This is a genomic window from Aromatoleum sp., from assembly GCF_032027225.1.
Taxonomy (GTDB): Bacteria; Pseudomonadota; Gammaproteobacteria; order Burkholderiales; family Rhodocyclaceae; genus Aromatoleum.
The window spans coordinates 393196-623881 of record NZ_JAVSMM010000001.1; the positions used below are offsets into that span (position 1 = coordinate 393196).

At 65.0% G+C, this 230686-nt stretch carries 214 protein-coding genes and 1 riboswitch (2 of these 215 running past the window's edge); of the genes, 61 read left to right on the forward strand and 153 right to left on the reverse strand.

The genetic code is table 11. The features are described from left to right. Window positions 1-771, reverse strand: the 5' portion of a protein-coding gene (mltG, locus tag ROZ37_RS01920; RefSeq protein ID WP_312657046.1) for an endolytic transglycosylase MltG. Its footprint begins 231 nt before the window's first position; only the first 771 of its 1002 coding nucleotides appear in the window; the start codon lies at window positions 769-771; its stop codon lies beyond the left edge, outside the window. Window positions 772-884: 113 nt separating this feature from the next. On the opposite strand from mltG, the gene ROZ37_RS01925 reads away from it, so the two are divergent. Genes ROZ37_RS01925 through ROZ37_RS01935 form a run of 3 tightly spaced genes read left to right on the forward strand, consistent with a single transcriptional unit; the run spans window position 885 to window position 2980 of the window. Beyond that, window positions 885-1913 carry a folate-binding protein gene (locus ROZ37_RS01925; protein WP_312657047.1) on the forward strand — a complete coding sequence of 343 codons (1029 nt, stop codon included), beginning with the start codon at window positions 885-887 and terminating at the stop codon, window positions 1911-1913. A 3-nt stretch (window positions 1914-1916) separates the two neighbouring features. After that, window positions 1917-2219 carry a DUF4936 family protein gene (locus ROZ37_RS01930; protein ID WP_312657048.1) on the forward strand — a complete coding sequence of 101 codons (303 nt, stop codon included), beginning with the start codon at window positions 1917-1919 and terminating at the stop codon, window positions 2217-2219. Beyond that, window positions 2210-2980 (forward strand): NRDE family protein, encoded by a 771-nt coding sequence (locus tag ROZ37_RS01935; RefSeq protein ID WP_312657049.1) that lies wholly within the window; start codon window positions 2210-2212, stop codon window positions 2978-2980. The genes ROZ37_RS01930 and ROZ37_RS01935 overlap by 10 nt, the downstream gene beginning before the upstream one ends. A gap of 181 nt (window positions 2981-3161) precedes the next feature. On the opposite strand, the gene ROZ37_RS01940 is transcribed toward ROZ37_RS01935, so the two are convergent. The 15 genes from ROZ37_RS01940 to fdhD form a co-directional block, all read right to left on the reverse strand. Next, entirely contained in the window at window positions 3162-3641 is a 480-nt protein-coding gene (locus ROZ37_RS01940; protein ID WP_312657050.1) for a L,D-transpeptidase, read from the reverse strand. A gap of 4 nt (window positions 3642-3645) precedes the next feature. After that, window positions 3646-4110, reverse strand: coding sequence for a tRNA adenosine(34) deaminase TadA (gene tadA / locus ROZ37_RS01945; RefSeq protein WP_312657052.1), 465 nt, complete (start codon window positions 4108-4110; stop codon window positions 3646-3648). Between the two features lie 84 nt (window positions 4111-4194). Further along, window positions 4195-4632, reverse strand: coding sequence for an OsmC family protein (locus tag ROZ37_RS01950; RefSeq protein ID WP_312657054.1), 438 nt, complete (start codon window positions 4630-4632; stop codon window positions 4195-4197). A 386-nt stretch (window positions 4633-5018) separates the two neighbouring features. After that, complete coding sequence (locus ROZ37_RS01955) at window positions 5019-5429, reverse strand: thioesterase, FlK family (RefSeq protein ID WP_312657056.1); 411 nt, start codon at window positions 5427-5429, stop codon at window positions 5019-5021. Window positions 5430-5490: 61 nt separating this feature from the next. After that, on the reverse strand, window positions 5491-7575 hold the full coding sequence (locus tag ROZ37_RS01960; RefSeq protein WP_312657058.1) for a CoA-binding protein: 2085 nt from the start codon (window positions 7573-7575) through the stop codon (window positions 5491-5493). Window positions 7576-7629: 54 nt separating this feature from the next. Next, window positions 7630-8967, reverse strand: coding sequence for a phenylacetate--CoA ligase PaaK (paaK, locus tag ROZ37_RS01965; RefSeq protein WP_312657060.1), 1338 nt, complete (start codon window positions 8965-8967; stop codon window positions 7630-7632). Then, window positions 8957-10303: an NADH-dependent phenylglyoxylate dehydrogenase subunit beta gene (gene padI, locus ROZ37_RS01970; RefSeq protein ID WP_312657487.1), complete on the reverse strand. Its 1347-nt coding sequence runs from the start codon at window positions 10301-10303 to the stop codon at window positions 8957-8959. The genes paaK and padI overlap by 11 nt, the downstream gene beginning before the upstream one ends. A 79-nt stretch (window positions 10304-10382) precedes the next feature. Beyond that, window positions 10383-11648: an NADH-dependent phenylglyoxylate dehydrogenase subunit epsilon gene (gene padH / locus ROZ37_RS01975; protein WP_312657062.1), complete on the reverse strand. Its 1266-nt coding sequence runs from the start codon at window positions 11646-11648 to the stop codon at window positions 10383-10385. Window positions 11649-11661: 13 nt separating this feature from the next. Beyond that, window positions 11662-12912, reverse strand: a complete 1251-nt coding sequence (gene padG / locus ROZ37_RS01980) for an NADH-dependent phenylglyoxylate dehydrogenase subunit alpha (protein WP_312657064.1) — start codon at window positions 12910-12912, stop codon at window positions 11662-11664. Next, window positions 12909-13208: an NADH-dependent phenylglyoxylate dehydrogenase subunit delta gene (gene padF, locus ROZ37_RS01985; protein WP_312657066.1), complete on the reverse strand. Its 300-nt coding sequence runs from the start codon at window positions 13206-13208 to the stop codon at window positions 12909-12911. Before padF ends, padG begins: the two co-directional genes overlap by 4 nt. Beyond that, on the reverse strand, window positions 13205-13777 hold the full coding sequence (gene padE / locus ROZ37_RS01990; protein ID WP_312657068.1) for an NADH-dependent phenylglyoxylate dehydrogenase subunit gamma: 573 nt from the start codon (window positions 13775-13777) through the stop codon (window positions 13205-13207). The genes padF and padE overlap by 4 nt, the downstream gene beginning before the upstream one ends. A 219-nt stretch (window positions 13778-13996) precedes the next feature. Then, window positions 13997-14908, reverse strand: a complete 912-nt coding sequence (locus tag ROZ37_RS01995) for a DmsC/YnfH family molybdoenzyme membrane anchor subunit (RefSeq protein WP_312657070.1) — start codon at window positions 14906-14908, stop codon at window positions 13997-13999. A gap of 10 nt (window positions 14909-14918) precedes the next feature. Continuing rightward, window positions 14919-15566, reverse strand: coding sequence for a 4Fe-4S dicluster domain-containing protein (locus ROZ37_RS02000; protein ID WP_312657072.1), 648 nt, complete (start codon window positions 15564-15566; stop codon window positions 14919-14921). A gap of 157 nt (window positions 15567-15723) precedes the next feature. Continuing rightward, window positions 15724-18471, reverse strand: coding sequence for a molybdopterin-dependent oxidoreductase (locus ROZ37_RS02005; RefSeq protein WP_312657074.1), 2748 nt, complete (start codon window positions 18469-18471; stop codon window positions 15724-15726). A gap of 17 nt (window positions 18472-18488) precedes the next feature. Further along, window positions 18489-19304, reverse strand: coding sequence for a formate dehydrogenase accessory sulfurtransferase FdhD (fdhD, locus tag ROZ37_RS02010; protein ID WP_312657077.1), 816 nt, complete (start codon window positions 19302-19304; stop codon window positions 18489-18491). Between the two features lie 298 nt (window positions 19305-19602). On the opposite strand from fdhD, the gene paaX reads away from it, so the two are divergent. Next, window positions 19603-20562 (forward strand): phenylacetic acid degradation operon negative regulatory protein PaaX, encoded by a 960-nt coding sequence (gene paaX / locus ROZ37_RS02015; RefSeq protein ID WP_312657079.1) that lies wholly within the window; start codon window positions 19603-19605, stop codon window positions 20560-20562. A gap of 275 nt (window positions 20563-20837) precedes the next feature. On the opposite strand, the gene ROZ37_RS02020 is transcribed toward paaX, so the two are convergent. Beyond that, window positions 20838-21032, reverse strand: coding sequence for a YfhL family 4Fe-4S dicluster ferredoxin (locus tag ROZ37_RS02020; RefSeq protein WP_312657081.1), 195 nt, complete (start codon window positions 21030-21032; stop codon window positions 20838-20840). Window positions 21033-21268: 236 nt separating this feature from the next. Between ROZ37_RS02020 and ROZ37_RS02025 the strand changes: the two genes are divergently transcribed. Next, complete coding sequence (locus ROZ37_RS02025) at window positions 21269-21748, forward strand: MarR family transcriptional regulator (RefSeq protein ID WP_312657082.1); 480 nt, start codon at window positions 21269-21271, stop codon at window positions 21746-21748. A gap of 252 nt (window positions 21749-22000) precedes the next feature. On the opposite strand, the gene ROZ37_RS02030 is transcribed toward ROZ37_RS02025, so the two are convergent. The 4 genes from ROZ37_RS02030 to ROZ37_RS02045 form a co-directional block, all read right to left on the reverse strand. Continuing rightward, window positions 22001-24076: an MtrB/PioB family decaheme-associated outer membrane protein gene (locus tag ROZ37_RS02030; protein ID WP_312657083.1), complete on the reverse strand. Its 2076-nt coding sequence runs from the start codon at window positions 24074-24076 to the stop codon at window positions 22001-22003. Window positions 24077-24089: 13 nt separating this feature from the next. Beyond that, complete coding sequence (locus ROZ37_RS02035; protein ID WP_312657084.1) at window positions 24090-25058, reverse strand: DmsE family decaheme c-type cytochrome; 969 nt, start codon at window positions 25056-25058, stop codon at window positions 24090-24092. A gap of 105 nt (window positions 25059-25163) precedes the next feature. Next, on the reverse strand, window positions 25164-25742 hold the full coding sequence (locus ROZ37_RS02040; RefSeq protein WP_312657085.1) for a NapC/NirT family cytochrome c: 579 nt from the start codon (window positions 25740-25742) through the stop codon (window positions 25164-25166). 26 nt (window positions 25743-25768) lie between these two features. Then, on the reverse strand, window positions 25769-26101 hold the full coding sequence (locus tag ROZ37_RS02045; protein ID WP_312657086.1) for a c-type cytochrome: 333 nt from the start codon (window positions 26099-26101) through the stop codon (window positions 25769-25771). A 387-nt stretch (window positions 26102-26488) separates the two neighbouring features. Between ROZ37_RS02045 and ROZ37_RS02050 the strand changes: the two genes are divergently transcribed. After that, window positions 26489-27397, forward strand: coding sequence for a LysR family transcriptional regulator (locus tag ROZ37_RS02050; RefSeq protein WP_312657087.1), 909 nt, complete (start codon window positions 26489-26491; stop codon window positions 27395-27397). Between the two features lie 48 nt (window positions 27398-27445). Here the strand turns inward: ROZ37_RS02050 and ROZ37_RS02055 are convergent, their stop codons facing one another. From ROZ37_RS02055 to ROZ37_RS02085, 7 genes are all read right to left on the reverse strand, one after another. Next, window positions 27446-28375, reverse strand: a complete 930-nt coding sequence (locus ROZ37_RS02055; RefSeq protein ID WP_312657088.1) for a transporter — start codon at window positions 28373-28375, stop codon at window positions 27446-27448. A gap of 189 nt (window positions 28376-28564) precedes the next feature. Beyond that, entirely contained in the window at window positions 28565-30007 is a 1443-nt protein-coding gene (locus tag ROZ37_RS02060; RefSeq protein WP_312657089.1) for an aldehyde dehydrogenase family protein, read from the reverse strand. Between the two features lie 9 nt (window positions 30008-30016). Further along, complete coding sequence (locus tag ROZ37_RS02065; RefSeq protein WP_312657091.1) at window positions 30017-31564, reverse strand: FAD-binding oxidoreductase; 1548 nt, start codon at window positions 31562-31564, stop codon at window positions 30017-30019. 40 nt (window positions 31565-31604) lie between these two features. Beyond that, window positions 31605-32006, reverse strand: coding sequence for a twin-arginine translocation signal domain-containing protein (locus ROZ37_RS02070; protein ID WP_312657093.1), 402 nt, complete (start codon window positions 32004-32006; stop codon window positions 31605-31607). A gap of 6 nt (window positions 32007-32012) precedes the next feature. Continuing rightward, complete coding sequence (locus ROZ37_RS02075) at window positions 32013-32312, reverse strand: cytochrome c (RefSeq protein ID WP_312657095.1); 300 nt, start codon at window positions 32310-32312, stop codon at window positions 32013-32015. Window positions 32313-32598: 286 nt separating this feature from the next. Further along, window positions 32599-33588: an integron integrase gene (locus ROZ37_RS02080; RefSeq protein WP_409449922.1), complete on the reverse strand. Its 990-nt coding sequence runs from the start codon at window positions 33586-33588 to the stop codon at window positions 32599-32601. Between the two features lie 16 nt (window positions 33589-33604). Then, window positions 33605-33961 carry a hypothetical protein gene (locus ROZ37_RS02085; protein WP_312657097.1) on the reverse strand — a complete coding sequence of 119 codons (357 nt, stop codon included), beginning with the start codon at window positions 33959-33961 and terminating at the stop codon, window positions 33605-33607. Window positions 33962-34159: 198 nt separating this feature from the next. On the opposite strand from ROZ37_RS02085, the gene ROZ37_RS02090 reads away from it, so the two are divergent. The 16 genes from ROZ37_RS02090 (at window position 34160) to ROZ37_RS02165 (ending at window position 47364) form a co-directional block, all read left to right on the forward strand. Further along, entirely contained in the window at window positions 34160-34708 is a 549-nt protein-coding gene (locus tag ROZ37_RS02090) for a hypothetical protein (RefSeq protein ID WP_312657098.1), read from the forward strand. A 55-nt stretch (window positions 34709-34763) separates the two neighbouring features. Beyond that, window positions 34764-35261, forward strand: coding sequence for a hypothetical protein (locus ROZ37_RS02095; RefSeq protein WP_312657099.1), 498 nt, complete (start codon window positions 34764-34766; stop codon window positions 35259-35261). Window positions 35262-35354: 93 nt separating this feature from the next. Next, on the forward strand, window positions 35355-35747 hold the full coding sequence (locus ROZ37_RS02100) for a hypothetical protein (RefSeq protein ID WP_312657100.1): 393 nt from the start codon (window positions 35355-35357) through the stop codon (window positions 35745-35747). A 94-nt stretch (window positions 35748-35841) separates the two neighbouring features. Beyond that, on the forward strand, window positions 35842-36597 hold the full coding sequence (locus tag ROZ37_RS02105) for a hypothetical protein (RefSeq protein WP_312657101.1): 756 nt from the start codon (window positions 35842-35844) through the stop codon (window positions 36595-36597). A 70-nt stretch (window positions 36598-36667) separates the two neighbouring features. After that, window positions 36668-37060, forward strand: coding sequence for a hypothetical protein (locus ROZ37_RS02110; RefSeq protein ID WP_312657102.1), 393 nt, complete (start codon window positions 36668-36670; stop codon window positions 37058-37060). Between the two features lie 176 nt (window positions 37061-37236). After that, complete coding sequence (locus tag ROZ37_RS02115) at window positions 37237-37641, forward strand: DUF3010 family protein (RefSeq protein WP_312657103.1); 405 nt, start codon at window positions 37237-37239, stop codon at window positions 37639-37641. Beyond that, on the forward strand, window positions 37638-38717 hold the full coding sequence (locus tag ROZ37_RS02120; RefSeq protein WP_312657105.1) for a protein kinase domain-containing protein: 1080 nt from the start codon (window positions 37638-37640) through the stop codon (window positions 38715-38717). Before ROZ37_RS02115 ends, ROZ37_RS02120 begins: the two co-directional genes overlap by 4 nt. A 118-nt stretch (window positions 38718-38835) precedes the next feature. Further along, window positions 38836-39216, forward strand: coding sequence for a hypothetical protein (locus ROZ37_RS02125; protein WP_312657107.1), 381 nt, complete (start codon window positions 38836-38838; stop codon window positions 39214-39216). Window positions 39217-39390: 174 nt separating this feature from the next. Then, a complete protein-coding gene (locus ROZ37_RS02130) occupies window positions 39391-39888 on the forward strand; it encodes an SHOCT domain-containing protein (RefSeq protein ID WP_312657108.1) in 498 nt (165 codons plus the stop codon). Between the two features lie 108 nt (window positions 39889-39996). Next, window positions 39997-40371: a hypothetical protein gene (locus ROZ37_RS02135; protein ID WP_312657110.1), complete on the forward strand. Its 375-nt coding sequence runs from the start codon at window positions 39997-39999 to the stop codon at window positions 40369-40371. Window positions 40372-40524: 153 nt separating this feature from the next. Continuing rightward, the gene (locus tag ROZ37_RS02140) at window positions 40525-41157 is read left to right on the forward strand and encodes a hypothetical protein (protein WP_312657112.1); all 633 of its coding nucleotides are present in this window, start codon (window positions 40525-40527) and stop codon (window positions 41155-41157) included. 22 nt (window positions 41158-41179) lie between these two features. Beyond that, window positions 41180-41995, forward strand: coding sequence for a restriction endonuclease (locus ROZ37_RS02145; protein ID WP_312657114.1), 816 nt, complete (start codon window positions 41180-41182; stop codon window positions 41993-41995). Window positions 41996-42281: 286 nt separating this feature from the next. Continuing rightward, window positions 42282-43352, forward strand: a complete 1071-nt coding sequence (locus ROZ37_RS02150) for an HlyD family efflux transporter periplasmic adaptor subunit (protein WP_312657116.1) — start codon at window positions 42282-42284, stop codon at window positions 43350-43352. Then, a complete protein-coding gene (gene rbbA, locus ROZ37_RS02155; protein WP_312657118.1) occupies window positions 43352-46093 on the forward strand; it encodes a ribosome-associated ATPase/putative transporter RbbA in 2742 nt (913 codons plus the stop codon). The genes ROZ37_RS02150 and rbbA overlap by 1 nt, the downstream gene beginning before the upstream one ends. A gap of 6 nt (window positions 46094-46099) precedes the next feature. Beyond that, window positions 46100-46243: a hypothetical protein gene (locus tag ROZ37_RS02160; protein WP_312657120.1), complete on the forward strand. Its 144-nt coding sequence runs from the start codon at window positions 46100-46102 to the stop codon at window positions 46241-46243. Then, window positions 46240-47364 (forward strand): ABC transporter permease, encoded by a 1125-nt coding sequence (locus ROZ37_RS02165; protein ID WP_312657121.1) that lies wholly within the window; start codon window positions 46240-46242, stop codon window positions 47362-47364. Before ROZ37_RS02160 ends, ROZ37_RS02165 begins: the two co-directional genes overlap by 4 nt. Before the next feature lie 159 nt (window positions 47365-47523). Here ROZ37_RS02165 and nosZ read toward each other — a convergent pair whose 3' ends face one another. The 8 genes from nosZ to ROZ37_RS02205 form a co-directional block, all read right to left on the reverse strand. Next, on the reverse strand, window positions 47524-49449 hold the full coding sequence (nosZ, locus tag ROZ37_RS02170; protein WP_312657122.1) for a TAT-dependent nitrous-oxide reductase: 1926 nt from the start codon (window positions 49447-49449) through the stop codon (window positions 47524-47526). 311 nt (window positions 49450-49760) lie between these two features. Further along, a complete protein-coding gene (locus tag ROZ37_RS02175; protein WP_312657124.1) occupies window positions 49761-51137 on the reverse strand; it encodes a sigma-54 dependent transcriptional regulator in 1377 nt (458 codons plus the stop codon). Further along, the gene (locus ROZ37_RS02180) at window positions 51113-53266 is read right to left on the reverse strand and encodes a PAS domain S-box protein (protein WP_312657126.1); all 2154 of its coding nucleotides are present in this window, start codon (window positions 53264-53266) and stop codon (window positions 51113-51115) included. The genes ROZ37_RS02175 and ROZ37_RS02180 overlap by 25 nt, the downstream gene beginning before the upstream one ends. A 153-nt stretch (window positions 53267-53419) precedes the next feature. Next, on the reverse strand, window positions 53420-54814 hold the full coding sequence (locus ROZ37_RS02185; RefSeq protein WP_312657128.1) for an MFS transporter: 1395 nt from the start codon (window positions 54812-54814) through the stop codon (window positions 53420-53422). A gap of 83 nt (window positions 54815-54897) precedes the next feature. Then, entirely contained in the window at window positions 54898-56382 is a 1485-nt protein-coding gene (locus ROZ37_RS02190) for an AMP-binding protein (protein ID WP_312657130.1), read from the reverse strand. Window positions 56383-56415: 33 nt separating this feature from the next. Beyond that, window positions 56416-57735, reverse strand: coding sequence for a TRAP transporter large permease (locus ROZ37_RS02195; protein WP_409449920.1), 1320 nt, complete (start codon window positions 57733-57735; stop codon window positions 56416-56418). Then, window positions 57732-58208 carry a TRAP transporter small permease gene (locus tag ROZ37_RS02200; RefSeq protein ID WP_312657132.1) on the reverse strand — a complete coding sequence of 159 codons (477 nt, stop codon included), beginning with the start codon at window positions 58206-58208 and terminating at the stop codon, window positions 57732-57734. The genes ROZ37_RS02195 and ROZ37_RS02200 overlap by 4 nt, the downstream gene beginning before the upstream one ends. 153 nt (window positions 58209-58361) lie before the next feature. Beyond that, window positions 58362-59408 carry a TRAP transporter substrate-binding protein gene (locus ROZ37_RS02205; RefSeq protein ID WP_312657133.1) on the reverse strand — a complete coding sequence of 349 codons (1047 nt, stop codon included), beginning with the start codon at window positions 59406-59408 and terminating at the stop codon, window positions 58362-58364. 323 nt (window positions 59409-59731) lie between these two features. Here ROZ37_RS02205 and ROZ37_RS02210 point away from each other — a divergent pair, with 323 nt between their 5' ends. Together ROZ37_RS02210 and ROZ37_RS02215 are read left to right on the forward strand one after the other, a co-directional pair. Next, window positions 59732-62056 (forward strand): aldehyde ferredoxin oxidoreductase C-terminal domain-containing protein, encoded by a 2325-nt coding sequence (locus ROZ37_RS02210; protein WP_312657135.1) that lies wholly within the window; start codon window positions 59732-59734, stop codon window positions 62054-62056. Window positions 62057-62241: 185 nt separating this feature from the next. Continuing rightward, window positions 62242-62787: a DUF2242 domain-containing protein gene (locus ROZ37_RS02215; RefSeq protein ID WP_312657137.1), complete on the forward strand. Its 546-nt coding sequence runs from the start codon at window positions 62242-62244 to the stop codon at window positions 62785-62787. On the opposite strand, the gene ROZ37_RS02220 is transcribed toward ROZ37_RS02215, so the two are convergent. The 3 genes from ROZ37_RS02220 to def form a co-directional block, all read right to left on the reverse strand. Further along, complete coding sequence (locus ROZ37_RS02220) at window positions 62784-63545, reverse strand: ABC transporter permease (protein WP_312657138.1); 762 nt, start codon at window positions 63543-63545, stop codon at window positions 62784-62786. The genes ROZ37_RS02215 and ROZ37_RS02220 overlap by 4 nt on opposite strands. Beyond that, window positions 63545-64516, reverse strand: a complete 972-nt coding sequence (locus ROZ37_RS02225) for an ABC transporter ATP-binding protein (protein ID WP_312657139.1) — start codon at window positions 64514-64516, stop codon at window positions 63545-63547. The genes ROZ37_RS02220 and ROZ37_RS02225 overlap by 1 nt, the downstream gene beginning before the upstream one ends. A 157-nt stretch (window positions 64517-64673) precedes the next feature. After that, entirely contained in the window at window positions 64674-65237 is a 564-nt protein-coding gene (def, locus tag ROZ37_RS02230; RefSeq protein ID WP_312657141.1) for a peptide deformylase, read from the reverse strand. Between the two features lie 287 nt (window positions 65238-65524). Here def and ROZ37_RS02235 point away from each other — a divergent pair, with 287 nt between their 5' ends. Together ROZ37_RS02235 and ROZ37_RS02240 are read left to right on the forward strand one after the other, a co-directional pair. Beyond that, a complete protein-coding gene (locus ROZ37_RS02235) occupies window positions 65525-67018 on the forward strand; it encodes an NAD-dependent succinate-semialdehyde dehydrogenase (RefSeq protein WP_312657143.1) in 1494 nt (497 codons plus the stop codon). A 333-nt stretch (window positions 67019-67351) separates the two neighbouring features. Further along, complete coding sequence (locus tag ROZ37_RS02240; protein WP_312657145.1) at window positions 67352-68011, forward strand: hypothetical protein; 660 nt, start codon at window positions 67352-67354, stop codon at window positions 68009-68011. A gap of 10 nt (window positions 68012-68021) precedes the next feature. On the opposite strand, the gene ROZ37_RS02245 is transcribed toward ROZ37_RS02240, so the two are convergent. Then, window positions 68022-69032 carry a type I asparaginase gene (locus tag ROZ37_RS02245; protein ID WP_312657146.1) on the reverse strand — a complete coding sequence of 337 codons (1011 nt, stop codon included), beginning with the start codon at window positions 69030-69032 and terminating at the stop codon, window positions 68022-68024. Window positions 69033-69126: 94 nt separating this feature from the next. Here ROZ37_RS02245 and ROZ37_RS02250 point away from each other — a divergent pair, with 94 nt between their 5' ends. Then, window positions 69127-69405 carry a PepSY domain-containing protein gene (locus tag ROZ37_RS02250; protein ID WP_312657147.1) on the forward strand — a complete coding sequence of 93 codons (279 nt, stop codon included), beginning with the start codon at window positions 69127-69129 and terminating at the stop codon, window positions 69403-69405. 330 nt (window positions 69406-69735) lie between these two features. Here the strand turns inward: ROZ37_RS02250 and ROZ37_RS02255 are convergent, their stop codons facing one another. The 22 genes from ROZ37_RS02255 to ROZ37_RS02360 form a co-directional block, all read right to left on the reverse strand. Beyond that, window positions 69736-71094, reverse strand: coding sequence for an aromatic acid/H+ symport family MFS transporter (locus tag ROZ37_RS02255; RefSeq protein WP_312657148.1), 1359 nt, complete (start codon window positions 71092-71094; stop codon window positions 69736-69738). A gap of 154 nt (window positions 71095-71248) precedes the next feature. Next, window positions 71249-71965: an ABC transporter ATP-binding protein gene (locus tag ROZ37_RS02260; protein WP_312657149.1), complete on the reverse strand. Its 717-nt coding sequence runs from the start codon at window positions 71963-71965 to the stop codon at window positions 71249-71251. Next, window positions 71958-72704 carry an ABC transporter ATP-binding protein gene (locus ROZ37_RS02265; RefSeq protein WP_312657492.1) on the reverse strand — a complete coding sequence of 249 codons (747 nt, stop codon included), beginning with the start codon at window positions 72702-72704 and terminating at the stop codon, window positions 71958-71960. The genes ROZ37_RS02260 and ROZ37_RS02265 overlap by 8 nt, the downstream gene beginning before the upstream one ends. A 133-nt stretch (window positions 72705-72837) precedes the next feature. Further along, a complete protein-coding gene (locus ROZ37_RS02270; protein WP_312657150.1) occupies window positions 72838-73815 on the reverse strand; it encodes a branched-chain amino acid ABC transporter permease in 978 nt (325 codons plus the stop codon). Window position 73816: 1 nt separating this feature from the next. Next, entirely contained in the window at window positions 73817-74683 is an 867-nt protein-coding gene (locus ROZ37_RS02275; RefSeq protein WP_312657151.1) for a branched-chain amino acid ABC transporter permease, read from the reverse strand. Between the two features lie 84 nt (window positions 74684-74767). After that, window positions 74768-75955 carry an ABC transporter substrate-binding protein gene (locus ROZ37_RS02280; RefSeq protein ID WP_312657153.1) on the reverse strand — a complete coding sequence of 396 codons (1188 nt, stop codon included), beginning with the start codon at window positions 75953-75955 and terminating at the stop codon, window positions 74768-74770. A 457-nt stretch (window positions 75956-76412) separates the two neighbouring features. Continuing rightward, window positions 76413-78014, reverse strand: coding sequence for a benzoate-CoA ligase family protein (locus tag ROZ37_RS02285; RefSeq protein WP_312657155.1), 1602 nt, complete (start codon window positions 78012-78014; stop codon window positions 76413-76415). Between the two features lie 178 nt (window positions 78015-78192). Further along, entirely contained in the window at window positions 78193-78939 is a 747-nt protein-coding gene (gene fabG / locus ROZ37_RS02290) for a 3-oxoacyl-ACP reductase FabG (RefSeq protein WP_312657157.1), read from the reverse strand. Window positions 78940-79080: 141 nt separating this feature from the next. Then, window positions 79081-80214 (reverse strand): 6-oxocyclohex-1-ene-1-carbonyl-CoA hydratase, encoded by a 1134-nt coding sequence (oah, locus tag ROZ37_RS02295; RefSeq protein WP_312657159.1) that lies wholly within the window; start codon window positions 80212-80214, stop codon window positions 79081-79083. A gap of 90 nt (window positions 80215-80304) precedes the next feature. Further along, window positions 80305-81372: a 6-hydroxycyclohex-1-ene-1-carbonyl-CoA dehydrogenase gene (had, locus tag ROZ37_RS02300; RefSeq protein ID WP_312657160.1), complete on the reverse strand. Its 1068-nt coding sequence runs from the start codon at window positions 81370-81372 to the stop codon at window positions 80305-80307. Between the two features lie 40 nt (window positions 81373-81412). Further along, window positions 81413-82192 carry an enoyl-CoA hydratase-related protein gene (locus tag ROZ37_RS02305; protein ID WP_312657162.1) on the reverse strand — a complete coding sequence of 260 codons (780 nt, stop codon included), beginning with the start codon at window positions 82190-82192 and terminating at the stop codon, window positions 81413-81415. A gap of 187 nt (window positions 82193-82379) precedes the next feature. Next, complete coding sequence (locus tag ROZ37_RS02310; protein WP_312657164.1) at window positions 82380-82562, reverse strand: hypothetical protein; 183 nt, start codon at window positions 82560-82562, stop codon at window positions 82380-82382. 12 nt (window positions 82563-82574) lie between these two features. Further along, complete coding sequence (locus ROZ37_RS02315) at window positions 82575-85124, reverse strand: FAD-dependent oxidoreductase (protein ID WP_312657166.1); 2550 nt, start codon at window positions 85122-85124, stop codon at window positions 82575-82577. Between the two features lie 177 nt (window positions 85125-85301). After that, entirely contained in the window at window positions 85302-85943 is a 642-nt protein-coding gene (locus tag ROZ37_RS02320; RefSeq protein ID WP_312657168.1) for a PHP domain-containing protein, read from the reverse strand. 27 nt (window positions 85944-85970) lie between these two features. Further along, a complete protein-coding gene (locus tag ROZ37_RS02325) occupies window positions 85971-86423 on the reverse strand; it encodes a GNAT family N-acetyltransferase (RefSeq protein ID WP_312657171.1) in 453 nt (150 codons plus the stop codon). A 53-nt stretch (window positions 86424-86476) separates the two neighbouring features. Next, window positions 86477-86776 carry a hypothetical protein gene (locus ROZ37_RS02330; protein ID WP_312657173.1) on the reverse strand — a complete coding sequence of 100 codons (300 nt, stop codon included), beginning with the start codon at window positions 86774-86776 and terminating at the stop codon, window positions 86477-86479. A gap of 37 nt (window positions 86777-86813) precedes the next feature. Beyond that, window positions 86814-87095, reverse strand: coding sequence for a ferredoxin (locus tag ROZ37_RS02335; RefSeq protein WP_312657174.1), 282 nt, complete (start codon window positions 87093-87095; stop codon window positions 86814-86816). 103 nt (window positions 87096-87198) lie between these two features. Then, entirely contained in the window at window positions 87199-88104 is a 906-nt protein-coding gene (gene bzdQ / locus ROZ37_RS02340) for a benzoyl-CoA reductase, bzd-type, subunit Q (RefSeq protein WP_312657175.1), read from the reverse strand. Between the two features lie 35 nt (window positions 88105-88139). Beyond that, window positions 88140-88943 carry an acyl-CoA dehydratase activase gene (locus tag ROZ37_RS02345; protein WP_312657176.1) on the reverse strand — a complete coding sequence of 268 codons (804 nt, stop codon included), beginning with the start codon at window positions 88941-88943 and terminating at the stop codon, window positions 88140-88142. 31 nt (window positions 88944-88974) lie between these two features. Further along, window positions 88975-90288: a benzoyl-CoA reductase, bzd-type, subunit O gene (bzdO, locus tag ROZ37_RS02350; RefSeq protein ID WP_312657177.1), complete on the reverse strand. Its 1314-nt coding sequence runs from the start codon at window positions 90286-90288 to the stop codon at window positions 88975-88977. Window positions 90289-90309: 21 nt separating this feature from the next. Further along, window positions 90310-91449, reverse strand: a complete 1140-nt coding sequence (bzdN, locus tag ROZ37_RS02355; protein ID WP_312657178.1) for a benzoyl-CoA reductase, bzd-type, subunit N — start codon at window positions 91447-91449, stop codon at window positions 90310-90312. Between the two features lie 499 nt (window positions 91450-91948). Next, the gene (locus ROZ37_RS02360) at window positions 91949-92845 is read right to left on the reverse strand and encodes a helix-turn-helix transcriptional regulator (RefSeq protein ID WP_312657180.1); all 897 of its coding nucleotides are present in this window, start codon (window positions 92843-92845) and stop codon (window positions 91949-91951) included. Window positions 92846-93077: 232 nt separating this feature from the next. On the opposite strand from ROZ37_RS02360, the gene ROZ37_RS02365 reads away from it, so the two are divergent. After that, window positions 93078-93347, forward strand: a complete 270-nt coding sequence (locus ROZ37_RS02365; RefSeq protein ID WP_312657182.1) for a hypothetical protein — start codon at window positions 93078-93080, stop codon at window positions 93345-93347. Window positions 93348-93415: 68 nt separating this feature from the next. Next, the gene (locus tag ROZ37_RS02370; protein WP_312657184.1) at window positions 93416-94069 is read left to right on the forward strand and encodes an alpha/beta fold hydrolase; all 654 of its coding nucleotides are present in this window, start codon (window positions 93416-93418) and stop codon (window positions 94067-94069) included. A gap of 89 nt (window positions 94070-94158) precedes the next feature. Here the strand turns inward: ROZ37_RS02370 and ROZ37_RS02375 are convergent, their stop codons facing one another. The 15 genes from ROZ37_RS02375 to guaB form a co-directional block, all read right to left on the reverse strand. Continuing rightward, on the reverse strand, window positions 94159-94587 hold the full coding sequence (locus ROZ37_RS02375) for a cytochrome C oxidase subunit IV family protein (RefSeq protein WP_312657186.1): 429 nt from the start codon (window positions 94585-94587) through the stop codon (window positions 94159-94161). Next, window positions 94584-95210 (reverse strand): cytochrome c oxidase subunit 3, encoded by a 627-nt coding sequence (locus ROZ37_RS02380; protein ID WP_312657188.1) that lies wholly within the window; start codon window positions 95208-95210, stop codon window positions 94584-94586. The genes ROZ37_RS02375 and ROZ37_RS02380 overlap by 4 nt, the downstream gene beginning before the upstream one ends. Further along, on the reverse strand, window positions 95207-96805 hold the full coding sequence (ctaD, locus tag ROZ37_RS02385) for a cytochrome c oxidase subunit I (protein WP_312657189.1): 1599 nt from the start codon (window positions 96803-96805) through the stop codon (window positions 95207-95209). Before ctaD ends, ROZ37_RS02380 begins: the two co-directional genes overlap by 4 nt. 10 nt (window positions 96806-96815) lie before the next feature. Next, entirely contained in the window at window positions 96816-97694 is an 879-nt protein-coding gene (coxB, locus tag ROZ37_RS02390; protein ID WP_312657190.1) for a cytochrome c oxidase subunit II, read from the reverse strand. A 228-nt stretch (window positions 97695-97922) separates the two neighbouring features. Beyond that, window positions 97923-98312 (reverse strand): hypothetical protein, encoded by a 390-nt coding sequence (locus ROZ37_RS02395; RefSeq protein WP_312657191.1) that lies wholly within the window; start codon window positions 98310-98312, stop codon window positions 97923-97925. A gap of 138 nt (window positions 98313-98450) precedes the next feature. Next, window positions 98451-99392 (reverse strand): hypothetical protein, encoded by a 942-nt coding sequence (locus tag ROZ37_RS02400; protein ID WP_312657192.1) that lies wholly within the window; start codon window positions 99390-99392, stop codon window positions 98451-98453. Then, window positions 99389-99739 (reverse strand): cytochrome c, encoded by a 351-nt coding sequence (locus ROZ37_RS02405; protein WP_312657193.1) that lies wholly within the window; start codon window positions 99737-99739, stop codon window positions 99389-99391. The genes ROZ37_RS02400 and ROZ37_RS02405 overlap by 4 nt, the downstream gene beginning before the upstream one ends. 63 nt (window positions 99740-99802) lie before the next feature. Beyond that, the gene (locus ROZ37_RS02410) at window positions 99803-100006 is read right to left on the reverse strand and encodes a hypothetical protein (RefSeq protein ID WP_312657194.1); all 204 of its coding nucleotides are present in this window, start codon (window positions 100004-100006) and stop codon (window positions 99803-99805) included. Further along, window positions 100003-100533 (reverse strand): DUF3341 domain-containing protein, encoded by a 531-nt coding sequence (locus ROZ37_RS02415; RefSeq protein ID WP_312657195.1) that lies wholly within the window; start codon window positions 100531-100533, stop codon window positions 100003-100005. The genes ROZ37_RS02410 and ROZ37_RS02415 overlap by 4 nt, the downstream gene beginning before the upstream one ends. Then, the gene (nrfD, locus tag ROZ37_RS02420; RefSeq protein WP_312657196.1) at window positions 100530-101906 is read right to left on the reverse strand and encodes an NrfD/PsrC family molybdoenzyme membrane anchor subunit; all 1377 of its coding nucleotides are present in this window, start codon (window positions 101904-101906) and stop codon (window positions 100530-100532) included. The genes ROZ37_RS02415 and nrfD overlap by 4 nt, the downstream gene beginning before the upstream one ends. A gap of 1 nt (window position 101907) precedes the next feature. Next, window positions 101908-102735 carry a 4Fe-4S dicluster domain-containing protein gene (locus ROZ37_RS02425; RefSeq protein WP_312657493.1) on the reverse strand — a complete coding sequence of 276 codons (828 nt, stop codon included), beginning with the start codon at window positions 102733-102735 and terminating at the stop codon, window positions 101908-101910. Between the two features lie 409 nt (window positions 102736-103144). Then, entirely contained in the window at window positions 103145-104785 is a 1641-nt protein-coding gene (locus tag ROZ37_RS02430; protein ID WP_312657198.1) for a hypothetical protein, read from the reverse strand. Beyond that, window positions 104782-105432: a cytochrome c3 family protein gene (locus tag ROZ37_RS02435; RefSeq protein WP_312657200.1), complete on the reverse strand. Its 651-nt coding sequence runs from the start codon at window positions 105430-105432 to the stop codon at window positions 104782-104784. The genes ROZ37_RS02430 and ROZ37_RS02435 overlap by 4 nt, the downstream gene beginning before the upstream one ends. Before the next feature lie 396 nt (window positions 105433-105828). Continuing rightward, the gene (guaA, locus tag ROZ37_RS02440; protein ID WP_312657201.1) at window positions 105829-107394 is read right to left on the reverse strand and encodes a glutamine-hydrolyzing GMP synthase; all 1566 of its coding nucleotides are present in this window, start codon (window positions 107392-107394) and stop codon (window positions 105829-105831) included. Between the two features lie 57 nt (window positions 107395-107451). Further along, window positions 107452-108912 (reverse strand): IMP dehydrogenase, encoded by a 1461-nt coding sequence (gene guaB, locus ROZ37_RS02445; RefSeq protein ID WP_312657202.1) that lies wholly within the window; start codon window positions 108910-108912, stop codon window positions 107452-107454. A gap of 80 nt (window positions 108913-108992) precedes the next feature. Here guaB and ROZ37_RS02450 point away from each other — a divergent pair, with 80 nt between their 5' ends. After that, window positions 108993-109547, forward strand: coding sequence for a DUF4124 domain-containing protein (locus tag ROZ37_RS02450; RefSeq protein ID WP_312657204.1), 555 nt, complete (start codon window positions 108993-108995; stop codon window positions 109545-109547). Window positions 109548-109675: 128 nt separating this feature from the next. Here ROZ37_RS02450 and ROZ37_RS02455 read toward each other — a convergent pair whose 3' ends face one another. Next, window positions 109676-109999, reverse strand: coding sequence for an RnfH family protein (locus ROZ37_RS02455; protein ID WP_312657206.1), 324 nt, complete (start codon window positions 109997-109999; stop codon window positions 109676-109678). 2 nt (window positions 110000-110001) lie between these two features. Further along, a complete protein-coding gene (locus ROZ37_RS02460) occupies window positions 110002-110439 on the reverse strand; it encodes a type II toxin-antitoxin system RatA family toxin (protein ID WP_312657208.1) in 438 nt (145 codons plus the stop codon). Window positions 110440-110483: 44 nt separating this feature from the next. Between ROZ37_RS02460 and smpB the strand changes: the two genes are divergently transcribed. Continuing rightward, a complete protein-coding gene (gene smpB, locus ROZ37_RS02465; RefSeq protein WP_312657495.1) occupies window positions 110484-110993 on the forward strand; it encodes an SsrA-binding protein SmpB in 510 nt (169 codons plus the stop codon). 34 nt (window positions 110994-111027) lie between these two features. Here the strand turns inward: smpB and ROZ37_RS02470 are convergent, their stop codons facing one another. The 7 genes from ROZ37_RS02470 to ROZ37_RS02500 all read right to left on the reverse strand — a co-directional run bounded on the left by ROZ37_RS02470 (window position 111028) and on the right by ROZ37_RS02500 (window position 121621). Next, the gene (locus ROZ37_RS02470) at window positions 111028-112587 is read right to left on the reverse strand and encodes a protein adenylyltransferase SelO family protein (RefSeq protein ID WP_312657210.1); all 1560 of its coding nucleotides are present in this window, start codon (window positions 112585-112587) and stop codon (window positions 111028-111030) included. A 105-nt stretch (window positions 112588-112692) separates the two neighbouring features. Next, complete coding sequence (gene ligD, locus ROZ37_RS02475; RefSeq protein ID WP_312657213.1) at window positions 112693-115698, reverse strand: DNA ligase D; 3006 nt, start codon at window positions 115696-115698, stop codon at window positions 112693-112695. Beyond that, window positions 115695-116729 carry a Ku protein gene (locus tag ROZ37_RS02480; RefSeq protein ID WP_312657214.1) on the reverse strand — a complete coding sequence of 345 codons (1035 nt, stop codon included), beginning with the start codon at window positions 116727-116729 and terminating at the stop codon, window positions 115695-115697. Before ROZ37_RS02480 ends, ligD begins: the two co-directional genes overlap by 4 nt. A gap of 110 nt (window positions 116730-116839) precedes the next feature. Continuing rightward, window positions 116840-118282, reverse strand: coding sequence for an ABC transporter permease (locus tag ROZ37_RS02485; protein ID WP_312657216.1), 1443 nt, complete (start codon window positions 118280-118282; stop codon window positions 116840-116842). A gap of 3 nt (window positions 118283-118285) precedes the next feature. Continuing rightward, a complete protein-coding gene (locus ROZ37_RS02490) occupies window positions 118286-119263 on the reverse strand; it encodes an ABC transporter permease (protein WP_312657218.1) in 978 nt (325 codons plus the stop codon). Next, window positions 119263-121437, reverse strand: a complete 2175-nt coding sequence (locus tag ROZ37_RS02495; protein ID WP_312657220.1) for an ABC transporter substrate-binding protein — start codon at window positions 121435-121437, stop codon at window positions 119263-119265. Before ROZ37_RS02495 ends, ROZ37_RS02490 begins: the two co-directional genes overlap by 1 nt. A gap of 49 nt (window positions 121438-121486) precedes the next feature. Continuing rightward, window positions 121487-121621 carry a hypothetical protein gene (locus ROZ37_RS02500; protein WP_312657222.1) on the reverse strand — a complete coding sequence of 45 codons (135 nt, stop codon included), beginning with the start codon at window positions 121619-121621 and terminating at the stop codon, window positions 121487-121489. Between the two features lie 354 nt (window positions 121622-121975). Between ROZ37_RS02500 and ROZ37_RS02505 the strand changes: the two genes are divergently transcribed. After that, a complete protein-coding gene (locus ROZ37_RS02505) occupies window positions 121976-122656 on the forward strand; it encodes a hypothetical protein (protein WP_312657223.1) in 681 nt (226 codons plus the stop codon). 87 nt (window positions 122657-122743) lie between these two features. Beyond that, on the forward strand, window positions 122744-123535 hold the full coding sequence (locus ROZ37_RS02510) for an SDR family oxidoreductase (protein WP_312657225.1): 792 nt from the start codon (window positions 122744-122746) through the stop codon (window positions 123533-123535). Between the two features lie 127 nt (window positions 123536-123662). Here ROZ37_RS02510 and ROZ37_RS02515 read toward each other — a convergent pair whose 3' ends face one another. Together ROZ37_RS02515 and clpB are read right to left on the reverse strand one after the other, a co-directional pair. Next, window positions 123663-125567: a SurA N-terminal domain-containing protein gene (locus ROZ37_RS02515; protein WP_312657226.1), complete on the reverse strand. Its 1905-nt coding sequence runs from the start codon at window positions 125565-125567 to the stop codon at window positions 123663-123665. A gap of 115 nt (window positions 125568-125682) precedes the next feature. After that, the gene (gene clpB, locus ROZ37_RS02520) at window positions 125683-128265 is read right to left on the reverse strand and encodes an ATP-dependent chaperone ClpB (RefSeq protein WP_312657227.1); all 2583 of its coding nucleotides are present in this window, start codon (window positions 128263-128265) and stop codon (window positions 125683-125685) included. A gap of 289 nt (window positions 128266-128554) precedes the next feature. On the opposite strand from clpB, the gene ROZ37_RS02525 reads away from it, so the two are divergent. Further along, window positions 128555-129064 carry a phasin family protein gene (locus ROZ37_RS02525; RefSeq protein WP_312657229.1) on the forward strand — a complete coding sequence of 170 codons (510 nt, stop codon included), beginning with the start codon at window positions 128555-128557 and terminating at the stop codon, window positions 129062-129064. A 114-nt stretch (window positions 129065-129178) separates the two neighbouring features. Here the strand turns inward: ROZ37_RS02525 and moaE are convergent, their stop codons facing one another. The 18 genes from moaE to ROZ37_RS02615 form a co-directional block, all read right to left on the reverse strand. Beyond that, complete coding sequence (moaE, locus tag ROZ37_RS02530; RefSeq protein ID WP_312657231.1) at window positions 129179-129652, reverse strand: molybdopterin synthase catalytic subunit MoaE; 474 nt, start codon at window positions 129650-129652, stop codon at window positions 129179-129181. A gap of 1 nt (window position 129653) precedes the next feature. After that, complete coding sequence (gene moaD / locus ROZ37_RS02535) at window positions 129654-129908, reverse strand: molybdopterin converting factor subunit 1 (protein ID WP_312657234.1); 255 nt, start codon at window positions 129906-129908, stop codon at window positions 129654-129656. A gap of 3 nt (window positions 129909-129911) precedes the next feature. Next, window positions 129912-131117: a gephyrin-like molybdotransferase Glp gene (gene glp, locus ROZ37_RS02540; RefSeq protein ID WP_312657235.1), complete on the reverse strand. Its 1206-nt coding sequence runs from the start codon at window positions 131115-131117 to the stop codon at window positions 129912-129914. After that, on the reverse strand, window positions 131114-131608 hold the full coding sequence (gene mobB, locus ROZ37_RS02545; RefSeq protein WP_312657236.1) for a molybdopterin-guanine dinucleotide biosynthesis protein B: 495 nt from the start codon (window positions 131606-131608) through the stop codon (window positions 131114-131116). The genes glp and mobB overlap by 4 nt, the downstream gene beginning before the upstream one ends. Before the next feature lie 113 nt (window positions 131609-131721). Next, entirely contained in the window at window positions 131722-133047 is a 1326-nt protein-coding gene (locus ROZ37_RS02550; protein ID WP_312657237.1) for a hypothetical protein, read from the reverse strand. Window positions 133048-133083: 36 nt separating this feature from the next. After that, entirely contained in the window at window positions 133084-135039 is a 1956-nt protein-coding gene (locus tag ROZ37_RS02555) for an ATP-dependent DNA helicase (protein ID WP_312657238.1), read from the reverse strand. 153 nt (window positions 135040-135192) lie between these two features. Continuing rightward, complete coding sequence (locus ROZ37_RS02560) at window positions 135193-135810, reverse strand: methyltransferase domain-containing protein (protein ID WP_312657239.1); 618 nt, start codon at window positions 135808-135810, stop codon at window positions 135193-135195. A 93-nt stretch (window positions 135811-135903) separates the two neighbouring features. Next, window positions 135904-137016, reverse strand: coding sequence for a cell division protein ZapE (zapE, locus tag ROZ37_RS02565; RefSeq protein WP_312657240.1), 1113 nt, complete (start codon window positions 137014-137016; stop codon window positions 135904-135906). An 82-nt stretch (window positions 137017-137098) separates the two neighbouring features. After that, window positions 137099-138529 (reverse strand): dihydrolipoyl dehydrogenase, encoded by a 1431-nt coding sequence (gene lpdA, locus ROZ37_RS02570; protein WP_312657242.1) that lies wholly within the window; start codon window positions 138527-138529, stop codon window positions 137099-137101. A 78-nt stretch (window positions 138530-138607) separates the two neighbouring features. Then, window positions 138608-139810, reverse strand: coding sequence for a 2-oxoglutarate dehydrogenase complex dihydrolipoyllysine-residue succinyltransferase (gene odhB / locus ROZ37_RS02575; protein ID WP_312657244.1), 1203 nt, complete (start codon window positions 139808-139810; stop codon window positions 138608-138610). A 39-nt stretch (window positions 139811-139849) separates the two neighbouring features. After that, window positions 139850-142678 (reverse strand): 2-oxoglutarate dehydrogenase E1 component, encoded by a 2829-nt coding sequence (locus ROZ37_RS02580; protein WP_312657246.1) that lies wholly within the window; start codon window positions 142676-142678, stop codon window positions 139850-139852. 138 nt (window positions 142679-142816) lie between these two features. Continuing rightward, complete coding sequence (gene gltA / locus ROZ37_RS02585) at window positions 142817-144112, reverse strand: citrate synthase (RefSeq protein WP_312657248.1); 1296 nt, start codon at window positions 144110-144112, stop codon at window positions 142817-142819. 62 nt (window positions 144113-144174) lie between these two features. After that, window positions 144175-144411, reverse strand: a complete 237-nt coding sequence (locus ROZ37_RS02590) for a succinate dehydrogenase assembly factor 2 (RefSeq protein ID WP_312657250.1) — start codon at window positions 144409-144411, stop codon at window positions 144175-144177. Further along, on the reverse strand, window positions 144408-145118 hold the full coding sequence (locus ROZ37_RS02595) for a succinate dehydrogenase iron-sulfur subunit (RefSeq protein WP_312657252.1): 711 nt from the start codon (window positions 145116-145118) through the stop codon (window positions 144408-144410). The genes ROZ37_RS02590 and ROZ37_RS02595 overlap by 4 nt, the downstream gene beginning before the upstream one ends. 19 nt (window positions 145119-145137) lie before the next feature. Beyond that, window positions 145138-146931 (reverse strand): succinate dehydrogenase flavoprotein subunit, encoded by a 1794-nt coding sequence (sdhA, locus tag ROZ37_RS02600; protein WP_312657254.1) that lies wholly within the window; start codon window positions 146929-146931, stop codon window positions 145138-145140. 2 nt (window positions 146932-146933) lie between these two features. Continuing rightward, window positions 146934-147281 (reverse strand): succinate dehydrogenase, hydrophobic membrane anchor protein, encoded by a 348-nt coding sequence (gene sdhD, locus ROZ37_RS02605; RefSeq protein ID WP_312657256.1) that lies wholly within the window; start codon window positions 147279-147281, stop codon window positions 146934-146936. After that, window positions 147275-147664, reverse strand: coding sequence for a succinate dehydrogenase, cytochrome b556 subunit (sdhC, locus tag ROZ37_RS02610; protein WP_312657258.1), 390 nt, complete (start codon window positions 147662-147664; stop codon window positions 147275-147277). Before sdhC ends, sdhD begins: the two co-directional genes overlap by 7 nt. A gap of 105 nt (window positions 147665-147769) precedes the next feature. Further along, on the reverse strand, window positions 147770-148498 hold the full coding sequence (locus tag ROZ37_RS02615; protein ID WP_312657259.1) for a GntR family transcriptional regulator: 729 nt from the start codon (window positions 148496-148498) through the stop codon (window positions 147770-147772). A 217-nt stretch (window positions 148499-148715) separates the two neighbouring features. Between ROZ37_RS02615 and ROZ37_RS02620 the strand changes: the two genes are divergently transcribed. Then, window positions 148716-149705: a malate dehydrogenase gene (locus tag ROZ37_RS02620; RefSeq protein WP_312657262.1), complete on the forward strand. Its 990-nt coding sequence runs from the start codon at window positions 148716-148718 to the stop codon at window positions 149703-149705. Window positions 149706-149801: 96 nt separating this feature from the next. Beyond that, window positions 149802-150785, forward strand: coding sequence for an aldolase/citrate lyase family protein (locus ROZ37_RS02625; protein WP_312657263.1), 984 nt, complete (start codon window positions 149802-149804; stop codon window positions 150783-150785). 85 nt (window positions 150786-150870) lie between these two features. Here the strand turns inward: ROZ37_RS02625 and ROZ37_RS02630 are convergent, their stop codons facing one another. Beyond that, the gene (locus ROZ37_RS02630) at window positions 150871-151401 is read right to left on the reverse strand and encodes a hypothetical protein (protein WP_312657264.1); all 531 of its coding nucleotides are present in this window, start codon (window positions 151399-151401) and stop codon (window positions 150871-150873) included. A 147-nt stretch (window positions 151402-151548) separates the two neighbouring features. Next, a complete protein-coding gene (infA, locus tag ROZ37_RS02635) occupies window positions 151549-151821 on the reverse strand; it encodes a translation initiation factor IF-1 (RefSeq protein ID WP_312657265.1) in 273 nt (90 codons plus the stop codon). A gap of 380 nt (window positions 151822-152201) precedes the next feature. On the opposite strand from infA, the gene ROZ37_RS02640 reads away from it, so the two are divergent. Continuing rightward, entirely contained in the window at window positions 152202-153092 is an 891-nt protein-coding gene (locus ROZ37_RS02640) for an adenylate/guanylate cyclase domain-containing protein (RefSeq protein ID WP_312657266.1), read from the forward strand. Window positions 153093-153165: 73 nt separating this feature from the next. On the opposite strand, the gene ROZ37_RS02645 is transcribed toward ROZ37_RS02640, so the two are convergent. Together ROZ37_RS02645 and ROZ37_RS02650 are read right to left on the reverse strand one after the other, a co-directional pair. Continuing rightward, window positions 153166-153627, reverse strand: coding sequence for a hypothetical protein (locus ROZ37_RS02645; RefSeq protein WP_312657268.1), 462 nt, complete (start codon window positions 153625-153627; stop codon window positions 153166-153168). A 245-nt stretch (window positions 153628-153872) separates the two neighbouring features. Continuing rightward, the gene (locus tag ROZ37_RS02650; RefSeq protein ID WP_312657269.1) at window positions 153873-156470 is read right to left on the reverse strand and encodes a bifunctional aconitate hydratase 2/2-methylisocitrate dehydratase; all 2598 of its coding nucleotides are present in this window, start codon (window positions 156468-156470) and stop codon (window positions 153873-153875) included. A gap of 315 nt (window positions 156471-156785) precedes the next feature. On the opposite strand from ROZ37_RS02650, the gene acnA reads away from it, so the two are divergent. The 4 genes from acnA (at window position 156786) to ROZ37_RS02670 (ending at window position 162117) form a co-directional block, all read left to right on the forward strand. Continuing rightward, window positions 156786-159503, forward strand: coding sequence for an aconitate hydratase AcnA (gene acnA / locus ROZ37_RS02655; protein WP_312657270.1), 2718 nt, complete (start codon window positions 156786-156788; stop codon window positions 159501-159503). 3 nt (window positions 159504-159506) lie between these two features. Next, complete coding sequence (locus tag ROZ37_RS02660) at window positions 159507-159905, forward strand: YchJ family metal-binding protein (protein WP_312657271.1); 399 nt, start codon at window positions 159507-159509, stop codon at window positions 159903-159905. A gap of 80 nt (window positions 159906-159985) precedes the next feature. Continuing rightward, entirely contained in the window at window positions 159986-160369 is a 384-nt protein-coding gene (locus ROZ37_RS02665) for a DUF6394 family protein (protein ID WP_312657272.1), read from the forward strand. A 62-nt stretch (window positions 160370-160431) separates the two neighbouring features. Further along, on the forward strand, window positions 160432-162117 hold the full coding sequence (locus ROZ37_RS02670; protein ID WP_312657496.1) for an NAD-binding protein: 1686 nt from the start codon (window positions 160432-160434) through the stop codon (window positions 162115-162117). An 83-nt stretch (window positions 162118-162200) separates the two neighbouring features. On the opposite strand, the gene ROZ37_RS02675 is transcribed toward ROZ37_RS02670, so the two are convergent. Further along, window positions 162201-162419, reverse strand: a complete 219-nt coding sequence (locus ROZ37_RS02675) for an RNA-binding S4 domain-containing protein (RefSeq protein WP_312657273.1) — start codon at window positions 162417-162419, stop codon at window positions 162201-162203. Between the two features lie 99 nt (window positions 162420-162518). Between ROZ37_RS02675 and ROZ37_RS02680 the strand changes: the two genes are divergently transcribed. Next, window positions 162519-163388 carry a DUF4922 domain-containing protein gene (locus tag ROZ37_RS02680; protein WP_312657275.1) on the forward strand — a complete coding sequence of 290 codons (870 nt, stop codon included), beginning with the start codon at window positions 162519-162521 and terminating at the stop codon, window positions 163386-163388. A 237-nt stretch (window positions 163389-163625) separates the two neighbouring features. Here the strand turns inward: ROZ37_RS02680 and ROZ37_RS02685 are convergent, their stop codons facing one another. The 4 genes from ROZ37_RS02685 to ROZ37_RS02700 form a co-directional block, all read right to left on the reverse strand. Continuing rightward, on the reverse strand, window positions 163626-163955 hold the full coding sequence (locus ROZ37_RS02685; protein ID WP_312657277.1) for a YkgJ family cysteine cluster protein: 330 nt from the start codon (window positions 163953-163955) through the stop codon (window positions 163626-163628). A gap of 105 nt (window positions 163956-164060) precedes the next feature. Further along, a complete protein-coding gene (locus tag ROZ37_RS02690; protein WP_312657278.1) occupies window positions 164061-164786 on the reverse strand; it encodes a UPF0149 family protein in 726 nt (241 codons plus the stop codon). 13 nt (window positions 164787-164799) lie between these two features. Then, window positions 164800-165513, reverse strand: coding sequence for a methyltransferase domain-containing protein (locus ROZ37_RS02695; RefSeq protein ID WP_312657279.1), 714 nt, complete (start codon window positions 165511-165513; stop codon window positions 164800-164802). Window positions 165514-165517: 4 nt separating this feature from the next. Next, entirely contained in the window at window positions 165518-166516 is a 999-nt protein-coding gene (locus ROZ37_RS02700; protein ID WP_312657280.1) for a tRNA-dihydrouridine synthase, read from the reverse strand. A 151-nt stretch (window positions 166517-166667) separates the two neighbouring features. Here ROZ37_RS02700 and rpmE point away from each other — a divergent pair, with 151 nt between their 5' ends. The 3 genes from rpmE (at window position 166668) to pgi (ending at window position 170354) form a co-directional block, all read left to right on the forward strand. After that, window positions 166668-166883 (forward strand): 50S ribosomal protein L31, encoded by a 216-nt coding sequence (gene rpmE / locus ROZ37_RS02705; RefSeq protein ID WP_312657281.1) that lies wholly within the window; start codon window positions 166668-166670, stop codon window positions 166881-166883. Window positions 166884-167089: 206 nt separating this feature from the next. Beyond that, window positions 167090-168730, forward strand: coding sequence for a glycosyltransferase family 39 protein (locus ROZ37_RS02710; protein ID WP_312657284.1), 1641 nt, complete (start codon window positions 167090-167092; stop codon window positions 168728-168730). Continuing rightward, the gene (gene pgi / locus ROZ37_RS02715) at window positions 168723-170354 is read left to right on the forward strand and encodes a glucose-6-phosphate isomerase (RefSeq protein ID WP_312657286.1); all 1632 of its coding nucleotides are present in this window, start codon (window positions 168723-168725) and stop codon (window positions 170352-170354) included. The genes ROZ37_RS02710 and pgi overlap by 8 nt, the downstream gene beginning before the upstream one ends. A 93-nt stretch (window positions 170355-170447) precedes the next feature. Here pgi and orn read toward each other — a convergent pair whose 3' ends face one another. After that, a complete protein-coding gene (gene orn / locus ROZ37_RS02720) occupies window positions 170448-170999 on the reverse strand; it encodes an oligoribonuclease (protein WP_312657288.1) in 552 nt (183 codons plus the stop codon). A 74-nt stretch (window positions 171000-171073) separates the two neighbouring features. Here orn and ROZ37_RS02725 point away from each other — a divergent pair, with 74 nt between their 5' ends. Both ROZ37_RS02725 and rsgA read left to right on the forward strand, forming a co-directional pair. Then, window positions 171074-172351 (forward strand): M48 family metallopeptidase, encoded by a 1278-nt coding sequence (locus ROZ37_RS02725; RefSeq protein WP_312657291.1) that lies wholly within the window; start codon window positions 171074-171076, stop codon window positions 172349-172351. Beyond that, a complete protein-coding gene (gene rsgA, locus ROZ37_RS02730; RefSeq protein WP_312657292.1) occupies window positions 172348-173292 on the forward strand; it encodes a ribosome small subunit-dependent GTPase A in 945 nt (314 codons plus the stop codon). The genes ROZ37_RS02725 and rsgA overlap by 4 nt, the downstream gene beginning before the upstream one ends. A 178-nt stretch (window positions 173293-173470) precedes the next feature. Here the strand turns inward: rsgA and ROZ37_RS02735 are convergent, their stop codons facing one another. Together ROZ37_RS02735 and ROZ37_RS02740 are read right to left on the reverse strand one after the other, a co-directional pair. Then, window positions 173471-174652 carry an acetyl-CoA C-acyltransferase family protein gene (locus ROZ37_RS02735; protein ID WP_312657295.1) on the reverse strand — a complete coding sequence of 394 codons (1182 nt, stop codon included), beginning with the start codon at window positions 174650-174652 and terminating at the stop codon, window positions 173471-173473. 24 nt (window positions 174653-174676) lie between these two features. Continuing rightward, window positions 174677-175603: a CobD/CbiB family protein gene (locus ROZ37_RS02740; RefSeq protein ID WP_312657497.1), complete on the reverse strand. Its 927-nt coding sequence runs from the start codon at window positions 175601-175603 to the stop codon at window positions 174677-174679. 409 nt (window positions 175604-176012) lie between these two features. Here ROZ37_RS02740 and ROZ37_RS02745 point away from each other — a divergent pair, with 409 nt between their 5' ends. Together ROZ37_RS02745 and ROZ37_RS02750 are read left to right on the forward strand one after the other, a co-directional pair. Continuing rightward, entirely contained in the window at window positions 176013-176795 is a 783-nt protein-coding gene (locus ROZ37_RS02745) for a class III extradiol ring-cleavage dioxygenase (protein ID WP_312657296.1), read from the forward strand. A gap of 89 nt (window positions 176796-176884) precedes the next feature. Next, window positions 176885-177454: a DUF3365 domain-containing protein gene (locus tag ROZ37_RS02750; protein WP_312657297.1), complete on the forward strand. Its 570-nt coding sequence runs from the start codon at window positions 176885-176887 to the stop codon at window positions 177452-177454. 239 nt (window positions 177455-177693) lie between these two features. Here the strand turns inward: ROZ37_RS02750 and ROZ37_RS02755 are convergent, their stop codons facing one another. The 14 genes from ROZ37_RS02755 to ROZ37_RS02820 form a co-directional block, all read right to left on the reverse strand. Continuing rightward, window positions 177694-179625: an AAA family ATPase gene (locus tag ROZ37_RS02755; RefSeq protein WP_312657300.1), complete on the reverse strand. Its 1932-nt coding sequence runs from the start codon at window positions 179623-179625 to the stop codon at window positions 177694-177696. A gap of 394 nt (window positions 179626-180019) precedes the next feature. Beyond that, window positions 180020-180928 (reverse strand): NAD(P)/FAD-dependent oxidoreductase, encoded by a 909-nt coding sequence (locus ROZ37_RS02760; protein ID WP_312657301.1) that lies wholly within the window; start codon window positions 180926-180928, stop codon window positions 180020-180022. Window positions 180929-181457: 529 nt separating this feature from the next. Then, entirely contained in the window at window positions 181458-182534 is a 1077-nt protein-coding gene (locus ROZ37_RS02765; RefSeq protein ID WP_312657303.1) for a U32 family peptidase, read from the reverse strand. Between the two features lie 114 nt (window positions 182535-182648). Further along, window positions 182649-183653 carry a hypothetical protein gene (locus tag ROZ37_RS02770; RefSeq protein WP_312657305.1) on the reverse strand — a complete coding sequence of 335 codons (1005 nt, stop codon included), beginning with the start codon at window positions 183651-183653 and terminating at the stop codon, window positions 182649-182651. Between the two features lie 245 nt (window positions 183654-183898). Next, window positions 183899-184996 carry a quinohemoprotein amine dehydrogenase subunit beta gene (gene peaD / locus ROZ37_RS02775; RefSeq protein WP_312657307.1) on the reverse strand — a complete coding sequence of 366 codons (1098 nt, stop codon included), beginning with the start codon at window positions 184994-184996 and terminating at the stop codon, window positions 183899-183901. A gap of 3 nt (window positions 184997-184999) precedes the next feature. Further along, the gene (qhpC, locus tag ROZ37_RS02780) at window positions 185000-185320 is read right to left on the reverse strand and encodes a quinohemoprotein amine dehydrogenase subunit gamma (protein ID WP_312657309.1); all 321 of its coding nucleotides are present in this window, start codon (window positions 185318-185320) and stop codon (window positions 185000-185002) included. After that, window positions 185317-186744 (reverse strand): quinohemoprotein amine dehydrogenase maturation protein, encoded by a 1428-nt coding sequence (gene peaB, locus ROZ37_RS02785; RefSeq protein ID WP_312657311.1) that lies wholly within the window; start codon window positions 186742-186744, stop codon window positions 185317-185319. Before peaB ends, qhpC begins: the two co-directional genes overlap by 4 nt. A gap of 13 nt (window positions 186745-186757) precedes the next feature. Next, window positions 186758-188377 carry a quinohemoprotein amine dehydrogenase subunit alpha gene (peaA, locus tag ROZ37_RS02790; protein WP_312657313.1) on the reverse strand — a complete coding sequence of 540 codons (1620 nt, stop codon included), beginning with the start codon at window positions 188375-188377 and terminating at the stop codon, window positions 186758-186760. 50 nt (window positions 188378-188427) lie between these two features. After that, on the reverse strand, window positions 188428-188571 hold the full coding sequence (locus tag ROZ37_RS02795) for a hypothetical protein (RefSeq protein WP_312657315.1): 144 nt from the start codon (window positions 188569-188571) through the stop codon (window positions 188428-188430). Window positions 188572-188650: 79 nt separating this feature from the next. After that, window positions 188651-189160: a TerB family tellurite resistance protein gene (locus ROZ37_RS02800; RefSeq protein ID WP_312657317.1), complete on the reverse strand. Its 510-nt coding sequence runs from the start codon at window positions 189158-189160 to the stop codon at window positions 188651-188653. After that, complete coding sequence (locus ROZ37_RS02805; protein ID WP_312657318.1) at window positions 189157-190131, reverse strand: YCF48-related protein; 975 nt, start codon at window positions 190129-190131, stop codon at window positions 189157-189159. The genes ROZ37_RS02800 and ROZ37_RS02805 overlap by 4 nt, the downstream gene beginning before the upstream one ends. Window positions 190132-190144: 13 nt before the next feature. After that, window positions 190145-192508, reverse strand: a complete 2364-nt coding sequence (locus tag ROZ37_RS02810; protein ID WP_312657319.1) for an efflux RND transporter permease subunit — start codon at window positions 192506-192508, stop codon at window positions 190145-190147. A gap of 60 nt (window positions 192509-192568) precedes the next feature. Then, the gene (locus ROZ37_RS02815) at window positions 192569-194347 is read right to left on the reverse strand and encodes a DUF1302 domain-containing protein (protein WP_312657320.1); all 1779 of its coding nucleotides are present in this window, start codon (window positions 194345-194347) and stop codon (window positions 192569-192571) included. A gap of 25 nt (window positions 194348-194372) precedes the next feature. Beyond that, the gene (locus ROZ37_RS02820) at window positions 194373-195752 is read right to left on the reverse strand and encodes a DUF1329 domain-containing protein (RefSeq protein ID WP_312657321.1); all 1380 of its coding nucleotides are present in this window, start codon (window positions 195750-195752) and stop codon (window positions 194373-194375) included. Between the two features lie 716 nt (window positions 195753-196468). Between ROZ37_RS02820 and ROZ37_RS02825 the strand changes: the two genes are divergently transcribed. Further along, window positions 196469-197512 (forward strand): helix-turn-helix domain-containing protein, encoded by a 1044-nt coding sequence (locus tag ROZ37_RS02825; protein ID WP_312657322.1) that lies wholly within the window; start codon window positions 196469-196471, stop codon window positions 197510-197512. Window positions 197513-197660: 148 nt separating this feature from the next. Here ROZ37_RS02825 and ROZ37_RS02830 read toward each other — a convergent pair whose 3' ends face one another. Then, the gene (locus tag ROZ37_RS02830; RefSeq protein ID WP_312657323.1) at window positions 197661-199679 is read right to left on the reverse strand and encodes a methyl-accepting chemotaxis protein; all 2019 of its coding nucleotides are present in this window, start codon (window positions 199677-199679) and stop codon (window positions 197661-197663) included. Window positions 199680-199933: 254 nt separating this feature from the next. Then, window positions 199934-200071, forward strand: a riboswitch (cobalamin riboswitch). An 81-nt stretch (window positions 200072-200152) separates the two neighbouring features. Between ROZ37_RS02830 and ROZ37_RS02835 the strand changes: the two genes are divergently transcribed. Further along, window positions 200153-201061: an energy transducer TonB gene (locus ROZ37_RS02835; protein WP_312657324.1), complete on the forward strand. Its 909-nt coding sequence runs from the start codon at window positions 200153-200155 to the stop codon at window positions 201059-201061. Window positions 201062-201076: 15 nt separating this feature from the next. Here the strand turns inward: ROZ37_RS02835 and ROZ37_RS02840 are convergent, their stop codons facing one another. Further along, window positions 201077-201286, reverse strand: coding sequence for a cation transporter (locus ROZ37_RS02840; protein WP_312657325.1), 210 nt, complete (start codon window positions 201284-201286; stop codon window positions 201077-201079). A 27-nt stretch (window positions 201287-201313) separates the two neighbouring features. Further along, complete coding sequence (locus ROZ37_RS02845) at window positions 201314-203725, reverse strand: heavy metal translocating P-type ATPase (RefSeq protein WP_312657327.1); 2412 nt, start codon at window positions 203723-203725, stop codon at window positions 201314-201316. A gap of 122 nt (window positions 203726-203847) precedes the next feature. Here ROZ37_RS02845 and ROZ37_RS02850 point away from each other — a divergent pair, with 122 nt between their 5' ends. Continuing rightward, entirely contained in the window at window positions 203848-204327 is a 480-nt protein-coding gene (locus tag ROZ37_RS02850) for a MerR family DNA-binding protein (RefSeq protein ID WP_312657329.1), read from the forward strand. Window positions 204328-204476: 149 nt separating this feature from the next. Here ROZ37_RS02850 and ROZ37_RS02855 read toward each other — a convergent pair whose 3' ends face one another. Continuing rightward, complete coding sequence (locus tag ROZ37_RS02855) at window positions 204477-205190, reverse strand: sulfite exporter TauE/SafE family protein (RefSeq protein ID WP_312657332.1); 714 nt, start codon at window positions 205188-205190, stop codon at window positions 204477-204479. Between the two features lie 125 nt (window positions 205191-205315). Beyond that, window positions 205316-206707, reverse strand: a complete 1392-nt coding sequence (hemN, locus tag ROZ37_RS02860; RefSeq protein ID WP_312657334.1) for an oxygen-independent coproporphyrinogen III oxidase — start codon at window positions 206705-206707, stop codon at window positions 205316-205318. 124 nt (window positions 206708-206831) lie between these two features. On the opposite strand from hemN, the gene fnr reads away from it, so the two are divergent. Further along, window positions 206832-207572: a fumarate/nitrate reduction transcriptional regulator Fnr gene (gene fnr / locus ROZ37_RS02865; protein ID WP_312657498.1), complete on the forward strand. Its 741-nt coding sequence runs from the start codon at window positions 206832-206834 to the stop codon at window positions 207570-207572. A gap of 124 nt (window positions 207573-207696) precedes the next feature. On the opposite strand, the gene ROZ37_RS02870 is transcribed toward fnr, so the two are convergent. The 3 genes from ROZ37_RS02870 to ROZ37_RS02880 are packed head-to-tail and all read right to left on the reverse strand — an operon-like array spanning window position 207697 to window position 209887. Further along, entirely contained in the window at window positions 207697-208248 is a 552-nt protein-coding gene (locus ROZ37_RS02870) for a hemerythrin domain-containing protein (protein WP_312657335.1), read from the reverse strand. After that, window positions 208248-208643 (reverse strand): SirB2 family protein, encoded by a 396-nt coding sequence (locus ROZ37_RS02875; RefSeq protein WP_312657337.1) that lies wholly within the window; start codon window positions 208641-208643, stop codon window positions 208248-208250. Before ROZ37_RS02875 ends, ROZ37_RS02870 begins: the two co-directional genes overlap by 1 nt. Window positions 208644-208648: 5 nt before the next feature. Further along, window positions 208649-209887, reverse strand: coding sequence for an NnrS family protein (locus ROZ37_RS02880; protein WP_312657339.1), 1239 nt, complete (start codon window positions 209885-209887; stop codon window positions 208649-208651). A gap of 84 nt (window positions 209888-209971) precedes the next feature. Here ROZ37_RS02880 and ROZ37_RS02885 point away from each other — a divergent pair, with 84 nt between their 5' ends. Then, window positions 209972-210661: a Crp/Fnr family transcriptional regulator gene (locus tag ROZ37_RS02885; RefSeq protein WP_312657340.1), complete on the forward strand. Its 690-nt coding sequence runs from the start codon at window positions 209972-209974 to the stop codon at window positions 210659-210661. Between the two features lie 182 nt (window positions 210662-210843). Here ROZ37_RS02885 and ROZ37_RS02890 read toward each other — a convergent pair whose 3' ends face one another. Further along, window positions 210844-212481 (reverse strand): alpha/beta fold hydrolase, encoded by a 1638-nt coding sequence (locus ROZ37_RS02890; RefSeq protein ID WP_312657499.1) that lies wholly within the window; start codon window positions 212479-212481, stop codon window positions 210844-210846. 460 nt (window positions 212482-212941) lie between these two features. Between ROZ37_RS02890 and ROZ37_RS02895 the strand changes: the two genes are divergently transcribed. Further along, a complete protein-coding gene (locus ROZ37_RS02895) occupies window positions 212942-213385 on the forward strand; it encodes a universal stress protein (protein WP_312657341.1) in 444 nt (147 codons plus the stop codon). Window positions 213386-213451: 66 nt separating this feature from the next. Here the strand turns inward: ROZ37_RS02895 and ROZ37_RS02900 are convergent, their stop codons facing one another. From ROZ37_RS02900 to ROZ37_RS02955, 12 genes are all read right to left on the reverse strand, one after another. Beyond that, on the reverse strand, window positions 213452-213688 hold the full coding sequence (locus ROZ37_RS02900) for a hypothetical protein (protein WP_312657343.1): 237 nt from the start codon (window positions 213686-213688) through the stop codon (window positions 213452-213454). 183 nt (window positions 213689-213871) lie between these two features. Then, window positions 213872-214381, reverse strand: coding sequence for a FixH family protein (locus ROZ37_RS02905; RefSeq protein WP_312657344.1), 510 nt, complete (start codon window positions 214379-214381; stop codon window positions 213872-213874). A gap of 14 nt (window positions 214382-214395) precedes the next feature. Then, the gene (gene ccoG, locus ROZ37_RS02910; protein ID WP_312657345.1) at window positions 214396-215826 is read right to left on the reverse strand and encodes a cytochrome c oxidase accessory protein CcoG; all 1431 of its coding nucleotides are present in this window, start codon (window positions 215824-215826) and stop codon (window positions 214396-214398) included. Between the two features lie 81 nt (window positions 215827-215907). Continuing rightward, entirely contained in the window at window positions 215908-216810 is a 903-nt protein-coding gene (ccoP, locus tag ROZ37_RS02915) for a cytochrome-c oxidase, cbb3-type subunit III (protein WP_312657346.1), read from the reverse strand. Between the two features lie 3 nt (window positions 216811-216813). Next, window positions 216814-216993 (reverse strand): CcoQ/FixQ family Cbb3-type cytochrome c oxidase assembly chaperone, encoded by a 180-nt coding sequence (locus tag ROZ37_RS02920; RefSeq protein ID WP_312657348.1) that lies wholly within the window; start codon window positions 216991-216993, stop codon window positions 216814-216816. Between the two features lie 18 nt (window positions 216994-217011). Next, on the reverse strand, window positions 217012-217644 hold the full coding sequence (gene ccoO / locus ROZ37_RS02925; RefSeq protein WP_312657350.1) for a cytochrome-c oxidase, cbb3-type subunit II: 633 nt from the start codon (window positions 217642-217644) through the stop codon (window positions 217012-217014). A gap of 15 nt (window positions 217645-217659) precedes the next feature. Continuing rightward, a complete protein-coding gene (gene ccoN / locus ROZ37_RS02930; protein WP_312657351.1) occupies window positions 217660-219084 on the reverse strand; it encodes a cytochrome-c oxidase, cbb3-type subunit I in 1425 nt (474 codons plus the stop codon). Between the two features lie 392 nt (window positions 219085-219476). Then, a complete protein-coding gene (ccoS, locus tag ROZ37_RS02935; RefSeq protein WP_312657352.1) occupies window positions 219477-219671 on the reverse strand; it encodes a cbb3-type cytochrome oxidase assembly protein CcoS in 195 nt (64 codons plus the stop codon). A gap of 8 nt (window positions 219672-219679) precedes the next feature. Further along, window positions 219680-222160, reverse strand: coding sequence for a heavy metal translocating P-type ATPase (locus ROZ37_RS02940; RefSeq protein ID WP_312657501.1), 2481 nt, complete (start codon window positions 222158-222160; stop codon window positions 219680-219682). A 184-nt stretch (window positions 222161-222344) separates the two neighbouring features. Next, window positions 222345-223112 carry a 3-hydroxyacyl-CoA dehydrogenase gene (locus tag ROZ37_RS02945; protein WP_312657354.1) on the reverse strand — a complete coding sequence of 256 codons (768 nt, stop codon included), beginning with the start codon at window positions 223110-223112 and terminating at the stop codon, window positions 222345-222347. Window positions 223113-223180: 68 nt separating this feature from the next. Further along, window positions 223181-223786 carry a CoA pyrophosphatase gene (locus tag ROZ37_RS02950; RefSeq protein WP_409449923.1) on the reverse strand — a complete coding sequence of 202 codons (606 nt, stop codon included), beginning with the start codon at window positions 223784-223786 and terminating at the stop codon, window positions 223181-223183. Between the two features lie 35 nt (window positions 223787-223821). Next, window positions 223822-224481 carry a TIGR02281 family clan AA aspartic protease gene (locus ROZ37_RS02955; protein ID WP_312657358.1) on the reverse strand — a complete coding sequence of 220 codons (660 nt, stop codon included), beginning with the start codon at window positions 224479-224481 and terminating at the stop codon, window positions 223822-223824. A 243-nt stretch (window positions 224482-224724) separates the two neighbouring features. Here ROZ37_RS02955 and ROZ37_RS02960 point away from each other — a divergent pair, with 243 nt between their 5' ends. From ROZ37_RS02960 to ROZ37_RS02985, 6 genes are all read left to right on the forward strand, one after another. Beyond that, on the forward strand, window positions 224725-225117 hold the full coding sequence (locus ROZ37_RS02960) for a type IV pilin protein (RefSeq protein ID WP_312657359.1): 393 nt from the start codon (window positions 224725-224727) through the stop codon (window positions 225115-225117). Beyond that, window positions 225108-225680, forward strand: a complete 573-nt coding sequence (gene pilV / locus ROZ37_RS02965; protein WP_312657361.1) for a type IV pilus modification protein PilV — start codon at window positions 225108-225110, stop codon at window positions 225678-225680. The genes ROZ37_RS02960 and pilV overlap by 10 nt, the downstream gene beginning before the upstream one ends. A gap of 2 nt (window positions 225681-225682) precedes the next feature. Continuing rightward, entirely contained in the window at window positions 225683-226852 is a 1170-nt protein-coding gene (locus ROZ37_RS02970) for a PilW family protein (protein WP_312657362.1), read from the forward strand. Further along, entirely contained in the window at window positions 226849-227337 is a 489-nt protein-coding gene (locus tag ROZ37_RS02975) for a PilX N-terminal domain-containing pilus assembly protein (RefSeq protein WP_312657364.1), read from the forward strand. Before ROZ37_RS02970 ends, ROZ37_RS02975 begins: the two co-directional genes overlap by 4 nt. A 73-nt stretch (window positions 227338-227410) precedes the next feature. Then, a complete protein-coding gene (locus ROZ37_RS02980) occupies window positions 227411-230476 on the forward strand; it encodes a PilC/PilY family type IV pilus protein (RefSeq protein ID WP_312657365.1) in 3066 nt (1021 codons plus the stop codon). Continuing rightward, window positions 230473-230686: the beginning of a GspH/FimT family pseudopilin gene (locus ROZ37_RS02985; RefSeq protein WP_312657367.1), read on the forward strand. It continues 323 nt past the right edge of the window; only the first 214 of its 537 coding nucleotides appear in the window; it begins with the start codon at window positions 230473-230475; the stop codon falls past the right edge of the window. Before ROZ37_RS02980 ends, ROZ37_RS02985 begins: the two co-directional genes overlap by 4 nt.

A 230686-nucleotide genomic window follows, 5' to 3' on the forward strand; every position in this document is an offset into this window, starting at 1 on the left:
CAAGTTGCCGTCGAACGCTTCGCCGTGCCCGTAGATCACCGCCGGGTCGGTCTGCAGCCGCATGCCGATGCGCAGGCGATTGACGAACACGGACGCGACCAGCTCGCGATCCTCGGGGCGGCCGGTCTCCTTCTCGACGATGGACGCGAGGATCAGCGCTTCGTACGGCGACGCGAGCGGCAAGTCGGGATTGCGCGCTTCCCAGATCTGCGCGAGCCGCTCGTGCATCGCACGGTACGCACGCGCAAGGACCGCGAGCGAGCTCGACTGCTTGTCGAAGAGGTAGGTGTCCGGAAAGAAGAGCCCCTCCGGATGGGATTCGGTCGCACCGATCCGCTGCAGGATCTCGGCGTCCGAAAGGCCGACCGTGTCCTGCGCGAGATCCGGGCTCGCCTCGAGCGCCGCCCGCACCTGCCGGAAGTTCCACCCCTCGACAAAGCGCAGTTCGCCCTGCGACACGTCGCCGCTCGACAGCTTGAGGATCAGCTGCCACGGCGTCACGCCCGCGTGCACTTCGTAGCTCCCCGCGAGGATGCGATCGCCCTTGCCGCTGAGCCGTGCGATCCAGTAGAGCACTCGCGGGTCCACCTCGACGCCGGCGCGGGCGATCGCGGTCGCTGCCTGGCGCATCGTGTAACCCCGCTGGACCGTGAAATCGACGGCCGGCTCCGCGAGCGGCAGCGGCCGGTTCGCGTACCAGAAGACGGCCGCGGTCACGCCGGCGATCACGAGCGCAAGAACGAAAAACAACTTCAGGAACAGGGATTTCATTCGAGACAGAACAATTCGGGCCGAATCGGTTTGCCGGGGCGGTTTCGGCCCCGGCGGCCAGGAAAGGGGCCCTATAATACTTCATCGCTTTCCCCGACTCAGGCCAAACCGACATGAACCCGACCTGGACCGAATACCTGACCGAACAAGGCGCTTCGCTCGACGGCGCCGACATCCGTTTCGCCGCTCCCGACACCGAAGCCCGCTCGCTCGCGTCGGGCACGGTCGTCGTGCCGCTAGTGCATCTGGGCCTGATCCGCAGCCGCGGCGACGACTCGGCGAGCTTCCTCCACAACCTGCTGTCGAACGAAGTCAAGAACCTCGCGCCGGACCTCGCGCAGTGGACGAGCTTCAATTCCCCGAAGGGCAGGATGCTCGCGAGCATCCTGCTGTGGCGCGAGTCCGACGCCCACGTGCTCGCGGTCTCCGCCGACATCCAGCCCGCGCTGCTGAAGAAGCTTTCGATGTACGTGCTGCGCAGCAAGGTCAAGCTCACCGATGCGGACGCCGATACGGTGCTGATCGGTGTGAGCGGCGCCGGCGCCGATCGGGTTCTCACCGCGGCCGGGCTCGCGCTGCCGGCGGCCCGCATGGCGCAGACCGTCGCCGGTGAAGCGCGCTGCATTCGCGTGGACGACAACAACGCGATCGTCGCGCTTCCGGGCGCCGAAGCGCCGCGGGTGTTCGACGCGCTTGTCGCGGCCGGCGCCGTGAAGGCCGGAACCGCGACCTGGGAGCTCGCGATGATCCGGGCCGGCGTGCCGCTGATCACCACCGCGACGCAGGAGGAATTCGTCGCACAGATGATCAATTACGAAGTCATCGGCGGCGTGAATTTCCAGAAAGGCTGCTATCCGGGCCAGGAGATCGTCGCGCGCACGCAGTACCTCGGCAAGCTGAAGAAGCGCATGTACCGCGTCCACTTCACCGGCGACGCGCTTCCCGCGGCCGGTGCGGATCTCTACACCGCCGAGTTCGGCGAGCAATCGGCCGGGAAGCTCGTGAACGTCGTGCCGGCCCCGGACGGCGGCTTCGAGGCGCTCGCGGTGATGCAGATGAGTTCGGCCGACGGCGACGTGCGTGTCGGCAGCCCCGCGGGACCGCGGCTGTCCTTTCTCGATCTCCCGTACGCGCTGCCCTGAGCCATGACCGAGAGTGGAGCGGGCCCTACCCATTACTTCATCTATTACCGCGTGCGCGCCGACGCGGCGCTTGCCCGGGCGACGGTGCGCGCGATGCAAGCGAGTCTCGCGACGCGGACCGGCGTCGCGGGTCGCCTGCTGGAACGTTGCGGCGACGACGCGACATGGATGGAAATCTACGAATCCGTCACGGATCCGGCGGTCTTCGAAGCCGCGCTGGACAGCAAGATCGAGGCCCACAAGCTCGCCGCGCTGATCGAACCGGGCTCGACTCGCCATCTCGAACGTTTCGTCGAATGTGCCTGATCGTCGTCGGCTGGCACGCCCACCCCGACTACCCGCTGGTCGTCGCCGCGAACCGCGATGAATATCTCGCGCGCCCCGCGGTGCCCGCGCATTGGTGGACCGATTTCCCGGATCTGCTCGCCGGCCGCGATCTCGAAGCCGGCGGCACCTGGATGGGCCTCGCCCGCAACGGGCGCTTCGCCGCACTGACGAACTACCGCGACCCGACGTTTCACCGTGCCGGCGTTCCGTCGCGCGGCGCGCTCGTGCGGGATTGCCTCGTCGCCACGGGTGACGCCGAGTCGACCTTGCGCGGAATCGCCGCGGTCAGCGCGACCTACGCGCCGTTCAATCTGCTCGTCGGCGACGGCACGTCGCTGGGGATCCACGAGAGCACGACCGGCGCCGTCCGTCTGCTCGAACCCGGCGTGTACGGCTTGTCGAACCACCTGCTCGACACGCCCTGGCTGAAAGTCCGGCTCGCCCGGGCGCGCTTCGCCGCCGCCCTCGCCGAGTTGCCCGACAATGCGGCATTTCTCGCGCTGCTGCGAGACGACGTCGTGGCCGAGGATCTGCACTTGCCGGAAACCGGTGTGAGCCGGGAATGGGAGCGCTGGCTGTCGCCCGCCTACATCCGCGCGCCGGGCTACGGCACGCGTTGCTCGACGGTGATCGCCGTGCATCGCGACGGGAGCGCGCGGTTCCGCGAATGGACCTGGAACGAGCGCGGCGAACTCTCGGGCGAAGTGGTGCACACGTTCGGGATGCTCCGGGACGGGTGATCGCGCGGCTCGGCCGCAGCTCGCATTTACTGCCGCATCGAGCTCTTTTCGTTGCATCGCGACGGATTCTTCGCGGTTCGATTCGCGGCGGGTGACTACTCGCGACTGATTCTTCGCGCTTCGTCCTTCGTGCCTCCCTCTCCCGGCTCGTTCCTCGCTCCCGCTCCTCGCCCGCGGGCGCTCATTCCTCGATATCGACGACGGTCCCGGCCGGCACGAGGTCGAACAGCTCGATGACGTCGCTGTTGCGCATCCGGATGCAGCCGTGCGAGCGCGCGACGCCCATCGGCTGGTCGTCGCCGGTACCGTGGATGTAGATGTAGCGGCGCATCGAGTCGACGTTGCCGAGCCTGTTGCGCCCGGGCTCGCAACCACACAGCCACAGGATGCGCGACAGGATCCAGTCGCGATCGGGATGCGCCGCGGCGAACTCCGGCGTCCACACTTCGCCGGTCGGCCGCCGCCCGCGAAAGGCCGCTCCCGGCGTCGCGCCGGCGCCGATCCGTGCGCGAATGCGGTGGCGACCGCGCGGCGTGCGGTGGCTGCCCTGCTCTTCGCCGGGCCCGTTCGCAGCGGTCGAGATCCGATAGCGACGGATGCAGGCGCCGTCGGGCGCGTACAAGTCCAGCGTCTGCCGCGCGATGCTGACGTGAATCCGCATCGGCTTACGCGAGCAGCGTGCGACGCCGCCGCGCGGCGAAGAAACCGGAGAGCAGGCTGCCGCATTCGTCGGCGAGCACGCCGCCGGAAATCTGTGCGTGGTGGTTCAGGCGCAGCTCGGCGAAAAGGTCGATGACGCTGCCGGCGACGCCGGTCTTCGGGTCGCGCGCGCCATAGACGACGCGAGCGATGCGCGAATGCATGATCGCGCCGCTGCACATCGCACACGGCTCGAGCGTCACGTAGAGCTCGCAGCCCGGCAAGCGGTAATTACTTAGCCGCGTCCCGGCGTCGCGCAGCGCCATGACTTCCGCGTGCGCGGTCGGATCGTTGCGGCCGATCGGCTGATTGAAGCCGCGGCCGACGATCTCGCCATCGAGCACGACGACCGCGCCGACCGGCACCTCGTCGCAGCTCCCCGCGATCCGCGCCTGCTCCAGCGCCGCGCGCATGAAATCTTCGTCTTTCATCGAATCCGCCTCCAGGCCGCGCAGTTTACTTGAGCGGCCGGAGTCATTGTGAAGCGCGGGCGTTGCGAGCGCAGCCAGTCCGCGTCAACGTCTCAGCGTCGCGTTCAACGTGATTTCAGGAACGCTCGCGAGCGCCTTCGACAACGGACAGTCGCGTTTGGCCCCCTCGGCGATCTCGCGGAACTTCGCCTCGTCGATTCCGGGGACGGTCGCTTCCAGCGTCAGCGCGATGCGGTCGATCGCGAAGCCTTCCCCCTGCTTGACGAGTCTCACGCTTGCCGAGGTGTCCACCGCGGTGGTCGCGAAGCCGGCCTTGTCGCAGGCGAACGAGAACGCCATCGTGAAGCAGGCCGCGTGCGCCGCGCCGACGAGTTCTTCCGGGTTCGTGCCGCGGCGGTCGTCTTCGAAGCGGCTGCCGAAGCCATACGGGTAGTCCTTCAGCGCGTCGGTCTCGGTGCTGATGCGTCCTTGGCCCTGCTTGCCCTGGCCTTCCCAGTGGACGGTGGCTTTCTTTTCGATCATCTCGTGCTCCTTATCGGTGCGAATTCGATTCCCCGGCTCCCGAGCCTGTTTGCACCGGGCGTCGCAAGATCGGACGCGTGTCGGAAACCGTTTGCTGACGAGCCGGACCCTGTCGCGACCGGCCGCGCGATTCGAAGCAAGGACGACTCCCGGAGGAAACCTCGCCGGGACAAGAGATCGAGAAGTGATACGTGCGGAGCGCCGCGAGGCCAAAGCCGCCCCGGGGGGCGCGGTGCGGTTTCATGTCGGCCCGCTCTGCGGAGAAGAACGTGCACTCCGCATCTGACGCGCGCCTGCCTTTACCCGCCAGCACGCGCAAACGCAAAAATCCGGCGTCCCGGCAGAGCCGGACGCCGGATTCGATGCGGAAAAGCGTCAGTGGCGAATCAGGCCGCCGCAAGCGCCTTGTCGCGCTTCGCCTTCAGGCGCTGCGCGGTCTTCTCGGCGCCGACGATGAAGCGGTTGTGCTTGCCGCGGGCGACTTCCTCGAGCGCGTCGCGCGCGGTGAATTCGAGGGTCACGGCCGGCCCATTGACTTCGGTCACCGTCACGGTGATCTCGATCCACATGCCGAGCAGCGTCGCGCCGACGTGGTCGAGTTCGACGCGCGTGCCGACCGAATCCTTGCCCGCGTCGATGTTTTCCAGCAGCAGGTCGCGGCACACGACTTCGATGTCGTACAGCAGCGCCGGCGTCGAATAGACGCGGCAGTCGTCGCCGATGAAGCCGATCGTGCGCGCCTGGTCGATGTCGTAACGCCGCGTCGAGGTCAGTCCTGCCTTCAGTGTTTCGCTCATTTCAAGTCCTCCTTGGATGTCGTTTGGCGACCGGCCGAGCGCGGACGGTCGCCGGTGGGTATCACGAATTGCGTTTGCGGATCGCGTCGCCATCGAGGCGAGCTTCGACGTAACGGGCCAGCGCGCGCGTGCCGCGACCGCAGTTGCGGAACACACAGACGCCCTGGTCCATCAGCCGCGCGGCCATCGCGTCGTAGAGCACGCCGCCGTCGACGATGCCGATGACCGGCTTGTCGTTGTCGGCGACGAGCGGCGGGTAGATATGCACCGTGCCTTTCGGATCGGACAGGTCGTGCCCGGGGCGCAGCTTGCTCGATTCGAGGCCCCGGATCGCCGGTGCGGTCGGGTCGAGTCCGACGACGACCGCGTCGATGTTCGGATCGTCGAGGAAGGCCTGCGTGACCTGCAGGTGCGCGTCGTCGTCCGCGCCCGGGTTGATGTCGATCGGGTTGCGCACTTCGACGAGCGCATCGAGGCGTTTCGCCGCAAGAATCTCGCCGACGCGTCGGACGGTTTCCTGTTCCAGCGCGCCCATCTCGAGCGAGAAGTTGTCCGACTCGATCGAATCGGCGATGCCGACCGCCTCGAAACCCGCGCCGCTGATGCCGCCGACGCGCGGACCGACCTTCTTGTGGTGCAGCGCGCCGGCGATGTAGAAGAGATCGTCGAAGGCTTCGAAATCCTCGGCGACGATCGCGCCGGCCTGGCGCAGCACCGAGTCGGCGAGTTGCCAGTCGCCTGCAATCGACGCGGTATGGCCCATCACGCCGCCCGCTCCGGCGGCGGTGCGGGCCGACTTGTAGACGACGACCTGCTTGCCATTGCGCACCGCGCGCCGCACCGCCTTCGCGAAGTCGAGGCCGTCACCGTCGCGGAAGCCCTCGATGTAGAGGCCGATCGTCTCGATCTCGGCGCGTTCGGCGAAGTATGCGAGCAGGTCGCCATGCGTGAGGTCGGTCTGGTTGCCGAGCGCGAGCATGTAGCGCGGGTCGAGCCACGGGTTGCGCGACAGCCGCGTGATCATGAACGCGCCGCTCTGGCTCAGCATTACGGAGTTGCGCACCGGCTTCTTCTGCGGCTTCGGCAGGCGCTCGAGCGGGATGAACCACGAGTCGTAGCCGCCCGCGTGCGAGACGACGCCGAGGCAGTTCGCACCGAGGAACACCGGTCCGCCACCCGGCCGACCGTGCGCGGCATTGATCCGTTCGGCGAGCTTCGCGGCCGGCTCGCGGCTCTTCGCCGTTTCGCCGAGGCCGCCGGGGATCAGCATCACCGACTCGACGGCGTCGCTTTCGATGATCTCGTCGACGAGGTCGTACACCGCGTCCGCGGCGACCGCGACGATCAGCAGATCGAGCTTGCCGTCGAGCGCGCGCAGCCCTTCGACGCAGCGCACGCCGTCGATCTCGGCTTCACCGGGCTTGAGGATCGTCAGCTGCTCCTTCGGATAGCCGCTGCCGACCAGATTATTCAGGATGATGCGGCCGAAGTTCATGCTCGTCGCCGACACGCCGATGACGCCGATCGACTTCGGATGGATCAGCTTGTCGATCTTGTGGATCGGGCGCGGCAGCCGTCCCGCAGCCCGGGCGCCGAATTCGCAGCCCCCGGAAGCGACTGTCGGCCGCTTGTTGAACTGCACCCCGTCGAGCTGTAGCGAGCGAAGCACGAACGGCGCGTCGGGGTTCGCGGCGGAGAATTCGCATCCGAGGCCGATCATCAGCCCGAAGCAGAACTCCAGCACATGGTCCGGCGGGCGGCGCTCATCGCGCTGCGCGATCGCCGCCATCTTGCGGTAGGCGACCGTGCGGCGGAAGAGGCGCAGAAAGTCCGCCGCATCGGTCAATTCGACCGACGCCGAGACCTTCGCCCGGTCCTTGCGGAAGTTCGATGCATCGAGCTCGGCGTCGAGTCCGCCGCTGCCCACGGACAGCACGACGCCGAATTCGCGGGTGTTGGTCAGCTCGATGCGCAGGTCCACGCCACCGGGCGCGCCTTCGGCGAGCGCGGCGCCGAAGCTCTCGACGAAGCGTGCGATTTCCGCCGGGTTCAGCGTGTCCCGCCCTTCCGCGGCGGCGCTGCGCAACAGCTCTCCCAGTACAACGTTGACCGTGGCGCCCGGGCTGACTCTCGACCGATCGTTCATGCAATTGTCTCCGTTATCGTTTTTGTCCGGCTCGGGGCCGGCGGTTGCAGTCGCTCAAGCCGTCGCTTTCGGCCGCTTGTCGATGACGCGCTTCGCCTTGCCGACCTGGGTGCGCTCGATGCGCTCCGTTTCGAGCACATGGACGTCGGCGCTGACGCCGATGCTGCTCTTGATCTGGTGGCGGACCTCGGTCGCAATCGCCGCGCGCTGGCGCTCGTTCAGCACCTCGGACAGGTCGTGCCGCACTTCGGCGAGCACCGTCAGCTCGTCCATGTGGTGCTCGCGCGTGATCTGCAGCTGGTAGTGCCCGCACAGCGCTTCGTGCTTCAGCAAGATCTCCTCGATCTGCGTCGGGAACACGTTCACGCCACGGATGATCAGCATGTCGTCGCTGCGGCCGGTGATCTTGCCCATCCGCCGCATCGTCCGCGCGGTGCCGGGCAGCAGCATCGTCAGGTCGCGCGTGCGGTAGCGGATGATCGGCAGCGCCTCCTTCGTCAGCGACGTGAACACGAGCTCGCCCGGCTCGCCGTCGGGCAGGACCTCGCCAGTCTGCGGATCGACGATCTCGGGGTAGAAGAAATCTTCCCAGATGTGCGGGCCGTCCTTCGTCTCGATGCACTCGCACGCGACGCCGGGACCGGCAACTTCCGACAGGCCGTAGATATCGATCGCGTCGATCCCGAGCCGGGTCTCGATCTCGCGGCGCATCTCGTTCGTCCACGGCTCGGCGCCGAACACGCCGACCCGCAGCGAGCAACTCGCCGGGTCGACGCCGACGCGCTGCAGCTCGTCGGCGACGATCAGCATGTACGAGGGCGTGGCCATCATGATCGTCGGGCGGAACTCGCGGATCAGCTGCACCTGCTTCTCGGTGTTGCCACCGCTCATCGGGATCACGGTAGCGCCGAGATATTCGCCGCCGTAGTGCGCGCCGAGGCCGCCGGTGAAGAGGCCGTAGCCGTACGAGTTCAGGATGATGTCGTCGCGCGTGCCGCCGGCCGCTCTCAACGAGCGCGCCATCGCCGAGGCCCACATCGTGATGTCGTTCTTCGTGTAGCCGACGACGGTCGGCAGGCCGGTCGTGCCCGAGGACGCGTGCACCCGCACGACGTCGCGCATCGGCACCGCGAACATCCCGTATGGGTAGTTGTCGCGCAGGTCCTTCTTCGTCGTGAAGGGGAAGCGCGCGAGGTCGGACAGTTGCTTCAGGTCCGACGGATGCACGCCGGCGGCGTCGAACGACGCGCGATAGTGCGGCACGTTGTCGTACGCATGCTGCAGCGACCACTTCATACGTTCGAGTTGCAGCGCGGCGATCTCGTCGCGGCTCGCGGTTTCGATCGCGTCCAGCCCGTCGCGCCCGGACTCCCAGTTTTGTCTAGCAACCATGTGCCTGCTCCGAAAAGCGTTGAATGAACTGCATGTTCTCGACGACCTTGCCCTGGATGTGCTCGATCTGCTCTGGTGAGAGGTGGCGGAAACGTCCCATCACTTTCAGGTATTCGGTGACCGGCAACGGATCGTCGACCGGTTTGGTGAAGTGCAGCCCGTCCTGCGGGGTGAATTCCCACAGCATCACGAAATTGGTCTCGACGGCCTTGCGCGCGACTTCCATGTTCTGGTCCGACGGGAAGCGCCAGCCCGTCGTGCAGGGCGAATACACATGCACGTACGCGAAGCCGCGCTTCGACGCTTCGAGCGCCTTGTCGATCTTTTCGTAGAGATCCTCCATGTACGCGGTCGATGCGGTCGCGACGTACGCGCAGCGGTGGTTCACCATGATCAGCGGCAGGTTCTTCGCGTCCTGCGTCTTGCCCTGCGACGGCAGCCCCGCGGAGCACCCGACGCCGACGGGCGTCGTCGACGTCCAGGCGCCGTACGGCGTGCAGCTCGAACGCTGCATCCCGGTGTTCATGTAGCCCTCGTTGTCGACGACCATGAACAGCATCTGCTCGCCGCGCTCGGCCGCACCCGACAGCGACTGGAAGCCGACGTCGGATGCGCCGCCGTCACCCGCGATCGCGAGCGCCGTGACGTCGCGTCCCATTCGCTTGAACTGACGCTTGACACCGGCGAGCATCGACGCAGTGTTCGTCAGCAGCGGATGGAACACCGGGACCTTCGTGCCGGTCGTGCCGTTGAAGCCGACCGAACCCATGCCGGGGACGCAGCCCGGCGGCGTCGCGAGGACGGTGTCGGGGCCGACGCGGCGCAGCGTGTGGCGCATCAGGAGCTCGGTGTTGCAGCCCTGGCAGCCGGCGAGGCCCGGCGCGAAGAGGTCTTCCCAGTCGCCGACTTCGTTGTAGATGTTCGCCGTCGTCACGTATTTCAGCGCGCCCTTGCTGCACACCGGCACGCAGGCCGGCTTGCCGTCGCAGGTGTCGCACTTCGACACGTGGCCGCTCACTTCATCGAGCGCGATGCCGCCGTACGCACAGCCGACGGTGCACAACAGGCAGTCGACGCATTTCGACGCGTCCCAGCCGATGACGCCGGTGTCGCCGTCCTTGTTCAGCGCGCCGGCGGGGCAGACGCTGACACATTTCGGATCGCCGCACTGGCGGCACATCGCCAGTTCGAACGCCTTCTCGCGACCGACGATCTGGATGCGCGAACGCGCGACGTCGTCGGTGCCGGTCTTGGCCTGCGCACAGGCCCTCATGCAGTCGCCGCAACCGTCGCACTTGGCGGGGTCGAAGGCGATCGTGCTGAATGCTCTTCCCATCATTTGCTCCTTGCCGGCGCGCCGGCATCACGTCGGCCTTCGCTGCGCTCACGCCGACCTACGATTCGTCCGCTTGCGCTCATCGCCACGTCCTCGACATGATTTCGCGGCCGACCTCGAGCGGGTTTTCGATGAAGCGGTCGCGGATTTCGGTGAGGTCGATGCGGCGCACGATCAGCTGCCACATGATTCCGCCGTCGAAGTACTCGTTGATGCCGAAGATGCCGGTCAGCCGCCCGCCGTCGAAGATGATCTTCAGGTAGCGGCCGTTCGCCTCGTCGAAGCGCGTCACGACGTCGCCGCCTTCGGGGACTTCGCTGCTGCCGACCGAGATCGCGTGGCGGCCGAAGAAGTGGTAGGTGTTCAGCGGCACGCCGCCGGCGTAGGCCTTGATGCCGGGGTCCTCGGCCATCGCCATGCCGGCGATGCGGCCCTGCTCGGTCGCCGACGGCAGGATCGCGTTGACCTGCTTGCGGGGCGCGAAGAAGTGCTTCGCCTGCGCGCAGTCGCCGGCTGCCCAGACGTTGTCGATGCTGGTCCGCATCTGGTCGTCGACGACGATGCCCTGCTCGAACGCGATGCCCGATCCGTTCAGGTAGCCGACGTCCGGCTTCACGCCGGTCGCGACGAGCAGCAGGTCGGCGGCGAGCGTGTCGCCGTTCGCGAGCGTCACCGTCGCGCCGGTTGCCGACTTCGCCAGGCCGACGACGCGGCTGCCGGTCAGCACCGTCGCGCCCGCTTCGCGGAACGCCGCTTCGATCAGGCCCGACGCAGCGGCGTCGAAATAGCCGCCGAGCACCGTCGGGCCCATCTCGACGATCGTGACTTTCGCGCCGGCCTTCACGAGGTTCTCCGCCGCGTGCATCCCGACGAGCCCGCCGCCGAGCACGACTGCGTTGTTCGCGCCGGCGATCGCCGCGTTGAGCCCGGTCGCGTCGTCGAGCGTGCGCAGCACGTGGTAGTCGACGCTGTCGATGCCGGGGATCGGCGGAATCACCGGCGACGCGCCGGTTGCGAGCAGCAGTTTTTCGTAGCCGAGCGTGGAACCGTCGGCGAGCTGGGCGGTGTTCGCGTCGGCGTGCAGCACGGCGAGGCCGGCGCTGCGGCGGAAGCTGACGTTGTTGCGCTCGAAGAAGTCCTCGTCGCGCAGGAACACGCGCTCGGGCGCCGATTTGCCCGACACGACGTAGGGCAGCACCGTCGGCGAGTACGGCAGGTGGGCGTCGCGCGTGACGACCGTCAGGCTGCCTTCGGCGTCGTGCATGCGGATCGCGTTGATCGCTTCGAGCGCCGCGTGGCTGCTGCCGACGATCAGGTATTTCGTTTGTTCGATCACTCTGTCCATGATTCCGCCGTCCTCAGTCGTTCTCGTTCAGCCAGACGGGTTCCGACGGCATCGGGCCGGTCAGCAGCGCTTCGGTCTCGTCGATGACGCGGTGGAAATGTCCGGTCGTGATGTCCGCGCCGGCAAGGCCGCCGATGAAGCTCATTGACGGCAGGTGCCGGCCGAGCCGGTACAGCACGCCGAGCGTCTCCTGGTACATCGGGCCGCAATTCCAGCGGAAGCCGACCGAGCGGTCGACCACGCCGAGCGCGCGTACGCGGCCGAGCGCGTTCTGCAGCGCTTCGATCGGGAACGGGCTGAAGGTCTTGATCTTGATGAGGCCGACTCGCTTGCCGGCGTCGCGGGCCTCGTCGACCGCGTCCTTCGCGGCGCCCGTCATGCTGCCGAGCGTCATGATCGCGAAGTCCGCATCGTCCATCCGGTACTCCTCGACGAGCGGCGCGAAGCGGCGACCGAAGCGCTGCTCCCATTCGTCGTGGATTTCCTCGACCACCCGCAGCGCGTTCTGCATGCCGCGGCACTGGCTCTTGCGATAGCGCACGAAGGTCGAGGGCCCCTTGCCGCCGGCGCCGCCGGTCAGCGGGTCGACCGCCATCGGGCGCAGCGGATCGAGGGCGACGTGCCAGTTGACGTCCTTCGGTCCCATGAACGCGTCGACATCGGCCTGATCGGGCAGCTCGACGCGGGACGCGCCGTACGACAGGTAGTTGCCGTCGAGGCAGATGTTCACCGGCAGCATCACGTCGTGGTGCTCGGCGATCTTGAACGCCATGATCGTCGTGTCGAGCACTTCCTGGACGGTCTCGCAGTAGATCTGCACCCAGCCGACCTCGCGCACCGTCATCGCGTCCTGGTGTCCGCCCCACACGCACTGCGGCGTGATGCCGTCGCGAGTGACGATCGACATCACGATCGGCAGACGCATGCCCGACGTGCGGAAATAGGGCTCGAACATGAACGCGAGGCCGGGACCGCAGGTCGCGGTATAAGTCCGCGCGCCCGCGAGCGCGCCGCCTTGCAGCACCGACAGCACCGAATGCTCGCCTTCGGCATCGACGATGTCGGCGTCCATCTTGCCGTCGGCGATCAGCTTCGCGACGTGCTCGACCAGCGATGACTGCGGCGTGATCGGGTACACCGCGACCATGTCGGGCCGCGCCAGCGCGACCGCGAGCGCCGCGGCCTCGTTGCCTTCGCAGAGAATGGCTTTGGGCTTGCGCCGGGCTTCCGCGCCGGCCGGCTTTTCGAGCGTATCGATGCTCACTGTGCCTCCCCGATCATCGTGATCGCCCCGTGCGGGCACTCGGTGGCGCAGATGCCACAGCCCTTGCAGGTCTTGAGATTGAAGTCGAACCACGCGGCGTGCTCTTCGACGCACTGCACCGGGCAGTACAGCCAGCACACCGCGCACTTCACGCATTTGTCGCGATCGACGACCGGCCGCACGCTGCGCCAGTCGCCCGGCAGCATCGGACTGACCTCGGTCGCGACCGGACAGAGGTCGTCCGGAACCTTCGCCTTCTCGAGGTTGAACAGCGGGTAGCTGTGACGCCGGGTCATGCGGCGGCCCTCCTTTCGACCTGGTGGACGACCGTCTCGGCGTAGCCGCGCTCCAGCGCGGTCATGTTCTGCGCGAGGCCGGCGTCGCGGAAGTCGGAGTCCTCGAGCGCGCGCTTCAACGCGTCGAGCGACACGACGCCGGTGGTGCGCGCGAACGCGCCGAGCATCAGCGTGTTGGTGATCGGGCGCCTGAAGATCTCCAGCGCGATGCGCACCGCGTCGCACAGACCGACGGTGCCGACGGTATCGGGAAGCACCAACTCCGCGAGCGGCTTGTGCGTCGTCTGCACCAGCGTCCCGCCCGGCTTCAAGCCGGCAAAAATATCGACCGACTTCGTCAGCGTCGGGTCGACGCAGATGATGCAATCGGGATGGTAAATATTGGTCAGCTGGCGGATTTCGCGATCGCTCGCGCGGAGATAGGACACCACCGGAGCGCCGCGCCGTTCGAAACCGAACGACGGGATCGACACCGCGTACTTGCCCTCCTCGACCAGCGCCGCGGCCAGAATGCCCGACGCCAGCACCGACCCCTGGCCGCCGCGGCCATGGAACCGAACTTCGTACATCTCGTCTCCTCCTGCTTGGCAGGCACGCACCTGCCTGGGCGCGTGTTGTCGTTTGTTGCAGTACTTCCGTTTGTCCCGTCCGGCCGACCGGCCGCGGGAGGTCCTTCCACTTCCGGCCGCTCGTCGTCGGCCTTCATTTCACCCGTGCCGACCGGCCAGCCGGCACAGGCGTCTCTCGTCTAGGGGTTGGGTGGGAGATCTATCTGCCTTGGTCGCGCGTCAGCCCGCGCCGCCCCAGCCGGGCCGCGCAGCCGGACCCGAAACGCCGCGCCCACGCACCGGTTGATGTTTCAGCTCGAGCCCCTGCGTGAAGGCGGCGCGGCGGATCAGCGTGTATTTCAGGAGCCAGCCGGCAGCGACGGCGAGCACGCCCGCGGCGGCAATCGCGACCACCGAACCGGGGAAGCCGAGGATGCCGACTCCGAGCAGCAGCGCCGGAGCGAGCGCGCCGCCGACGACGACGCGCTGGTCGATCGCGGCCAGCGCACGCAGGCTGCCGGTCGGCGCGCCGGAAGACCGCAGCGCCCGGACATAAGCGCGCCAAGCGAGTACGCGAACCAGCAGCAGCAAGAGCACGCCGGCGACGAGGCCCGTACGGGACGCAACGCCGAGGCCGATCCACGGCGCCGCGACCGCGAGGAGTCCCGCCCCTTCGGCGAGTCCGGTCGCGAACACCAGAGGGCGGCAGGCCGGATGCCGCCACGCCGGAATTCCCTTGTCTGCGTTCAGGATGCGCGCCTGGCTATAGACGAAAGCCGCGCCCGCAAGTCCGGCGAGCACAGTTGCGATGACGCTGTTCGTCAGGAACGCGAGTGCGCCGAGCCCGAAAACGACCGGTGCGACGAGCGCTTCGCGCGTCATCCACGACGTCTTGATGTGCCGATAGACGTTCATCGCGCGCAGCGGCCGCCCGATCTCTAACCAGACGCAGGTCAGGCCGATGCCGATCAGCGCCATGCCCGCGACGAGCAACGCGCGCACGTTGGTGCCAGCGAGGCTCAGCAGCGCCGCGGCGAACAGCAGCCCGCCGCCCGCGCCGCCGCAGATGAAGTTGGAGGCCGCGCGCCAGTCCCAGTTCTGCTGCAGCCGCGGGCTCGCGCCGCCGCCGGCCTTGAATGTCTTCGCTTTCATGCGCGGCGCCTCACTTCTTGTCCCAGATGTAATACACGCCCGGCCCGGTGCCGAGATCCTCGTGCATGCGGAAATGCTCGGTCTCGGCGAGCAGCTTGCTCACCTTGCTTTCCGGGTCGTCGATGTCGCCGAAGCTCATCGCGCCCGAGATGCAGGAATTGACGCAGGCGGGCGTGACCTCGGGGTCGCGGCCGGGCACCTGCCCGGTCTTCGCCGCCAGATCGATGCGGTCGATGCAGAAGGTGCACTTCGTCGCGACCGAGACACGGGCCGGGTCGAAGCGGACCTCCTCCGACTTGATCGGCTTGTCGCCGTACGCGAATCGCACCTCGTCCACGATCGAGCGCGCCTCATACGGACAGGCCATCACGCAGTTCGCGCAGCCGATGCAGACGTCGTAGTCGATCGCGACCAGGCCGTCGGGCCGCTTCGTCGTCGCCGAGGTCGGGCAGACCTCCTCGCACGGCGGCTCGTCGCAGTGCATGCACGCGACCGGCATGAAACTGCGGCGCACGTCGGGGAATTCGCCCGTTTCGAGGTCGAGCACGCGCCGCCACTGCACGCCCGGCGGGGTCGCGTTCGCGTTCTTGCACGCGGCGGTACAGGTCTGACAGCCGACGCAGCGGCGCAAATCGATCGCCATCACATAACGGGTCATACGACCTCCTGCCGAGCCGTCTCAAGGGATGTCGCCGCTCCCTTGGGGGGGTGAAGCCGGGATTTCGGGGAGCGCCGCTCCCCGCCGGCGAAACGGGCCGGCTGTGCAAAGCCGGCACTGCCGAGTGCAGCGCTGGAAGCGCAAGCGTGGGGGCTCATCAGTTGCTCCTTTCGACGCGGCGCAGGGCGACGCGGACGATGTCGGCCCCGGAACCAGTCGCGTCGGTCAGCTCCATCGACATCGGCGCGATCGTGTTCAGGCTCGGCATGCCGAAGTCCTTCGCGAACGGCGTCGCCCAGTGGTCGAACTGACCGACGATCACCAGCGTGTCGGGACGCACGCCCTGCACCAGCACCGCGTCCCCGTAGGTCGCGCCGATGTGCGAGCGGATCTCGACGCGGTCGCCCTCGGCGATGCCGAGGCCCTTCGCGGTCTTCGCGTTCATGATCACCCCGGTGTGGCCGCGGACGTTCTGCGAGACCTCGCGCATCAGCGCGATCGAGGTGTTGCCGCCGGCGTGGTACTGCATGCTCTTCGTCGCGAGCAGCCACAGCGGGAAGTCTTCCGGCTTCGCTCCGGCATTGACGAGCTGCTGCACCCAGCGCCCCGGCACGTCGTGCCATTCGGGCAGCGCCATGTATTCGGAGAGCTGCTCGTCCCACCAGTGGGCGTTGCTCTCGTGCAGGCGGTTGCGCAGCTCGCGCCCCACGCGCAACAGGCGCTCCTGGTACGGCATCTCGTAGCGCAGCCCATTCTTTTCGAGCGTCGGCGTCAGGTACCAGTCGAGCTTCGACATCGGCACGGTGTAGAAGCCGTGCTCCTTGAACCATTCGAGATCGTGCGTCTCGGCGCCGTTCGACAGGCTCGCAGACGATGCCTTGCAGACCGCGTCCCAGATTTCCTCGACGCCGTGCTCGACCTCTTTGTCGAGGCTGAAGTCGTAGTGCTCCCCCTTCAGCGGCGCGCCGCCGCCCGCGCCCCGATTCAGCGCGTTGTTGTAGCCTTCGAGCAGCCCGGTCCGCTTCGCGAGTTCGGTCGTGATCCACGTGAAGTCGCGCGTGTCGCCCTGCGGTTCAACCGCCGGCTGGCGCAGCACGACGCCCCGGTGCTCCCAGAACTGCTCGATGAACTTCGTGCCGCCGACCTTGATCATCTGCAGCGACTCGAGGTCGGTTGCCTCGGGCAGCAGCAGGTCCGCGGTCCAGTTCGTTTCGTCCAGCGTGTAGGCGAAGCACACCGTGAAAGGAAACTTCGCGATCGTGTCGACCAGCGTCGGCGTGTCCCAGAACGAGATCGCCGGGTTCGAGCGGTAGACGATCCACACGTCGGGCGTCGTCGGCGGGGCCATGTTCCAGTCTTCCGGCACCTCGCGCTGGAACATCCACGCGAGTTGCGTCGGTCCGAGCGCCTGACTCCAGGCGGTATTGCCGACGATGGGCACAAGGGTGCGGTGCAGGTTGCGGCCCGTCGGCTGCGCGACCCAGTGCGCCTTGTCGGTCGGGTTGAACTTCTGCGCCATGAAGCCGTCTTCGCCGGCGATGACGCTCTGGTGGCGGTCGTCCTGCGGGCGGTTCAGGCGCACGGTCGTGCCGAGCGTGCCGCCGGGATTTTCGAGCGCGCCGACGAGGGTCGCGAGCAAGGTGCGCGCCCAGCAGCATTCGAACGCGCCCCAGCCGTTATTGACCGACTTGCCGAGCGAGACGGCGACCGGGCGCAGCGGCAGCGTCTTGCCATCGATCTCGATCGTCTCGCCGATGCACGCGTTCTCGAGGTATTCGTTGGCGATGCGGCGAATCGTCTCGGCCGGCACGTCGCAGATCTCCGCCGCCCATTCCGGCGTGTACTTGCGCATGTGCTCGACGAGCATCGTGTAGGCCGTCGTCCCTTCGACGTCGCCGAGTTCGCGGCGCTCGTCATCGGCGTCGATACTGATCGCTCCGCTGACGCGGAAACGCCCGACGAGCGCCGGCACGGTGCGCGGCGTGTCGAACGGCACCGCTTCGCCGGTGACGATGTCGCGGATCAGCGGCTTCGACGTCGCGGCGTCGCGCAGATACAGCCCGTCGGGGCCAACGAGGTAGGGCGACGAGGTGCGGTCACGCAGGAACGGGATGTCGAGCGATTCGACGCCGCGCTCGCAGACGAGCACGTGGATCAGCGCGAACATGAACGCCGGGTCGGTTTTCGGCCGGATCGGCACCCATTCCGCGGAGCACGCGCCGGTGATCGACAGGTGCGGCTCGACCTGCACGCGCTTGTAGCCGCGCACACGAGCATCGGCGTGCCGCGTCACCGCACAGGGACCGCCGGTGACTTCGACGTTCGCGCCGATCGAGATCACGTAGCGCGCGAGCGGCGTGTCGGCCGCGACCGTGAAGGCGCGATGCCAGAACTCGCCGTACAGGTGCTCGGAATGCACGCACTTGACGCCCTGGCCCGAGCCGAAGCTGTAGTCGATCGGTCCCCACGCTGCGAGGAACGCCGGCAGCGTCCCCATGTACATGCCCGGCGTGCCGCCGTGGCCGAAGCTCGCGGCGAGCCGCGGCAAGCCGGACTCGTCGACCACGCCTTTCTCCCGCGTCGCGCGCAGCTTCGCAGCGACCATGTCGAGCGCCTCGTCCCACGAGATCGGCACGAAACCCGGGTCCTCGTTGCGGCCCTTCTTCGGGTTCGTCCGCTTCATCGGCTGCAGCACGCGATGCGGGTTGTACGTCTTCTGCACGAGACCGTAGGCCTTCACGCAGACGCGTCCGCGCGCCGGATGCACGTTCTCGGCGGCGAAGTTCGGCTCGATCTCGGTTGCGACGCCGTCCTCGACCTTCACATTCATGAAGTCGGGCCCGGAGACGCAGTTGTAACAGTAGGTCGGGACTCTCTTTACCGACCGAGGACTTGCATTCGACATGCTTCCCCCGTTGCCTCTTAGTGAACCCGTTGCGGATGTGAATAGACGCTGTGGCGCTCGCCGCGGGCGAAGCCGATCAGCGTGACGCCGGCCTGCTGCGCGACGCGAACCGCCATGCCAGTCGGCGCGGACACTGCCGCGACGACACCGATGCCGACCGACGCGGCCTTCTGCACGATCTCGTAGCTCGCACGGCTCGTCATCAGCAGGAAGCCTTCGGCAAACGAGCGGTGTTGCGCGGCCGCGGCGCCGATGAGCTTGTCGAGCGCGTTGTGGCGGCCGACGTCCTCGCGCACCAGCTCGACGCTTCCGTCTGCGCGGCACCACGCGGCGCCGTGGACCGCGCCAGTCAATTCGAAAAGATGCTGCAGCGAACGCAGCTCACGCTGCGCGCGGTTCAGTGCGCCCGCCTCGATCATGCCGGCCGGCGCGACACGCCCAACCGGACGGGCGGCGAGCTGGTCGAGACTTTCGATGCCGCACAGCCCGCAACCGGTGCGCCCCGCAAGCGCCCGACGGCGCCGGCGCAGCTCGGCGAAGCGCTCGCCGGCGAGGTGCATTCGCACCTCGGTCCCGGCCGCGTGCTCGACGACCTCCAGGTCGTAGATCTCGGCCGCCTCGCGCACGATGCCTTCGGTCAGGCTGAAGCCGAGCGCGAAGTCCTCGAGGTCCTGCGGCGTCGCCATCATCACTGCGTGCGAGAAACCGTTGTAGACGAGCGCGACCGGAACCTCTTCGGCGACCGTGTCTTCGCTTGCCGTCGCGCCGTCGCCGACCCAACGCTCGACGTCGTATCTGCCATGCGCTTCCGCCATCGACTCGAAACCTTGCATTTGCACACCTCGCGACTGCTTCGACACGTCCGGGATTCGCCGGGGGCCACCCGCGACCTCTGGAATTAACGATACAAATGCATCGATAAGTGGTCAAGGTTTTTGTATCACATTCGACAGAATTCTTCGCAGAGGTTGACCTGGATCAAAAGACGCCAAAAACAAACGGCGCGGACCCCGCTCAGACCATCACGGAACAGGGTCGCAACGGTTTCTGGAATCACGTTCTGGACGCTAGAATCGCCGGGCATCGAAGACCTCGGCGCCCCTACCCCATCGACTCTGACGGTGACAAACAATGAAAAGCCGATTTCTCGAGCAATGGATCGACGACTACCTGGCGGAGCGCCGCGTACGCGCGAATTCGCTGATCATCACGATCTACGGCGACTTCATCGCGCCGCACGGCGGCACCGTCTGGCTGGGGAGTTTCATCCGCCTCGTCGAGCCGCTCGGCCTCAACGAGCGGATGGTGCGCACCAGCGTCTATCGACTGTCACAGGACAAATGGCTGGTGTCGGAGCAGATCGGGCGCAAGAGCTATTACAGCCTCACCGCGTCGGGCCGTCGCCGTTTCGAACAGGCGTACCGGCGCATCTACGACGACCGCCAGGAAGTCTGGAACGGCGAATGGCAGTTGGTGATCATGCCCGCGAGTTTCGGCGGCGCGCAGCGCGATACCTTGCGCAAGGAGCTGTCGTGGGCGGGTTTCGGCGCGGTCGCGCCGACGGTGCTTGCGCACCCTTCGGCCAGCAGCGACACGCTACTCGAGATCCTTCAGGACACCGGGGCGCACGACAAGGTCGTCGCGATGACCTCGACGACGATCGGCGCGCTGTCTGGCCGGCCGCTGCAGGATCTCGCGCTCGAGTGCTGGAACCTCGAAGAGATCGGTGGGAAGTACCGAGAATTCATCGACCGTCTGCGCCCGGTGCTGCGCACGCTGCGCAGCACCCGCAATCTCGATCCGGAACAATGCTTTCTCGTGCAGGCACTGACGATGCACGAATTCCGCCGCACGCTGCTGCACGACCCGCTGCTGCCCGACCAGCTGATGCCCAACGACTGGAGCGGCGCGGTCGCGCGCGAACTCTGCCGTGACGTCTATCGCCTGACCTTCAGCCTCGCACAGCAACACCTGATGGCGGTGTGCGAGACGCCGAACGGCCCGCTGCCTCCCGCCGCACCCTACTTCTACGAGCGTTTCGGCGGCCTGGAAAAGGCGACGGCCGACCTGACGGTCGACCAGACTTACTGATCCGGAGAGGGATCGAGACCTCGAGGCCGGAGCGGATCGAGGAGTTGCCGCAGAGCGTGGTCCGCCACACCCGAACGAACTCTAAGAAGCGGGTCCCGACGGCGCTCGATGGCCGCCTCAACAGCCGCAGACCGTCCGAAACTGCGGCGCGTTCAGCCGAAACCCGCAGTCGAAACGATTAATCGATACACAGGAACGAATATTATCCGTTCTCCGTGTATCTTTTACGAAGAAGTCCGGAGCGGCTGCGCGGAGAGCCGCTCGCGCTGCCGCGGCTAAGCGGCGAGAGGCAGGATCGCATCGACCGGACAGACGTCCTTGCACTGCGGTTCGTCGAAATGTCCGACACACTCGGTGCATTTCGTGGCGTCGATGACAAACGTGTCCGGACCCGACGCGATCGCCTCGTTCGGGCACTCCGGCACGCACACGTCGCAATTGATGCAGTCTTCGTTGATCTTCAACGCCATCGCCGTCTTCTCCTGTTCTCGTATGTAGGTGCGGGACCGCAGTGCAGTCGAACCCGACCGCCGCCCGTCCACGGGGAGGATGCGAAGCTGCATCCACGCCCCGAACGATAGCGATTGCGTCGCTCCCTGTCAAACTGTTTGATGTCAAACAATCACGAGGTAGTTTGGATCGAGACCGAGATACGGTAGCATTCGCATTGTTGCCGCACCATCGATCGCAGTCCCCCGGAAGTGACATGACCAGAAAGAAGACCCTCGACGACAAAGGCCTCGATTTCGGCATTCTGCCGAGCCTCGCGGGCTATCAGCTACGGCTCGCCCAGATCGCGATTTTCCGGGATTTCGCGCAGTCCCTCGGCGAGTTCGACGTCACTCCGGGCCTCTTCGGCGTGCTCGTGATCATCGACTCGAATTCGGGTCTGAAGCAGAGCGAGCTCGCGCGCGCCGCGCACCTCGACCGCTCGACCGTCGTCTCGGTGATCGACAACCTCGAACGCCGCGGCCTCGTCGAACGGCGGGCCGCCGACAACGATCGCCGATCGAACGCGCTCGTGCTGACCCCCGACGGCACCGCGTTGCTGAAGAAGTTGAAGCGCCGCGTCAACGAACACGAAAAACGCCTCGTCCAGCACCTGAGCGAAGACGAGCGCCAGACCCTCGTCACGCTGCTGCAAAGGATCTTCCCGGAGCACCGGGCAACGCGGCCGAACGCCTGAGCGGGCGAATGCCCGAGCGGCAACACGCCTGAAGGGTCAACGCTCGAATCTGTGGAATGGCCGGAGGGCGAGTGCTCGAACGCCTGAACGCTCGTGCCCGAAGGGGAGCGCGACGGAAGCGAAGCGTGGTTTCCCGCCTCGCCTCGTCGTGAAGGAAGCAGCCGGCTTACGCCGACCGATGGACGTCGAGCCAGTTCGAAGAACCTGGCCGCAGGTCCGCCGGGCCGACGACGGCCCGGCGGTGGATGGTACTCAGAACCACTTGTAGTACGCGGACACTCCGATGAAGTTGGTGTGCTGGTTGGGGTCGGCGTCGAGGAACGTCCCGTCGCCGTAGATGCTCTCCGACCACGTCCAATCGTTCGTCTTCCACTTGTCGAAGACGTACTGCAGCTTCACGCCCGCGTCCCGACGCACCGCATAGTCGGCGGTCAGGCTGAATGCGACGTGCCGGTAGGTGATGTCGGGCAGCGAGGTGACGCCCGGCCCCGTCATGTCGTACTCGCTGCGGTCATACGACCACTGCAGCTGCGCATCGAGCCGCAGCTTTTCGGTCGCCCGGTACTGCGCACCGATGCCCGCCGCCGTGCCGATCGTGCGCAAATCGGCTGACCACGGCACCTCGGGGCCGGTGAAGGTGTAGCCCATGATCGTCCGCTGGCGCATGCGCGTGTCGTCCCGCGACGCCCACGCGTTGATTTGGGCGTCTTCCGACAGGCGATAGGTCGCATCGACCGAATATTTCGCCCCCCTGCCCTTGTCGTTGCCGAACGACGACCCGCCGATCGAATCGTAGGTATCGTGCGAATACTGCGCGACGAACTGCATCGACAGCGCTTCGACGACCGCCCAGTCCAGATTCGCCTTGATCTTGTCACGCGTCCGGTCCGCCCAATGGATCGGGTTGATGAACCTCGGCGTCTGCCCGAGGAAATCGCCGAACGAATAGAAGTCGCCGAGCTTGTGGAGGCTGGTTTCCTTGAACGAACTCCCGGTCCGCTCGCTATGGACGTAGCTCACGCTCCCCTTCAGGTTCTCCGCGAGCGAGCGGCGCAAGCCCAGACGGGCGCTCGTTTCCTCGGTCCTGCTACGCCAGTTGAGCGAGCGGCTCTCGGGTACCGCGCGGGTCCGCTCATCCCATTCGAGCCCGCCGATCAGGCTCAGCGACATCGGCAAGCGGTAGGTCGCGTCCAGCTTTCCCGAAACGTTGGTCCGCGACGTGTCGTTGTTGAAGCCGCTTCCCGTATAAGCGGGCGAGACGTTGAAATAGCGACGCCGCGGCGTCTTGTCGTCGCGGTCCTCGTAACGCAGCGTGCCGTTCAGCGACAGTTTCGAACTCACCCGGCTTGAGAGCCCGAAGGTCACGAGCGAGGTGTCCACCTTTCCGTCGAGCGAAGTCTGGCCGGTAATGCCCGGTCTGTAGAAGCGGTCGTCCTGCAGGCCGCGCGTATAGGCGACCTTGAACGTTCCGCGCGTCGATGGCGTGAAGTTGTAGCCGCCCGACAGGTGCAGGCCGTGCTCCTGGTTGTCGGGCGCCAGCGCGATGTTGGGATCGGCCCAGTAACCGGTCAGCACCCCGGGGTTCGCGTTCAGATGGATCGCGTTGTTGCCGTTGTGGAAGAACGAGCCGAGATAGCCCCCGGAAAGCTGGAGCTTCTTGCCCGCGTAGCCAACCGTGGCTTCGAATTCCTGCGTTCGCTGGTCGATCGGCTCGGAGATGAACATCGGACTCGCGCCGGCGTTGTAGAAGCCGAAGTTGCGGGTGCCGTCCTTTTCCTCGTTGCGGAAGCGCAGTTGAACGGTGAGTCCATCGCCGAGGGTCTTGTCCAGGCCGAGCCGCACCGACTCCCGCTTCGTGCTCGGTTCGAACTCCGATGCGGGACTGCCCGATTTCAGCAGATTGATCGACTGGTTGGTCGAATCGCGCCCGCCGAGGGGCGTGATGAACTTCAGCGGATCCTGGCGCTTCAACTCGCCATACTCGATGAAATAGCCCCAGTTTCCCTGCCGCTCGTGTTCGACGCGCAGATCGCGGTTATCGAGGCCGAGGTTGCGCCCCTTGACGCGCAGCCAAGTGCCGGTCGCATCGTCGCGGCGGTTGACGTCGACGTCGGCGTTCAGATCGGTATCGCCGTCCTTCTGTCCGGTGTACTGACCGAAGAAGCCGGTGTCGCCGTTCACATGACCGACCCCCGCGCTCACGGAGCTGTCCGGGTGGATCAGGCGCGCGACGTCTTCGGATTCCTGGGCATGAGCGGGGCCGAACGCGAGGAGCAGGCCCGCGGCCACCGCAGTCAGCGGGAAATTGAACTCTTGTCTGATTTTCATGACGTCCTTCTCCCTATTTCACCAACGAACGGGCGCCGCTGCTGTTCACCGGGCTGCTGCCGCCATGGATGTTCGTGTGGCAGTTCATGCAACCCCGCGCGACGACGACATCCGGCTGCGGCATACCGTTGTTCTTCGGATAGGGAGTCAGTGACGGCGCGAAGCCCTGATGAGACCCGGGTTCGTGGCATTCCTGGCACAGGAACGGCACGCGCTCCTTGAGCATCTTCGGCGTCGTCGTGCCGTGCGGGTTGTGGCAGATCGCGCAGTCTTCGGTGACCGGCTGGTGGCTCCACAGGAAGGGGCCGCGCTTGTCGGCGTGGCAGCTGTAGCAGGTTGCGACGACGCTGTCGCGCGCCATCAGCTTCGGTCCCGCCGAGCCATGCGGGTTATGACAATCCGAGCACGCGACCTTGCCTTCCTTGATCGGATGGCGCGACGGGCGCTCGATTTCGGCGCGCTTGTCCTTGTGGCAGTTGAAGCAGGTTTCGGGTTGCGTCGTCTTGTCCCGCACCTTGTCGTGCTGCGTGTGGACCTGGTGGCAGCTGGTACAGGCGACGTCTTCCTGCGCGTGCGTGCTGTTGGACCAGAACATGCGCTTCGAGCCACTGTGGCAGTTCAGGCAGGTCTCGTTTCGCTTTTCGATCGGCGTCTTCGAATCCTTGACGTAGTTGACGTCCGGTGAGGGCCGCTCGGAAACACCTTCCGGCTTGTTGATGTGCGTCGGGCTCTCGCCGTGGCAGCTCGTACAGGTCGGCGTCCGCGAGTCGGCGACGGTGCCATGCTTCGTCTTGCCGATCGACAGCACCGGCTTCTCCTCGCCCTCGTCGTGACAGCGCGTGCACACCGCGTCGCCTTTCAGGACGAGGTCCTTTTTCTCGCCGCCCCCCTCGGCGGCCCAGGCGCTGGCACCACAGAGCATCGCGATGCTCAGCAGTGCAGCCGGCATCCACCGCCGGATGCTTCTCGAATCGACTCTCATCTAGTTTCCCCTTCTGCTTAATGAAACCTTGGCCTGCTGCCGGCGGTGCGGCCGCCGGTCTTCGCGCGGCACCGAACTCCCTGTGTCTTTCCCGACGCTTGTTTCTTACAGCGCGCTGAAATCGATCTCTTGCGGGCCGGGGCCTTCCGGTTCCTGGTGCGCGATGCCGAAGTGGCAGTCGATGCAGGTCATGCCTTCACGCTTGGCCTTTTCGTGGCGGGTCTGGGCACGTTCGGATTGAAGGTCCGCAACCATCGCGTCCTGCGTGTGGCAGTGGCGGCATTCGCGCGAATCGGTGCTCTTCATGCGCTTCCACACGTTCACCGCCAACTGGTAGCGGCGCGCCTCGAATTCCTCGCGCGTGTCGACCTTCCCGGTGATCTTTGCCCAGAGCTCCCCGGACGCCTGCACCTTGCGGATCAGCAGGTCACCCGTCTCGCGCGGGATATGACAATCCGGGCATTTCGCACGTACCCCCGACGCATTGCGGTCGTGCGGCGAGTCCTTGAACTCGGCATACACGTTGTCGCGCATTTCGTGGCATCCCGTGCAGAACGCCTCGGTATTCGTCATTGCCATTCCGGCGGTCGCGCCGCCGCCGATGACGAGCGCACCGACGACGCCGACGGCCAGCAGCACCCACGGCGACTGCCGGCCGAGCCACGCGGTTATTTTTTTGAACATGGTCAGCTCCCTGATTGGTCAGCGGTTCAGAGCGAGAGAATCCACTGGACGACGTTCTTCACCGCGACCGGATCGTCCGTCTTCAGGGTTTCGTGGTCCTCTTCCTTGCCATCGACCTTGACCTTGCTCGGCACCGTGACGTGCTTGATTAGCTTTTCTTCCGCGTCAGCCTTGCCCTTGTGTTTCGCGGCGACTTCCTTGTACGCGGGGCCGTCCTTCTTCTTGTCGATCGCGTGACAAGTCAGGCACTTGCTCTTGCGGACCAGCGCGTTGGCAGCCGCGGCATCGACTTCGGCAGCAACGGGAAGACTCGTGACGCCGACGGCAAGCACGGCGGCAATCAGACAAAGGCGCTTCATTTACTTCTCCTCAGATCAACGACGGGGCGCCGGATCGCGACGCCCACTCCGGGAGTAGGGATATTTAGATGCCCTTCCTCCCGTATAACCCGGTCGCGACGGCGTTCTGCGCGCGACCGGAGCAATGTCCGCACGTCCTCACGAACGAGCGGACAAAAACTTCTCCGAGGGTTGGGGGCTGCCGACGGCCGTCAGGCGGCGCGGGGGCTGCGTGTGCGACCGTCGAATTGCGGTCGTCTCGATTTCCTGGACCCCGGGGATATGGGATCCGGACTTAATGGATTGCGCGTATTCTAAAGTTGCATTAATCGACGTAACAGCATGTAAAACGGGACAGACCGTTTCCACCGAGAAACAATCAAGCAAAATTGACAGAGCTTCAGCCAGATGCACGACTTGAACGAGCTGTATTTCTTCCACGCGGTAGTCGAGTGCAAGGGTTTTTCGGCGGCTGCCCGGCACACCGGCGTACCAAAATCGACGTTGAGCAAACGCATCGCGCGGCTCGAGGACCGGCTGCAAGTGCGCTTACTCGAACGTTCGACACGCCGGGTGCGCACGACCGATGTCGGTCGCGCGTTCTTCGAGCACTGCGAGGCGATGCTCGCGGGCGCCGAGGCTGCGGAAGCGGTGGCCGCGCAGGCGCACGCGGAGCCGCAAGGCCTCGTGCGCGTAAGTTGTCCTCAGGGTCTGATCCAGAACCTGATGGCAGATCTCCTGCCTCGCTTCCTGAAGCGCTATCCGCGGGTCCGCGTGCAATGGAAAGTCATCAACCGTCGCGCCGACTTCATCGAGGATCGCGTCGACATTGCACTGCGCGCGCGAATCAGGCTCGACGCCGACAACTCGCTGATCGTCCGCCCGTTGGGACGCAGCCGGCTCGTGCTGACGGCAAGCCCCGAACTGCTGTCGCGCAGCGCCGGCCCCTTGACGGTGGAACGCCTCGCCGAACTTCCGACGCTGTCCATGGCAGAAGACTCGGATGACGATACATGGGAGCTGATCGGCCCGGACGAGACCGTCTTCGCATTCACGCATCGCCCGCGGGTGTTCTGCAGCAACTTCGACCTACTGCGCGAGGCCGCGATCGAAGGGCTCGGCGTCGCACTGCTCCCGGAGCACATCTGCCGCCCGTGCATCAAATCCGGCAAACTCGCGCACGTTCTGCCGGACTGGTACACGCAGAACGCAGTCATCCACGCGGTGTTCACGAACCGCAAAGGGCTGTTGCCCGCGGTGCGCGCGCTCATCGACTACCTGGCCGTCGAGGTGCCGCGCATCAGCGCGCCGGGGTGAGTTCCGGGGGTGGCCGCGACGGCTGCGCGGCGCCCCCGCGGCCCGCGTTCAGAACGGCAGCACGAGCTTGAACCAGGCCTTGTCGCCGCGGAAGCGGTTTTCGGCCGACGTCTCACGCTGCCACTGCGCGATGAACATCGTGCCGCTCTTGGCCGTATAGCTCACGCTCGGGCCGATCGCGAAGACCTCGCCCTTGCGCCCGCGCGACCACAGGCCCGGCACCGCTGCCAACGTCTCGCCTTCGAGCTCGTCGTTCGTCGTCTGCTTCAGGTAGTAACCCGACAAGCCCACCGCCCACGGGCCGAAGTGCTTGCCGGCGACATAGTCCATGTGGAAGTCGTCGCCGGAGTCGTAATCCATCTTCGGCGCACCGGGCGCGAGGCGGAAATCCTCGTTCTTGCGCTTGATGTTGTACATGAACTTGCCCGACAGCTCCCAGCCCGAGTCCGACAGCCAGGTCACCGCGAAGATCGGCTCGATGCTCCAGTAGTTCGTGCCGATGCTCTTCCTCGGATCGCCCGACTCGTACTTGCCGGTCGGCAGGTTGAAGTCGAGCGCGACCGTCCAGTGCAGGTTCGGCGTGTGCCAAGCGATGATGATCGGATTGATCGTTATGTCGCCGATGCCGCTCGCCGATGCGCCCGGCCCGCCGAGTTTCACGTCCTGGCTGACGAGCGGCACGATCAGGTGCATCCCCCAATCGCCACCGAGGATCTTCGTGTTCGTCATCTTGATGAAGCGCAGCGCGTCGAACCACGCGCGCGCCGACGTCCCCGGCACCTTGTCGCCGTCGCCGTCGCGCAACTTCGCGTCGTAGTAGCCGAAGTAGTTCAGAAAGTAGTTGCCCGGCGGCGGTACGGCGCCGGCGAGCCAGTTTTCGGCGCCGTTCGGATACTGGTCGCCGCCCTCTTTTGCCGTGGCGTTGCCGACGAACGCGGCGGCGAGCGCGACCGCGATGCTCAGTTGCCTGATCTTCATGTCTCCTCCCTGATTGTTTTTGCAAAGCCCGCCCTGCGGGGCGGAAAACGCAGCTTCGGCGCCATACCCGTAGGGCGGAAAACGCCGCTTCGGCGAAGCCAAAAGCCGAAGGCGCCTTCCGCCGCATGTCATGCCGGCACCGTCGCGTGGCGGAAAGGCGCTGCGCTTTTCGGCCCTACGGCGCCTCCGCTAGAACGGGAACTGCCGCTGGCCGAGCTGCACCGTGATCCACTTGAGTTCGGTCATCTCGTCCATCGAGTGATGCCCGCCCTCGCGCCCGACGCCGCTGTCCTTCACACCCCCGAACGGCACGTGCGGCTCGTCCATGATCGACGCGTCGTTGATATGCACCATCCCCGCCTCCAGCCGCAGCGACAGGTCGAAAGCCTTCTGCAGGTCGTTCGTGATGAGGCCCGACGACAGCCCGTAGCACGAATCGTTGGCGAGCCGCAGCGCGTCCTCGCTGTCGGTCGCACGGATCACCGACACCGCCGGTCCGAAGCTCTCCTCGCGGAACACGATCATTTCGGGCGTCACGCCAGCGAGGATCGTCGGCTGGTAGAACGCGCCGTCGCTCTTGCCGCCGTGCAGCAGCTTCGCGCCCTTCGCGACCGCGTCGGCGACGTGGCGATCGAGCACCGCGCACTGCTTGCGGTCGATCAACGGGCCGATCACGGTCTGCGGATCGCGCGGATCGCCGACCTTGAAGCCGGCGATCTTCGTCGCGAGCTTGTCGCAGAACGCGTCGAAGATCGGCGCCTCGACGATCAGCCGGGAGTTCGCCATGCACACCTGTCCCTGGTGCAGGAAGATCCCGAACGCCGCGGCATTCACCGCGTAGTCGAGGTCTGCGTCCTTCAGCACGATCATCGGGCTCTTGCCGCCGAGCTCCAGCGTGATGCGCTTGAATTGCCGCCCCGCCGCCGCCGACAGCTCCCGGCCGACCTCGGTCGAGCCGGTGAAGGTGATCATGCGGATGCGCGGATCCTCGACGAAGGTATTCCCGAGCACCGAGCCCTGCACCGGCACGACGTTCAGCACGCCCTTCGGCAGGCCCGCAGCCTCGAAGATCTCGGCGATCTTGAGTCCTGTCACCGGCGTGTAGGTGGCGGGCTTGAGGATGAAGGTGTTGCCGGCGGCGAGCGCGAGCGCGACCTTCTTCATCGCGAGCAGGAACGGGAAGTTGAACGGCGCGATGCCGGCGATCACGCCCAGCGGACGGCGCACGCTCATCGAGAACACGCCGGGGCTGTCGGACGGCATCGTCTCGCCGGTGATGCGGCGACACTCACCTGCGGCGCTGCGCAGCAGGTTCACGACGAAGGACGCCTCGAACATCGCCTTGCCGTAAGTCGAACCGGCCTCGTCGATCAGCACGTCCGCGACGTCCGGGATGCGCTTCTGCAGCTCGTCCGCCGCCCGCAGCAGGACCGCCTCGCGCTCGTTCGCGAGCGTGTTGCCCCAGCTCTCGCGCGCACGGTAGGCCGCGGCGATCGCGCGTTCCAGGTCCGCAGCGGAGGCCTGATGCAAGCGCCCCCACACTTCGCCCGTCGCCGGGTTGATGTCGTCGAGGATCGTCCCGGTTGACGACGGCACCCATTCGCCGTCGATGAACAGCTTGTATTCCTTCATGTTTCCCCCTTACAGGCTGATGCCGCAGCGGCCCGGCGCAATGATGTTGTTCGGGTCCAGCGCCTTCTTCAGGCGCTTTTCGACGTCGCGCTTGACCGGCCCGTAGGTCGCCGCGACCTTCTCGGCGAACGCGGTGTTCGCGCGGTACATGCCGTAGCCTTCCTTCGCGAAGGTATGAAGCAGCTCGTCGTAGCACGCGTACGCGTTCTTCATCTGCGTCTCGTCGGAGCGGTCGTACAGCAGGTCGATCACGTGGTGCATGTCGCGCCAGCCGACGATGAATTCGCCGACGTAGTCGAAGCCGTACTTGCCGAGGATCGTCTTCGCCATCTGCATCTGCTTGAGCGTCTCGGCGCCCTTCGCCTGCGAAACCGGCGCGAACCAGATCGAGCCGCCGCCTCCGCGCCAGTTGTACAAGCCGAACTCGCCGAGGTTCGGCTTGCCCTTCATCAAGTCGAAGCGGTATTCCAGCGCCTGGCTTCCCTTCGACTGCTCCTGCGTGACGATCTTGCCGCCGGTCGCCGCGGCGACCGCCTCGATGATCTTCCAGTTGGCGTCGTTGGTTTCCTTCGTGCCATACAGGCCCGCATACACATTCCACGCGCCGATGTCGTGGTCGGCCTGGATTTTCTTCACGGCCTCGTCCGGGATCGCGCCCGGCCCGGTGAAGTAATCCGCGCGCTTCACCGGCGTGCAGGGCGCCTCCCACAGCGTGTGCGCGATGACAACCGCGTTGGGAATCACCATCGCGATGCGCAGCGGACGCAGCGCCTCGACGATCTTCGTGATGTCGGCTTCGTCGGGGTACTGGATGCAGAACGGGCGGAAGTCCGGCGGCGCGGGCATCAGCCACATCCCCATCTTCGTCACGACGCCGTAGTTCGACTGCGTGAACATGCCGTCGAGCGTCGGCCCGTAGCCCCACTTGAACACCTGCCAGGTGTTCGAGTTCTCCATCGCGCCCATGCCGGTGCGCAACACGTCGCCGTTCGCGAGCACAACCTCCATCCCGCACGAGAACATGAAGTGCTCGCCGTACGGCGTATAGCCGACGCCGCGGTCGACCATGTTGCCGACCGGGCCTGCAATCGCCGACGGCGCCGGGCACGAGAACCACAGCGGCAGCTTGTGCTCCTGCAGGTAGTCGTAGAGCTGCTGGTACGTCACGCCCGGTTCGACGAGCGCGGTGCACAGCTCGGGATCGACCTCGATGATGCGGTTCATGCGCCGCAGGTCCAGCACGATCTGCCCGCGCTGGACCGGCGCCGCGGAGCCGTAGCCGATGTTCTTGCCGGTCGAGATCGGGTACAGCGGCACGCGATACTTGTTCGCCACCTTCATGACCCGCTGGATCTGCTCGACGCCGTCCGGCGTCACCGACGCCGACAGCTCGTGCTGGGCGTCGGGCACCGGCATCATGATCTTGCGGTACGCGGAAAGCTTCTCCTCATCGACCAGCACGTGCTCGTCGCCGACGATCGCGCGCAGCTCGCGCACCACCTTGTCGAACTCCGCAGCGCTGATTCCCTTCGGCAGCGCCTTGCTCTTCGAACTCATTCGCTTGTCTCCGTTGTATTTGTGACGTCTGCGCGATACGTCAGGTGTTGATCGCGAACGCGACGAGGCTCGTCGCCTCGACCCGACGGTAGGTATCCATGACCAGGCCCGCACCGCGCGCCGCGGCGATCTGCTGGAAGATCAGCGCCGAAGCGTCATCCATCACCCCGACGACGCGCCCCCGCCCCGCCCGCTCGAGCAACGCGGTCACGCCCGCGAAGCTGCCAAGCTCGCGCACCCCCGCCGCCACCGGTCGTACACCCAACTCCGTCGAGAGCCCGCTCGCGATCGCCAGCGCCTGCGGCAACTCCGCCTGCGCCACCAGCATCACCGCGCGCACGCCGCCGCCGCCGGCCTCGTCCAATTGCGCCAGCGCCGCAAGCGGCATCGCCCCGAGGGCCCCGCCGCCCGCCACCCCTTTCAGGAAACCGCGTCTGTCCATGTCGGCTCACTCCCGCGCCAGCGCTGCGCCGGTGCTCACGAGCCGCGCCACCTCCGCCAGCGCCGCATCGTCGATCTCGCTCTGCCGAAACGCCGGCATCGCCCGGTTGCCCAGCCGCACCACGCGCCGTACGTACTCCTCCGGCAATGCCCGCCCCTTCAGCACCGGACCGACGTTCGCCTCGTGGCAATGGCCGCAGACCTTTTCGTAAACCTCGCCGCCATCCCGCCACGCCGCCTGCGCCCCGCCCGCGGCTACGACCGCCGCGACGGCCCCCAGGCAAACGGCCAATCTTCTTGCATGCATTTGCGCCTCCTCCTGATTGTTGGCCTTCCAACTTCTCAGGACGAAGCAACGCAAGGGCAATGCCCGCTTTGCGCGGGCGCTGATAAATCGTCTAACTACATGGACTTGGTGTTCTCACGTGGGAAAGTGCCAGGCGCAGGCGATAAGGAGGCGCTGTCCAGAATGCAGACACATCGCCATCGCAACATGCCCCCCAAGCCACTGCAGCGCCGGGCGCGACCGTTCAAGCACCGGAAATCGCAAATTCAGACACTGTGCAGATTTGCGACATCGCCAACGACCCGGATCAGCCCACCCGGTCCAGTGGGCTCACAACACCCCGACCGCCGCGATTGAGCACGTGCGTATAGATCATCGTCGTCGACACGTCCGAGTGCCCGAGCAGTTCCTGCACTGTGCGGATGTCGTAGCCGGATTCGAGCACGTGCGTCGCAAAACTGTGCCTCAGCGCGTGGCAACTTACCGGTTTGCTTAGGCCCGACTCGCGCGCCGCGCGGTGCACCGCCTTCTGCAGACTGCTCTCATGCAAATGATGCCGACGCACCGCACCCCCGCGCGGGTCGGCCGACAAGCGGCTCGCCGGAAACACATACTGCCAGCCCCACTCCCGCGGCGGCGCCGGATACTTGCGCTCCAGCGCATCGGGCAGAAACACCGCGCCCGCGCCCTGCGCCAGATCCGCCTGATGAAGCGCCCTCACCTTCGCCAGATGCGCCTGCAGCCCATCCAAAAGACGCTCGGGCATCGGCACCACCTTGTCCTTCTGCCCCTTCCCGTCGCACACCACGATCTGCCGATACTCGAAGTCGAGATCCTTCACCCGCAGCCGCACACACTCCATCAGTCGCATCCCCGTGCCATACAGCAGCGCCGCCATCATCCCGTGCACGCCATCCATCCGCCCGAGCAGACGCGTCACCTCGTACCGCGATAACACCACCGGGAGACGCTGTGGACGCTTCGCCCGCGCGAAGCTCCCCAACTCCCCTAGCGGTCGCTCCAGAACCTTGTCGTAGAACAACACCAGCGCATTGAGCGCCTGGTTCTGCGTGCTCGCAGCCACCCGCCCCTGCACGGCCAACTGCTGGAGGAAGGCCTTCGCCTCAACAGCTCCCACCGTGCACGGCTCCGCCCCCTTCAGAAAGCGAGCAAACCGGTCCAGCCACCCGCAATACGCCTCCTCGGTGCGGATCGAATAGTTGCGCTGCCGGATCACCGCGACCAACTGAGCGCGTAGCGCACCCGTGCCCTCGCCGCCCTCGACCGCGTCAAGAATGGGCGTCGATGAAACGCTACGCGCAAGTGTGGGATGCGTCGCCGGCAACTCGCGCCCGGCCTCGCCAGTAAGCCCAGTCAACCGCCGCGGAAGCTGGCGCCTGCGCGAGCTGCAACAGCAGCCGCACCGCCTCAACCACCTGGTCGAACTGCCACGGCTGCAGGCGGCCTATCCTGCCGCGATCCGCCAGCCAACCCTCCACCTCACCGCCGGTGTGCGTTGCCAGCCGCCGCCCCTCGAACACCTTCAGATAGGCCTCCGCGTGCCACACGTACCAGCCCTCCGCACTCGCCTTCACACCCGATTTCGTGAGCAGATTCCGATAGTTGCGCCAGAAGCGATCAACCGCGGCGGGAGCATTTGACAGAGTCATATGCGTCGGCTATGTTGCGTTGTAAGGAATCGTTACAGATAACGCCATCAATGCTATCGTCATTCGTGATAGCCAACAATAGGCCGAATCGGCCTATCCCCATACTGGCCGATTCCGTCTACTACAACTGTTATACATCTCAGACGCAGATGCGCACAGCCTGCACCAATCGAGAAGATTCAAAAAACTAGAGATCGAGTGAGATTGCAAATGACTTCATTACGAGCTCGGCCTCTAACGCCCGGGGAAGAGAGGTATATCCGTAAGAGCGAGCGTGATGCGATAAATTTCTCTGGGCCGTTGTCGATAATCGGCGCATCTGATCATTTATACGTACAGAGTACAATTCATAGCGATTTAACAAAGCTGGAAAGAATCCATTTGGGGGAAGGGCAATATATCGAAGAGACCACGGGATATGGGCCAGCCGAGGGTGGAGTAACTATTTCTATTGAATGGGATGCAGAATACGCCCTTCGGTATTTGCTATTTGTGGCAAAAGAGCTAGGCATTCCCTATCTAGAAAGGCCTGGGCAGACAGGGCTGGTGTATTTCCAAAGCAAACGTGAAACAGCGTTTGCTGAATCTGTTCTTTATGTAGATCGCACTTTGGCTAGCTATGAGAAAAGGCGTTCTTTTTTGGATCGCTGGTTTGGCCCCATTTGCATGACCGAGTGGAGTAGCGGTGAGGCAAAAGCTATTCGAGAGGAAGTGCGTCAGATTTTGATTAGGTCAATAAACCGGTGAATGACATAAACGGTACTTAGTCTAAAACAATTCTACGACATCTTTGTTATTTGCAATGCACCCTATCGATTGGTTGTGCGCCAAGGCGCCAGAATTCAAGGAACTTCCTGAAGAGGATCGCCTGGCGATAATGCACTTCTCGTTACTCTGCAGCTTTTTTGAATCAGAGGTACTCAACACCAATGCCTCTGCAGCAGCCATTCTCGGGATTGTTCACGAGTGGGCCGCTCAAGGTCGGCTGGGCGTCGCTGCATTTCAGGAAAGCTTGAGCTACTTCAAAGGCCGTTACTTTACTGACGGGGCAGAAACGCCGCATTTAAAGGGATTGAAGCTTCGCAAGAACGATAGCCCATCCTTAGTGGAAGGAATTCTCCGTGGAGAGAATACCAATTCTGCGGATAGCGTTTCTGCTTTGCTCATCATCGTGTATCGCCTGCGCAATAACCTCTTTCACGGAGCAAAGTGGGCATACGGCATTCGGGGGCAACTCGGGAATTTCACTCATGCAAACAATGCACTCATGAGCGCCTTAGAAATTCATAGTCAACTATAAACTGCGTATAACAAGTGCTTGCAGCGGATCGTCAACGGCTACGCCGTTGCCGCCCGCTGAAGGCCGTCGTTAGCCATTCACTAATTCACGTCCATGCCTATCTCGTTCGCCAAGATCAATAAAGGGGCAACCTACTCGCGCCAAACGTTGGCCGAGTTGTGGGGGTATGCGAGCTTTCACGCTATTGCTCGGGGAGTGGTCACTCCGCGTGACGACAACAAGATCGTCCTGTTCGTCACCGAGGAAAAGCAATCCTCAGTCGAGCAATACGCTGACCGGCTATCAGGAAATACGCTTGAATGGGAAGGCCCAACTGACCATTTCGCAGAAAAGCGTATGCTCAACGCAGAGGCGAACGGCGAGGAAATTCACCTGTTTCACCGTGAGCGGCACCACTCCGATTTTACGTATTGCGGCAAGCTGAAGGTCTCCGGTCATGTTCTTCGCACTGATCGGCCAAGTCATTTCGAGTTTATGGTTGTATGAAAACAATGGCTAACACTGCGCTGCAGCCGACCGGTCAAAAGCTGCGCTTTTGCCCGTCGGCTGATCTTCGACGTTAGAGCTAAAAGGAGTATCAATGAAGGCCATCGTCAACAAGTGCACCAGAGAAGATTTCAACTACCTATCGGAGGTTCTCGATAGCTATCTTTCCTTCACGGATGACAAGAGAAGGAAGGAGTTGCTTGCTGCAAGCGACAATCATGTCCAGTCGCGAGAGCAACTGATTGAGTTAATGGATAAACAAATTAAATACTATGGGTCATCCGATATCGCTTATCTAAAAAGAGCAATCTTCGGCGATGATGGCGGCGTAGAAGCAAAAGAGATTGTGGAGGATGTTTGCGCAAAACTTAAAGTAAACATCAAGCTCGGAGGTTCAACTGAATCTAGGCTAGAACGCTTAGTGAATGCCGTTGTTGAGAAAGAGCTTCTTAGCAAAACCCCAGAAGATCTGTCCTCTGCCTTCAAAAATATGGGGGTTGGTGACGTTGATAGAGACCTCATTCTTGAACATCTCAAGAACAATGGCAAAGTGGCAGTACTCCCGATTCTTGTGCAAGTTCTCGGCCAAAAGATCACCTTGGGAATCATCGAGACAATCATTGTTAGCTTAATCGCTCAGATCATCGGGCGTGAAGCAGCCAAACAACTTGTCAAAGAGCTGATGAAAAGAAATCCTTGGATTAATGCACTTGGCCCCGTTCTTTGGGTTCTATCTGGAGCATGGCTTGCGTTTGATTTGCAAGGGCCTGCATACAGAAAAACGGTTCCAATCTGTTTGTATCTCGGCATCGTCGCTTTGCGTGATGGAAAAGAGGACTCAAAGGGGTAACTCTAACAATTAATTCAATCCGACGCCGCTTCGCGGCGCGGCTTAATTCAAGCGTTAGTCTCAACAATCTATGCACGATTACGTCGTTTATCACAAAGCCGAAAAGATGGGTTATCCGGCCCTTGATATTGAGAATTTGGCTATTTACACGAAGAAACCAACCGACGGCACAAAAGGAAATCGAGTTTGGCTTATCGCCGGTGAAGGTAGCCCACGGAAGTACTGCCTGAGAGCTACTTTTCTAATTGGAGCCGTTGAACCCTCGGACAAATCGGAATTCACAAGCCGAGTAACCGGCACTGACGGACAACTCCTCGACCCCATGCCCTCGCTCAATAGCGAACCGTGGTTTCCAGGCTTTGTTGAAGAACAGGGGCGTTTTGCCTTTGGCTTTAACCGCATCAAGAACACTACCGCGGTTGAAGCTTTGCGGAGAATTCTTCTTGCCAACACGCTCCGCTAAGCCTAACGCTGCGGTCAAGCCGACCGTCAAAAGCTGCACTGTTGCCGTCGGCTTACTTACACGTTAGCCCGCAGAGCCACCGCTTGCTGCTTGCTCAGTCTTCTCATACGTAAGCAGTCGGTCGGCGACCAAACGAAGCAGAGCCACAGTGCGATCAACTGTATTGGGAGAAATCTATGCAAGTCATGGGAGTAGAGTTTTCTGCGAGCACCATGCATTACGTGGTTATTGAACTCGCGGACGCCAATGAAATTTGCGTTGTTCAGGCGAACAAACTAGTGCTGGGTGATTCGAGATCCCGAGATGCCCTTGTAGCATTTCAAAGTGCGGTCTCTGCCCTTCTGAATCTTGCCTCCCCAAAATTGATTGGGATTAAGGCTAAGCCGGAGTCAGGGCAGATGCGAGCAGGCGCCGCGTCGCTCAAGATGGAGGGAATATTGCTCGCCAACTCGCCTTGTGAAGTCGACTTCGTTTCTGGTGCCCGAATCAATGCATGCACTACCAGCGACGACACGCTGCGCGCCTACCTGCAGCCCGCTCTCAAGGCGGCGCACGCGGCTCTAGCAAAGAAGCTCAAGTGAGTGATCAAGACCCACCGGCCGAAGTTCAAGCCACGCTTGAACAACTTTCCGATCACTACGGTGACTTCGAGCCAAACTTTCGAGGTGCGAACGGATACCTGTACTTCGCACGCAATCGAATAACCGGAGCGGCCATTGCGATCAAGTTCTACGCGGGTGCGCCAGGCGATGCTCGGCACGACGAGCCCCGGCAGCTGAGCGCAATCCGCTCTGCGAACGTGCTGTCCATTCTTGATGCGAAAGATGTGTCCGCAGAGTGGGCGTACTTCATAACCCCGCGTTGCTTCGAGGGCGACTTGGATGACCTGATCGCCACGGCACCATCTGCCCACATCGCGATTGACACCGCGCTGGGAATCTGCAACGGCGTGAGCGCCATCCACTCCCTTCGAATGCTGCATCGTGACCTGAAGCCTGGGAACATCGTGATGCAAGCTGGATCGCCCCAAATCGCCGACTTCGGCAGCGTCCGAGCCTTGTCAAATGGGGCGAGCGAGGTGAGCGCCTCTCAGCACAGCATTCTGTTCAGACCTCCGGAGTCCTTCGCAACAGGCCAGTACGGGTTCGCGGGCGACATCTATCAGATCGGACTTGTCACCTATCAGTTGCTGGGTGGCGCACTTCCCTACGACGGAGAGAACTACCTCAGCAGCAAGGAGCGCCGGCACTACGACGGACTAGGTGGCTGGGCCGACAAGTGCATCTTCGTCAACGATGTGATTCGCAGTCGAGCGGAAACGGGCAAGCTACTCGATTACAACAGCCTCCCGCCATGGGTCAATGGAGCCGCTAAGCGAGTTCTGAGGACTCTCACCAACATCGACCCAATGCAGCGTCCCGGCACCGTCGCAGAGGTGGCAGCACTGTTGACGCAGATGCGTGCGGCGGTTTCCAACTGGCAGTGGGAGGGTGAGATTGCCGTCTATCGCGCGCCCGGCCGAGTAGTCGAGGTTCGCCCGCTGGATGAGGAGGGCGGGCTCTACCAAGCGTACCTCTCAAAGGACGGCGGAGCATTTCGCAGACAGCCCGGTTTGGCATCCGCGCCACTAAAGCAGTTGGTTGCGAACATCACATAGCGATTTGCGAAGCCGGGCCACACACTGCGGGCTAACCCTTCCATCGAGCGGATGCCCAACCGGCTGCGCCGGTCGGTCACCGCTCATGTCAAACGTTAGAACTCTCAGAGCCCCCCGCATGGATCTATCACTCATTCAAGGCACCATCTCGGGCCTGCAGGTCGCTTCGGACATGGCGAAGGGCTTCCTTGAGGTCAAGTCCATGGCAGAAGTGCAAGGCAAAGTCATCGAGCTCCAAAGCGCGATCCTTTCGGCCCAAAGTAGTGCTCTCGCGGCAAACTCAGATCAAGCCGCAATGGCGGAAGAAATTCGCAGGCTGCGCGAGCAACTTGCTCGGGCCGAGGCCTGGAATCAAGAGAAGCAACGGTATCAACTCACTGCGCTCGAGCCAGGGGTGTTCGTTTTCGCGCTCAAGAAGGAAGCGGCGCGAATTGAGCCGGCGCATTGGCTTTGCGCTCGTTGCTTCAATGAGGGTACAAAGCGCATCCTTCAGCATTAAGGGGAGTTCTATGGCTCCAGTGAGCACCTGTGCAATGGCTGCAACTCCAAGATCAAGGCTTCGTCGCGCTTGGTGCCAGAGTTCTAACCATTCGGTCAAGCGGACGTGCCTACGGCACGCCGCTCGCCTCAAACGTTGGGGCTCACGAAAAAGCCACAAGCACAACACATATTCATGACTCCCATCCGCGTCGTATCACTCCTGGCTGCCTCTGTTCTTTTGGGTTGCGCAAGCAATCCACCTGTGCAGCCCGGCGCAAGCAGCACATCCCAGTTCGACGGCGCGGTCTATGGAGGAGAAACGACCGAACTGGAAAAGCCTACTCCAGGCGCCGAGGTCTACCGTGCTTTCTATCAAGGAGGGTCCGGCTTTGTCTCGGTGAGCAGTGTCCGCGAGACAGTTGAAGAAATGGCCACAAAGCACTGCGATCGTAAGGGAAAGAGAGCTCGACCGCTACAGGAAACAACGTCCAAAGGACCCCATGTCCTGGGCAACTTTCCACGCGTTGAATGGCTTTTTGAGTGCACGGACCCGATCTCCTCCAATTCTTCGGATTCGCCAGCTATCGACAAGCTGGGGCAAATCGAACGTTTGAAAAGGCTGCTGGACAATGGCGCACTCACGCAGCAAGAGTACGAGCGCGAGAAAGCCAAAATACTTGCGGCACCATAATGCCCAACAAGCGCTTGCAGCCGACCGTCAAGAAGCTGCGCATTTTGCCGTCGCCTGAAGCTTTACGTTGGGCAATAAATAGCCGCTTCAACGAGAAGGAAGACCGTAATGAGCGAAGTCACAGTTAGCGAGCCGGCTCTTCTAATCCGAATTCCAAAGCTCTGGACGGCTACGATGTCGCGCCAAGCACTTTACGAAGCCACCAGAGGCGTGTGGAAAATTGGCGAGCGAAGAGAGCAAGCGCGACTTGCCCTCTCGGTTGCCGACGGCATTGTACGAGAGGTCTTTGCAATTGCTCAGTGGCACCCTGCCGGGACGACGGAGTATCAGACGCGGCCGCGTAAAGACATTGAGGTTGAGGGCCGCTGGGAGTTTACGGGTGCTGTGGCGCCCGAAGCGGTACGGTCAAAGTACATTGATAATTCCGTTGCCCATTATTTCCAGCGCGGAAACTCCAATCCGATTCTCTACGTAAATGTTTGAATTGTCCAACAACTGCTTGCAGCGGACCGTCAAAAGCTGCGCGTTTGCCGTTCGCTGAAGGCGCACGTTAGATTGCTCATGCCAGACGATCCTAATACCGAGTCACTCCGAGAGTGGAACCGCCTCGCGCGCCAAAACGCAGAGAATGCAATCGTGTCATCGATGTTCGACGCAAGCTTCAATGCAAGCGAACCAGTCGAGACATTCTCAACGTGGCTCTTGGTTGGCACCGCTGCGGTAGCGTCATTCTTCATTACTAACGCAGACAAGCTTGTTCCGTTCATCAAGCACTCAGGATTTCTCACTTGTGGCGCCTTTTTGTGCCTCTCCTGTCTGTTCGGCCTGGTTTCGAGAATGTTCGCATTACGTTGCAAGATTCAAATCGCAACAGGGGCTGCGGTACGTAAAACGTTTGCTGAGCATCTTGCGAAACATCAAGAAGAAGAGAAGAGAATCAAAGAAGGTGCTGCCGCGTGGGGCATCACGCTGGAAACAGGCATACGCATTGAGCGAGTGCTCCGTGAGTTTTTTGCCCCGTTACCACGCTGGGTAGCATGGTTTGTTAATCGGCAGCTCAAGAAATACGAAAACAATCCACAAATCGGCTACCTCCCAGTGATCAAAGGGATGCAATGGCAAGGGTTGTCTGCCGCCATGCAAGCCTTATTCTTCTTGGGGGTTCCTCGTCACCGGGTTCATCTATGCCGCCGCAATCTAACCCGGCGCTTAACCTCGCTCCCTTTGGTCGCTGGACGCTGCGCCAAAGAGCGGCGCAGCGCCGGTTAGCTTTACGTTAGGTCTCAGGACAATGAAGAAATTATTTTCCTACGAAGAATACGTTAGGGCTGACGCCTTTGCAGATCCCAGTCCTGACTCATTATCTAAGCCAGAAATATACAAACTTTTTGATGAGGCCAATACATCGACTTGTCCATTCTGTAAGTCTTCCACGAATAGATCACATGAAAATAGCTTGAATGAAAACCCCAGCTGGCTAGGTGGTGGGTGCCATTATGTAAACGAATATGTGTCATGTTGTAGTGAATGCGGATGGTGGCGTATACATACCTACAAGGAGACTGATGGTGACATAAAAGGAATCTCTACTATTGTCAAGAATGCCGTTTTGAAGAAATATGATTTGCACAGCAAGGATGTTCCAATTAGAACACTGCAAAAATATTTGAGACAGAACTTTGATGACGTTATTCACATTCATGACTCTCAAATGGAAAAACTCGTTCAGTCAGTATTTTCAGAGCATTTTTCATGCGAAGTAGAGCACGTTGGCAAATCACATGATGGCGGCATTGATCTTATTTTGGTTCAATCAGATAGCCCAACAGTCGTTCAAGTGAAACGACGTCGGTCACTTTCCCATGTTGAGGGTGTAAGTGGGATTAGAGAGCTAATTGGAGCAACTTTATTAAAAGGAAGTAGAAACTGCATATATGTTTCAACTTGTAGCAAGTTTTCCGACCCTTGTAATGAAGCTGCGGCGCAGGCGGTAGATCTTGGAATCCTTGAGAGTTACACGCTATATGATTTTTCCAGATTTTCTGACGTCCTCAAACTAACAAAATCCTCAAACCCAGAGCCATGGCGAAAATTTCTCGAAATTTAGACCTAGCAACAGAAACAGGGGACAGACCACGTTTAATTATTCCGATACGCGAGCGATCCAAACAAACCTAGGAACAAAGCACTTTTTTCGTCCAGCGGAGCGTATTGCTGAATGAAACTCCTAGAAAATCCGTACGAGGAAGATGGCTTGTTTTTTGTTTCGCCCTGGCCGCCGGGCTCGTCCACCCTCCGCGGGGTACAATCCAACCTATGTTGGATAACTTCAGCGAGAAGTGAAAGGCGCTTCTCCCATCCCCAATAGGGATCACGACGGGGCTCACGGACGAATGAAACCGGCAATCAAGAACAAATTCGTATTCGCCACGGTCGCTGTCGCGCTCGTTGCGGCCGGCCTGGTCGCGTGGCAGTCAATGAAACCGTCCGGCCCGGGCGACGCGTTCATCAGCGGCAACGGCCGGATCGAGGCGACCGAGATCGACGTCGCGACGAAGCTCGCGGGCCGCGTGCAGGACATCTTCGCGAATGAAGGGGACTTCATCCGCGCCGGCGAGCCGCTCGCGCAGATGCAGATCGACGTGCTCGAGGCGCAGCGCGCGGAGGCGGCGGCGCGCCAACAGCAGGCGATCAACGCGGTGGCGAGCGCCGAGGCCGCGGTCGCGGCGCGCGAGAGCGACGTTGCCACGGCCAAGGCCGTCGTCGCGCAGCGCGAAAGCGAGCTCGACGCCGCGGGTCGGCGGCTCGCCCGCTCGCAGGCGCTGTCCGCGGACGGCGCCGTGTCGATCCAGGTGCACGACGACGACCGCGCCAATGCGCGCGGCGCGCAGGCCACGCTCGCTGCGGCGAAGGCGCAGGTGGCCGCCGCGCGCGCCGCGGTCGCGGCGGCGAAGGCCGAGCTCGTGGGAGCGCGCTCCGCGGTGACTGCGGCCGAGGCGACGGTGGCGCGCATCGACGCCGACATCGCCGACAGCCGGCTCAAGTCGCCGCGCGACGGACGGGTACAGTTCCGCATCGCACAGCCCGGCGAGGTGCTCGGCGCCGGCGGCAAGGTGCTCAATCTCGTCGATCTTGCGGACGTCTACATGACGTTCTTCCTTCCGGAGAGAGCGGCCGGAAAGGTCGCGCTCGGAAGCGACGTGCGGATCATCCTCGACGCGGCGCCCGCCTACGTGATTCCGGCGAAGGTGTCGTTTGTCGCATCGACCGCGCAGTTCACGCCGAAAACGATCGAGACCGCGAGCGAGCGGCAGAAGCTGATGTTCCGCGTGAAGGCGCAGATCGCGCCCGAGCTGCTGCGCCAGCACCTGCAACAGGTGAAGACCGGCCTGCCCGGCGTGGCGTGGCTGAAGCTCGACCCGCAGGCCGAATGGCCCGAGTCGCTCGCGGTCAAAGTTCCGTAATGAACACGAACCGCGGCGACGGCCCCGCTGCCCGCCTCGTCGACGTCACGCTTCGTTACGGGACGACGCTCGCGCTCGACGCGGTCGATCTCGATATTCCGGCCGGCCGCATGGTGGGGCTGATCGGCCCGGACGGGGTCGGCAAATCGAGTCTGCTGGCGCTCGTCGCCGGGGCGCGGGCGGTGCAGGAAGGCCGCGTCGAAGCGCTCGGCGGCGACATGTCGAGCCGCGCACACCGCAATGCCGTGTGCCCTCGCATCGCCTACATGCCGCAGGGGCTCGGCAAGAACCTGTACCCGACGCTGTCGATCGAGGAGAACCTGCAGTTCTTCGGCCGGCTCTTCGGCCACGACGCGGTCGAACGGCGGCGGCGCATCGACACCCTCACCGGGGCGACCGGCCTGCGCCCATTCCTCGACCGTCCGGCCGGCAAGCTCTCCGGCGGAATGAAGCAGAAGCTCGGGCTGTGCTGCGCGCTGATCCACGATCCGGACCTGCTGATCCTCGACGAACCGACGACCGGCGTCGATCCGCTCGCCCGCAACCAGTTCTGGGACCTGATCGGCCACATTCGAGACGGCCGGCCGGGCATGAGCGTGCTCGTCGCGACCGCGTACATGGACGAAGCCGAGCGCTTCGACTGGCTCGTCGCGATGGATGCGGGCGAAATCCTCGCGACCGGCACGCCGCGCGAGCTCCACGCGCGCACCGGCACGGACTCGCTCGAGGCGGCGTTCATCGCGCTGCTGCCCGAGGAGAAAACCCGCGGCCACGAGCGTGTCGTCGTGCCGCCGCTCGGCACGGGCGACGAGGCGATCGCGATCGAGGCGCGCGACCTGACGATGCGCTTCGGTGATTTCACCGCGGTCGATCACGTGAATTTCCGCATCCGCCGCGGCGAGATTTTCGGCTTTCTCGGTTCGAACGGCTGCGGCAAGTCGACGACGATGAAGATGCTGACCGGCCTGCTGCCGCCGACCGAGGGCAAGGCCTGGCTGTTCGGCACCGAGGTCGACCCGCACGATCTCGCGACGCGGGCGCGGGTCGGCTACATGTCGCAGGCGTTCTCGCTCTATTCCGAGCTCACCGTGCGGCAGAACCTCGTGCTGCACGCGCGACTGTTTCACGTCCCCGAGCCGGAGATTCCGGCGCGCGTGGCCGAGATGGTGTCGCGCTTCGGTCTCGACCACGTCGTGGACGCGCTGCCCGACAGCCTGCCGCTCGGCATCCGCCAGCGGCTGTCGCTCGCGGTCGCGATGGTGCACAAGCCCGAATTGCTGATCCTCGACGAGCCGACTTCGGGCGTCGATCCGATCGCGCGCGACAACTTCTGGCGGCTGATGATCGGCCTCGCGCGCAACGATCGCGTGACGATCTTCATCTCGACCCATTTCATGAACGAAGCCGAGCGTTGCGACCGGATCTCGCTGATGCACGCAGGCCGCGTGCTCGACAGCGACACGCCGGCTGAACTCGTGCGCAAGCGCGGCGCGGCGACGCTCGAAGCCGCCTTCATCGCCTACCTGGAGGAGGCCGGGGCGCAGGGGGAAGCGGCCGCCGAGAAGACCGAGACGTCCGAGTCGCCGCCGCCTGCCCCCTCAGCGCCGCGCCGACGCTTCAGCCTCGCCCGCGCTTTGAGCTACAGCGGGCGCGAAGCGCTCGAACTGCGGCGCGATCCCGTTCGCGGCACGCTCGCCTTGGTCGGCAGCCTGCTGCTGATGCTGATCATGGGCTACGGCATCTCGATGGACGTCGAGGATCTCAGCTTCGCCGTTCTCGACCGCGACCAGACGACGCTGAGCCAGAACTACGTGCTGAACCTCTCGGGCTCGCGCTACTTCGTCGAACGCCCGCCGGTTACCGATTACGCCGACCTCGACCGGCGGATGCGCAGCGGTGAGATTTCGCTCGCGATCGAGATCCCGGCCGGCTTCGCGCGCGACGTGAAGCGCGGAACGCCTGTGCAGATCGGTGCGTGGATCGACGGCGCGATGCCGTCGCGGGCCGAAACGGTGCGGGGCTACGTGCAGGGGATGCACCGGGCGTGGCTCGTCGAGCTCGCGAGGACACGCCTCGGCCAGAGCGTGGATGCCGGCGCGGCGACGATCGAAACCCGCTTCCGCTACAACCCCGACGTGAAGAGCCTGCCGGCGATGGTCCCCGCCGTCATACCGATCCTGCTGCTGATGATCCCGTCGATGCTGACGGCCCTGTCCGTGGTGCGCGAGAAGGAGCTCGGCTCGATCATCAACCTCTATGTCACGCCGGTGACGCGGACCGAGTTCCTGCTCGGCAAGCAACTGCCCTACCTTGTGCTCGGGATGGTGAACTTCCTGCTGATGACGCTGCTGGCCGTCACGCTGTTCGGTGTGCCGCTCACCGGCAGCTTCATGACGCTGGCGCTCGGGGCGCTGATCTTCATCGGCTTCTCGACCGGCTTCGGGCTGTTCGCGTCGACCTTCACGCGCAGCCAGATCGCCGCGATGTTCGTCGCGATGATCGGCACGCTGCTGCCCGCCACCCAGTTGTCGGGGCTGCTGAACCCGGTGTCTTCGCTCGAAGGGCCCGGACGGCTGATCGGCGAGATCTATCCGGCAACGCATTTCTTCATCATCAGCCGCGGAGTGTTCGGCAAGGGCCTGGACCTGTCGGACCTGCAGGGCGCATTCGTGCCGATGCTGCTGTCGGTACCGGTCATCATCGGCCTGGCGATCGCGTTGCTGCGGAAGCAGGAACGCTGAGAACCCATGAAGGAATCGACAATGGCGAGTCGGGTGCAAGGCGCGATCGAGCGGGCGACGGGACATGTGGAGCAGACGATCCAGGAGCGGGCGCATGAGCAAGGCACCGATCGGCACACGCAACAGATTGATCCACAAATTCCGAGATGAGCCGCGCATCGAACATTTACCGCCTCGGCATCAAGGAGTGGTGGAGCCTGCTGCGCGATCCGACGATGCTGGTGCTGATCGTGTGGACCTTCTCGGTGTCGATCTACGTCGCCGCGACCGCGATGCCCGATTCGCTCAGCCGCGCCGCGATCGCGATCGTCGACGAGGACGCCTCGCCCCTTTCGGCCCGCATCGTGTCGGCGTTCTACCCGCCGCACTTCCAGCACCCCGTCATCGTGTCGCTGCCCGAGGTCGACCCCGCGATGGACGCCGGCCGCTACACCTTCGTGCTCGACATTCCGCCCGACTTCCAGCGCGACGTGCTGGCGGGCCGCTCGCCCGCCGTCCAGCTCAACGTCGATGCGACGCGGATGAGCCAGGCCTTCACAGGCAGCGGCTACATCCAGCAGATCGTCCTCGATGAAGTCCAGGAATTCGTCCAGCGCTATCGCGGCAGCGCCGCGCCGCCGGTCGAGCTCGCGCTGCGCGCGCGCTTCAACCCGTCGCTGACCGCCGCGTGGTTCGGCTCGGTGATGGAGGTCATCAACGCGGTGACGATGCTGTCGATCATCCTGACCGGCGCGGCGCTGATCCGCGAGCGCGAGCACGGCACCGTCGAGCACCTGCTCGTGATGCCGGTGACGCCCACCGAGATCATGCTCGCGAAGGTGTGGTCGATGGGGGTCGTCGTGCTCGTCGCGACGGCGTTCTCGATCGCCGTCGTCGTCCGCGGCGCCCTTGGCGTGCCGATCGAGGGCTCAGTCGCGCTCTTTCTCGCGTGCGCAGCGCTGCACCTGTTTGCGACGACGTCGATGGGCATCTTCATGGCGACCGTCGCCCGCTCGATGCCGCAGTTCGGCCTGCTGATGATGCTGACCTTGCTGCCGATGCAAATGCTCTCGGGCGGCACGACCCCCCGCGAGAGCATGCCCGAGTTCGCGCAGAGCGTGATGCTCGCCGCGCCGACGACGCATTTCGTCTCCGCCGCGCAGGCGATCCTTTATCGCGGCGCGGGCTTCGACATCGTGTGGCCGCAGTTCCTCGCGATCGCGACGATCGGGCTGGTGTTCTTCCTGATCGCACTGTCGCGGTTTCGCAAGACAATCTCATTGATGGCGTGAAAGGCGAGCGGCGCGGCGCGTTCCGCTCATCCCTACCCATGTCGTGACCGGACTTCGCCATCCCCCACGGTACCGCTCGGAGTGGGAGACGGAGACAAAACGCCCGGAATACCGACCGCATCCGCCTGACCGGATGCCGATCGGCGGAACGAGGGACGGTCAGGCTTCGACGACCATCCTCGACCGCATTTCCATATGCATCGCATGGCAGAAATGCGTGCAGTAGCACCAGAACACGCCCGCCTTGTTCGCCTTGAACGTCACCGACTTGGTTTCCTGCGGGTTGACGATGAAGTTGATGTTGTGGCGCTGGATGGCGAAACCGTGCGTCAGGTCTTCGATCTTGTCGAGGTTGGTGAGGATGATGGTGACTTCGTCGCCTTTCTTCACCCGGAATTCGGGCAGGCTGAATGCGGGCGCCTGGCTGACGAGTTTCACTGTGACCTTGTTGCCGTCCCGGAATACGCCTGATTCCTTCGCGTCGCGCACCGCGTTCGGAAAGTCGTCGAGCTTGTACATCTGCTTCGGCGTGATGATCTCGCGGCGGATGATGATCGAGTCGTGTGGTTCGGACGACACGGGGTTGTCGTGCACGATCACCATCTTGTCGCCGCTGATGTCGATCAGCTGCGAGGTTTCGGGATGCAGCGGGCCGACCGGGAGGAAGCGGTCCTTCGAGAACTTGTTGTCGGACACGAGGAACTTGCCGTCGCATTCGCGCGTTTCGCCCATCGACGTGAAGCCGTGGCCCGGCTGGTAATGCACGTCGAGGCGTTCGACGACGACGGTCGCGTCCTTGTCGCCCTGGTAGGACTTGATCGCGCCTTCGATGCTCCATTTCACGATCTGACTGTCGAGGAACATCGTCGTGTACGCGTAGCCGCGGCCGTCGAACGCGGTATGCAGCGGCCCGAGGCCGAGTTCCGGTTCGGCGACGACGGCCTTGCGCGGTTCGCCAAGCTCGCCGTCGAACCATTTCAGCACGAGCTCGTGCGCGATCAGGCTGCCCGACGGCGAGAGCTTGCCGGCGCACGCGTAATACTTGCCATCGGGGCTGATATTGACGCCGTGCGGGTTCTTCGGGATCGGAACGTAGCAGGTGAGCGCGGTTTTCGGATCGGCGTTCGCCGCTTTCGAGCCGTCGACGACCGGCACTTTCGAGTCACCGTAGGTCTTGAATTTGCCGTCCTTGACGGCCTGCTCGATGCGCGCGACGTTGAAGAACAGGCACGAATCCCATTCGGCCGACATCATGTCGGGGTACGTCGTGCCCATCTCGCTGTTGTACTGCGTGGTCGCCGCGAGCTTGCCGTCGTACGCGGTGGCGACCAGTTCGCAGTTGCCGTCGATCAGCACCTGCCAGCGGACCTCCATCGACTCCGAGTCGACGCACGTGAAGAGCGACCTGTAGCCCGCCGTGTCGTCGATGCCCTTGCCGAAGTTCGGCAGCGGAACCGAAAACTCGGCACCGCAGAAAACCCGCGTCGTGTGATTGATCGCAGCGTCCACCGGGTCGCACTTGTCGGGGAAGGTGCCGTGGAAACCCTGGATATTGGGAATCTCGGTGATCTTGTCGCATTCCATCGTGTCGAGACGGACGCGCGCGAGGCGGCAATTGATCTTGTCGTTGACGAACAGGTATTTGCCGTCGTACGTGCCGTCCGTATAGGACGGGTGGAGGTGGTGCGTATCGCCGGTATTGAATTTCACGGAGCCGTCCGGATTCGTTCCGATGATCGCCTTCGATTCGTTCGTGATGCCCCAGCCGACCATGCAGTCGGTATTGAAGACCGGAATGCGCTTGAACTCCCGACCCGACGGCAGGCCGAAGACGCGAACGTCGCCCGCGTGGCCGGCGCTCGAAAACATGTAATAGGTATCGAGCTGGCCCGGCGGGACGGAGTACGAATCCGAATGCGACGCGGGGGCGGCCGCGCCGGGTTGGGCGGTAGCTGCGCCCGTATCCTGCTTGCATGCGGCGAGGCCGACGCTCAATCCCGCGCCGGCAAGGCCAGCGAAGGCGGTCGTGTTCAGGAATCGACGACGGCTCAGATCCGCCGGCTGTCTGGATGAAGTCTCGTTCATGTGATCTTGGTTCCGTGATCAGAAGGAAATATCGCCGGCCGATCCGGAGCGCGGACGGGGGCGCACGAACGGCGCCGTCGCGCGGGTGCGCGCAGGCCGCAAGCATCCGGATGGGAGCGATCGGCGGCAGCCGCAGCGGCGGATGCCTGAACCCGATGTTGCCCTGCAGTGCGGCACCGCAACAGTTACAGAGTGCGCCAAATCCGAGCGGTACAGAGAGTCGGGCGGCTCCCGGGACGGAGCCGGCCAGCGACGCAGGCGGGGTCGAACTGCTCGGGACGGCCGCCCCGCGCGCAGCCGCCGGCCGCGTGCTAGGCAGCGGGCTGTTGAGCGTCGCGCAGAAAGCGATAAATCGTCGAGCGCGATACGCGAAGCGCCGCGGCGGCGGCGCTGACGTTGCCGTCGAGCTTGTCGAGCACCCAGACGATGTACTCGCGCTCGAACTCATCGAGCGGCGTGATGCCGGAAAACGCCCGTCGCTCGGCCGGAGCGGAAGGCTTGTCGGGCGGGATCGACAGGATCGAGCAGACGGTCGCTTCGTCGATCGTGTCGCCGTCGTTGAATACGAGGAGGCGCTCGATGACGTTGCGCAGCTCGCGCACGTTGCCCGGCCAGCGGTAATCGACGAGCCGCGCAAGCGCTTCCGGCGTCGGGCGTGGGGGACGGGCCACGCCCGACGCGCCGTGGCGCAGCAGGTGGTCGACGAGCAGCGGGATGTCCTCGCGCCGCTCGCGCAACGGCGGAACCTGGATATGCACGACGTTGAGCCGATACAGCAGGTCGTGGCGGAACTTGCCTTCGGCGACGAGCGCTTCGAGGTCGCGGTGCGTCGCGGCGATGACGCGCGCGTGCGTGCGACGCAGCGCGGTCGCGCCGAGCTGGCGGAATTCGCCGCTGTCGAGCACGCGCAGGAGCTTCGTCTGACAGGCCGCGGGAAGCTCGCCGATCTCGTCGAGGAAGAGCGTGCCGCTGCTCGCGACCTGGAACAGGCCCTCCTTGTCGGCGCTTGCACCGGAGAACGCGCCGCGCTTGTGACCGAAGAGCTCGCTCTCGACGAGGTCGTCGTCGAGCAGGCCGCAGTTGAGCGGCACGTAGGACTCGGCGGCGCGGGCGCTCCAGCGATGCAGCGCGCTCGCGACGACTTCCTTGCCGGCGCCGCTCTCGCCGGTGATCAGCACCGGCACGTCGAGCGGCGCGGCCTTGCGCACGAGCGCGAGCGTGCGCTGCCATGCGGGGCTCTGCCCGATCACGCCGCGCTCGTCGCCGCCGCGCAGATGCGCGACTTCGGCGCTCAGCCCCGCGCAGCGCGCCGTCATCGCGCGCCGCTCCAGCGCGCGCTCGACGATGATGTCGAGCTCGGTGAGCTTGTACGGCTTCGACAGGTAATCGAACGCGCCGAGCTTCATCGCCGAAATCGCGGTGTCGACGTGGCCGTGGCCGGTCAGGATCACGACTTCGATCAGCGGGTCGAGCGCCTTCAGGCGCTGTAGCAGTTCGATGCCGTCCATGCCCGGCATCCTGATGTCGACGAGCGCGAGGTCGACCGGGCCGCGCGCCGCGCATTCGAGCGCCGCCTCGCCGTTCTCCGCTTCGCTGAGGCGATAACCTGCGCGGCCGAGGCGGCTCGTCAGCAGCTGGCGGTACAGCGCCTCGTCGTCGACGATCAGGATGTGGGCGTTCGCGGGCATGGTCCCTCCGTTGCGGCGTCCTCGGGCGGCAGCGTGATGCGGAACCACGCACCGCCCTCGGCCCGGTTGCCGCAGGTGATCCGGCCGCCGAGCTCGGACATGATGCCGTAGCAGATCGACAGGCCGAGGCCGGTGCCGCGGCCGGGTGGCTTGGTCGTGAAGAACGGGTCGAACACGTGATCGATGACGCCCGCGGGCAGGCCCGGCCCGTCGTCGAGAACGTCGAGTTCGGCGCCGGCCGGCGTCCCGCGCAGTTCGAGGCGGATGCGGCCCGCGCCCCCCATCGCGTCGCGCGCATTCTTCAGCAGGTTCTGGATCACCTGGTCGAGCAGGATGGGATTGCCGCGGACCAGCGGCGGCGCGTTCGTGGCGCGGACCTCGATGTCGAGGCCGCGGGCGAAGCCGGTGTCCTGGTAGGAATCGAGCCGCTCGCGCACATACAGCGTCAGGTCCAGCGGCTCGACCGGTGCGATCTGTTGGCGCGAGAACAGCAGCAGGTTGTCGGTGATCGCCTTGCAGCGCAGCGCCTGCTGCTGGATCGTCGCGAGGCCGCGGCGGATGACGTCGAGGCCCGGCCCGCCCTCACCCGCCGGCACCGCATCCATCAGCGATTGCAGCTCCTCGGCGAAACCCGACACGAGCCCGAGCGGATTGTTGATCTCGTGCGCGATGCCGGACGCGAATTCGCCGAGCGAGCTGAGCCGGTTCGCCTGCGCCAGCTGGCGCTCCATCTCGCGCCGCGCGGTGATGTCGCGGGCGACGCCGATCACGCCCTCGCGTTTGCCGTTCGTCCACAGCACGGCAGTGGCGACTTCGAGCAGGCAGTTCGGACCGTTCTTCGGTTCGAGCATGATCTCGAACGGCTTTCCGTCCGCGCCGCCGATGCGCCGCTCGAAGTCCTTTTCGACGCGCATCGCCGACGCGCGCGGCATGAACTCCGCACACCGTCGGCCGACCGCCTCGTCGGCGTGCACGCCGAGCAGCTCGGCCATGCGGTTGTTCACGAAGCTCAGCCGCGCGTCGAGATCGAGGATGTACACCGCATCATTGATGACGTCCTGGATCTGCTGCTCGCGGTTTTCGAGCCGCGCCGCGTATTCGGTCAGCTTGCGCTCGCGCTCCTGCTGCGCGGTGATGTCGATCGCGAGCCCGCTGTAGCCGACGATCTTGTCGTCCTTGAGCACGGGCTCGACCCGCAGCTGCACCGGAAAATGCCGCCCCGCGGTATCGCTCATGACGACGTCGGTCTTTGTCACCGCGCGCTGCCGGGCGGCGTTCTTCAGAAAGCTGCCGGCCCGCGCGCGGTACGCGGGCAGCACGAGGTCGTTCAGCCGCAAGGTCGACAACCGGTCCTCGGCGATGCCGAGCCGCGTACGCCCGGCCTTGTTCAGCTGCACGAGGCGTCCGGACGCGTTCAGCGCGAACACCATTTCCGGCAGGTCCTCGATGAGGTTGCGGTAGCGCTGCTCGGACGCCTCGAGTTCGCGCGTGCGCTCGAAGACCTTGCCTTCGAGCACGTCGATGCGATCCTTGATGTTCAGTGGTTTGAAATGCTCGCGCAGTTCCGCCACATCGGGGCAATCGTCGGCGTTCATCAACGTCCAGGCGCAGTGGTCGTCGCCCCGCCCTTCGCACGCGTGCTCGACGCAGATCATGTCGGTCTGGAACACGTACGACGCGAAGCCCGACGCGTAGCCCGCGAGCGTCCAGCACACCGCGTCCTCGGAGCGGCCGAACAGCCGCAGGTGCTGTTCGGCCTCGTACGAGCGCCGCCAGCGACCGCCCATGCGGTAGCGCCCGCGCTCCCGGGCGATTTCGACGTATTCCGTCTCGACGCACGCGATGCCTGCGAACATGTGCGTGCACGGGCCGCCGCGTACGAACTCCTCGATCGTGTCCGGTCGCATGTAGTCGGCCAGCAGCCCGGCGTCCTCGTGGCCGCAACTGAAGCCATAGCGCGTGAAGATCACCTTCGCGGTCGCGACGCCGAGCGTCTCCACCAGCTCCTTGCGCAGCGCCCCCATCGCATCGGTGTGCAACAGGATCGCGCGCCGGCCACTGAACTGGATGACGCCCCGCTCGGGCGCGAATTCCACGAGACTGGCGAGTTCGAGTTGATCCGCACGCATTTCGCCGCCCCTCCCCCTCAGGAACGCGTCATCTGCCCGTCACCGCCGCAATGACGCCCGCTCCCCGAGACGGGCGGCGACCCGACGAGCCGCCCGCTTCACGGATACGGCCGATGCGGATGCGATTGGCGCATCTACGGTCGGCCGCCCCTTTCAATGAGCGCCCTGCGTCGCCTCCCGCAGGCTCGCGCGCGCCTCCGCCTCGGTGCCCGTCCGACGCTCGCGCTCGACCCCGGGCTCGGCGAACTGCTTGACGATCAACGCAGCCGTCGCGATCAGACCGGGAATCGCAACGACCATGAAGACCTCGCTGAAGCCGAGCTTCTGGCGCGCGAGCTCGGCGACGAGGAAGGACCCGGCGATGCCGCCGAAGCGGCCGATCCCGAGCATCCACGCGACGCCGGTGGCGCGACCCTGGGTCGGATAGAACGCCGCGGCCAGCGCGGGCATCGACACCTGCGCGGTGTTCATGATCGTCCCCGCGAGGAACACGACGAGCACGAGCGCACCGACCTCGCCGGCGACCTGCCCGATCGCGTAGATCGCCGCGGCCGTCAACGCATAGCCGATCGCGATGATCCGGTTCGCGTTGAAGCGATCCATCAGCCAGCCGAAGAAGATCGCGCCGCATCCGCCCAGCGGAAACAGCGCCGCGGTGAGCGTCGCGGTCTTCGGGTCCAGCCCCGCGTCCTTGAACAGGATCGGCATCCAGTTGATCAGCGCGTAGAAGATCACGAGCCCCATGAAGTACGCGAGCCACAGCATCAGCGTGCCGACGGCGTAGGACCGCGACAACACCACGGCCAGGCCGCGCTTGCCTTCCGCGGCCGAGCTGACCTCGGTGAGGTGGAAGGACCGCGCACCGGCTGCCGCGGCCGAGATGCGGCTGAGCACCGCGCGCACGCGCTCGGTCGGCATCCCCTTCGCGACCATGTAGCGCACCGACTCGGGCATCCACAGCAGCATCAGCACGATGAGCACCACCGGCGCGACACCGCCGAGCACCAGCACGCTGCGCCAGCCGAACTGAGGGATCATCCACGCGGCGAGGAAACCGCCCAGCGCGGCTCCGAGGGGAAAGCCGGAGAACATCGCATTGGTGAGCAAGGCGCGACGCTTCGCCGGACAGTATTCGCTGATCAGCGTGACCGCGTTCGGCATCGCGGCGCCGAGTCCGAGGCCGGTGATGAAGCGCCATACCGTCAGGCTGTGCAGATCATGGGCGAAGGCCGAGGCCAGACAGGCGACTGCAAACACCAGCACCGACACGTTCAGGACGAGCCGGCGGCCGAGACGGTCGGACAAAGGTCCGGACCCGAGCGCGCCGGCGGCGAGCCCGAAGAGCGCCGCGCTCAGCACCGGCGCAAGGTCCGGTTTCGTGACGCCCCATTCCTGGATCAGCGAGGGTGCGATGTAGCCGATCGCGGCGGTATCGAATCCGTCGAGCAACACGATCAGGAAGCACAACGCGAAGATGAGCCACTGAAAACGCGAGAACGGCTGCTCGTTGATGAACGTCTGTACGTCTACGTCCGCTTTGTTGGACATGGATGTCTCCTGTGCCGGTGCGGGAAGGGGAATCTCGAGCGGCGCCGGGGCAGGGTTTCCGGGCCGCTCGGATGTACGTCGTTTCAGGCGGCGACCGCCGTCAGCTGCTCGTGCAGTGCACGCAGTCGTCCGCGTTGCAGCTTGCCGGTCGGCGTCAGGGGGAGTTCCTCGAGCCAGTGGATCCAGCGCGGGCGGCGATGGCCGGGGAGCTGGCCGATGCCGGCTTCCATGTGACGCCGCGCTTCCTTCTCGCGGCCGGGAGCGGCGACGGCGAGGACCGCGAGCGCGGTGAGACCGTCCGCCGACGACACACCGACCGACGCGATCTGGTGCAGCGTGTCGCCACAAGCCGCGGTGAGCGCCTGTTCGACCCACAGCGTGCTGACCCACTGGCCGGCGATCTTCAGCATGTCGTCGTTGCGGCCGGTGTATTCGAGACGGCCGTCGTCGTGGCGCAGGAACATGTCGCCCGGCGAAAACCAGCCGTCACGAAAACCGTCCGCATCCGCCTCGGGCCGCTTCCAGTAGCCGCGCGCGACGACCGTATGCGACACCCAGATGCGTTGCGGGGCGATCGGGTCGGCGTCGTCCGCGTAGCGGACCTGCGTCAGCGGAGTCGGTCGCATCAGGCCCGAATCATCGTCGCTGTAGAGCATCAGGCACAACGTCTCGGACGTGCCGTAGCCGCTGATCAGTGTTTTTCCGGTCGCTTCGCGCCACGCCGAGCGGATCGTCGGCGGCAACGCCTCGCCCGCGGAGACGAAATGACAGATGCCGGCGCGCCCGATCCGTTCTCCCGCGCCCGACTGCAGCATCTTGTGATAGAGCGTCGGCACACAGAAGAACAGCGTCGGCGCGTAGCGCTCGACGATGTACTCGGCGCGCTCCGGCGTCGGCCACTGCCGGTCGAGGATCACCGTCGCCCCCGCGCGCAGGCCTGCAAACAGGCTGTTGCCGAGCGCATACGCAAAGAAGAGCTTCGACGTCGCATACAGCCGGTCCCCGGCGGTCAGCCCGAGGATTCCGCACGCGAACGAGTGCGCGTTGAGCACCGTGCGCTGCGCGTGGATGACCCCCTTCGGCACTCCGGTCGTTCCCGACGTGCCGATCCATAGCGCAGGGTCCTCGTCGTCGCGTGCGACGGCGTCGATCGGCGCGGCCGCGGCGAGGTATTGCGCCCAGTTCGACGTTCCCGGCCCGCTCGACACGATCTCGACCGAGATCTGCGCATCGCCGACGAGCAGCGCGGCCTCGTCGCGTTCGCACCAGACGAAGCGCGGCTCGCCTTCTGAAAGGATCGGCGCAAGCTCGCGCGCAGACAATCGCGGATTGACGCCGATCGCGACGCCGCCCGCCCAGATCACGCCGAGGTAGGCGACGACCCAGTCGATGCTGTCCGGCGCGAACACGACGACCCGATCCTCGGTCTTCAGACCGAGCGCCCGCCACGCGCCCGCCGCCACGCGAATCCTTTCGCGCAACTCGCCGTACGTCACTTGCCCGTCGTCGCTCTCGATCGCGATCGCCGTATCGGCGCCGGACGCGAGCAGGTATTCAGCTGCATTCATTCGCATGTCTCCCGTTAGAGGAAAGGACTTCGGTCATTCGATGAGCCGGACCATGAACAGCGTGAGGACCGGGAAGAACACCAGCAGGATGACGCGCAGCGCGTCCGACATCAGGAAGGGCACGATGCCGCGGAAAGTCGCCGACATCGGCACGTTCTTCGCGAGGCTGTTGATGATGTAGACGTTCATGCCGACCGGCGGCGTGATCAGTCCGACCTCGACGACCATCAGCGCGAGGACGCCGAACCAGATCGCCTTCTCGGTCTGATCGAGCCCCCAGAAGTCGAGCCCCATGACGATCGGCAGGAAGATCGGGATCGTCAGCAGGATCATCGACAGGCTGTCCATCACGCAGCCGAGGAACACGTAGATCAGGATGATCGCGAACAGCACCATCAGCGGCGGCAGCCCGGAGCCGGTCACCCAGCTCGCGAGCTCGGCGGGCATCTGCGTCAGCGCGAGGAAGACGTTCAGCACGTCGGCGCCGAGCAGGATCAGGAAGATCATCGCGGTCGCCTCGGCAGTCGCGTAGAGGCTGTCCATCAGACCCTTGAAGCGCATGCCCTTGATGACCGCGAGCGCTCCCGCTCCGAGCGCGCCGATCGACGCCGCTTCGGTCGGCGTGAAGATGCCGCCGTAGATGCCGCCGATGACGACGACGAAGATCGTCAGCACCGGCCACACGCCGATCAGCGCGGCGACGCGGTCGGCCCACTTCGTGCGCTCCGCGGCCGGGCCTGCCGTCGGATCGAGCCGGCACACCAGCACGATGACGAGCATGTAGCCGAGCGCCGCGATGATGCCCGGGACGAGTGCAGCAGCGAACAGCTTCGCGATGTTCTGCTCGGCGAGGATCGCGTAGATCACGAGCACGACCGACGGCGGAATCAGGATGCCGAGCGTGCCACCGGCAGCGAGCGTCGCGGTCGCGAGGGCCGGCGAGTAGTTCAGCCGCCGCAGCTCCGGCAGCGCGACCTGCCCCATTGTCGCCGCCGTCGCCAGCGACGAGCCGCAGATCGCGCCGAAGCCCGCACAGGCGCCGACGGCCGCGATCGCGACGCCGCCACGGCGGTGCCCGATCAACGAAGCGGCGGCGCCGAACAGCGCCTTCGACAATCCGCCCTGCGACGCGAAGCTGCCCATCAGCAGGAAAAGCGGCACGACGGACAGGTCGTAGATCGAATAGCGTCCGTACGCAGCGGTTTTCAGGTAGCCGAGCAGTGGCTCCCAGCCGGCCATCGTCACGTAGCCCGCCGCGCCGGTGACGAGCATCGAAATGCCGATCGGCACCCTCAGCGCGAGCAGCGTCAGCATGAACGCGAAAAACAGCCCACCGATCATCGTCCCGCTCACGGGCGATCTCCCTTGCACTTGACCCACGACGTATAGAAGGCGGTGGCGGAAAGCAGCACGAACGACGGCGACATCGCGACGTAGGCATACCAGGTCGGCACGCCGAGCAGCATCGAGGTCTCACCGCTCGCACGCAGGTCGACCGTGCCGGCGATCATCCGCCAGGCGACCAGCGCGGCGCAGACTCCGAACAGCAGCGCCCCGACACAGTCGAGCAACTCCCGCCCGCGCGGGCGCAGCCGGGTCGTGAAGAAATCGACGAACACATGCGTGCCGCGCATCTGTCCCCACGGCAGAAACGCCGCGACCGCGACCGCGGAACCGAGCTGCACGAGCTCGAAGTCGCCGAGCAGCGCGCTTCCGGTCAGCGTGCGCGACACGATGCTCGCGACGGACATCGTCGTGACCGCGACCAGGATGAGGCCGCCGGCTGCGGCGAGAATACGCGAGAGAAAGTAGAGCGAGCGGCCCACCGGACACTCGAGTGGACAGGACTGGGTAGCGACGGCTTCTGACACTTTTGCGGCTCCGGAAGAATCGCGATTCGTCCCGAAGCGGGCTCCGGGACGATCTGCAGGCATCGGTGAGCGCTTGCGCAGTCGGCGGGCCGCGCAGGCGCGACGGACTCAGTGCGGCTCGTACTTCTGCACGAGCGCCTGCGCGCTCTTCAGCAGCGCCTTGCCGTCGTAACCCTTGTCGCCGACTTCCGTGATCCACGAGTCGTAGACCCGCTGCCCGGCCTTCTCCCATTTCTGGAGTTCGGCGGCCGGCACGACGTTGAACTTGTTGCCGCGGTCGCTTGCGAGCTTGCGCGCGCTCGATGCCGAGTCGTCCCAGACCTTGCCGACCCACGCCGACGTCTCCGCGCCGCTGTTCGCATCGATCACCGCCTTGAGATCGGCGGGCAGACTGTCGTACTTGGCCTTGTTCATCGCGAAGATGAACGCCGTCGTGTACAGCGCGCGCGCCTTCGGATCGCCCTCGGTGTGGAACTTCACGAGTTCGTGCGCCTTGACGGCCGGGACGACCTCCCACGGCAGCATCGCGCCGTCGATGACGCCCTTCGACAGCGCCTCGGACACCTGCGGCGCTGGCATGCCGACCGGCGTCGCACCGAGAGCCGCGAGGAACTTGTTCGTCTGCCGGGTCGGTGCGCGCAGCTTCAGGCCGCGAAAATTCGACAGCTCGCCGATCGGCTTCTTGACGAGATGCAGCTGGCCGGCGTCGTGGACATGGAAGACCAGCGGCTTAACGTCCTTGTATTCGGTCTGGTCGAGCTTGTTGACGTGGATGTATTCCCACAGCGCGCGGCTCGACGACTCGGCCGTGTTGATCATGAACGGCAGTTCGAACACTTCGATTGCCGGGAAGCGGCCCGCGCTGTAGCCCGGCAGCGTCCATACGATGTCGGCGACGCCGTCGCGGACCTGGTCGATCAGCTGCGGCGGCGTCCCGCCGAGCTGCATCGCAGGATAGATCTCGCACTTGAGCCGGCCCGCCGACTCCTTGTTCACCTTGTCGCACCACGGCGTGATGAACTTCGCATGGGCGGTCGAGCCCGGCGGCAGGAAATGATGCACCTTCAGCTTCACTTCTTGTGCCGCGGCCATGCCGAGCGAAAGCGCCAACGCGGCTCCGACGACTGCCTTGATCGCGAACGTCTGCTTCTCCATCGTCTCCTCCTGTGAATCTTCCGTGCGCTGCTTTTGTTTTTTGCGAACGATAGGCTCGACGCTCCTCCCCCACAACCGGCTTTCGCGATTATTTGTCACGCAATTGATGCACATCAAACGTTATTGCGGCGCGTCACGCAAATCGCGCTCGTAGCCGGCCACGAAAAGGCGTCGCGATCACATTCTTTTTTCTTTACCGTCAATGGCTTGCGTTACGCCTCGGCAGCTCGTGCGGTGCCGCCGCCACGCCCTCCATTTTTTGTTTGACTTCCAACTGTTTGTTAATCACACTTCCGAACAAGCAGATCAAAGGAGACCAACAAATGGGCATCAGGGACAAAGTGGAAGCACTGTGCGAGCGCCTGCACGACGAGCCGCAATACGCGACCCAGGGGGCAGTGCTGTTCGTCGACCTGGAACGGCGCGAAACGCGCAGGAAGTACCTGCCGGTCGACGTCCTGCGCACCTTCCTCGGCGGGCGCGGCGCGAACATGTACCTCCTCTACAACCTGCTGCAGGAAGAACGCGACGCGCTCGATCCGGAAGTCCCGCTGATCTTCGGCGCCGGCACGCTGACCGGCGACATGCCCGCGGCGACGCGCGGCAACTTCACGAGCCGCTCGCCCGACAGCCACGCGATCCTCGACACCAACGGCGGCGACTACTTCCCGTCCTTCGTGAAGCGCCACGGCTACGACCACATCGTGCTGTACGGCCTCGCGCCACAGTGGACGCTGCTGCGCATCGCGTTCGATGAAGTCCAGTTCTTCGACGCGACGCCTTACGTCGGCCTCGACAACCTCGACCTGCCCGGCGCCATCGAACGCGACTTCGACTGCACCGAGCGCAAGGACATGGCGCTCGCCCGCATCACCACCGCCGGCGAGAACCTCGCGCTGTGCAGCGGCATCATGGGCGGCATCAAGGCGATCTGGGCGCGCGGCGGCGGCGGCGCGAAGATGGGTTCGCTGCGGCTCAAAGCCATCATGGTGCACGGCAAACCCGGCGAGGCGCCGAAAGTCGCCGAGCTCAAGGCGCACAACAAGGTGATCGGCAAGAAGATCACCTCGACGTCGGTGATCAAGAACGCGCTGAAGCAGGTCGGCACGCCCTTCCTGTACAAGCCGTCGCGGGTGCTCGGCGCGCTCGGCACGATGAACAACCAGAAGACCGCGTGGCACGAGACGCTCGATGCCGACAACTTCGACCCCTACCGCCCCGGCATGGACGGCTGCTTCAAGTGCCCGGTGCATTGCCGCAACCAGAACGACATGACGCCCGAGGGCAAGGGCGGCTGGGGCTCGGCGGCGCTGAAGGGCCTCAAGGGCAACGCGAGCTACGACAAGGCGCAGGCCGACATCGAGCACGGCAAGGAGCGCACCTACAACGGCATCCACAACGACGGCAAGTTCGACCAGTACGACAAGGGCGACGGGCCGGAGTACGTCACCGTCGGCAAGTTCGGTCCGATGATCGGCCTGAAGGAACCCGAGCAGATCCTGCGCCTGAACAACATCCTCAACGACCTCGGCCTCGATTCCGCCTCGACCGGCAGCGCGATCTCGTGGGCGATGGAGCTGTGGCAGCGCGGCATCATCGACGCGAGCCACACCGGCGGCCTCGACCTGTCCTGGGGCAACTACGAGACGGTCGAGAAGCTGCTCTTCATGACCGCGAAGCGCGAAGGCTTCGGCGACACCATCGCCGACTCGGCGCGCGCGGTGGAACGCGGCAAGTATCCGGCCGAAGCGCTCGACTACCGGATGGCGGTCAAGGGTCTGTTCCAGTCCGACCCGCACGACGCGCGCATCCTGAAAGCATTCGCGCTCGGCCTGTCGGTCGCGACGCGCGGCATGGACCACCTGCGCAACCGCGTCACGCTCGAAATCAACGCGCGCATCAACGACGACGCGCCGTTCAAGACCGAGCTCTATGGCGGCACGGTCGCGCCCGAACCGAACCGCTACGAAGGCAAGGAGATCGCGGTGCGCCGCTGCGAGAACACGTTCGCGGTCGGCGACTCGGTCGGCATGTGCCGCTTCAACACCAAGCTCTTCAATTCGCCGACGACGCCCGACCCGAGCGATTTCGCGGCGCAAGTGTCGGCCGCGACCGAGCTCGACTTCACCGGCGAGCAGCTCAACGAGATCGGCCGCAACATCACCGGCCTAGAGCGCCTGCTGAACTTCCGCTTCGGCCTGCGCGCGAAGGACGACACGCTGCCGCGGCGCTGGTTCGAGGAGGAAATCCAGGTCGGACCGTTCAAGGGCGAAAAGGTCGACCCGAAGGAGTTCAATGCGATGAAGGCGCGCTTCTACGACGTCACCGGCCTCAACGCCGAAGGCGTGCCGCGGGCCGACTGGCATCAGCAGCTCGCACGGACGACAACCGGCTTCGCGGTGTGCGTCGAGCTCCCGCAGCCGCTGCCGGGCGCGCCCGAGAAGACGGTAGTCATCGACGAGCGCGTCGGCAACGTGATCGAACTGCGCGACGCGCTGCGGCGCCGCTTTCCGGAAGCCCAGGACGCGCTCTCCGACCACTCGTGGAACGTCGCCGTCAATGGGCGGATGGTGCTCGCCGGCGAGCGCGAGACGGCGCTGAACGACGGCGACCGCGTCGCGCTGGTGCCGATCATCGCGGGGGGCTGACCCGCCTCTAGACGGCGGCCGGTGGAAGCGCGCAGCGGCGGCGGTGAGCCGCCGCTGCCGCGTTGTCGGGAGGGAGCTGCGAGGGCATCCTCACGGATAATTCAGTCCGTGAAGGGGTCGCTGCGGCCTGGATGTTCTAACATTCAGCCTACCGAACGGCTCACGCTCCACCGGAAATTCCGCTCATGTTTCTTCCCGCCCGCCATCTCGTCCGGCTCGGCGCCCTTGCGCTCCTCGTCAGTGCGTGCTCGACGCCTCCGGCACCCTACCTCACCGAAACCTTCGACTCCGAATCCCCGTTCATGGACTGGAGCGACCGGCAGCCCTCCGCGGCCTGCGAGCTCGGCAGGCGCGCGCTGCTCAGCCAGGGTTACCGCGTCGACAGCAGCAATCCGCAGAGCATCCGCGGCGAAAAGTTCTTCCAGCCGAAAGGCGACGTCGGCATGACGCTGCACATCACCCTCGTCTGTCTCCCGAGCAATCTCGGCGCCGTCATGTACGCGAACGCGCTGCAGACCCGCTACGAGCTGAAATCGGCGGCGAGCAACACCGGCGTCAGCGTCGCCGGCGTCGGCTCGATCTCGCTGCCGTGGTCGTCGGACAAGGAGGCGATGGTCAAGGTGGCCGAGGAAACCGTCACCGACCCGGGGTTCTACCGGCGGTTCTTCGGTCTGATCGACATGCTGCACGGCGACGAAGCGAAGATCTCGACCGCGATGTCGCCGAACTAGGTCTTGAGCCGGTACCCCGTCCGGAACATCCACGTCACGATCGCGAGGAACAGCGCGAGGAAGCCGAGCGTCATCACGAGGCTCACGCCTACGCCGACGTCGGCGCTGCCGTAGAAGCTCCAGCGGAAGCCGCTGACGAGATAGACGACCGGATTCAGCAGCGTGACGTTCTTCCAGAACGGCGGCAGCATGTCGATCGAATAGAAGCTGCCGCCGAGGAAAGTCAGCGGCGTGATGATCAGGAGCGGCACGAGCTGCAGCTTTTCGAAGTTGTCCGCCCAGATGCCGATGATGAAGCCGAACAGGCTGAACGTCACCGCGGTCAGCAGCAGGAAGGACACCATCCAGATCGGATGATCGATGCGCAGCGGCACGAACGCGCTCGCGGTGGCGAGGATGATCAGGCTCAGCAGCGTCGATTTCGTCGCGGCGGCGCCGACGTAGGCGAGCACGATCTCGAAATGCGACACCGGCGCCGACAGCAGCTCGTAGATCGTCCGCGAGAACTTCGGAAAGAAGATCGCGAACGACGCGTTCGACACGCTCTGCGTCAGCAGCGACAGCATGATCAGCCCCGGGACGATGAACGCGCCGTAACTGACGCCGTCGATCTGCGGGATGCGCGAGCCGATCGCCGAGCCGAAAACGACGAAATACAGCGACGTCGAGATCACCGGCGCAACGATGCTCTGCAGCAGGGTGCGGCGGGTGCGGGCCATCTCGAAGAGGTAGATCGCGCTGACTGCGGGAATGTTCATCACTGCTTCCTCACCCCGCCGCTGTCGTGCACGAGGCTGACGAAGATGTCTTCGAGCGAACTTTGCGTCGTGTGCAGGTCCTTGAAGCGGACTCCGGCGTCGCCGAGTTCCTGCAGCAGCTCCACGATCGCGCTGCGCTCGCCGCCGCTGTCGTAGGTGTAGATCAGCTCGTCGCCGCCGGCGGACAATTCGAGCCGGTGGCGCGCGAGCGACGGCGGGACCGCGGCGAGCCGCTCCTGCAGCTGCAAGGTCAGCTGCTTGCGGCCGAGCTTGCGCATCAGCTCGACCTTGTCCTCGACGAGGATGATTTCGCCCTTGTCGATCACGCCGATGCGGTCGGCCATCTCCTCGGCCTCCTCGATGTAATGCGTCGTCAGGATCACGGTGACGCCGGTGTCGCGCAGCCGCCGGACCAGCTGCCACATGTCCCGCCGCAGCTCGACGTCGACGCCCGCGGTCGGCTCGTCGAGAAACAGGATCTTCGGCTCGTGCGACAGCGCCTTCGCGATCAGCACGCGCCGCTTCATGCCGCCCGACAGCGCGAGGAGCCGGCTGTCCTTCTTGCCCCACAACGACAGGTCCTTCAGCAGCCGCTCGATGTAGGCCGGGTTCGCCGGCTTGCCGAACAGGCCGCGCGTGAAGTTGACCGTGGCCCAGACCGTCTCGAACGCGTCGGTCGTCAGCTCCTGCGGCACGAGCCCGATCATCGCGCGCGCCGCGCGGTAGTCGCTGACGATGTCGTGCCCGTCGACGAGGACCTTGCCGTCGCCCGGATTGACGATGCCGCAGATGATGCTGATCAGCGTCGTCTTGCCGGCGCCGTTCGGACCGAGCAGCGCGAAGATTTCACCGCGCCGGATTTCGAGGTCGATGTTCTTCAGCGCCCGAAATCCGGAAGCGTAGGTCTTCGACAGCCCTGCGACGGAAATGACCGGTGTGGCAAGCGGTTGAAGGGAAGGGTTCGGATGCATGCCCGAGACGATAGCAGATGCCTGCCGCATTGCCCCGCAGCGATCGTAAGCGCGTTCGATTGCCCCCCGCCAACGGCGGCTCTCCGACGACATGCGCACGCTTACACGAACACCTCATGCCGCCGATCAGCGTCCGCCGCGCCCGGCCCGCCGATCTTCACCGTCGATCGTCCGCCGGTACGCTGTTCGGGTCGGGAAAAAGCACGTCGGTGTACCCGAAGCGGCTGAAGTCGCGGACCCGCATCGGATAGAGGAGGCCGTCGAGGTGATCGCATTCGTGCTGCACGACGCGCGCGTGGAAGCCCTCGACGCTGCGGTCGATCGGATTCCCGTCCGGGTCGAAGCCTTCGTAACGGATGCGGCGGTAGCGCGGCACGACGCCGCGCAGCCCCGGCACCGACAGGCAGCCTTCCCAGTCCTCCTCGACGTCCTCAACGTCCTCGGCATCCTCGGCGAGCGGCGTGAGCCGCGGGTTGAGCAGGATCGTGCGCGGCACCGCCGGCGCGTCCGGGTAACGGTCGCTGCGCTCGAAGCCGAAAATCACGAGCCGGAGCCCGACGCCGATCTGCGGCGCCGCGAGCCCGACGCCCCCGGCCGCGGCCATCGTGTCGAACATGTCCGCAATCAGCGCCGACAATTCGGGCGTGCAGAACGCCGTCACCGGCCGCGCACGCTCGAGCAGGCGCGGGTCGCCCATCCTGAGAATCGTCCTGGCTGCCATCGATGCCGGATCTCCGCAAAAAAGCGTCATTGTGCTTCGCCGGCCGCCGATCGCAAGAGCGGTCCGTCTCATACGAAAACGCCGGGTTCTCGCCGCATCTCGTTCGCCGATGCTGCGCGGCACCGATAACCCGGCCGAAACCCGAAAATCGATGTATCGAAACACTTGTCCGGGCCCCTTCACGCGGTACAGTAAACGCCTTTCGCGATCGCGCCCGTTTACCCGAACTCGTCGGCGGCGTCCCGCGAAACCTTTGCAGCGCGCACCGTCGAGGATCCAATCACGCCATGGACATGAGGCTACCCTTCTCCACCCTTCCCCATCGCCCGAGCGGGCAGGAATTGGTGCGAACGGCAGGCTTCATCGACGGCGAATGGGTCGGAGCCGATCGCGGCGCCCGATTCGAGGTGCGCAACCCGGCCGACCGCACGCTGGTCGCAGAAGTGCCGAACATGGGTGCGAGCGAGACGCGGCGGGCGATTCAGGCTGCGGTCGCGGCCTTCCCCCGCTGGCGCGCCGTGCCGCCGGCGCAGCGCAGCGCCGTGCTGCGCCGCTGGCACGAGCTGATCGTCGAGCGCGCCGACGACCTCGCTCTGCTGCTGACCACCGAACAGGGAAAGCCGCTCCCCGACGCCCGCGCCGAGATCCTGCAGACCGCGACCTTCGTCGAGTGGTACGCGGAAGAAGGCAAGCGGCTGGGCAGCAGCACGCTGCCGGTCGCCGATCCGACGCGGCGCGGGTGGGTCGTGCGCGAGCCGGTGGGCGTGTGCGCGGCGATCACGCCGTGGAACTACCCCGCGTCGTCGGTCGCGAAGAAGCTCGCACCCGCGCTCGCCGCGGGCTGCACCGTCGTGCTCAAGCCCGCCGAACAGACGCCGCTGACCGCACTCGCGCTCGCGGCGCTCGCCGAACTCGCGGGGCTTCCGAGCGGCGTCATCAACGTCGTGACCGGGGACGGCAGCGCCGCCACGGAGATCGGTCGCGCGCTGACCGACGATCCGGCGGTGCGCATGATGAGCTTCACCGGTTCCGGCGAAGTCGGGCGCGAGCTGATGCGGCAGTGCGCCGCAACGGTGAAAAACCTGTCCCTCGAACTCGGCGGGCACGCACCGTTCATCGTCTTCGACGACGCCGACCTCGACCTCGCGGTCGAATGCGCGGTGAAGGCCAAGTTCCGCAATTCGGGGCAGATGTGTGTCGCGGCGAACCGCTTTCTGATCCACGCTGACATCTACGACGGGTTCGCAGCGCGCCTGGTCGAGCGTGTCGGCCAGCTCGAAGTCGGCCCCGGCGTCGTGCCCGGCGTGCAGCTCGGTCCGCTGATCGACGAGCTCGCGGTAGCCAAGGTCGCGCGGCATATCGACGACGCGGTCGCGCTCGGCGCCCGGCTGCTCGCGGGCGGCAAGGTCCATGCGCGCGGCGGCACGTTCTTCGAGCCGACGATCCTTGGCGACGTCACCGACGCGATGGCGATCGCGCACGAGGAAACCTTCGGCCCGGTCGCGCCGCTGATGCGCTTTCGCACCGAGCAGGAAGCCATCGCGATCGCGAACGCGAGCGAGTACGGCCTCGCGAGCTACCTGTTCTCACGCGACATTTCACGGATCCTGCGCGTCACCGAAGCGCTCGAAACCGGCGCCGTCGCGGTGAACACCGGGTCCTTCACGACGGAGGCCGCGCCGTTCGGCGGCGTGAAACAGTCCGGACTGGGCCGCGAAGGCGGCACCTGGGGACTCGACAGCTTCCTCTCCGTCAAGCACGTCACGCTCGGCATCGGCTGATAGCGCTGGACTTGCGGCGCCACGCCTGGCGCGCGCTCGCGGCCTCGTTTTCCGTTGGCGCCCTGCCAAGGCTGGAGCCCCGTCGCAGCTGAGATGCCTCGCAGTCACAGCGGCCACCGATCTCGCGCGGACAAGCTCATCCGGGTCTCCCGTTTGCTCGCACGCGCGGGTTCGCGCCGCGACGTCGGGCGGCGGCGCGGAACGACGGGGCCGGACAGAATATCCGGAACGGTTCTTCGCCTTCGTCGGCGCCGTCGACAAGCCGCTCGATTCTCCGAAACGTCGGGTCCGCGGCGCGGACCGGGGCGCGAGGAGTTGCATGAGGAGGTCCGCATGAGCGAGTTGTTCTTCTCGTCGCCGGTGAAGCGTTGCGCAGTTCTTGCGGCGTCCACCGCCTGCACCGCGCTGCCGCTGTCGTCGCAGGCGACGCTGATCACCTTCGACGACCTGCGATCCGAAACCGCCGTGACAACGCAGTACGAAGATCAGGGCCTGATCGTCCGGAACGGCGTCATCCGCCGTGCCGAGTTCGGCGACAAGGCGGTCGTGTCACCGCCGAACGTGCTTTACGATCTGTTCGGCCCGGGGCTGACGCTGCAATTCGTCGGCACGCTTCCAACGACGGTCAGCATGTTCGTGACGGCTTTGCTCGAAGACCGGATCTTCCTCACCGCGTGGAGCGAAACCGAAGTGCTCGACCGCTTCGAGACCGAAGGCTGGCGCGGTCTCGAGGAACTCAGCACGGCAGCGATCCCGCGCCAACCGGTCACGCTGATCGGCACCGGCATTTCGCGCATCGAGCTCGAAAGCTTCTATTTCCGCCGCGGCGACATCAACATCGACGACCTGAGCTTTTCGACGACGGCGATCGACGAACCGTCGACAATCCTTCTCGCCGCGCTCGGCCTCGTTGCCGTCCTACCCCTCGGGCGGTTACGGCGCAGCGCCGCCCGGGAGCGGAGCACTCCGCATTCCGCTGCTGCCGCGGCATGAACTCAGGCTTTCACGACATTTCGCCGCACAGCGATTCCCCGAGTGCGCGCCTCACCACGTCGGCATCGGCGGTCGAAGCGAGCACGAAGTGCAGCTTCGCGAACGCCGCTTCGAGCGTCATGTCTCCCCCGGGCAGGACGCCGATGCGGTCGAGCGCCGCGCCGGTCGCGTAAGTGCCCGGGATCACGCGGCCACGCACGCATTGCGTCGTATTGAGCACGACGATGCCGCGCTCGATGGTGCGAGCGAGCGAGTCGATGAACGTGATGTGCGCGTCCGGCACATTGCCGACGCCGTAAGTGCGCAGCACGAGGCCGCGCACGCGCGGGCTGACGGCGATCGCATCGACGATGCGCGCCGAAATGCCGGGATACACCGACAGCACGGCGACCGCTTCGGCGTCGAACTGCGGCACGACGAAGGTTCTTGGCGGCGGCGTCAGCAGTGCGTCGGCGTGCAGGGCGACGTCCTCGCCGACGTCGGCGAGCTGCGGGTAATTCGGTGAATCGAACGCGTCGAACGCCTCGCTCGCGAGCTTCGTGCTGCGGTTGCCGCGCAGCAGCCGTCCGCCGAAATACAGACAGACTTCCTGAATCCGCTGCCGGCCGGCGAGCATCAGCGCGCCGAGCAGGTTGGCGAGTGCGTCGCTGTCCGGTTCGCCGAGCGGAATCTGCGCGCCGGTGAAAATCACCGGCTTGTCGGCGCCGCGCAGCATGAACGACAGCGCCGACGCGCTGTACGCCATCGTGTCGGTACCGTGCAGCACCACGAACCCGTCGTAAGCCTGCCAGCGCGTGACGAGTTCGCGGGCGAGCGCGCTCCAGTGCGACGGCTGCAGGTTCGCGCTGTCGATCGGTTCGGCGAGCGCGACGACGTCGAAATCGGGCAAAACTGCGGCGACCTGCTCGCGCAGCAGACGGCGCAGCACGTCTTCGAACCCGGTCATCGGCCGAAAACCGTCCTCGGCGCGCGCCATGCCGATCGTGCCACCGGCATAGAGGACCAGTACGCGGGATGCCATCGCTTCGTTCTCCATATTGTTCAGCTCCCATTCACCCCGGCAGTCCGAGAATGAGCTCCATGCCACCCCCGGCATGACCCGAAAGGAGAGAGACATGAACACCCGACACATCATCCTCGCCGCCGCCGCGCTGCTGACCGGAACCGCCGCGATCGCCGGACCGACGTGCACCAAGGCCCCGCAGGAACAGTGGATGCCGCAGGAGACGATGCTGCGCAAGCTGGTCGATCAGGGCTACACCCTTGAGAAATTCAAGATCACGAACGGCAACTGCTATGAACTGTACGGCATCGACAAGGACGGCCGGAAGGTCGAGATCTACCACAACCCGGTCGACGGGACCGTGGTCCAGGCGAAGTCCAAGAAGGCTTGATGCGGAGCGCGTGGGAGGCCGCGGCGGGGCGCTCCGGCGCTGCCGCGGTCGGCGCGGCCACCTTTGCGGACGCGAGCGGGAGTCCCGGCCGCAGGACGCCGATTCCGCTCATAGGCCGACGAAGCCGCGCCGAGTGCGGTGACAGGCCGGTCAGCGGTGATGAACGGACCGCTTCACCACCGATGCGGCAGTTCGCCACGGGGCTCGGCGCCGACCAATACCAGCCCGAAGCTGCGAGCTCGCGCCCCGTTTCGGCCGGATTCGAGCCCGCGGTGTGGGGCGCGCGCCGGTGTCCCCACGAACGCCGCGAAGGCCGCGAAGGGATCGGCGTCAGTCCGTCACGGCCGCAATCTCGGCCGCATAGGCGAGCGGAGCCTCCTCGCTCGGCGCATGCGCCGCGCTGCGGGCGACGAGCGCGATCGCGATCGCAGCGATCGCCCCCGGAATCGCGAACACCATGAAGTTGTATTGCAACGGCATCGCCATCGCCATCAGCGTGCCGCCGAGGATCGGCCCGACGATCGCGCCGGTGCGCCCCACGCCCGACGCCCAGCCGATGCCGGTCGAGCGGATCGCCATCGGATAGAACTGGGCGACGAACGCATACAGCAGGATCTGCGAACCGATCGTCGTGGCGCCGGCGGCGGCGACGAGCAGATACAGCACCGGCGTCGGGCTCTTGTAGCCCAGCAGGCTGATCGAGAACGCGGCGATCACGAAGAACACGACGAGCACCGTCTTTAGATGCAGCCGGTCGGCGATGTAGCCGCCGCCGATGGCGCCGAAGATCGCGCCGAAGTTCAGCACCAGCAGGAAGGACAGGCTCGAGCCGAGCCCGTAGCCGGCCTGAGTCATCAGCTTCGGCAGCCACGACGCGAGCGCATAGACCATCAGCAGGCACATGAAGAACGCGACCCAGAACATCAGCGTGCTGAGCGCGCGCCGCTCCTTGAACAGCGCGACGAGCGACACGTGCGCGGTCTTGCCGGTCGGCATCGAGTAGCGGTCGGACGGCGACGTGCGGAACGACGGCTCGAGCCGGCTGAGCATGATTCCGGCTTCGGCGTCGCGCTTCGCGTGCAGCAGGTAGCCGATCGACTCCGGCAGCGAACGCAGCACGAGCGGCAGCAGCAGCAGCGGGATGACGGCGACGAAGAACACCGACGACCAGCCGAACTGCGGGATCAGGTAGATGCCGAGACCGGCCGACAGCATGCCGCCGACCGAGTAGCCGCTGAACATGATCGCGACCAGCGTCGTGCGCACCTTCTTCGGCGAATACTCGGTCATCAGCGCGACGACGTTCGGCATCACGCCGCCGATGCCGAGGCCGGCGATGAATCGACAGAGGCCGAATTCGGTCGCATTGCGCGCGAAGCCGTTGAGGACCGTGAAGAAGCTGAACAGCACGACGCAGATCGCGATGACGCGCTTCCTGCCGTAGCGATCGGACATCGGTCCGAAGATCAGCGCGCCGAACATCATGCCGAACAACGCGTAGCTGCCGAGCGTGCCCGCCTGCATCGGCGTCAGGCCCCACTCCTGCATCAGCACCGGCAGCACGACGCCGTAGATGACGAGGTCGTAGCCGTCGAAGATGATGATCAGCGAACACCAGAACAGGACGGTCCAGTGGAAGCGGTTGAACTTCGCGTTGTCGATAATCGGGTGCACATCGATATTTCGCATGTTGCCTTTCCTCGATACGTGACTTGAATCTGTTGCGCGCGCGGGAGGCCCGCGGGTCGGGGTTTCGAAATGCCAGAAGGTTCGCAGTGCTGGTCAGGGCTCCCGCTCGCGCGGCTCGATGCGGCCGCGCGGGCGTCGGCGGGGGAACAACGCATCAGCCCGCGCCCAGGTATTTCTTCAGCAGCTCGGGCTGCTCGCGCAGCTCGTGGCTCGAGCCCTCGAACGCGACCCGGCCTTTCACGAGGATCACGTTGCGATCCGAGATCGAGCTCACGGCGGCATGGTTCTTGTCGACGACGATGGTCGCGATGCCGGTCGCGCGGATCTGCCGGATGATGTGCCAGATCTCCTTCGCGATCAGCGGCGCGAGTCCCTCGGTCGCCTCGTCGAGGATCAGCAGATCCGGGTTCGTCATCAGCGCGCGGCCGATCGTCAGCATCTGCTGCTCGCCGCCCGACAACTGCCCGCCGCCATTCGTAAGCCGCTCCCCGAGCCGCGGAAAGGTGTCGAGGATGCGCTCGAAGGTCCAGTCCCGGCGCCCGTCGACGCCGGCCTTCGCCGCCATCAGCAGGTTCTCGCGCACCGACAGATTCGGGAAGATGCCGCGGCCTTCCGGGACGTAGGCGATGCCCTTGCGCGCGACGAGATGCGGCGCCGCGCCGGTCATCGTCTTGCCGCGCACCAACACGCGGCCGTGGCGCGGGCGCACGTGGCCGAGCAGGCTGCGGATGAGCGTCGTCTTGCCCATGCCGTTGCGCCCCATCAGGCCCAGCGTCTCGCCACGGCGCACCATGAAATCGACGCCATGTAGCACATGGCTGCCACCGTAGAACGAATGCAGGCCTTCGGCCTCGATCAGCATGTCACTCATCGTCGTCCCCCGCGCCGAGATAGGCTTCCTGCACCGCGAGGCTCGCCCGGATCTGCTCCGGCGGTCCGCTCTCGAGCACCTGCCCGGTGACCATCACCGTGATGACGTCGGCGACCGCAAACACCGCGTCCATGTCGTGCTCGACGAGCAGGATCGCGTGGTCGGCAGACAGCTTCTGCAAGAGCTCGACCATGCGTTGCGACTCGTCCGACCCCATCCCCGCGAGCGGCTCGTCGAGCAGCAGCACCGACGGAGCGGTCGCGAGCACCATTGCGATCTCGAGCTGCCGCTGCTCGCCGTGGCTCAAGGTCGACGCGACGACGTCGCGGCGCGCGGCGAGCCCCGCCTCTTCGAGCGCGCGTTCGGCGGCGTCAGTCAGGTCCGCGAAGCCCTGGGCCCGCGAGAAGATCCGCAGCGCGCGCGGCACGCGCGATTGCGCCGCGAGCCGGCAGTTCTCGAACACGGTGAACGCCGGAAAGATGTTCGTCCGCTGGTAGCTGCGCCCGATGCCGGCGCGCGAACGCCGGTCCGGCCGCCATCCCGAGATGTCCGTGCCGCGATAGAGGATCTGCCCCGACGACGGCGGCAGGTCGCCCGACAGCAGGTTGATCAGCGTCGACTTCCCGGCGCCGTTCGGCCCGAGCACCGCGTGCAGCACGCCGCGATGCAGGTCGATCGAGACGTCCTTGTTCGCCGCGAGACCGCCGAACTGCCGCGACAGCCCGCGTGCGGCGAGCACCGGCTCGGCGGCGAGGAGTTCGGCACGGGCGCCGCGTCCTCCGTTCGCCGTCGTGTCAGTCGCTGCCGACGCTCCACGCCCCGGGACGGCCGACGCGGGCGAGGCGGAGTCGGCGCCCGTCGTCCATGTGAGTTCAACGCCCATTCGAACCTCCCCCGACGAGCAGGCGACGCAGCCGCCCCGGAACGCTCGACAGGCCGCCCGGCAACAGCATGACGACGAGCACGATCACCGCGCCCATCAGGAACTGCCAGTGCTTCGTGACCGCCGAGAACACCTCCTGCAGCACGACGAACGCGACCGCGCCGATCGCCGCGCCGTTGAGGCTGCCGATGCCGCCGAGGATCACCATCAGCAGCACGTTGCCCGACTGGTGCCACGACAGCAGCTCCGGCGTCACGAAGCCGAACTGGCACGCCGACAGGAAGCCCGCGAGCCCGGCGAGACCGCCGGCGATGACGAAGCCGGCGAGCTTGTACAGGAACACCGGGAAGCCGAGCGACACCATGCGGTGCTCGTTGCTCTTGATGCCGGCGAGCGCGTGGCCCAGCGGCGAGCGCAGCAGCACGCGCAGGAACACGTACGCGACGACGAGGAACAGCAGGACGAAGTAGTAGAAGAGACGCGGCTCGCCGAGGTCGAGCAGCAGCGTGTCGCCGATCCTGAGCTCCGGCTTGAAGTTCAGGAACACGCCGTCCGAGCCGCCGCCGAGTGGCGAGTCGTGGAAGATGAAGTAGATCATCTGCGCGAACGCGAGCGTCACCATGATGAAGTAGATGCCCTTCGTCCTCAGCACGAACAGCCCGACGACGAACGCGACCGCGGCGGCGACCGCCACCGCGCCGGGCAGCACGAGCCACAGGCTCGCCGCCTCGTACTGCGGCGACAGCAGCACGACCGCGTAGGCCGCGACGCCGAAGAACGCCGCATGGCCGAAGCTGACGAGCCCGGTGAAGCCGACGAGCAGATCGAGGCTCATCGCGAAGATCGTCATAATCATGATCTTCGTCACCAGCTCGTTGTAATAGTCCGAGCCGAACAGCGGGAACACCGACAGCACCAGCAGCGTCGCGATGAGTGCGTTGCGTGGATTCTTGAGCGCGGGGGTCATGTCAGATCCTCCGGAAAATGCCTTCCGGCCGCCACAGCAGGACCGCGGCCATCAGCAGATAGACGATGAGCCCGGCGTACTCCGGGAAGATCACCTTGCCGAAGGTGTCCGCAAGTCCGATCAGCAGCGCCGCGACGAGCGCGCCCCAGATCGAGCCGACACCGCCGATGACGACGACGACGAAGCAGATGATCAGCACCTGGTTGCCCATGCCCGGATACACCGACGACACCGGCGCGGCGAGCATGCCGGCGAAGGCTGCGAGCGTGACGCCCAGCGCGAACACCAGCCGGTAGACCAGGTCGATGTCGATGCCGAGCGACTGCACCATCTCGCGGTTGCTGCTGCCGGCGCGGATCATCATGCCGAGCCGCGTGTGGCGGATCAGCCAGTACATCGCGACCGCGAGCGCGATGCACACCGCGGAGATGAAGAGCCGGTACACCGGGTAGCTCAAGGTCTCGGAGAGCTGCACCGATGCCGACAGCAGCTGGGGGATCGCGACGCCGTGCACGTCGTCGCCGACGATCACGCTGCGCACCTCCTCGAACATCAGGATCAGGCCGTAGGTCAGCAGCACCTGGTCGAGGTGGTCGCGCTTGTAGAGCTTCGAGAAAAGCGCCCACTCGAGCAGAAAGCCGATCGCGGCAGCGAGCGCGATCCCGAGCACGACGGCGGTCAGCAGGTTGCCGGTCAGCGACGTCAGCGAGAACGCGATGTACGCGCCCATCATGTAGAAGCTGCCGTGCGCGAGGTTGATGATGCCCATGATGCCGAAGATCAGCGTCAGGCCGCTGGCAACGAGAAATAGCAGCAACCCGTACTGCAGCGCATTCAGCAGCTGGATCAGGAAGGTCGTGAAATCCATGCGGACTCCCCTCCGGACGCGCTTGTCGGCGTCCGGATAATGTCGGTCAGGCAAAATCCGGGACGCGAGTCCCGGACCGGAGCGTTACATGCGGCAGCCGCGCGCGGGATCCGCGAGCGCCTTGGCCGCAACGGAAACGACCTTGTTCTCCTTGCCTTCGACCTTCCTCAGGTAGATGTCCTGCACCGGGTTGTGCGCCTTCGACAGCGTGAACTTGCCGCGCGGGCTGTCGATCGTCGCCGCTTCCATCGCCTTGATGAGCTCGGCGCGCTTCGACACGTCGCCGCCGACCGCGGCAACGCCCGCGGCGAGCAACTGCGCCGAGTCGTAGCCCTGCACCGCATACACGTCCGGCTGCATCTTGAACGCCGATGCGTACGCCGCGCGGAACTCCTTGTCCTTCGGAATATCCAGCCCGTCCGCGTAATGCAGCGTCGTCAGCAGGCCTTCGGCGGACGCCCCCTGCGCTTCGAGCGTGCCGTCGGTGAGGAAGCCCGAGCCGTACAGCGGGATCGTCTTCTTCAGGCCCGCCGCGTCGTAGTCCTTGACGAATTTCACCGCGCCGCCGCCGGCAAAGAACACGAACACCGCGTCGGGCTTCAGCGCGGCGATCTCGGTGAGATAGGGCTGGAACTCGACGTTCGGAAACGGCAAGTACATTTCCTTGACGATCTTGCCGCCGGCCTTCTCGAACGCTTCCTTGAAGCCCGCGACCGACTGCTCGCCGAACGAATATTTCCAGGAAAGCGTGACGACGTTCTTGTGCTTCTTCTCGGCCATCACGTTGCCCATCGCGTAGGCAGGCTGCCACGCGGAGAACGACGTGCGGAAGATGTTGGGCGCGCACAGCGGCCCGGTGATTTCGTCCGCGCCGGCGTTCGGGACGATCAACAGCGTCTTCGTCTCGCGCGCGACGCGCGTCATCGCGAGCGCGACGCCGGAATGCACCGTGCCGACGAGGACATCGACGTTGTCGCGCTTGATCAGCTTGTTCGCGTTCTCCGGCGCCTTCGCGGCGTCGGATTCGTCGTCGACCGTGAAGTACTCGATCTCGCGGCCGCCGAGCTTGCCGCCGCCCTGCTCCACCGCGAGCTTGAACCCGTTCGTGATCGCGTTGCCGAGGGCTGCGTACGTGCCCGTGTAGGGCAGCATCAGTCCGACCCGGACCTTCTTCGCGCCTTGGGCGAACAGCGGCGCCGACGGCAGCACGAGGCCCGCGGCGACTCCGAACCCGGACAGCAGAAAATTACGGCGGTTGTACCCGTTTCTCATGGCATCTCCTCCAGAGGCATGGCCGGTTTTCCGGCTCGTATGACTTCTTTGCTGCGGCGCCGGCGTTTCCGCCGGCGGACTTGTAGTGCTCTTTTCCGCATCGGCCTCTGGCTTCGCTCTTCGAGCTGCGCGCCGGCCCCTGCGATCGACTACAACCTCAGGATACACACAGTTACGTCGAACGTCAGAGCCGCTGTCTCATACCGTGCGCTCAGAATCCGACCGCAATCGGCCGGGCTGTCGGATGCACTTTTGACCGAGTTCGCTGCCGCGCGGGCAGCGAACTTCCGGTGGCCCCGGTGCGAACAGCCGAACCATGGTCCCGGTTCGATGACGACCGTGCCGACTGAGCTTGCGCAAGCCCCGCCGGCGCCCGTCGACCGACTCGTTTAACATCCGCTTCAGTAACTCGGCTCCGGACGCGAGAGCCGGCCCGGAGCACACGTTGACGGCGATCTCAGTTCGCTGACTGCGACCGCAGCTTGAAGCGCTGGATCTTGCCGGTCGCGGTCTTCGGCAGCTCTTCGACGAACTCGATCCACCGCGGGTACTTGTACGGCGCGAGCTTAGCCTTCACGTGCCGCTTGAGCTCGTCCGGCAGCTCAGTCGAAGGCTTCAGGCCGGGCTTCAGCACGACGAACGCGAGCGGCTTGATCAGTCCATCGACGTCGGCCTTGCCGACGACCGCGGCCTCGAGCACGACCTCGTGCGTGATCAGCGCGGATTCGACTTCGATCGGCGACACGTAGATGCCGCCGACCTTGAGCATGTCGTCGTTGCGGCCGGCGTAGACGAAGTTTCCGTCGGCGTCCTGCGAGTACTTGTCGCCGCTGCGCGTCCAATTCCCGGCGAAAGTGTCGCGGCTTTTCGAGCGGTTGTTCCAGTAGTACGCGGCGCTCGTCGGCCCGCGCACCTGCAGCTCGCCCGGCTCTCCCGGCGCGACCGGTTCGCCGTCGTCGCCGACCAGGCGCAGCTCGTAGCCCGGAACCGGCTTGCCGCTGGTGCCGTAGCGGATTTCGCCGACGCGGTTCGACAGGAAGATGTGCAGCATTTCGGTGGAGCCCAGGCCGTCGAGGATCTCGACGCCGAAGTGCTCGGTCCAGCGACGCCCGACGTCCGCCGGCAACGCTTCGCCGGCCGACGAGCAGCGCCGCACCGCCACTTCGGTGCGTGCAGGCAGCTCCGGGCTCGCGAGCATCGACGCGAACAGCGTCGGCACGCCGCAGAAGATCGTCGGCTTGTGCTTGCGCAGCACGTTCGACACCGACGCCGGCGTCGGACGCTCGGACATCAGCACCGCGGTCGCACCCGTCGCGAGCGGGAAAGTCAGCCCGTTGCCGAGCCCGTAGGCGAAAAAGAGCTTCGCGGCCGAGAACACGACGTCGTCCTCGGTCACGCCGAGCACCGGTTTCGCGTACAGCTCCGCGGTGGTGATCAGGCTCGAATGCACGTGCACGGTGCCTTTCGGCGCGCCGGTCGAGCCCGACGAGTACAGCCAGAAACAGGGATCGTCGGCACAGGTGAGCGCCGCTTCGAACGGCGGACGCGGCGCGTCGACCAGCTCGGCGAAGTCCAGGTGGCCGCCGCGCGTGCCGACGTCGCCGCCCGAGACGATCACGTTCTTGACGAACGGACTTCCCTCGATCGCGCTGTCGAACGCGGGCAGCAGCAGCGAAGATACGACCAGCGCACGCGCGCGGCTGTCGCGCAGCATGTAGCTGTAGTCGGAGGCGGTGAGCAGGGTATTCACCGGCACCGGCACGGCGCCGGCCTTGATGCAGCCGAGGAAGGCGGTCGGGAAGTCGACCGTGTCGAGCAGGCACAGCAGCACCCGCTCCTCCATGCGGACGCCCAGCTCCGACAGGGCATGCGCGAAGCGGTCGACCCGTTCGGCGAGCTGTGCGTAGGTGTAGCTGCCGCGGTCGTCGATGACGGCGATCTTGCTGCCGCGTCCGGCGCGCAGATTGCGCTCGATCAGGTCGTGAGCCGCGTTGTAATCGCGCGGGATCGTGATCCGCGGCGGTGTCGTCCCTTGGTCGGCGCTGCTGAGTTCTGCCATCTTCCTCGTCTCCTGTTTCTGCTCTTATTTCTCCGGGCAGGCTTGCGCCGCCCCGGACTTGCGGTCGTCGCCCCGTGTCCGTCGGTGCGCGCGGCGCTGCAGCCGCGCGCACTGACGGCCGCCCCCGCGACGGCCCGAAAGAGCGGGGCCGCTTGAGCGGCCCCGCATCGACTCCTCGTCAGTTGATCGTCATCCCCCCGTCGGCCGCGAGCACCTGACCGGTGACGTAGCTCGAAGCGTCCGACGCGAAGAACACGAACACCGGCGTGATCTCCTCGGGCTCGGCCCAGCGGCCGAGCGGGATGCGGTCCAGGTATTTTTCCTTGAACCGCTCGTCGGTGCGGATCGTCTCGGTCATCGGCGTTGCCGCTCCGGGCGCGATCGCGTTCGCGGTGATGTTGTAGCGCGCGAGCTCCTTCGCGGTGCTCTTCGTCATGCCGAGGATGCCGGCCTTCGCGGCGCTGTAATTGATCTGCCCGATCGTGCCGAGCACGCCCGCGGCCGACGTCACGTACACGATGCGGCCGTAGCGCCGTTCGATCATGCCGCCGACGACCGCCTGCAGACAGTTGAACGCGCCGTTGAGATGCACGTTGAGCACCTGCTGCCATTGCTCGCCGGTCATCTTGTTGAGCATCGCCGTGCGCGTGATGCCGGCGTTGTTGACGAGGATGTCGATCCGGCCCCAGCGCTTTTCGACTTCGCCCGCCATCGCCTCGACCTGTTCGCGATTCGAGACGTCGCAGGCGATGCCGATCGCCTCGCCGCCGCGTTCGACGATCTCCGCCGCGGTCCGCTGGGCGACGTCGAGGTTCAGATCGATGACGGCGACTTTCGCGCCTTCGCGCGCATACGCCGCAGCGACCGCCGCGCCGATGCCTTGCCCGGCGCCGGTCACGATTGCGACCCTGTCCTTCAGTTGCATCTGTGGTCCCCTTTATGGGCGGGAAGCGGCCCGTCGAGACTGCGCGAGCCGCACTCCTCGCTCTTCCCGAAATGGAAAAAAAATGGGGTGAGTTAAGGACGGTGGTCCGCCCTCACCCCGGGAAGGGAGAGGCCTTGAAAACTACGATTTCGGTTTCGCGAGGACCTGCTCGGCGAAGTTGTCGTCGAACACGGCGCCTTCGGCGACGAGCTGGCGGAACTTGATGAAGTCGATGACGTCCTTGCCGGTCGCCTTCTTGTTGTTGAAGGCGGTGAAGCCGAGGTACGCCTCGTGGTTCATGTTCGCCGCGAGCCAGTGCCGGTTGGCGAGCTTCATCTGGTCCCAGAAGAACTTCTTCTTGCCGCGGATGCCATCGATCGACTTGATCAGGCACTGCGGGAAGAGGTTCGTGAACTTCCACACGAGCGCATTGACCTCCGCGTCGAGGCGCGAGAAGTCCGTCGTGCATTGGCCGATCAGATCCTTCGCCGCCTGCACCTTGTCGGCCGCGACCGGCTCGCCGTAGACCAGCTCGCCGTCATCGACGTAGGCATCGGTACGGACGAGCGGGTTGCGGACCCATTCGCCATCCTTGCTCTTCAGCACGGGCACGACCTTGGTGATGAGGTTCTTCGACTTCATCTTGTACGCGCTCCACGGCTCGCACGAGATGCAGTTGTACATCGCGTCTTCCATGTTGAGCATCCACGGCAGGAAGTCCGTGGAACCGCCGTCCGGCGCGCTGCCGTGCTTCGGGCCGGCCTGGCCGAACACCGCCATGTCGGACGTGACCGTGATGTCCGTCGCCATGCCGATTTCCTGGCCGCCGCCGACGCGCATGCCATTGACGCGGCAGATCACCGGCTTCTTGCAGTTCAGGATGCCGTCGACCATGGCGTTGAACAGATCCATGTACTCGCCGTACTCGTTGGGGCGGCGGGCATAGTAGGACGCGTATTCCTCGGTGTTGCCGCCGGTGCAGAACGCCTTGTCGCCCATCGCGGTGAAGACCACCGTCGTGACCGTGCGGTCACCGGAGGCGCGCTGGAACCCGGCGATGATGCCCTTGACCATTTCGGTCGTGTAGGAGTTGTACTGCTTCGGGTTGTTGAGAATGATCCACGCGGAGTACAGGCCCGGAACCTGCTTGCCCTGCGGGTCCGTCACCGGACGCTTTTCGAAGATGACCGAGGGCGCCTCGGTGCCGAAATGCTCGTGACCGAGCAGGGCGTGATCCTTGGTTTCGTTGTCGCGGGGCAGCCAATCGAGTGCCATGTCGAGTCTCCTATCCTTTTAGTGCATTGCGTTGGTGATGGTGCGCCGCCGGCCTCCCGTTCGGCCGGCGGTATATGTCGCGTTGCCGCGTCAAAAGTCCGGCGTCAGAATGACCCGCCGCTTGAGCTTGCCGTGGTGCGCCTCGTCGAACACCTGCTCGATCTGGCTCATCGGACGCGTCTCGACGAAAGGCCCGAGCTGGATCCGTCCGTCGAGGCACATGTCGCGTACCGCGGCATAGCGGTCCGGCGGGCAGCCCCAGGTGCCGATGATCTCGGCGTCGAAGGCCATCAGCTTCGACAGCATGTACGTCGTCTCGGCCGTGCCGTAGCCGACGATCACGAGCTTGCCGGTGAAGGACAGCAGCGACAGCGCGAGCTCCTGGCCGGGCTTGCTGCCGGTGACCTCGAAGATCTTCCAGCCGTAGTTCGACGGCAGGCCGCGCTCCTTGCAGAAGCCCTTGAAGAGCTCCTTGACTTCCTTCGCGCTCTTGTCCTTCGGGTTGATGATGAAGTCGGCACCGAAGTCCTTCATCATCACGAGCTTTTCCTCGTTGATGTCGATGCCGATGACGGCCTTCGCGCCCATGCCCTTCGCGGTCTGGACCATGAAGCTGCCGACGCCGCCGGCGGCGCCGATGACGATCACGAGGTCGTCCTTCTTCAGGTCCGCGCGCACGGCCGCCTGATACGGCGTCGTCACCGCGTCGGCGACGACCGCGAGATGCTCGAGCGGCGTCGCACCACGGTTCTCGACCACGCACAGGTACTTCGCTTGCGCCACGATGTGGCTCGAATAGCCGCCGTAGATGCCCATCGAGTTGCCCGGCATCTTCTGGCTCAGGCAGCGGTTGCCGCGACCGGTATGGCACAGCTCGCACTCGCCGCACGGGATCACCGCCGGGACGATGACTTCCTTGCCGATCATCGACGGTTCGCCGCCGATCACGGTGCCGGAGATCTCGTGGCCGAGCGACAGCGGGGGTTTCTGCACCGTCGGCACGCCCATGTAGAAGTACGACAGGTCAGTGTGGCAGACGCCGCAGCCGGCGATCTTGACGACGACGTCACCCGGCGCGAGGTCCGGCATCGGCACTTGGGTCTTCTTCAGGGTGCCCGGCTCGGTCATCTGCCAGGTATCGATGAATTGTGGAATCACGTTCGTCTCCATTTATCTTCGTTCGGTCGTAGGTCGCGGCTCAGCAGTTGCGCCACACCGGCTTGCGTTTCTCGAGGAAGGCGGCTAGCCCTTCTTTCGCGTCCTCGGTCGCCATCAGCTCATTCAAGTAGATGTTCTCGGCCGCGTCGAGCGCGGTGCCGAAAGGCTTGCCCGCGGCGGCGCGAATCGTCTTGCGCGTCGAGGCGAGCGCGGCGCGCGACAGCGCGAGGTACGGGGCGACGAAGGCCGCGACCTCGTCGCGGAACGACTCCTTCGCGAATACGCGATTCACCAACCCGATCGCCCTCGCCTCGTCGGCACCGATGTTCTCGCCCCCGAGCAGCAGCTCCATCGCGCGCGCCGGCGCCACGAGGCGCGGCAGCAGCACCGCGGCGATCGGCGGGAATACCGCGAGCTTGATCTCCGGCTGGCCGAACTTCGCGTTCGCCGACGCGACGATCATGTCGCACGCGATCGCGACTTCCATGCCGCCGCCGAGCGCCGCGCCATTGACCGCGGCAAGCGTCGGAATCGGCAGCTCCTGCATGCGCCGGAAGATGCCGTGGAACACCTCGATCATCCGCTCGACCTTGTCCGGCGTGTGGTCCGCGACCTCGACGCCGGCCGAGAACGCCTTGTCGCCGGCGCCGGTGATGACGAGCAGCTTGACGTCGGTCGCCGCGCGACACAGGTCGAGCGCGGCATTGACCTCTTCCATCGTCGGGATGTCGAGAACGTTGAACGGCGGCCGGTTGATGGTCAGCGTCGCGAGGCCGTCGGCGACGCCGTAGGTGATGAACTGGAATTGCGATTGCGTCATGGTGTCTCCCGTGTTCCCCGTTATTTCCCGGTTCTTCTCTCGGTTGATGGCTGGTATTGGTTGCTTCTCTTGCTTCCGTTCCGGCTCGATCCCCGCGTCGGCCTTCGCTTCGCTCAGCCCGACCTGCGATCCGCCCTGGGGGCCGCTGTAGATCGGTCTGAGCCGCAGGCGATGTCCGACGCGCGGCTCATTCCTGATCCCGGCGTTGCAGCCGGTACGGACACACCGCATCGCAGTCCGCGCAGCAGACTTCGCCGTCGCAGCGGATGTGCCACAGGTCCGCGCCGCAGTTCGTGCACCGGCACTTGGCATCCGCCGACAAGGCAGGCCGGACTTCCTCGGCCGACCAGAAATCGATGACCTGTCCCATGTCCGTTCCTCCTCAGAACAGGTCGTCGAGTTCGTCCGATCCGCCTCCGGGCATCTTTCCGTGCTGCTGCAGATAGGCCTGGATCATCTGGCTTTCGCGCGAGGTGAACATCGCCGCTTCCTCGAACACGAAGTTCGTCGCGTCGGCCCCGCGTTCGAGCTGCTCCGTCAGGCCTTCGCGCAGATTCTCGACACCCTTGATCATCAGCACGTTTTTGTCGTCGTCGAGCAGCTGGAACACGCCCGCCTCGGTCGGCACCGCGGCGATCGACGCCTCGTCGAACTTCAGCGACGTCTCCGGCGGCAGCACCGCGTCGGCGATCTTCGGCGCGAGGTTGCACTTGAAGCAGCGCGCAGCCTCAGCGCGGGCGGTCGCGTCGTCGAACGCGAGCTCGACTTCGTCCCAGCCGCTGCGCTTTTCGGGCGCCAGCAGGATCGGGTGGAACTTGCGGACCTTGTTGAAGCCGTCCTTGCGGCCGATCCACGGGTTCGTTTCCCAGCCGTCGCGCAGCAGCACTTCCGAGATGTCGCCGTCGCCGCCGAGCGCGAGGTCCATCGCCGAAGCCGCGACGCGACCTTGGGCGACCGACTCGATCAGCGTCGAGGGTCCGAGCACGCAGTCGCCGCCGGCGTAGATGCCGGGCCGGCTCGTCAGCATCGAGTCCTCGCGGACGGTGATGCGGCCCTTGCGGTCGGTCGCGACGCCGAAACCTTCGAAGCGCTTCGGATGCTGGCCGACAGCCGAGATTACGAGATCGACGCCTTCGGTGATTTCCTCGCCGGTCTCGATCGGACGACGGCGCCCGGACGCGTCGGCTTCGCCGAGGCTCATCTTCGCGTAGGTGATCTCCAGCCGCGACCCGTTGCTGCCCGGCTCGATCTTCTTCGGCGCGAGCAGGTAGCGGATATTCACGCCCTCGTCGAGGCAGCCGTCGAACTCGTCCTGGCGCGCCGGCATTTCCTCGCGGGTGCGGCGATACACCATGTCGACGTCGGCGCCGTAGCGGCGCGACGAGCGCGCGTTGTCGGTCGCGACGTTGCCGCCGCCGATCACCGCGACCTTCTTGCCGGTCTGGATGCCGTCGGGCGTATTCACCAGCCCCATCGTGACCGCCTGCAGATAGGTCGGGCTGTCGACCACACCGGGCAGGTCGTCGCCGGGGATGCCGAGCTTGTCGCCGCCCTGGCAGCCGATGCCGATGAACACCGCCTCGTAGCCGTCGGCGAAGAGGTCATCGACGTTCTCGATGCGCGTCTCGAACCGGAACTCGACCCCGACCGCCGCGACTTCGGCAATCTCGTCGTCGATGACTTCGGCCGGCACGCGGTACGACGGAATGCCGTAGCGCGCCATGCCGCCGCCCGCGGGCTGGGCGTCGAAAAGGGTGACCGTGTGGCCCTGCTTCGCGAGGTAGTACGCGGCGGTCAGACCGGCCGGGCCGGCGCCGATAATCGCGGCCTTCTTGCCGGTCGCCGGCAGCCTCTTCGAATGCTCGCGCCACAGGCCGGTGTCGTTGTCGGCGGCGATGCGCTTGAGGTTACGGATCGACAGCGGATCGTCGAGCTGGCCGCGGCGGCACGCGGTTTCGCACATCGCGAAGCACGCGCGGCCGAGGATGCCGGGGAACGGCAGCTTTTCGCGGACGACCGCGATCGCCTCGCCGTACTTGCCTTCGGCTGCGAGCTGCACGTAGCGCGGCACGTCGATGCCGGCGGGACAGGCGGACTTGCACGGCACCATCGACTCTTCGCGGTGCGCGGGGTCGAGCGTGCGGTCCATCAGCGCGCCGGTCGGGCACACCGTCACGCAGGCCTGGCAGAACGTGCAGCCGGATTCGATCAGCGTCGGCGCGATCGTGCCGACGTAGGTGCGCTTGCCTTGCGGCGTCTCGACTTCCTTGACTTCGAGACAGCCGACGCCGCGCACGTCGTTACAGGCGACGAGGCAACGGCGGCAGTCGATACAGAGGTTGTAGTCGCGGTCGAAGAACGGCTCGTTCTTGATGACCGGCAACTGCACCGGCTTATAGGGCGGGGTCGTGTTCGGGATGCCGATGAAGTCCGACACCTTGCGCAGCTCGCAGCTCGAGAAGATCGTGCAGCAGCGGGTTTCGACCGGGTTGCCGTACGAGCACTGCGAGCGCGAACAGCCTTCGCGCTGCGGACAGGTGAGGCAGACGTGAGGGTGCGGCCCGAGGACTTTCGCGAGGCTCGCCTGGCGCGATTCCTGGATCGCGGGCGATTGCGTCTTGATCACGAGACCGGCTTCGACCGGCATCGAACAGGCCTTGACGAGGCCGTCGGTGCCCTCGACTTCGACCATGCAGAGATTGCAGCCGCCGTCGCCGGCGCCGCGCTGGCCGGCGGGCGGGAGATCGGGGTGCGCGCACAGCGCGGGGATGTAGAGTCCGGCGGCCGTCGCCGCGTTGAGCACCGACGCGCCGGCGGGCGCTTCGACCTCGACGCCGTCGATCGTCAGCTTCACCGGCGCGCCGAACTCCGGCATTCCGGTCTTGCGGCTCGCCTTCCACCATCTGATTTCGGTTGTCTGTGCGCCTTCCATGACTCCATCTCCTCAAACGCTGCTGTCGGCGGTTCGATCCGCTCTGTGCAGCCGCCGGATTCGGCGACTGCGTCTGTTGGTTGCGGCGGGAGCTTCGTTTCCCGCCGTGGCCGGACTTCGCTTCGTCAGTCCGGTCCGCGGTTCTCCCGCCGACGTTTTCCTGGTTTCCGTTAGTACTTACGCGGCAAGCGCGGCCTGCAGGTAGCCCGGGAAGTAACCGCCCCGGCAAGCTCCGGCCCTGACCGCCGCGATGAAACTCTTCATGTCCGTCACCGGCTGCAGGAACTCGGTCGCACAGCGTCCGACCGCTTCCGTCTTGTGGCAGTCGCTGCCGCCGAGCGAGGGGAGTCGCATGTGTCCCGCCGCGCTCATCGCCAGATCGTTGTCGCTGTCGCGGTTGCCGCCGTTGTGCGTTTCCACGCCCGCGATTCCGCCGAGGTCGAGCAGCCCTTCGAGCAGGCTCGAGACACCGATTTCGCGGAACGGATGGGCCGGCACGCAGATCCCGCCGAGCCGGTTGATATGTTCGACAACCTCGGCGATCGGCAGATAGTTGTTGCGCCCCCAGATGTTCCAGCCGTCGTCCTCGACGCCGTACGCGAGCATGTGGCCGCGGTCGGTCGCGATCTCGACGCCACGCAACACGAGCAACCCCTCATCGCGGCCGACCTGCTCCACCGGCTCGGACGCTTCATACGAGTAGTGCTCGGTGATGCACACCGCGTCGAGGCCGAGCGCCTTCGCCCGCCGGATCAGGTTCACCGGCTCGAGCCAGTTGTCGTACGAGTATTTCGTATGGCAATGGCAGTCGATCCACATGGCGAAGGCTCCCGGTGTTTGCCGTGATCAGGCGACGGTGTATTCGAGGTTGATGCGCTTGGACGGGGTGAACTTCTGACGCGAGAAGAATTTCTCGAGCGCGAAGTCGTCCCAGTTCACCAGCGTGTAGACCTTGCTGACGCCCGCGGCCTTCATGTTCATCATGAACTGGTCGAGCAGCTCGCTCGCGACGCCGTGGTTCTGGTATTCCGGATCAACGCCGATCGTGTCGATCGTCGCGGTGGTCTCGGGAATGCCGTACTCGCCGAAATACACTTCACCCATCACGAAGCCGACCGCCTTGCCGTCGATTTCACAGACGAGCGACGCGTTGATGTTGTGCTTCGGGTTGACGGTCGCGTCGACCTTGCGCTGGTAGTACTCACGACGCTCTTCCTTCGAAGCCGCCGCGTCGATCCTGACGACCGCGTTCAGGTCGTCCTTGTTCAGCACCCGCATTACACGCTTCTTGTCCGCCATTTGCCTTCCTCCTAAGTGTCACCAGGGTCCGCGCCCGAAGGCGCGTCGCTCGTTCAGAAAAGCTCGTCGTCTTTCTTCTGGCCGTTGCCCGGGCGGGTATAGACGGTGCCCAGGATCTTGCCCATTTCGGTATCCGCGTCGAGGCAGGTGTTGCAGCCGTCGCCTTCGCTCTTCCAGACCTCGACATGCACTTCGAAACCCATGCCGCGATACGCTTCGGCGATCTCGGACAGACGCGGCTCGCCGATCGTCGTCAGGCGCTTCCAGCCCTGGCGCACCAGGCGCTCTTCGACATCCTCTTCAGGAGTGGTCGAGCCGGCCAGCTTGATCGGGATCAGCTTCTTCGTGCTCATTGCGGTCTCGCCTGTCGTCGTCTTCATCTCGCGTACCTCACCAGGAGTGCTTGATCGCGCCCGGGGTGCAGGCCGCCGTACAGGGCAGCGACGTGTAGCCGCCGGCCGGCTTGCATTCGGCGCAGTCGTACGCCAGCGCGCGGGTCTTTTCCTTCTTCACCCAGGCGACTTCATCGTCGTAGTCGTCGGTGATGATTTCGAACATCTCCTTCGGACAGGCCGTCAGGCAGCCGCGGTCGGAGCATTCGATGCACTTGTCCGTGTTGATGCTGATGTAGTACTCGCCGGAACCATCCTTGTAGCCGTAGTTCGCGATCATGTCGTTCTCCCGAAAAATGTTTCGCCGCCTACCGGCCGCCCGGAGCCCCAGGAAATCCCTGGGGCAGGTCCGGGTCGGCCGCCGGTGGTTCGGCCTGTTCTACTTACGCGGCCTTGGCCTGCTTCTGCATCAGCGTGTAGCCGAAGAGCGCTGCACCCAGCGCGCCGGCGATCTGGCTGTCGATCTTCGTATCGACCGCCTTGATGCCGAGGATGCGCTCGATACGCTTGACGACGCCCGGGTTCTTCGCGATGCCGCCGGTGATGAAGAAGCCTTCTTCGACACCGATCCGCTCGAGCAGGCTCACCACGCGCTCGGCCATCGCCTGGCAGTACGCGGCGATAACCATGTTCTTCGTGTAGCCGGCCTTGAGCAGGCCCAGCGCTTCCGACTTCGCGAACACGACGCAGATCGACGACACGGCTTCCGGCTCGACTTCGACATCGAACGAGCGCGGGCCGAGTTCGGCGATGGGAATCTGCATCAGGTCGGAGATGACTTCCATGCCGCGCCCGGTACCGGCCGCGCACTTGTCGTTCATCAGGAAGTTAGTGACCTTGCCCTTGTCGTCGCAATGGATGGCCTTGCAGTCCTGGCCGCCCATGTCGAGAATCGTGCGCACGGCGTTGCCGCCCATGTAGTTCGCGCCGCGGGCGTGACACGCGATCTCGGTGATCGCCTTGTGGGCGAAGGGCACGTTCACCCGGCCGTAGCCGGTGCCGACGACATAGTTGATGTCCTCGAGCTTCATGCCGATCTTGTCCATGATGCCCTGCAGCGCGTTCCTCGCGGAGTCCGGCGAGTTGTTGCCGGTGCGCATGCTGTTGTAACCGTAGAGCTCGCCGTCACAGACCAGCACCGCTTGCGACGACACCGAACCGACGTCGATACCGCAGGTGATGATCTTGGAATCACGCCAGTCCTTGTTCTCGTCCCAGACCGTGTTTTCCTGCCAGCGCCAGAATTCCTTCTTCTCGGGGGCGGTAGCCGCAGCAACTTCTGCATTCATTTGATCGCTCCTTTATCCGTGTCTATCGCGTGGGTTCAGTGCAGGCGCTCGGCCGCAATCAGCGCGCATCCGAGAGCACTGACGTACTCGGGCAGTTCGGGCAGCGTGACCTGATCGACATCCATCGCGTTCTTCAGCGACTGGACGAAACCGGGGTTGTGGGCCATGCCGCCGATCAGCACGACGTTGCCCTCGATGCCGACCCGCCGCACCATCGCGCAGACCCGGCTCGCCACCGCATCCAGCACCGCCTTCGCGATGTCTTCCTTCGGCGTCGAGGAGTGGATCAGCGACACCACTTCCGATTCCGCGAACACGGTGCATTGCGCGTTCATCGGGATGCTCTTGTCCGACTTCAGGCTCGCCTCGCCGAATTCCTTCAGCGTGAGCTGCAGCGCGCGGCTCATCGCCTCGGCGAACGAACCGGCCCCGGCGGCGCACTTCTCGTTACCGGCGAAGTCGATCGCCTTGCCATCCGGATCGGTCTTGATGCCGCGGCCTTCCTCGGCACCGACATCGACGATCGTGCGGGCTTGCGGAAACATGAACACCGCACCCTTCGCGCCGGCCGTCATCTCGGTGACGCCTTCGGTCGCGAAGCCGACCTGGTTGCGCCCGGCGCCGGTCGCGAAGACCGACTTCACCTGGTCACGCGTCACACCGGCCGCGGCCAGCGCGTCGGCGAAAGCCTTGTCGGCCGCCTGGTCGGCGTCGAGGTCGCCCGGCATCATCAGATGCGCCTTCTTGACCGCGAAGGTCGGCTTGCCTTCCACGTTGATTTCTTCGAGCAGCACCACTTTGACGCTGCGGGAGCCCATGTCGATTCCAGCGGTAATCATCCTCATCTCCTCCTAGATTCTCGGTTATCCATCAGGCGGCTTGGCGGCGCAGCCCGAGCTGCTCCATGAACGCATCGACGCGAGCCTGGGTACGTACTTCGTCGAATTCGCGCTCGTCGCCCATGTTTCCTTCGAAGGTCATGACCGGCACGCCGGCCTTGGCGATCGCCAGGCGGTTTTCCATGATGCCGAGCGACAAGCCTTCGCAACCGCGGTTCAGGTGCAGCATCACGCCATCGACACCCCACTCCTTGATGATGCGAAGCATCATTTCGGACTTCAGCTGCGGGTTGTAGAAGTGCTGCCACTGCGGCTTCGAGAGGTTCCAGTCGGCGTACAGGCGGATCGCCGTGTCGCGGTCGTTGATCTCGATGCCCTTGTTCCACGGCAGCGTGCGACCACCCCACGAACCATCCGGCTTGTCTTCCCAGATGCCTTCGAGCGCGAAGGTGTAGAGCGAGCCGATCGACACCGCACCGTAGGTCTCGAGGTAGCGGAAGATCTTCAGGAAGGACCAGGGCGGCTGCGTGTCCGACATCATGCGCACGGCCTCGTTGGGCACCGCAGCGATACCGCGGGCGACACGATCCTTCACTTCCTCGTACAGCTCGTCCATGAAGTCCGCGCACCACTGCGACGACTTCGACAGCGTGCAGAGCACGTACAGCGAGTACATCGTCTTCTCGTCGAGCGGAGCCGGCTTCGCCTTGTTCAGCGCGCAGATGTCGGCCCAGCGGGACGTCGAACGCATTTCGTTCTTGACGGCCCTGATGAAGAGCTCGTCGTCGAACTTGCGGCCGGTCGACTTCTCGAGGAACTCGACGCCGTCGTGCAGCTGACCCGCGACATAGTCGAGGCGGGCATCGGTCATGTCCTTGTACGGACCGACGCCGACATCGACGTAGAACTGCGGAATCTGCTCTTCCTTCGCGACGTGCTGGTACCACTTCGAGTGCGAGCAGCAGATCTGCGTCTGGAACACGAAGTCGGCCTTCGGGAACTCGCCGCCGAACGCGTACTTGTTCAGGTGCATGCCACCCCAGTAGATCCGCATGTAGGAGCACAGGTCACGGGCGAAACCGTAGGCTTCCGCGGCGTCCATGCATTCCTTGGCGAACTTGCGGTCGTGCGACACCGCCGCCGCGTACGGCTCGCCGGTCAGCGAATAAACGTCGTTGCCGAGGCCAGCGGGCAGCGCGTCGAGCGCCCACGCGGAACCGGACCAGCGCAGACCGCCCTTCTCCTTCGCCCGCGCGTAGTTCATGTAGTACTGCTCGCGCAGTTCCTTTGCCTTGCCCCAGAGCTTCAGCGGCTCGGTCGGGTACTTGTTTGCCATTGCGTTCATCGTTCTCTCTCCGCAGTCAGTTCAGAACAGCTCTTCTTCGCCCAGCGTCTCGAGGAATGCCTCGATGCGGATGCGGAAGGGGCCGATCGGGTTCGTGATGTCGAATTCCAGGAACAGCGTCGGGATACCGTTTTCTTCCAGATGACGCTTCAGATCCGGGTAATCGCCCTCGTGCGGATCGCAGAATTTCTGCTGCAGGAAGATCGCGCCCTGGACGTTGAAGTCCTTCGCCATGCCGAGAACGTGGTCGTAGCGGGTATGGGTCGGGTAATCCTTCGTCGGACAGGCGGGACGGTCGCAGTAGCGGTCGGCGATCGCCTTGATCACGTCGCTCTCGGGCTTCGAGGCGTTCCAGAAGTAGCGGCTGCCCGAGCACTGGTCATCGGCCACGATCGTCGCGCCAACCGACTCGACCATCGACATGAACGCGATGTCGTCGTTTTCCGAACCGATCGTCATGAAGCGCACGCCCTGCTGACGGGTCACCTGACGCGACGGCAGCGCCGCGAGAACCTTCTTCAGCTGTTCGTTGTGCTCGCGCTTGTCGGTGAATTGCGCGGTCAGCGACGCGTACAGCGCCTCGACACCGGTGACCTTCGGGTTGTCTTCCTTGCGGTACTCGTACAGTTCGCGCAGCAGACGGCGGTTCTCATCGACCACGGCGAGCGACTCGCGCAGCATGTCGTCGGTGATCGCCTTGCCGGTAAGCGCCTCGAGGAAAGTACGGAACGACTTCAGCTCTTCGTAGTGCGCCTTGCGGGCGTGCTGCGACTGCACCTCGTTGGGCATCGGCACGTAGTAGTCCCACTTCACCGTCGGCACATGCAGACGCCACGAACCGAAGGTCTGGCGGTACTGGATGCACGACTGGGTGAGCGTCACGCCTTCGGCGTAGTCGAAGCGGCCGAGCAAGCCCTGCGCGAGGGAATCGCGGCAGAACGGGCAGAACATGCCGAAAATGTGCGGCTCGGTCACGTTCTGCGGCTCGTGGGCGCCGAGCACCCGAACCGGCAGCATGCCGGCGGCGATCAACAACTCTTCCGCCGTGTAGGTACACATCGTCGCCACCACTTGACCGCCGGTCCGCGCCTTCCAGTCCCGTGCGTAATCGTGGCGCTTCTCGTACCAGGTCTTGAACTGGTCGAACAAACCATCGCTCATCGAACTATCTCCTCTGATGTGTCCGCTGTTTGCGGTTGCCTGCATTATCTTGCCGTCGCTGCAGTATGTTTCCGTTCCTGCATGATTACGCATCTTACGCATCGGAATGCATCGGCAGTTGACCTACGTCAAACGCAGCGTATTTAGAGATGCACTCCCGTGCATTTTCTAAACGGTTAACAGCAGAGGGATTGGGTGAAAACCGGTAGCACATGCATTTTGATGCATCGCAACATGAACGAAGAGACAACGGAGGAAAGACCAGGCGCCGCGAGCGCGAAGGCGAAACGCCCATCATCAAAGGGAATTGCCGAAAACCGATGCGTCCGAATCAAGGCGTGCGGGAAATGGAAAGCCCGGGGACGATGCCGGGGCTTGGTCGGCCGGTCGCCTGGATGGCGGGGGAAAGGGAGTACCGGGGAACGGCCTCGGAGTCGAGGCCGGAATGATTAACCGGGCAACCGAATACCGGTCGCGCGGTACCGGAGAACGGCTGCAGTCAGCCGCGGAGCACTTCGAGCATTTCGGCGAAGCTCTCGTCGACCGTCTTTCCTGACGTATCGACGATCGCGTCCGCGCGGTCGTACATCGCGATCCGCCCGGCGAGGATGCGCTTCAGGTCGTCCATCGCCTCGCGGCTGTCCTTGATTGGCCGATAGTCTCCCTGCGCGACGACACGGGACATGTGCTCTTCGGGCGAAGCCTTGAGCCAGATCGTGAAGCACGACGACAACAGCAGGTCGAAGGTCGCCGATTCGGAGACGATGCTGCCGCCCGGAACGATCACGAAGCGCGGGTTGTTTTCGACGATCGCCTCGAGGCTGCGCCGCTCGTAGCGGCGATATGCCGCCTGTCCGTACAGCGAGAAAATCTCGGACAGTTCGGCACCCGCGTCCTGCTCGATCCTCTTCGCCAGCTCGATGAACGGAACGCCCAGATGCTCGGAAAGCATCGTGCCGAGGGTCGTCTTGCCGGCCCCGCGCAGGCCGATCAGCGCGATCCGCTGGCGGCGCGACGCCTCGCCCGCCGACGCGACTTCGGCTTCGAGCAGTTGCCGGGCGCGCGTCAACGCCGTCGGCGGCAATCGGTTCAGGTATTGGATGAGTTGCGCGAGTTCGGCCGGTTGCTCGGCCTCCTCGCGAACCAGATCGACGATCGGCAGTCCGAGTCCGTGGGCGATCTGGCGCAGCAATATGATGGAGATGTTTCCGTGTCCCGTTTCGAGTTGTGCGAGATAACGTTCGGACACGCCGGATTGCCGGGCGAGAATCTTGCGGGTCATGCCGCGACGCGCCCGGAGTTCGCGAATGCGTTCGCCGAGCATCATCAAGTAGCCGTTTTCTTCGACGGAGAGATCGGGTCGTTGTAGTCTGCCGTCGGTGTTTGCCGTGCTCATCGGTGCGTTCTCCGGGAACGTCGTTAAGTCATGCACTATAGTGCACAATCGCATGCGGAAATGCAATAACTCCGTTAGGGGCGAACGATTCGGTACGTGACTTGCTCATATGCCGGTATTGCGGCACACCTGGAGCGAAGGCAACATTCCGCCCCGTGCATATCGCTTGGATGCGACGTAGATCGCGGCGCTTATGTGCCTTTAATAATATGAGAGGAGGGACATACAAGAAATGAAGCGGCATTCCGAAAACGAAACCCAGCTCGCGAACCTGCGTTATCACACCCAGGGGCCCGACCAGTTGTACATTCCGATCCCGTTCCTGTTCGTCACCGAACGCATGCGGGACGAGATCCTTGTCGAGCGCGAAGTCGTCATCGCGCTTGCGCCGCAATCGACGAAGACCCGTCAGCTCGAATTGCTGGCGAAGTACGACCCGCGCGTGAGCGCAGACGCGTTCCAGTCGGTCCTGCACCTGTTCGAAGTCGAGCCGAAAGCCTGACTTCCGCTCGGGACTCCCGCAGTCCCGCCCCCCCGCTCCCATGCACGCCGTCCGACGCCATCGTCCTGGTGCACGGGCTCTGGATGCATGGGATCGTCTTTTTCCGGCAACGCCAGGCACTCGCTCGCCGCGGCTTCGCGGTGCGCACCTTTTCCTACCCGTCGGTGCGCCAGGGACTCGCGGCGAACACGGCCGCGCTCGACCGCTTCGTCACATCACTCGACGCTCCCCGCATCCACCTCGTCGGCCACAGCCTCGGCGGGCTACTGGTGCTGAACGCGCTCTCGCAGCACCGTGACCCGCGACTCGGTCGAGCGGTGCTGATGGGTGCGCCTTGCTGCGGATCGCACTGCGCAAGGACGCTCGCGCGGAGCTTGGGACTGTCCGCGATCGTCGGACGTTCGATGCTCGACTGGGCCTCGCAGGACATCCCGCATATTCCCGAGGACTTCGAGGTCGGCGTAATCTCAGGCGACCGCAGCGTGGGCACCGGGCGCTTCCTTCCGGGCTTGCCCCGCCCGAACGACGGGATCGTCGCGGTCGAAGAGACGCGCTTGGCGCAGGCGACCGACAGCGTCACCTTGCACGTCGCCCATTCCGAAATGCTGTTCTCGACCGCCTGCATCGACCAGATCGTCGCCTTCCTCGGCAGCGGCCACTTTCTTCACGGAACTGCCGCGCGCGCGGCCGATGCGGCAGCGGACGCAGCACGGCGCCGCTAGCATCCGCCCTCCTCCATTGTTCGACTCCGGCGCGTTTTCCGTCACGAAGCCACCGGCGGCGGTGGCGGATTCCGTGATACCCGGTGTGCTCACGCACAGTCGAAGTCGGCCAGCGCAGCGGGCTCCGGTATTACTTCGACTCCGTGCTCGACGGTCTGTGGCACGTTCAAAGAAAGCTGACCGGGTTCGCCGAAAGAAGATGACCCTTGCCGAGGCGGCTGCCACGGCGCCGGATCGATGTGCCGGTTCAGGTAGTCGCTTGCCGCGAGGCTGAAGAGCAGCACGAGCATGAACAGCGCCACGCAGGCGACGAGCCGTACCAGGCCGCCGGCGTCCCGCAGGTGCATGAAGAAGACCGCGACGAGCAGCACTTTCGCGGCCGCGATCACGAGATTCACGACGCTGTTCCACGCACCGAGCGGCAGCCACGCGCTGCCCGTCGTCGCCGCGAGGAGGAGCATCAGCCCGATCCACACCCGCAGCGCCCGTCGATAGGGGCGGTGCTTTCGCGCGCTCATCCGCTGCGCCCCAGGAGGTACAGGAGCGGAAACAGAAAGATCCACAACGCATCGACGAAATGCCAGTAAAGGCCGACGAGCCCGAGTTGCCCGGGTCCCCAGCGCGGCTTCGCCCCTGCTCCCGCGACGGCGAATGCCGCAACGACGGTGATGCCGATCACGAGGTGCAGCGCGTGCACGCCGGTCATCGCGAAATAGAGCAGGAAGAACAACCGGCCGCCGGTGACGAGAACGGAAGCGTCGCCGGGGAAGAGCCCCGCCTGCCACTCGTGATGGTATTCGACGCCTTTCACGACGAGAAACACGACGCCGAGGGCGGCCGTGGCACCCAGCAGGCGCACCGCGATGCGTCGCGCGCCGAGCTGCGCGGCCTCGACCGCGGCCGCCATCAACGCGCTGCTCGTCAACAGGAGCGCCGTGTTCGCGGCCCCCAGAACCACGTCGGTCTCGCGGCTCGCCGCCGCGAAGGCGTCGGGAAACTGCAGGCGACCGTACCAGTAGCCGAAGAAGAGCGGGCCGAAGAACATCAGCTCGGTCGCGAGAAAGACCCACATCCCGAGCGTCCCGGCCTGCGCACGCTGCTCCGGCGCCGCGAGCGTGTCGAGCGGGCGGGCCGCGCTCACGGCCTCGCCTCATCGCCGGTCAGCCAATAGTCGTAGGGTTCACGCACCGCGAGCGGCTCGGAGTCGAAGTTGTCTTTGGGCGGCGGCGACGCAGTCTGCCATTCCAGCCCGCTCGCCTGCCACGGGTTGCGTTCCGCGCGCGCGCCGTAGAACAGGGACCACGCGAGGTAGACAAGCGGCAGCAGATAGCCGACCGCGAGGATCGACGCGCCCGCCGACGACAGTGCGTTCAGCAGCTCGAACTCCTCCGGGTACGCGTGGTAGCGCCTCGGCATGCCCTGCGCGCCGACCAGGTATTGCGGAAAGAACGTCAGGTTGAAACCGAAGAAGATCAACACCGCCGCCGCCCGCCCCCACATCTCCGGGTACATCCGCCCGCTGATCTTCGGCCACCAGAAATGGACGCCGCCGAGGTAGGCCATCACCGAGCCGCCGACCATGATGTAGTGGAAATGCGCGACGACGAAGTAGGTGTCGGTGAGGTGCACGTCGAGCGCGAGCGACGCGAGGTAGAGTCCGGTCACTCCGCCGATCGTGAAGAGCCCGACGAAGCCGAGCGCGTAGAGCATCGGCGCCGACAGCGTGATCGAGCCCTTGTAGAGGGTCGCGGTCCAGTTGAACACCTTGATCGCAGACGGGATCGCGACCAGAAAGCTCAGCAGCGAAAAGGCGAGGCTCGCATAAACGGCCTGCCCGCTGACGAACATGTGATGGCCCCAGACGAGGAAGCCGATCACCGCGATGCCGAGGATCGCGTAGGCCATGAAGCGGTAGCCGAAGATCCGCCTGCGCGCGAAGCAGGGGATGATCTCGCTCGCGACCCCCATCGCCGGCAGGACCATGATGTAGACCGCCGGGTGCGAGTAGAACCAGAACAGGTGCTGGAACAGCAGCGGGTCGCCGCCGAGCGCGGGATCGAAGATCCCGACCTGGAAGATCCGCTCGATCGCGAGCAGCACGAGCGTCATCGCGAGCACCGGCGTCGCCAGCACGAGGATCAGGCTCGTCGCATAGTTCGCCCAGACGAAGAGCGGCAGACGGAACCACGTCAACCCCGGCGCGCGCATCGTGTGCACGGTGACGATGAAATTGAGGCCGGTGAGAATCGACGAGAACCCGACGACGAACACGCCGGCGAGCGTCAGGACGACATGCGAGTTCGAGAACAGCGTCGAATAAGGCGTGTAGAACGTCCAGCCGGTGTCGACGCCGCCGAGCACGAGGGCCGTGATGATCATCAGCCCGCCGCCAACGTAGAGGTACCAGCTCGCGAGGTTCAGGCGCGGAAACGCGAGGTCGCGCGCGCCGATCATCATCGGCATCAGGAAATTCCCGAGCGCCGACGGGATCGACGGAATCAGGAACAGCCAGACCATGATGACGCCATGCGCGGTGAACAGCCGGTTGTAGGTGTCGGCGCTGACGAGTTCGTCCGGTGCGGTCGCCAGTTCGAGCCGGATGATCGTCGCCGCCGCCCCGCCGATGAAGAAGAACGCCGTGATCGCGGCAAAGTAGAGCAGCGCGATGCGCTTGTGGTCCGACGTCGTGAGCCACGAGCCGAGGCTGTAGCCTTCTTCGAGGTAGCTGGCGGCCATCGTCGGACGCCTATCTGCCGGTGGAACGGATGTATTCGACGATGGCCATCAAATCCTCCTCCGACATCTGTCCTGCGAACGAAGGCATGATCGCGTCGAAACCGGCGACGACGTCCTTGCGCGGCAGCAAGATCGAGTCCCGGATATAGGCTTCGTCGGCAATGAGGCTGCGCCCGTCGGAGAACTGCACCGGACGCCCGAGGAGCCCTTCGAGCGCCGGCGCGTGCACGGTCGAGCCGGCCGCGTGGCAGCCGCTGCAACCGTAGCGGCGGAACAGCTCGAATCCCCGCGCGGCGAGGCCGGCGACCGGACTTCCTTCCTCGAGCCACCTGGCGAACTGCGCCGGCTCCATCGCGACCACGCGCCCGCCCATCATCGCGTGGTCCGAGCCGCAGTATTCGGCGCAGAAGAGGCGGTATTCGCCGGCGCGCGTCGCGGTGAACCACAGGGTCGTGTAGCGGCCCGGGACGAGGTCCTGCTTGATGCGGAAAGCCGGCACGAAGAAGCTGTGGATCGCGTCCTGGGACGTCATGATCAGCCGCACCGGACGGCCGACCGGCACATGCAGCTCGTCGATTTCGCGCTTGCCGTTCGAATGCTCGAGCTTCCACATCCACTGCTTTGCGACGACGAAGACCGGCATCGCGTCGGGCGGCGGACGGTAGATCCGCACGTACTCCGCGGCCGCCCACGCGAACAGCGCGAGGAAGATGACGAGCGGCGTGACGACCCACGCATATGGAAAGCCGGCGCTGCGCGCGAGCCTGGCGGTCGCGTCTCCTTGGCCCGTGAGGAAAATCGCATTCACGCCGTCGAGCACCGGCCGGTACGCCGCGGCGATAGGCCGAGGCCGGAAGGCCGGCGTGAGCGAGGCCTTCGAGCACGCCATCGAGCAGCGTGCTGCACAGGTTCGGGCAATCGAAATAACCGAACACGACGGCGACGGGGACGTGCCCGAAGTAGGCGCCGAAGGCCACCGCCTCGCCCGACTCGTCGCGCAGCGCGAGCTGCATCGGAAGCGAACCGCCGATCCGCTGCTCGAACTCGAAGTCGGCCGGCACCATGCCGGCGGCCGCGCCGCCGCAGAGAAGGATCGCGACGAGGAAAACCGCGCGCATCATCGCGGGCCTTCCCGCTCCGTGCGCTCGCTCGCGGCCGCTTCCCCGCCGGCGAGGAGGTCGATCGCGACCTCGATCGGAATCCGCGCGAAACCGGCCTCGCGGTCGGCCCAGCCGTAGCCGTGCAGCAGCCGATCCTTCTCCGCGACGAAGGTCGCGCGCTCTTCCAGGGGCGCTGGAAGCAGTTGCGGAGCGTCCGACCGGAAGCTCTGCGGTGTCGAAGCGCTCGTGGCGACGGGTACCTGCCACCACTGCAGCAGACCCCGGACCGCTCCCGTGACGAGCGCAAGCACGACGAGCAGCGCCGCGGCGACCGCGACGATGCGCCGCGCATCGACGTCGCTCGCCTCGACCGCGCCCCGCGCGTCGCCCGGCTGCGGCTCACGCATGCTTCAGATCTCCGCTCGCGGGCGGCAAAACGCGTACGCGCATCAGCCCGGAGCAAACCGACGCCAGCCCGATGGTCGCGAACGGCAACAACCAGAGGACATGCGCCGTCGTGAAGCGATCGGCGACCGAAGGCAGGATCAGCCAGCAGACCTCGAGCAGGTATCCCGCGAGCAAGCCGACGGCGACCGCCGCGAGACCGCGCGACGAGTCCTTGACCCGGCGGAACAGCAGGAGCAGCAGCGGCAGCGCGCGAACTGCAGCAGCACGACGAGTGCGCCGAGAGCGGGCCAGCCGCCGCCGCGGCGCACGATGTACCAGACGATTTCGTGCGGCAGGTTCTCGGACCAGATGATCAGGAACTGCGAGAACGCGAGATAGCCCCACGTCAGCACGTAGGCCAGCAGCAGGTTGCCGAGATCCCTTTTCGTGCCCGCATCGACGCCGCCGAGGCGGGCGGCCGCCGCCGAGCCGAGCGCCAACCCCGCGAGCATCTGCCCGACGCCGACGACCAGTCCGAAGATGCTCGAATACCAGAGGGGCATCAGCGACATGATCCAGTCGACCGCCGCAATGCTGACCGTGAAGCCGTAGAGGATCAGCGCCACCGCGGCGAATCCGCGCGAACGCACGAACCGGGGGCTGCGACTCGCCCAGGCGAGGCCGTTCCAGACGAGCAGGACGACGACCGCGCGCAGCACGAACGGCACCGGCTGCAGCCACGCGAACTTGAACGCGAGCGCCGACCGCTCGCCGGTCCATTCCCAATCGCTACCCGCCCATGGATACAGCGCGGCAACGCCCGCGAGGACCGGCCCGACCAGCACGACGAGCGCCGGCAGCGTCCGTCCGAGCTGAAGCAGCGGCGCCCGGATCGGCTCGCCCCACGCGCCGCCAGTAAGGGTATGGATCCACACGTTCGCGAGCGCGCCGAGCACGACGCCGGTGCAGAAGCACCAGGCGACGAGCCACGCCGCGACAAAGGCGACACGGTCGAGCCACCAGCCCGGCACGCAGGCGAGCAGCAACACCGCGCCGACGATCGCGAGGCGCGGGCGCGGAAAGGCGGGCGCGCGGGTCACGGCCGGCCCTCCGCCGTTGCCTGTTCGAGGTGCTCGCGAGCTCCGGGCGGAAGCGCCGCGACCGGCGCATGCTGGCTCAGTTGCAGCGCACGGATGTAGGCGACGATCGCCCAGCGGTCGGACGGCGCGACCCGGTCCGCGTACGACGCCATCACGCCGTAACCCTCGGACATGACGTCGTAAAAGTGTCGGTCGGGCGCGCGGCGCAGCCGCTCGTCGTGGTAGGACGGCGGATGCGGAAAGCCGCGCCGCGCGACCAGCCCGTCGCCGTCGCCCAGCGGGCTGTGACAGGGGGCGCAGTAGATCTCGAAGCGTTCGCGTCCGCGCTGAAGCGTCTGCCGCGTCACCGGGTACCGGATCGTCGTCGCCGCCTCCGCCGCGGCATCCTGTGCAACCTGTTCGCTGCCATGTCAGCCGCTGCTCGGCCCGGCGAACGGCCCTTCGGAAAACGGTTCCGTCCCCTCGGGCGGCGTCCGCGCCGACGCACCATCGGCGAAGAGCGTGCTCGCCGCGAAGGGTTTGTACCGCGGCTGGTCGTACATGTTCTGCATGACTTTCTCGCAGCCCGCACCGAGCAGACACAGCGCAGCGGAAAGAAGTCCGATCGCCCTCATGCCGGCACCTCCCACATCTTCATCGCACCGCAGCGCGCGAGGAGCGCACGCGCGGACTCCAAATCGAGGCCGCCGCGCCGCGAGCGCAGGCACGCGAAGAAGCGGTTGCGGGTCGCGAGGTCGAACTCGTGAATCTCGAACAGCGGGTGATGCAGCCGCGGCAGCCCGTTGGCGACCAGCATGCCGATCACCGCGGCGACGGCAGCGCCGAGGATCGTCAGCGCGACGGTTGCCGGCAGGAACGCCGGCCAACTGTCGAGCGGGCGGCCGCCGATGTTGACCGGATACGAAACGACCGCGGAATACCACTGCATGAAGTAGCCGCCCGCGCCTCCGGCGAGCCCGCCGACGAAGATGATCAGCGGCATCCGGTTGCCGACGAAGCCGACTGCCTCGCCGAGCCCTTCGACCGGGAACGGCGAATACGCCTCGACCGTGTAGCCGTCCGCGCGAGCGGAACGGGCGGCCGCGAGCAATTCCTCGACGGTCCGAAATTCCGCGAGCACGCCGTACAGTCCGGGGCTCACCGCCCGCCCTCCGTCGCGCTTTCGTCCACGAGCAGCCGCATCTCGGCGATCGAGATCGCCGGCAGCAGGCGCAGGAACACGAGGAAGAGCCACACGAAGAACGCGATGGATCCGAACAGGAACACCCAGTCCCAGAACGTCGGATAGAACATCCCCCACGCGGAGGGCATGAAGTCGCGGTGCAGGCTCGACACGACGATGAGGAAACGTTCCATCCACATGCCGACATTGACGAGGAGGCTGATGACGAAGAGCGCGGGCACGCTCCGGCGCACGCGCCGCCACCACAGCAGCTGCGGCAGCGCGACGTTGCACGCGAGCATCGACCAATAGACGGGCGCATACGCCCCGCTCCACCGCTCGATCGTGATCGACACATCGAATTCGTCCGCGCTGTAGAACCCGGTGAAGATTTCGGCCGCATAGCTGTAGAGCACGATCCAGCTCGTCACGAGGACTACCTTCGCCGCATCGTCGAGATGCCGCGCGGTGATGAAGTCCTGCAGGCCGAACACGCGACGCAGCGGAATCGCGAGCGTCAGAACCATCGCGAAGCCCGAGAAGAGCGCGCCCGCGACGAAGTACGGAGGGAAGATCGTCGAGTGATAGCCGGGCGTGTTGCCGACGGCGAAGTCGAGCGAGACGACCGAATGCACGAGCACGACGAGCGGCGTCGCGAGCCCCGCGAGCAACAGGTAGGCATGCTCGTAGCGGGCCCAGTGGCGCGCTTCGCCGCGCCAGCCCAGGGCGACGAGGCCGTACGCGTAGCGCTTGAAGCGCGTCGTCGCGCGGTCACGGAGCGTCGCGAGGTCCGGAAGGAGCCCGACGTACCAGAACAGCAGCGACACCGTCAGGTAAGTCGCGATCGCGAAGAAGTCCCAGACTAGCGGGCTGCGCCACTGCGGCCACAGCTCCATCACATTCGGGTAGGGCATGAGCCAGTAGAAGAACCACGGTCGCCCGAGATGGAGGATCGGGAACAGCCCCGCGATGCCCGCCGCGAACAGCGTCATGCTTTCGGCGAAGCGGTTGATCGACGTGCGCCAGCGCTGGCGCAGCAGGTAGAGCACGGCCGAAATGAAGGTGCCCGCGTGGCCGATGCCGATCCACCAGACGAAGTTCCCGATCGCAAAGCCCCACGCGACGGGAATATTGACGCCCCAGATGCCGACCCCGACGGCGAAGAGATAGGCGCTCGCGGAGAAGAACACGAGCGTCCCGCCGAGCGTGGTCAGAAACAGGAGCCACCACCGCCACCCGGCACGCCGGGTCAGCACGAGGTCGGCGATCTTGTCGCTGATGCTCGCGTATCGCCATCCGGCGGCAAGCACGCCGATGTCGCGCGAGACGGGAGGACGCGTGCCGACGACCATCCTAGCCGCCGTCGCTGTCGAGAGCCGGATCCGGGTTGTCGACCCGGGCGAGATAGGTCGTTCGCGGTCGCGTATTGAGCTCGCCGAGCAGCGCATAGTCGAGCGGCGAAGCCTTCGCGCGGCTCACCCGGCTTTCCCGGTCGACGAGATCGCCGAACACGATCGCGCGTGTCGGGCAGACCGCCTCGCAGGCGGTGACGACCTCACCATCGGCGATGCGCCGGCCCTCCTTCTCCGCGGCGATCCCCGCGCGCCTGATGCGCTGCAGGCAGTAGTTGCACTTCTCCATGACGCCGCGCCGGCGCACCGTGACTTCGGGGTTGCGGCCAGCCTTGAGCGACTCTTCGTCGGTATTCGCGTACTGCAGAAAATTGAAGCGGCGCACCTTGTACGGGCAGTTATTCGAGCAATAGCGCGTGCCGATGCAGCGGTTGTACACCTGCACGTTCAGCCCTTCGGAGTCGTGCACCGTCGCGCCGACCGGGCACACCACTTCGCACGGCGCGTTCTCGCAGTGCATGCATGGCACCGGCAGGAAGGCCGTCCGCCCTGCCTCGGTGCGGTAGCGGTCCACGCGGATCCAGTGCATCTCGCGCCCCTTCGCGACCTCCTCGCGGCCGACGGTCGGGATGTTGTTCTCGGCCTGGCATGCGACCGTGCAAGCGCCGCAACCGATGCAGGCGTCGAGATCGATCGACATTGCCCACGCGTAGTCCGGATACGCGTACGACGGATAGAGGGAATCGCGCGCCGGCGGCTCGGTTTCGGGCAACGCCGACATGCCGCGCGCATCGGGCGTCACCCTCCGCGTGAGCGGGCGCCCAGCCATCGAGTCAACGAGCTGCGTGCAGGCGAACGCGTGCGTCGCCCCGGTCGCGTGGAGCGTCGTCGTAACGACGCTGCGGGCCGGCGGCTTCAACAGAAAAGCGTTGAAGCCGACGCCGTCGCCGACCCGCCCGGCCGCCCACCGCCCGTAACCCAGCGGGAGCCCGACCGTCTGTTCGGCCTGGCCCGGCTGCAGCCATACGGGCGCTCGCAGGGTCCGCCCCGCGACCGAGAGCTCGACGACGTCTCCGTTCTCGATCCCGAGCGCACGAGCGGTCCCCGGCGCGAGCAGCGCGGCGTTGTCCCACGTCAGCTTCGTCAGCGGACGCGGCCACTCCTGCAGCCACGCGTTATTCGCGAAGGCGCCATCGCCGACCGCCGGGTCCGGCGCGAAGATCGCCGTCAGCGGACCGTCACGCTCGTCGCCCAGACCGGGCGGCTTCGGCCGCGACGGTGCCGGGAGTCGCAGCGCCGGCGCCTCCGAGCCGACGAGCCGTCCCGCCCGCAGCCACTGTTGCCACGCGTCCGCTGCCGGCTCGCGCGCAGTTCCGGCACCTTCGAGCGCGCTGCGCACCGCGTCGTAGTCCGACATCCGTCCTGGCGCGCCGAGCATCGCGAGGATTGCACGCGCCGAGCATCGCGAGGATTTCACGCGCCGAGCGCGCCCCGTACAGCGGCCGAATGACCGGCTGGATGACGCTCGCAGTGCCATCGAACGCGCGCGCGTCGCCCCAGTGCTCGAACTCGTGCGCGAGCGGAAGATGCCAGCCGCAGCGACGCGCGGTCTCGTCGCGGTAGAGCCCGGCATGGATCGCACGGGGAACCTTCGACAACGCGGCGCCGAAGTCGAGGTCGGCCGGCGCGTCATAGACCGGGTTCGTCCCGAGAATCAGCAGAGCGTCGACGCGTCCCGCGTGCATGTCGTCGCAGAGTTCGGCGAGCGAGTCGGCGTGCCGGCCGGGCTCGAACTCGACGGGCGCGATGTACTCGACCGTCCGACCCGCGTTGCCGAGCAATTCGTTGAGGGCATGGACAAGCGCCCGGGTCTCGGCCGAAAGCGACGGCCCGGTGACGAGCAGGCTCTCGCCGCGATGCGCAACGAGCGCCTGCGCAAGCGCGGCTTCCCAGCCGGATGTCCCGGCGTCTGGCGCGATGTCGGCGCCTTCCCCGAGACCGAGCCGCGCGGCGAGCCGCCACACGAGCCGTTCGAGCCGCGCGGGAGACAGCGCGAGCCGTTCGTCGGCGTTCGCACCGGTCAGGGACAGGAGCGTTTCGACGACGTAGAGCCGGGCGCGACGCGTCGGATCGCGGCGTGCGGCGGCGAAATCGCCCGCGTAAGCGACCGCAGCCGGCCCATCCCCGAGAACGTCGGCGGCAAAGCTCACGACGACACGCGCCCGATCGAGGTGCAGCAGCGCCTCCACCGGTCGACCGAACGCAAGATGCGCAGCATCGAATGCACCGTCGTCATGCAGCGGATCGTGTCGATGCCAGCGCGCCCCCGGATAGCGCTGCGCAATCCGTTGCCATTCGGCCATCCACGTGACCGAGGTCGTCGTGCCGGTCAGCACGCGCAGACGCTCCCCGCCGTCGGCGGACGCCGCACTCGCCGAATCGAGGAGGAAGGCTTCGACGTCCCGCCAGGACACCACCTCGTCGCCGCACCACGGCGCCTGCGAGCGGTCGGGATCCCAGAACTGGAGGACGGACGCCTGCGCGAAGACATCCGTCGCGCCCCGGCTCGCGGGGTGGCCCGGGTTGCCTTCGACTTTCGTCGGACGGCCCATGTTGCTCTCGACGAGGACTCCGTAACCGTAACCCCGGCGCACGAGGGTCGTCGCGTAGAAGCTCGGCTGTCCCGGCAACACGTGCTCCGGCATCGCGACGTAGGGCAGGATGCTTTCGGCGGGCGGCCCGGAACACCCGCTGCCGGCGAGCGCCAACGACGCGCCCATCAGGTGCAGGAAGCGGCGGCGATCCGGGTCGGCGGGCGTCGCGAAATACAAACGCGGCGCGCTGCGGATCGGAATGAAGGGCCGCTTACCGCGCATCATCGATGGCAGGTCGAGCAGTCGGTGAGCCGGCGCGTCGATCGGAGGTTCAGTGCTTGCGCCAGCGCACGCTGCTCGCCGTCATCGAGGCGGCTGTGCTCGGCACTCGAAAAAACCTCGCTCGCCAGATGCAAGTGCTTCTCGGGCGCGCGATGGCAAGCGAGGCACCATTGCATGTCGAGCGACGCCTTGCGCCAGGTCAGCGGCATGCGGTCGACCGGCCCGTGGCACTCGCCGCATGACACTTGCTTGCGCACGTGGATGCTGTAATCGAAATAGACGAAGTCGGGCAGATCGTGAATCCGCTGCCACGCGATCGGACGGCCAGCCGCGAGGCTCTCGCGCAGCGGTGCGAGCAGCGGTGCGTCGCTGAAGAACTGCGAATGGCACGTCATGCAGATGCGCGTCGAGGGCATGCCGGCCGTCGCGGACGTTTCGACCGTCGTATGACAATAACGACAGTCGATGCCGTCGTCGCCCGCGTGATGTTTGTGGCTGAAAGGAATCGGCTGCCGCACCGCGGCTGCGACGGCATTGGGCATGGAAGCCTCCCAGCGGAAGAGCGCCGCGACGACGAATGTCAGGACGAGAAGAGCGGTCAGAACAAGCTTCAGCAGCAGGACCGCTTGCCGCGAAAAGACCTGCGCCATGCGGACCTCTTGCCGCCAGGGCAGAACAAAGACGCAAAGAGCAAACCCAATGCCTACCGTCAGCCGCGGCCGCGCGGCCGGGAAGTGGCCGCGTTCGGTATTCCTTTCAAGGTCGCTGCCGGTTACAGAGCGCCTCAATGTGCCCGCAAGCGAGTCGGCCGGCGCTTCCCCGCCGACGCAGTTCGTACTCGACCGGGGCCGCGGCCCGGCCCGGCCCGGCCCGGCCCTGCAAGGAGACGCTCCTCCGAGTCTCCGGCGAGCGAGCCTTCGCTCCGCGATTCGCCGCAGCGCCTCCTGTCGCACCAACACTTCGACCGCGCAGAAAACAAAAACCCCGGCATTTGCCGGGGTTCGATAGTGCTTTCGGGCCGTCGGGTACCGGAGAGAAACCCGGCATCACTCCCACTCGATCGTCGCAGGCGGCTTGCCCGAGATGTCGTAGACGACGCGGTTGATGCCGCGCACTTCGTTGATGATCCGGTTCGACACCTTGCCGAGCAGGCTGTGCGGCAGTTCGGCCCAGTGCGCCGTCATGAAGTCCTGCGTCTCGACCGCACGCAGCGCGACGACATACTCGTAGGTGCGGCCGTCACCCATCACGCCGACGCTCTTCACCGGCAGGAACACCGCGAAGGCCTGACTCGTCTTGTCGTACCAGTCGGCGGCGCGCAGTTCGTCGATGAAGATCGCATCGGCGCGGCGCAGGAGATCGGCGAATTCCTGCTTCACTTCGCCGAGGATGCGCACGCCGAGCCCCGGGCCGGGGAACGGGTGGCGATAGACCATCTCGTGCGGCAGACCGAGCGCGATGCCGAGTTCGCGGACCTCGTCCTTGAAGAGCTCGCGCAGCGGCTCGAGCAGCTTCAGGTTCAGCGTCTCAGGCAAGCCGCCGACGTTGTGGTGGCTCTTGATCGTGTGCGCCTTGCCGGTCTTCGAGCCGGCCGATTCGATCACGTCCGGGTAGATCGTGCCCTGCGCGAGCCACTTCGCGTTCGGCAGCTTCTGCGCCTCGGCCTGGAAGACCTCGACGAACTCGCGGCCGATGATCTTGCGCTTCGCTTCCGGGTCGGACACACCCTTGAGGTGACCCATGAACTGCGCCGTTGCATCCACGTGGATGACTTTCACGCCGAGGTTGCGCGCGAAGGTCTGCATCACCTGCTCGGCCTCGTTGAGCCGCAGCAGACCGTTGTCGACGAAGACGCAGGTGAGCCGCTCGCCGATCGCGCGATGCAGCAGTGCCGCGACCACCGACGAATCGACGCCGCCCGACAGCCCGAGGATGACTTCCTCGCCGCCGACCTGCGCGCGGACTTTCGCGATCGCCTCCTCGACGTAGTCGGGCATGTTCCAGTCGTGACCGCAGGCGCAGATCTCATGCACGAAACGCGCGAGCATGTCCCGGCCCTTGATCGTGTGCGTGACTTCCGGATGGAACTGCACCGCGTAGAACTTGCGGACCTCGTCGGCCATCGCGGCGACCGGGCACGACTCGGTGCTCGCGATGATCTTGAAGCCCGGCGGCAGGTCGGTCACCTTGTCGCCGTGACTCATCCATACGTCGAGCAGCCCGTGGCCGGCGTCGTTCGTTCGGTCCTCGATGCCGCGGAAGAGTTCGGAATGCCCGCGCGCACGGATCTCGGCATAGCCGAACTCGCGCTTGCCCGAGCTTTCGACCTTGCCACCGAGTTGCTGCGCCATCGTCTGCATGCCGTAGCAAATGCCGAGCACCGGCACGCCGAGTTCGAACACGCTTTGCGGCGCATGCCAGCCGACCGCCTCATAGACGGAGTTCGGCCCGCCGGAGAGGATCACGCCGGCCGGCGCGAACTCGCGGACGAAGGCCTCAGAGACGTCGAACGGGTGGATCTCGCAATACACCTGCTGTTCGCGTACTCGCCGCGCAATCAGTTGAGTGACCTGGGAGCCGAAATCGAGGATGAGGATTTTTTGGTGTGCCATGGCGCTACCGGAAATGAGAAGGGCGGCCGAAGCCGCCCCGAATGAAACGGCGAGGGATCAATCGACGTGGTAGTTCGGCGCTTCCTTCGTGATCTGCACGTCGTGGACATGCGACTCGCGTACGCCGGCGGCCGTGATCTCGACGAACTGCGCGCGTTCGTGCATCGCGGGAATGCTTTCGCAGCCGAGATAACCCATCGACGCGCGCAGGCCGCCGATCAGTTGATGGATCACCGCGGTGACCGGTCCCTTGTACGGCACGCGCCCTTCGATGCCTTCGGGCACGAGCTTGTCGGCGTTGCCGTCGGATTCCTGGAAGTAGCGGTCGGCCGCGCCCTGCTGCATCGCGCCGAGCGAGCCCATCCCGCGGTAAGCCTTGTACGAGCGGCCCTGGTACAGCACCGTTTCGCCGGGCGCTTCCTCGGTGCCGGCAAAGAGGCCGCCGAGCATCACGACGTTCGCGCCGCTCGCGATCGCCTTCGAGATGTCGCCCGAGAAGCGGATGCCGCCGTCGGCGATCAGCGGCACACCCGTGCCCGCGAGCGCCGTCGCGACGTTGTCGATCGCGGTGACCTGGGGCACGCCGACGCCGGCGATGATCCGCGTCGTGCAAATCGAGCCGGGGCCGATGCCGACCTTGACCGCGTCGACGCCGCAATCGACGAGTGCCCTCGCGGCGTCACCGGTCGCGATGTTGCCGCCGACGACTTCGACATAGGGAAAGTTCTTTTTGACCCAGCGCACCCGATCGAGCACACCCTGGGAATGACCGTGAGCCGTGTCGACGACAATGACATCCGCGCCGGCCTCGACGAGCGCCTCGGCCCGCTCCTCGGTACCGGCACCGACACCGACCGCGGCACCGACACGCAGGCGGCCGAGATCGTCCTTGGCGGCGAGCGGATGCTCGGTCGACTTCATCATGTCCTTGACGGTGATGAGGCCGAGCAGCTCGGCCGCGTCATTGAGGACCAGCACGCGCTCGAGGCGGTGCTTGTGCATCAGCCGTCGCGCTTCCTCGAGGCTGTCGCCCTCCTTCACCGTGACGAGCCGCTCGAACGGCGTCATGATTGCCGAGACCGGCTGGTCGAGATTCGTTTCGAAGCGCACGTCGCGGTTCGTCACGATACCGACGACACGCTTGCCCTCGACGACCGGCAGGCCGGAAAACTTGTGCAGCCGCGTCAGCGCCATCACGTCGCGCACGCTCATCGTCGGCGGAATCGTGATCGGGTCCTTCAGCACGCCGGATTCGAAGCGCTTGACCTTCGCGACCATCGCGGCCTGCTGCTTCACCGCGAGATTCTTGTGAATGATGCCTATGCCACCTTCCTGGGCGAGCGCGATCGCGAGACGCGATTCGGTCACCGTATCCATGGCGGCGGAGACGAGGGGAATGTTGATCCGGATGTTCCGCGTCAGTTGCGCCTGAAGGCTGACATCGCGCGGCAGGACTGTCGAGTGGGCGGGAACGAGAAGGACGTCGTCGAACGTCAGCGCCTTCTGAATCACTCGCATGGCTTCTATCCTTTCGACCAAATCCGTATTATACAGATCGCGCCCGCGCGTGGTAAGCGGCGCTTTCGACGGAGTTCCCGATGCGTCGCATCAATCTGCTTGTCATCAGTTTGTTCCTCGCAGCCCCGGCATTCGCCGAAATCTATCAATGGCGCGACGCGCAGGGGCAGGTCCATTATTCGGACACTCCGCCAGTCGGCACGAACGCCAGACCGCTGCGTGAGGCGCAGAGGCCTGCGAACCCGCGACAGAGCGTGGAGACCGCAGGGGACGACGCGGCGCAAGCGGCGGACAAGGCGGGGCAGCCCGCAAAGGACGAAGCCGGTGCGTCACCCGAAGCTGCCAAACCGGGAGCCGACTCGAAGAAACCGAAGACGCTCGCCGAAAAGGAAGTCGAATTCCGTCAGCGCCGAGCCGAAGCGGCCGAGGCCAGCGCGAAGGCGGAAACCGAACGTCAGCAGGCGGCAGCACGGCAGCGGGACTGCGAACGCGCGCGCAATCAGCTCGCCGGACTCGAATCGGGACAACGCATGGCGCGCTTCAACAGCTCGGGGGAACGCGTGGTCCTCGACGACGCGGCCCGCGCGGAGGAGATCGCGCGAGCCCGCAGCTTCGTCGCATCGACCTGCAAGTAACACGCCCCGGGAAAACATTTCGCCGCCGTGGGCTCGCCCGGTCGCGGAATCCTGGCCCATCACCGAACGCGCACGGCAGACGCGGCTCCCGTCACGGGAAACGTGACAGCGTCGCAGTCAAATCCGAATTACTCTTCGCCGCCCGCCGCGCCGCCCTTCTTCATCGCCTTGCCGTCTTCGGCGCGTTTTTTCCGCACCGCCTTCGGGTCGGCGATCAGCGGACGGTAGATCTCGACGCGGTCGCGGTCGCGAAGTGGCGTGTCGAGCCGCGTGAGCTTCGCGAAGACGCCGACCTTGTTGCGCCCGTCGAGCTCGATCTCGGGATACTTGCGCAGGATGCCGGACGCTTCGATCGCGTCGCGTACGGTCGCGCCCGCGGGGACGCCGACCTTGAGCACTTCCTGCACGTGCGGCAGGGCGTAGGAGACTTCGACGTTGATCGGATCGGCCATGCTCAGCTCTTCGGATAAACCTGTTGCGCGCGCTTGACGAAGGAATCCACGAACGTGTTCGCGATGTGATTGAAGACCGGACCCACCGCCTTTTCGAGCAGCCGGTTCGAAAATTCGTAATGCAGATTGAATTCGATCTTGCACGCTGCAGGGCCGAGCGGCGTGAAATGCCAGTTGCCGTCGAGATGCTTGAACGGTCCGTCCCGCAGGCGGATCAACATCTTCACCGGCGCGAGCTTCTCGTTCTGAGTACTGAAATGCGCCTTCAGTCCGTGGTAGTTGATGTGCAGCGTCGCGACGGTGACCTTGTCCGTGCGCGCGTGCACCTCGGTCCCGCCGCACCACGGCAGGAACAGCGGATACTCCTCGCAGCGATCGACGAGTTCGAACATCTGTTCGGGGGTGAATTCGACGAGAACCTGCTTCTTGACGTCAGCCATGAGGGTATGAGGACGGCCTCCGCGCCGAACTGCTAAAATCCGCGATTCTACCGCAAGCCGCCCCCGCCGACCCGGCGCATTCCCGCTCCAAGGATCGACCGCAACTCATGAGCATCATCGACAACCGCAAGGCCTTCCACGACTACTTCATCGAAGAGAAGTACGAGGCCGGGCTCGTGCTCGAAGGTTGGGAAGTCAAGGCGATCCGTGCCGGCCGCGCGAACATCAAGGAAGCGTATGTGATCCTGCGCGGCGAGGAGCTCTTCATCCTCGGCATGCACATCACTGCGCTGCAGAGCGCGTCGAGCCACGTCAAGCCCGACCCGGTGCGCACGCGCAAGCTGCTCCTGCACGCCGCGGAAATCTCGAAACTGATCGGCAAGGTCGAACGCGCCGGCTACACGCTGGTGCCGCTCGACCTGCATTATTCGAAAGGCCGGATCAAGGCGACGATCGGGCTCGCGAAAGGCAAGAAGCAGTTCGACAAACGCGAAGCCGAGAAGGAACGCGACTGGGAGCGCGACAAGGCGCGCTTGATGCGCGTGAAGGCCTAATCAGGATCCTGCGCCGCGCATCAGCGCTCCGATTTCACGAACTGCAGGACAGCATCGAACACCCCGCGCGCTGACGAGCCCAGTCGGGGCGTTTCGCCGCGAACCGTTCGCGCCCCGGCTGGTCGGCATACGGCCGCCGCATCACGTCGAGCAGTTCCGCGATCAATCCGTAGTCGCCCTGCTCCGCGGCGTCGATCGCTTCCTGCGCCAGGTAGTTGCGCAGCACATAGCGCGGATTCACGGCGTTCATGCGCGCGCGGCGCTCATCTGCCGTCATGCCTTCGCTGCGCGCCCGCGCCGCATACGTCGCGAGCCAGGCTTCGAACTCCGCTTCGCTGCTCGCCGCCTTCTCCTCGGAATAGAACGCTTCCCGCAGCGGGTCCAGCGCGGGCGCGTCGAGATCGATCGAGGCGAGCTTCCGGAAGAAGATCGTCATATCCACCTCGGCGCGCGTCAGCAGTTGGTGCAGCGTGTCCACCAGCCCGGCGTCCCCGTCACGGAATTCCTCGAAACCGAGCTTCGCCGCGAGCATCCGGCTACTCTCGTCGTCATAGACTTCGGCATAGTGCTCGAGGCTCGCGCGCAGCGGTTCCGCGGCGCCGAAAACCGGGTAGAGCGCGTTCGCGAGCTGCAGCAGGTTCCAGTGCGCGATGTGCGGCTGATTGCCGAAGCGGTAGCGCCGCCCGCCGGCGTCGGTCGTGTTCGGCGTCCATCCCGGGTCGAAGTTGTCGATCCAGCCGTACGGCCCGTAGTCGATCGTCAACCCGAGGATCGACATGTTGTCCGTGTTCATCACCCCATGCACGAAGCCGACCCGCATCCAGTGCGCGATCAATCGGGCGGTGCGCTCGCAGACCGTGCGGAACCACTCCGCGCGGCGTGCTTCCGGCGGACCGGCAAGCTCGGGAAAGTCGCGCGCGATGGTGAAATCGACCAGCTGCGTCAGCACCGCCTCGTCGCCGCGGGACGCGAAGATCTCGAAGTTGCCGAAGCGGATGAAGGACGGCGACACGCGGCAGACGACGGCGCCCGGTTCAGCGCGGGGATGGCCGTCGTAGAACATGTCGCGGACGACTTCTTCGCCGGTCAGGACGAGGCACAGCGCGCGCGACGTCGGCACGCCGAGGTGGTGCATCGCTTCGCTGCAGAGGAATTCGCGGATCGACGAGCGCAGCACCGCCCGACCGTCCGCCCGCCGCGAGTACGGCGTCGGCCCCGCCCCCTTCAGCTGCAGCTCCCAGCGCTCGCCACCCACTTTGACCGTCTCGCCGAGCGTGATCGCGCGGCCATCCCCCAGTTGGCCGGCCCAGTTGCCGAACTGGTGGCCGCCATAGCATGCGGCGTACGGTTCCATGCCGGGCATCAGCGCGTTGCCGGCGAAAACCGCGGCGAATTCCGGCGAACGGACGTCGGCCTCGTCGAAGCCGACGAGCGCTGCGACTTCGGGCGACCAGGCGATCAGCTGCGGCGCTCGCACCGGCGTCGGCATCACGCGCGAGTAGCAGGCGCCGTGGACTTGGCGCACGTGCGGAGACGGCTCGGGGTCGCCGGGCAGCTCATGGACAAAACGGTTGTCGAAGGCGAGTGATTTCATCGGTTGGGGATTTCGTCGTTGTGATTCGTCGTTGTGATTCGTCGTTGTGATTCGTCGTTGTTATTCGTCGGAGTTCGTTCGTCGCGACAGGTTCGTCACGGAAAGTCACGGAGGCGGCTCGCCGAGCGCCTCCCACATCTTGCGCGTCAAGCGGTTGCGCCTTTTCGCGTAGTCGCGCCACGAATCCTCGTGGCGACTTTCGAGCCGTTCCGGAACCGTGACGATCGTGAAGTCCCCGGGTTTCAGCTCGGCGCCCAGCTCGTCCCACGCCAGCGGCATCGATACCGGCGCGCCAGGACGCGCCCGCGCAGCATAGGCGCAAATCGCCGTGGCGCTCGCGCCGTTGCGCAGATAGTCGACGAAGACGCGCCCCGTGCGGCGGTTCTTCGCCATGTTCGAGGTGAAACGTTCGGGCAGCACGCTCGCGAGCCGGGCCGCGAAAGCCTTCGAGAAGCGCTTCACGTCTTCCCACTCCGGCCCGCGCTGCAGCGGCACGACGACGTGCAAGCCCTTTCCCCCGGTCGTCTTCAGGAAGCTCGGCAGCCCGAGCTCGTCGAACAGCCCGTGGACCAGCCGCGCCGCCTCGACAACCCGCTTCCACTCCACGTCGGGCGCGGGGTCGAGGTCGATCGTGATGCGGTCGGGGCGGTCCGCGCGCGGCATCGTCGAGCCCCAGGTATGAAACTCGACCGCGCCGCGCTGAACCATGCCGATCACGCCTTCGAGGCTCGTGACATAGAGATAGCTGCGCCGGCTCGGCGAGGACCCTTCCCAGATGAAACTCTCGACGTCGACAGGCCGCTCCTGCCCCATGTGGCGCTGAAAGAAGCATTCGGCCGCGCTCCCGTCCGGGCAGCGCAGCAGGCTGAGCGGACGGTTCACGATGTGCGGCAGCAGCCAGCGCCCGACCGCCTCGTAATAGCGCGCGAGATCCGCCTTCGTCAGCCCGGCGTCCGGCCAGACGATGCGCTCCGGACTGCTGATGACGACGCCGGCCACGCGAACCGATTCCTTCTTTGCCCCGGCGCGCACTGCTGCCGGGGTCGCCGGCTTATTCGGCTTCACGTCCGTCCTGACATCCGCGACTTCGAGCTCCTTCGCATCGGTCGCCACCCTGCGGCGTGCGTCGCCCTTTGCCGATACCGATTTCGCGACTTCCGGCTTCGTCGTGTCGGGCTCTGTCGTCTTGCGCTTCGTCGCCTTGCCTTTCCTCGCTTCGGCCTTTGCGGTTCCCGCCCTTGGAGGTTCAGTCTCTACAGCTTCAGCCTTCACTCTTTCAGCCTTTGCCGGTTCGGCCCCTGCCGTCTCGCCCATCACCGCTGCCACTGGAGCGGCCTTTTTTCGTGCGCTGTCGGTCCTGTTCCGCGTCGGCGGCGCCGGATCGGTCGTCATCTCGCTATCCGCTGCGAACGCCTCGACCGCCTCGCCCGAAGCGCCCTCCTCGACCGGAACCACCGTCTCGCCCTGCACGAGGCGCGCGGGCTTGTCCTCGCGCAGGCCGGCGAACGCCGCCTGTCGCAGAAGGCCTTCGCGCGTCCATCCCGCGTACTCGATTTCGGCGACGAGGGTCGGCCGGACCCAGTGCTGGCCCGTAGCGCGAGGCTTGCGGGCGAACGGACAGTCGTCACGTTCGAGCGCTGCGAGGCGCGACGCCAGGCGCGCGAGCGTCGACTGCTCGAAACCGGTGCCGACCTTGCCCGCATAGTTGAGTTCGCCGGCGTCGTCGTAAAGCCCGACGAGCAGCGCCCCGAAGCCCTTGCGGGAGCCGCCGGGCTCCGTGTAACCGCCGATGACGAACTCCTGCCGCGGCCGGCACTTGAGCTTGATCCAGCTGCGACCTCGTCCCGAAACATAGCGCGCGTCGGCGCGCTTGCCGATCAGCCCTTCCATGCCGAGCCGGCAGGCCTGGTCGAGCGCTTCGCCCGCGCCGTCGGCGAAGTGTTCGCTGAACCCGATTGCCCCGCCCTTCCGATGCGCGAGCGCGTCGGCGAGCAGGCGCTTGCGCTCGACCAGCGGCAAGCCCGTGAGCTCCCGGCCGCCGAGCCACGGCGCGTCGAAGATGTAATAGACGATCTGCGCCGTCGCCCCCACGTCGAAGGCGTTCTGCAGCGCTTGAAAATCCGGCAGTCCGTCGTCGCCATTGACGATGATTTCGCCGTCGAGCCAACTGTCATCGAGTTCGAGCGCGGCGAGCGCTTTCGCGAGCTGCGGCAGTTTTGCCGTCCAGTCGTGGCCGTTGCGCGTGAAAAGCGTCGCCTTGCCGGCTTGCAGCTTGGCCATCAGCCGGTAGCCGTCGTACTTGATCTCGTAGAGCCAGCCGGATCCGGGCGGCACATCGGCAACCAGGCTCGCGAGCTGCGGCGCTACGAACGCCGGCAGCGGGCGGCGCCCTTCATCGTCGCCCTTCGCCGCATCGCTCGCCTTCCGCCGCGCGCCGCCCGCACCTTCGCGCGTTCCTGTTTTCCGCTTCGCCTGCGCATCGCCGTCCGACCTCACGTCCGCAACCGCACGCTCGGCGACCCGCTTGACGCTTCCCGGCCGCATTAGCGTGATCTCGGCCTCCTCGCCGGCGCGCGCCTCGTCGTCGTCCTCCTTGATCAGCAGCCAGTTAGGCGGTCCGCCCCGCTCATCCTCGTCTGCCCGGCCGCGCATCCGCACCAGGGTCCACGCGCCCTTCAGCTTGTCGCCGTCGAGCCGGAACTTGAGCTTCCCCTTCGCGAGCGCCGCGGCCGGATTCGTCGAGATACTCGACCAGCTGCCGCGATCCCACAGCACGACCTCGCCGGCACCGTACTGCTTCGCCGGAATCACGCCCTCGAAATCCCCGTAGTCCAGCGGATGGTCCTCGGTCTCGACCGCGAGCCGGCGCTCAGACGGATCGAGGCTAGGCCCCTTCGGCACCGCCCAACTGCGCAGCACGCCGTCGAATTCCAGGCGAAAGTCGTAATGCAGGCGCCGCGCGGCGTGACGCTGAACGGTGAACGAGAGTTCCTCGCCCGCTCCGCGGCTCATGTCGGCTCCGCTTGGCTCCGGCGTCGCCTTGAAATCGCGCATCTCGCGATAGCGGGCGAGCGCACTCTCCGCGGCCTTGTCCCTGCCCGCCTGCTTCATGCGCGGCGGCGGCGAGATTCAGAGGGTTTCTCGGCCGGCTCCTTGTCGCGGGATTTCTCCGACGACGAGCGCGCACCCGCCGCCTTGCTGCGGCTACCCGAACTCGCGGTCTTCTTCGCGCTCGCGCCGGACGCAACCGACTTCCCAGCGACCGTGCGGCGGGCGCGCGCCGGCTTCGCCTCGTCTACCGCTTCATCCGTCGCTTCGGAAGCCTTCCGTGCAGCAGGTTTCGCCGCGCGCCCTTCTAGGCTGCGCTTGAGCAGCGCCATCAGGTCGACGACCTCGGCTCCGCCCTCGGCCGCCGGCGGAGCCTCGGCCTCGGCGACGACGTGCGTCTTGCCCGATTCGATCTTCTGCTCGATTCGCGCCATCAAGTCGTCGCGGTAGGTGTCGCGGTACTGCTCCGGCGCCCAGTCCTCGACCATGCCTTCGACGAGGCGCTCGGCCATGTCGAGTTCCCGGCCGGATACACCCAGCGCTTTCAGGTCGTCGTCGGGCAGCTTCAATTCCGCCATCGAGCGGATTTCGTCGGCAAAGCGCAGCGTGTTCATCAACAGCACCGCCCCGACCGGAATCACCGCGGCGAGATGCTGGCGACTGCGGATCACGACGCTCGCAAGGCCGACCCGGCCGCTGCGCCTCAAGGTCTCGCGCAGCAGCGCGTAACCCTTTTCGCCACGGCGGCCGGGCTCGAGGTAGTACGGCGTGTCGAAGTAGTACGGCGCGATGTCTTCCTGCGCGACGAAGCTCAGGATGTCGACGGTTTGCGTCGCCTTGACGTTCGCCTCGCGGAAATCCTCGTCGGTGACGACGACGTACTGGTCCTTCTCGTACTCGTAGCCTTTGACGATGTCCTCGGACGCGACGACCTCGCCGGTGCGCTTGTTGATCCGCTGATAGCCGACCGGCGCGAAATCGCGGCGGTCGAGGAGGTCGAGGTCGAGCCGGTTCGCGGTGCTCGCCGGATAGAGCGCGACCGGGACGTTGACCAGACCGAAGGCGATGGCGCCTTTCCAGACGACCCTGGGCATGATGGTCTCCTACGTCGCGGGCGCGCAGCGACCAAGCCTGATGCGCGCCCGGGAGAGAAAACGCAGCAATCCGCATTCCCGGACTCCTCCGAGCGGGCGCTGGGGCCGCGCTACCCGCGCCGCGGATCGAATGCGTCGCGAACGACGTCGGCGAACAGGTTCGCCGACAGCACGAGCACGAACATGAACGCGAACGCAGCGGCGAGCGACCACCAGACCATCGGCTCGCGCGCGAGCTCCGCGCGAGCCATGTTGATCATCGTGCCGAAGCTGATCGTGCTCGGGTCCACACCGATGCCGACGTATGACAGCACCGCTTCGGCGAGCACGAGACCGGAGAAATCCATCACGAGCGCGATCACCACGATGTGCATCACGTTCGGCATCACGTGGCGGCGCAGGATTGCCGCGGTGCCGACCCCGAACGCGCGCGCGGCGAGCACGTAGTCGAGCTCGCGCAGCTTCAGCGTCTCGCCGCGCAGCAGCCGACACAGGCCGGTCCAGCTCGTGATGCCGAGGATCAGGCACAGCGCGAGGAGCCGCGCGTCCGAGCGTTCGGCCGCCGTCGAAAACCATTCGGGATGCGTGTCGATGACGACCTGCATCATCAGCACCGCCGCCGCGATCAGCAGCACACCCGGAATCGCGTTGAGGACGGTGTACAGATACTGGATGACGTCGTCGACCCAGCCGCCGAGGTAGCCCGCCATAATCCCGAGCGCGATCGCGAACGGCAGCATCACCAGCGTCGTCAACGTGCCGATCAGCAGCGCGGTACGCACGCTTTTCAGCGACAGGTAGAGGACGTCCTGGCCGACCTTGTCGGTACCGAAGACGTGATAGTGCGTCCCGAGCGCGACCGCCGCGCCGGCGACGAGCAGGATCGCGCCGAGCGTGACAAGCGCCGCCCGCCACGCGAGGACGGTTTCGCCGCGCAGCAGGGCGGTCGCCGCGTCGAGTAGACCGCCGGACCTGCTGCGGGCAACGCCGAGGGTCACGACGAGCACGGCCAGCAACCACAGCGCGAAGGCCGCCGCGGCGCCGCCGACGAAACGCTGCGTGACGTCCTGCGGCAGTTCAGTCCCGGGGTCGGCCAGATGGGCCGCGCCGTACCGGAGCCGCGGGTAGATCCTCTCCTGCCCGCCCCCGGGGAGTTCGATCGTTTCGCGCGCGTACAGCTCGGCGGCGAACGGTGCCGAGTAAGTCTTTTCGACGCGCAGGCGCAAGGGCGCGAGCAAGGCATCGAGCGCGCTCAGGACTTCCGACGAATACGCGGCAGGTTCCACCGTCTGCCCGCCCTGCGCCCCGGGAGCGGCTTCGACCGCGCCGACGGGTGCCAGCATCGGCCGGTAATGCAGGCTGTCGGCGACGCCGATCGCGAGGAACGCGAGCAGGACTGTCGCCGCCGACATGCCGGTCGCACGACTGCCGATCTTGCGCCACGCGGCGCGCAAGGGCTCGCTGCGGCGCACGTGCACGAACGCCACCAGCCCGAGTACGAGCAGCAGGAAAAACAGCGCGTCGGTCCACAACAGGACGAAGCGGAAGTCCATCGGCTACTCCAGCTTCACGCGCGGGTCGACGAGCGTGTAGGAAATGTCGGTCAGCAGCAGCCCGACGATGTACAGCACCGAGCCGATGAACACCATCGCACGCACCACCGCGAAATCCTGCGCGTTGATCGCGTCGATCGTGTAGCTGCCGAGCCCCGGAATGCCGAAGAAGGATTCGACGAGCAGGCTTCCCATGAAGAGCAGCGGGATCACGACGACGACGCCGGTCAGGATCGGGATCAATGCGTTCTTCAGCACATGGCGGAACAGCACGACGAGTTCCGAAAGTCCTTTCGCGCGCGCGGTGCGGACGTAATCCTTCGAGATCTCCTCGAGGAAGATCGTGCGGTACCAGCGCGCGCTCGACCCGACGCCGGCGACGACGGTGATCGCGACCGGCAGCACCAGGAAGCGCACCGCGTCCAGCCCCGGCGCGTAACCCGAGATCGGCACCAGCGCCCACAGCTTCGAAACGAGCCATTGCCCGCCGATGATGTAGAACAGGCTCGAGATCGACATCATCGCGACGCACAGCACGACTCCCCAGAAGTCGAGGTAGCTCGCGCGGAAGAACACCAGCATCAGCGCGAACGACACCGACACGAAGAGCCCGAGCACGAAGGTCGGCAGCGCGATCGCGAGCGAGGGGCCCATGCGGTCGCGGATCTCCTGCGCGATGTCGCGCCCGTCGTCGGCTCGGCCGAAATCGAACGCGAACATCCGCAGCGATTTCTCGAAAAAAATCGTGTCAGTGAGCTTCTCGGCGCCTTGTGCCTGGGTGTTGAGGAACAGCGGCCGGTCGTAGCCGCGCTCGGCCTTCCAGCGTTCGATGGCGTCCGGCGTGACGCGCTTGACGCCGAGCTGCATGCGCGCCATGTCGTCGGGCGAATTGACGACGAAGAACAGCGCGAACGTGATGAGGTTTACGCCGATCAGAATCGGCAGCGCGTACAGCAGGCGACGGACGATGTACGCGAACATCAGGCGCTCCCTCCGACCCCGGTTGCGCGCTCGCGCCGGCGGTAGTGCGCGACGGCGGGCGCGACGATCGCGACGAGCAGCAGCACGACGACGGCGAGCGGCCAGACGACGGGCTTGTTCCATTCCTTGCGCAGCGCTTGCCGCCGTTCGAGATCGATGCGCTGATATTTCAGCGTGTTGCGCACCATGCTGCCCGGCTTGCGGTTCATCACCCAGCCGTGCTGCAGCGAGTACGCCTTCGGATGGAAGCCGAACACCCAGGGTGCGTCGTGCTGCAGGATCGCGATCATGCGGTCGATGATGCGCTGGCGCTCGGCGCCGTCGGGCATCCCCTTCATCTGTTCGAACAGCCTGTCGTACTCGGGATTGACGTAGTTCGCGGCGTTCTGCCCGGACTCCTTGACCTTCGCCTGCGCGCCGTGCAGCAGGAACAGCAGGTTCTCGGGGTCGGGGTAGTCCGCGTTCCAGCCGAAGAAGAAGAGCTGCGCGTTACCTTCACGGATCTTGTCCTGGAAGCGGTTGTAGTCGGTCGGGCGGACGACGAACTGCACCCCGAGGTCGCGGAACTGCTTCGCGAGCCAGTCCGAGCGTGCCTTGTCGCCGAGTCCGCCGGGCGTCGTATCGAGGTGGATCACGAGCGGCTCGCCGGTTTTCGCATCGCGACCGTTCGGATAGCCGGCTTCGGCAAGGAGGCGCCGGGCGACGTCCTTGCTGCGCCGCACGGCCTTGCCGTCACGCCATTCATAGACGACCGGGTTGATGCCGGCCTCGCCTTCGCGCGCCCCGAAAATCCCCGGTGGAATGGGATGCATCGCCGGCACCCCGCGCCCGTTGAGAAAGATCGACACGAATTCCTCCATGTCGAGCGCGATCGAGATCGCCTGCCGCAGCTTGCGCGCGCGCTCGCGCCCGCCCTGCGTGTCGCCGCCGCCGACCACCGGATCGAGCATGTTGAAGCCGAGGTAGAACACCGACGGCGACACCGAGGTCAGGAGTTCGATACCCTGCTCGGTCATCTCGTCCGACAGCACGACCTCGCCGGTGCTGCTCATGTTCACCGCCTGGTCGAAGTTCTCCGACGACACCCCCGACGCGTCGTAATAGCCCTGCAGGAACTTGTTCCAGTACGGAATCCCTTCGCGCTCGCGCGAGAACACGACCTTGTCGAGAAAGGGCATCGATTTGCCGCAATCCTTCAATAATCCCGCGGCTTCGTCGCTGGCTTCGCCTTCGCACGGGTACACATCGCCGCGGTAGTTCGGGTTACGCACGAGCACCATCCGCGCGTTCGGGTTGTTCTCGGCGAGCATGAACGCGCCTGTACCGATCGGCCACCAGTCCAGCACGAGATTGCGCTCGGCCATTCCCGGTTGGCCGAAGAAGCGGTCGGCCTCGCGCGGCAGCGGCGCAAAGAACGGCATCGACAGCCAGTAGAGGAACTGGGGGTATGCGCCCTTCAGCGTGATCCGATAGGTGTGGCGGTCGACGACCTCGACGCCGGGCAGTTCGAACGCGTCGAGATCGATCCATTCGCCGGGTTTGCGTCCCGCCTCCTCCGCCAGCCGGGTCTGCAGCGTCTTCAGGCCGGGGATGTATTCGGCCATCAGCTCGAAGATCGGCGAATGCAGGCGCGGATGCGCGAGGCGCTTGATCTGGTAGACGAAGTCGCGAGCCTCGAGCTCGCGCGTTCCGGTCTCGCGGAAGTCGCCGAGGACGCGGACATCGTCGAGTTCGTCCGGCGGAAGATCGAGGTAACGGGGCGTACCGTCGGCGCGCTGCGCGAACGCCGGGTGAGGCTGATAGAGGATGCCGGGGCGGATACGGATCTCGTACACCGATCGCACGACCTGCGCGGCGGGGGCGGCGGCGGGCAGCTCCTTGCCGCTCGCGCCGTAACGGCGCACGGTCGGCATCGCCTCCGCACTGCCAGGAACGAGCACATAGGGCCGCTTCAGGTAGTGATACTGCAGCGGCGGCTCGTAGATCTGATATAGAAAGGCGGCCTCGTCCTCACTGTAGGACTGGACCGGGTCGAGATGCTTCGGCCGGTCCGTGAACGCCGTATACATGACGTTCTGCCCGCGCTCGGACGCCGGATAAGGATTGTTCCACGCGTCCCCGCACGCGGCGAGGAGGACGCATGACATCAGCAGCAGAAAGGCGCGCAGGAACATGGCCGGATTCTACCTGCTGGCCTCGCTTCGAGCGCGCCTCGCCAGCGCGCTAGCGCACCTCCCCGGCGGCGAGCACTTCGGCGAGCGGGAAGACCGCGTGGGCGAGCGCGGCGTCGGGATCACGACCGACGAGGTCCTCATACCGGCGCACTTCCTCCCGCGAGAAGTCCCGCCCGGCCCACACGGACGGTTGTCCCACTGAGGCAAAAACGGTCAACCTCCTCACAAAACTCGCGACGTACTTTGCGACAAATTACGCCCGTTGCGGGGAGAGCAACGCTTGCAGAGCGAAGCGTATTTGCCAGAATTGTTTCACGCAGGTGACAGAACCCGCTTCGATACCGAGGGTATCGATCTTTCACCCGTCTCCTGGAATCAGAAAATGCATGGCTCTTCAGGCTCCTCAATCGCGCCGGTTGGAATCCACGGCGCCCCTGCGGGTTCGGAAAGCACGCTCGGAACACCGGTAACGCCCGAAGTTCCGCTCGCCGCGATCGCATCGAAATCGTCGTCGCGAGCGTGGACGACCATCTGCGACTTGATCTCGCTGGCCCGTCCGAGCGACCCGCGCGGGCGACGACTCGCGGCCGCGTTGCTCGTCGCGGACCTCGCGTTCCTCGCCACGTTCCTCCTGTACGCATACGCGGAACACTATGGGCTGCGCGGGAACCTGTTCTATGGCAACGTAAATTTCTCCTTCGTCGATGGCAGCTATCCGGAGATTTACGGTTACGCGAAAGAGGCGCTGCTGACGCTGCTGTTAGCCGTCGCGTATGCCAGGACCCGGCAGCTTGTCTATCTCGCGCTCGCGCTGCTGTTCGCGATCTGCGCACTCGACGATTCGCTGTCTCTGCACGAGGCGGCAGGAGTGTATCTCGCGACGATCACCGACCTGTCGCCGTCGGCCGGGGGACTCGTCGGCTGGTCCCTGCTCGGATTCGTTCCAATGCTCGCGATCGTCATCGCCTATCGGCGAAGCGACGCGACCAGCCGGCGCCACACCGAAGCCGTCCTTCTCGGATTCGCAATCCTGCTTTTCTTCGCGATCGGAATGGATCTCGTGCATGCCGTCCTGCAGCGATACGTCAACGGCTTCCAGACGGTTCTCACGATTCTCGAGGACGGCGGGGAGTTGCTCACACTGACGCTGCTCTGCGTAATGGCACACACAATCGTCTGGTTCTCCGCACATTCCGCGGCCCCCCACGTGCCCGGATGACCGACTCCCCCACCCTCTGCGAAGCAGGTAGAACAGCCGACCCATCAGCTATAATCCGCCGATCAACAAGACGGAGCACTACCGAAAATGGGCTTTCTAGCCGGCAAACGCATTCTGATCACCGGACTGCTAAGCAACCGCTCGATTTCATATGGCATCGCGAAGGCCATGCACCGTGAAGGTGCCGAACTCGCCTTCACGTATCAGAACGAGCGCTTCCAGGAACGCGTGGCCAAGTTGGCAGCGGAGTTCAACTCGGATCTCCTTTTTTCCTGCGACGTGCAGAACGATGCGGAAATTGTCGGGCTGTTCGAACAACTGGGACAGAAATGGGACGGCCTCGACGGACTCGTGCATTCGATCGCGTTCGCGCCGAGCGATGCACTCGAAGGCGACTTCCTCGACGGCTTCTCGCGTGAAGCGTTCCGTATCTCGCAGGAAATCAGCACGTGCAGTTTGCCGCTGCTCGCGAAAGCGGCGCGTCCGATGATGAAAGGCCGGCGCGGTGCGCTGCTAACGATGTCCTACCTCGGCGCAGTCCGCACCATGCCGAACTACAACACCATGGGCCTCGCGAAGGCGAGCCTCGAAGCGGCCGTCCGCTATCTCGCTGTGTGTCTCGGACCCGAAGGCACGCGCGTCAACGCGATTTCCGCCGGGCCGATCAAGACCCTGGCCGCGTCGGGTATTGGCAACTTCAGCAAGCTGCTGTCGTTCAACGAACACAATGCGCCGCTGCGTCGCAACGTGACGATCGACGAAGTGGGCAACGCCGCGGCGTTCCTGTGCTCGGACCTCGCCAGCGGCATGACCGGCGAAATCATGTACGTCGACGGCGGCTTCAACACCACCGCGCTCGGCAACGCAGAACAAGGCTGACCGAGGGCGGAGCGGCTGCGCTCCGACCGATATCGGCAATCGCGCGCGGGGTCCGACCGGATCCGCCGCCAAGACGAAAAAAAGCCCGATCGGATCGATCGGGCTTTTTTTATCGACTGCAGCCGACTTACTGCGTCTGAGTCTGGCCCTTCACGGCCGCCTCGTTGATCTCCACTTTGTACCGCTCCCGCAATGACGCGAGGAAGGCGCTGAAATCGCGCTCGCCGATCAGACGCTGGTATTGCTGCATCACCGCCGCCATCCGCGGGTCGTCCTTCGCGAGTTCCGGCCGGTTCACGGATTCGATCCGGAACACGGAGTAATGCCCGTCGGGCATCGCGACGCCGACATGCGCGGGGAGCTTGTTGGCGGCCGCGCCGAAAATCGCGTCGATCGCCGCGGGCGCCAGCGACGCCGTCCCGCGCTGCAGCGTGCGCACTTCGCTCCACTCGCCGGGCACGTCCTCACCCTTCGCGAGCGTGGTCAGCGCTTCCTTGCCGCGTGCGGCCGCGAGCTTCGCCGCCTCTTCCGTCCGCAGCTGCTGTTCGATGTCGCCTTTCACCTGCTCGAACGGCAGGCGCTGCGCCGGCTGGTAATCCGCGACGCGGGCCGACACGAGCTTTCCGCGCCCGACTTCGGTCGCTTCCACGTTGCGGCGCTTGTCGATCGATTCCGGCGAAAACAGCGCGTTCAGCAGTTTTTCGTTGTCGAACTCGCCGATGCGGCCGTCCGCGCGGCTGATCCAGTCCGTGCGGTGAATTTCGAGCTGCAGTTCCTCCGCAGCGGGCTTCAGGCTGTCCGGCTGCTCGTACACCAAGTTCGAGAAATGCTCCGCGAGCTCGGCGAAGCGCCGACTGGCCGACTGTCGCTTGAGTTCTTCCGCGATTTCGTCCTTGACCTGTTCGATGGGGCGGGCGGTCGCCGGCTTGATGTCGGTGATCTGGATGATGTGGAACCCGAAGTCGGAACGGACGACGTCGCTGATCTGGCCCTTTTCGAGCGCGAACGCCGCGTCCTCGAATGCCTTCACCATCGCGCCGCGGCCGAAGAAGCCGAGTTCGCCGCCCTGCGCGGCCGACCCCGGATCCTGCGATTCGGCCTTCGCCAGCTCCGCGAACCGCGCCGGGTTCTCGCGCAGTTGCGCGAGAATGCCCTCCGCCTTAGCGCGCGCCTTCGCCACTTCGTCCTCCGACGCACCGTCGGCAACGGTGATCAGGATATGGCGCGCATTGCGCTCCTCGGGTTGGCTGAAACGTGCCGCGTTCGCCTCGTAATACTTTCGGATCTCGTCGTCCGACACGGTGATCTGCTTGCTCACCGCATCCTCGTCGAACACGACGTACTCGGCCTGTATCCGCGCCGGGCGTTCGAAACGCGCCGGATTCGCCTCGTAATATTGCTTTGCCGCGTCTTCGCCGAGTTTCACGTCGGCGAGAAAGCGCGCCGGCGTGAAGGCCATCTCGCGGATCTTGCGCTCCTCGAGCTGGGCGGCAAGGAAGCGCTGCGCCGAAGTGTGTGCGGCGAACCCCGACTCGCCGACCGCGAGCGCGATCTGCTGGATCCGCAGATCCTGCGCGAGGCGCGCTTCGAACGAGGCTGGGGACATCCCCTGCGCGCGCAGCGCCGCTTCGTAACGGTCGAGCGCAAAGCGTCCGTCGGTCTGAAACGCCGGCACCTCGGCGATGACCTGCTGCAGCTGCTGCGGCATCACCGTCATGTGTTTGTCGGCGGCAAAAAGCGCGAGCAGACGCTGATTGACGAGGTTTTCGAGCACGGAGCGCCGCATCGCGTCGGAATCGAGCAGCGAGCGATCAACGTCTCCGCCCATGGCCTCGCGGACACGGGCCTGCTGGTCGCGCAGCGCCTGGTCGAACTCGACCACGGAAATCTTCGAGCCGCCGACCGTCGCGATCTCGTTACCGCTCGGACCGTCGGTGAAATAGGCGTCCATGCCGAAAAAGGCAAAGGGGATGATCAGCAGCGCCAGAATGAACTGTGCGATGCGCTTGTTGTTGCGGACTGCCTCGAACATCGTGTTTTTCCGTGGAAAGCTGGGGTGGTTGCGTCCCGGCCGCAGCCGGGACAAGCGCGGCATTATCGCATCGTGCCGGCATGCAGGCCACACTCACGGGCCTGCATCCCACCCGTCACTCGCCTTTCGCAAACACGATCCGCCCGCCTTCGACATCGACCCGGATCTTGTCCTTCGCCGCGAACTGCCCGTCCAGGATCGCCTTGGCGAGCGGATTCTCGATGTGCTCCTGGATCGCGCGCTTCAACGGCCGCGCGCCGAACACCGGGTCGAAGCCCGCTTTCGCGAGTTCCGCGAGCGCGAGGTCCGAAACCTCCAGTCCCATGTCGAGCCGCGCCAACCGCTTTTCGAGGTATTGCAGCTGGATCCGCGCGATGCCGGCGATCTGCTTCTCGTCGAGCGCGTGGAACACGACGACCTCGTCGATACGGTTGATGAACTCGGGGCGGAAGTACGTCTTGACCTCGGCCATCACCGCGAGCTTGATGACCTGATAGTCGTCGCCGCTCATCTGCTGGATCATCTGGCTGCCGAGGTTCGACGTCATGACGATCACGGTGTTCTTGAAGTCCACCGTACGCCCCTGCCCGTCGGTCATCCGGCCGTCGTCGAGCACCTGCAGCAGCACGTTGAAGACGTCCGGGTGCGCCTTCTCGACCTCGTCGAACAGGATCACCGAGTACGGCTTGCGGCGAACCTGCTCGGTCAGGTAACCGCCTTCCTCGTAGCCGACGTATCCCGGCGGCGCACCGATCAGCCGTGCGACCGAGTGCTTCTCCATAAACTCGCTCATGTCGACGCGGATCAGATGATCCTGCGAATCGAACAGGAACTCGGCCAGGGTCTTGCACAACTCGGTCTTGCCGACACCGGTCGGCCCGAGGAACAGGAAGCTGCCGTACGGACGGTTCTCGTCGGACAAGCCGGCGCGCGAGCGGCGGATCGCGTCGGCCACGAGCCGCACCGCCTCGTCCTGGCCGACGACGCGCTGGTGCAGGCGGTCTTCCATCTTGAGCAGCTTTTCACGCTCGCCCTGCATCATCTTGCTGACCGGAATGCCGGTCGCGCGCGACACCACTTCGGCAATCTCCTCGGTGCCGACCTGGGTACGCAGCAGCTTGTTGGAGGTTGTTGAGTCGCCCGCCTGCTCGGCCGCCTTCAGTTGCGCTTCGAGCTGCGGCAGCTTGCCGTACTGCAACTCGGCAAGCTTGTCGTACTGCCCCTTGCGGTGCATCTCGGCCATTTGCGCACGCAACCGGTCGATTTCCTCCTTGACGTGGGCGGCGCCTGTGGCCTTGGATTTTTCAGCCTTCCAGATTTCGTCGAGGTCGTTGTACTCGCGCTGCAGCTTGGCGAGTTCGTCCTCGATCAGTTGCAGACGCTTCTGCGACGCCTCGTCCTTTTCCTTCTTGACCGCTTCGCGCTCGATCTTCAGCTGGATCATGCGGCGATCGAGCCGGTCCATGACCTCGGGCTTGGAGTCGATTTCCATCTTGATGCGCGCGGCGGCCTCGTCGATCAGGTCGATCGCCTTGTCGGGAAGGAATCGGTCGGTGATGTAGCGGTGCGAGAGTTCCGCGGCCGCGACGATCGCCGGGTCGGTGATCTTGACCCCATGATGGATTTCGTACTTCTCCTGCAGGCCGCGCAGGATCGCGATCGTCGACTCGACGCTCGGCTCGTCGACGAGGACTTTCTGGAAGCGCCGCTCTAGCGCCGCGTCCTTCTCGATGTACTTGCGGTACTCGTCGAGCGTCGTCGCACCGATGCAGTGCAGTTCGCCGCGGGCAAGCGCCGGCTTCAGCATGTTGCCCGCGTCGATCGCGCCTTCCGCCTTGCCGGCGCCGACCATCGTGTGCAATTCGTCGATGAAGACGATGATGCGCCCTTCCTCCTGCGCGATCTCCTTCAGCACCGCCTTCAGCCGCTCTTCGAACTCGCCGCGGTACTTCGCACCCGCGAGCAGCGCCGCCATGTCGAGCGACAGCACGCGCTTGCCCTTCAGCGTCTCGGGCACCTCGTCATTGACGATGCGCTGCGCGAGACCTTCGACGATCGCCGTCTTGCCGACCCCAGGCTCTCCGATCAGCACCGGGTTGTTCTTCGTGCGGCGCTGCAGGATCTGGATCGAGCGCCGGATCTCGTCGTCGCGACCGATCACCGGGTCGAGTTTCCCGGCACGCGCCCGCTCGGTCAGGTCGAGGCAGTACTTGTTCAGCGCTTCGCGCTGGCCTTCCGCTTCCTGCGTGTCGACCCCGCTGCCTCCGCGGACAGCGGCGATCGCCGCCTCCAGTGGTTTGCGAGACAAGCCGTGCTCCTTCGCGAGCCTGCCCGTCTCGCCCTTGTCCTCGGCCAGCACCAGCAGAAACATCTCGCTCGCGATGAACTGGTCGCCGCGCTTTTGCGCCTCGCGGTCCGCAAGATTGAGCAGGTTGGCCAGATCACGTCCGATCTGGACTTCGCCGCCGTGCCCCTCGACTTTCGGCAGCCGCGACAGCGCGCGGTCGAGCGCCGTCTTCAGCGGCGGCACGTTGACGCCGGCACGCTGCAGCAGCGATATGGTCCCGCTGTCTTCCTGATTGAGCATCGCGAGCAGCAGATGCTGCGGCTCGATGAATTGCTGGTCGTTGCCCACTGCGATGCTCTGCGCATCCGAAAGGGCCTGCTGGAACTTGGTCGTGAGCTTGTCGAAACGCATGGGAGATCCTTGCGGAATGAACGATTGCATCCAATATGGGGGACGCACCCGCCGAATTCAACACGCCTGCACATACCGGGAGAGCGACGCGGGTCCGCTCCTTCGTCAGATCGAGCGCGTTTTCCGCGCAACACTCGCCCCTGCCCGGAAGCTCATCATTTGCACGCCTCGCCTCGTTGCCAGCATTCCCTTGTGCTATGGTCTGAGAAGAGGGCGCGAGGCGAACACTGACGAAGAACGGTGAGAAAAACCGCAAGGCGATATTCCAAAAACGTGATTGGAGGAAGTGATGGCCACTAAACAGGATCAATTCAACGAACTTCAGAAAAAGAACCTCGAAACGGCAATGCGCCTCGCGCAGATGTCGATCGAGAACTCGCAGCGTCTGATGGAACTTCAGGTCGCCACGGCCAAGAGCCTCTTCGAGGAAGGAGTCCAGAACGTCAAGGCGTTGTCGGGCGTGAAGGATCCGAAGGAAGCGATGGAGCTGCGGGCGCAATACGCACAGAGCACGACCGAGAAGATGTTGTCGTGTGTTCGGGAAATGACCGAACTCGCCAGCCGGACGCAGACCGAAGTCGGGAAGATGGTCAGCGAACAGCTATCGACCGGCGGCAAGGACGTTTTCGAGTCGATGCAAAAAATGTTCACCGGGATGCCGATCACCGACCAGAACGCGATGACCGCGTTGCAGACCGCGATGGACACGACCCGCGCGGCGTTCGAACAGATGGCGCAGGCTTCGTCCGAAGCATTCCAGTTGTTCGCGCAACCCGGCGTGCCGAAAGGCAAGAAGTAAGCGGCACAGCCGCTTCAGCGATTACGGCGCCAATCGGCGCCGTAATTTTTTGGCCATCGCCCGCGGGTCCGGCAGAAGCGTCAGACGCTCCCGCGAATCACTGCGACAGGCTACTCAAGCCGAGCCGGATTTTTCCGACTGCTCCCAGCGCGCCGCCGCGCTGTCGTCGCTGTCGCGCGCATCGACCCAGTGGGCGCCCTCGGGCGTTTCCTCGAGCTTCCAGAACGGCGCACGGGTTTTCAGATAATCCATGATGAACTCGCAGGCTTCGAAAGCCTCGCCGCGATGCGCGCCCGCGACCCCGACGAACACGATCTGGTTGCCCGGCTCGAGCCGTCCGTAGCGGTGGATGACGCGCACGCCGCCGAGCTGCCAGCGTCCCCGCGCCTGCTCGACGATCTCCTCGAGCGCGCGCTCGGTCATTCCAGGGTAGTGCTCCAGCGTCATCGCCGAAATGTCGGCGCCTTCGCTCCCGCCGCGCACGAGGCCGACGAAGCTCGCGACCGCGCCGACGTCGCCGCGACCGTGCGACAGCGCCGCGATTTCAGCCCCGACGTCGAAGTCTGCCTGCTGCACGCTCACCGACATCTCAACCTCCCGTCACCGGGGGGAAGAAAGCGATTTCGTCACCGGGCGAAACCGGGTCGGACGGGCCCGCCATGCGCTGGTTGCGGGCGGCGCGGACGTTGCGACCCGCTTCGAGAGCTGTCCAGCTGTCGCCACGATCGGCGAGAAACGCTCGCAGGTCGGCAACGGTCGAGACCCCGGAAGGCAGTTCGAACGACTCTTCGGCCTGTCCGACGGCGTCGCGGAGCGACGCGAAATACAAGATTTTTATGTTCATGATTCAGAATAACAATTCACCATAGGGCAGAAACCGGACCGTGTCGCCGTGAGCGACCGGCTGGTCGGCCGGCACATCGACGAGACCATCGGCCCACACGATGGAAGACAGCGCCGCGGCGCCTTGGTGCTCATAAATTTCGACTCCGCCCGCTTCGTTCGTGCGTGCGCGAAGGAATTCCCGCCGTCGGTCCGGGCGCGGCCAGTCGAAATCGGCCCGCAAGGCCAGCGCGCGCGGCTGGACGTCCTTCACGCCCTGCGTCGTGAGGATGAACGGCCGCACCATCAACAGGAAGGTCACGAAGCTCGATACCGGATTGCCCGGCAAGCCGATGAACGCTGCTGCACCGACGCGTCCGTAGGCCAGCGGTTTGCCCGGCTTCATCGCGATCTTCCACAGGTCGAGCGAACCCTCCGCCTCGACCGCCGGCTTCACGTGGTCCTCCTCCCCAACCGAGACCCCGCCGCTCGTGAGGATCAGGTCGTGTCCCTCCGCGGCGTCGCGCAGCATCTCGCGAGTCGCGCCGAGCCGGTCGGGGACGATGCCGAAATCGGTGACTTCGCAGCCGAGTTGCTGCAGCAGCGCGCGCAGCTGAAAGCGATTCGAGTTGTAGACGCCGCCGGGGGGCAGCGGCTGCCCCGGCATCACGAGTTCGTCACCGGTCGAAAACAGCGCGACACGCATGCGCCGCACGACCGGCAGTTGCGCGACGCCGACCGAGGCAGCGAGCCCCAGCTCCTGCGGGCGCAAGCGGCTACCGGCAGAGAGCACGACCTTGCCGCACGCGATCTCGCTGCCCGCCACACGCACGGCTTCGGCAACCCGCGGCAGATGATTGACGATCACCGCATCGCCGGCGTGCTCGCAGAGCTCCTGCATTACGACGGCGTCGGCGCCCGCGGGCAGCGGCGCGCCGGTGAAAATGCGCGCGGCGGTGCCGCTCTCGAGCGCGTGCCCGACCTGCCCCGCGGGAATACGCTGCGTGATGGGCAGTCGGGCGCCCACCGCGGCGACGTCGGCGACACGTAGCGCGTAACCGTCCATCATCGAGGTGTCGAGTGACGGGACCGATATCGGCGAGACGAGGTCGGTCGCAAGGACCCGGCCGTGCGCGACGAAGGTGTCGGACATTTCGATCTCGCGCAGCGGCCGCGCCTGCGCCGTCAGCATCGCGAGGGCTTCGTCGAAGGTGAGCATGTTCGGGTTCATGACTTTCGCGCGTACTCGAGAATGAAATCGACGATCGCGGCGCCGTCGTTCAGCGGCAGGCGCGGCAGCGGGCAGTCGAGCTCGTCGTCGGACGCCACCGCGACCACGTGCGGATTTTCCTGCCACAACGGCGGCTTGCCGTGGGACTGCCGATGCACCTCGACTTTCGGCACCGGTGCCGCCTTGAACCCTTCGATCAACACGACGTCGCACGGCGCGAGCAGGCGCAGCTGCTCGTCGAGCGTCGGCTCCGCCGCCCCACGCAACTCGTGCATCAGCACCCAGCGATCGTTCGACAACATCAGAACCTGGCTCGCACCGGCCTCGCGATGGCGAAAGGAATCCTTGCCGGGCCGGTCGAGGTCGAAACCGTGGTGCGCATGCTTGATGACCGAGACGCTCAGTCCCCGTTCGGTGAACTGCGGGATCAGCTTTTCGATGAGCGTGGTCTTGCCCGAGCCGGACCAGCCGGCGATGCCGAAGACGATCATGGCGGAGTGGATGGTTGGGAAACACCCGGAGAATACAGCACCCCTCGCCGATATGGCGCAAGCGGGTGCGCGACTCGGTCCGTCGCGGCGCCGTCCGGCGTCGAGTCGGCGGTTTACGGCACCGCGACCACGGCCGCGAAACCGCCGCCGGGGGTGCGGAAATTCGTCGTCTGTCCGCGGTACAGCCGTGCTGCCATCAGTTGCAAGTGCCCCCGGTACACGTACGCGCGAAGATCCATTTTCAGATCGATCGCCACCCCTTCGACCGATAGCCGACGCTCGCCCGGCGAGACGATGCGCTGCGCGATGTAGTTGTCGGCGAGAATTTCCGCGAAAACCGCGCGCGTGAGCTTGTCGCCGCGGTACGCGGCGCGGCTGCCGAACCCGGATGCGGGCTTGAAGAAGAGCTTGCGCCGCTCCTGCCACAAAAGATCGGCGTCCTGGGTCCGGACCAGTCGGGTCGGCGGAACGCCGGCGGCGAGGATGGCCCGGGTCGCCGGGTCGACGCCGAGCGATGCGAGCCGTTCGCCGTCGGAGAGCAACACGAGGTTGCGCTTGTCCGCATATAGAGCGTGAGCGCGCGGATGAGGGGTCACGACCGCTGCCTGAGCTACCCACGCCGCGGCAAGCGGCGCATTCGGCGGCTCCGACAGCGCGAAATCGGTGAGGCGGTTATAGACGAGGTCGATCTCGACGTCGCCGAGCCGCAGCCGCCCTTCGATGAAAGCGAGTTCGGACGGATCACAGATGTAGGCAGCGATCCCGTGGCGCTCGAAAAGGCGCTGGAACAGCAGGAATTCAGGCAACAGGTATTGCGATTGCGGCTCGCGGTCGACGATCGCGACCGAGCGCAGCGGCAGGTCACCCCGCACCGCGCGCCACTCGCTGCGGAACATCTCGACGAATGCCGTCTCGGGGTCGCCCGGCCCGGAACGCGGGACGACCGATTCGAGCACCGCGACCTCGGCGCAGCAGGCTCGCTGCGCCCGCGCGAGCGCGACATTCAGCAGCGCGCCGCCCGCGTTGGTGTTGATCTCGATGAGTTGCGGGCCGTCCGGGCCGAGATGGAAGTCGTAGCCGAGGAAAACGCCGCTCGCCGCCGTTGCGGTCCGCGCACTCGGGGGCGCCCATTGCAGCACCGCTTCCTGCCACCCCGGCAATGCGACGACGCGTTCGATCGCCGAGACAATCGCCGCAATCCGCTCCCTGTGGCGCTCGGCGACGAACGCGACCGAGTTCGCGAAGAGATGCGGCCGGCTCTCGCCGATCAGCGCGAACAGCGCGCCGTCCCGCGGATCGCGCTCGAGTTCGGCGCGCAAGCGGTCGTGATCGAGCGAAATACACTGGCAGCCCCGGTTTAGGCGTTCGGCGAGTTCGGGATGATCGACCGTTGCCACGGCGCACGCTGAGCCGGCATGGAGTTCCGCGGATTCGTTCATGGAGAGTTCCGGTTTCGCGCCCATGTCGAACGAGGCTCAGACGGCGGGCGGAGGCGGCAGCTGTTCGAGAAAGGCGACCGCGTCGGCCTCCGACCGCGTGCGGCGCATCGGCGGCAGGCTGCGCCAGATCACCTTGCCGTAAGGTTTGCCGATCATCCGCGGGTCGCAGATGCACAGAACACCCCGATCGCGTTCGCTGCGGATCAGGCGGCCGGCACCCTGCTTCATGTTGATCACCGCGCGCGGTAGCTGGTAATGCATGAACGGGTTGCGCCCGCTCTTCTGCAGATGTTCGACGCGCGCGGCAAGCACCGGGTCGTCGGGCGGGGCGAAGGGCAGCTTGTCGATGACGACGAGCGACAGCGCATCCCCCGGCACGTCGACGCCTTCCCAGAAGCTCTGGCTCGCGACGAGCACCGCGTTGCCGAGACGACGGAAACGGTCGAGGAGTTCGGTGCGCGACCCCTCCCCCTGCAGCAGCAGCGGCAGGCTGTCGCCGGCGCGCTCGAGACCTTCGGCGAGCAGACCGTGAATGCGTTTCATCGCCCGCAACGACGTACACAGCACGAACGTGCGCCCGCGCGCGGCACGGATCAGCGGCAGCGCCGTCCTTGCGACGGCTTCGACATAATCAGCGTGATTCGGATCGGGCAGGCCCTGCGGCGCGTACAGCAGCGCCTGCTCCCCGTAGTCGAACGGGCTGCCCCAGACGTCGGTCAGCGGCGGCGGCTCCAGCCACGACAGGCCGAGTTCGTTGCAGTAGTGGCCGAAATCGCGTCCGACCGCGAGCGTCGCCGACGTGAAGATCCACGCGCGCGGGTGTCCTTCGAGCTGGCGGCGAAACACTTGCGAGACGTGCAGCGGCGTCGCGTTCAACGACGCGGACTGGCTGAAAACCTCGACCCAGCGGATCAGGTCGGCCGCATCGGGATTGCGCCAGCGCGCGAGGCGTTGCGCGATCTCGTCGCTGCGGCGCAGGCAGTTCGCGAGCCCTTCCGAGCGTTCGGCCTGCGTCCCGAGGATTTCCGCAAACCGACCGAGTTCATCGTCGAGCGCCGTCACCGCATTGTCGAATTCCGGCAGCGCCGCGGCCTGGACGGCGGAGAGCCGCGCGGGCTCGGCGCCGAATGCGAGCCGCAGGTCGCGGGCGGTCTTCTCCAGCGCGCGGCTCGCGTCGATCAGATCACGGCAATCGCGGGCACCGGCGAGCGTCTCCGATCGGGTGTCGCGCGCGAGTTCGAGCAGCTGCGCGGTCGACACGCTTTCGCCGAAGAACAGGCTCGCCGTCTCCGGCAACTGGTGGGCCTCGTCGAAGATCACCGCGTTGCAGGCCGGGAGCAGTTCGCCCATGCCTTCGTCGCGCAACATAACGTCCGCGAAGAACAGATGGTGATTGACGACCACGACGTCCGCGTCCATCGCGGCCCGCCGTGCGGCGAGGACGAAGCATTCCTTGACGTTCGGGCAGTCCTGGCCGAGACAGTTGTCGCGCGTCGACGTCGCCGCGATCCACGCCGCCGAATCCTCGCGCACTTCGGTGCATTCGGCCTTGTCGCCGCTCTGCGTCGTTTTCGCGAAACGGGTGATCGCGCGCAGATCCGCTGCATCCTGCGCGGTGAGAAAGCGGCCGTCGCGGGCGTTGCGTTCGAGGTGGTAGGGACAGACGTAGTTCGCACGGCCCTTCAACAGCGCGATCGTCACGGGGACCTTCAACGCTGCGCGGACGGTCGGCAGGTCGCGGTTGAAAAGCTGGTCCTGGAGCGTCTTCGTCCCGGTCGACACGATCACCTTGCCGCCCGACAGCAGCGCCGGCACGAGATAGGCGAAGGTTTTTCCGGTCCCCGTGCCGGCCTCGGCGACCAGCACGCGGTTCTCCTTGATTGCCGTGGCGATCCTCCCCGCCATCTCGATCTGCTGCTCGCGCGGGCGGAAAGACGGGACGGCTCGGGCGAGCAGCCCATCCGGAGAAAAGGCGGATTCGATATCTGACATGACGGGACCTTGGACCGGGTGCAATGCTATCACCGACGTGGCGTCTCCGACCTCGCGGTGGCGCGACGTCGGGCCGAGCTTCGGTTCGCCGACGAAACCGCCGGGCGCGTCGCCTTTCACCCACCCAGGCCGACGCCGCGCGCCGAGGTCCCGTCAGGACGGATTGCGGAAGCGCAGCAGCGTCCAGTAGCCGAACGCGTTGACCGGCGTCGCTTCGGTCAGCTCGAGCCGCGTCAGTCCGATGAACGCGTCGAGCGGAAAAAGCGGACGGAAGCCCAACGAGCGAGCGAGCGGTGCGAGTCCGCGCTCAATGCGCGCGACGACGCCGTTCTTGCGGGTGAAGTGATTGACGATGACGACCTCGCCGCCCGGGCGGCAGACCCGCTCGAGTTCCTGCATCATTTCTGCCGGGTCCGGGACGACCGACGCGACGTAAAGCGCGCTCACCTTGTCGAAGCTCGCGTCGGGGAACGAGAGCCGCTGCACGTCCATTGCCATCAGCGCGACGTTGCGCAGCGCGTGCCGTCGAACCTGGATGTTCGCCCGTGCCAGCATGTGCGGCGACAGGTCGATCCCGGTGACATTGGCGTGGCGCGGGTAGTACGGCAGCGACAGCCCGGTCCCGACACCGACTTCGAGGATTTCATCGCCCGGGCGACAGTTCAGCGCCTCGACGAGCCGCCGCCGCCCCGGTTCGAAGACCGGGCCGAAAAGGACGTCGTACACCGGCGCATAACGGCGGTATGCGGCAGTAATCGCTTGTTGGTCCATCGCGCTCGCAGGGTCGGGCAATGACTCATGTTAGCAGCGGACCGCGGAGTCTGCCGACGCGGGCGAGCCGAGGGTGCGGGCGCCTGTGCCGCGCTATTCGGTGCGATGCCCCTCGGCGAGATAGTCCCGGCTGCGCATTTCCATCAGGCGGCTCACGGTGCGCACGAATTCGTGCGCGTTGTGCCCGGCCGTGTAGAGCTCGGGCGCCTCGACCTCGGCGCTCATGACGAGCTTGACGCGGTGGTCGTAGAGCACATCGACGAGCCACGTGAAGCGGCGCGCTTCGGACGAGTTTCCCGCGCTCATGCGCGGCACGTCGGACAGGATCACGGTGTGATGTTCGCGCGCGATCTCCAGGTAATCGTTCTGCGAGCGCGGGCCGCCGCACAGGGTCGCGAAGTCGAACCAGATCACACCCGGCGCCCGCCGCACGACCGGCAGCTTCCGTTCGAAGAGGTCGAGCGGCGCGGTCTCGCCGTCGCTGCCGGCCAGCCGGCGGAAATCTTCGCCCATCTTGCGTTTCGCCGCGTCGTCGGACGGGACGAGGTAGATCTCGATTTTTTCGAGCGTGCGCAGCCGGTAGTCAGTGCCGTGATCGACCTCGATGACGTCGAAGCGGCGCTTGATCATCTCGATCGCCGGCAGGAAGTTGATGCGCTGCAGGCCGTTGGGGTAGAGGCCGTCCGGCGGGTAATTCGACGTCATGACGAAGATGACGCCGCGCGCCAAGAGCGCGTCGAGCAGCCGCCCGAGGATCATCGCGTCGGCGATGTCCGAGACGTGGAATTCGTCGAAGCACAGCAGCCGCGTGTGGCGCGCGATGCGGTCGGCGACCTTCTGCAGCGGGTCCGGCTCGTTGTTGAACTGCCGCAGGTCGTTCTGCACTTCCTGCATGAAGGCGTGGAAATGCACGCGACGCTTGCGCTGGTACGGCACGGCGTCGAAGAAGCAGTCCATCAGGAAGCTCTTTCCCCGCCCCACCCCGCCCCAGAAATAGACGCTGCGCGGCATCGCCGGACGGGCGAAGATCTTCCGCAGCTTGCTTCGGCGGGCGACCTTGAAGCCGACGAGTTCGGTGTAGAGCTGCTGCAGACGCTGCGCTGCGGCGCGCTGCTCCGGGTCCGACTTGTACCCGCGGGCCTCGAGCTCGGACTCGTAGACGTCGAGCATTCCGTGCTGAGGGACGTTCAAAACGCGATGAGGCATGGATCGACCGAATGAATGACCGAAAAACACGAGGGGTGGCGCGGGGACCCCGGACCACCCCTCTCTTGCAGCCCGCGTGCGATCAGAAGTGCAGCGGGCGCTTGTCCACCGCGAGTGCGGCTTCGTGCACGACTTCCGACAGCGTCGGGTGCGCGTGGCAGATGCGCGCGAGGTCTTCCGACGCGCCGCCGAATTCCATCGCGACGACCGCTTCGGAGATCAGCTCCGACGCGTTCGCGCCGATGATGTGGACGCCGAGGATGCGATCGGTGTTCGCGTCGGCGAGCATCTTGACGAAGCCGGTCGGATCACCCGAACCGAGCGCCCGCCCGTTCGCCATGAACGGGATCTTGCCGGCGCGGTAGGCGACGCCGTCGGCCTTGAGCTGCTGCTCGGTCTTGCCGACCCACGCGATCTCGGGCGACGTGTAGATGACGCCGGGAATCGTGTCCATGTTGGTATGTCCAGCCTGGCCGGCGATGATCTCGGCGACCATCACGCCCTCTTCCATCGCCTTGTGCGCGAGCATCGGACCACGGACGACGTCGCCGACCGCGTAGACGTTCGCCAGATTCGTGCGGCAGTGCCCATCGACGTCGATCTGCCCGCGCTCGCTGACCACGAGGCCGACCGCTGCCGCATTCAGCCCGTCGGTGTTCGGCACGCGGCCGACGGAGACGATCAGCCGGTCGCAGTCGAGCGTCGCGTCCTTGCCGTCCTTGTCGGTGTACGCGATCGAGACGCCCTTCGCGGACACCTTCGTTTCGCCGATCTTCACGCCGGTCTGGACCTTCAGCCCCTGCTTCGTGAACACTTTCAGGGCTTCCTTCGCGACATCGACATCCGCGAACGCCATGAAGTCGGGCAGCGCTTCGAGCACGGTCACGTCGGACCCGAGGCGACGCCACACCGAGCCCATTTCGAGACCGATCACGCCCGCGCCGATCACGCCGAGCTTCTTCGGCACCGAGTCGAAATCGAGCGCGCCGACGTTGTCGCAGACGATCTTGTTGTCGACCGGGATGCCGGGCAGGTGGCGCGGCTTCGAACCGGTTGCGATGATCACGTGCTTCGCCTCGACCGTCTCGGCGCCGACCTTGACGACGTAGCCGTTGGCACCGGCGCTCTCGAAACTGCCGTGGCCGGCGAGGAAGGTCACCTTGTTCTTCTTGAACAGGCCCTTGATGCCGCCTGTCAGCTGATCGACGACCTTGTTCTTGCGCGTAATCATCGTTGCGACGTCGATGCTCACCTTGCCGTCGATCCTGATGCCTTGCGTCGGGAACGCGTGCTCCGCTTCCTCGAACAGGTGCGAGGTGTGCAGCAGCGCCTTCGACGGGATGCACCCGACGTTTAGGCAGGTGCCGCCGAGCCGGGGTTCGCCCTTCGGGTCGGCATAGGGGTTCGATTCGGCGCACGCGGTGTTGAAACCGAGTTGCGCGGCGCGAATCGCCGCGACGTATCCGCCCGGTCCGCCGCCGATGACGAGGACGTCGAATTGCTTGTCAGCCATTGCTCACTCCGGAAAATGGGAAAAGCGTGACGGGCCGACCGGGCGAACGCCCGACCGGCCCGTCACGCAACGGGCGAATTACACGTCGAGGATCAGGCGGGCCGGATCTTCCAGCGCTTCCTTCATCGCGACGAGGCCCAGCACCGCTTCGCGGCCGTCGATGATCCGGTGGTCATACGACATCGCGAGGTAGTTGATCGGGCGGATCACGATCTGGCCGTTTTCGACGACCGGACGGTCCTTCGTCGCGTGAATGCCGAGGATCGCGGACTGCGGCGGGTTGATGATCGGGGTCGACAGCATCGAACCGAACACGCCGCCGTTCGAGATCGAGAACGTGCCGCCGGTGAGTTCCTCGAGCGACAGCTTGCCGTCCTTTGCCTTCTGGCCGAACTCGGCGATCTTCTTCTCGATGTCGGCGATCGACATCTGGTCGGCGTCACGCAGGATCGGCACGACGAGGCCGCGCGGCGAGCCGACCGCGATGCCGATGTCGATGTAGCCGTGGTAGACGATGTCGCTGCCGTCGACCGAAGCGTTGATGATCGGGTAACGCTTCAGCGCCGTCACGGCCGCCTTGACGAAGAAGCCCATGAAGCCCAGGCGCACGCCGTGTGCCTTTTCGAACTTGTCGCCGTACTGCTTGCGCAGCGCCATCACCGGCGCCATGTTCACTTCGTTGAACGTCGTCAGGATCGCGTTTTCGTTCTTCGACTGGATCAGTCGCTCGGCGATCCGCGCGCGCAGCCGGGTCATCGGCACGCGCTCTTCCGGCCGCTCGCCGGCCGGCGTGGCGACGGACGGCGGCACCGGGGTTGCCGGGCGGGCCTGGGCGCCGACCGCGTCTTCCTTGGTGACGCGTCCACCGCGACCGGTCCCCGAAACGTCGGCGGCAGCGACCCCCTTCTCGTCGAGGATCTTCCGCGCAGCGGGGCTCGCGGTCCCGGCGGGCGCAGCGGCACCGCGGGCAGCCGGGGCCGGCGCGGCAGCGGGTGCAGCCGCCGCAGCGGGCTCGGCCGCCTTCGCACCGGCAGCGGCCTTCGCTTCGGTGTCGATCTGCGCGATCAGCTCGCCGCTCGCGACGGTCTCGCCATCACGCTTGACGATCTTCACGAGCACGCCGTCGGCGGGCGCCGGCGTCTCGAGCACGACCTTGTCGGTCTCGATATCGATCAGGTTCTCGTCGCGCGAAACCGCGTCGCCTTCCTTCTTGTGCCAGCTGACCAGAGTCGCTTCGGAAACGGATTCCGACAGCTGCGGCACTTTCACTTCAATCAACATGAACTTCTCTCCCCGTGTTATCCGGTGTTCTTGATTCGATCAATCCTTGAATGGACCGAACGCGTTTTCGATGACCGCCTTCTGCTGCGCGTTGTGCTTCGCGTAGTAGCCGACCGCCGGCGACGCGGCCGCCGGACGGGCAACGAGCAACAGCTTGCGCTTCGACCCGAGCACGTTCACGAGATGCTGGCGCGATGCGAGCCAGTACCACGCACCCTGGTTGCGCGGCTCTTCCTGTGCCCAGACGATCTCCTTCGCGTTCGGGAACTGGTCGACCGCCTTGGCGAACGCTTCTGCCGGGAACGGATAGAGCTGCTCGATCCGCACCAGCGCGGTGTCCTTGATCCCCTGTTCGCGCCGGTACGCGGCGAGCTCGTAGTAGAGCTTGCCCTGGCACAGCACGACCCGCTTGACCTTCTTCGGATCGAGCGCCTCGGCTTCGGGAATCACGGTCTGGAAATGGCCGTTCGCGAGCTCGTCGAGCGACGCGGTCGCTTCCTTGTGACGCAGCAGCGACTTCGGCGTGATGATCACGAGCGGCTTTCTGACCTTGCGCAGCATCTGGCGGCGCAGCAGGTGGAAGATTTGAGCTGGCGTCGTCGGTACGCAGATCTGCCAGTTGTTCTCGGCCGCGTTGGTCATCAGACGCTCGAGCCGCGCCGACGAGTGCTCCGGCCCCTGGCCTTCGTATCCGTGCGGCAGCATCACCGTGAGGCCGCACAGGCGTCCCCACTTCGCTTCGCCCGACGAGATGAACTGGTCGAGCACGACCTGGGCGCCGTTCACGAAGTCGCCGAACTGCGCTTCCCAGACGACCAGCTCGTTCGGCTCGGCCGTCGAATAGCCGTATTCGAACGCGAGCACCGCCTCTTCCGACAGCACCGAGTCGAAAATCTGGAACCGGGCCTGGCCGTCGCGGATGTGCTGCAGCGGCACATAGGAGCCCTGATCCCAGCGCTCGCGCTTCTGGTCATGCAGCACCGCGTGGCGGTGGAAGAAGGTGCCGCGGCCAACGTCCTCGCCGGAAATCCGCACCGCAAAACCTTGAGCGAGCAGACTCGCGTAAGCGAGGTTCTCGCCCATGCCCCAGTCGAGTTGAAGTTCGCCCTGGCCCATCCCGACGCGATCCTCGAGGATCTTCTTCACGCGCGGGTGCAGACTGAAGCCTTCCGGCAGCGTCGTCAGGCGCTCGGACAGGCGCTGCAGTTCAACCAGCGGGACGGCGGTTTCGGCGACGTCGGTGTAGGGCTGGCCGACGAACGGCGTCCAATCGACGGCGAACTGGCGGCTATGGCCGGACAGGACCGGGTTGTACAGCAACTCGCCCTTGTCGAGATGCTCGCGGTAATCCTTGATCATCTTCTCGGGTTCGTCCGCCGCGCACGTCCCCTCGGTGACGAGGCGATCGGCGTAGAGCTTGCGCGTGCCCGGATGGCTGGCGACCTTGCGGTACATCAGCGGTTGCGTGACCATCGGCTCGTCCTGCTCGTTGTGGCCGAGCTTGCGGTAGCAGACGATATCGACGACGACGTCCTTCTTGAACTCCTGGCGGAACTCGACGGCGAGCTGGGTCGCGAACGCGACCGCTTCGGGGTCGTCGCCGTTCACGTGGAAGATCGGGGCTTCGACCATCTTAAAGATGTCGGTGCAGTACAGCGACGACCGGTAGTCGCGCGGGTCGGACGTCGTGAAGCCGATCTGGTTATTGACGACCAGATGGACCGTGCCGCCGGTGCCGTAGCCGCGCGTCTGCGAGAAGTTCAGCATCTCCTGGTTCACGCCCTGGCCTGCAACGGCCGCGTCGCCGTGGATCAGCACCGGGATGACCTGGCTCTTCGTCGTGTCGTTGCGGCGCACCTGGCGCGCATAGACCGAACCTTCGACGACCGGGTTGATGATCTCCAGGTGCGACGGGTTGAACGACAGCGTCAGATGCACCGGTCCGCCCGGGCTCATCACGTCCGACGAGAAGCCGAGGTGGTACTTCACGTCACCGGCGGTGAGGTCGGCCGCGGCCTTGCCTTCGAACTCGGCGAACAGCATCGACGGCGACTTGCCGAGCGTATTGACGAGGACGTTCAAGCGTCCGCGGTGCGCCATGCCGATGACGATTTCCTGCGCGCCGAGCGAGCCGCCGACACGGACGATCTCGTCCATCGCGACGATCGTCGACTCCCCGCCTTCGAGCGAGAAGCGCTTCTGGCCGACGTATTTCGTGTGGAGGTACTTCTCGAGCGTCTCGGCGGCGGTCGTGCGTTCGAGGATGCGCTTCTTCGTCTCGACCGGGAAACGCGGGGTGCCGCGCACCGCTTCGAGACGGCTCTGGATCCAGCGCTTCTGGCCGGTATCCGAGATGTGCATGTATTCGGAGCCGATCGAACCGCAGTAGGTCTGGCGGAGCGCTTCGAGGATCTCGCGCAGCGTCGCGTGATCGGCGGAAAAACCGTGGAAGGAGCCGACGTTGAAGCTCTGGTTCAGATCGGCTTCGGTAAAGCCGTAGAACGACGGCTCGAGCTCGGCGATCTGCGGACGCTCGGTGCGACGCAAGGGGTCGAGGTTCGCCCAGCGGTTGCCGAGGAAGCGGTACGCGTTGATCAGCTGCAGCGTGCTGACCTGACGGCGATCATCCCCGCCGGCCGAGATCAGGCGGACGGGACCGCGCTTCGCGAGTTCGGCGAAGGACGCGATCACCGGGCCGTGCGCGACATCGCGCACCGCAGCGCCGGCTTGCGCCTGCAGGTTGTCGAAGTACGTTCGCCATTCGTCCGACACCGAAGCCGGATCGGAAAGGTAACTCTCATAGAGTTCTTCGATGAACGGCGCGTTGCTGCCGAACAGATGCGAAGACGATCTGAGCTGCTTCATCATGTTCAAGGTCACCTGTATCTTGTTTTTCCAGCAATCGGCGAATCCGCCCGTCGGTCCGGATAAAAAAACGGGATGGCCGTACTGCGCCATCCCCCGGGGTCGCTGACGAACTGATTCGCCGCCTCTCCCTTTCGTCTCTTACGGACGTTGATCAAGCGCCGGTACGTCGCGGCGAGCCGCCCCGATGTACAACTGGCGCGGGCGCCCGATCTTGTATTCCGGATCGGTGATCATTTCTTCCCACTGCGTGATCCAGCCCACGGTGCGCGCGAGGGCGAAGATGCAGGTGAACATCGAGGTCGGGATACCGAGCGCCTTCTGCACGATGCCCGAGTAGAAATCGACGTTCGGATACAGCTTCTTCTCGACGAAGTACTGATCTTCGAGCGCGATCTTCTCGAGTTCCATCGCGAGCTTGAACAGGCGGTCGTTTTCCAGACCGAGCTCGCCGAGCACGTCGTAGCAGACCTGACGCATCAGCTTCGCGCGCGGGTCGAAGTTCTTGTAGACGCGATGGCCGAAGCCCATCAGCTTGAAGCTGTCGTTCTTGTCCTTCGCACGCGCGATGTACTCGCCGACACGCGACACGTCGCCGATTTCCTCGAGCATGTTGAGGCAGGCTTCGTTCGCGCCACCGTGCGCAGGACCCCACAGGCAGGCGATGCCGGCCGAGATGCAGGCGAACGGATTCGCACCCGACGAGCCGGCGAGACGGACCGTCGACGTCGATGCGTTCTGCTCGTGGTCGGCGTGCAGCGTGAAGATCGTGTCGAGCGCGCGCACGAGCACCGGATTCGGCTCGTACTTCTCGCACGGCGTGCCGAACATCATGTGCATGAAGTTCGCCGTGTAGTCGAGTTCATTGCGCGGGTACATGAACGGCTGGCCCATGCTGTACTTGTAGGCCATCGCAACGATCGTCGGCAGCTTCGCGATCAGGCGGTTGATCGAGATGTTGCGGTGCTCCGCGTCGGAGAAGTCCAGCGCCTCGTGGTAGAACGCCGACAGCGCGCCGACGACGCCGACCATCACGGCCATCGGATGCGCATCACGTCGAAAGCCCGTGAAGAACTTCGTCATCTGGTCGTGCAGCATCGTGTGGTTCTTGATGGTGTTCTCGAACTCGGTCTTCTGCGCCGCGTTCGGGAGCTCGCCGTTCTTCAGCAGGTACGCGACTTCGAGAAACTTGCATTTCTCGGCCAGCTGCTCGATGGGATAACCGCGATAGAGCAGCTCACCCTTGTCACCATCGATGAACGTGATCGTGGACTTGCAACTGGCGGTCGACAGGAAACCCGAGTCGTACGTGAAGAGACCGGTCTTCGCACCCAGCGTACGAATGTCGATCACATCATTGCCGTGGGTGCCGGTCATCACCGGGAATTCGACGGTCTTGCCATCGACGGTTAGCGTTGCGGTGCGTTCAGTGCTCATAGGTCATCCCTTTTTGCATGCCGGTAGTAACTACTAGCTCCCTGTAACGACCGTCCTGCCCGTCATTGCCGACGCAGCAGGTCGATCATCTCCTTCCAGCGGTCGTCCCCGCAGGGCTCGCTGCCATTGACCATGGCCCAAAGCTCATAGTCGTCACAGCGCAGCAAGTCCTCGAGGTCCGCCAGCTGACCGTCGGTGAGACGGTCGAATTCCCTCTCCAGAAAGCGTGCGAAGACGAGATCGAGCTCGAGGAGAGCCCGACGGCACTGCCAACGCACGCGTCCTTTATTTATTGTCATACCGCCCGCGCGACCATCATGTCCTTGATCTTGCCGATGGCACGCGTCGGGTTGAGGCTCTTCGGACACACGTCGACGCAGTTCATGATGCTGTGGCACCGGAACAGGCGGTACGGGTCCTCGAGGTTGTCGAGGCGCTCGGTCGTCGCTTCGTCGCGCGTGTCGGCGAGGAAGCGGTACGCCGCGAGCAGACCGGCAGGACCGACGAACTTGTCCGGGTTCCACCAGAACGACGGGCAGGACGTCGAGCAGCACGCGCACAGGATGCACTCGTACAGGCCGTTGAGTTCCTCGCGATCTTCCGGCGATTGCAGGCGCTCGCGCTCAGGCGCGGGCTCATTGTTGACGAGGTACGGCTTGATCGAGTGGTACTGCTTGAAGAACTGCGTCATGTCGACGATCAGGTCGCGAATGACCGGCAGACCCGGCAGCGGACGCAGCACGATCGGCTGCGGCAGGCTGTCGATGTCGGTCAGGCACGCGAGACCGTTCTTGCCGTTGATGTTCATCGCGTCCGAACCGCAGACACCTTCGCGGCACGAGCGGCGGAACGACAGCGTGTCATCGACGGATTTCAGCCGGACCAGGGCGTCGAGGAGCTTCTTGTCGGAAGGCTCCAGCTCGACCGAGATGTCCTGCATGTAGGGCTTCTCGTCCTTGTCCGGATCGTAGCGGTACATCTTGAAATTGACAGTGCGCTTGCTCATTCTCTTGTTTCTCCCGCGCTCAGTAGGTGCGCTTCGCGAGTGCGATCGGCTCGACGTCCTGCGACAGCGGCTGGATCGTCACCGGCTTGTAGTCGAGCCGGTTGCCTTCGCTGTACCACAGGGTGTGCTTGAGCCATTCCTTGTCGTTACGGCCGTTCGGGAATTCCGCGGTGTCGGGCGCGTCATCGCGCACGTGCGCGCCGCGCGACTCCTTGCGGGCTTCGGCCGAAATCATCGTCGCCTTGGCCACCTCGATCAGGTTGTCGAGTTCCAGCGCTTCGGTGCGGGCCGTGTTCCAGACCTTGGACTTGTCCTTGATCTCGGTGCGCTTCGCGCGTTCGGCGACCTGCAGGATTGCGGCGACGCCTTCCTTCAGAAGTTGGTCGAAACGGAACACGCCGGCGTGCTTCTGCATCGTGCGGCGCATCTCGAGACCGACATCGAACACGCTTTCGCCGTTCGTCTGCCCTTCGAGGCGCGCAAGACGCGCGAGCGACATGTCGGCCGCGTCGGCCGGCAGCGGCTTCAGGCCGAGATTCCCGCTCCTCAGGTCCTCGACGACCGATTCGCCCGCCGACTTGCCGAACACCAGCAGGTCGAGCAGCGAGTTCGTGCCGAGGCGGTTCGCGCCGTGCACCGATGCGCACGCGCATTCGCCGGCGGCGTAGAAGCCCGAGATCGGTGCGTTCGGATTGCCGTCCTTCGGCGCGACGACCTGGCCCTTGAAGTTCGTCGGAATCCCGCCCATCTGATAGTGCGCGGTCGGCACGACCGGGATCGGCGCCTTGATCGGATCGACGCCGGCAAACTGGATCGAGATTTCACGGATGCCCGGCAGCCGCTTCATGATGGTCTCGGGCGACAGGTGCGTGATGTCGAGCAGCACGTGGTCCTTGTCCGGCCCGCAACCGCGACCTTCGTTGATCTCGGTGACCATCGAACGCGAGACGACGTCGCGCGACGCGAGATCCTTCAGGTTCGGCGCGTAGCGCTCCATGAAGCGCTCGCCCGACGCGTTGCGCAGAATGCCGCCCTCGCCGCGCACGCCTTCGGTGATCAGTACCCCCGCACCGAACACGCCGGTCGGATGGAACTGCCAGAACTCCATGTCTTCGAGCGGAACGCCGGCGCGCGCGGCCATGCCGAGGCCGTCGCCGGTATTGATGAACGCGTTCGTCGAGCTGTGGAAGATGCGGCCGGCACCGCCCGTCGCGAAGATCGTTGCCTTCGCGTGGAAGATGCTGACTTCGCCGGTCTCCATTTCGATCGCGGTGACCCCAAGCACGTCGCCGTCGGCGTCGCGGATCAGGTCGAGCGCGTTCCACTCGACGAAGAACTGCGTGTTCGCGCGCACGTTGCGCTGATAGAGCGCATGCAGCATCGCGTGGCCGGTCCGGTCGGCCGCGGCACAGGAGCGCGAGACCGGGGATTGGCCGTAATTCTGCGAGTGACCGCCGAACGGACGCTGGTAGATCTTGCCGTTGTCGGTGCGGTCGAACGGCATGCCGTAATGTTCGAGTTCGACGACGACCTCGTTCGCCTTGCGGCACATGAATTCGATCGCATCCTGGTCGCCGAGCCAGTCCGACCCCTTGACGGTGTCGTACATGTGCCAGTGCCAGTTGTCTTCGGTCGAGTTGCCGAGCGAAGCAGCCACACCGCCCTGCGCCGCAACGGTGTGCGAGCGCGTCGGGAAGACCTTGGTGAGCACCGCCGTTTTCAGGCCCGCCTCGGAAAGTTGCAGGGCCGCGCGCAATCCGGCGCCACCCGCACCGACGATGACCGCGTCAAAAGTACGTTTCGCGACGTTCACGCTTACAGCCTCCAAAGAATCTGGGCAGCCCAGCCGGCATAGCCGACGAGCAGGAAGATCGTTACGACGTGCAGGAACAGACGAACGCCGACCGGCTTCACGTAGTCCATGTAGATGTCACGCACGCCGATCCAGGCGTGATAGAAAAGCGCGAGGAAGAACAGGAACGTGAAGAAACGCACCAGTCCGCCGCCGAAAAGGCCGGACCAGGTTTCGTAGGTCATTTCGGGAAGACCGAGCGCAGCGGCCGCGAACAGGATCGTGAAGACAACCATGAACACGGCCGTCGCACGCTGCGCGATCCAGTCGCGCAGGCCGTAATGGGCGCCGACGATGATGCGCTTTACCATAGTTTCACCCCGATGATCACGGTCAGCAGAATGCTGACGACCAGCACGATGCGCGAACTGTTGCGCGCGGACTTGAGATCGACGCCGGTGTGCATGTCGAGCAGGAGAAAGCGGATGCCCGCGCAGAAATGATGCAGATACGCCCACAGCAGGCCGAGCAGCAGGAGCTTGACGAGCGGGTTCGCGACGACACTCTTGTATGTTGCAAAGGACTCGGGCGAGCCCAGGCTGCGGTCGAGCAAATACAGCAGGAACGGCAGCATCAGGAACAGACCCGCGCCACTGACACGGTGCAGGATCGAAACGATACCCGGCAGCGGCAGCCGGATTTCATGCAGGGCCAGGAATTTGGGCCGCTGCTTGCGCGCTAAGGCTTCTGACATCTATTTTTTACCCCTTGATGAGCGACGGTTACCCGACGCGGTTCTCCCAAACTGCAAAGAGCCCGAATTATATACGCTGAAATGCATATGCCCCGCGCACCGGCGTCAGATCAATTCATTCAGATAAAAGTGTTCGGCGGTCGAATAAAGCCCCCGGCGCCACTCGACCGGACGATCGCCATAAGTGTAGGTGACGCGCTCGACCGACAGCAGCGGCGTGCCTTCGGCCACCTTCAGCGTCTCGCTCGTCGAGCGGTCCGCAGCGACCGCGCGGATGCGCTCCTGCGCGCGGATCATGCGCAGCCCGAAGCGCGTTTCGAACAGGCTGTAAAGCGATCCGTTCCAGCTCTGGAGAACTTCCAGCGTAAGCCCCTGGAATATTTCGCCCGGCAGATAGATTTCGTCGACGACGACCGGCTTGAGTGCGAACTTCAAGATGCGACGCACGATGATGATCGGGTCGCCCTGCTCGATTCCGAGCACCCGCGACGCCTCCTGCCCCGCCTTCGCGCGCCAGCAGTCCATCGGCACGCTCTGCGGATGCGCGAGCACCCCGTCCATCGGCACGAGACGCAGGAAACGGAACAGCGAGCGCGGATCATTATGCGAAGCGACGAACGTACCCTTGCCCTGCTTGCGGATAAGCAGGTTGTCGGCCGCCATTTCGTCGATGGCCTTGCGGACCGTTCCCTGCGAAACACTGAAGCGGGCGGCGAGCTCCTGCTCGCTCGGAATCACCTGACCGGGTCGCCACTCACCCGACTCGAGAGCCTGGAGAATCAGGCTCTTTATCTGCCGGTAAAGGGGGCTGAAAGTTGGAGATTCCTGTGCCATGCGCGCATTTCAGCACAAAATTTTTCCAACGTCCATCCGTAATCTCATGTCTTATATAAGACATGAGATGTGAATTGACATCGACTTCGCTTGCTTCTAACATCTTTCGGCCCCGGCGGCTGGTCCACCAGACCCCGAGTCGAACGCCGAACTGCAATCGCGGACGGCAGCGTTTACACTTCACCGTCTTCAATCCGCTTTAGAGGGAGTACTTCCTATGAGCAAAGCCCCCGTGCGCGTCGCCGTTACCGGCGCGGCCGGCCAGATCGGCTACAGCCTGCTGTTCCGCATTGCTAGCGGCGAAATGCTGGGCAAAGACCAGCCCGTGATCCTGCAACTGCTCGACCTTCCCCAAGCCCAGAAGGCGGTAAAGGGCGTGATGATGGAGCTCGAGGACTGCGCCTTCCCGCTGCTGGCGGGCATGGTTGCAACCGACGACCCGAACGTCGCGTTCAAGGACGCCGACTACTGCCTGCTCGTCGGGGCCCGCCCGCGCGGTCCCGGCATGGAGCGCGCCGACCTGCTGCAAGCCAACGGTCAGATCTTCACCGTGCAGGGCAAGGCGATTGCGGAGAATGCGAAGGAGAACGTCAAGGTTCTCGTCGTCGGCAACCCGTGCAACACGAACGCCACCATCGCCGCTGCCGCTGCGAAGAAGGTCGGCCGCACGAATCCGAATAACTACCACGGCATGCTGCGCCTCGACCACAACCGCGCTCTGTCGCAGCTGTCCGCGAAGACCGGCCGCCCGGTGTCGAGCCTGAAGAAGATGGTCGTCTGGGGCAACCACTCGCCCACGATGTACGCCGACTATCGCTTCTGCACGTCGAACGGCGACTCGGTGAAGGCGCTGGTGAATGACCACGCATGGAACAACGACGTGTTCCTGCCAACCGTCGGCAAGCGCGGCGCCGCGATCATCGACGCACGCGGTCTGTCGTCGGCCGCCTCCGCTGCGAACGCGGCGATCGACCACATGCACGACTGGGCGCTCGGGTCCGACGACTGGGTGACGATGGGCGTTCCGTCCGACGGCTCCTACGGCATCCCGGCCGGCGTCGTGTTCGGCTTCCCGTGCGAATGCAAGAACGGCGAGTTCAAGATCATCCAGGGTCTCGAAATCGACGAATACTCGCGCGAGAAGATCAACAAGACCCTCGGCGAACTCGAAGACGAGCGCGCTGCCGTCGCCGACATGCTGAAGTAATCCGACGGTTCGACCGTCGACAGGGCCGCGATACAATTTCGCGGCCCTTTTCTTTTGTCGGCCGCATTCCCGGCCGCCCCTCCCTGGAAGAACGCGATGCAACATCCTGCTGACGTACTGTTCGCCGGCGAAAAGCCCTTCCCGGTCCTGCCCGCGGTCGACCACTATGCGGGCTCGGAAAAGCTGATGAGAAAGGCGCTCGCCCTGCAGCACGAACTGGGCGCGGTTTTCGACATCACCTGCGACTGCGAGGACGGTGCGCGGGCGGGTGCCGAAGCGGAACATGCGGAGATGGTCGCCGACATCGTCACCGGCCCGGATAACCGGCACGCGCGGATCGGCGCGCGGATTCACGACATCACGCATTCCCACTGGCAGCGAGATCTCGAAATCCTCGTCGAGCGCGCCGGATCGAGGCTCGCGTTCCTGACCTTGCCGAAGCCACGGTCGGCGCTGGATGTTCGGACCCAGATCGCCGCCTTGCGCACGCTCGAAGCCGCACACCGGATCGAACGGCCGATTCCGGTCCACGTCCTGATCGAGACGCATGGCGCTCTCCACGAAGTCTGGGACATCGCGGCGACGCCCGGCGTCGAATCCCTCGATTTCGGCCTGATGGATTTCGTCTCCGGCCATCACGGAGCGATTCCCGGCGCGGCGATGACGAGCCCCGGCCAATTCACGCATCCGCTCGTTGCCCGCGCGAAGGTGGAGATCGCCGCGGCGGCGCTCGCGAACGGTGTCGTCCCGTCGCACAACGTCACCACCGAACTCAAGGACATCGAACTCATCCGTAACGACGCCGAGCGGGCGCGGCGCGAGTTCGGTTATCTACGGATGTGGAGCATCCATCCAAACCAGATCCGACCGATCCTCGACGCGATGCGGCCCGATTTTACGGAGGTCGAAGAAGCGGCCGACATTCTCGTCGGTGCGCAGGATGGCGACTGGGGACCTATCCAGCACCGCGGTCGCCTGCACGATCGCGCGTCCTACCGCTATTACTGGGAGTTGCTGCTTCGCGCGCGCGCGACCGGCATGACGCTTCCGGACGAAGCATCGCTGCGGTTCTTCCCCTGATCGGGGGCGCGCACGGACGTCCGGCGGCGACCTGCTGGTCGCTATTGGTGCACCGCCGCCCGTCTATTTGATCAGTCGATGAAAATCAATCGGCCGACGACGGAGGAGTCGCCTTCGTCTTACGCGCGGCCGGTTTGCGAGTGCGCGGTTTCGGCGCATCGGCCTTCGCCTCGAGCGCTTTTGCTGCCCCCTCCGATGCGTTGGTCACCGAATCGACCGCCGCAGCCTGGACTTCGATCAAGGGCTGCGCCGACGCCGCCGTTGGCGCCTCCGCGGGCAGCGCGGGAGAAGCCGATTCAACTGCCAACTTGGCCGGTGCACGAGACGATCGCGAAACCCTCGCGTCCACGTCCAGCCACTCCTTCTGCTCGCCGAAACCGACATGCGGCAACGACGCACGCAGCATCACCCGCACCGCGTCCTGCTCTCCCGCCGGGTCGAGCGGTGCCACCAGCGCCTCGATCCGCGGCAGCCACGGCAGGAAGAAATCGATGGCTGCAGGCTGGTCGGGGCGGCCTGCAGCAAGCGCGGGCAGCCAGGGGTTCGGCGCCGAGACGACAGAATCGAACCACATCTGCCATTGCCGAGCCCAGAACGCGTTCCAGTCCTGGAACATCGACCATGGCTGCAGGTATGCGGACATCAGCACTGCCGGCTCCGTTGCGAGCCCGCTCGGCTCACCCGATCTGCTTTCATACATGTTCACCCCCGTTGCGAAGATTGCGCTGCGCAGCTTAGCTGAAGCCGCAAACGGCGATTCCGCTCAGCGCCGGCGGAACTGGGCCGGCCGCGGCGCACCGGTTGCTGCCGGTCGCTCGTCCTTGTGGCGGAAGCTGATGCGCGCCTTCGTCAGATCGTACGGCGACAGTTCGACACTGACCTTGTCGCCGGCAAGGATGCGGATGCGGTGTTTGCGCATCTTGCCCGATGCATAGGCCTGCACCTCGATTCCGTTTTCGAGCGTCACTCGAAAGCGCGTGTCCGGCAGCACTTCGTTGACGACACCTTCCATTTCCAGCAATTCTTCCTTGGCCATTTCATCATCCTTTCATGCATTCGTGGGGCGGACCGGAGCGCGTCGAGCGGAGCCGGTTCGTGGTTCATGCGGCGTCTCGGGGGGAATGACATCAGTCCCTTCCCCGCCAGATGGCACCTCGCCCCAGACGTTTCTGGATGGAACGACGACAGGCGCGGGACGTTAAGTACCGCGTTGGACGGAACGCAGGATTGTTCGCTGCGTTCGGGAGGCCAGAGGAAAGTGCCGGGAAGACTGCAAGAGAGCCGGTTGCAGTCGGTTCCACCGGGCGCCGGATTCAACCTGCAGACTATACAGGATTATGCCCGTCGGCCCCAACTCGCACTGCTCCCGGGAACAGAACGCCACGAAGTCCTTCGTCGATTCCTTATAATCCGGGCATGACGAACCCCAAGTCCCACGCCGAATTCACCGTGCTCTTCGCGGACCTCGCCGGGAGCACCCAACTTTACGAGCGCGTCGGGGATGCGCTCGCCTTCAGGCTCGTCGAGCAGTGTCTGCAGCTGGCGCGGAGCGAAATCGAACAGCGCGGCGGCCGGGTCGCAAAACACACGGGCGACGGCTTGATGGCGGTCTTCGCCGACGCGAACCGCGCGGCAGAGGCCGCATTGCGCATCCACCAGGCGGTGCGCGATCTGCCGCTTTCGTCCGGACAGAAAATCGCGGTGCGACTCGGTTTCCATACCGGTCCGGTTGTCGAAAGCGAGAACGACGTCTTCGGCGACACGGTCAACGTCGCCGCCCGCCTGCTCGAACTCGCATCGCCCGGCCGCGCCATCACGTCCGCCGAGACGGCGCGGCAACTCGAACCCGAGTGGCGCGTCCTGCTGCGGCCCTTGAAACCACGGACGCTCCGCGGAGTGTCGCGGCTCACCAGCCCGTTCGAACTCGTCTGCGACTCGCCCGGCGACCTCACGGTCGTCCAGTCAGTCAATCTGGAGGCGGAGGAAAAACCCGAGCTCCGGCTGTATCTCGGCGCACAGTCCGTCGTGCTCGACGAGCGGAACCCGAGCGTGCGCCTCGGTCGCGACCCGTCATCCGAGATTTGCGTCAGCGATACCCGCGCGTCGCGGCAGCACGCGCGGATCGAGTTCCGCGGCGACAAGTTCGTGCTCATCGACCGCAGCAGCAACGGGACCTTTGTCGCAATGGACGACGAGAAGGAGTTTGTGCTGTCGCGCGAGGAGATCGTACTGCGAAAACATGGTTACCTCGCGCTCGGGCGGACCTGCGTCGGCAATCCCTACTCGATCGGATTCGTCTGCATGTAGGTCGGACCCAAGCCGTGCCGCGACCTGTGCACCTGACCGGCGCGCCGGTGTTTCACGGCGCATGCCGGGTCATTCACTTACGGACCGGCTTTTCGTCGGGCCGGCCGACGTCCGCAACGTCGTCGGCGCGGCGCCCGTGCTCGCTGGCCTGCCCGACGATCGCCTCGAGCGAGATCACCTTGGCGCCGCCGAGCGGCCACGGAATCGGCATCCGCATCGAGTAGCGCGTGGCCTCCGACCCCGGCCGGTCGGTTTTCCGCCGCAGCGGAATGATCTGGGCTTCGACCTGCGGCATCCACGACAGGTCCGATGCGCGTCGCAAACCGTCCTTCTGACGCGGTGCCGGCTGTCCGAGCATCCGGAACCCGGCGCTCCACATCCGCTGACTGCCCTGCAGCCAGACATCGAACCACTTCATGCTTTCGGTCATTGCCGATTGCGACCACTTGAGCCAGATCGCCGGATCGAGCGTCTCTGCCTTGCTCGCTGCGTCGTCCGGTGGCTCCGGCCGATTGCGCATATCTCCAGCCTTCATATCCCCTCCAAACCTGCGTACCTTCGCGATAGCTTAACGATTGCCGCGTCACGCGGAAAGGAGTGATCCTACAGGCGCCGGACGCGGCCGTCTTCCCGACCGCTGCGCGGCGCTTGGCGACGCGCCAGCTGCGGCCGCCCATCCGGCACCGATTGGAACAAGCGCGAGACACCGACGCGTGCAGAAAAGAAAAGGCGGCGCCCCTCTCGGAGCACCGCCTTCAGCGCCTCAAAGGGCGTAAGTCGTCAGACTTCGACCTTCTCCGCGATCTCGGCGAACTCCGCGATCTGATCGAAGTTCATGTAGCGGTAGATGTCGGCCGCCTTCTGGTTGACGACGCTCACCTGCTCCATGTATTCGCCCACGCTCGGGATCTTGCCCATCAGCGCGCATACCGCAGCGAGTTCGGCCGAGCCGAGATAGACGCGGGTGTCGATGCCGAGGCGGTTCGGGAAGTTGCGCGTCGAGGTCGACATCGCCGTCGAACCCTTGCGAACCTGCGCCTGGTTGCCCATGCACAGCGAGCAGCCCGGCATTTCCATGCGCGCGCCCGACTTGCCGAGCACCGAGTAGTAGCCTTCCTCGTTGAGGATCATCGCGTCCATCTTCGTCGGCGGCGCAATCCACAGACGCGTCGGGATGTCCGACTTGCCGTCGAGGACCTTGCCGGCCGCGCGGAAGTGGCCGATGTTCGTCATGCACGAGCCGATGAACACTTCGTCGATCTTGTCGCCGGCGACCTCGGACAGCAGCTTCACGTCGTCCGGGTCGTTCGGGCACGCGACGATCGGCTCCTTGATGTCGGCGAGGTCGATCTCGATCACGGCCGCGTACTCGGCATCGGCGTCGGCCTTCAGCAGCTGCGGGTTCGCGATCCACTGCTCCATCGCCTTGATGCGGCGGCCGAGCGTGCGCTTGTCTTCGTAGCCGTTCGCGATCATCCACTTCATCAGCGTGATGTTCGAGCGCATGTACTCGATGATCGGCGCCTTGTCGAGGTGCACCGTGCAGCCGGCAGCGGAGCGCTCCGCCGATGCGTCGGTGAGCTCGAACGCCTGCTCGACCTTCAGATCCGGCAGACCTTCGATTTCGAGGATGCGGCCCGAGAAGACGTTCTTCTTGCCCTTCTTCTCGACGGTCAGCAGGCCCTGGCGGATCGCGTACAGCGGAATCGCGTTGACGAGGTCACGCAGCGTGACGCCGGGCTGCATCTTGCCCTTGAAGCGTACGAGCACCGATTCGGGCATGTCGAGGGGCATCACGCCGGTCGCAGCGGCGAAGGCGACGAGGCCGGAACCGGCCGGGAACGAGATGCCGATCGGGAAGCGGGTGTGCGAGTCGCCGCCGGTGCCGACCGTGTCGGGCAGCAGCAGGCGGTTCAGCCACGAGTGGATCACGCCGTCGCCCGGACGCAGCGCGACGCCGCCGCGCGTCGAGATGAAGCCGGGCAGTTCCCGGTGCATCTTGACGTCGACGAGCTTCGGATAGGCGGCGGTGTGGCAGAACGACTGCATCACCATGTCGGCCGAGAAGCCGAGGCAGGCGAGGTCCTTCAGCTCGTCGCGCGTCATCGGGCCGGTCGTGTCCTGCGAACCCACCGTCGTCATCTTCGGTTCGCAGTAGGTCCCCGGGCGGATGCCTTGGCCTTCCGGCAGACCGCAGGCGCGGCCGACCATCTTCTGCGCGAGCGAGAAACCCTTGCCCGAATCGACCGGCGACTGCGGCAGGCGGAACAGCGTCGACGCCGGCAGACCGAGCGCCTCGCGCGCCTTCGCGGTAAGACCGCGGCCGATGATGAGCGGAATGCGGCCGCCGGCGCGCACTTCGTCGAGGATCACGAGGGTCTTCAACTGCGATTCGGCAATCACGGCGCCGTTCTTCAGCGCGGTGACCTTGCCAGTCGCCTGGTCGACCCTGAGTTCGATCTCGTCGCCCATGTCCATCTGGCCCGCGTCGATCTCGATCGGCAGCGCGCCGGCGTCTTCCATCGTGTTGAAGAAGATCGGCGCGATCTTCGAGCCGAGGCACACGCCGCCAAAGCGCTTGTTCGGCACGAACGGGATGTCCTCGCCGGTGAACCACAACACCGAGTTCGTCGCGGACTTGCGCGACGAACCCGTGCCGACGACGTCGCCGACATAGGCGACGAGGTTGCCGCGGGACTTCAGGTCCTCGAGGAACTTGACCGGACCGCGCACGCCCGCCTCTTCCGGGGTGATGCCCGCGCGCGGGTTCTTCAGCATCGCAAGCGCGTGCAGCGGGATGTCGGGGCGCGACCACGCATCCGGAGCCGGCGACAGGTCGTCGGTGTTGGTTTCGCCGGTGACCTTGAACACGGTCAGTTTCTGCACCGCGGGGACTTCCGGACGGCTGGTGAACCACTCGGCATCGGCCCACGACTGCATCACCGCCTTCGCGTTCGCGCTGCCCTTTTCTGCGAGTTCCTTCACGTCGTGGAAGTAGTCGAACATCAGCAGCGTCTTCTTCAGACCTTCCGCCGCGACGGTGCCGACCTCGGCGTCGCCGAGCAGGTCGATCATCGGGCGGATGTTGAAGCCGCCGAGCATCGTGCCGAGCAGCTCGGTCGCCTTCGACCGCGACACCAGCGCACAGCTTTCTTCGCCCTTCGCGACCTTCGCGAGGAACGCGGCCTTGACCTTCGCGGCATCATCGACGCCGGCCGGCACGCGGTAGGTCAGCAGCTCGACGAGGAAGGCTTCCTCGCCCTTCGGAGGGTTCTTCAGCAGGGCGACGAGTTCTTCGGTCTGCTGCTTCGACAGCGGCAGCGGCGGGATGCCGAGGGCGGCACGCTCTGCGACATGGGCGCGGTAGGCTTCAAGCACGGTGCATTCCTTATCGTGACGGTGGCAGGAGTCCGGGGGTCGCCCGGACGACTTGCGAATTATATGTCTTTTATAAGACTTGAGGTGCAATGCAACAATCAGCTCGGTTGCAGCGGCGGGATTCTACTCCTCGACGCCGGCTCCCGGGGATCGCCGGCGGCGAGCGCCGCTCATTGCTTTGCGCGGGGGCTTCAGCTAAACCGGGCAGTGGAACAGGCGGGAACGCAGGTCGCGGCGTGGCGTTCCAACTATCGATCATGATCGCGGGGCTCCATCCGCGGCTTCTGTACCCTCACCTCCAAAGGGAGATCCACGATGCTCCACAATCTGTTCGACACGCTCGGATCGTTCTCGACCCCGTCCGGACGCGAAGGCCGCTTCTATTCACTGCCCGCGCTCGAAACCGCCGGCCTCGGAAAGGTCTCGCGCCTGCCCGTATCGATCCGCATCGTGCTCGAAGCGGTGTTGCGGCACTGCGACGGCAAGAAGGTCACCGAGGAGCACGTGCGGCAACTCGCGGCGTGGGCGCCGAACGGCGCACGGACCGAGGAGATTCCGTTCGTCGTCGCGCGCGTCGTGCTGCAGGACTTCACCGGCGTGCCGCTGCTGTGCGATCTCGCGGCGATGCGCAACGTCGCCGCTGACATGGGCAAGAACCCGAAACTGATCGAGCCGCTCGTGCCGGTCGATCTCGTCGTCGACCACTCGGTGCAGGTCGATCACTATGGCACCCCGATGGCGTTGCGCCAGAACATGGAGCTCGAGTTCCAGCGCAACCGCGAGCGCTACCAGTTCATGAAATGGGGCATGCAGGCGTTCGACACCTTCGGCGTCGTGCCGCCGGGGATCGGCATCGTCCACCAGGTGAACCTCGAATACCTGTTCCGCGGCGTGCGCAGCCAGGGTACGAACGGTCAGGCGCTGTATTTCCCCGACACCCTCGTCGGCACCGACTCGCATACGACGATGATCAACGGCCTCGGCGTCGTAGGCTGGGGTGTCGGCGGCATCGAAGCGGAAGCCGGAATGCTCGGACAGCCGGTCTACCTGCTGACGCCCGACGTGGTCGGGGTCGAACTCAAGGGGCGGCTATCCGAAGGCGTGACCGCGACGGACCTGGTGCTCACGGTCACCGAGATGCTGCGCGCTGCGAAGGTCGTTGGAAAGTTCGTCGAATTCTTCGGCGAAGGAACGGCGAGCCTCACCGTCACCGACCGCGCGACGATCGCGAACATGGCGCCGGAGTATGGCGCGACGATGGGCTTCTTCCCGGTGGATGAGAAGACCGTCGCATACATGCGCGGCACGGGCCGCACCGAAGCCGAATGCGAGTTGTTCGAAGCCTACTTCCGCGAGCAGCGGATGTTCGGCATTCCGCGGGCGGGCGAGATCGATTATTCGCAGACCTTGGCGCTCGACCTCGCGTCGATCGTGCCGTCGCTCGCGGGCCCGAAGCGACCGCAGGATCGCATCGCGCTCACCGACATGGAAGATGTCTTCGACAGCCTGTTTTCGCGGCCCATTTCGGAGAACGGCTTCGGCCAGCCCGAGGCGGCGCTCGGCACGCGCTTCCCGACGAAGCTGCCGGGCGTGGACCTCGGCCACGGCGACATCCTCATCGCCGCGATCACGTCGTGCACGAACACCAGCAACCCGGCCGTGCTGATCGCCGCCGGCCTGCTGGCGAAGAAGGCAGTGCAGAAAGGACTGACGGTGAAACCGCACGTGAAGACCTCGCTCGCCCCCGGGTCGCGCGTGGTCACCGAATATCTGCAGAAGGCCGGGCTGCTCGAGCCGCTCGCGCAACTCGGCTTCGCGCTCGCCGGATACGGCTGCACCACCTGCATCGGCAACGCGGGCGATCTCGCGCCCGAGCTGAACGAGGCGATCAACGAACATGACGTCATCGCCGCGGCGGTCCTGTCGGGCAACCGCAACTTCGAGGCGCGGATCCACCCGAACATCCGCGCGAACTTCCTCGCGTCACCGCCGCTCGTCGTCGCCTTCGCGATCGCCGGCCGCGCGAACGTCGACCTCGTCGAGAATCCGCTCGGCACGGGCAGCGACGGCCATCATGTGTACCTGAAGGACATCTGGCCGACCTCCGACGAAATCGCGGCGATCATGCCGCTCGCGATGGACCCGGCGACGTTCGAGCGCCTGTATGCCGACTTCACGAAAGGCCACGACCTCTGGAACGAGATTCCGGCGACGGCGGGACAGGTCTACGAGTGGCCGGAGTCGACGTACATCGCGCGTCCGCCCTTCTTCGAGGGCTTCACGATGGACACCGGCGCGATCGGCGACATCGTCGGCGCAAAACCGCTGTTGATCCTCGGCGATTCGGTGACGACCGACCACATCTCGCCGGCGGGTTCGTTCCGCGAGACGACGCCGGCCGGCCAGTGGCTGATGTCGAAAGGCGTGACCCGCCCGGACTTCAACTCCTACGGTTCGCGCCGCGGCAACCACGACGTGATGGTCCGCGGGACCTTCGCCAACGTGCGGGTCAAGAACATGATGCTGCCGCCGCGCGAGGACGGTTCGCGCGTGGAGGGCGGCTACACCTTGTACGACGGCGGGCAGACCACGGTCTACGACGCCGCGATGCAGTACATGGCGAGCGGCACGCCGACGGTCGTGCTCGCGGGCGAAGAATACGGCACCGGGTCGAGCCGCGACTGGGCGGCGAAGGGAACGCAGCTGCTCGGCGTGCGGGCGGTCGTCGCGCGCAGCTTCGAGCGCATCCACCGCTCCAACCTCGTCGGCATGGGCGTGCTGCCGCTGCAGTTCAAGGGCGACGATTCGTGGCAGACGCTCGCCATCGACGGGTCGGAGCGCTTCGATATCCGGGGCGTGAGCGCCGATCTCGGGCCGCAGCAGGATCTCACGCTCGTCATCCACCGCGCGGGAGGCGAAACGCAGGAAGTGCCGGTGCTGTGCCGCATCGACACGCCGATCGAGGTCGATTACTACCGCCACGGCGGCATCCTGCCCTACGTGCTGCGCGAGATCCTGGGGCAGCCGGAATAACGAATGGCATCTATCGCAAACGCCACGCCCTGTCCGTGCCAGTCGGGGAAACCCTTTGAGGACTGCTGCGCGCCGCTGATCTCGGGCGAACTGCTGCCCGAGACCGCGGAGGCGCTGATGCGCAGCCGCTATACCGCGTACACGCTGCGCGATGAGCCGTATCTGCTCGCCACCTGGGAACCGTCCCGGCGGCCGCAGTCCCTCGACTTCACGCCGGAGCCCGCGCCGAAATGGATCGGGCTGCAGATCCGGCAATCCGTGCAGACGGGTGTCGATACCGCGATCGTCGAGTTCGTCGCCCGCTACCGGATAGGCGGGCGGGCGCACCGGCTGCACGAGACGAGCCGGTTCAAGCTCACCGACGGGCGATGGATGTATGTGGACGGAGATATCGCAGAGTGAGCACGGGAGGGATGCCCGGGTGTGATGGACGCATATAATCGCGGCTCGATCATCACGCCGTTTGTGAAAACGGGAACCGCATGAACCTCGAAAAAGTCATTTTCGGCTTCTTTATCGTCCTGGCTGCCACGCTGAACTTCGGCTTTTTCGTCGGCGAGATCGACAACCCCGCCCACCACGACATCTACGAACTCTTCGCCGCGATCGTCGTCAGCCTGATCGCCACCGTTCTGAAATTCGGCGACCGCACGCAGATCGGCGCGGTGCACCTGTCGACGAGCCTCGTCGCGGACCTCCAGCTGATCGCCGCGGCGATGGTCTGGGGCTATGCCGCCCACGTCTCGAGCCAGGGCGTGACGACGGAAATGGTCGCCCGGATCGTGTCGCTGTCGGGCGGCGCGCTGTTCGCGAACGTCGTGTCGGTCGTGATCCTGATCGCCGAAACGATCATGCAGCGGCGCTGACCTCCCGAAGCGCTGCCGGAGACGTCCCCGTGCTGCGGCATCACAGCAGTATTTTCCTGATCATGCGCCGCCTGCGGGCGCCGCTGATCCTGCTCATCTGCATCATGTCGATCTCGGTGCTCGGGCTCACGCTCGCACCCGGCGAAGACGCGGATGGCAACCGCACGTATCTGAGCTTCTTCCACGCGCTCTATTTCATCAGCTACACCGCGACGACGATCGGTTTCGGCGAGATCCCGTACGCGTTCTCCGACCAGCAGCGGCTGTGGGTGACGCTGTGCATCTATCTGTCCGTGGTCGGCTGGGCCTACACACTGGGAACCGTGTTCTCGCTGCTTTCCGACCGCAGCCTGCAACAGGCGATCCGCACGCAGACCTTCCTCGGGACCGTCCATCGCCTGCGCGAACCTTTCCTGCTCGTCTGCGGCTACGGCGAAACCGGCCGGCTGCTGTGCGCGGGGCTGGACCACCTCGGCTACCGCGCCGTCGTCGTCGAGCTCGACGAGGTGAAGGTCGGGGAAATCGAGCTGCACAGCTACCGCGCCGACATCCCCGCCCTCGCCGCCGATGCGCGAAATCCCGAGATCCTGAAGTTCGCGGGCCTCGATCACCCATCGTGCATCGGTGTCGTCGCACTCACCGACGACGACAGCGCGAACCTCGCGATCGCGATCGCCGCGCGTCTCCTGGCGCCGAAAATTCCGGCGCTGTGCCGCGCCTCGGCGCCGGAAGTCGCCGCGAACATGGCCTCGTTCGGCACTCGCCACATCATCAACCCGTTCGAGAAGTTCGCCGAATATCTCGCGCTCGCGCTGCATGCGCCCGCGGCCTGGCAGCTCCTGATCTGGCTCACTGGCCTGCCGGGATCGACCGTCGAACAGCAGCGGGATCCGCCGAAAGGCGAATGGATCGTCTGCGGGCACGGCCGCTTCGGGCAAATGCTGGTGCACGCGATGGAACGCGAATCGGTGCCGTTGACGATCATCGACCGCTTGCCACCGGAGGACCTCACCCATCGCTGGGTGCAGGGCGACGGTACGGGCGCCTCCGCGCTCGAGCAGGCACGGGTCCGCCACGCGGTCGGCATCGTCGCGGCGACCGGCAACGACGTCCACAACCTGTCGATCGCCGTCACCGCGCGCGAACTCAACCCGGCCCTGTTCGTGATCCTGCGGCAGAACCACTACGCGAATCGCGCGCTGTTCGACGCCTACGACTCCGACGTCGACGTGGTGCCGAGCAAGATCATCGCCCACGAATGCCTCGCGATCCTGACGACGCCGCTACTCGTCCCGTTTCTCGACGAGGTGAAGCGGCGCGACGAAGCATGGTGCGACAAGTGGCTCACGACGCTGACCGGCCGCTTCGGCTGGCAGGTGCCCGTGGTATGGAGCGAACGGCTGAACATTTCGCAGGCCCCCGCGCTGTACCGCACGCTGATGGACGGCGCCGAAGTCATGCTCGCGCAGATCCTCCGCTCTCCGGCGAACCGGGATGACCCGCTCGGCGGCGTCGCGCTATACCTGCGCTGCGACGACGGCGATCACGTGATGATGCCTGCGGCCGAGACCCGACTGCGCGCCGGCGACGAGTTGCTGTTCGTGGGCACGCCCGACGCCAGAAGCGAACTCAAGCTGACGCTCTCGCACGAGCACGTGCTGGCCTATGTGCTGACCGGCCGCGAACAGCCCGGCGGCTGGGTCTGGGAGAAGCTCGCGCGCTGGAAGGAAGCGAAGGCCGCCTCGTAGCGCAGGCTCCGCGGCTCCGCGCCACGTTCCGCGCGAGCCACCCGGAGAGCGGCGGCGGGCCACGGAACCAGGCGGATCCGCAGTCATGCGGCGGCAACGAGCACGACCGTCTCGCTGCCGAAACTCACCGTCTGACCCGGTCTCAGCTTCGCGCGCTTGCGCGACTCGGCGTGCCCGTCGACGCGCACGAGTCCCGCTTCGACCGCCGAGTGAGCCTCCCCGCCCGTCCCGGTCAGCCCGGTGGCCTTGAGAAGCTGATCGAGCTGGATATATTCGCCGCGCACGGCAAACGAAATCGTCATTGCATCCTCCGGCGCGCCGCGTCCAGGCGCGCAATCGACATTGATCGAACCAAAGCCGTCAGCCTACACTCGCAGCTCACTTCCCGCGGCGATTCCCACATGACGGCTCTTCTTCTGCCCCGAATCGACCAGACCCACGACGCGGCCAATGCGTCCGGCGCGCTCCAGCCGATCCGGACCGAACGCGAGGTGATGCAGGACGGCGGCATCGACTTCACGGTCCGCTGGGTTTCCTCGCTCGAGCGCAAGGACTCGGACCGGCTTTCGGCCGCGCTGCGCCGCGATCCCGATTTCGACCCGTTCCTGCCGCCCGACCCGGCCCTGACGGTCGGACCCCTCGGCGACGGGCACCTCGCGGTGCTCAACAAGTTTCCGGTGATCGCCCGCCACCTCCTGATCGTCACGCGCGACTTCGTATCGCAGACGTTGCCGCTCGACATCGCCGACTTCACCGCACTGGCGAAAGTGATGAGCGAGCTCGGCGGACTCGGCTTCTACAACGGTGGAACCGAGGCCGGCGCCAGCCAGCGCCACAAGCACCTGCAATGGATCCCGGAAGCCGCAAGAGGCGCGAAACTGAGCATGTTTACCGCCCGGCTGCCGAACGATCTGCCTCTCGGCAGCACGACCGTCCGCGACGATCTGCCTTGGCGCCACTGCTTTGTCCGCATCCCGACCGACGTCGGCTGCGACGCCGCTGAATTTGGCGCCGCACTCCACGCTGCTTTCATTCGCGCATGCGGCGCGCTCGACCTGGCCTGCGATCGCGATCCGATGCCCCCGTACAACCTGCTGACGGGCGGCGGCTGGCTGGTGGTGATCCCGCGCAGCCGCGAGCATTGCGAGAAGATCTCGGTCAATGCCCTCGGCTTCGCCGGCGGGCTGTTCGTACCACGGCCCGAACTCATCGACACGGTCCGCGCGATCGGTCCGCTGAAGCTGCTGACGTCGGTCGGCTTCGCCCGCTAGCGGTGGCGGAGCGACGCTCGCGCGACGATTAACGTGGAGTCGAGCGGGAACAGCACCTGCAATCCGTTCGCCGCACGTAGTCCGGCGCACTTCGGGTCCGTCGTCGCCTTCGCACCAGCAGAAGTAGACGCGGAAGGGAACGGTGCAGAGGCCGCAGTCGAGGCACGGATTCGGGCGCACATTTTTAGTTATGCCGACACAAGCTGTGGTTGAATATTTCGAACTTCGGACTACGGATCAGAGCGGAGGCAACCCATGGCGCGAGCGCGCACGGTCGCATGCGTCCTCACCGATGCCGAGCGCCGCGTAAGGGGCGAAGTCGCGGCACGGCGACGGACGGGATGCGTACAGAGTGCAGCGCACCCGCTCCCCGATCCGCCCTTCGAGCGCGACGCAGCGCGGGGCCGCCGCGTCCGTCCCGCGCATGCGCACGAGATTCGTGGTTACCGTGACCGCAAACGCGTCCGGCACGCCACCGGGGCTCGCGCTCGCCAGTTCGGACGGATGGAAGTCCACGCGGAACGCGGCGCAGCAGGCGCCGCAACGGGTGCAGTGATCGTCGTTCATGGTTGAGGAAACCGGGTCGGCTGCGGACCGGAGGGCCGGCCGCGCGACCTTGGTTGCGCCGTGCTGCGCTCCGGCGTTATGCCTTCGGTGCGCCACCCTTAAGTGCTAGACGGCGGCTCCGCAGCATTTCTTGTATTTCTTGCCACTGCCGCACGGGCACGCGTCGTTGCGCCCGGCCGCCGCGGGAGACGGAGCGAGCGGCGCGTCGGTGGGCAGCACCTCGACCTGCCACAGTTCCAATGCCTGCCACCGGCCGATGATCACGCCGAGCCCGGCCACCGCGATTTCCAGCCACTTCAGACGCGTGTCGTCGTCCGCTTCGGCGGCCGACTCGTCCGCCCAGGGCGCGAGGATCGTCTCGATCATCTCGCCGACCATCTTCGCCGCGTCCTCCGGGACCGTGCTCTCCCAGCCTTCGGGCCACAGTTCGAGCCCCTGCGCGAAACCTTCGACCCACTCCTCGCCGATGCCGAGCGAGTCGCCTTCGCTTGCCGCATAGCAGAACGGCTCCCAAGCTTCGGGGTCGTCGAGCGTCGTCGCGAGTTCGTTGTAATAGCGGCGAACGAGGCGAATGGCCCGCTGCATCTGGCTGCCGGAACCGAAGGACACGTCCTCGCCGTGGGCCGACCAGACGTCCGGGAGCCACCGCTCGGGCGGAATGCGCACCGGCGACGCGAGCACCGCCGCGAGGAAACCGTCGAGCATCTCGAGGTCCATGCAGTCTTCCGGCACCGCGTCGGAGGTCAGCAATTCTTCGAGCGCCTCGAATTCGGCGTCGTCGAGCAAATGGGAGTTGGGTGCCTCGGGGGCGTCGGCTACGTCAGCAGTCATGGGGCGTTCTCCGTCAGGTCCGCGAGAGTGAGCCATCGCGCGGCGTCGCGCAAGCGTCTTCGTCGAGGTCGCACACTAGACGATACAGCGGCTGTCCCGAGTCGCGATACTTGCGCTCGAACGGCGTCAGCGGCACCGGCGCCTCGAAAGTCTCCCAACCGGTTTCACGGCCGGTCGCGAGCGACAGCGCGCACGCGAATTCCTCGATGTACACGCGCCAGTTCGTGCGGCACTCGAGCACGCCGCCGAGGCGCGGAATGAACGGAAACACCGGATGAGCGTGCCAGCGCCGCGCGAGGTGACCGATCTTCGGCCACGGGTTCGGGTACAGGATGTAGTGGCGTGCGAGCTTCAGACCCGCGTCGCAGCAGAGGCGCCAGTAATCGACGAGGTCGGCGCGGACGAACACCATGTTTTTCGGCAGCAACGCCTCCGGATAAGGCTTGCGCCGCTCGAGTCTGTCCTGCGACTGGTCGACGCCGATGACCCAGTGATCCGGAAAGCTGCGCGCGAGCTGGATGGTGCTGTGGCCGACGCCGCAGCCCGCGTCGAGGATCAGCGGCGCACGTTGGTCCCAGCGTTCGAGGCTCGCGGCGAACGCCGCGCGGTTGTAATCCGCGTAGGGCTTGCGGAACGGCTCGGCGAGGTGGCGCTCGACACGGCGAACCAGTTGCTCGTGGATGCCCGATTGGGCGCTCGCGGGAATGCGGGAATTCGCGTAACTCATGGCTTCAGGCGGCCTGGGCGACGGCATCCGGAACGATGCGGTGACGCAGCAGGACGTGGTCGATTTCGACGGGCCGGCGCAACGGCCGCAGTTCCTGGTAAAGGGTCTCGGCGCGCGGAAAGCTCCGTCGCAAGAGGTTCAGCCACTGCTTGATGCGGCCGGGCGCGTGCGTCGGCTGCACTTTCTGTTGCACCTGCTCCCAGAACAGCGCGAGCAGCGGGCGCAGCTCCTGCCACTCGAGCTCGCGCCGCGCCGGATCTTCCGGGTGCCCGGACATGGTTGCGGCGCTGTCGCGGATGCGCCGGACGAGAAAGGGGTCGGCGGCCGCGCCACGTCCGATCATGACGTCAGGGACGCCGCTTGCGGCGCGGCAGCGCTGCCAGTCGGCCGCACTCCAGATCTCTCCGTTCGCGATCACCGGAATCGACACGACGTCGGCGATGCGCCCGACCCACTCCCAGTGCGCAGGGGGATGATAGCCGTCGAGCTTCGTTCGTGCATGCACGACGAGCTCCTCGACTCCGCCGTCCGCGAGGGCGCGCGCGCAGTCGAGCGCCCGGCTCGCGTCGACGACGCCGAGCCGCATCTTCGCCGTGAACGGCATCCCGCGTGGCATCGCCTTTCTCACGGCTGTCGCAATCGCAAACAGCAGTTCCGGCTCGTCGAGCAACACCGCGCCGCCACGATGGCGATTCACCGTCGGAGCCGGGCAACCGAAGTTCAGATCGATGCCGGGCGGGCCCAGTCGCGCCAGCTGCGCGGCGTTATCGGCGAGACAGGCAGGATCGGAGCCGAGAAGCTGAACGCGCACCGGCGTGCCCGCGCGCGTCGCGCCGCCGAGTTCGAGCTCCGGGCAAATCCGCTTGAAGACGCGCGGCGGCAGCAGCGAGTCGGAAACCCGGATGAACTCCGCAACCGCCCAGTCGTAGCCGTCGACTCGCGTCAGCACGTCGCGCAGCACCGCATCGAGCAGACCTTCCATCGGCGCCAGAACGAGCCGCACGCGAACCCCCTCGAAAACCACGCATTGTAAGAGCAAATGCGTCGGCGGACGCGGCCGACGCTTGCTTTCGCGCTTTCCATCCCCGATAATCCCGCGTTTCCACCGTTTCACAGGGCGGCCACATTCACCGCCCGCTGCTCGAGGATCTACCATGAAAGCGGACATCCATCCGAACTACAAAGAGGTCGAAGTGACCTGCTCCTGCGGCAACACCTTCATGACGCGTTCGACGCTCGGCAAGCCGGCCCTGCACGTCGAAGTGTGCGCGGCGTGCCATCCGTTCTACACGGGCAAGCAGAAGATCGTCGACACCGCGGGCCGCGTCGAGCGCTTCCGCCAGAAGTACGGCAACGTCCAGCGCGGCTGAGCTTCACCCGGTTTTCGTAAAAAGGCAGCTTCGGCTGCCTTTTTTGTTCGTCCGGCCCTTTGCGCCGGGATTCCGGCCGGACCCCGCGGCCGGCATATGCCGCCCATGCCGGCCGCTTGCGACTAGAATTCCATCCCGGGTGGCGCATCGACCCGCAGCGACACTCACACGCTTTCCGGAACGGCCCGACTCACGACCGATATCGTATGACCGGCGACTCACGCTCTCCTTCCCTTTTACAGCAGCGAATCTACGGCGCGGTCGGGCTCGCGCTGCTGGTCGCGCTGTATCTGCTCTCCGGCCTCGTCGGGCACGACCCGTGGCGGGGTGACGACGCGCGCCACTTCGGCCCGATCTTCGAAATCCTGAACGGCAACGGGCTGCTGTTTCCCTCGATCGCCGGCGAACCTTCGACGAGCTTTCCGCCGCTGTATTACTGGACCGGCGCGGTTTTCGCGGCGCTCTTCGGCTCGCTGCTGCCCTTGCACGACGGCGCCCGGCTCGCGAGCGCCCTTTACACGGCCCTCGCGATCTTCTGGGTCGCGCGCGCGGCATCCCGGCTCTACGGCAAGCACACCGGCACGCCCGCCGCGTTGCTGATGCTCGGCACGCTGGGGCTCGTGCTCCACGCGCACGAAACGCAGCCGCTGGTTGCCTTGATGGCGATGCAGGCGATGACGCTCGCGGGGCTGTCGCTGATTCCGACGCGCCCCGCCTTGGGCAGCGTCCAGGCCGGCAGCGGTGCGGCACTCGCGTTCCTTGCCGCGGGGCCGGAGGGGACGGTGCTGACGCTGCCGCTCTTCCTCGCGATCGTGATCTGCTCGCCGGAATGCCGGAACCCCCGCGCGACGGGCGGCCTGATCCTCGGCCTGAGCCTCGCGCTCGGCGTGACCGCAATTTGGCCGCTGGTCTTGCATTACCAAGCGCCGGAGTTGCTGACGCTATGGTGGCGCACCGAATGGGTGCCGCTCGGTTCTACGATGGTCCCCGCCGGGGAGTTCCCCAGACTCGTCGAGCTTTTCGGCTGGTTCGCGTGGCCGTTATGGCCGATCGCGCTGTGGTCCCTGTGGCGGATGCGACGACAATTACTGCGCATCTCCTGGATGCTCCCGATCACCGCATTTCTTCTGTCGCTCGGCTGGATCATCGTCGCCGGCAACGTCCGGCAGGCGACTTTGCTCCCGTTGATCCCGCCGCTGGCGCTACTCGCCGCAGCCGGCGTTCCGATGCTCAGGCGCGGCGCTGCCAGCGCCTTCGACTGGTTCGCCGTGATGACCTTCATCGTGTTCGCGGTGCTGGTCTGGATCGCCTGGACCGCTCAGGTGTTCTCCTGGCCACCGGGACTCGCACGCCACGTGGAAAAGGTCGCTCCGGGCTTCGAACTGACCGGCACGTTCAAGCAGGGCTTCCTCGCGGTCGGCATCGTCGTCGGATGGATCGCGCTGATCTGGCGACTGCCGCGCCGAACGAGTCGCGGCCCGGCGAGTTGGGCGATGGGGATGACCATGCTGTGGTGCCTGGCCGTCGTGCTGCTGATGCCGTGGTTCAATCATGACCGCAGCTATCGCCCGGTCGCCGACTCGCTCGCGATCGCGCTCGCGGGTGAACGCCAGGATTGTGTCGCCGCAATCGGTCTTTCGCCGAGCCAGCGCGCATCGTTCCACTACTTCGCCGGCCTGCGGCCCGTGTCGGTATCAGGTAACGAAACTTCTTGTCCATTTCTGCTCGTTTATGATGAGCGCAGCCCCGCGACGATCCGCCCAGCGGCCGAATGGCAACAGATATGGCAGTACAGCCGCGGGGGTGGCAAACAACTCGAGATCTTCCGCCTCTATCGCCGTGACTGAATCCTTCATCCCGCCGCAGCACCTGCCCGCCTGGACTTCGCTCGAGGGCCACGCGGCCCGGCTCGGTCGGACGCGACAAACCGCGCTTTTCGAAAGCGACCCGATCCGCTTCGACACGCTGTCGTTCCACCACGACGGCCTGCTGCTCGACCTGTCCAAGCAGGCGCTCGACCTTCCCGCGCTCGCGACGCTCGTCGAGCTTGCCGAGCAGTCCGGGCTACGGACCGGCATCGACGAACTGTTCGCGGGTCGGCAGCTCAATTTCACCGAGCGCCGCGCCGCGCTGCACATGGCGTTGCGCGGCGGTTGTCCGGCACCGGACAACGAAGCGGCCGAACTGGCGCGCACTCACGCACGGATGCGCGAATTCGTCGCAGCGCTGCGTGGAGGTGGCTTGAACGGTGCAACGGGGGAGCGCATCCGGCTCGTCGTCAATCTCGGCATCGGCGGCTCCGACCTCGGCCCGCGGATGGCCGTCGAAGCGCTGGACACTCCCCGCGACCGGAACGATCTCGACGTCCGCTTCGTCGCGAACATCGATCCGCGCGACCTCGATGAAACGCTCGCCGACGCCGATCCGGCGACCACGCTCTTCATCGTCTCGTCGAAGAGCTTTTCGACCGCCGAAACGCTCGCGAACGCGACCGCGGCGCGAGCATGGCTGCGGGCAACGCTCGGCCCCGACGTCGACCTGAGGTCGCACTTCGCCGCGGTGAGCAACGCGACGGAAACCGCCGTCGCATTCGGCATCCTGCCCGAGCGGGTGTTTTCGCTTCCCGAATGGGTCGGGGGGCGCTATTCGGTCTGGTCGGCGATCGGCATGCCACTGATGCTCGCGATCGGCGAAGACCAATTCGACCGGTTCCTCGTCGGCGCGCGGTCGATGGACGTGCATTTCCACGACGCCCCACTCGCGCGCAACCTCCCCGCGCTGATGGGCCTCACCGGCCTGTGGAACACCGATTTCCTCGGCATCGAAAGCCTCGCACTGCTGCCCTACGCACACGGTCTGCGTAGTTTCGCGGCGTGGCTGCAGCAACTCGAAATGGAAAGCAACGGCAAGCGCTGCCTGCGCAACGGCTCACCGACAGCGGTCCCGACTTCGCCGATCGTCTGGGGCGGAGTGGGCACCGTCGGCCAGCACGCCTTCCATCAGCTCTTCTACCAGGGCACCCGCAAGGTCGCGCTCGACTTCATCGTGCCGGTCGGCAGGGACGAACCGCGACAGCGGGCGCTCGTCGACAACGCGCTCGCGCAATCGGCGGCGCTGATGGCGGGACGCGATCACCGCACTGCGCTGGCAGGCTTGCGCGACAAGGGGCTTGAGGACTCCGAGGCGGAGCGTCTCGCCCCGCATCTCGTCTGCCCGGGCGACCAGCCGGGCACGACGCTGCTGCTGCCCGAGCTGAACCCGTACACCCTCGGCCAGTTGATGGCGCTGTACGAGCACAAGGTGTTCGTACAGGGGTGGATATGGGGCATCGACAGTTTCGATCAGTACGGCGTCGAACTCGGGAAAGAGATGGCGCGGCAGGTCGCCGCGGGCGGCACTCGCGAGCAGGATTCATCGACGGCGGGCTTGCTCGCGGCCGCCGCGTCGATGCGCAAGACGCGCGGCAGCTGAGCGTCGGTCTGGCGGCTCGGTGACGCGAGCCGATTCAGCGCGCGGGCTGAGTCACGAGGGGTGGCGAACGGCCGAGCGGCCATTCCCCCACGGTCACGCCGTCAGGCGCAAGAAGTTGTCGCGGTAATGGCGTAGTTCGTCGATCGATTCATGGATGTCGGCGAGCGCCTCGTGCTTGCCCTTCTTGTCGACACCCTTGTACACCTCCGGCCGCCAGCGCTTGGCGAGTTCCTTCAGCGTCGAAACATCGAGGTTGCGGTAATGGAACCACCCCTCCAGGGCAGGCATGTAGCGCGCGAGGAAGCGGCGGTCCTGGCAGATCGAATTGCCGCACATCGGCGACGTGCGCGCGGGAACGTACTGCTGCAGGAACGCGAGCATCTGCGATTCGGCATCAGCCTCGCCGATCGTCGACGCCTTCACGCGATCCACGAGCCCGGATTTGCCGTGCGTGTTGCGATTCCAGTCGTCCATGCCGTCGAGCACGTGGTCGGGCTGGTGCACTGCGATCACCGGCGCTTCGGCGACGACGTTCAGTTGCGAATCGGTGATCACGATGGCGATCTCGATGATGCGGTCGCGATCGGGCTCCAGCCCGGTCATCTCCATGTCGAGCCAGATGAGGTGGTTTTGATCCTGTGCCATAATCTTTTCGGCCCGGTTAAGCAAACCGGGATTGTGGCATAGAAGCCCACTGCCACACCCACCACGGCTCCCGGATGTCTCCCCAAGCGTTTTCGATCCTGTTCGTCGTCGCCTTACTGCTGACGCTGCTCGTCAAGCTCGCGCTGATGCGCCGGCAGATCCGTCACGTCCGCGCTCGGCGCGACTCGGTGCCCGCGCCGTTCTCCGAATCGATCGCGCTGGAATCGCACCGTCGCGCCGCCGATTACACGGGCGCCCGGATGCGTCTCGCGATCGTGGACGCTGCCGTCAACACCGGCTTCGTGCTCGTGCTCACGCTCGGCGGCGGGCTGCAGGCTATCCATGACGTGACGGCGACATGGTTCGACGCCGGGGGCATCGCCCACGGCGTCGCGCTGCTCGCGATCGTCGCGCTGCTCGGCTGGGTCGTCGACCTGCCGTTTTCGCTCGCTCGCACCTTCGGGATCGAGAAACTGTTCGGCTTCAACCGCATGACGCCCGGGCTCTTCGTCGCCGACCTCGTGCGCGAAGGGCTGCTCGCCGCGGTGATCGGCCTGCCGGTGCTCGCGGCGGTGCTGTGGCTGATGGGTGCGATGGGCGAGCTCTGGTGGCTGTGGGTGTGGCTGTTCTGGATCGGGTTCAACCTGGTCGCGCTGTTTGCGTGGCCGGCCTTCATCGCGCCGATGTTCAACAAATTCACACCGCTCGCCGACGAAACGCTGAAAGCGCGCGTGGAAGGCTTGCTCGACCGCTGCGGCTTCCGTTCGCGCGGGCTGTTCGTGATGGACGGCTCGCGCCGCTCGGCGCACGGCAACGCGTATTTCACCGGCTTCGGCGCCGCGAAACGCATCGTCTTCTTCGACACCTTGCTCGAAAAGCTGCAACCCGAGGAAGTCGAAGCCGTGCTCGCGCACGAACTCGGGCATTTCCATCACCGGCACATCTGGAAGCGGTTTTCGGTGATCGCCGCGGCGAGCCTGGGGCTGCTGTGGCTGCTCGGCTGGCTGATGGAGCGCGCATGGTTCTTCACCGGCCTCGGGATGGACAGCACGACGACGGGCGGGACGGCCGTCGCGCTCGCGCTGTTCGCTCTGGCGTTGCCGGCCTTCACGTTTCCGTTCGGACCGCTGATGACCCATTGGTCGCGCAAGCACGAGTTCCAGGCCGACGCGTACGCGTCGCGCCACACACATGCGGAGGATCTCGCAACGGCCCTCGTGAAGCTCTACCGCGACAACGCCTCCACGCTGACGCCCGACCCGTTGTACTCCCGCGTCTTCGACTCCCATCCGCCCGCCGCGCTGCGCGTCTCGCGCCTGCGCTCAGCCTTCCGCGAGCCGTCGCCGACGTGACTTCCCCTGCCCGACGCACTGCGGACGCTCGGCTCGACGGCGTGATCACCGCCGCGTTCGGCCGTCATTACGAAGTCGAAATCCAGCATTCCGGCGATGCCGGTAATGGCGAGACGGCACCGCTGAAATGCTATCCGCGCGGCAAGAAGAGCGTGTTCGCATGCGGCGACGAAGTCGAAGTGACGCCGACCGGGAGCGCTCAAGGGGTGATCGAGCAGCTGCGCCCGCGGCGCAATCTCCTGTGGCGCTCCGATGCCTTCCGCGAAAAGCTCATCGCCGCGAACCTGACGCAAGTGATCCTCGTCGTCGCGACCGAGCCGGGCTTCTCCGACATGCTGATTTCCCGCTGCATCGCCGCGGCCGAGAGCCAGCAGATCAAGACCCTGATCGTGCTGAACAAGGCGGATCTGCAGCAGCAGCTGCCGATGGCACGAACCCAACTCGCCCCCTTCGAACGGCTCGGCTATCCCGTGCTCGAGCTGAGCGCGCGGGAAGGCGCCGACGCGCTGCGGCCCAAGCTCGCCGGGGAGCGCAGCATCCTCGTCGGGCAATCCGGCATGGGTAAATCGACGCTGACGAACGCGCTCGTGCCCGCTGCCCGGGCCGCGACGCGCGAGATTTCCGAAGCGTTGAATAGCGGGAAACACACGACCACCTTCGCCCGCCTCTATCCGATCGACAACGGGTGGCTGATCGACAGCCCCGGACTGCAGGCTTTCGGCCTCGCGCACCTCGGCGCGGACGAGCTCGCCGAAAGCTTCGTCGAATTCCATCCCTACCTCGGCAAATGCCGCTTCCGCGACTGTCAGCACGAGGCCGAGCCCGGATGCGCGCTGCGAGCCGCGATCGGCGCAGGCGCGATCGATCCGCGCCGCTTCGAGCACTACCGGCAGATCCGCGACGAAATCGCCGTCGCGAAGCGGCAAACGCAAGGCTGGTGATTGTTCTTGCCGGATGGAGAACACGCCATGCAGGCCGCGTCCCGAACGGCGCGCGAATCCTGGGAATCCGCTCACCCCGATGAGAGCCGCCGACGCTCGGGTAATTGATCGGCGCGTCCGGAAGCAGAACAAAAAAAAACCCCGCCGGAGCGGGGTTTCGTTTCGCCGACTGGCGCGATCAGACGCGTTCCCAGATCGTCGTGATGCCCTGGCCGCCGCCGATGCACATCGTCGCCATGCCGTAACGGCCGTTCGTACGAATCAGCTCGTGCAGCAGCTTGGTGATGATGACCCCGCCGGTCGCGCCGACCGGGTGGCCGAGCGCAATCGCTCCGCCGTTCGGGTTGGTCTTCGCCGGATCGAGTTCGAGGCCCTTGTTGACCGCGATCGACTGGGCGGCGAACGCCTCGTTCGACTCGATGACGTCGATCTTGTCGAGCGACAGGCCGGCGCGCTGCAGCGCGAGCTTCGACGCCGGGATCGGGCCTTCGCCCATCACATCGTTGGGCACACCGGCGATCGCGTAGGCGACCAGGCGTGCGATCGGCTTGTGGCCGCCCGCCGCAGCTTTCGCCGCATCCGCGAGCACCAGGAACGAAGCCGCATCGTTGATGCCCGACGCGTTGCCCGCGGTCACCGAGCCGTCCTTCTTGAACGCCGGCTTCATCTTGCCGAGCGCTTCCAGCGTCGTCATGCGCGGATGTTCGTCGGTATCGAACACGACGGGCCCCTTGCGGGTCTCGAAGGTGATCGGGACGATCTGGCTCTTGAACCGACCGTCTGCGAGCGCGGCAGCTGCGCGCTTCTGCGACTCGAGCGCGAACGCATCCTGCTCTTCGCGGCTGATGTTCCACTTCTGCGTCAGATTCTCGGCCGTGATGCCCATGTGTCCGACGCCGAACGGGTCGGTCAGTACGGCGACCATCGCGTCGATCGCCTTCGTATCGCCCATGCGCGCGCCATTGCGCAGCGCCGGCATCAGGTAGGCGCCGCGCGACATCACTTCGACACCGCCGCCGATCGCGAAATCGGCGTCGCCGAGCATGATCGCCTGGGCGGAGTTCACGATCGCCTGCTGCGCGGAGCCGCACAAGCGGTTGACCGCGAAGGCGACCGAATCCATCGACATGCCGCCCTGGATCGTCGCGACGCGCGCGACGTAGGGATAGCGCGATTCGGTCGGGATGCAGTTACCGACGGTCGCGAACGTGACCTGCTTGGGATCGACGCCGGCACGCGCGATCGCTTCCTTGACGACGACACCGCCCAACTCCGCGGGCTCCATGTCCTTCAGTGAACCGCCGAATCCGCCGACTGCCGAACGCACTGCACTCAGAACCACTACTTCACGATTTGCCATCTCAGTACTCCCTCCTCAAAACAGTTAGCGACCTACCCAGCCGGCGATCACAACCAAAGCCAGCATTAACAGGCAAAGTACGAGCGCCCGCCATACCAGACCGACGGTACTCTGCATGTAGTCCGGGTCAGCCTCTTCTCCCACGCCCATCTCGGGCCGCTCGACGATTTCGCCGGATTGATGCACCGGCATTCCGAGCCGCACCCCGAGAGCGCCCGCACCCGCCGCGATCAGGATCCCCGAGGCCCTTTCGTCCCACAGCATCGCCTGCGTGCGCCAGCAGAAAATCGCGTCCTCGAAGTCACCCACGACCGAAAACGACGCCGCCGTCAGGCGCGCCGGGACCCAGTCGATGACCTCAAAAGCCCTTCGAGAAAATCGGCCGAAGTCGCCGAATTCGACATCGCGCCGCTCACCCCATTCTTCACCGAGAAAACGTCCAAGCCGATACAGCACAGCACCGCTCGGACCGGGCATCACGATGAACCAGAACACGACGCCGAAAACGTTGCGATGCGCGCCGACCAGCGCCTGCTCGATCGCCAGCCGCGCCACTTCGCTCGAACTCGAGGTGAAGTACTGCCCTCCGCGCCACTCCCCGAGCAGCGCGCGGGCACGGTCGAGTTCGCCCATGCGCAGCGCGAGATGGATGTCCGTGAAGAAATGGCTTTCCTGCCGAAAGCCCATGGTCAGATACAGCGCGCCGACGTTGAATGCGAACGCGAACAGCGGGTGGACCGCCCACAGCAGCTGGAAAATCACGACGCTGCCGATCACCCCGGTCAGCATGATCAGCCACCACGCGATCGTGCCGTTCCGTGCCTGCCCGTCATTGAAGCGATCGAGAACGAGCGCAGATAACCGCCGGAGGGGATCCAGGACGAGTTGCCGGACCGGCAACGGACGAACCTGCTCGATGAGCAGCGCAACGATCAGCGAAAAGAGGGTCATTCCGGACGGGGTGGTAAAAAGAAGGCCTGCTAGTCGTTTGTTTTTGGGCAAGATACCACAAAAGAAAGTCCTTATTGCGCACTGCGGCATCGGTCGGGGCGATCGGATATTCGTATTTGAGGATTGGTGGCCGCCGGCAATACCCGGATCCGAATCGCGGCACAGAAACGCCGTATGCATACTTCCGTTTTTCGGTAAGTGCCCCTCCTCGAAGATCCGAAGTACACACGCGTGCCGCACGTCGATGCGTCATCGCAGCGTGGTTTCATGCCCGCAAGAGCTGTCGCGACTGAGGCGATTATTGCGTTTTCAGAAACAGTGAGCACACGGGCGCCGCATTTGCCGTGCTCGGGACGCGGGCTAGACTCGACCGCTTCTCACTCAGTACGTCACCTGCCGAGGAACATTCATGTCGATCCTCCCCACGCTCTTCGTCTCGCATGGCGCGCCGACCTTCGCGCTCGAACCCGGCGAGGCCGGACGGCAACTTCGCAACGCCGCCGAGAATCTGCCCACGCCGCGCGCGATCCTGATCGCGTCGCCGCACTGGATGAGCAGCCGGCTGCTGCTGACCGCCACGGCGCAGCCCGAAACGATCCACGATTTCGGCGGTTTTCCCGAAGCGCTGTACGAGCTCCGCTATCCGGCCGCGGGCGCTCCCGAATTTGCGCGGCGCGCGATCGAACTGCTCGACGCCGCCGGATTCCCGGCCGGCGAGGCCCCCAAGCGCGGACTCGACCATGGCGCGTGGGTCCCGCTGATGCACCTTTTCCCCGACGCGACGATCCCCGTCGTCCAGATCTCGCTGCGACCGCAGGAGTCGGCACGCTATTTCTTCGAGCTCGGACGCGCGCTCGAACCGCTGCGCCACGATGGCGTGCTGATCATCGGTTCCGGCAGTATCACGCACAATCTGTACGAGTTCCGCGGACCTCGCGCAACCGTCGAACCTTACGTCACTGCGTTTACCACCTGGATCGCGGACACGCTCGCCGCGGGCGACGTCGAGGCTCTCCTCGACTACCGTCGGCGCGCACCCCACGCCGAGCGCGCGCATCCCACCGACGAGCACCTCGTGCCGTTGATGTTCGCGCTCGGCGCAGCGGGGGAAGCGGCGACAATCCGGCGTTTTGCCGAGCGGGACGTACGCTACGGCATGCTCGCGATGGATTCGTACGCCTTCGGGATGTAAATCGGTCGGGCGACTCATCGCCGGTCACGCAGCCGGAATATGGGGCTAATATCAGAATTCGCTTCTATTGAACGAATCCGGAGATCCCCATGAACGTCAGACGTTTCGTACCGGCCGCGCTCTCATGCCTCATCCTTTCGGCACACGCCGCGGACGACCCGATGCTCCTGGAGGCGCGTGCCGCGGCAACAACGCTGCCGCCGAAGCTCCTGACCGCGTTGAACGACGAGATTGCGCGCGTCGGACCGGAAGGCGCGATTCCGGTCTGCAAGGATCTCGCGCCTGCGATGGCAAAGGAAATCGCCGCGAGCAGCGGCTGGCGGCTGAAGCGCGTCAGCCTCAAGCCGCGCAATGCCGAACGCGCGACCCCGGATGCGTGGGAAAAGGCGGCACTCGAAGAGTTCGACCGGCGCGCTGCCGCCGGGGAGCCGCCTGCGACGCTGGAGAAGGGAGAAGTGATCGACACCGCCGATGGGCGCGTCTATCGCTATGCGAAGGCGCTGCCGACTCAGGCGCTGTGTCTGAACTGTCACGGGCCGCAGGAGAGTCTGAAGCCGGAGGTGCGCGCCGCCATTGCCGAGCACTACCCGAACGATCGGGCAGTCGGCTACAAGGAGGGAGAGATCCGCGGCGCGATCGTCGCCACCAAACCGCTCTGAACGAGCCGCGAGACTGCGATCACGGATGCGCCGGCTTGCGGTTCCGTCCGACGCGATCTCCGATGCGAGCCGTCCAACACGCAAAAGGCGTGGCGGTTCGGCCCGCATGCTTTCGCTGTTTCAATAGCTCCTGAGCAATCGCCGCCCGTCCGCCCGGGGTGAGCGCCTTCGCGCGCCACCCGCAGCAGGGCGACCGGGACAAAACTCGTACCCGGCGGCCGCCCGCGCCCTGGAGGGCTTCAGGCGGGCGCCGAGGCGGTTTCCATCGCGACGCGCAGTGCGGCCGCGTCGTTTGCGGCGTCGGCGTGGAAATCATGCACCGGCAGCATCTCCCGCAGCAGCGCACCTGATACGGTGTCGTCCTCCAGCAGCGCCGCAGTCAGCGCGTGCAACACGTTGCGGTGACGTTCGAGCGTGTCGCGACAAGCGCGCTGCGCGGTGTCGAGCATTGCGCGCGCCTCGCCGAGTGCGCGTTCCTGGATGTGCGGACCGACGAGCGCTGCGGGCACGCCCTGCAGGCTCAGCAGACCGAACTCGTGCGAGAAACCCATCGCGCTGACCATTTCGATCGCCAGCTCGGACGCGCGCTTGAGGTCGTCGGACGCACCGGACGTGGTATTGCCGTAGCTCATCAACTCCGCCTCGCGGCCAGCGAGCAGCATCGACAGCCGCGCCTTCAGCTCGCGTTCGCCATACAGCGGTACCTCGTCTTCGCGGCTGACGAAAGTCACGCCGAGCGCCTGCCCGCGCGGCTCGATGCTGATCCGTTCGACACGCCCCGCCCGCAGCACGTGGGCGACAAGCGCGTGCCCAGCCTCGTGGATCGCTATCCGCTCGCGGTGCGTCTCGGTGAACACCGCCTTCAGGCTCGACACTTCGCCGCCGAGCTGGTGGCTCTCGAGCGCACGGTGCACGTGGCCCTGGCCGACGGCATCCGCTCCGGATTCAGCGGCGAGCACGGTCGCGCGGTTGACGATGTTCGTGATGTCGGCGTGCGACAGGCCGCTGCTCGCACGCGCGAGCGCTTCCGTGTCGATCGCGCCGATATCGGACTTGACGCGGCCGAGGCAAAGCTCGAACAGCTCGCGCCGGTCATTCACGGTCGGCAGCGCGACGCGGGCGACCAGATCGAAACGGCCCGGCCGCTTCAGCGCATCGTCGACGTTGCCGACGTGGTTCGTCGCGCCGATCACGACGATGTTGTCGGACGCGGAGAAGCCGTCCATCTCGACCAGCAGCTTGTTGATGATGCGGTTCTCTTCGGACTGTCCGCCCTCGACCTTCGCGCCGCTCGCGCGCTTGCCGATGCCGTCGAACTCGTCGATGAAGATGATGCACGGGGAATTCTTGCGCGCGGTGGCGAAGAGCTCGCGCACCTTCGAAATGCCCTGGCCGTAGAACATGCTCGAAAAATGCGAGCCGTCGACCGCGATGAAGTTCGCCTTGCATTCGCCGGCGAGCGCGCGGGCGAGCAGCGTCTTGCCGGTTCCCGGGGGGCCTTCGAGCAGCACGCCACGGGGCGGCTTCGCACCGAGCGCGAGATATTTCTGCGGGTCGCGCATGAATGCGGTGACCTGCTGCAGCGAGGTTTTCGCGTCCGACGCGCCGACCACGTCCGCAAAAGTCGTGTCGGGCTTTTCGGCGAGCTTCGCCTTCGCACCCCCGCCCATCGCGCCCTGACGCACCAGGTACACGCCGACGCCGAGCATCGCGGCGACCGTGAGCAGCGTCACGAGGCGTTCGAGCACACTGCCGGTGCTCGCGGCAATCCGCTCGCCGATCGTGCGCGGGTCGATCCTGACGCTCGTCAGCGCGAAACCCTGTTCGCGGCTGAGTGCTTCGAGACGCGTCAGCAGATTCTCTTCGCCGCCAACGAGTTGGGTGCTGAAGCGCTCGCCGCTGCGCGTAGTCAGCAGCACGCGCTGGCCATCTACCGCGAGCGCGGCGATCTCGTTGCGTTCGAGCCGCTGCGCGAACGTCGAGGCGTCGAGCGGATGGTCGAGCCACGCGCGCGGCGCCGCCTCGAATTGTTGAGCGAGCGCGGTCTTGCCGATCAGGCTGGGCGCCTGATTGCGGTAATCGATCGCGACCCACGCGGCGACGACGGCAACAAGGGAAAAAACGGCAAACAGAACTTGGACCCAGCGGGGCCAGGCGGAGAAAAGCTTCATCGACGATCCGGGAGTCAGCCCCGAATAGGACCGTCGGAAGGTCCAGGCAGGGCCTGCAATATGGCGGCGCGAACCACCGGGTTCAGCTACGAGCGCGAAGCCTTCGTGTCCGTCCGCGCCCTCGAATGTTGCTACCGCACAACCAGTATTTTTGTGCGGTGAAGCATTCTTTCCCAGCCACGCCGGACCCGCAACTGCCGTACCGCCGGCGCAAGGATGACGTTCGCGCACTTCGCGGCGTGCCCCCGATGGAAGCGCCAGAGAACGGCCGGCCATACGCGCCTGAGGTATGCGACCGTTTTCACTGCTCGGAACGGCTATGGAAACATAACGTTACAAAAGTCGTGATGTTGCGCTGGTCGTGATGTTGCACTGGTCGGTCAGCGCGCGAACTTCACCAACCGCGATCCTCCCAGTGTCTAAGCGCAAGGTGCATCGCGGCGGCGGCGATCGCGGCGTCGCCCATCGCGACCGTGATCTGATTCAGCCCCTGCAGCACGTCTCCGGCCGCGTACAGCCCCTCGATGTTCGTCTGCCGTCGGCGATCCGTCACGAGGTAGCCGTCCTCGTCGCGGTCGGCATCAGGTGCGAGCTCCGCATGGATGTGCATTCCTAGCGCGCTGTACACCGAGTCGCAGCGCGTCTCGGCGTCGCGGTGACGGACGACGATCGCACCCTCCGACAGGCGAACGCTGGCTATCGGATCTTCGACCAGGCGGATCTGCGCCGCGGCGAGCCGATCCCGACTGACTTCATCGAGACTGCTCTCGCCCGACAGCAGGAAAACCGTCAGGTGCGGCGTGAAATGCCGCAGGTACAGCGCCTCGCGCACGCCCGCCGGGCCGTCCGCGATGACGCCGACGTTCCGGTCGATGACTTCGAACGCATCGCAAACGGGGCAGTAGCGCACTGCGCCGCTACCGACCGCTTCGGCGAGGTGGGAGACGGCGGGCTCGATGTCGCTCGTCCCTGTCGCGAGCAGCACGACCCGCGCCCCGACCTCCCCGCCAGGCCACCGCGCGGAAAAGCCGTCCTCCGTTTTTTCGAGCTTCTCGACCCGACCCTCCGCAAACACGACACCGTAACGTTCGGCCTGCCGGCGTATCGACGACATCAGCTCGGCGCCGACGACGCCGTTCGGGTAGCCGGGCATGTTGTGCGTCCGCGGAATGCGCAATGCGCGGCTGCGGCCGTCGTCGACGACCAGCACGGTCCGACGGAACCGCGCGAGGTACAGCCCTCCGGTCAGCCCGGCCGGGCCTCCGCCAATGACGAGAGCGTCGAACTTCAGGGGACTGGGCATCGCAATCGGCCGGGAATCGGAACGTAGCAGCGATGCAAGATCGGCGCCGGCGCAGCCAACGGGAACGCTCGCTCCCTGCCCCGCCGCGCGGAAAGCGCCTGGAAGTTCGTGGAGTTCCTGGCGGCCGTTCCCTACGCCCTCGCCCCGGAGCCTCGGGGCATCGTGCCCCGCCATCCCGTAGGGCGCAAAAACGCAGTCCGCGTAGGGCGGAAAACGAAGATTAGCCGCAGGCAAAAGTGCAGCACCTTCCTCCGATCTCCACGCCCGCACGAAACTCCCACTGCAAGGCAACACGCAGAGGGCTTTTCGGTCTTCGCGCGCTAAAAGATCCCAGCTCGTGCCCGCCGACTCACATGTCCCGCCCGTTATGGTGCATGCGGCCGGCGCAATCCTTCACGCGTAAGAACTTCCCGCTGCCCCTGTAAGACCTATACGGTCGGCACGTTGCCGGTCGCCTTCACCGCTCGCCTTTGTCCGTCGCCTTTGCCGATCGCCTTTGCCGGTCGCCTTTGCCGATCGGCCGCGCCGCTCAGCCCGCCGACGCGACCGTTTCGACCGATTGCGGCACGGCGACCGATCGCGGCGCACCCTCTGCCTCGCACGCCGGACCGCGCTTTTCCGGGTAGTAGCACATGTACCCGCTCGCGCAGTGGCCCGGCGCGTCGCGCAGACCGACGGCAAATTCGCGGACTTCCCGCTCGGCGCCGCCCGACTCGATCCGGCGCAGCACTGCGGCGACCAGTTCGACGCTGCGGATCTTGCGTTCGCTCGCGCCTTCGCGGCCGGCGATCTTCACCGAATGCACGCCGACCTCGTGCATCGCCGGCATTGCGCAGACGCCGCACGGCCCCCATGGGTAGCCGTTCGGCGCGAGCGAAAATCCGTTGCCGAAGCGGTACCACAGCCAGCGCTTGTAATCCTGGTCGTTCCGTTCGAGGCGCCGCAGCGCGCGCGGAGCCGGCGGGTTGTCCCCGGCCGTGCGGTACTCGAACGCGTAGTTGTCGATGCAGATCGGGCCGCCCTTGCCCATCGGCAGGTGCACCGTGTGGCAGCTGCCTTCCTCGAACACACAACCGTCATTGAGGACGAAGGCTTCGACTTCGAGCTCGGGGAGCGCCGTCGAGATCGCCGAGATTTCGGCGACGGTCACGTCCCGCGGCAGGACGATGCGGCGCGCGCCGAGCCCGGCGAAAAAACGCGCCGATTCGACGTTGCGGCACGTCGCGACCGAGCTGACATGGATCGCGAGGTTCGGTACGTTCGCGGCGAGCGACGCGATCAGCGAAACGTCGGCGACGATCGCAGCCTCACCGCCGATGCTGCGAAAGCGTTCGGCAATCGCAGTCAGCGCGTCGAGATGCTGCTCGCCGTACTGCTGCGCGTTGAGGACGAGGAAGACGGCGGCATCCAGCGCGTGCGCCTTCTCGACGACGCGTTCGAGGTCCGCGTAGCCGTTGAGATTGCCGAACACGCGGCGATTGACGCCGGACGTGTTGAAGCGCTGGACCCAGTCCGGCGGCACGACGCCGCAGTAAAGCTCGGTCGCGCCCGCGCGGACGAGCGGTTCGACTTCGGAGTGGCTGCTGATCGGTGCGGTGATCTTCATGTCAGAACTCCCGTCGCGTCGGCGACGCTCGTGGCCTCGTCGCGACGAAGTGCGCATTTCGTGTTGTACCGCGGACGGCCCGCGTGCACCAATGGAAGGATGCGAGCTGTCAACTCAGGCTCCCGAAAGAACGATCCGATTGACCCAGCCTCTCGCGACCGCATCCGCAAGCGCGGCCGCCATGCCGGCGGCGTGGCGGTAATACATCGTATTGCCGCGCTGCGAGGTGTGGAGCTCATGCGTACCGGGTCGCGCGCCGACTTCGGAAAAGCCGAGACATTCGCGGCGGCACTTGCGGCCGACCGAGAACTTTTCGGGCGCGTCGAGCGACAACGAACCGAGCTTACAGAGCCTTCCTTTCGCGATATAGCCGTATGGTGCGCGCACGCCGACCGGGAAATCGATGCCGGCGTACATGTCGGCGGCACCGAAAGGCGGGAAGTCGAGTTCGAGTCGCCCGATGCCGAGACGGTCGAGAATTTCGCGGAACGGGCCGGCGCGCAGTCCGTTCGGGTACATCCGCGCCCAGGTCGCCGACGGCAGACGCGGGTCCTTGAGCATCTTGCCGAGCAGCCGCCCCGCGACCGGGCGCAGATCGGGAAACTCGCGCTGCACGAGACGCGCGACGCCCCAGTCATTGACGGTGACTTCGGCGCGGGCCGGCAGGCGCGCGAGCGCCGCGCGCAGCGGATCGAACAGGCCGTCGCACGCGATCGGCGTGACGAGCCCTAAGGTCAGACCCCAACGCTCGCACAGCGCGACCGCTCGGTCGATCGACTCGATGTCAGGCAGCAAGTGCTCGCAGAACTCGCTGCCGAGGAAGAGATGGGTGAGTTCCGCGTCGGCGGGCAGCGAGACGCAGGCACGCGCTTCACCGAGCACGGCGAGGCAGTGCTCGCGCGTGAGGCGTTCATGCCGCGCGAGAGCCACCAGTTCGCGCTCATCGACCACGGCGAAACCAAGCTCGATCGGGCGACCGGCGAGAACAGGATCCGGATTCGGGCTGGGCGTCGGATCCGGGTTCGGACGCGGCGCCGGATCGGGATTCGGCCTCGGCGTCGGGTCCGGATTGGGGCGCGGAGTCGGATCGGGACGAGTCGGGGTATCAGTGCGGTTCATGAATCGAGCTCCGCGGTTCGTCGGTTTTCGCCATGGCCTCTCTCAGCGACCGGCATTCGGCCAAAGGCGCCGCGTTTTTCCGCCCTTCGGCTGTGCATCTACCTATGCTCCATGTCGCAGGGCGGATGAGCCCAAGGCCTTACCCGCCGATGCCCGTCCGGCTCTGCGGGCATTCGGCGGAAGACGCTGCGCTTTTGCCCCTGGGCGAAATTTCGTTTTCCGCCCTACGGATGCTGCGCATTCCCTCAGCGCTTGACGACCCGCATCCAGCCGATCGACTGGTCCGCGCCGCCGGGCATCATGATTTCGCCGGTTTTCTCGAGCGTCTGCGCGTCGTGGATCGCGATCTTGTCGAGCGCGCCGCCGATATACACCTCCTTGCCGTCGCCGGAGATGTTGACCGCGTAGAAGGTCTGCTCGACCGGCACGCGCTTGATGACGCGGCCCGACTCCCAGTCGATCTTCGTCAGCTGGTTCATCACGAGAAAGGCTTCGTTGCGCGCCACCGGGTTGATCACCGACGAGAACATCGCCGTCTGCGCGTTCTCGAACTCGATCGTCTTCAGCGTCTCGGCGTCGAGGTCGAACACCGCGAGACCGGCCTTGAACGCCTCGGGCGAATCCGGCGCGACGTCGGTCTTCGCAACGTAGTATGGCGTCGACAGCGCGCGGGCCTGCTCGAACGTGCCCCACATCGCGAGCACATCGGGCTCGCCGATCCCCGGACGGTCCCAGTGGCGGATCGGGAAAGTCTTTTCGATCGCTCCGGTTTTCGTGTTGAAGAGGTACATGTCCCAACCGAGCGCAAGCAGGTGGTCCGGGTTGCCGGTCGGCGCGAGCAGGCTGATGCGGCGCGGCGCCGGGAAGCTGCGGCGCGGTTTCGCATTCATGCCGTCGGACGTGTCGAACACCGCGATGTAGGTGTCCTCGACCTTGTACTCAGAGCGTCCGAGCACGACCGGCGCCTGGTGCACGTACACCTCGCGCCCGTCCTCGCTGACGGTGGCGGCGAAGAACCCTTTGATGCGCCGCTCCGGCGTCGAGAAATCGGCGCGGAACACAGTCTTGCCGGTGTCGAGATCGACGCCGATGACGCTCTCCATGCGGTTAGTCAGCACGTAGGCGGTCTTGCCGTCCTTCGGCACCGCGATCGCTCCCGGCACGCCGTCGCCCGGGAGCGCGATCGAGCGGACGACCTGACGCTTCGCGGGGTCGACGATGTGAAGATTGTTCGGGCGCGTCACGGTCAGCAGATATTCGGCGGCGAAGCCGGATGCGGACGCCGCCGCACAGCACAGCGCCACGAACGCCGTCCGCGCCTTCTTCAGGGCCACTGTCTTCATCGCTCAGTCTCCCGGGAACAGCGTCTGCAGTTCGCGCCAGTCGCGCAGCGCCGAGTTCTTGCCCTCGGTCCAGTCGCGCGCGGTGTTCAGGCCGTCCGCGAGTTGCGCCGGCCACCAGCACGGGTCGGTGCACCCGTAGAGATCGGCTTCCATCGGCTGGCACAGACTAGCCAGGCCGCCGAAGGCGTCGACTTCCCAGCCGGGGTCGAAGGTCGTCGTGCAGCCGACGACGCTGCTCATCAGTTGCACTTCCTCTTTGTGGCCGTCCTGCGCCGCCTGCTCGAGCAGGTGCGCCTTGTGGTTCAGGGCTCGCAGTCGTTTCATTGCAGGGCACTCCTCTGTTCGATGGCGGCGTTGAAGAACGCCGGATTGGCAAGGGCGATCTCGCCGAAGGCTTCGAGGCCGAACGCGGTCCATTCGCGGATCTGCTCGCAGTACTCGAAGGTCGGCAGGAAGGGGTCGCCGGAGCGGGAATACGATTCGTGGTAGCAGCCGCCCGCGCACAGGCTTCGCGCCGGGCAGGCCTGGCAGGCCGAATGCGGGGCCTGCGCGCGGGTCATGAACCCGGACAGCGCGTCGCGCTCGATGCCGCTGGTCACGTCGCCGAAAGTCTCGAGGTCGGACCCGGTGAAGCGGTGACACAGCGAGATCTTGCCGCCGGTGCCGACCGCGAGGAGTCCCACGCCAGCGCCGCACGGCAGCACCTTGCGCGTGCCCATCCACAGGTCGGTCATCAGCTGCTGCATATTGCCGAAGCCGTGGCGACGGCCACGCTTCGCCTCGGACACGTACTCGCGCCCGAGCGCCTTGAACGCTTCGAACACGATATCGAGTTCCTCCTTCGTGAGCCCGACCGGCGAGTCGGGGCCGGCGGTCGCCGGCGCGAAGCCCACTTCGAAGAAGCCGAGCTCGTCGTGCAGGTGCTTGTAAATGCCCGCGACGTCGAGGTTGCCGGTCGCGAGCGTGACGCGCGCGCCGACCGGTTTCGACTTGTACTTCTCCAGCAGCCGCTTCACGCGCATCGCGACCGTCTTGTAGGTGCCGCCGCCGGCGATCGTGCGGCGGTGGCGGTCGTGCTGCGCCTGGTCGCCGTCGATGCTGACGGTGATGCCGAAGCGGTGCGCGTCGAGGAAGTCGATGATCTCGTCGGTGAGGAGCGTCGCGTTCGTCGTCAACGAGAACTCGACCCCCTTGCCCGCCGCCGCCGCTTTCTCCTCCGCGTACTCGACGAGATCGCGGATCACCGCGATGCGCGTCAGCGGCTCGCCGCCGAAGAATACGATCGCAACGTGCTCGTTCTCGCTCGCCTCCTGCATCAGGAGGTCGATCGAGCGTGTACCGGTCTCGTAGTCCATCACCGACGAGTTCTTCGGCGACGTGAGGTCTTCCCGATAGCAGTAGCTGCAGCCGAGATTGCAGCCGGTGGTCAGCGTCAGCACGAGCGTCTTCAGCGGCGAGCGCTCGACGACGCGCGCCGGGATTTCGTAGTGCTTCGGCTGCGGCGCGACGATGCCGAGATCGATGAAGTCGCTGAGGCTGTCGCACAGCTCGCCCGGCGAATAGCGTCCGTCGAAGCGCGCCTGGATGTCGTCCGGCGCGACCTCGACCGTCGACTCGAAGAGCCCGAGCAGGTCGGACGCCGCCGGGTCGAGCTCGAAGATCGACGTCGTCGGCACGTGCAGCAGCACTTGCCGTCCGCCCGAACGGATCGCCCGGTAGTTGTGCGGCTGGATCTGAAGTGTCGTCATGTCCGGCTCTCCGTTAGCGCAGCGTCGTCGGGTTCCAGCGCTGCACGGTGACGACCAGCTGGCCCTTGGCGTCGAGCGAGCGGTCGCCGTCCTTCACCGTCGCGACGACCGCGAGGTTGCCGACGTTGTTGAGGCCCCCGCGCACCGGGTTCGGCCCGGCGAACGACGGCACGAAGCGACCGTGCGGCTCCATGTAGCCGGCAAAGCGCACGTCGTCGTCGTGCTTCGCGCGCTCGTCGAACGGCACGGTCGACCACTTCGCGGGCACGCTGCCGAGGCGGATGTCGTCGTCGGTGCCGGATTTGCCATCGGGACCGTCGAGGAACGCGACCGCGTCGAACTGCGCGCTGACCGGCGCAATCGTGCCGCCGCCGAGCCGGGCGACGCCGAACGCCGGTTCGACGCGGATGCTGTCGAACTTGCGATAGACCGCGACGGTGCGATCCGATGCGCGGCCGCCGACCGCCACCTTATGCACGCCGACCGGCGCGTTCCCGGCGACCTTCACGCGCACCCGCAGCTCGTTCGGCGTCTTGTTCAGCCACTCGACGACCTCGACCCCGGCGCCCAGATCGACCGCCGGATCGAGCCCGGCTCCGATCAGCGTGAGGTCGACGACGTCGCCCGCGCGGAGCATGCGCGGTGCGATCGACACGAGCGCGTTCTTCGTCGCCTCGCCGGCGCGCACTGCGTCGAAGCTCGCGCCGATCTCGTCGGCCCCTTTCAGGAACCACCGCCCGCTGATGCGCGAACCGTCCTCGTTCAGCGCGAATATCGAACGCGTGTCCTCGTTGCCGAGCTGCGCCGAGCCGCGCCATTCGTAGCCGGTGTAGATGATCGCGTCGCCGTGCCCGCGCACAGTGTTGCCGGCGCGAAAGCGCAGCTCGTAGCGGACGTCGTAGCGGTCCTGCCCTTGCGCGAGGACCGTCATCGTGCCGGTGTACGGTCCCCAACCCGGGCGCTCGCCGGCGACGGCCCAGCTTCCCGCCGCATCGGCCGGCTTCTTCGCGCTCCAGGCGCGCCAGGCGTCGGTGTTCTTCGGGTACAGCGCCGCGAGCTTCGCCGGCATCTTGTCGCGCGCGATCTCCCACCAGTTGCGATCACGTCCCATCGCCGAATACTCGGCGCTCGGAAACTGCCCGAGATGGGTGTGCATCAGCTTCAGCCATTCGCCCTCGTCGCGACGCTGCAGCGCGACGCGACCGAAGCTGTGGCAGCGGCCGCACATCTGCGCGAACTCCTCGTCGGGCGGCGCGTCCTGCATGTTCGGCCGTCGCTCGGTCAGAAAGCGGAACGGCGCGCTCTCCGACGGCGCGAGCCCCTGCCGGTCGGCGAGGTATTTCACGATTTGCCGCCGCTCGTCCGGCGTCAATTCGACCTTGTGCCAGATCCCCATCCGCACGACCGTCATGTCCCAGCCTTCCGGCGACTTGCGGATCTCCGGAATGCGGTCGAGCTTGCCGTTGTCGAGGTGACAGGCGCCGCACTTCGACTCGATCAGCTTCTGCGCCGCCGCGTCCTCATCGGTCGCAGCCGTTGCCCCGAAAGCGCCGAGCGCCAGCGCGAGCGCTCCCGCGTGGCGCACGCGGCGCCGAAACCATCCGTTCCACTGCCCTTTCACATCGGCCTCCATTTTTCTGTGTTCCGGTGACGATCCGGGCCGCGCGGCGGCGGCCCACGCGCTCACAGCGCGATGACCACCGACTTGGTTTCGGTCGACAACAGGAGCGGCCCGATTCTGCCGAGCTCCTGCGCAATGGCTTCGATGAGGTCCGCGAACTGCGGTGGCGTCGCCTCGCTCGGCATTTGTCCGTGGTAGCGGTCCATGTCTTCGTCTCCTTGGATTTCTTCGTTGTATTCACCACGGGCGCCGCGGTCAGGCGGCCCGCGGTGGACGGGGATTCCTTCAGTTGCCCGCGGCACCGTCGATCAGCAGGCCGGCGCGAGCGACCGCCGTCGCGCGAGCGGCATCGGCCGCCCCGACGTCGAGTTCGAGTTGCTCGGCGAGCCGGTTCAGCAGCCGGTCTTCGAGCACGACGAGGTTGCCGTCCGCGTACGCGACCTCCCACAGCATCGTCAGCACTTCCTGGCGCTCGGCCGGATCGAAGCCGGCGCGCACCGCCTCGGCGAATTCCCAGTCGTCGAGCACTTCGGCGTAACGCTCGTCGGCGACCGCGATCAGCTCCCGCACCGTCTCTTCGGGCAGGTCGAACCGCTCGCGCAGCAGCCGGTTCACCGCGGCATGCTCGCGCTCGCTCGCGCGGTGATCGACGTACATCGCTTCGAGCAGCAGCACCGCGACCGCGACGTGGCGGCGCTCGAAGGGTCCGCTCTCGGTGCTGCGCGCTTCGAGTTCGCCGGCGAGCAGGGCCATCAGTCTTGTCAGCACATGGGGCTCCGGTTTCTTGTTGTTCATCGGGTGCGCTCCAGCCGCTCGACGCCGAGCTGGCCCGCGAGGACGACGTTGCCGGACGGCGCGGAGGCGACCGCGGCGAGGTTCTGCCGGTCCGCGCGAACTTCGAGTTCGAACGGGCCGCCGGCCTTGCTCCGCAGCATCACGCCGCCGGACCCGACGACGAGCAAGGCGCCATCGGCAAGCCCGACGCCGCCGGTCAAGGACTGCTCGGTGCCGGTTTCGCGCAGCTGCCACGTCTTTCCGCGGTCGCGGCTCGCGATGACCTTGCCGCTCATCCCGAGCAGCACGACCTCGCCATCGGCGCCTTCGAATCCGCTCCACAGCGAGCCCGAAACGTCGGTATCGAGCTTCGTCCAGCTCGCGCCGTGGTCGTCCGAGCGGAACGCGAGGCCGCCTTCGGCGGCAATGAAGAGCGCACCGCCGCGCGTCGAAAACAGATGGTTCAGGTGCATGTCGCCGTCGTTCCCCTCGCCGACGGCCATCGGCTCCCAGGCCGCACCGCCGTCGTCGGTGCGCAGCGCCGTGCCGTACGCGCCGACCGCGTAGCCGCGCCGCTCGTCCGCGAAATGCACGGACAGCAACACCGGGTGCTCGTCGAGAACCTTCTGGAGCTGCCAGGACGCGCCGCCATCGACGCTCGCGAGGATCACGCCGCCGTGCCCGACCGCCCAGCCGTTTCGCTCATTGACGAAATGCACCGATGTCAGCGGCGAACCCACCGGGACGCGCGCCTGCTGCCATGTCCTGCCGTCGTCGGTCGAGCGGATGATCGTGCCGTAATCGCCGACCGCGACGAGCGCGCTGCCCGCCCGCACGATCGCGGTCAGCGGCACTTTCGCGGCGAGCCGCGCGGTCATCGCCGGGATCGGCGCGACGGGATTCACCGCCACCGCAGCCGGCGCGCCGACGAGCATCGCGGCGAGCGCAACGCCGAAGATCGGCAGGGGATGTCCGAAACGCTTCGTTCTCATCACGGGCATCTCCTCAGTGCGCCATCAGCGGCGCGCGGACCGGACCGCGGCGCGGGATCAGCATGTCGATCGTCACCGCCAGCGCGGGCAGCAGCGTGATCGCCATGATCATGTTCATCATGAACATGAAGGTCAGCAGCATTCCCATGTCGGCCTGGAACTTCAGCGCCGAGAACGACCAGGTCGCGACGCCGATCGACAGCGTGACCGCGGTGAAGACCGTCGCGACGCCGACTTCGCGCAGCGCCTGCTTGAACGCGGTGACGATGTCCTCGCCGTGCGCCATGTGCATCTGCAGACGGTTGTAGATGTAGAACGCGTAATCGACGCCGATCCCGACCGCGAGCACCATCACCGGCAAGGTCGCCACGGTGAGGCCGATGTCGAGCTCCTTCATGAACCAGTAGCCGAGGAAGGTCGCGAGCGTCAGCGGCACGCAGCACGCGATCATCGCGCGCCAGTCGCGATACACCGCGAACACCAGCGCGAGGATCGTCGCGTAGACGTACAGCATCATCGGCAGCTCGGAATGTTCGACGACCTCGTTGGTCGCGGCCTGCACGCCGGCGTTGCCGCTCGCGAGCCGCACCGTGACGCCGGGGAACGGCTGCGTGTCGCGGAAGTGCTTCACCGCGGCGACGATGTCCTTGATCGTCGAAGCCTTGTGATCGGCGAGATAGAGGTTCACCGGCAGCAGCGTGCAGTCGGGGTTGTAGAGCCGCATCCCTTCGGGCACCTGGCGCACCGCCTCGCCGAGCGTCAGCTCCTCCCGCGGCAGCGCGGCCCACTTCGGGTTGCCTTCATTGACGCCGGACGCGGCGAGCTTCGTCATGCCGGGCAGCGACTGAGCGGACAGCACGCCCGGCACGTTCGCGAGATACCAGCTCAGCCGATCGAGGTAGCTCATCACGTCGTGGCGGTAGCAGCCGTCGGCTGGCGTCTCGACGACGACGGTCAGCATGTCGAGACCGAGCGCGTAGCGCGCGACGACGGCTTCGACGTCCTGGTTGTAGCGCGAGTCGTCGTGCAGTTCCGGCGCGCCCGGCAGCACATGGCCGACGTGCCGCCCCTGGCTCTGCCACACCGCCACCGCCATCATCGCCACGCAGATCAGCGTGCCGATCGCCGCGTTGCGCGGATTCGCGATATGCACGCCGAGCGACGCCATCATGCGGTTGCGCAGCGCCTCGACTTTCGCGGCGCGCTCGACGAAGGCATCGTCGAAGCGGAAGTAGCTCGCGACGATCGGCAGCATGATCAGGTTGGTGACGATCTTGTACGCGACGCCGACCGACGCGGTGATCGCGAGCTCGCGGATCATCGGGATCGGCACGAGCACCAGCGTCGCGAAGCCGACGAACGCGGTGATCAGCGCGAGCGTGCCCGGCACAAGCAAGCCCGTGAAGCTGCGGCTCGCCGCGGTGTAGCCGTCGGCACCGTTGATGACTTCCTTCGCGATGTAATTGACCTGCTGGATGCCGTGCGATACGCCGATCGCGAACACGAGAAAGGGCACGAGGATCGCGAGCGGGTCGAGGCCGAAACCGAGCAGCGTGATCGTGCCGAACTGCCACACGACCGATACCAGCGAGCACACGAGCGGCAGGAAGGTCAGCAGCCACGAGCGCGTGTACCAATAGACCGCCGCGGCGGTCAGCAGGAACGCGAGCGCGAAGAACTCGATGACGCTCGTCGCGCCTTCCGAGATGTCGCCCATCTGCTTCGCGAAACCGATGATGCGGATGCGGGTGTCGTCGTCGCTGAAGGCGTCGCGCACTTCGCGTTCGAGCCGCTGGCTGAACTCGGTGTAGTCGAGCCGTTCGCCGGTGTGCGGGTCGGGGTCGGCGAGCTCGGCGACGACCATCGCCGACGACGAGTCGTTCGCGACGAGGCTGCCGATGAAGCCGCCGATCACCGTACGCTCACGCACCGCGGCGATCTTTTCCGGCGTGAGCGTCTTCACCGTGACGTCGCCGCCGATAACGTCCTCGGCCTTCATCCCCTCTTCGGTGATCTGCACCGCGCGGGTGTTCGGCGTCCATAACGATGTCACCGTGCGCCGGTCGACGCCCTTCATGAAGAACAGCGCCTGCGTGACGTCGTACAGCTTCGTCAGCGCCTTCTCGTTCCAGATGTCGCCGTTTTTCGCTTCGACGGTGACGATGATGCGGTTCGCGCCGAACAGCACGTCGCGGTACTGGTTGAAGGTCTGGATGTATTCGTGGTCCTGCGGCAACTGCTTGTCGAAGCCGGCGCTCATCTCGAGGCGCGATGCGAACACCGCCATGACCACGGTAAAGCCGAGCAGCGCGAGCAGGATCGGCAGGCGGTGCCGGAAGCAGATGCGCTGCAGGGCGACTACGAGTTTCTCAATCATCTCGGGAATCCGGTCGGCCGGCGCGCGCGGGCTAGGCTCCGCGCGGCGCCGGCGCTCTCATCAGAACGAACGCGAAATGCTCGCGGCCAGGAAGTCGCGATCGCGCATCAGGTTGTTCGCGCCGCCCCCGGAGAAGTTGACCCACTGGATCGCCCCCTTCCAGTTGTCGCGGTAGTTCGCGAACAGCGACAGCGTCAGCGCCTTGCGGCCCTCGACGAACGGCAGCCCGTTCGGCGTCGTGCCGTTGACGTCGTGATACCAGTCGACCTGCGGCGTCAGCGTCACGCCCGTATCCCAGACGTTCGGGTAGTTCAGCGCCGCCTCGACGACGTAGCCCCACGACGTGCGGTCGGGAAGCTCGTAGTTCGGCAGGAGGTACGGCGTGAAGCCGCTCTTGTCGAGCCCCGGGTAGTGCGCGACCGCAGCCTCCGCGAGGATGAAGCCGTCGGTCGCACCGAGCGCCTTCGCGAGACCGCCCAGCGGATCGTTGTGCGAGAAGGTGTAGAAGCCGGTCAGGTGGAACTGGTACTTTTCTTCCTCGACGAAGCCGGGGTGGCTGCCGTTCTCGTAGATGCTGAACTTGTTCGACGCGCCGCCGAAAATGTTGCCGAACGGGACGGTCGGATCGACGCCGACGCTGTCGTCCGGACGGTAGGACAGCTCGGCGCCGACCGCGATGTTCATCAGCTTCGTGTTCGCCGAGATCGCGTACAGGTCCTTGCTCTCGCCGTACGACAGGAAATAGCCGGTGACCGCGCCCGCGGGGCTGCCGGTGAAGCCGAGGAACGGCAGCTTGTCGTGGTAGCGCTGATACGTGAAGGCGAACTCGGTGTCGATTTCTTCCGCGTTGTAGCGGAAGTTGATGCCGTACTGGCCCCCTTTCTTCGGCTCGTGCTGGCCGAGATAGGGGGTTGCCGTCGTGCGCGAGACCATCTCCGCGTCACTCAGCCCCGAGTGGTCGCCACAGGGCAGAGGAAGGCCGAAGTCGTTGCAGATCGACGTCGGCACGTACGCGACCCGCCGCCCCTTGCCCAACACGTCGGCGACCGAGAAGAAGGTCCCCGACGGATCGAACTTGAAGCCGTTCCAGCGCCACTGGTAGTACGCCTCGACGCCGAGCTGCTCGGTCAGGTCCATCGACCCCGAAATCATCTGCGCCGGGACGAAGATTTCCTTCAGCTGCGTGCCCGGCACGTGGAACTTCTGCAGGTCGATCGCGTTGATCTGGTTGACGCCGCCGACGATGAAGATGTCCTCGCCCCACGAGATCACCTGGTTGCCGACTTTCACCTTGCCGCGGCGGTCGCCGATGCTGAAGGTCTTCGCGACCCACAGGTCGAGCAGCGTCGCGTCGTCGGTCGCCTCGCTCGCGACGTCGGTGCGCTGCGTGTCATCGGCCTTCCAGTCGTGGAACCAGTTCACCCGCGCCAGCGCCGACCAGCCGCCGGGGTATTTCAATGACAGGTCGTGCGTGCCCTTCAGCGCCGCCGAGACGATGTCGCCATCGTCGTAATTGAGGTTGCCGTCGTCCGACTGCGTGAAGTTGAAGTCGGCGTTCGCGTACCCGGTGAGGGCGTCGAGGTTATAGACGCGGGACGTTTCGTTGTTCGTACCGTTGTTGCAACCGCCGCTGTCGTTGCCGATCGTGCGACAGCTCGTCGACTGCAGCCGCTTCGCGACGCCGAACGAGATCGTGCTGTCGAAACTGCCCGACAGTCCGTCCTCGGAGCCGAAGCGGATCGCCTGGGCGGCCGGCGACCAACAGGCCGCCGCGACCGAGAGTGCAAGGATCGAAGGCGCGAGCGGGCCCCGACGATTCCGGATCGTCATTGTTTTCATTGGATTTCTCCCTGAGATCGGTCGGTCAGCGCTCGCCGCGGCGGCGCATTTCGTCCTGCGTGAAGTTCGCCGCCGTGATGCGGCCATCCTTCGCCGCGGTCAGGTCGAGCACTTCGCCTTCGGCGGTCCAGTTGTCGACGACGTAGCGGCGCGCGACGAGGTCGTACATCTGCGTCTCATAGGCGATGCACGCGCCGATGTCGGGAGCGGCCCACAGGCTGCCTTCCTGCACGCGCCATAGGTTGCCCTTCGCGTCGTACATGTCGACCTGCAGCAGCGCCCACGAGTCCTCGTCGAAGTGGAACACGCGCTTCGCGAAGGAATGGCGCTTGTCCGCCTTCACCGTCGCCTCGACCACCCACACGCGGTGCGGCTCGTAGCGCATCAGGTCGCGATTGACATACTCCTGGCCGAGCATGTCCTTGAACTTGCGGGTCTTGTCGATCAGCTTGTAGGAGTTGTACGGCACGTACATCTCCTTCTTGCCGACCAGCTTGTAGTCGTAGCGGTCGAGCGCGCCGGTGAACATGTTGATCTGGTCGACGTAGTACAGGTTGTCGAAGCCGGCGACCGGGTTGTCGTACGCGAAGGTCGGCGCGCGGCGCACGCGACGCTGGCCGGGGAAGTAGATCCACGCGTCCTGCGGCTTATCCACGTAGGCGTGGACCAGGTAACCCTCGCCCGCACGCGACGGCGGCGTCATCACGTCGTACAGCAGCTTCGCCTCGACATTGCCGACGTCCGCCGGTCCGGTCACCTTCGGGTCGTTGAACGGGTACATCTCGTACGCCCACTGCTTGTTCTCGACGTAGCTGCCGTCCTTCTCCGGCATCAGCGCGGAGATCTGCGCGCGGCGGCCGAGGCCGGTGTAGCGGAGCTTGAAGTTCCACATCGCCTCGGCGCCGGATTTCGGCACCGGGAACGGCACGCCGGCGCCGAACACCTGATCGAGCTGCCAGCCGTCGCCGCCGAGCTTCGCGGCGCTCGCGTTCTTCTTCGTCTGCGTCGCGACGAAGTCGGGCACCGGGCAGGTGCGGCGGCTCGGATACACATCCATCCGGTAGCCCTTGTACGTCTTGATCAGTGCGATCTGTCCGGCCGACAACTTGTCGGCGTATTTGTCGAGGTTCGACGCGTCGATCGAATACAGCGGCTTGTCGTCCTTGAACGGATCGAGGTGTCCCGGCTTCCACCCGCTCGGCACCTGGGTCATGCCGCCACTCCATGCCGGAATCGCGCCGTCCTTGCTTGCTCCCGTCTCGGCCCCGATCGGCGTCAGGGTCTTGCCCAGACTCGCGACTTCTGCTTCGGTTGCGACGGCCCGCGCCGCCGGGCTGGCAGCAATCGCCGCCACGGCGAAGCAGATGATGCCGATGCGCGGCAGCTGGCTTGTCGTTCTGATCACTTGCGTCTCCTCGCTCTGGTTATGTTCCGTGCGACTTCGGTATTGCACGCTCGTCTCCGCGGACGACTGCGCACGCCGCGGAGCCGGCGCATTTGCGGCGGCCCGATCGGTAATCGCGCGAGCGGCCGCGCCCCGCCTTGGACGGTCAGGACGACCGACGGGTCGAGGGGTGGGGGTGCTGGAACAAGACGATGGAGGGTGAGCCGGGGCATATCCGGCTTTTTCCCGGCGCCGGCGCTAGCCGGTCGCGGGATGAGAACAGCGTGGCAAAGCGGGAAAGCGTTGCTTCGTGCCGAGTCATTTGTCGACCTCCTCCTACGCCGGAATGCGAACGCTGGGGTCCGCTTCCGTTGTCTCCTCGTCCGCTCGCTGTATTCGCGGCGGCTGCTTTTTGTCCGATTGCAGCGCGGTGACGGCTGCACCGGTGAGGCGGATTGTAGGAACGGGTTTCGCGGAGGCGTTATCCCAAATCGGCAACTGCGGTACGGACGCGGTTGCGACGTGTAGATGCCGCGACGGATCCACGTTGCTGGATCCCAAATTGTTCCGCGGCTGACTACCGTGTTTCCGGTAATTCTCCACATCGGACGGAAAACACGATGTGCAACGCCGACCGCTCGGTCAATAAAAGGCTTGTTCGGCGTAAGGAATTAGTATTACTCTGAAAGACATAAAGAAAGCATCACCACAAACTTTCCGGTCAGGAGACAGACCGAATGGAAGCTCTCTCAACACGACGGGCTAGCGAAGCGTCGGCGACTGCCGGCGACGACGCCTTTTCCGTCGTGCGGCTCGCGACCAGCGACGCCGATGATCACGCATCCTGCCTGCAGCATTGGCGGCAGCGGTACGACCAGCTCTCGGCCGGAGCCTTCGCCGGCAAGTTCGACGAGTTCTGGTTCGACAACATCCAGATCTTCCGCGAGCGCACGAACCAGGTGATCCACGAGATTGGTTTCGCGTGGGACGGCTCGCGCGCCATCGGCGTCCCCGTCGAAGCCGATGGCAGCGGCTGGTACTGCGGCGAAACGTGCACGCGTGACTCGCTGATCACCCTGCGCGGCGGCGACGAACTCGACTACCGCACCCCGCGCGTGCAGGACATCGTCGCAGTCACGACCGACGCGCGGCTCTTCAACGACTACGCGGTGAGCGTCGAACATCGCGACATCGAAGCCGAAATCGGCAAGCGCCGCGTCCTCGCCGCGACGCCGGACCAGGTCTCGACGCTGCGTTCCTTCCTGCTGACGGTGATGGCGAGCCTCGAAGCCACGCCCGCGCTGCTGCGTCACGCGCAGATGCGCAAGGGGCTCGAGCAGGCGATCTACGGCAGCCTGATCGCCGCGATCAACGATGCGTCCGATACGGCGAGCCGTTGTCCGACAGCCGGGCGCGCGCGCCAGCTGATCGTGGACCGCGCCCGCGAGTACATGCGTGCGCATATCGACGAGCCGATCACCGTCGCGGATCTCTGCACGGAACTCAAGGTGTCGCGCCGCACGCTGCAGTACAGCTTCCAGGACATTCTCAACCTGAACCCGGTCAGCTTCCTGCGCGCGATGCGCCTGAACGGCGTGCGGCGGGCGCTTAAAAATGCGGCACACGGCCAGGAATCGGTCGCCGACATCGCGGCGCGCTGGGGCTTCTGGCATTTGTCGCACTTCGCCGCCGACTACAAAACGATGTTCGGCGAGCTCCCGTCCGACACCTTGCGCCACGTAGTACAACCTCATCCGGCGTCCGCGTTCCCGGTAGCGTAAGCCGGGTGGCCGGCAGCGCTCGCAGCGTCGGCACACGCCGCTGCGAGCGCGTGGCCGAAGCGATCGCCGCGGGGTCAGGACGGTCCTGGACGGCCAGGATGTTCCGTTTCGTGGTGGCTGCGCCGCGCTCGCGAAAGCGCAGCGCGCATCATGCCACCTTGAAGCGGCCGACGTCCTGCAACAGGCTGCCGGCGAGCGTTTCGAGGCGGTCGGCGACGCGATAACTTTCGGCGGCGACCGACGTGTTCTCGTCCGTCATCTGCGCGATCGTCTCGACGTTGCGTGCGATTTCGGCCGATGCGGCGCTCTGCTCGCGCAATGCGTCCGAGATTTCCGCGACGGTTTCGACGACGCGCCCGGCCTCGTCCTGGATCCGCGCCATCGCCTCCCCGGCCGATTGCGCCCGCGCGACCCCGGCATTGACCCGCTCGACTCCGAGCTGCATGTCCTCGACGGCGTCCCGCGCACCGTTCTGGATCGCCTCCACCGTCTGTGCGATCTGCAGCGTCGATTGCGTCGTCCGCTCGGCGAGCTTGCGCACCTCGTCTGCAACCACGGCGAATCCCCGTCCCTGCTCGCCCGCGCGTGCAGCTTCGATGGCCGCATTCAGCGCGAGGAGATTCGTCTGGTCGGCGATCTCCTTGATCACCGCGACGATCGACGAAATCTGCTCCGAACTGCGGCCGAGCTCCTCGACCGTGTGCGCGGACTTCGCGACCGACGCGGCGATCTCGCCGATTTCCGCGACCACCGCCGCGACGATCTCGCCGCCTTCGCGCGAGAGCGTGCCGGAGCGGCGCGCGAGCTCGTCGGCGCTGCCGGCATTGCCGGCGATATGGCTGATGCCAACGGTCATCTGCTCGACCGCCGCGGCCATCGTCGACGCAGCTTCGCTCTGGTTCTGCGACGCGGCATCGATCTGCTTCGAGGACGAGACCATGCCGCGCGCCGCATCGGCAACCTCTCCCGAGTTGCCCTGGATCTTGGCGATCAGCGCGCACATTTCGCCCGCCATGCCGTTGAAGCTGTCCGCGACCTGGCGCAATTCGTCCCGCGCCTTCAGCTCGATCCGCGTCGTGAGGTCCCCGGCGGCGAAACGCTCGCTGCCTCGCGACAGGCCCCGGATGCTGGCGATGATCGCCACGTAGGCGCCGATTGCGAGGTAGACGATCGCTGCGAGGACGATGGCGACGATCGCGATGTTGAAGTGCAGCACGCGCTCGGCGCGTTCGATGCGCTGGAGCAGGAGCTCGTCGAGGGTCGGCAGCAGCACCTCGTACATTTCGGTGTAGCCGACGTCGATCGCGGCGGTCGCCATCTCGAAGTACGTGCTGGACAAGGTGCTGTGGATATCCCCCGCCGCGATTTCATCGACGACCGCCTGGACCGCGCCCAGCTTGTCGTTCAAGGCGACGAGCGTCGCCTCCAGCCTCGGCCGCAGGTCCGGACGATGTGCGACGATCTTTGCGATGTTCGCTTCGACTTCGCGGACCGCGGCCTTCACCTCCGCCGACGACACGCGCAGATCGAAGCGCGCGGCTTCATTCGCTTCCGACCCTGCCAGCAGGGACGACCCGCGTGCGCGAAGGCGGCCGATGCGTTCGAGGAGATAAGGCATGCGCACCACCGCGGTGGACATCAGGTAGAAACTCTCCTGCTCCGGATCGAAGCTCAACCCGTACGCGTCGGCGAATGCGACCTGGAAGGTCAGCAGCCGGTCGATGAGCCGGGTGTGGGCCGCGATACTGTCGGACACCATCCAGCCGAGTCCGTCGCGTTTGATCCGGTCCCACTCGCCGCGGATCGAGGTCCAGGCTTCGCCGCCTCGGTCGCTCGCCGGCATGTTTTGCTCGAGCGCCGCGATCGCCGCGTCCACCTCGCGCTCCTTCGCCGCGCGCCGCTCGCCTATCACCGTCATGCCTCCGAGCACCGACGCCGACAGGCCGCGGTGTTGCTGAGTGAGTTCGACCACCTTCGACAACGGCCGCGACAGCGCCGACGCGACCAGTTCGCGCTGCGTGCGGTCGATCGTGTCGTTGAGTTCGTTGGCAAGCGCCAGCATCAGGCTCGCGAACGCGATGAGGGTTCCGAGGCCGAGCAGCGCGAACTTCATCGGATAACTCAACCGGTTCATCATTGCTTCGGCGGGCGCAAGGAAGGTTCTCATTATTCGTTCCAGGTCAGGGCAATCGGTCGTTGCATGGCTTGTCCGGGCGATGGATCGCAGCAAAGGCCACGCGCGGCGCCCGGACGGTACAGCAGCTGTAACGGCATGTAAGTGATCTGAATCAAGGGCTGGAACGCGCTGCGGCGACATTTTTTTTCATCGCGCGCGCGGCGACGGCGAACAAATCTCCAGTCCGGCCTTGGCCAAGGATGGCGGTCAGTGCAGAGGCAACCGAGAGGGGCCTGCGCGGCTTATAATCTCGCTCCCTCGAAGGTGCCGCGGCGCAAGCGCGCGGAGAATCGGGAAACAGGTGAAATTCCTGCGCTGCCCCCGCAACGGTAGATGCGCGTCCGCGCAAAGCCCGGAGACCGGCCTTCAAACAATTGTGACTGCGCCGCGGGTGAGCTGCGCAGCACGCGCCTCGTGCCCGTGCCCGCCCGCGTCCGACGAACTTTTTCGCGGAATCGACCGGCTTGGCGGCTTCAAAATTCTTCCCCTTCGGCGGCCGGCGCAGAGCGTTCTGGTTCCCGCGTCTGCAATGGGGATGGCTCGCCGCGGTCGCCGGCGCTCACGCCGCGGGGCTCCTCGCATTGTCCACGCTCGAAAGCGGGGAGCCTGCTCGCCCGACCGAGCCCGTCATGGTGGTCCGCCTGATCGCACCGGCGAACTCTGCCCCGACCCCGGCGCAATCCGACGCGCCGGCGCGCGCCGTACCCCGGACCCACGACGACATCCCGCCCCCGAAGCAGGACCCGCACACATCGCCCGCGCCCGTTGCTTCCTCTCCCCGCCCGTCATCGACCGCGGCCGCACCGGCCGTCCCCGAGCGGAAGCCGGCGATATCGGCCACCGGTACGCCACCCCCAAAAGAGCGCCCGCCCGCCCGTCCGCCCGATCAGCGCGCTCCCGTTGCCGTCAAAGAAAACACCAGCGCCACTCCGAGCGAAGCTCAGCGGGCGGAACCTGCTCCCGTCGCCCCGAGTCCTGCCGAAACGAAGTCGACGGCGGCATCGACCGTCCAGAATCCGCGGCCGCCCGCCGCCGAGTCGGCCGCTACAGCGCCGCTGGTCCATCAGTCACCCGGCGTTTCGCCGCTGGTCACGGAAGCACGTTTCGATGCCGCCTATCTAAGCAACCCCGCGCCTTCCTACCCGCGTATCTCCCGTCGACGCGGTGAGGAAGGGCGCGTGCTGCTTAGAGTCAGGGTGCTCGCCGACGGAGCCGCCGGCGCGGTCGAAATCGCCGAAGGAAGCGGACATCCGCGCCTGGACGATGCTGCCCGCGACGCGGTGCGGAGCTGGCGCTTCGTGCCGGCGAGCCGGGGCGATCTGAAAATCGACAGTTGGCTGAACGTGCCGATCGTCTTCCGTCTCGAAGACTGAGCTGACGCGCCGCGCTCAGGCCGGCGAATCGAAGCCCGCGTCCTCGACCGCCTGCCGAAGCCGCTCGACGGACACGAGCGCCGGGTCGTAATCGACCCGCGCCTGCGCCATCTCGAGCGACACCTCCGCGCCGCCGACGCCGGGTTGTGCCTTCAACGCTTCCGTGACACTGCGGACGCAGCCGCCGCAGCTCATCCCCTCGACCTTGATCGTCGCTTCCGCCATCTCTCGAACCTCCTTCGAAGAAAACACTTATCGCCCCGGCCGCCACCGCTTCAGCAGCAGGGAATTGCCGAGCACCGACACCGAACTCATCGCCATCGCCGCCGCCGCAATCACCGGATTGAGCAAGCCGAACGCAGCGAGCGGAATGCCGAGCACGTTGTAGATGAACGCGAAGAACAGGTTTTGCCGGATCTTCGCGAGCGTCGCCCGCGACAGATCGATCGCGTCCGCAACACCGTTGAGGCTGTTTTTCACCAGCGTGATGTCGGCCGCTTCGACGGCGACATCGGCGCCGACGCCGATCGCGAACGACACATCGGCTGCAGCGAGCGCCGGCGCGTCGTTGATGCCGTCACCCGCCATGCCGACGCGCTCACCGTTCGCCGCCAACGTGCCGACGGCTGCAGCCTTGTCACCCGGCAACACGCCGGCGCGCCACTCGCTGATGCCGGTTTGCGCCGCTATCGCAGCCGCGGTCGCCTCGTGGTCCCCCGTCAGCATCACGACCCGGAGTCCTCGCCCCTTCAGTCGCGCAACCGCAGCAGCCGAGTCGGGGCGCACGCGGTCGGCGACACCGATCATGCCGGCGAACTGTCCGTCCACCGCGGCGGCGACGAGCGTCTTCCCGGCCGCAGCGAGTTCCACCGCGGCATCCGCCGGCACCACCACCCCGCGTTCGGCAAGGAAAGCCGGCGTACCGAGCAGGATTTCGCGGTTTTCGACCGAGCCGCTCACCCCCTTGCCCGGCACCGCCGAGACCGCGGACGCATCCGCGACGCGCGCCCCCACGCGCCGCGCCTCGGCGACGATTGCCGCCGCAATCGGGTGTCCGCTCGTCTGCTCGACGGCGGCGGCGATCCCGAGCAGCGCGTCGCCGCTCCAGCCGTCGGCACAAACAACGTCGCTCACGGCCGGGCTTCCTTCGGTCAAGGTCCCGGTCTTGTCGACCGCGAGGACGCGAATCTTCTCGGCGAGTTCGAGCGCTTCGGCATTCTTGATCAGCATTCCGGCGCGCGCGCCCTGGCCGGTGCCGACCATGATCGCCGTCGGCGTCGCCAGGCCCAGCGCACAGGGGCACGCGATCACCAGCACGGCGACGGCGCTGGTGAGCGCCTGCGCGAAATCCCCCGCAACCCACCACCACAGCACGAGCGTCACCAGTGCGATCGCCACGACGACCGGCACGAACACCGCGGATATCCGGTCGGCGAGCCTCTGCACCGGGGCCTTCGATCCCTGCGCCTGTTCGACCATGCGGATGATGCCGGCCAGCAGGGTGTGCGCGCCCACGCCCGTCGCGCGGCAACGCAGCACGCCTTCCCCGTTCAGCGTCGCGGCGAACACATGGGCTCCAACGTGCTTGTCAACCGGCATGCTCTCGCCCGTCAGCATCGCTTCATTGAGCGACGACGTTCCCGAAACGATCTCGCCGTCGACCGGCACCGAATCGCCCGGCCTGACGATGAACACATCGCCCGGCTGCAGCGTTTCGACAGGCACCGCTACGATGTCGCCGTCGCGTTCGATGAAAGCCTGTCTCGGCTGCAGCCGCAGCAGCGCGTCGAGCGCCGCCGTCGTCCGCGCTTTTGCGCGCGCCTCCATCAGCTTGCCGAGCAGGATCAGCGTGACGATCATCGCCGACGCCTCGAAATAGACGTGCAGATCGTGCCGGCCGAGCACCGTGACGACCGCGCTGTACCCCCACGCCATGCTCGTGCCGAGCGCGATCAGAACGTCCATGTTCGCGCCGCCGCCCCGCAGCGCGGACCACGCACCGCGATAGAATCGCGCACCGATCCAGAACTGTACCGGCGACGCCAGGATCAACTGCAGCCAGCGCGGAACGATTTCGTGCGGCGCGTCGCCCGCCCACCCGGCGCCGAACATCGCCGGCATCTGTGCCGCAAGCGGCAGCGTCAGCAACGCGGCGATCCAGAAGAGGCGCAGCTCCGCCTTCCAGTGCGCGGCCTGCCGCTCGCGCTGCTGTTCGCGCGCCGCGATGCCCGTTTCGGCCGCGCCGAAGCCGGCCCGCTGCACCGCCTGCTTGATCGAGTCGGGCTCCGAAAGCCCGGGCCGGTAACGCAAGCTCGCCCGCTCGGTCGCGAAATTGACCGTCGCCGCGACCCCGGGTAAACGATTCAGCACTTTCTCGAGTCGCGCCGCGCACGCCGCACATGTCATCCCCGACACAGCAAGCTCCAGCGACACGGTCGGCACTTCGAATCCGGCTCGCTCGATCGCCGCGACGGCATCACCGGGACCGACGTTCTCCTCCGAAAAACTGATGCGAGCCTTCTCCGCAGCGAGGTTCACCGTCGCACGGACGCCCGGGAGGCGGTTCAACACTTTCTCGATGCGTGTCGCGCATGCAGCACAGGTCATTCCCGAAATGGGCAATTCGACCGGAACCGGCATGGCCTTTGTCGCATTACTCGTCATCTGCGGCTCCCGGAGACATTTACTGGGACAAACGTCGCGATGAGGCATCCAGGCGCCCCTTGCGAACCTCCCACGATGGCGGCAGTCTAGACTCCGTACTCGACTACGGAGTCAACCCCCCGATGAATGCCATCACGATCGGCACCCTCGCCCGTTCTGCCGGTGTCGGCGTCGAAACCGTCCGCTACTACCAACGGCGCGGCCTTCTTCCCGAGTCGACGGGCAGGAAAGGCGCATTCCGCATTTACGGAGAGGCCGAACTCGCCCGCCTGCGGTTCATTCGCCGTGCCCAAACTCTCGGATTCAGCCTTGATGAAATCGCTGACCTTCTCGCCCTCGATCACGAGAGCGACCGCGAAAACGCGCGCGCCCTCGCGAGGTCGAAAATCGCCAGCGTCGAGGAGCGGATCCGGCAACTGGAAGACGTGCGCCGCGCGCTACAAGAACTCGTCGATTGCTGCGAACACACCGCGTCGCCCGCGCCCTGTCCGATCCTGCGCGCGCTCGGCGGGGAACCAGGCCAGAGCGAATCGAATTCGAAACCGGCATCGACGAGATCGGCCACTGCAAAGCAATCGGCCTGCCCCGCTCCGGTCGGATAGCGTATCCGCCGAATCAAGAGCGCCGGTCGAATACCGCCCCAGGGAGCGCCCGAACACCGTGCGTTCGCAGGATCGCCCGGAAGTGCCGTTCGCCGGTCCCTCCCCCGGCTCGGTCGGCACGGGCGGAAAGGACGACCGCCTCGCCCCGCTCATACGACACAGACCACGCCGCTCCACAGATGCCCCCCGAGTGACGGTGCCTGGAAAAGCCCGAACACGCCGAAGCCGAGCACGAGCAGACCTGCGACGAAGCGCACGCGGTAGTTTCGGGTGATATCCCGAAAGCGCTTGAACAGCATTCCGGCAAGCATCAGATTCGGCAACGTCCCGAGCCCGAAAGCGAGCATCAGGCCGGCCCCGCGGAACGACGATCCAGTGACCAGCGCTGTCGTAAGCGCGCTGTAGACCAGTCCGCAGGGCAGAAAACCCCATAGCAGCCCGAGCGGCAAGGCCTGTTTCAACGAGCGGGCGGGGAGGAACCGAGCAGTAATCGGTTGAACGCGTCGCCACAAATGGAGGCCCGCTCGCTCGACGGGCGCCAACAGTTGTGTGAAACCGGTGAGGTAGAGTCCGAGCGCGACAAGCATGAGGTTCGCGAGGACATAGAGCGCAAGCTGGATCGGCAATACGTCGTTGAACAGCAGGCCAATGCCGCCCAACGCGCCGAGGACTCCGCCCAGTGCAGTGTAAGTACCGATCCGGCCGAGGTTGTACGCGAGATGGATCAGCCACTGACGCCCGGCTTTTCCGGGCACCTGAACGCCGGCGGTCAGCGCGCCGACGATACCGCCACACATGCTCACGCAATGTGTGCCGCCGAGCAGACCGATCAGGAAGACGGCGAAATAGCCGGTTTCGGGCATGAAGAGATGCGGTGAAGCGGGAAGCCGAAAGCGTCACCCGCTGCGACGTGTAGGACGCAGCGATTGTAACACTTCGATCCCGCCCGCAATCGGCGGGGCGTCGAGCAAGCTCGACGCCGGAACCGTCAGATGACTTTCGAGTAGCGGGCGCGTTCGCGGTCCGCACGCAGGTAACGGTCAAAAACCATTGCGATGCCACGGACCAGAAGGCGTCCCGGCGGCTGCACGCTGATCCACTTGTCCGTGACTTTCAGCAGACCCGCCTCCTCCATCGCCTTCAGGTCCATCAGTTCCTCGGCGAAGTACTCGTCGAACTTGATCAGGTGAGCGATCTCGATGGAATCGATCGACAGCTCGAAATGGCACATCAGCGCCTGGATGATCGAGCGGCGCAACAGGTCGTCGGCCGTCAACTCGATGCCACGGAGCACCGGCAGTTCGTCGCGATCGAGCGCGTCGTAGTACTCGTCGAGCGACTTGACGTTCTGCGAGTACACCGGACCGATCTTGCCGATCGCCGACACGCCGAAGGCGAGGAGATCGCATTCGGCCTGCGTCGAATACCCCTGGAAATTCCGGTGCAGCCGCCCCTGTTGCTGCGCGATCGTCAGCTCGTCGTCCGGCTTCGCGAAGTGGTCCATGCCGATATAGACGTAACCCGCTTCCGTAAGCCTGCGGATCGCGAGTTGCAGGATCTGCAGCTTCGTGTCCGACGTCGGCATGTCGACGACGGCGATGCGGCGCTGGGGCTTGAAGAGCCCGGGCAGATGCGCGTAGCTGTACAGCGAGATGCGGTCGGGAGACAGCTCGAGCACCTGTTCGAGCGTGCGGTTGAAGCTGATGATGTTCTGCTTCGGCAGACCGTAGATCAGATCGAGGCTGATCGACTTGAAGCCGGTCGCGCGCGCCGAATCGATGACAAGCTTCGTCTCGTCGAACGACTGGACACGGTTCACCGCGACCTGAACGTCATCGTTGAAATCCTGCACGCCGACGCTCATCCGGTTGAAACCGAGATCGGCAAGCAGCTTCACCGTTTCAAAATCGACCTTGCGCGGATCGACTTCGATCGAGTATTCGCCGTTCGGAACCAGCGTGAAACGCGAGCGGACCGAATCCATCAGTTGCCGCAGTTCGTCGTGCGACAGGAAGGTGGGCGTCCCACCACCCAGATGCAACTGCGTGACCTGATGGCTGCCGCCGAGGGCGTCCGCCTGCATCCCGATTTCCTTGTCGAGATACTTCAGATACTTGGCCGACCGCGCGTGGTCCTTGGTGATGATCTTGTTGCAGGCGCAGTAGTAGCAAATCGTGTTACAGAAGGGGATGTGGAAGTATAATGAAAGAGGTTTACTTACCCCACCCACCGCGCGCTGCGCCAACCAGTCCTGCAATGCCCGCGCGTCGAACGCCTCGACAAACCGATCTGCGGTCGGATAAGACGTGTAACGCGGCCCGTTGATATCGAAACGACGAATCAGCTGGGGGTCGAAAACAAGATCATTCTGGGTGGTCATGGTTGTGTCGCTTGAGTGCATTTCGTACGATCGCAAAAAGCTGTACTTTTGTGGTTGACGTGGATCAACGGAGCATCCCGGCAGTCGTGGATCGTACCTGAATAGGGACGTTATTATCGTGCAAATGAAGGCCGCGGTGCCGATTACTATAGCCAGTCTCAAAGTCGCATGTGCCCAGTGCAACCTGCTGGAACTCTGCTTGCCCTTCGGGATGTCGGAAAACGAGATCGACCGCCTGGACGAACTCGTCGGCGCCCGCCGCAAGATCAAGCGGCAGCAGCACCTGTACCGCGCAGGCGACCCGTTCGAGGCGATCTACGCAATCCGCGCCGGCTCGTTCAAGACGGACGTGCTGCTCGAGGACGGGCGCGAGCAGGTGACCGGGTTCCAGATGACCGGTGAGATGCTGGGACTGGACGGGATCAGTACGGAAACCCATTCCTGCAACGCGATCGCCCTCGAGGACAGCGAAGTCTGTGTGATCGCCTACGACAAGCTCGAGGAACTCGCGCGGGTTGTCGATGGGCTCCAGCACCAGTTCCACAAAGTGATGAGCCGCGAGATCGTCCGCGACCACGGTGTGATGACGCTGCTGGGATCGATGCGAGCAGAGGAACGTCTTGCGGCCTTTCTGCTGAACATGTCGCAACGCTTCACGGCCCGGGGGTTTTCCGCCGCAGAATTCCACTTGCGCATGACGCGCGAGGAAATCGGATCCTACCTGGGACTGAAGCTCGAGACCGTTTCGCGGGCGTTCTCGAAATTCCAGGACGAAGGCCTCATCGCCGTCCAGCAGAAGCACATCCGCATTCTCGATATCGCGGGCCTGAAGAAGCTGATCCAGCACCATCCGTCGCGCTGTTAGGCTGCGGATATCGAAAGCGGTGCGCGGGCCGAGGGGCGCGCATCCGCGTAATTCGGCCTGGAAGCTGCGCTTCCGCTGTCCTGACCCGATTGCCTCCGCGTCGTTCGGAGAAGCGCCCCAATCGCTACGTGCTTCGTCGGCCCCCTTCCTGACGACGCCGTCCGGTCATCGCGCCACTCATCGCCGCGATGTCCTCCTCTGTCAGCAGTTCCCGCGCGAGGGGCAGGACCTCTCCTTCCTCACGCTCGATATGGCGGCGATAGCGCGTCGCGAACCGCTCCACTTCATCGGCAGGGAGTTCCGCCTCTGCCCCGCGCGAAATCGGCTCCAGCCGCGCGCGCATCGCGGCCCACGCCGCGAACATCTCCTGATGGTCGGCGAGGATCGACTCGATCAGCGCCTGCAGTGCGTCGCGCCTGCCGGAATCGATTCTCGCCTTCAGCGCCGGCATCAAATCCTCTTCCTCGTCGAGGTGATGATTCACGGCCGCGAGGTCGAAATAGCGCATCACGTTGGTCGCGGCTTGCTGCGCCTGACGGTCCGATCCGTGCTCCTGATGCCAGGCAGCGAGGCGCCCGAGCGTGGCCAGTTGGGCCTGGAGCCGTTCATGGCAGGCCTCGAGCATTTCGATCGGCGTCTCCATTCCGGGCGCAACGGGAATAAGCGAATCAGCCATCAGAGGTCTCCGACAAAAGCGAGGAATCCCGCGGGGTTCTTGGTCAACGCGACCGACACGATCCACGAGAAGGTGAGGAGTGCCGCGACCAGGGCCGTCGCCCGAACCCTCATCGTCGGTCCGAGCCGCAGTGCGACGGCGCCGAAGAGGATGTAGACCACGAGCCCGATCACTTTCGCGGTGACCCATGGTGCGACAAACGGCAACTGGCCACTCATCACTGCGAGGGTAATGGCGCTAGCCAGGAAGATCGTATCCACCACATGGGGCACCACTCGCGTCAGGCGATGATTGAGGAGTGGACTGCGTACGGTCATCCAGATTCCCTGGAGCGCGAATCCGAAACCACTGAGCACTGCGCAAAGGACGTGGAGGTGCTTGATCCCCAGGTACATCCCGCTCACCCCGGACGGCCGTCGCTGCGCGGACGAAGGTAGACAGGCAGGTAGCGCATCGCCCAGGCGCCGAATACAGCGAGCCACCCGAGTACCGCGGCCAGCATCACGCCCGCCGACGACGCCGGCGGAACGATCTCGGCCAAAATGCGCGTCAGGGCGACTAACTCGAGTCCGAGGAACAGACCCCAGGTCAGACGATCGGCGACGAGCTTGTTGCCCGAATGACCAAGCGTCACGCGCGACACCATCGCGAGGAGCACCGAGGCGAAAAATCCGATTCCGATCGCGTGCAGCGGCGCCAAACCGAGCACGGCATTGCCGGCGAGCGCAGCGACGCTCTGGACCGCCGACATCGCGAACCCGACGCCCAGCCACGCGAATCCGATGTGCAGCATGCCGAGCAGCGGTACGCGCAACGACGGAACCAGCCGCCATTTCCATGAAAGCCACAATGCGATAGCGGCTGCCGGCGCATCCACGATCCACGTAAGCGCGTTTGCACCCGCGATCGAAAGCGCACCGTGCGCGACGGCAGCGCCGATGATGACCGCGATGACCCAGCGCGGGCGAACCATCACATACCCTTCGATGATGTTGCTGGAAAAGAACGGGATCATCCGGTGACATACCGTGAAGAAGACGGGCAGCATGAACCACCAGACCCCGACGTCGATTGCAACACGCCCGAAAATCCCGTTGCCACTGATTGCGAATCCCAGCCAGGCGACAACGGCAAAACCGCCCGCCGCAATGGCGCACCAGACGAGCCTCGCGTGCAATGAGTCCGGGTTGTCGTTGTATGCGACTCGGCGCAGGACCCGACCGACTCCCCACCAACCGACAAGCACGAGCAACAATCCGATAGCCAACAGTCCCGGAACCAATGTCCCGGCAACGGTGACAGCCCAACCCGCGACGAGGAACCGCCAGGGCCACAGCCACATTGACTGCGTGACGTCGTGTTCGCCTTGCCAGCGCGGCATGGCGGTGAGGAGAAAACCGAACATGAAGGGCGGAAACACGCCACCGAGGACTAGCAGCGCATGCATCCACCCGGGCGGCAAGGTCCACGGCAATACCGGCGTTAGCCCGACTCGCGACGCGAGCTCAAGCGCCCAAAGGATGAACGCCACGAGCAACATCACGCCTCCGAGAAAGAACATGGAGCGATGCGGCGCAGCAAACAGGATCGATTGAGCCCGGGGGGCGGGTTGGGTCTGCATCTTTTGAACGTCCTTCATCTCTTGTCGGGCCACGCATCCGCGTGAAGCCGGGCGAAAGTCGCCAGCAGGTTAGAATGTCGTGGTTTTCAGTTGGAGGCAAAGATGCCTACGTCTCAGGTCGACATCCCCACCCTGCTGCGACAGGTTTCGTTTTTCAGCGAGCTATCGAGCGACGACATCGAACGGGTGGTGCGTTACACGCGCGAGCGGCAGCTGGAGAAAGGCGAAGTCCTGTTCCAGCGCGGCGACGCGGTGCACGGCTTCTTTTTCGTCGTTTCCGGACAAGTGAAACTCGCCGTTTCGTCGGCCCAGGGCAACGAGAAAGTCGTCGAGATCATCAGTCCGATGCACAGCTTCGGCGAAGCGGTGATGTTCCTCAACCGCCCGTACCCCGTATTCGCCGAGGCGCTCGTCGCAACGCATCTGCTGCATATCGGTCAGGCCGTGGTCTCGGACTTGATCGACCAGGATTCGACCTTTGCCCGCAAGCTCCTCGCCGGCATGGCTATTCGTCTTCACAGCATGGTCCAGGACGTGGAAACCTATTCCCTGCGTTCGAGCATGCAGCGGGTGATCGGCTACCTGCTGCAGCTGGTCGAAAACCAGGGGCGCTCCGGTGTCCTCGACATCGAACTCCCCACGAGCAAGCAGGTGATCGCGTCGCGCCTGAACCTCACCCCCGAAACGCTTTCCCGGATCTTCCATGATCTCGTCAATGCCGGACTGATTACCGTCCATGGCAAACATATCTCCCTGCAGGACCCGGCCCGCCTCGCCCGTTATCAGGGATAACTGCAGATCACGGTGCTCATGAGAGCCATTCTCGCGAGCAGCGAAGTCTCAAGCCTTGACTCGGGTCAAATCAGACAGGGTGCGTCCGCCGGGAATATGAAACCTTGGGATGCGACACGACACTCGTCGTCGCATCGTGCGGAAGAGCGCGGACGAGCAACAGCGCCGCGCCCGCTCTCCCTTCAACGCTCCAGAACGTAGGTTCCGGGGGCCGGCACCAGCTCCGGAAACTCTTTCGATTGCGCCGGGCGAGCCTGGACGAGCTCGCCGCAGCGCGGCTTCAGCCAGTCCATCCAATCACCCCACCAGCTACCGAGCTGCAGCTCGACGCTCTTACGCCACGCATCCGCATCGTCGGAGCGGTGTGCGTCACCCGCCCGGAACTTTCGCTTCGGCGGATCCACAGGGGGATTGATGATTCCGAGAATGTGCCCGGAGGTCGACAAGACGAAGCGCTTCGGTCCGGTGGTGAAATTATTGACACGAAAAGTCTGCCGCCAGGGAGCTATGTGGTCGTCCTCCGCTGCAACCGCGTAGAGAGGCTCGGTGATCCGTGCAAGATCCAATGGCTCCCCCGCCACGTGCAGCGCGTCGGGTTCGATCAAGCGGTTACGAAGGTAAAGTTCCTTCAGGTACCAGGAATGCATGGCGTACGGCATCCGAGTGGAGTCCATGTTCCAGTACAGCACGTCGAATGCGGGCGGGGTCTCGCCGTACAGCCACCCGTGCACGACGTAGTGCCAGATCAGGCTATTCGACCGGAGCAGCCGGAATCCCGAGGCCATCTCCTTGCCGTCCAGAAATCCGTGTCGTGACATGTTGGCACTGAGATAACGGACACTCGCTTCATCGACGAAAACCTCGATGTCTCCGGGCGCGTGGAAATCGACGAGCGTCGTCAGAAGCGTCCAGTCGCGAACGGGCACGTCCTCGGGCTCGAAGCGCCGGTTCGCCCAGGCCATGTACATCGCGAGTGCGGTCCCACCGATGCAGTAACCCACGGCATGAACCTTTGCCGAACCGGTAAATTGGCGAGCAGCGTCGATGATCGCAGCGAGGCCGTCCTGCAGGTAGGCGTCGAACGTGACATCGCGCATCGACGCGTCGGGATTTCTCCAACTCGTGATGAAGACATCCAGGCCTTGGTCGAGCAGAAACCGGATCATGCTCTTCTTCGGCGTGAGGTCGAGAACGTAGAACTTGTTGATCCACGGCGTGATGATGACGACCGGTTCGGCGTGCACCTGCTCGCGACGCGGGGCGTAATGGATCACTTCCAGCAGGTCATTGCGAAAGATCACCGATCCCGGGGTCGTCGCGAGGTTCTCGCCCACCCGGAAGTCGTCCGGATTCGTCATCCGCACATTGCCTGCCTGCATGTCGTCGAGCATGTTCCTGAAACCGCGGACCAGGCTCTCTCCGTTGCTCTGGAGCGCCTTCCTCATTGCGACAGGATTCGTCCAGAAGAAATTCGTCGGCGCGATCGCGTTGAGCCATTTCCGCCACCAGAATGCAGCCTTCCGACGCTCCTTGCCCGACATTCCCGGCGTGTCGTAGAGCATGTCCTGCATGTTGCGCGTAAACGCCAGGTACCACTCCTTGAGCAGGTCCCAGGTTGGCGCCTCGGTCCAGACCGGATCGCCAAAGCGCGCGTCGTCCTCCTTCGGCCGCACCGGGTCGACACTTGCCAACCCGAGCGCGCGCTGCCACGAGTGCTCCTGAAGGCGCCAAAGGTCGCCCGACAGTTTCAACAGCCGTTCAGCAAGCTCCTGCGGGTGCGCAAGCCACGCCAGTTGGGCATGGACAATCGGAGCCATCATCCCGATCGGGTCGACATTGCCTTCAACGGTGTTGTGAATTTCGCGCAGAGAGCGGCGCAGTACCTGCGGGGGAGTCAATTTCGCCGCGCTTTGCCAACCATTCGATGATTTCACGAGTTTTCCTTCCTTCGTTACCGTCGAAGATCGGCTTGTGTCCGTCCTCGCCGGTCGGATTCGATGATCATGTCTGTTTGCGCAAACCGCCGATATCGTAAACCGGGGCCGAGCGGCCAAGGAATCAACTTGCCTCGAACGGGAATAATGACTTGGGCGCCGCCCTTCGTCGTCCGCCGAAAGCATGAATATCTGTGATACATAGAAATGTTGCAGCGCAGCAAGGATGTTCCTTTTCGCCGCTGCCCCGATTGACGTGGATCAAGCCCGATTCAGGCTACGGCAACACTGTCGGCTGCCCGGGTCGCTATAATCAGTTGTCAATGCGACGATAGGGAGCAGCAAAATGTTCAAGCACATTCTCGTCCCAACCGACGGATCCCCACTCTCCGAGGGCGCGGTTTCCCGGGCGATTTCGTTTGCGAAGGACGCCGGGGCACGGATAACTTTTTTCTATGCGCAACCCGACTTCCCCATGCCCATCTACGGGGAAGGAGCCCTGATCGACCCGACCACACCCGAGCAGTTCTCAAAGTCGGCCGAGGCTGAGGCCAGGAAGATCCTGAACAGCGCGAAATCGGAGGCCGACGCGGCGGGCGTCTCGGCCGATACGGACACCGTCGTAAACGAAGTGCCTTACGAGGCGGTCATCGATGCGGCGGATCGCCACAGTTGTGACCTGATTTTCATGGCATCGCATGGGCGCCGCGGTATTGCCGGCCTACTGCTGGGCAGCGAAACGCAGAAAGTCCTCACGCACAGCAAAGTTCCAGTCCTCGTGTACCGCTGAATCGGCGGGAGTGTCGTCGAGTCGTCGGTGACCTACTCGGTCGCCGGCGATTTCGATTCCCCTCGATCACTGGGGGGCGTTAATGTCTTTGGCGGTTCTCTGGAAGAACAAAGTCGAGAGACTCGACGCGGCACAGGCCACCCAGAAGCCGAAAAATCCGATCGAATAGGTCGCTGTTTCGGAGAGACGGACGGGCTCGCCAAGAAGATAGAGTTCCTGCGGATCGATGAGCGTGAAGAAGACGATCTCGGCAATGCCGGCGACTAGAAACGAAGGCCAAAGTACTTGGATCCATTTCAACATCTCACGTCTCCTTCACGCAGGGGGTTGAAGCTGCTAGGGGCTCAGCTTTGTGTTCCTCTTCCCTCATGTGCCAGAGGGCAAAGCGAATCAAACGTATCGCCATCACGAGGATGAATCGTTGGCATGCTGAGTGGCCCGATATCGGTCGTACACAGCTCTTTCCAAGCCGGGAACCTCTACAGCTTACGAAGCACCAGGCAACATCCTGAGTCGAGTCTCTGTAGGGAGATACACGGTCCCGTTTAAACGCCAGGTACGGGACTCATCTTCTAGCTGTATCAACCAACGCCCGGCTGTCAGCGGTTCAAGCGGACCGGCAAACGTACCGTCCACGAGCTTCAACAGCACGACCTGGTCGTGCCCGCTGCGAGTCGGATGCGAAATCGTCAAAATCACGGTGGGGGGCAAGGGCGTGTCCTGCTTGACGGAGAGTTGCACGCGCGCCTCTTCCGCACTGAGCGACAGATCCGCCGCCAGGCCCAACTCACTTGCCCGTTCGGCGCGTGCAATAGTCGTGTGTATGGTCTTGCCCTGCTGGTAGTAGTCATCAACCACCAGGCCATCCCAGCTTTGAATGGCCAGCCACAACGTAACAGCCCCTGCAGCCACTGCGGACGCCGGGATCGCGATGAGGAACCAGGGCCATCCCTGCCGGTACCAAGGCTCGATGTTTTTCGGGGACGGCGAATGCATGCGAACGGTCTCCACTAGCGCGGCATAAGGAAGGTTGTTTCTTCCTGAACAGAAACACCAGAAACATCCGCTGCCGAAACGTCGAAGGCGATCTCGTTCGATCCCGGCTTTCCGGCATCCGCGGGCACTCTCACTTGAACCGTCACCGACCGGGTCGATGCCGGGGGAATTTCGATCGACTTCACCCCTTCGATACGAGCCCCATCGAGGCCCCATACACCGAGATCGAAGGTCCGCGTCGTCTCGCGCATGTTCATGATCTGCAATTGGTAAACGTTCTCGATCAGTCCGCCTTCGACTTCGCGCGCAAGGGTGGCGCGATCGCGAATGACGTCGACCCGCAGATCGGATCGTCCGGCGAGCCCGAGTATCATCGCCACGCACGCAAGCGCGAGAATTCCTCCGTAAATCAACGTTCTGGGACGCATCACGTGCCCGATGATCTCGCGCCGCCCCCAGTGCTTCTTGACTGCATTTTCGGTCGAATAGCGGATGAGCCCCCTCGGGTATCCCATCTTGTCCATCACCTGATCGCAACCGTCGATGCATGCGGCACAACCGATGCACTCGTACTGCAACCCTTCGCGAATATCGATCCCGGTGGGACAGACCTGCACACAAATGCCGCAGTCGACGCAGTCGCCCTTACCCTGACTGCGCGGATCGATGCCCTTCTTTCGCGGACCGCGCGCCTCGCCCCGCTCCTGGTCGTACGTGACGACCAAGGTGTCCGGGTCGAACATCACACCCTGGAACCGAGCGTAGGGGCACATGTACAGGCATACCTGCTCGCGCATCACACCGGCAAAGAGGTACGTGAATCCGCCGTAAAACAGGATCCAGAAAAACTCCCAGGGCCCGAAACTGAAGGTCGCCGCCGACTGCAGCAACTCGTCGAGCGGAGAGAAGTACGCGACGAACGTGAAACCGGTCCACAAGCCGAACACCGCCCACGCCCCGTACTTCGCGGAGCGCACCGCCAGCTTGCGCGCGCTCATCGGTGCGTTCTCGAGCTTCTTCCGCTGTTTGTGATCTCCTTCGATCTTTTCCTCGATCCACATGAAGATCTCGGTGTAGACCGTTTGCGGACAGGCATACCCGCACCACAATCGGCCGGCGATTGCGGTAAAGAAGAACAGCGCGTACGCGGCGATGATCAGCAGGATCGCAAGGTAAAAGACATCTTGAGGCCAGAAAACCCAGCCGAAGATGTAGAACTTGCGTTCAGCCAAATGAAACAGGACCGCCTGCCTATCGTTCCAAGTCAACCATGGAAGGCCATAGAACAGGATCTGGGTAAACCAGACGAGTGCCCACCGCCAAGTCGCAAACTTTCCGCTGACCGAGCGCACGTGGATTTTTTGCCGAACGGCGTACAGATCATCCGACTGCGACGCCTGATCTTGCGGCGAGGGCGCTCTTCTGAGTGGAACCGGATCACTCATTATGGCTATATCCGTAATTACTAATTTATGAGACTTGATTTCCCCGAGCCGAGGCCCGGGGAACCTTGCTGCTGAAACGAATTACTGTGCCGGTTGATTCGAAAGACCGTACACGTACGCCGCAAGCAACTGCACCTTGGCGTCGCCGAGGAACTCACCAAATCCCGGCATGCGGTTCGTCCGGCCGTTCGCGATCGTCTCCATGATGGTCGTTTCGGAAGAACCGTAGAGCCATGCGTTGTCGGTCAGGTCGGGAGCTCCCATGGCAGGGGTTCCCTTGGCCTCGGGGCCGTGGCATGCGACGCAGTTCTGCTTGAAGAGTTCCGCACCGCGCTGAGCCCGAAGCGAGTCGTGGGCCAGGCCAGACAGCGAACGGACATAATTCGCTGCGTCCTTCACACCATCGGCCCCCAGGGTCGGTCCGAAGGGAGTCATTACGCCAACCCTCCCGTTCGTGATCGTCGCCTTGATCGTTTCCGGCTCACCGCCCCAATGCCAGGCCTTGTCCGTGAGGTTCGGGAAACCCTTCGCACCCCGCGCATCGGATCCGTGGCACTGCGCACAGTAGGTCACGAAGAGACGCTGTCCCATCGCACGCGCTTCGGGGTCGGCCGCAACGGCGGCCACGTCCATACCTTGGTACTTGGCGAAAATCGGCGCATACCGTTCGTCCGCCTTCTTCGTCTCCGCCTGGTATTGGCCTACCGAAGCCCAACCGAGAATCCCCTTGAAGTTGCCAAAACCCGGGTAGAGGATTAGATAGACGACAGCAAAAACCAGCGTCAGCCAGAAAAGGTACAACCACCAGCGCGGGAGCGGGTTGTTGTACTCGGCGAGATTCTCATCCCAGACGTGGCCATGCAACTCGACCGGTCCGGCTTCCCGCTTGTTGTTCGACATCAGCACGAACAGGCAGAACAGCAAGCTCAGGGCCACGAGGCCCATTACGTACATGTTCCAGAAACCGCTAACAAAGTCAGCCATTTTTTATCCTTCCTGAGCCTGCCGGCCGCCCTGTGGCGCCGGCGCATCGTCTTCGGTGAAGGGAAGTCGCGCCGCTTCTTCAAATCCCGCACGAGCAGGCCTGCTATAAGCCCAGAAACAGATGCCCAGGAAACAAATCAAGCTGAGCACAGTGATCAGGGATCGCAAATCGTTGATATCCACGGCGCTTCTCCAACTCGATTACTTGAAGTTCGAAAGTGCGGTGCCAAGGCCCTGCAGGTACGCGATCAGCGCCTGCATCTCGGTCTTGCCTTCGAGCGCGGCCTTCGCACCTGCGATCTCCTCGTCGCTGTAGGGATGGCCTAGCGTACGCAGCACCTTCATCTTCTGCTCGATGTCATCGGTCTGGACGGGGCGCTCCAGCCACGGGAAGGCCGGCATGTTGGACTCGGGCACGACGTCGCGCGGGTTGTTCAGGTGCACGCGATGCCATTCATCCGAATAACGCCCGCCGACACGCTGAAGGTCCGGGCCTGTGCGCTTGGACCCCCACTGGAACGGGCGGTCGTAAATGAACTCACCGGCTACCGAGTAATGGCCATAGCGCTCGGTTTCGGCCCGGAACGGGCGGATCATCTGCGAGTGGCAGTTGTAGCAACCTTCACGCACGTAGATGTCCCGACCCGCAAGTCGGACCGCGTCGTAGGGTTTGACGTCAAGCGGATTTCCGTCGCGGTTGATCGCCGTCGTCGTCGACTTCTGGAAGAACAGCGGAACGATCTCGACGAGGCCACCGACGCTCACCGTCAGCAGCGTCAGCACGATCAGCCAGCCTACGCTGCGCTCGATCACATCATGTTTCGATTGAGCCATGTCACTTCTCTCCGATTAGGCGTGCGCGGTGGCGGGAATCACGACGGGAGCGTCATAGGCCCGGTGACCGGCCATCGTTTTCAGCATGTTGTAGAACATGATGACCATACCGGTAAGGAAGAGCACGCCGCCTGCCAGACGAATCGACCAGAACGGGTAGCTGGCCTTGACGCTCTCAACAAACGAGTAGGTCAAGGTGCCGTCCGCGTTCGTCGCACGCCACATCAAGCCCTGCATCACGCCGGCGATCCACATCGACGCGATATAGAGAACGATGCCGATCGTCGCGATCCAGAAGTGCGCGTTGATCAGTCGCGTGGAATACATCTCGGTCCGGCCGTACATGCGCGGGAGCAGGTAGTACATCGAGCCGATCGTAATCATCGCAACCCAGCCGAGAGCACCGGAATGGACGTGACCGATGGTCCAGTCCGTGTAGTGCGATAGCGCATTTACCGTCTTGATCGACATCATCGGGCCTTCGAACGTCGACATCCCATAGAAGGACAGCGCTGTGATCAGGAACTTCAGAATCGGGTCGGTGCGCAGTTTGTGCCAGGCACCCGACAGCGTCATGATGCCGTTGATCATGCCGCCCCACGACGGTGCGAGGAGGATCAGCGAGAAGACCATGCCCACGGACTGGGTCCAGTCGGGAAGCGCCGTGTAGTGCAGATGGTGGGGGCCGGCCCACATGTACGTGAAGATCAGCGCCCAGAAGTGCACCACCGACAGGCGGTACGAATAAACGGGGCGCTCGGCCTGCTTGGGAACGAAGTAGTACATCATCCCGAGGAAGCCGGCGGTCAGGAAGAAGCCGACCGCATTATGGCCGTACCACCACTGCACCATCGCGTCCTGAACGCCCGCATATGCCGAGTACGACTTGGTGAGCGTGACCGGGAGCGCAGCACTATTGACGATGTGCAGCAGTGCAACCGTCAGGATGAAGGCGCCGAAAAACCAGTTCGCGACGTAGATATGCGACGTCTTGCGCTTCGCGATGGTGCCGAAGAACACGATCGCGTACGAGACCCAGACAACTGCGATCAGAATGTCGATCGGCCATTCGAGCTCCGCGTACTCCTTGCTCGTGGTGTATCCGAGCGGCAACGTCACCGCGGCAAGCACGATGACCAACTGCCAGCCCCAGAACGTGAAGGCTGCCAGCTTGGGAGCAAACAGCGTGGCATGACACGTGCGCTGCACGACGAAGTACGACGTCGCGAAGAGCGCACAGCCTCCGAACGCGAAGATCACCGCGTTGGTGTGAAGCGGACGCAACCTGCCGAAGTGGAACCACTCGCCGACGTTTAGTTCCGGCCATACGAGCTGAGCGGCAACGATCACCCCGACCAGCATGCCGACAATCCCCCATACGACTGTCATGATGGAGAACTGGCGCACGACTTTGTAGTTGTAAGTCGCTTGCGATTGCATGTAACTGCCCCCTTGATGAAAAAACCCTATTGTCGTGCTGGTTATTTGGCCGCTCGTAGGGCCACCAAGTCAAGGGAAAACCGCACTTCCCAGGACCACGCGTTGACGTAGGTCAAAATTATATTGCAGCGCGGGAGCAGATGAAAGAGTTTACGGGGTTTCGGGTAGGGGGAAACGCCAAGGCCGCGAAACGCGTGGACGAAAAAAAAGGGTGCGCATCACACGCACCCCCAACCCCAACAGAGAGACAAAAATACCGTTGCCCGGCTTGCCGCGAGAACACATTGCGTCAAGCGCGAAAACCATGAATAAAGTATGCCCATACCGGATGGAGGGCACTTTGACGAAGATCAACAAAGCTGCTCGATCTCCACGCGACGAACTCCGTTTCCCTACGGACGCGGGTTTTCCGGGGGCGGTGCCCCCTCTTCATCAGCCGTCGGCACGTCCTTGTCGTCGAGAAGCATCCGGTACGCCGGCCCCTCCATATCGTCGTACTGCCCCGACTTCAGCGACCACCAGAAGACTGCGCCGATGACGAACACGAGGACCACGGATAGCGGGACGAGGATGTATAGGCTTTCCATGGGTTCGCTCACTTCGCTTCTGGAACGCGCTGAAGCCGTAGCGCGTTCAGCACGACCAGCAGGGAACTCCCCGCCATGCCGATCCCGGCCATCCATGGCGTGACCAACCCGGCCATCGCCAAGGGCACGGACGTGAAGTTGTAGACGAACGACCACCACAGGTTCTGCCGGATGATTTTCAAGGTGCGCCGGGATATTTCGATCCCCTGCCCCAGCCCCGTGAGATTTTCGCTGAGCAGGACAATATCGGCCTGGTTCCGCGCCAACTCCGTGCCTCCTCCCATCGCGACCGACACATGCGCCTGCGCGAGAACCGGGGCATCGTTCACCCCGTCGCCGACCATCGCAACCACCGCGTCCGGCTCCTTCTGCATCGAAGCGATGTACGCCTGCTTATCCTGCGGACTCATTCCGCCGTGAACGTCCCCGATTCCCAGTTCGCCCGCGATTGCTTCCACCGCCGCGGGACCATCTCCGCTCAGCACCGTCAAGCTCCGCTGCTCGTTCGTCAGCTTCGCCACAAGCCCGGCGGCTTCGCGGCGAGGCACATCCGCGAGGCGAAACAGACCTAGCCACACACTTTCGTCGGCCAAGGCCACCACCGTTCCACCCCGCGCCTCAAGCGTGCCCAGCGCCGGCGGCAGCGATGTTCCCAACTGTGTCGCAATAAAATCGGGCCGCCCGATCGATAGGCGTCTCCCGTCGACCCACCCCTCGACCCCCTGTCCCGTCAACGCAACCACGCGCTCCGCTGCCGGCACGCGTCTGTCTTTCACCGCGCGTCGCAGGCCGGCCGCGATCGGGTGCTCCGACGCCTGTTCGAGTGCCGCCGCCAACACCAGGAGTTCGTCCGATCCGAGCGTTCCCTGCGAACAAATTTCCTCCACTGTCACGCGTCCGTAGGTCAACGTTCCGGTCTTGTCGAACACGAAGCGATTCGCGCGCGCCAGAGTTTCGATTGCATGGCCGCGAGTGATCAGTACGCCGATGCGCGACAGCGTGTCCGTCGCGACGGTCAGCGCGGTCGGCGTCGCGAGCGACAGGGCACAAGGACAGGCGACGACGAGGACCGACACGAACACCCATAACGCACGCTCGGCATCATGGAAATACCATCCGATCCCGGTGGCAGCAGCCAGCACCAGCAGGACGACGACGAAGACGGCGGCGACGCGATCCGACTGCTGGGCGAGACGCGGCTTCTCGGCCGACGCCCTTTCCATCAACTGACGGATCGCTGCGAGACGAGTCGCCTCCCCGACTTGCTCTACCCGAACCAGCAATGGACTCGAAATATTGATGCTGCCGCCGGTCACCGGGCTGCCGTTGGTCTTCGGCACCGGAAGACTCTCGCCGGTCAACAACGCCTCGTTCGCCTCGCTGCGACCGTCGATGACGATTCCGTCGGCCGGCACGATTTCCCCGGGTCGAATGCGCAGCACGTCACCAGTAACAAGTTGAGAAACTGGCACCCGCTCGCTCTCCTGCGCGGGCCAGGCAACGATGCGTTCCGCGAACGCGGGAATCACCTTGCCCAATTCCTCGACGCCGCGCACCGCCTTCTGCCGCGCGATCATTTCGAGGTAGCGCCCGCAAAGCAGGAAGAAGACGAACATCGTCACCGAGTCGAAATACACTTCGCCGGCGCCAGAGAGGGTGGCCCAGATGCTCGCTCCGAAAGCACTGCCGACGCCGAGCGCGACCGGCACGTCCATCCCGAGACGTCGCAGTCTGATGTCGCGCAGCGCGCGCTGGAAAAACGGCGCCGCCGAGTAGAGGACCACCGGCAGCGTCAGCAGAAGGCTCGCCCAGCGCATCAGCAATTCGATGTCGCCGGTCAGCTCGCCCGCTTTCGCGATGTACGACGGAAACGCGTACATCATCACCTGCATCATCCCGAAGCCGGCGACGAAGATCCGCCACAGCATCGAGCGGCGCTCTCGCTGGCTGATCTGCTCCGAGCGCTCCGGGTCGTACGGGTAGGCGCGGTAACCGATCGCTTGGATCGCGGCGAGAATCTCGGAGAGCTTGATGCGTCGCTCGTCCCATCGCACCCGCGCCCGGCGCGTCGCATAGTTGACCTGCGCGATGGAGACGCCCGGCAGACGCGCGACGTGCTGCTCGTTCAACCAAACGCATGCGGCACAGGTGATCCCTTCCAGGATCAGCGACGCTTCACGCTCATGCTCGCCGACCGGCTGTACGAAGCCTTTCTGGAAATCGGGATGATCGAACAGCCCGAGCTCCTGCAACTCGGCCGGCAGCGCCTCCTTCTGCGGTTCCGGCATCGCATCCCGATGCCGGTAATAGTCGGTCAGCCCGTTGTCTACGATCGACTGCGCAACCGCTTCGCACCCGATGCAGCACATGCGCCGAGCGGTTCCTTCGACACTGACATAGTGGCGCGTCTGCTCCGGGACGGGGAGACCGCAGTGGTAGCACTCCTGCTCGTCTCGGATCGTCTCTGCTGCGATTTCAGGAGAACTCATCGGGATGGAGGGTATGGCAGTGGACATTCGCGGAGGTCACCCTCCTGCCGGAGGGGAAAAGCCTTGTAGCACAATTTCCGTGTGGACATGTGCACTGCAGCAAATGTTCGCCGCCAAAACAAGAACGGGACACACCGGTGACCGGTGCGCCCCGCTTACCAACGCCGTTCGACGCCGTGCTTGCTTACTTGGCGGTCATGCGGATCGCGCCATCCAGGCGGATCGTCTCGCCGTTCAGGTACGCGTTCTCGACGATGTGACGAACCAGCGCCGCGTATTCGGCCGGTCGCCCCATACGGGACGGGAAGGGCACCGTCTTGCCGAGCGAATCCTGCACTTCCTGCGGCATGCCCATCAGCATCGGGGTTTCCATGATACCGGGCGCGATCGTCATCACTCGCACACCGAAACGCGCCATTTCGCGTGCGACCGGCAAGGTCAGTCCGACCACTCCCGCCTTGGAAGCGGCGTACGCCGCCTGCCCGATCTGACCATCGTAGGCGGCAACCGAAGCGGTGCTGATGATCACCCCGCGCTCACCTTCGTCATTCGGTGTCGCCTTGCTCATGACCTCCGCCGCGAGCCGCATCATGTTGAAGCTACCGATCAGGTTGACGCCGATCGTCCGCGCGAACGACTCGAGCCGATGCGCTCCTTCGCGCCCGACCACCTTCTCGGCCGGCGCAATACCGGCGCAGTTTACGAGACCGTGGAGTCCGCCGAAACCCGACACGGCGCGGTCGATCGCCGCCTTCGCGCTTGCCTCGTCGGTCACGTCAGTCGGGACGAACGCGGCAGCGTCTCCAAGCTCGCGCGCCATCGCCTCGCCCGCCTCACGATTGACGTCCGCGAGCACGACTCGGCCACCGGCCGCTACGAACATCCTCGCCGTCGCTGCACCCAAGCCCGATCCTGCGCCCGTCACCACAAAAACGCTGTTCTCGATCCTCATCGCCAAGCCTCTCCCTATAGCTTCCGTACGCGTATCGGGCCGCACGATAACGGCAGTTGACGTGAACGTCAACGTAAAGTGGGAGTGCCCTCGCGTCCGAGAAAACGGTACAGCGAGACGAGGATTCCCGCGGTCGCGCCCCAGACGAAATAGTCGCCGTACGGCATCGCGTAATACTCGCGCCAGCGCCCTTTGTACTCCGTGCGGTGGCGCTGATGATTGGCCGGATCGAGAAAATGCGCGAGCGGCACCTCGAAGGCCTCCGCGACTTCGAAGGAATCGAGCTGGAGTTCGAACGGCGGATGGACGATGCCAACCACAGGGGTAATCCGGAACCCGGTCCCCGTGAAGTACTCCGGCAATTCGCCGAGCAGTTCCACCCGGTCCGGCTCGAGCCCGATCTCCTCTTCGGTTTCGCGGAGTGCTGTCATGACCGGGGAGACGTCGGCCTTCTCGACTCTTCCCCCGGGGAAACTGATCTGGCCGGGATGATGATGGAGATGGTCGGTACGCCGCGTAAGCAGCACCGAGAGCGTATCCGTCCGCTCAACGACCGGCACAAGTACCGCCGCCGGCCGGAACTGTCCTTCGTGTCCTCCGGCGTCCTCTCGCACGGGCGCGAGCGCCGGAGTGCCGACGAAGGTCTGTCGCAATCGGTTCGCATCGTATTCCATAGTCCGGCGCGCCTCCTTCGCCACCTAAGTAACCCTCAATAACGCCTGCGCAACACCAGCCGGTCACCGTCCCGTCGCATGTCCATCCGGTTCAGAAAACTCATGCCGAGCAGGACGAAGGGAAGGTCGTTTTCGTGTACAAGACCATCCACACCTTGCACCACAATGTCTCCCACGCGCACATTTTCGAGTCGCACGCGCCACACCTCTGCCAGTCCACTCGCTGTCTGCGACCGGCTGAGGACGCCCCGCCTATAATCGATGCCCGCCCGCTTCGCGTCGGCAGCACCGAGGGAGACCAGGCTCGCGCCGGTATCCACAAGAAATCGAACAGACGCCCCGTTTATGGTTCCGTTCGCCAAATGGTGCCCCTGCGAATCCGCGTAAAGGCTCACTTCCGCCTGCGTGCTTTCATTTTCCGCGAGACGGACGGGAGCTCCTCCAAGCACCACTCGGCGCGAACGGCCATCAATCTCGATTACAGCGGCATCCACGGAGACTCCCAGCAATTTCACGCCATCACGCGTTCGCTCACCGACAGACAGAGTTCTCGGCGTGCTGCCATTAACGACCAGTACCGCTTTACTTCCCAACACACCGACCAGTTCGACTTCCTCCGCGCAAGCTTGCGCGCTGCCGCCGAGAAGTAGCAGGAAAAACAGGCGGAAGGTCGATCGGACGAGAAGGTTCTGCATGGGCGCCATGGCTGCCTGAAGTAGTCTGCCCCGATTCTGCCATAGACCTCGTTCGACACACCCCGCCCTCGCGAAGGCGGCCAGATCGACTGCAACCACTCGTACCTAGAAACGCGTCGCTCGTCGGTCGTCACGCCATCTAACGTGCCCGTTTCATTAAGCTCACTGCAATCGGATGGCTTCTTAATCCGCTCAGCATACAAACACCCGGACGACCGCACCGTGCCCCATCCCCGCCCCCCCATGGACACCGCCTCTCGTGGATTCACGCTGATCGAGCTGATGATCACCGTTGCCATAGTTGCAATCCTGGCATCCGTTGCATACCCGAGTTATCAGCAGTACATCATCCGCGCCAAGCGCGCCGCCGCGCAGGCGGAAATGATGGACATTGCCAATCGACAGCAACAGTTTCTACTGGCGAACCGTAGCTACGCCAGCAAGGCGACACTCGAAGCCAGCGGCTACACGCTACCGACCGAGGTCGGTGCGAATTACTCCTACGACATCGCGCTCGGCGCGGGCGCCGTTCCCTCATTCACCATCACCTTCACTGCGAAGGGCTCCCAGGTGAGCGATGGCGCGCTCGGTCTCACCAGCGCGGGCGTGAAGACGCCGGCAGCCAAATGGAAGTGAGCACCTCCATGCCCGCACGCTCCCAGTCCGGCACGACGATGATCGAGGTGCTCGTCACCATCATCATCCTGGCGCTGGGACTTCTCGGCTTGGCAGGCCTGCAATCACGCCTGCAGATATCCGAGATGGAAGCCTATCAGCGCTCCCAGGCGATCATCCTGCTCAATGACATGGTCAGTCGGATCACCACCAATCGCAACGCAGCTCCCACCTACGTCACCGGCAGCGCGAACCCGGTCGGCGCGGGCATGGATTGTCCGACGTCCACCGACTCGACCAAGAATATCGATATCGGGGAATGGTGCGGCGCTCTGCAAGGTGCGGCGGAAGCCTCGGGCGGGGCGTTGATGGGGGCGATGGTGGGCGGCCGTGGCTGCATAGAGGATCTGGGGGGCAACGAATACCGCGTGAGCGTTGCCTGGCAGGGTCTGGCACCGCTCTCGGCCCCAAGTGACGACTTTGCCTGCGGCAAGAATAGCTACGACACGAGCGGCACGCCCTGTACCGGCGACCTCTGCCGCCGCATCGTCACCACGACCGTCAGGATTGCGACGCTGGACTAGACATGATGATCGCGCACAATCGGCCCGGCACATTCCACGGCTCACCGCGGCGGCGCCAGCAGGCCTTCACCCTCGTCGAGTTGATGGTCGCAATGACCATCGGCCTGCTGCTGATCTCCGCACTGCTTGCCGTCTTCCTGAACGTTTCGCGCACCAATCGCGAGATGGCAAAAACCAACATCCTGATCGAGAACGGGCGTTTCGCCATTCAACTGCTGCAGAATGACCTGATCCACGCCGGTTACTGGGGCGAACTCGACTTCATCGGTGCTGACGACATCCCTCCGGCGGTTCCCGCACCGACGGGGATTCCCGCCGCTTGTTTGGCAGTAGCCAGCTGGACAGCCCAATACAAGGCCAATCTTCTCTCGATCCCCGTGCAGGGCTTTGTCAATGGTACGGATCTTTCGACGTGCGGCGTGACGGGGGTACTGGGAACCAGCGAGGTGTTGCTCGTGCGTCACGCCAACACCTGCGTGCGCGGTGCTGCCGATTGCGACGAAGGCGCAGACACAGGGCCGCACATCCAGATTTCTACCTGCCGCCAGGACACCGATCCTGACCCGAGCCCCTACGTCCTCCAACCCGTGGGGGCCGGCACGCCCTCCCCGGCAACTTTCCCGTTGCGCAAAAAAGCTTGCCCGGCGTCTGCAACGCTTACCGCAGTCGATGCGCCATTGCGCAAATTTGTTTCGCACATTTACTACCTCGCCATGAGCGGAACGCCTTCGCAGCCTACCCTGATGCGGATCTCGATGGAGAACGGCGCCTACGCGAAACCGCAGCCATTCATCGAAGGCATTGAGCAATTCAGGGTCGAATACGGGATCGACGAGAACGGGAAGGACGGACTTCCTATTGACCTGACGACAACGCCTCCAAATCTGGGCGACGGATCAGCCGACCGCTTCATCACGACAGCCCAGTTGGCCGCCGCGGATGCAACTGCAGCATGCAACGTTGCCGGTTCGCGCTGCTTCCTCCTCGCCAATACCGTCGCCGTGAAGATTCATGTGCTCGCCCGAAACCTCGAACCGACACCCGGTTACACGGATAACAAGACCTATCAACTCGGCGCCACGACCGTCGCCGCCGATGGCAATTACAAGCGTCACGTCTTTTCCAGCACCATTCGTCTTGTGAACCCCTCTGGGCGCAGGGAAACGCCATGAACACGCACCCACCCCGGTCGCAACAGGGCGCGACGCTGGTCGTCGGGCTCATCATGCTGGTGCTGATCACACTGATGGTCACCAGTGCCTTCACACTCAGCACCAGCAACCTCAAGTCCGTCGGCAACATGCAGGTGCGCGAAGAGGCGATCGCCGCGGCCAATGTCGCCATCGAACGCACCATCAGCAGCGACGCCATCTTCTTTGCCCCCGCGGCCTCGACGGTTTCAATCCCGCCCTACAGCGTGACCATCGCCGCACCCGTGTGTGTTGCCTCCATCGAGATCAAGTCGGGCACCAGTGCCGACAGCAACCCGAACGTATTGATCGAAGGCGGACCGAGCGGCAGCGGCTCCGCCGCAGGCTACAAGATCACATACTGGGACATCAGCGCCATCGTCGACGATACGACCACCGGTGCCCGGGCGGAAGTGCATCAAGGCATCAAGATCACTTTGCCCTCCAGCCCCGACCCTTGCGCCTGATAGCGCTGCTATCGAATTCCCGCATCCTAGAGTTTCGAATATGACACCCACCAAACATCTTACGAGGCTTGCGGTGCTGATTGCGCTGGGTTTCTCGTGGCCAGCCACCGCCGAAGATATCGACATCTTCAACGAGAATCCGGACATCACCGGTACGCGCCCGAATGTACTACTGGTTCTGAATAACTCATCATCAATGAACGGAAGCACCACGCTCTTTGACGGTTCAAAGGGCAACAAGCTCGAAATGATTCGCCAAGTGTTGAATACGATCATCGATCCGGATAACAACCTGAAAAATTACGGACCGTGCACGATATCCGGAACGACTCGGTCGCCAACCGGATGCATCACGCCGGGCGAAGTAAAAAAATTGCTCGAAGGTATCAATTTGGGCTTGATGACGGCTATTCCTAGCAATGCCACCGGAAGGGGCACATACGTCCGCTCCCATATCCGCCCGATGAATACTCCAGAGAACCGAAAGGCTCTTCTCGACAAAATTAATCCATCGATTCTTTTTGAAGGCGGAGATTTCTATGGTGTTGCCATGTATGAAGCCTATCAATATTTCGGTGGGAAAGCCGCGTACGTCGGTTTCAATAAAGACGTCCCATTTGATGATGCCGCGGCACAAGCCGGCATCAGCGCACAACCGGGCAGCAAATACATTAGCCCCGCAACTCTGGAGAATCAGTGCGCCGACAATTACATCATCTTCATCGCGGAAGGCACAGCAGCCAGCGGTGAAGATAAGGATGCAACCGCTCTCCTCAAGAACAGCATCGGCGGATCGACGACGCCCATCAATTTCTCCCCCAACAACTACACCAGCAGCACTCTTGACGAGTATGCGCGCGCACTCCACAAGCTAGACGTCATACCAAGCATTATCGGGACACAAACAGTAACGACGTATACGATCTCTGTTCAAACCCCAGAGGACAACAATTTCAATAATAGCGGCCCGACAAGCGCACGCGAGCTATTGAAAAGTGCCGCAGTTAACGGTGGCGGGGAATTCTTCCTCGCCAGCAACGCACAGGCAGCGATGAAAGCCTTCATCAACATGCTGCAGAAAATGCAAGCGATAAATACGGTGTTCGCCGCCGTTACATTGCCGGTGAGCGTCAACGTGCGTGGCACCTTCCTGAACCAGGTGTACATGGGCCAATTCCGCCCAGACAAGGGCGCCAAGCCCCGCTGGCCCGGCAACCTCAAGCTGTACCAAATCACCCTTGATGCTAACAACCAACCCATACTCGCCGACCGAAACGGGGATGGAGTGGAAGACACCGTCAATGGCTTTCTGCTACCGGACAAGACCAGCTTCTGGACCACCTCGTCGAATTACTGGACTTTCGACGAAATGGGCAATCCGGCTTCCTCAAGCGATGCCCCTGACGGCGCCATCGTCGAGAAAGGGGGCGCGGCGCAACGCCTGCGTAGCGTCTATGCAACCAGCCAGAGCGCACGAAAGCTTTACACCTGCGATGACACCTGCGCGGCCAACGCGAGCTTTGCCGATACGCCCTTCAGTACTTCGAATACCACGTTGGCCAGCAATGCGAAACTTGGAGCCGACGACGCTACGCGCACAGCACTGATCAACTGGGTGCGTGGCGAGGACAACAAGGATAACGAAGACGCCAACGGGGTTGCGACCGACGTTCGCGCACGCATACATGGCGACCTGCTGCACTCGCGGCCTGCCGTGGTCAACTACAACAGAACCGTCGGCGATCGCGACATTGTCGTGTATTACGGCACCAATGGCGGGGTATTCCATGCCGTCAAGGGCGGCACCGACGATGCAGACGGCTTCGAAAAATGGGGCATCGTATTCCCCGAGTTCCTCAGCAATCTGAAGCGCCTGCGTGACAACTCACCGATCATTTCCACGGCCGACAGGAAACCCTATTTTGCCGATGGTCCGGTGTCCGTTTACCAGAAGGATGGAAACAGCGACGGAAAACTGTCCGACATTTCCGACAAGGTGTACCTCTACGTCGGCATGCGGCGCGGAGGACGATTCATGTACGCGCTCGACGTCAGCAACCCGGACAACCCCAAGCATCTTTGGAAAATCGACAATTCCGGCAGCTTTGCCGAGCTCGGCCAGACCTGGTCCTCTCCGCGCCCTGCCAGGATCAGCGCAGTCGCCGACGATCCGGTGGTGATTTTCGGTGCCGGGTACGACGCGGAAAACGAGGACCTGAGCACCGCCCGAGTCAATGACAAGGGGCGTGGAATCTTCATCGTCAATGGACGCACCGGGACACTGGTCAAACACATCAAGCCGGACGGGATGGGGAGCGTGCCCGCCGATGTTACTGTTGTCGACCGCGACAACAACGGAATTCATGATCGCATCTATGCCGTCGACACCAAGGGCAACGTCTGGCGTACCGACATCAACGATACCGACCCGGCAAAATGGGAGACTTTCAAGATCGCCGCGCTCGCCAGCTCAGGCGCCGCCAATGCGCGTAAATTTCTCAACAAACCCGATGTGGTGTTCGGAAAAACGTACGACGCAATCCTGGTCGGTTCGGGTGATCGCGAGAATCCATTCGACACCACGGTCGTCAATCGCTTCTACATGCTCCGCGACACCAAGGTCGGATTCACTGGTGGCCTGCTCTGCGGCACGATTGAGGCGCCCACGACCTGCACCGAGAGCGATCTCGAGGATGTGACGGGCAATCCGCATCAGGACTCGCCGCTCACCACCGGCTCCAAGGGCTGGTACATGACAATGGCAACCGGCGAAAAGATTGTTGGCAATGCGATCACGGTGTTCGGCACCACTTTCTTCGGCACCAACCGCCCTACCCCCCCTCAGCCTGGCGCGTGCACCAGCAACCTGGGCGAAGCCAAGCTTTATTCGGTCGGTTTTGAAACAGGTAACGCCACGCGCGACCTCAATGCGGATGGCGTGATCGACAGCAACGATCGCAGCGAAGTCATCGAAGGAGGAGGTTACCTGCCGTCACCGGTTTATGCCCCTGTAGAGATCAACAAGGACAATAAGAAGGAGAAGGTCGATACCGTATGTATCGGCCCCAACTGCTTCGGTCCGGGTGGCAAGAGCTACAGTACCGACAGAATCCGTACGTACTGGCGGCTGCAGCAATGAACATTCAAGCGCTCGTCACGCACAACGGGGCGCCCTCGCGGGAAATGCGGTCTGCCGGGTTCACCTTGATCGAACTGATGGTGACGATTGCGGTGATGGCGATTCTGCTCAGCATCGCGGTTCCATCGTTCAACGAGGCGATGCTCGGCAGCAAGATCTCGTCCTATGCCAACAGCCTCTCCAGCAGTGCACTTTTGGCGCGCAGCGAGG

Coding starts and splice junctions, on each gene's coding strand:
- ROZ37_RS02330 (WP_312657173.1), bottom strand. CDS start 86,776: ATGAGCACGAAGAAGCTGATCCCGATCAAGCTGGCCGGCTCGACCACT.
- padE (WP_312657068.1), bottom strand. CDS start 13,777: ATGTACGAAGTTCGGTTCCATGGCCGCGGCGGCCAGGGGTCGGTGCTG.
- ROZ37_RS02435 (WP_312657200.1), bottom strand. CDS start 105,432: ATGGCGCAGGTCTTTTCGCGGCAAGCGGTCCTGCTGCTGAAGCTTGTT.
- ROZ37_RS02675 (WP_312657273.1), bottom strand. CDS start 162,419: ATGACGATTTCGTTTGCCGTGCGCGGCGAATATATCCAGCTCGATCAG.
- paaK (WP_312657060.1), bottom strand. CDS start 8,967: ATGGTTGCTAGACAAAACTGGGAGTCCGGGCGCGACGGGCTGGACGCG.
- ROZ37_RS02020 (WP_312657081.1), bottom strand. CDS start 21,032: ATGGCGTTGAAGATCAACGAAGACTGCATCAATTGCGACGTGTGCGTG.
- clpB (WP_312657227.1), bottom strand. CDS start 128,265: ATGCGTTTCGACAAGCTCACGACCAAGTTCCAGCAGGCCCTTTCGGAT.
- gltA (WP_312657248.1), bottom strand. CDS start 144,112: ATGAGCACTGAACGCACCGCAACGCTAACCGTCGATGGCAAGACCGTC.
- rpmE (WP_312657281.1), top strand. CDS start 166,668: ATGAAAGCGGACATCCATCCGAACTACAAAGAGGTCGAAGTGACCTGC.
- ROZ37_RS02695 (WP_312657279.1), bottom strand. CDS start 165,513: ATGAGTTACGCGAATTCCCGCATTCCCGCGAGCGCCCAATCGGGCATC.
- ROZ37_RS01955 (WP_312657056.1), bottom strand. CDS start 5,429: ATGAGCGAAACACTGAAGGCAGGACTGACCTCGACGCGGCGTTACGAC.
- guaA (WP_312657201.1), bottom strand. CDS start 107,394: ATGGCACACCAAAAAATCCTCATCCTCGATTTCGGCTCCCAGGTCACT.
- ROZ37_RS02425 (WP_312657493.1), bottom strand. CDS start 102,735: ATGGCTGGGCGCCCGCTCACGCGGAGGGTGACGCCCGATGCGCGCGGC.
- ROZ37_RS02905 (WP_312657344.1), bottom strand. CDS start 214,381: ATGCATTCGCCGTCCCCGAAAAACATCGAGCCTTGGTACCGGCAGGGA.
- glp (WP_312657235.1), bottom strand. CDS start 131,117: ATGAACCCGAACATGCTCACCTTCGACGAAGCCCTCGCGATGCTGACG.
- ROZ37_RS02070 (WP_312657093.1), bottom strand. CDS start 32,006: ATGGACAGACGCGGTTTCCTGAAAGGGGTGGCGGGCGGCGGGGCCCTC.
- ROZ37_RS02645 (WP_312657268.1), bottom strand. CDS start 153,627: ATGAAGGCTGGAGATATGCGCAATCGGCCGGAGCCACCGGACGACGCA.
- guaB (WP_312657202.1), bottom strand. CDS start 108,912: ATGCGAGTGATTCAGAAGGCGCTGACGTTCGACGACGTCCTTCTCGTT.
- padF (WP_312657066.1), bottom strand. CDS start 13,208: ATGACCCGGCGTCACAGCTACCCGCTGTTCAACCTCGAGAAGGCGAAG.
- ROZ37_RS02810 (WP_312657319.1), bottom strand. CDS start 192,508: ATGATTGAGAAACTCGTAGTCGCCCTGCAGCGCATCTGCTTCCGGCAC.
- ROZ37_RS02430 (WP_312657198.1), bottom strand. CDS start 104,785: ATGATGCGCGGTAAGCGGCCCTTCATTCCGATCCGCAGCGCGCCGCGT.
- ROZ37_RS02625 (WP_312657263.1), top strand. CDS start 149,802: ATGCAACATCCTGCTGACGTACTGTTCGCCGGCGAAAAGCCCTTCCCG.
- ROZ37_RS02895 (WP_312657341.1), top strand. CDS start 212,942: ATGTTCAAGCACATTCTCGTCCCAACCGACGGATCCCCACTCTCCGAG.
- ROZ37_RS02885 (WP_312657340.1), top strand. CDS start 209,972: ATGCCTACGTCTCAGGTCGACATCCCCACCCTGCTGCGACAGGTTTCG.
- ROZ37_RS02150 (WP_312657116.1), top strand. CDS start 42,282: ATGAAACCGGCAATCAAGAACAAATTCGTATTCGCCACGGTCGCTGTC.
- ROZ37_RS02765 (WP_312657303.1), bottom strand. CDS start 182,534: ATGAAGATCACCGCACCGATCAGCAGCCACTCCGAAGTCGAACCGCTC.
- ROZ37_RS02760 (WP_312657301.1), bottom strand. CDS start 180,928: ATGCCCAGTCCCCTGAAGTTCGACGCTCTCGTCATTGGCGGAGGCCCG.
- ROZ37_RS02800 (WP_312657317.1), bottom strand. CDS start 189,160: ATGAACAACAAGAAACCGGAGCCCCATGTGCTGACAAGACTGATGGCC.
- ROZ37_RS02845 (WP_312657327.1), bottom strand. CDS start 203,725: ATGACGAGTAATGCGACAAAGGCCATGCCGGTTCCGGTCGAATTGCCC.
- ROZ37_RS02855 (WP_312657332.1), bottom strand. CDS start 205,190: ATGCCCGAAACCGGCTATTTCGCCGTCTTCCTGATCGGTCTGCTCGGC.
- ROZ37_RS02745 (WP_312657296.1), top strand. CDS start 176,013: ATGTCGATCCTCCCCACGCTCTTCGTCTCGCATGGCGCGCCGACCTTC.
- peaD (WP_312657307.1), bottom strand. CDS start 184,996: ATGAAGACAGTGGCCCTGAAGAAGGCGCGGACGGCGTTCGTGGCGCTG.
- rbbA (WP_312657118.1), top strand. CDS start 43,352: ATGAACACGAACCGCGGCGACGGCCCCGCTGCCCGCCTCGTCGACGTC.
- ROZ37_RS02095 (WP_312657099.1), top strand. CDS start 34,764: ATGCACCCTATCGATTGGTTGTGCGCCAAGGCGCCAGAATTCAAGGAA.
- ROZ37_RS02240 (WP_312657145.1), top strand. CDS start 67,352: ATGAGCGAGTTGTTCTTCTCGTCGCCGGTGAAGCGTTGCGCAGTTCTT.
- ROZ37_RS02395 (WP_312657191.1), bottom strand. CDS start 98,312: ATGCGTGAGCCGCAGCCGGGCGACGCGCGGGGCGCGGTCGAGGCGAGC.
- ROZ37_RS02460 (WP_312657208.1), bottom strand. CDS start 110,439: ATGGCTGACGTCAAGAAGCAGGTTCTCGTCGAATTCACCCCCGAACAG.
- ROZ37_RS02690 (WP_312657278.1), bottom strand. CDS start 164,786: ATGACTGCTGACGTAGCCGACGCCCCCGAGGCACCCAACTCCCATTTG.
- ROZ37_RS02550 (WP_312657237.1), bottom strand. CDS start 133,047: ATGAACGAATCCGCGGAACTCCATGCCGGCTCAGCGTGCGCCGTGGCA.
- fnr (WP_312657498.1), top strand. CDS start 206,832: ATGAAGGCCGCGGTGCCGATTACTATAGCCAGTCTCAAAGTCGCATGT.
- ROZ37_RS02375 (WP_312657186.1), bottom strand. CDS start 94,587: ATGAGCGCGCGAAAGCACCGCCCCTATCGACGGGCGCTGCGGGTGTGG.
- qhpC (WP_312657309.1), bottom strand. CDS start 185,320: ATGAAACGACTGCGAGCCCTGAACCACAAGGCGCACCTGCTCGAGCAG.
- ROZ37_RS02755 (WP_312657300.1), bottom strand. CDS start 179,625: ATGAAGCTTTTCTCCGCCTGGCCCCGCTGGGTCCAAGTTCTGTTTGCC.
- ROZ37_RS02115 (WP_312657103.1), top strand. CDS start 37,237: ATGCAAGTCATGGGAGTAGAGTTTTCTGCGAGCACCATGCATTACGTG.
- ccoN (WP_312657351.1), bottom strand. CDS start 219,084: ATGCAATCGCAAGCGACTTACAACTACAAAGTCGTGCGCCAGTTCTCC.
- ROZ37_RS02180 (WP_312657126.1), bottom strand. CDS start 53,266: ATGCGTGCGGATCAACTCGAACTCGCCAGTCTCGTGGAATTCGCGCCC.
- ROZ37_RS02480 (WP_312657214.1), bottom strand. CDS start 116,729: ATGCCCAGGGTCGTCTGGAAAGGCGCCATCGCCTTCGGTCTGGTCAAC.
- bzdQ (WP_312657175.1), bottom strand. CDS start 88,104: ATGAATGCAGAAGTTGCTGCGGCTACCGCCCCCGAGAAGAAGGAATTC.
- ROZ37_RS02580 (WP_312657246.1), bottom strand. CDS start 142,678: ATGATGAAGCAGCTCAGATCGTCTTCGCATCTGTTCGGCAGCAACGCG.
- ROZ37_RS02485 (WP_312657216.1), bottom strand. CDS start 118,282: ATGGACTTCCGCTTCGTCCTGTTGTGGACCGACGCGCTGTTTTTCCTG.
- ROZ37_RS02710 (WP_312657284.1), top strand. CDS start 167,090: ATGACCGGCGACTCACGCTCTCCTTCCCTTTTACAGCAGCGAATCTAC.
- ROZ37_RS02805 (WP_312657318.1), bottom strand. CDS start 190,131: ATGAGAACGAAGCGTTTCGGACATCCCCTGCCGATCTTCGGCGTTGCG.
- sdhD (WP_312657256.1), bottom strand. CDS start 147,281: ATGGTAAAGCGCATCATCGTCGGCGCCCATTACGGCCTGCGCGACTGG.
- ROZ37_RS02220 (WP_312657138.1), bottom strand. CDS start 63,545: ATGAACATTCCCGCAGTCAGCGCGATCTACCTCTTCGAGATGGCCCGC.
- ROZ37_RS02670 (WP_312657496.1), top strand. CDS start 160,432: ATGCGCCGCCTGCGGGCGCCGCTGATCCTGCTCATCTGCATCATGTCG.
- ccoP (WP_312657346.1), bottom strand. CDS start 216,810: ATGGCTGACTTTGTTAGCGGTTTCTGGAACATGTACGTAATGGGCCTC.
- ROZ37_RS02815 (WP_312657320.1), bottom strand. CDS start 194,347: ATGAAAACAATGACGATCCGGAATCGTCGGGGCCCGCTCGCGCCTTCG.
- ROZ37_RS02045 (WP_312657086.1), bottom strand. CDS start 26,101: ATGAAGCGCCTTTGTCTGATTGCCGCCGTGCTTGCCGTCGGCGTCACG.
- ROZ37_RS02515 (WP_312657226.1), bottom strand. CDS start 125,567: ATGTTCGAGGCAGTCCGCAACAACAAGCGCATCGCACAGTTCATTCTG.
- ROZ37_RS01940 (WP_312657050.1), bottom strand. CDS start 3,641: ATGCGGATTCACGTCAGCATCGCGCGGCAGACGCTGGACTTGTACGCG.
- ROZ37_RS02035 (WP_312657084.1), bottom strand. CDS start 25,058: ATGAGAGTCGATTCGAGAAGCATCCGGCGGTGGATGCCGGCTGCACTG.
- ROZ37_RS01960 (WP_312657058.1), bottom strand. CDS start 7,575: ATGAACGATCGGTCGAGAGTCAGCCCGGGCGCCACGGTCAACGTTGTA.
- fabG (WP_312657157.1), bottom strand. CDS start 78,939: ATGCAACTGAAGGACAGGGTCGCAATCGTGACCGGCGCCGGGCAAGGC.
- ROZ37_RS02085 (WP_312657097.1), bottom strand. CDS start 33,961: ATGACTCTGTCAAATGCTCCCGCCGCGGTTGATCGCTTCTGGCGCAAC.
- ROZ37_RS02880 (WP_312657339.1), bottom strand. CDS start 209,887: ATGAAGGACGTTCAAAAGATGCAGACCCAACCCGCCCCCCGGGCTCAA.
- ROZ37_RS02065 (WP_312657091.1), bottom strand. CDS start 31,564: ATGAGTTCGAAGAGCAAGGCGCTGCCGAAGGGAATCAGCGCTGCGGAG.
- ROZ37_RS02060 (WP_312657089.1), bottom strand. CDS start 30,007: ATGAAGGAATACAAGCTGTTCATCGACGGCGAATGGGTGCCGTCGTCA.
- ROZ37_RS02620 (WP_312657262.1), top strand. CDS start 148,716: ATGAGCAAAGCCCCCGTGCGCGTCGCCGTTACCGGCGCGGCCGGCCAG.
- def (WP_312657141.1), bottom strand. CDS start 65,237: ATGGCAGCCAGGACGATTCTCAGGATGGGCGACCCGCGCCTGCTCGAG.
- ROZ37_RS02030 (WP_312657083.1), bottom strand. CDS start 24,076: ATGAAAATCAGACAAGAGTTCAATTTCCCGCTGACTGCGGTGGCCGCG.
- ROZ37_RS02270 (WP_312657150.1), bottom strand. CDS start 73,815: ATGACCCCCGCGCTCAAGAATCCACGCAACGCACTCATCGCGACGCTG.
- nrfD (WP_312657196.1), bottom strand. CDS start 101,906: ATGGTCGTCGGCACGCGTCCTCCCGTCTCGCGCGACATCGGCGTGCTT.
- ROZ37_RS02320 (WP_312657168.1), bottom strand. CDS start 85,943: ATGTGGATCGACTGCCATTGCCATACGAAATACTCGTACGACAACTGG.
- ROZ37_RS02250 (WP_312657147.1), top strand. CDS start 69,127: ATGAACACCCGACACATCATCCTCGCCGCCGCCGCGCTGCTGACCGGA.
- ROZ37_RS02850 (WP_312657329.1), top strand. CDS start 203,848: ATGAATGCCATCACGATCGGCACCCTCGCCCGTTCTGCCGGTGTCGGC.
- ROZ37_RS02105 (WP_312657101.1), top strand. CDS start 35,842: ATGAAGGCCATCGTCAACAAGTGCACCAGAGAAGATTTCAACTACCTA.
- oah (WP_312657159.1), bottom strand. CDS start 80,214: ATGGCACTCGATTGGCTGCCCCGCGACAACGAAACCAAGGATCACGCC.
- ROZ37_RS02005 (WP_312657074.1), bottom strand. CDS start 18,471: ATGTCGAATGCAAGTCCTCGGTCGGTAAAGAGAGTCCCGACCTACTGT.
- ROZ37_RS02325 (WP_312657171.1), bottom strand. CDS start 86,423: ATGGCGGACAAGAAGCGTGTAATGCGGGTGCTGAACAAGGACGACCTG.
- bzdO (WP_312657177.1), bottom strand. CDS start 90,288: ATGAACGCAATGGCAAACAAGTACCCGACCGAGCCGCTGAAGCTCTGG.
- ROZ37_RS02975 (WP_312657364.1), top strand. CDS start 226,849: ATGAACACGCACCCACCCCGGTCGCAACAGGGCGCGACGCTGGTCGTC.
- tadA (WP_312657052.1), bottom strand. CDS start 4,110: ATGAAAGACGAAGATTTCATGCGCGCGGCGCTGGAGCAGGCGCGGATC.
- ROZ37_RS02560 (WP_312657239.1), bottom strand. CDS start 135,810: ATGGACCAACAAGCGATTACTGCCGCATACCGCCGTTATGCGCCGGTG.
- ROZ37_RS02725 (WP_312657291.1), top strand. CDS start 171,074: ATGTCTCCCCAAGCGTTTTCGATCCTGTTCGTCGTCGCCTTACTGCTG.
- ROZ37_RS02680 (WP_312657275.1), top strand. CDS start 162,519: ATGACGGCTCTTCTTCTGCCCCGAATCGACCAGACCCACGACGCGGCC.
- moaE (WP_312657231.1), bottom strand. CDS start 129,652: ATGTCGGTGAGCGTGCAGCAGGCAGACTTCGACGTCGGGGCTGAAATC.
- ROZ37_RS01925 (WP_312657047.1), top strand. CDS start 885: ATGAACCCGACCTGGACCGAATACCTGACCGAACAAGGCGCTTCGCTC.
- ROZ37_RS02640 (WP_312657266.1), top strand. CDS start 152,202: ATGACGAACCCCAAGTCCCACGCCGAATTCACCGTGCTCTTCGCGGAC.
- ROZ37_RS02770 (WP_312657305.1), bottom strand. CDS start 183,653: ATGAACCGCACTGATACCCCGACTCGTCCCGATCCGACTCCGCGCCCC.
- peaA (WP_312657313.1), bottom strand. CDS start 188,377: ATGGAGGCCGATGTGAAAGGGCAGTGGAACGGATGGTTTCGGCGCCGC.
- ROZ37_RS02185 (WP_312657128.1), bottom strand. CDS start 54,814: ATGTCCAACAAAGCGGACGTAGACGTACAGACGTTCATCAACGAGCAG.
- ROZ37_RS02175 (WP_312657124.1), bottom strand. CDS start 51,137: ATGCCCGCGAACGCCCACATCCTGATCGTCGACGACGAGGCGCTGTAC.
- ROZ37_RS02110 (WP_312657102.1), top strand. CDS start 36,668: ATGCACGATTACGTCGTTTATCACAAAGCCGAAAAGATGGGTTATCCG.
- ROZ37_RS02735 (WP_312657295.1), bottom strand. CDS start 174,652: ATGGCAAATCGTGAAGTAGTGGTTCTGAGTGCAGTGCGTTCGGCAGTC.
- moaD (WP_312657234.1), bottom strand. CDS start 129,908: ATGAACATAAAAATCTTGTATTTCGCGTCGCTCCGCGACGCCGTCGGA.
- ROZ37_RS02245 (WP_312657146.1), bottom strand. CDS start 69,032: ATGGCATCCCGCGTACTGGTCCTCTATGCCGGTGGCACGATCGGCATG.
- ROZ37_RS02950 (WP_409449923.1), bottom strand. CDS start 223,786: ATGGAATACGATGCGAACCGATTGCGACAGACCTTCGTCGGCACTCCG.
- ROZ37_RS02660 (WP_312657271.1), top strand. CDS start 159,507: ATGGCATCTATCGCAAACGCCACGCCCTGTCCGTGCCAGTCGGGGAAA.
- ROZ37_RS02055 (WP_312657088.1), bottom strand. CDS start 28,375: ATGAAGATCAGGCAACTGAGCATCGCGGTCGCGCTCGCCGCCGCGTTC.
- ROZ37_RS02075 (WP_312657095.1), bottom strand. CDS start 32,312: ATGCATGCAAGAAGATTGGCCGTTTGCCTGGGGGCCGTCGCGGCGGTC.
- ROZ37_RS02795 (WP_312657315.1), bottom strand. CDS start 188,571: ATGGACCGCTACCACGGACAAATGCCGAGCGAGGCGACGCCACCGCAG.
- sdhC (WP_312657258.1), bottom strand. CDS start 147,664: ATGTCAGAAGCCTTAGCGCGCAAGCAGCGGCCCAAATTCCTGGCCCTG.
- ROZ37_RS02840 (WP_312657325.1), bottom strand. CDS start 201,286: ATGGCGGAAGCGACGATCAAGGTCGAGGGGATGAGCTGCGGCGGCTGC.
- bzdN (WP_312657178.1), bottom strand. CDS start 91,449: ATGAGCGATGGTTTGTTCGACCAGTTCAAGACCTGGTACGAGAAGCGC.
- ROZ37_RS02900 (WP_312657343.1), bottom strand. CDS start 213,688: ATGTTGAAATGGATCCAAGTACTTTGGCCTTCGTTTCTAGTCGCCGGC.
- ROZ37_RS02955 (WP_312657358.1), bottom strand. CDS start 224,481: ATGCAGAACCTTCTCGTCCGATCGACCTTCCGCCTGTTTTTCCTGCTA.
- ROZ37_RS02525 (WP_312657229.1), top strand. CDS start 128,555: ATGGCCACTAAACAGGATCAATTCAACGAACTTCAGAAAAAGAACCTC.
- coxB (WP_312657190.1), bottom strand. CDS start 97,694: ATGGCGTGCTCGAAGGCCTCGCTCACGCCGGCCTTCCGGCCTCGGCCT.
- ROZ37_RS02495 (WP_312657220.1), bottom strand. CDS start 121,437: ATGTTCCTGCGCGCCTTTCTGCTGCTGATGTCATGCGTCCTCCTCGCC.
- ROZ37_RS02630 (WP_312657264.1), bottom strand. CDS start 151,401: ATGTTCCAGGACTGGAACGCGTTCTGGGCTCGGCAATGGCAGATGTGG.
- ROZ37_RS02615 (WP_312657259.1), bottom strand. CDS start 148,498: ATGGCACAGGAATCTCCAACTTTCAGCCCCCTTTACCGGCAGATAAAG.
- ROZ37_RS02685 (WP_312657277.1), bottom strand. CDS start 163,955: ATGAACGACGATCACTGCACCCGTTGCGGCGCCTGCTGCGCCGCGTTC.
- ROZ37_RS02190 (WP_312657130.1), bottom strand. CDS start 56,382: ATGAATGCAGCTGAATACCTGCTCGCGTCCGGCGCCGATACGGCGATC.
- acnA (WP_312657270.1), top strand. CDS start 156,786: ATGCTCCACAATCTGTTCGACACGCTCGGATCGTTCTCGACCCCGTCC.
- ROZ37_RS02130 (WP_312657108.1), top strand. CDS start 39,391: ATGACTCCCATCCGCGTCGTATCACTCCTGGCTGCCTCTGTTCTTTTG.
- ROZ37_RS02305 (WP_312657162.1), bottom strand. CDS start 82,192: ATGACGCAATCGCAATTCCAGTTCATCACCTACGGCGTCGCCGACGGC.
- ROZ37_RS02875 (WP_312657337.1), bottom strand. CDS start 208,643: ATGTACCTGGGGATCAAGCACCTCCACGTCCTTTGCGCAGTGCTCAGT.
- ctaD (WP_312657189.1), bottom strand. CDS start 96,805: ATGGCCGCCAGCTACCTCGAAGAAGGCTACAGCCTCGGCTCGTGGCTC.
- pilV (WP_312657361.1), top strand. CDS start 225,108: ATGGAAGTGAGCACCTCCATGCCCGCACGCTCCCAGTCCGGCACGACG.
- ROZ37_RS02455 (WP_312657206.1), bottom strand. CDS start 109,999: ATGGCCGATCCGATCAACGTCGAAGTCTCCTACGCCCTGCCGCACGTG.
- ROZ37_RS02595 (WP_312657252.1), bottom strand. CDS start 145,118: ATGAGCAAGCGCACTGTCAATTTCAAGATGTACCGCTACGATCCGGAC.
- ROZ37_RS02210 (WP_312657135.1), top strand. CDS start 59,732: ATGGGCATCAGGGACAAAGTGGAAGCACTGTGCGAGCGCCTGCACGAC.
- ROZ37_RS02490 (WP_312657218.1), bottom strand. CDS start 119,263: ATGTTCGCGTACATCGTCCGTCGCCTGCTGTACGCGCTGCCGATTCTG.
- ROZ37_RS02160 (WP_312657120.1), top strand. CDS start 46,100: ATGAAGGAATCGACAATGGCGAGTCGGGTGCAAGGCGCGATCGAGCGG.
- ROZ37_RS02510 (WP_312657225.1), top strand. CDS start 122,744: ATGGGCTTTCTAGCCGGCAAACGCATTCTGATCACCGGACTGCTAAGC.
- fdhD (WP_312657077.1), bottom strand. CDS start 19,304: ATGCAAGGTTTCGAGTCGATGGCGGAAGCGCATGGCAGATACGACGTC.
- ROZ37_RS01950 (WP_312657054.1), bottom strand. CDS start 4,632: ATGATCGAAAAGAAAGCCACCGTCCACTGGGAAGGCCAGGGCAAGCAG.
- ligD (WP_312657213.1), bottom strand. CDS start 115,698: ATGAAGCAGGCGGGCAGGGACAAGGCCGCGGAGAGTGCGCTCGCCCGC.
- ROZ37_RS02225 (WP_312657139.1), bottom strand. CDS start 64,516: ATGCATCCGAACCCTTCCCTTCAACCGCTTGCCACACCGGTCATTTCC.
- ROZ37_RS02335 (WP_312657174.1), bottom strand. CDS start 87,095: ATGATCGCGAACTACGGCTACAAGGATGGTTCCGGCGAGTACTACATC.
- ROZ37_RS02940 (WP_312657501.1), bottom strand. CDS start 222,160: ATGAGTTCTCCTGAAATCGCAGCAGAGACGATCCGAGACGAGCAGGAG.
- ccoO (WP_312657350.1), bottom strand. CDS start 217,644: ATGGCTCAATCGAAACATGATGTGATCGAGCGCAGCGTAGGCTGGCTG.
- ROZ37_RS02890 (WP_312657499.1), bottom strand. CDS start 212,481: ATGATGGCTCCGATTGTCCATGCCCAACTGGCGTGGCTTGCGCACCCG.
- ROZ37_RS02000 (WP_312657072.1), bottom strand. CDS start 15,566: ATGACCCGTTATGTGATGGCGATCGATTTGCGCCGCTGCGTCGGCTGT.
- ROZ37_RS02285 (WP_312657155.1), bottom strand. CDS start 78,014: ATGGCAGAACTCAGCAGCGCCGACCAAGGGACGACACCGCCGCGGATC.
- peaB (WP_312657311.1), bottom strand. CDS start 186,744: ATGACGACACTTCAGATCCAGCCGCACAACTACCGGGCGATCCGTTCG.
- ROZ37_RS02750 (WP_312657297.1), top strand. CDS start 176,885: ATGAACGTCAGACGTTTCGTACCGGCCGCGCTCTCATGCCTCATCCTT.
- ROZ37_RS02360 (WP_312657180.1), bottom strand. CDS start 92,845: ATGAGCACGGCAAACACCGACGGCAGACTACAACGACCCGATCTCTCC.
- ROZ37_RS02205 (WP_312657133.1), bottom strand. CDS start 59,408: ATGGAGAAGCAGACGTTCGCGATCAAGGCAGTCGTCGGAGCCGCGTTG.
- ROZ37_RS02275 (WP_312657151.1), bottom strand. CDS start 74,683: ATGGATTTCACGACCTTCCTGATCCAGCTGCTGAATGCGCTGCAGTAC.
- ROZ37_RS02970 (WP_312657362.1), top strand. CDS start 225,683: ATGATGATCGCGCACAATCGGCCCGGCACATTCCACGGCTCACCGCGG.
- ROZ37_RS02215 (WP_312657137.1), top strand. CDS start 62,242: ATGTTTCTTCCCGCCCGCCATCTCGTCCGGCTCGGCGCCCTTGCGCTC.
- ROZ37_RS02100 (WP_312657100.1), top strand. CDS start 35,355: ATGCCTATCTCGTTCGCCAAGATCAATAAAGGGGCAACCTACTCGCGC.
- padI (WP_312657487.1), bottom strand. CDS start 10,303: ATGGGAAGAGCATTCAGCACGATCGCCTTCGACCCCGCCAAGTGCGAC.
- zapE (WP_312657240.1), bottom strand. CDS start 137,016: ATGCCTCATCGCGTTTTGAACGTCCCTCAGCACGGAATGCTCGACGTC.
- ccoG (WP_312657345.1), bottom strand. CDS start 215,826: ATGAGTGATCCGGTTCCACTCAGAAGAGCGCCCTCGCCGCAAGATCAG.
- padH (WP_312657062.1), bottom strand. CDS start 11,648: ATGGACAGAGTGATCGAACAAACGAAATACCTGATCGTCGGCAGCAGC.
- ROZ37_RS02345 (WP_312657176.1), bottom strand. CDS start 88,943: ATGATTACCGCTGGAATCGACATGGGCTCCCGCAGCGTCAAAGTGGTG.
- ROZ37_RS02945 (WP_312657354.1), bottom strand. CDS start 223,112: ATGAGGATCGAGAACAGCGTTTTTGTGGTGACGGGCGCAGGATCGGGC.
- ROZ37_RS02665 (WP_312657272.1), top strand. CDS start 159,986: ATGAACCTCGAAAAAGTCATTTTCGGCTTCTTTATCGTCCTGGCTGCC.
- ROZ37_RS02450 (WP_312657204.1), top strand. CDS start 108,993: ATGCGTCGCATCAATCTGCTTGTCATCAGTTTGTTCCTCGCAGCCCCG.
- ROZ37_RS02255 (WP_312657148.1), bottom strand. CDS start 71,094: ATGCGAAATATCGATGTGCACCCGATTATCGACAACGCGAAGTTCAAC.
- ROZ37_RS01995 (WP_312657070.1), bottom strand. CDS start 14,908: ATGAAAGCGAAGACATTCAAGGCCGGCGGCGGCGCGAGCCCGCGGCTG.
- ROZ37_RS02025 (WP_312657082.1), top strand. CDS start 21,269: ATGACCAGAAAGAAGACCCTCGACGACAAAGGCCTCGATTTCGGCATT.
- ROZ37_RS02260 (WP_312657149.1), bottom strand. CDS start 71,965: ATGAGTGACATGCTGATCGAGGCCGAAGGCCTGCATTCGTTCTACGGT.
- ROZ37_RS01930 (WP_312657048.1), top strand. CDS start 1,917: ATGACCGAGAGTGGAGCGGGCCCTACCCATTACTTCATCTATTACCGC.
- paaX (WP_312657079.1), top strand. CDS start 19,603: ATGAAAAGCCGATTTCTCGAGCAATGGATCGACGACTACCTGGCGGAG.
- nosZ (WP_312657122.1), bottom strand. CDS start 49,449: ATGAACGAGACTTCATCCAGACAGCCGGCGGATCTGAGCCGTCGTCGA.
- ROZ37_RS02740 (WP_312657497.1), bottom strand. CDS start 175,603: ATGACCCTCTTTTCGCTGATCGTTGCGCTGCTCATCGAGCAGGTTCGT.
- ROZ37_RS02315 (WP_312657166.1), bottom strand. CDS start 85,124: ATGGAAGGCGCACAGACAACCGAAATCAGATGGTGGAAGGCGAGCCGC.
- odhB (WP_312657244.1), bottom strand. CDS start 139,810: ATGTTGATTGAAGTGAAAGTGCCGCAGCTGTCGGAATCCGTTTCCGAA.
- ROZ37_RS02960 (WP_312657359.1), top strand. CDS start 224,725: ATGGACACCGCCTCTCGTGGATTCACGCTGATCGAGCTGATGATCACC.
- ROZ37_RS02050 (WP_312657087.1), top strand. CDS start 26,489: ATGCACGACTTGAACGAGCTGTATTTCTTCCACGCGGTAGTCGAGTGC.
- infA (WP_312657265.1), bottom strand. CDS start 151,821: ATGGCCAAGGAAGAATTGCTGGAAATGGAAGGTGTCGTCAACGAAGTG.
- ROZ37_RS02310 (WP_312657164.1), bottom strand. CDS start 82,562: ATGGGACAGGTCATCGATTTCTGGTCGGCCGAGGAAGTCCGGCCTGCC.
- ROZ37_RS02590 (WP_312657250.1), bottom strand. CDS start 144,411: ATGACAATAAATAAAGGACGCGTGCGTTGGCAGTGCCGTCGGGCTCTC.
- mobB (WP_312657236.1), bottom strand. CDS start 131,608: ATGATCGTCTTCGGCATCGCCGGCTGGTCCGGCTCGGGCAAGACCACG.
- ROZ37_RS02410 (WP_312657194.1), bottom strand. CDS start 100,006: ATGAGGGCGATCGGACTTCTTTCCGCTGCGCTGTGTCTGCTCGGTGCG.
- ROZ37_RS01935 (WP_312657049.1), top strand. CDS start 2,210: ATGTGCCTGATCGTCGTCGGCTGGCACGCCCACCCCGACTACCCGCTG.
- orn (WP_312657288.1), bottom strand. CDS start 170,999: ATGGCACAGGATCAAAACCACCTCATCTGGCTCGACATGGAGATGACC.
- ROZ37_RS02470 (WP_312657210.1), bottom strand. CDS start 112,587: ATGAAATCACTCGCCTTCGACAACCGTTTTGTCCATGAGCTGCCCGGC.
- ROZ37_RS02870 (WP_312657335.1), bottom strand. CDS start 208,248: ATGGCTGATTCGCTTATTCCCGTTGCGCCCGGAATGGAGACGCCGATC.
- ROZ37_RS02555 (WP_312657238.1), bottom strand. CDS start 135,039: ATGTCAGATATCGAATCCGCCTTTTCTCCGGATGGGCTGCTCGCCCGA.
- ROZ37_RS02365 (WP_312657182.1), top strand. CDS start 93,078: ATGAAGCGGCATTCCGAAAACGAAACCCAGCTCGCGAACCTGCGTTAT.
- hemN (WP_312657334.1), bottom strand. CDS start 206,707: ATGACCACCCAGAATGATCTTGTTTTCGACCCCCAGCTGATTCGTCGT.
- ROZ37_RS02830 (WP_312657323.1), bottom strand. CDS start 199,679: ATGAGAACCTTCCTTGCGCCCGCCGAAGCAATGATGAACCGGTTGAGT.
- ROZ37_RS02165 (WP_312657121.1), top strand. CDS start 46,240: ATGAGCCGCGCATCGAACATTTACCGCCTCGGCATCAAGGAGTGGTGG.
- ROZ37_RS02135 (WP_312657110.1), top strand. CDS start 39,997: ATGAGCGAAGTCACAGTTAGCGAGCCGGCTCTTCTAATCCGAATTCCA.
- ROZ37_RS02280 (WP_312657153.1), bottom strand. CDS start 75,955: ATGAGAAACGGGTACAACCGCCGTAATTTTCTGCTGTCCGGGTTCGGA.
- ROZ37_RS02040 (WP_312657085.1), bottom strand. CDS start 25,742: ATGTTCAAAAAAATAACCGCGTGGCTCGGCCGGCAGTCGCCGTGGGTG.
- ccoS (WP_312657352.1), bottom strand. CDS start 219,671: ATGGAAAGCCTATACATCCTCGTCCCGCTATCCGTGGTCCTCGTGTTC.
- ROZ37_RS02235 (WP_312657143.1), top strand. CDS start 65,525: ATGGACATGAGGCTACCCTTCTCCACCCTTCCCCATCGCCCGAGCGGG.
- ROZ37_RS02825 (WP_312657322.1), top strand. CDS start 196,469: ATGGAAGCTCTCTCAACACGACGGGCTAGCGAAGCGTCGGCGACTGCC.
- ROZ37_RS02145 (WP_312657114.1), top strand. CDS start 41,180: ATGAAGAAATTATTTTCCTACGAAGAATACGTTAGGGCTGACGCCTTT.
- ROZ37_RS02125 (WP_312657107.1), top strand. CDS start 38,836: ATGGATCTATCACTCATTCAAGGCACCATCTCGGGCCTGCAGGTCGCT.
- lpdA (WP_312657242.1), bottom strand. CDS start 138,529: ATGGCTGACAAGCAATTCGACGTCCTCGTCATCGGCGGCGGACCGGGC.